Source organism: Pseudomonas sp. NFR16 (genome assembly GCF_900108875.1).
Taxonomy (GTDB): domain Bacteria; phylum Pseudomonadota; class Gammaproteobacteria; order Pseudomonadales; family Pseudomonadaceae; genus Aquipseudomonas.
This window is the reverse complement of sequence record NZ_FNYJ01000003.1, coordinates 137,311-367,996: the sequence shown is the minus strand read 5'-3', so window position 1 is coordinate 367,996 and position 230,686 is coordinate 137,311. Positions and strand designations below refer to the sequence as shown.

Sequence of the window (230,686 nt, the reverse complement as noted above, 5' to 3'; positions counted from 1 at the left end):
GTAGCTCGTCGGGCTCATAACCCGAAGGTCGTCGGTTCAAATCCGGCTCCCGCAACCAAGCGTCTAAAAAAGGCTACTCGAAAGAGTGGCCTTTTTTTTGCCCTGACGAAAGGGGCCCGAACAGCGGGCGTAAATGTCTGTCACATTCCGAAGTCGAGAGCGGTCGTCCGCATCGCCTTGTTACTGTATGTTGCCGGGCGCGACAGTTTTGCGCCTCTCTGCCGATACGCTGGCCAGCAACTGAACCTAGACTGAACAGTCACCGAAACGTAACTGCCGTATTCGCTCGTTAGACGTTGAAGCGCTAACATCCTGAATTATTTTTTGCGTAGGGATTGGTAACTTGGCTGTATACCCCCATCCTGTCGCGCACGATCCAAGGAGTGATTGATGCGCGCCAACCCATCTGACACAAACGAAGCAGTTCCGGAGAGCCCGCCTGTGGCCCCCCCCAGCCGACTGCGCGTACGCGAGCTGGTGAGCAAGTACCGTCAACCCATCGGGCTCGCCGTCACGATCATCCTGTTCGCCCTCGCCCTGATCGCCTGCCGCCACATGCTGACAGAGCTGGACATCTATGCTCTGCAGGACTCTCTGCTCAGTGTTCCGCTGCCCTCGCTGGGCGGCGCTGTGCTGGCGACCATCATTGGTTTCACCATTCTGCTGGGCTATGAATGGTCGGCGAGTCGCTACGCCAATGTCGATCTGCCTGCCAAAAGTCTGGTGATGGGCGGCTTCTGCGCGTTCGCTATCGGCAATGCGGTCGGTCTGTCGATGCTGTCTGGCGGATCGGTCCGTTATCGTCTGTATTCGCGCTTGGGTCTGGGCGCGGGCGAAGTTGCCCACATGACCCTGTTTGCCAGCCTGTCGCTGGGCTGTGCCCTGCCGCCTCTGGCCGCGCTGGCAACATTGAGCGATCTGCCGGCCGCCTCGCTCGCATTGCACTTGTCGGTGCCGGTGCTGGCAACGGCGGCCGTCGCCGTGCTTGCGATCAGCCTGATTCTGGGCGTTGCCGTGTACCGACGGCGCCTGCCTGAACAAACCATTCCTCACAACCTGCTGGTCCGCGCGGGTCGTCGCACCCTGCGCCTGCCGGGCCTGCGCCTGACACTGATGCAGCTGGTGATCACGGCACTGGATGTCGCGGCAGCGGCTGCGGTGCTTTATCTGCTGTTGCCATCCGCCCCGCCGTTCGGCGCGTTCCTGCTGGTGTACCTGTTGGCGCTGGCCGCAGGCGTGCTCAGCCATGTACCCGGCGGTGTCGGGGTCTTCGAAGCCATTCTGCTGACCGCCTTCGCCGACGAACTGGGCGCCGCGCCACTGGCGGCCGCACTGTTGCTGTATCGCCTGATCTACGTCGTGCTGCCACTGTTGATCGCGTGCCTGGTCTTGCTGTTCAGCGAGGCCAAGCGTTTCCTTTTTGCCCGCCAGGCCATGCGCGTGGCATCCGGCCTGGGCGCGCCAATTCTGGCGCTGCTGGTCTTTCTATCTGGCGTGGTGCTGCTGTTTTCCGGCGCCACGCCGGAAATCGACACCCGCCTGGAAAGCCTCGGTTTTCTCATTCCCCACCGACTCATCGACGCCTCGCACTTCGGCGCCAGCCTGATCGGCGTGCTGTGCCTGTTGCTGGCTCAAGGCCTTCGTCGTCGGCTGTCCGCGGCATGGATGCTCACCACGATCCTGCTGTTTGTGGGTTCGATCCTGTCGATTCTCAAAGGCTTCGACTGGGAAGAAGCGAGTCTGCTGCTGCTGACCGCCTGCCTGCTGGCCATCTTCCGCCGTTCGTTCTACCGGCCGAGTCGTTTGCTGGAACTACCGTTCTCGCCGCTGTATCTGGTCTCCAGCGTGTGTGTTCTGGGTGCATCGTTCTGGCTGTTGTTGTTCGCTTATCAGGACGTTCCCTACAGCCATCAGTTGTGGTGGCAGTTCACCCTCGACGCCGATGCCCCGCGCGGTCTGCGCTCGGCGCTGGGCAGTGCCGTACTGCTGGTGATCGTCTCGCTGACCTGGCTGCTGCGCACAGCGCGTCCGCAGATTGTGCTGCCTGACGAAACCCAGCTGGCCAAGGCCGCAGAGATCATCAAAGCCTCCAGCCAGCCGGATGGCGGGTTGGTGCTGACCGGCGACAAGGCCGTGCTGATGCACCCGGATGGCAACGCGTTCCTGATGTACGCCCATCGCGGCCGAAGCCTGGTGGCGCTGTATGATCCGATCGGCCCGACGCAACAACGGGCCGAGCTGATCTGGCAATTCCGCGACCTGTGCGACGTTCACCACGCGCGTCCGGTGTTCTACCAGGTGCGTGCCGAGAACCTGCCCTTCTACATGGACATTGGCCTGACCGCCATCAAGCTCGGTGAAGAGGCGCGGGTCGATCTGCACAAGTTCGACATCGACGCCAAAGGCAAGGAAATGAAGGACCTGCGTTACACCTGGAACCGGGGTGGACGCGACGGTCTGTCGCTGGAAATCTACGAAGTTGGCCAAGCGCCGATGGATGAGTTGAAAGTGATTTCCGATGCCTGGCTGACCGGCAAGAACGTGCGCGAGAAAGGCTTTTCCCTCGGCCGCTTCAGCCTGGATTACCTCAAGCATTTCCGGATCGCCATCATCCACTTCGAAGGCAAACCGGTGGCGTTCGCCAACTTGCTGGAGACGTCGCGCAACGATCTGGCGAGCCTGGATCTGATGCGCTCGCACCCGGATGCGCCGAAGCTGACCATGGAATTCATGATGGTCGGCCTGATTCTGCATTACAAAAAGGAAGGCTATGCGCGCTTCAGCCTCGGCATGGTGCCGTTGTCTGGCCTGCAGCCGCGCCGTGGCGCGCCGTTGACCCAGCGTCTGGGTTCGATGGTGTTCAGTCGCGGCGAGCAGCTCTACAACTTCCAGGGACTGCGTCGCTTCAAAGACAAATTCCAGCCTGACTGGGAACCCCGTTATATGGCCGTGCCCGCAGGACTCGATCCGCTGGTGGCACTGGCAGACACCGCCGCTCTGATTGCAGGCGGCCTGACTGGATTGGTGAAACGCTGATGATTCAACGCTACTGGCGCTTTTTGCTCGCTGCCCTGGTCATTCTGGTAGTGGCACTGGGTTTCTGGCTGTGGAACCGCCCCGCCGCACAACCGACACTGGAACGCCTCACGCTGGACGATGGCTCGGCGCTGCTGCGCGCAACGCCGTCTACCAAGGTCAAGACTCGCGTGGCACTGGCCGTGACCACTGAAGATGCACTGACCGAGAAGCAGGTTCTCGCGCTGAGCTATGATGCCTCTGCGCAGGTCATTCAGGTGGTGCTGCCCAAAGACGACTGCCAGTTGCAGGAGAAATCCTTCAACGCCGCGCTGCAGAAGCTCGATGGCACGCCGGATATCGTCGCCGGGATCAGCGCCGGTGGCTCGGTCGCCTGGGACTGGCTCGCCCATCAGAGCAACGACAAGGCCCAGGCGATCTCGGTCAATTTCGTCCTCAATCAGCCGGATTGCAAGGTCCCGGCGCCGAAGGCCGCGGCGCATGGCAAATGGACGGTGGCGTGGAACGACGGTCCGGACGACGAAACGGCGGTGTTCGTGCGTGACACCCCCAACGCCGAAACCAAGATCAGCGACTACGACATCAAGTACCCGCAGATCCTGAACACCGAAGTGCGTCATCTGCTGATCGCCGACGACGCCAACGGCGGCCTGAATATTCCGGTGGTGGAAGTGCCTTCGAGTCAGCCTTCGGACACTGTCACCCTGTTCCTTTCCGGCGACGGCGGCTGGCGCGATCTGGACAAGGACGTGGCAGGCGACATGGCGAAATCCGGCGGTTACCCGGTGGTCGGCATCGACACGCTGCGCTACTACTGGGAACACAAATCGCCGGAACAGACCGCAACCGACCTCAGCGAGCTGATGGCGCATTACCGGCAGAAGTGGGGTGCCAAGCACTTTGTCCTCGCCGGCTACTCGTTCGGTGCTGACGTGCTGCCCGCGATTTACAACCGCCTGCCGGAAGACGATAAGGCGCGAGTCGACGGCATCATCCTGCTGGCATTCGCGCGCAGCGGCAGCTTTGAAATCGCCGTAGAAGGCTGGCTTGGCGCCTCCGGCAAAGAAGCCGCCACGGGCCCGGAAATGGCCAAACTGCCAGGTGACAAGGTGTTCTGCGTCTACGGCGTGGAAGAGAAAGACGAGAGCGGGTGCACCGAAGCCACCGCCCCTGGCCAGAAGCAGCAACTGCCCGGCGGCCATCACTTCGACGAGGACTACCCTGCCCTTGCCAAGCGTCTGATCGCGGTGATCGACAAGTGGAAAGGCAAGGAAGCAGCCACCGCAGAGTAAATCCAGGGCACAAAAAATCCCCGCACTCGCGAGACTGCGGGGATTTTTTTATTTCTGCCCGCCTCAAGCACTGCCCTTCCAATGCCGAAAAACGGATAGGCCACGAATCACATTCGCTTTTGGCCTTGCAAGAAATGATGGCAATATGCCTCTTCAGATTTGGAAGTAACGCCATCTGATCATTGACGTGGGGTCAACTCGGGTGTCGTTCGCGCAGGAACAGGGAACGTATGATTTCTATCCAGGTAGGTGGTGTAGACAAGACAGCAGAGATCAGCAAGTGGTCAATCTGGAGTGATACGCACGAAGGTCTTCAACTGAAGTGCTCGTATCTCAAAGACGGAAAGGCTACCCACTCACTCAGCGACTGTGTCATCTCTCCCTCTCGAAAACTCGGCGAGATGCTGCTGACCAAGCCTGGCAGCGCCATCGTGACGCCTGTCGCCAAGGCGACGATCTATGGCGAGCGATATGCCGTCGTGTTTTACCCAGGCTCCGACAAGCCCTACGTCTTGAAGATGGATGGGATTGTCTTCAGCGAACCTGCGGCTCTGAAAGACGCGCCGGTCTTTCATTATTTCGCAACGGTGGCCCAGACCCGCCAGGAACGCGCGGACTCCGAGAGTGATCGTGAGATCGCCGCCAATGTCGTGCGCCAAATGGAAAGGTTGCCCCCCAGCTCCGATACTGCCTTGCATGCTTACTGCACCGGACGTAACAGAGCGCTGACTCCCGGCAAAAGCTTGATCTATCCGTTCGGCCTTAACGAGAGCCAGCTGATCGCCGTTGAGCAAGCGTTCAGCGCGCAGATCAGCGTGGTGGAGGGCCCACCGGGGACCGGGAAAACTCAGACCATTTTGAATATTATCGCCAACATCCTTTTGCGCGGACAAACCGTGGCAGTGCTGTCCAACAATAATGCGGCCGTCGAAAACGTTTACGAGAAGCTGGAGAAATGCAGCCTGGGCCATCTGGTCGCCAAACTGGGTAACGAGGACAACCGCAAGGAGTTCTTCGCTGATCTGCCATCCTGGCCTTCGAGCGACTCCGAAACGGCGCCAACCCTTGATGATATCCAGTCTTTGCTGGCCCGCTTGAAGCAGCATCTACATGACCACAACCGAGCGGCGCAATTACAGACCGAGATCGATGAGTTGAGCGTCGAGCGGCGCTATCTGCAGCGGTGGCAAGAACAAAGCGGCGTACCCTCCCATGTCCCGCTGGATAAATACGGACTTTCCCCGCGTAAGACAGCGGACCTGATGGCTTACCTGACCTATCTCGGCGAACAACGCATCGGCCTACGAGACCGTATCGAGCTGCTGTTCAACTTCAGAATTTTTCGCGCCAAGCCATTTGCCGAGGGCGATGAACGTCTTTCGGTCTTCAACGCGCTGCAAATGCACTACTACGACAAAGCGCTCCGAGATAAGGAAGCGGACCTGGAGGCGTGCCGCGAGTCGCTGGCGAGCGGGAATTTCTCTGCACTGCTTGAGCAGCTGACATCAGCGTCGATGCGCCACTTGAAGCAACATCTGCAAGCGTTGCCTCGCCCGACGGAGGCTTTCGATACCAAGACGTATCGCAAACAGTTCGATGCCTTCATGCGCCGGTTCCCGATACTGGGCAGCGGCACACATTCCATCGTTAATTCGATCGCCCCGGGGGCGATACTCGATTACGTGATCATCGATGAGGCATCGTTGCAAGACATAGTGCCGGGCATCCTGGCGCTGGGTTGCGCGAAAAATCTGATCGTAGTCGGCGATAGCCGCCAGCTGGCGCACATTCCTGTGAAGCTGGGCCTGCAAGCACCCACCGACGCTTACGATTGCGAGCGGTACAGCCTGCTCGATTCGTGCATTGGCGTTTTCAAGGATGCCTTGCCCAGAACCTTGCTCAAAGAGCATTACCGTTGTCACCCCAGAATCATCCAGTTCTGCAACCAGCAGTTCTACGACAACGCCCTGGTGCCGATGACCAAGGACAATGGCGAAGAGCCTCTGCGGCTGGTGGTGACCTCCAAGGGTAACCACACCCGCCAGAACAGCAATCTTCGGGAACTGGACTCCTTGCTCAAAGTACTCGACGACGAAGGCGAGCCTGTCGGCATGGACGGCGACGGACGTGGCTTCATCGCCCCGTTCCGGGCGCAGGTCAACCTCTCTGGCAAGCATCTGCCTGAGGACTTCGTCAAGGACACCGTGCATAAGTTTCAGGGCCGGGAATGCGCTGAGATCGTCTTTTCCACGGTGCTGGACAAGAAGCGCTATAACCAGGAACTCAAACGGCTGAACTTCGTAGATGACCCGCGCATGATCAATGTGGCGGTGTCTCGAGCCAAGCATCGCTTCACCCTGGTGACGGGCGATGAGGTGTTCACCGAAAACAATGGCCACATTGCAGCTTTGATGCGCTACGTCACGTATTACGCGCCGGACGACCAGATCGTGCGGGCGCCCGTGGTGTCAGCCTTCGACCTGCTGTACCGCGAATACGATCAATCATTGGCGCGCCTCAATGCCCGGTTGCGGCCAGAGGACTCACGCTACAAGTCCGAACAGATCGTGGCGCAGCTGCTTCGAGACGCTCTATCAGCCCCATCGTGCCAGGCATTGATGTGCCATGACCAAGTCAAGCTGGATAAGGTTGCATCGCCGACCAACCCGGACTTAACCCCGCGTGAACGGACGTTCATGGCGCGCTCCACTTGCGACTTCGTACTGTATTTCAAGGTGGGCAAGACACCGGTGGGGGTCATTGAGGTCGATGGTGGGTCACATGATCGGCCCGATCAGGCGGCACGTGACGCCTTGAAGAACGCCATTCTGGCGAAGGAATTCCCATTTTGCGCCTGCGAACTGTCGAAGGCCGCATTGAGGAAAGGATTGCCGAGTTCATCGCCCAGTGGACTAGCCCGGCCAGCGCTGACTGAAGCCCGGTCATAAAAAAATCCCCGCACTCGTGAGACTTCGGGGATTTTTTGTTTCAGGCCTGGCGCTTCCAAGGCAGATCACCCAACCCTCTGTAGCAGTCCGGCTTGCCGGCGGTGGCGTCCGTAAGAACGCTACCGCCGGCAAGCCGTGCTGCTACAGGGACAGTGTTCGCGCCGGGTTTATCAGGCTGGCTTGCAGCTCACATCTCCACCTGCGTCCCCAACTCGATCACGCGGTTGTACGGCAGCTTGAAGAAGCGCAGGTTGCCATTGGCGTTTTTCAGCATGAAGGCGAACAGCCCTTCGCGCCAGCGCGCCATCCCGGCCAGTTTGGTCGAGACCACGGTTTCGCGGCTGAGGAAGTAGGTGGTGCGCATCGGGCTGAAATCCAGATCAGGCAGATGGCATAGCTTCAGCGCGGCCGGGACGTCCGGCTCATCGATGAAACCGAAGTGCAGAATCACCCGGAAGAACCCTTCGCCGTAGGACTCGACCTCGAAACGCTGGGCGGCCGGAACACGCGGGGTGTCCTCATACACCACCGTCAGCAACACCACCTGCTCGTGCAGCACCTGGTTGTGCAGCATGTTGTGCAACAGCGCGTGGGGCACGGCGTCAGGTCGCGCGGTCAGGAACACCGCAGTGCCTTGCACACGATGGGGCGGCTGCACGCGAATACTGCTGATGAAGATCGGCAACGGCAGCCCTCCCTCATCGATACGATCCACGAGCAACTGCTTGCCGCGCTTCCAGGTGGTCATGAGAATGAACAGGGCGATGCCGGCGAGGAACGGGAAGGCTCCGCCCTGTACGACTTTCGGCACGTTGGCTGCGAAGAACATGCCGTCCACGAACAGGCAGCCCAGCAGAATCGGGATTGCCACCAGCGGCGGCCATTTCCACGCCAACAGCATGACCGAGGACACCAGAATCGTCGTGCAGAGCATCGTGCCGGTCACCGCCACGCCGTAGGCCGACGCCAGCGCGCCGGATGACTCGAAGCCCAGCACCAGTAGAATCACACCGACCATCAAGGACCAGTTCACTGCGCCAATGTAGATCTGGCCTTGTGCATCACTGGACGTGTGCTGAATGTACATGCGCGGGATGTAACCCAGCTGGATCGCCTGCAGGGTCATCGAAAACGCGCCGGAAATCACCGCCTGAGAAGCGATAATGGTCGCCAGCGTCGACAGCCCGATCAGCGGCAGCAGGGCCCAGCCCGGCGCCAGCAGATAGAACGGGTTGCGCACCGCTTCGGGGTTCTCGATGACCAGTGCGCCCTGGCCGAAATAATTGAGCACCAGTGCCGGCAGGACCAGCCCGAACCAGGCGCGGGAAATCGGCTTGCGACCGAAGTGCCCCATGTCGGCATACAGCGCCTCGGCGCCCGTCAGCGCCAGCACCACGGCACCCAGCACAGCGACGCCGATGCCCGGATGATCAATGAAAAAGCGCAGCGCCCAGACCGGATTGACCGCGTGCAGCACTTCCGGTTGTTGGATGATCCCGTGAATACCCAGTGCGCCCAGCGTGACGAACCACAGCACCATGATCGGGCCGAACATCACGCCGATACGCGCCGTGCCATGACGCTGGATCAGAAACAGCGCCACCAGCACGATCAGGGCAATCGGCACCACCCAGTGGTCCAGGCCATCAAACGCCAGCTCCATGCCCTCGACCGCCGAGAGCACCGAAATCGCCGGGGTGATCATGCTGTCGCCATAAAACAAGGCCGCGCCGAACAGGCCGAATACAATCATGGTCGCCTGTAACCTGGGAAAACGTGCCGAGGCCCGGCGTGCCAGCGCCGTCAGGGCCATGATGCCGCCCTCGCCGTCGTTGTCGGCGCGCAACACCAGTGCCATGTATTTGAAGGACACGACCCAGATCAACGCCCAGAAGATCAGCGACAGGATACCCAATACCGCGTCGTGGCCGGCCTGCACGCCGTAACCGCCGACAAAGACTTCCTTGATCGTGTAGAGCGGGCTGGTGCCGATGTCGCCGTACGCCACCCCCACCGCTCCCACCAACAGACTCAATGGTTTCGCTGAATGCTGCCTGGCTTCTGCCTGACTCGTTGCGTGACCCATTTACCACTCCTGAAACCATGACTCGAGCACCGCGACACGGCGCTGTGAGATTGACCTGCGCCGTACGGGTAAATTCCGATGCACCCGGCCGACGCGGGCCGCCGGGTTCAAGGCGCGAAGCATAGCGCAGCACTCGTCGTAATTCTCGGTTTAAGACTGGTCAATCGATCGACTCATCGATAGAATTGCGCACTTTTTGATCAGAGGCGCGCCAAGCGCCCAGTCAATGCCTCGGCCAGTCGCCCAGGCATACCTACGCCGAGGTTAGTCAATGTCCACCGTCATCACGCCTGCCGCCCCCAAGGTCGGGTTCGTTTCTCTGGGTTGCCCCAAGGCGCTCGTCGATTCGGAGCGCATCCTCACTCAGCTGCGCATGGAAGGCTATCAGGTCGTCCCGACCTACGAAGATGCCGACGTCGTGGTGGTCAACACCTGCGGTTTCATCGACAGCGCCAAGGCCGAATCGCTGGACACCATCGGTGAAGCGATCGCCGAAAACGGCAAGGTTATCGTGACGGGCTGCATGGGCGTGGATGAAAGCGTCATTCGCAACGTACACCCCAGCGTGCTCGCCGTGACCGGTCCGCAGCAGTACGAGCAAGTGGTCAACGCCGTTCACGATGCCGCGCCGCCCAAGCTCGATCACAACCCGCTGATCGATCTGGTGCCGCCGCAAGGCGTCAAGCTGACCCCGCGTCACTACGCATACCTGAAGATTTCCGAAGGCTGCAACCACAGTTGCAGCTTCTGCATCATCCCGTCCATGCGCGGCAAACTGGTCAGCCGTCCGGTGGGTGATGTGCTCGACGAAGCGCAGCGTCTGGTCAAGGCCGGCGTCAAAGAGCTGCTGGTGATTTCGCAGGACACCAGCGCCTACGGCGTCGACGTCAAATACCGCACCGGTTTCTGGAACGGCCAGCCGGTCAAGACCCGCATGACCGAGCTCTGCGTGGCCCTGAGCTCGCTGGGCGTCTGGGTGCGCATGCACTACGTCTATCCATACCCGCATGTGGACGAGATCATCCCGCTGATGGCCGAAGGGAAAATCCTGCCGTACCTGGATATCCCGTTCCAGCACGCCAGCCCCAAGATTCTGAAACTGATGAAGCGTCCGGCCTTCGAGGACAAGACCCTGGCGCGCATCAAGAAATGGCGCGAGCAGTGCCCGGACCTGATCATCCGCTCCACGTTCATCGTGGGCTTCCCGGGCGAGACCGAAGAGGACTTCCAATACCTGCTGGACTGGCTGACCGAGGCGCAGCTCGATCGCGTCGGCTGCTTCCAGTACTCGCCGGTCGAGGGTGCGTCAGCCAACCTGCTGGACGCTGCGATTGTGCCCGACGACATCAAACAGGATCGTTGGGATCGCTTCATGGCGCACCAGCAGGCCATCAGCGCCGCGCGCCTGCAAATGAAGATCGGCAAGGAAATCGAAGTCCTGATCGATGAAGTGGACGAACAGGGCTTCGTTGGCCGTTCGTTCTTCGACGCGCCGGAAATCGACGGCAACGTCTTCGTGGAAAGCGACCGCGACCTCAAGCCGGGCGACAAGATCCTGTGCCGCGTGGTCGACGCAGACGAGTACGACCTGTGGGCCGAGCCTGTCTGAAACCTCCTCGGACTGCACGCTGAAAAACCCCGCCCTTTTCGAACGGCGGGGTTTGTTTTTTCTGGCTATCGTCATCACATTACCGATCGTCATCGTCAGAAGGAGACGCGGCAACATGACCCATCACTCGGTCATCTACCTGCCCAAGCAAAAGGATTACGAGGAGCTCACCCAGGTCTGGGAAGCCTCGGTTCGCGCGACCCATGATTTCCTGCCGGACGACTACATCAAGCTGCTGCGCAATCTGCTGCTGACCCAATACCTGGGCGCCGTGAATCTGTTCTGCACGCGTGACTCGCACCTGCGTATCACCGGGTTCGGCGGCACGACGCCGGGCAAACTGGAAATGCTCTTCATTGCCCCCGACTACCGCGGCATGGGGCTGGGCAAGAAACTGCTGGACTACGCCATCGAGCATTTTCAGGTGACTGAGCTGGACGTGAACGAACAGAATCCGCAGGCGCTGGGCTTCTATGAGAAGCAGGGATTCGAGGTGGTCGGAAGGTCGAAAGTGGACGGGCTTGGCAGGCCGTATCCGATGCTGCGGATGCGGATCAGGTCAGTGCGTTAAGGCTTTACGCAACCCATGTAGGCGTGAGCCAACTGTCTTTACGCCCCCGTGATCGGCTGCGCGGCAGGTGTAAACCAAAGGCGGCAATACGCCTGACACACAGCATTCACCGATTTTGCTGCCGGTTCCCGGCAGATCGCGGGCAAGCGACGCTCCTACAGAATTTGTGTCCGGGAGGAGAATCGGGAATGCCCCGAGATCCCTGTGGGAGTGAGCTTGCTCACGATGGCGGTGGGTCAGTCACTTTATCGGTATCAGACATGCCGCCATCGCGAGCAAGCTCACTCCTACACAAAAGATGCTGCCTGCAAGATGGGCGTTGCGTTAACCCTTCAAGCTCTCCAGCAGTACTTTATTGAACTGCTGCGGGTCCTGGATCTGTGGGGCATGGCCCAGTCCGGCGAACTCGATCAACGTCGCGTTCGGAATGCGTCGGGCCACCGCCTTGCCCAGCTCGGGGTAGTTGCCCAACGTCTTGCGCAGCGCTTCGGGCGCAGCGTCCTTGGCGATGGCGGTGTTGTCCTTCTGCCCGATGAACAGCACCGTCGGCATTTTCAGCTTTTCGAAATCGTAGAACACAGGCTGATTGAAGATCATCCCGTAAGTCTGCGCAGACGCCCGAGCCACCTCCTCCTTGCCCTTGCCGTTGAACATTCCGGCCTGCATGTCGACCCAATGATCGAACTCCGGCCGCCACTCGTTGGCGTAATAGGTTGATTGCTGATACTTGCGAATGCTTTCGGCACTGGTTTTCAGCTCACGGGCGTACCAATCATCAAAGCTGCGGTCCGGCACGCCTTTGGCCTTCCAGTCCTCAAGCCCGATGGGGTTGACCAGCAGCAACTGATCGACCTGTTGCGGATACATCAGGGCAAACCGCGTTGCCAGCATGCCGCCCATCGAATGGCCGACGACCGTGACGTGATCGATACCCAGATGGGTCAGCAGCGCTTTGGTGTTCTGCGCCAGCTGCTCGAAGGAATAGGTGTAATCGGCCGGCTTGCTCGAACGGCAGAAACCGATCTGATCCGGCGCCACCACGCGATAGCCCGCCGCGGTCAGCGCTTTGATGCTGCCTTCCCACGTGGCGCCGCAGAAATTCTTGCCATGCAACAGCACCACGCTCCGACCGTTGGGCGTGCCGCTCGGCTTGACGTCCATGTACCCCATCTGCACGTGCGCGCCCTGGGAATCGAAGCTGAAGTTCTGCGCCGGGAACGGGTACTCGAACCCTTCCAGCTGCGGGCCATAGGATGGCGTCGGTGCCGCCAGCAACGGCAAGCTGACACTCATCAGCAACGCGGGTAACCATTTGGTCATGAACAAGCTCCAGGCAAAGGGACGGTTCAAGAGCAGACCTACGTCACTCTCGGAAAAATCCTTCGCATGGAGTCTGAATGAACGCGCATTTTCAATGTTGCCGCGATTAACGGTGCTTGCACGGGTACAATAGGCACCTTTCCCTTCTGTTACGGCTTTTCTCATGACTGACCCCATTCGCCTTTCCAAACGCCTTATCGAGCTGGTCGGCTGCTCTCGTCGCGAAGCCGAGCTGTTCATCGAAGGCGGCTGGGTCACGGTAGACGGCGTTGTCGTCGACGAGCCGCAGTTCAAGGTCGAGGATCAGGTCGTCGCGCTGAGCCCCGACGCGAAAGCCGTCACGCCCGAAGCGGTGACCATCCTGTTCAACGTTCCGGCAGGCATGACCCCAGACAAAGCGCTCGCGCTGGTCCGCCCCGACACGTTGTCCGCCGAGCACAGCGTCGGTCGGCGTCCGCTCAAGGGACACTTCCTGCGCCTGGAAGCAATTTCCACGCTTCAGGCCAACGCCAGCGGGCTGATGGTGTTCAGCCAGGACTGCAAAATCCTGCGCAAACTGACCGATGACCGTAGCAAGATCGAGCAGGAATATGTGGTCGAGATTTCCGGCGAAATGGTCGCTCACGGCCTTAACCGTCTGAACCACGGGCTGATGTACAAAGGCAAGGAACTGCCGAAGGTCAAGGCGAGCTGGCAGAACGAAAACCGACTGCGCTTTGCCATGAAGAACCCGCAACCGGGCGTCATTGCCCAACTCTGCGAAGCCGTCGGCCTGAAAGTCGTGGCGATTCGCCGTATCCGGGTGGGCGGCGTGTCCATCGGCAAAGTTCCCGAAGGCCAGTGGCGCTACATGACCGACAAGGAAAAGTTTTAACCCCTTCTTCTCAGCGCCGCGCGGACAGCCGCGCGCGCTCACACCGATTGATCAGGAACACGCACCATGATGAACAACGATGTACTGCGTAGCATTCGCTACATGCTTGATATCAATGACGCCAAAGTGGTGGACATCATCAAGCTCGGCGGTTTTGAGGTCACGAAAAACCAGGTCGTGGCGTTCATGAAGAAGGACGAGGAAGAAGGCTTCGAGCCCTGCAGTGACGAGGTCATGGCCCATTTCCTCGACGGTCTGGTGTTCTTCAAGCGTGGCAAGGACGAAAGCCGTCCGCAATTGCCGATCGAGCTGCCGATGACCAACAACATCGTTCTGAAAAAGCTGCGCGTGGCCTTCGAGCTCAAGGAAGACGACATGCACGCGATCCTCAAGGCGGCAGAGTTTCCGGTGTCCAAACCCGAGCTGAGCGCCCTGTTCCGCAAGGCTGGGCACAACAACTACCGCCCGTGCGGCGACCAGTTGCTGCGTAACTTCCTGCGCGGCCTGACGCTGCGGGTCCGCGGTTGAGCCCTGGCGGACGTTCCATGAGCCTGCCGGCATGACTCAGTCCTACAACGTCTCGCCCATCGGCTTCGTGCGCTCCTGCTTCAAGGAAAAGTTCGCCATCCCGCGCCAGCCGCAACTCGCGCCTGCCGCCCGTGGCGTACTGGAACTGGTCGCGCCCTTCGATCAGGGCGATGCGGTGCAAGGGCTGGAACAGGTTAGCCACGTCTGGCTGCTGTTTCTGTTTCATCAGGCGCTGGAGGACAAACCCCGGCTGAAGGTGCGACCCCCTCGCCTGGGTGGCAATCAGTCGATGGGCGTGTTCGCGACCCGTGCGACTCATCGTCCGAACGGCATCGGCCAGTCGGTCGTCCGGCTGGAGAAAGTCGAAGCGGGCCGTCTGTGGCTTTCTGGCATTGATCTGCTGGACGGCACGCCCGTCCTGGACGTCAAGCCCTACGTGCCTTACGCCGATGTCATTGCCGACGCCCGGAACGGCATGGCGGCGGCCGCGCCGGATCCGATCCCCGTGCAGTGGGACGACACCGCCCTGCTTCAGGCACGCGAGCATGCGTCGCGTCTCGGCGAGCCGCTGGTGGAGCTTATCGAACAATGCCTGGCTCAGGACCCACGCCCGGCGTATCAGACGCCTGTGCCGGAGCGTCGATACGGTGCGCAGTTCTGGGATCTGGACGTGCGCTGGCATTATCCGCAGCCGGGGCTGATTCGGGTGCTGGAGGTCGTTCCCGCGTCTGCCTGACCCTCTGCGCGACACCCGACCTGCCTGCAACCCGACAATCGCCCACAAAAAAACCGCCTGGTCCGTGACCTCCAGGCGGTTTTTTTGTCAGACACCAACCTCAGTGTCCGCACTGACGTCTTCGCGAGCAATCTCGCTCCCACTACAGGCTTCGGGTGAAGCCAGAATGTTCAGCCACCTGCGAACCCTGTGGGACCGAGCGTACTCGGGAAGGGGCCACGTTTAACGCTGAACATCTTCAGTCAGAACAATCTTCCGCGGGCACCAGGGCCCGCAGAATCAGATTCACTTCTCGACGAATGCGCGCTCGATCAGGTAGTCACCCGGCTCGCGCATGCGTGGCGAAACGGTCAGACCGAAGCTGTTCAGCACTTCGCTGGTTTCGTCGAGCATGCTCGGGCTGCCGCACAGCATGGCACGGTCGTCCTGCGGGTTGATCGGTGGCAGACCGATGTCGCTGAACAGCTTGCCGCTGCGCATCAGATCAGTCAGGCGGCCTTCATTTTCGAAAGGCTCGCGGGTGACGGTCGGGTAATAGATCAGCTTGTCTCGCAGCGCCTCGCCGAAGAATTCGTTCTGCGGCAGGTGCTCGGTGATGAACTCGCGGTAGGCAACTTCGTTCACGTAACGCACACCGTGGCACAGAATGACTTTCTCGAAACGCTCGTAGGTCTCAGGGTCCTGGATGACGCTCATGAACGGCGCCAGACCGGTACCGGTGCTGAGCAGGTACAGATGCTTGCCCGGCTTGAGGTCATCGAGGACCAGCGTGCCCGTCGGCTTTTTGCTGATGATGATCTCGTCGCCTTCCTTCAGGTGTTGCAGCTGCGAGGTCAGCGGGCCGTCGGGCACCTTGATGCTGAAGAACTCCAGATGCTCTTCCCAGTTCGGGCTGGCGATGGAATATGCGCGCATGAGCGGGCGCCCGTTTGGCTGCTGCAGACCGATCATGACGAACTGACCGTTCTCGAAGCGCAGACCTGGATCACGGGTGCACTTGAAACTGAAGAGGGTGTCGTTCCAGTGATGAACGCTGAGGACACGCTCGTGATTCATGTTGCTCATGGTACGTAGGAACTCCTGAATATTTGCTTGCGCCAGTCAAAGCGCCATTGCGCGATATTCTAGTGGCAGACACAATATCTGTTAACTGAATTATCAAGATATGGGTTATCGGTTATATAGATATGCGATTTACTCTCCGCCAGCTGCAAGTGTTCGTCGCCGTGGCCCAGCAGGAAAGCGTTTCCCGCGCCGCCGTGCAGCTGTCCTTATCGCAGTCTGCGGCCAGCACCTCCATCACCGAACTGGAGCGCCAGTCCAGCTGCCAGTTGTTCGACCGGGCCGGCAAACGACTGAGCCTGAACGCGACGGGGCGACAGTTACTGCCGCAGGCGGTGGCCCTTCTCGATCAGGCCAAGGAGATCGAAGACCTGCTCAACGGCAAATCCGGCTTCGGCTCGCTGGCCGTCGGCGCAACACTCACGATCGGCAATTATCTGGCCACGCTGCTGATCGGCAGCTTCATGCAGCGTCATCCCGAAAGCCACGTGAAACTGCATGTGCAGAACACCGCCAATATCGTGCAGCAGGTCGCCCATTACGAGATTGATCTGGGGCTGATCGAAGGTGATTGCAGCCATCCCGACATCGAAGTGCAGACGTGGGTGGAAGACGAACTGGTGGTCTTCTGCGCACCACAGCATCCACTCGCCCGCCGTGGTCAGGCCACACTCGAGGAGCTGACCCGGGAAGCCTGGATTTTGCGCGAGCAAGGATCGGGGACGCGCCTGACCTTCGATCAAGCCATGCGTCATCACTTGAACAACCTGAACGTACGGCTGGAGCTGGAACACACCGAGGCCATCAAACGCGCGGTTGAGTCCGGGCTGGGCATTGGCTGCATTTCACGCCTAGCGCTGCGTGATGCGTTTCGTCGTGGCAGTCTGGTTGCGGTGGAGACACCGGAGCTGGACCTGGTGCGCCAGTTTTATTTCATCTGGCACAAGCAGAAATATCAGACATCGGCTATCCGCGAATTCCTCGACCTGTGCCGCTCGCTCACCGCCAACGTGCGTCGCAGCGATGAGATCGTGCTGCCCAATATCGCCTGACGCGCGCCCTGCAATGCGGACGCGCTGCAACAGCCAATGATGTTGTGAGGCGCGTGTCACCCCAGCAGAATCAAGCCCCATACCACTGCGATCATGCTCAACGCGACGAATTGTGCGGCACTGCCCATGTCTTTGGCATTCTTGGACAGCGGATGCCGCTCAAGGGAAATCCGGTCGATGGCCGCTTCAATGGCCGAGTTCAACAACTCGACGATCAACGCCAGCAGGCACACGGCGATCAAGATGGCGCGCTCGCCGCGACTCACATGAAACAGGAATGAAACCGGAATCAGAACGACGTTGAGCAGAACCAGTTGACGGAACGCTGCTTCGCCTTTGAAAGCCGCGGCCAGGCCGTCGAATGAATAACCGGATGCATTGAGGATACGTTTAAGGCCGGTCTGGCCTTTGAATGGCGACGTCATAAAGAAGCTACTGAGCAATGAAGAGCGTGGAGGCTAGTGCGGCGGCAGTCAAAAAAGTGTGAAGGACGGCCGCACCAGCCAGAAAATGATGGGCGAGTCAGTCAGTTGGCTGCGATGGACTCGAGTTGCTGCAGCAGCAACGCAGCCTGAGTTCGCGTACGCACGCCCAGTTTGCGGAAAATCGCCGTGACATGGGCCTTGATGGTGGCTTCGGAAACGCTCAATTCATAAGCAATCTGCTTGTTGAGCAAGCCTTCGCAGACCATCGTCAGCACCCGGAACTGCTGCGGCGTAAGGCTGGCAAGGCCTTCGCTGGCCGCCTTTGCTTCGGCTGAAACGCTGACACTTTCATTCACCTGCGGCGGCCACCAGACATCACCGTCCAGGACCATGCGCACCGCTTTCTGAATGGTTTCGAGCGAGCTGGATTTGGGGATGAAACCGCTGGCGCCGAACTCGCGGGATTTGACCACGACCGCCGCTTCTTCCTGCGCCGACACCATCACCACCGGGACTTGCGGGTATTGTCCGCGCAGCAGCACCAGACCTGAGAACCCATACGCGCCGGGCATGTTCAGGTCGAGCAGAACCAGATCCCAGTCTGCCTTTTCAGTCAGACGCGCTTCCAGATCAGCAATGCTTTCAGCTTCCACCAGCCGGGCGTCAGGCCCCAGGCCCAGGCTCAATGCCTGATGCAGAGCGCTACGAAACAAAGGGTGGTCATCGGCGATCAGGATTTCGTAGGTCATTTAATGATCCTGTTTATGAGCGAGCGCCGACGGATTCAGCCCCCACGATGGCATCCGAAAATGCCGGCCTGTAAACGCTGCGCCAATGCGGCGCATCGACGTCAAAACCAGACAGAACACGGCGCTCCAGCATTCGCGCGGCGCCAAGGATGCCCAGCGAATCCGGGGTGGTCAAGCTTCGCGCTTTACGGCAAAGTCTGCGCCCTTGATTCCTGCGAGTGCCACCATGCGAAAACATGCCTTGCGAGCGGACCTGCTCATGCTCCTGACCGCGATGATCTGGGGCTCCGGATTCGTCGCGCAGACGGCGGGCATGGACCACATCGGGCCCTACCTGTTCTCAGGCCTGCGCTTCGCGCTGGGCTCCATCTGCCTGATGCCATTACTCCTTCGCCGCCCCGTCAGCGGCCCTTCCCCAGAGCCTCTGTTGACACGCGGCCTGCTGCAGGGCGGCGTGATCATGGGCCTTGCGCTGGCGCTTGGCATCAACCTGCAGCAGGTCGGCCTGCTCTTCACCAGCGTGACCAATTCGGGCTTCATCACCGGGCTGTATGTGATTGTAGTTCCGCTTTTGGGACTGTTGCTGGGCCACAAAACCGGGATGGGCACATGGCTCGGCTGCCTGTTGGCGGTGGTCGGGATGTTCCTGCTGAGCGTGGGCGACAACTTTCAAGTGGCGTCGGGTGACTGGCTGCAACTGATCGGCGCGTTCGTGTGGGGCGGTCACGTGATACTGGTCGGCATCTTCGCCAGCCGTCACGATCCCATCCGCCTTGCCTTCCTGCAGTTCGCCACCTGTTCGCTGGTGAGCCTGGTTCTGGCCGTGATTTTCGAACCCGTCTCGCTACAAGCCATCATCGGCGCAGCGCCGGCGTTGCTGTACGGCGGCGTGATTGCGGTGGGTATCGGTTACACCTTGCAGGTGGTGGCGCAGAAAGACGCCATTGCGTCCCATGCTGCGATCATTCTTTCGCTCGAAGCGGTGTTTGCAGCAATAGCGGGTGCCTGGATTCTGGGCGAGGCGTTGCAGCTGCGCGGTTACATTGGCTGTGCCTTGATGCTGGCGGGCATGCTGCTCGCACAACTGTGGCCGAGAAAGGCCATGGCTTGAGCGCAGGCGTTCCTACAGAAACGCCTTGAGATGCGTATGCGCAGCATCATCCGGATCAATTGGCAGCTGGAATTTCGCGCCCAGGTAGTGGGCGCTGAACACGTCCAGATAGGCATCAAGAACCGCTGCGGCCTGCTGGTCTTCCGCCAGCTCCAGGCATAAAGCGGCCACTTCCGCCGTGCAGAAATGGTCGTCACGCTTGGATCGACGCAGCCGATAGCGCGACATTTGCTCAGGTTGAAGACTCAACACGGGCAAGTGATTCAGATACGGACTTTTGCGAAACATCTTGCGCGCTTCCGGCCAGGTCGCGTCCAGCAGAATGAACAGCGGGCGCTTGCCATCCGCAACCCGCACTTCGGTCACGACCCGCTCAGGTGCCACGAATTCGCCCGGAAAGACAATATAAGGCTGCCACTGCGGATCATTCAGCAGCGCCGGCAGCTTTTCATCCACGTCAATTCGCGACCAGCCGAACGCCTCGGTGTCCTTGACCACGTCGGCGATCAACCAGCCGGTATTGGTCGGTTTGAGCGGTTCGGTGTCATACATCAGCAAGCACACGGCCGACCGTGCCGGTACCGTCGGCTTCCAGGCGCACAGGCAATAACTTTCGATAACCCGGCAGTCGCTGCAACGGGGGGCGCGGGAGCCTCGGGCGATGAACGGCCGCGTGCTTCGGGCCAGCCTTTCGGCGCGCAGACGGGAAACGGCGTGGCTCATGAATGTAACCGCGCTGGCAAAATCACAGGCGGGCAGAAAGGCAGCGACACATTGGATATCCGGCAGGTAGAAAGTCGGCGCAGTCTATCAGAAGCGCCGTGTTCTCTGGTGCCCGCGCAGCCGACTCCCCTATACTGGCGGGCCCTGAAAGCACTCATGCCGCCAGTGAACGCCTTCGGATGTGACCGGTCCAACGGCCAGCCTTTGCACTACCCGTCCATGCACCAGGAGAATCCAATGCTGCGCTTCATCGCTCCCACTCTCACGCTTTTGCTCGTCGCTCCGCTGTGCGCCAATGCGGCGTCCAAACAGGATTACGAACTGAGCCAGATGCTTGAAAAAGTCGCGAAAGAAAGCAGTGCCGGCACTCCCCGCGCGATCAACGAAGACATCCTCGACGAGGGCTATACGGTCGAAGGCAAGATGCTCATCAACCACCTGAGCGTGCAATCCGGCCAGGCTGCTCAAATGCGCGAGAACCCGGATCTGGTCGGTCGCCAGCTAGGCACCAGCGTCTGCCGCAACGCCGGCTACCGCCAACTGATGGCCAAGGGCGCGACCCTGCGTTATGAGTTCAAGGAATACAAGACCGGCCGCGCGATCACCACTCAGCAAATCACCGCCGCCGACTGCGCTGCCAAGCCACCTGTGAAGAAGTGATGCCATCTGTTCAATGACAGGATGCGCGCCGCTGTTGTTCTTCGGCGCGCAACTCCGCCAGCACCGCCTGCAGATAAAAAGAGCGTCTCCCGCCCTGCTCCAGCCGCTTCACACACTCTTGCTCGAGGGTGCGATGGTTACCGCGCGCCGCCTCGATCAACAAGCGATACAGGTTTTGATCGACTTCTAGCCTGATCTCCATTTCACACCCCTCCATGGCTCGTCCACACCCTCCGCTTGATGTGGGCAAACTCGATGACTGTCCGCAGACGCCACGCGATACCAGTGGTGTCGACGCTATCCAGGTTGCAATGCCACTTGCCTGCCATGATTTCAGTAAATCAGAGGGCACAACGCACACCGGGCAGTCCGACGAATGGGATCCTGATGCGACCATTGCCAGCCCGGATGTTTCGGGCACATCATCAATCCTATCGGGTTTGCTTACCGTTACGTCTGATCACACTTGGCAAATCAACAGGGGTTGCCGGTGATTCGTTTAACTCGCACCGTGCTCTACCATCCAAGGACATCGCCAGAATCAGCGCGCCGCCCGCCGTCGCCAGGTGTTGCAGGCCATTTCTATGCGCGAGGTGCAGCGACGCACGAAGCGTCCTGCTCCTGATGTAACAGTCAGGACCGATGATTTTGCAAAAGGAGAACGTTTGAATGCCTTATGTACCCAATGACGCCCTATCTCTGCATTTTCAGGGCAATGGAATCGACCTCACCCGCAAGGTCGAAGAACAGCTCGCCCAGATCGCTCCAAACAGTCCCAACCTGGCGCTCTATCGCGACATGATGCTCACGGTCCTGCGCATGGCTCGGGACGACCGTAACCGCTGGAATGCGAAAATCACGTTACAGGCCCTGCGCGAACTGGAAAACGCCTTTCGCGTGCTCGATCAGTTCAAAGGTCGTCGAAAGGTTACGGTTTTCGGCTCGGCCCGGACTCCGATCGAACATCCGATGTACGCACTGGCCCGGGAGCTGGGCACGAAGCTGGCGGCGTCCGATCTGATGGTCATCACCGGCGCCGGCGGCGGAATCATGGCAGCGGCGCACGAAGGTGCGGGCCTGGATTACAGCCTGGGTTTCAACATCACGTTGCCGTTCGAACAGCATGCCAATGCGACTGTGGATGGCACCGGGAACCTGCTGCCCTTCCATTTCTTCTTTACCCGCAAGCTGTTTTTCGTCAAAGAAGCTGACGCACTGGTGCTCTGCCCGGGCGGGTTCGGCACGCTGGACGAAGCACTGGAAGTACTGACCCTGATTCAGACCGGCAAAAGCCCCCTTGTGCCAATCGTGCTGCTGGATGCGCCGGGCGGGACTTTCTGGGAAGGTGCCCTGACGTTCATCAGAAACGAACTGGAAGCCAATCGCTACATCCTGCCCACCGACATGAACCTGCTGAAACTGGTCTACACGGCGGACGAGGCCGTCGCCGAAATCAATCAGTTCTACAGCAACTTCCACTCGAGCCGCTGGTTGAAGAACTCATTCGTCATTCGCATGCATCACCCGCTGAGCGAACAAGCGTTGGCACACATGCAGCAGGCGTTCGCCGACCTATGCCTGAGCGACGACTTTCATCAGCATGGGTATCAGCAGGATTACGAAGAGGAGCAGTTCAGCCATTTGACGCGCCTGGCGTTCAAATTCAATGGCCGCAACCACGGTCGCCTGCGCCAACTGGTCGATTACATCAACCTGAGCGAGAACTGGGCGAAAACGGCTCCACCTCAGACGCGTGACCTGGAGTCCGCAAAAGTCCCCTGACCGTCAATCCGCATGGTGAAGGCGGAGGGCTGATCAGTCGTCGTCCCCGCCTCTGCCGCTTAACAGCTTGCCGATCAATTCCGGGGGAAACCCTCGGTAGCTCAGAAATCGCATTTGTTGACCCCGCTCACGCATATCGGCGGGCAACCGCCCGGCGTACTTGCGGCGCCAGCATTCTTCCAGCTTCTCGCGCCAGTCGACTCCACATTCGCGAAGCGCCTTTTCGATATCATTGCGCTGCAGACCGCGCTGGCCGAGTTCTTCGCGAATACGCAAAGGACCGTATCCGGAACGGGCACGGTAGGAAACAAAGCTTTCGAGGTAACGTGATTCGCTGAGCAAACCCTCTTCCGTCAGGCGGTCAAGAGCTGCTTCGATCAATTCAGGAGGGGCGCCGCGCTGACGCAACTTGCGCGTCAGCTCGACTCGACCATGCTCGCGACGTGCGAGCAGGTCCATTGCACTACGCCGTACTGCGACGGGCGTATCAAGCTCTACCGACATGACAGGAATCAGAGATCCGCGTCAGCTTCGATCTCAGCCACATCGTCCTCGGCTACGCGAGAAGACTGGGCTTTGACGTCAGGAGCGGCAGTCAGCAGTTTCTCGCGAATCTGCTTCTCGAGGGTGGCGCCGATTTCCGGGTTGTCCTGCAGGAACTTCGCGGAGTTGGCTTTACCCTGGCCGATCTTGCTGCCCTGATAGCTGTACCATGCGCCGGACTTCTCCAGCAGACCGTGCAATACACCCAGGTCAATGATTTCGCCGTTACGGTAGATACCTTTGCCGTAGAGGATCTGGAACTCGGCCTGACGGAACGGCGGAGCGACCTTGTTCTTCACGACTTTTACGCGGGTTTCGCTACCAACGACCTCGTCGCCTTCTTTCACCGCGCCGGTGCGGCGGATGTCCAGACGAACCGATGCGTAGAACTTCAGCGCGTTACCACCGGTGGTGGTTTCCGGGCTGCCGAACATCACGCCGATTTTCATACGGATCTGGTTGATGAAGATGACCAGGCAGTTGGCATTCTTGATGTTACCGGTGATCTTGCGCAGCGCCTGAGACATCAGACGGGCCTGCAGGCCGACGTGCATGTCGCCCATTTCACCTTCGATTTCTGCCTTCGGCACCAGCGCGGCGACGGAGTCGACGACGATCACGTCGATGGCGTTGGAGCGCACCAGCATGTCGGTGATTTCGAGTGCCTGCTCGCCAGTGTCCGGCTGCGATACCAGCAGGTCGTCGACGTTGACGCCCAGCTTGCCCGCATATTCAGGGTCGAGCGCGTGTTCGGCGTCGACGAATGCGCAGGTGGCACCCATTTTCTGGGCTTCTGCGATCACCGACAGGGTCATTGTGGTTTTACCCGAAGATTCCGGGCCATAGATTTCAACGATCCGGCCTTTTGGCAAACCGCCGATACCCAGTGCGATATCGAGGCCCAATGAGCCGGTGGAGATAGCAGGAATAGCCTGGCGGTCGTGGTCACCCATGCGCATTACGGCACCTTTGCCGAACTGACGCTCGATCTGACCCAAGGCCGCAGCCAAGGCTTTCTTCTTGTTGTCGTCCATTGAAGTCCTCTCGTAATCGGTTAAGCCTGACGGCCGATATAACTGTATAAGTAGCCAGTATTATTCCACAGGGTTGAGCGCGCGCCTACCCCCGATTTGGTATTTCTCCGCGAGCGAGCTGGATCAGCCCCTCTAGCGCGGCCTTCACCGTTTGTCGGCGCACGGCATCGCGATCACCGGCGAACTGAAAGCGTCGAGCGATCAGTTGCTCCCCGGCTCCCCAACAGATCCAGACCGTGCCAACCGGTTTCTCCGCGGAGCCGCCATCGGGACCTGCAACGCCGCTGACGGCCACCGAGAAATGCGAAGCGCTGTGCGTCTGCGCACCACGTGCCATGGCCTCGACCACTTCGCGACTGACGGCGCCGACGCGGGCGAACAGTTCTTGCGGGACGTCGAGCTGCCGGGTTTTCTGAGTGTTGGAATAGGTGACGTAACCGGCTTCGAACCAGGCCGAACTGCCGGGAATGCGAGTGATGGCCTCGGCAATCCCGCCGCCGGTGCAAGACTCGGCCGTGCTGACCTGAGCGCCGACGCTCAAGAGTTGCGAGCCAAGCGTTGCGGCCAACTGAGTGATCTCATCCACAAAGGGTTCTCCGTATCGGTCAAGGCGTCCACGCTACACGAGCATGGTTGATGTGCAAGGCAGGACGCGGCGTTGACGGGGCCGCGCCCTGTCGAGGCATTTATGCAGGTTCCCGTTTCTCGGGACAGGGTTTTTTCACGGTTTCAATGACGGTTTCACGCGGACGGCGCTTGGCCTCTTCCAGCGGAATGAACCGACCATTGGTTGAGTCTCTTCCACGCTTGCGTTGCATATAACGATCCTTGTCTGAAATCCCGCCTGATTCGAGCGGTGCCTCGACATCCTAGACAGTCATTGGCGTCGTGTGTGGGTCCGGAAATGCCCGGTGACCAATAACCCGGACCTGCGGCTGGGAGTCACGCGTGGTAACCTTGCGGCCATCGCAAAAGCAATCGGATCTGACGTCGACCACGTAGGTGGAATTCCACGCGTCACCCTTCATTTGCCTCAATCTCCCAACGAATTTGCCTAAATAACTGATGAATAAAGCAATTTCCGACCTCTCTTCGCACACGCCCATGATGCAGCAGTACTGGAAGCTGAAGAACCAGCATCCTGAGCAATTGATGTTTTATCGCATGGGCGACTTCTACGAGATCTTCTACGAAGACGCCAAGAAGGCGGCGAAGCTGCTCGACATCACCCTGACCGCCCGTGGCCAGTCGGCGGGGCAAAGCATTCCCATGTGCGGAATTCCCTATCACGCCGCTGAAGCGTATCTGGCCAAGCTGGTGAAGCTGGGCGAATCGGTGGTGATCTGCGAACAGATCGGCGATCCGGCGACCAGCAAAGGCCCGGTGGAGCGGCAGGTCGTGCGCATCATTACCCCAGGCACAGTCAGCGACGAGGCGCTGCTCGATGAGCGCCGGGACAACCTGATCGCAGCCGTGCTGGGTGATGAGCGTTTGTTCGGGCTGGCGGTGCTGGACATCACCAGCGGCAACTTCACGGTTCAGGAGATCAAAGGCTGGGAAAACCTGCTGGCCGAGCTTGAGCGCATCAACCCGGTCGAGCTGCTGATCCCCGATGACTGGCCGCAAGGATTGCCTGCGGAAAAACGCCGAGGCGCGCGCCGCCGTGCGCCGTGGGATTTCGAGCGCGATTCAGCGCACAAGAGTTTGTGTCAGCAGTTTTCCACCCAGGACCTGAAAGGTTTCGGCTGCGAGAACCTGACCCTGGCGATCGGCGCCGCCGGCTGCCTGCTGGGCTACGCGAAGGAAACCCAACGCACCGCGTTGCCACATCTGCGCAGCCTGCGTCACGAGCGCATGGACGACACGGTGATTCTGGATGGCGCGAGTCGCCGCAATCTGGAGCTGGACACCAACCTTGCCGGTGGGCGCGACAACACGCTGCAGTCAGTCATGGACCGCTGCCAGACGGCAATGGCGACGCGCTTGCTGACCCGCTGGCTGAATCGCCCGTTGCGCGACCTTGCCGTACTGCAAGCCCGGCAGGAGTCGATCGGGTGCTTCCTGGAACGCTATCGCTTTGAAAACCTGCAGCCACAGCTGAAGGAAATTGGTGATATCGAGCGCATCCTCGCCCGTATCGGCCTGCGCAACGCCAGACCTCGTGACCTTGCCCGCCTGCGCGACGCCCTGGGCGCGCTGCCTGAATTGCAGTTGGCACTGGCAGAGCTCGAAGCGCCTCACATTCAGCAACTGGCCAGAACCGCGAGCACTTACCCCGAGCTGGCTGACCTGCTGCAACGCGCGATCATCGACAACCCGCCTGCGGTCATTCGTGACGGCGGCGTGCTGAAAACCGGCTACGACGCCGAGCTCGATGAGCTCTTGTCCCTGAGCGAGAACGCCGGGCAATTCCTGATCGACCTGGAAACCCGCGAGAAAGCCCGCACCGGTCTTGCCAACCTCAAGGTCGGTTACAACCGCGTACACGGCTATTTCATTGAACTGCCAAGCAAACAGGCCGAACAGGCACCTGCCGATTACATCCGTCGGCAGACGCTCAAAGGCGCCGAGCGCTTCATCACGCCGGAACTCAAAGAGTTCGAGGACAAGGCGCTGTCCGCCAAGAGTCGCGCGCTGGCCCGGGAAAAAATGCTCTACGAAGCGCTGCTCGAGGACCTCATCGGCCATCTCGCGCCGCTGCAGGACACCGCCGCAGCCTTGGCCGAACTGGACGTCCTGAGCAATCTGGCCGAGCGCGCCCTGAATCTGGACCTGAACCGCCCACGCTTCACCGACGAGCCGTGCATGCGCATCGAGCAAGGTCGTCATCCGGTGGTTGAGCAAGTGCTGTCCTCACCGTTCGTGGCCAACGATCTGGATCTCAACGACAACACCCGGATGCTGGTCATTACTGGCCCCAACATGGGCGGTAAGTCGACCTATATGCGTCAGACCGCGTTGATCGTGCTGCTGGCGCACATCGGCAGCTTCGTACCGGCCGCGAGCTGCGAGCTGTCGTTGGTTGATCGCATCTTCACGCGCATCGGCTCGAGCGATGACCTGGCAGGGGGACGCTCGACCTTCATGGTGGAGATGAGCGAAACCGCGAACATCCTGCACAACGCTACCGACAAAAGCCTGGTGCTGATGGACGAAGTCGGCCGCGGTACCAGTACCTTCGACGGCCTTTCGCTGGCATGGGCTGCGGCAGAATGTCTCGCCCAGTTGCGCGCGTACACGTTGTTCGCGACGCACTATTTCGAGCTGACGGTGTTGCCTGAAAGTGAACCGTTGGTCGCCAACGTTCATCTCAACGCCACCGAGCATAACGAGCGCATTGTCTTTCTGCATCGCGTGCTGCCAGGACCGGCCAGTCAGAGCTACGGCCTGGCCGTGGCCCAGCTGGCGGGGGTTCCAGGCAAGGTCATCAGCCGCGCGAAGGAGCATCTGTTGCGCCTGGAGACCACCAGCCTTCCCCACGAGCAGCCCAGATCCAAGCCAGGCAAGCCGCCGGTACCGATGCAGAGCGACCTGTTCGCCAGCCTGCCGCACCCGGTGCTGGATGAGTTGTCGAACCTGAAAGTCGATGACCTGACACCGCGTCAGGCGCTGGAGTTGTTGTATTCGATGCAAACACGCATCTAACGGGATTGGTAACAAGCTGTTAGAATCCCGCGCGGTTTGGGACGCTGTGAGCTTTTAGCCTGGCTTCACAGCAATCCTGGCCGCGTTTGAACGCAGCGAACCAAGGTCGGACACCGCAGCGCAAGGTCGCCTTGCCTGCCGCGTTGCTCGGCACGCTGAGTTTTCACGGCCCGGGGACTCCCGAATCTGGCAAGCCTGATTGAACGGCCTTGCTTCCGCCGCCTGAGGAGAGAATTAGAAATGACCTTCGTCGTCACCGACAACTGCATCAAGTGCAAGTACACCGACTGCGTAGAAGTCTGTCCGGTGGACTGCTTTTACGAAGGCCCGAATTTCCTGGTGATTCACCCGGACGAGTGCATCGATTGCGCGCTCTGCGAGCCTGAATGCCCGGCCAACGCGATCTTCTCCGAAGACGAGGTTCCGGCGGGCATGGAGAACTTCATCGAGCTCAACGCCGAGCTGGCTGACATCTGGCCCAACATCACCGAGCGCAAGGATGCTCTGCCTGACGCTGAAGAGTGGGATGGCAAGACCGGCAAGATCGCAGATCTCGAACGCTGAGTGATGCCGCTTGCGCAATGGCCCTTCGGGGCCATTTGCATTTCTGCAGGGCGACATCGCACTTTTCTGCGGACGAAAAAAGGGGCGGTATGACCCGCCCACATTTTTTCCATAATCCCTTTAATCCGTTTTCATCATCCTGATGAATCGCATCCTGCGATGTCCTTGAGCAGTCTTCCTTGACCGCCTGTACCAATCCGTCGGTACAGTTCTGATATTAGTGATTTCTGAACTGTGGACAAGGGCGCCCACTTTTCAAAACAATTCATCCTGCGAATAAACCCGCTGATAAAACGCAGGCAAATCAGCCGGATAACTTTCAACCTTCACGCTTTAGCGATTCAACCCGTCGCAAAACAAGTCGATGACTGACAAGACGTGTGAGAGAAGTCTTACAACTTAAGTAAGCACAACCCACGACCAATAAAATATTAAAGTCGACATATGTGCAGGAAAATAAACTTGAGGTCAGTGCCCGGAAAACATCAAATTGAAACATTAAAAAGCCCCGACTCGTCGGGGCTCTGAATGATGCTAACTGGCTATTAGTTATAACAGAGCATCATGGGATCATTGAAACAATGACTCACTGGAAAGGCCGTTCTTCTCCAGAATTTCCCGCAGACGCTTGAGCCCTTCAACCTGAATCTGCCGGACACGTTCCCGGGTCAGACCGATCTCCAGTCCTACGTCTTCAAGGGTGCTGCTCTCATGGCCGCGCAGACCAAATCGCCGCACGACGACCTCGCGTTGCTTGTCGGTGAGCTCAGACAGCCATTGATCGATGCTCTGGGAGAGATCGTCGTCCTGCAGCAGCTCGCAGGGATCGGTGGGCCGATCATCAGTGAGGGTGTCCAGCAGGGTTTTGTCCGAGTCCGGCCCCAGCGAGACGTCGACGGAGGACACACGCTCATTCAATCCGAGCATGCGCTTGACCTCGCAGACCGGCTTTTCGAGCAGGTTGGCGATCTCTTCAGGGGAAGGTTCGTGATCGAGCTTTTGCGTCAGCTCGCGGGCCGCACGCAGGTAGACGTTGAGCTCCTTGACCACGTGAATCGGCAGGCGGATGGTCCGCGTCTGATTCATGATCGCGCGCTCGATGGTCTGACGGATCCACCAGGTGGCGTATGTGGAGAAGCGGAAGCCGCGTTCCGGATCGAATTTTTCGACCGCCCGAATCAGGCCGAGATTGCCCTCCTCGATCAGGTCCAGCAATGACAGGCCACGATTGACGTAGCGCCTGGCGATTTTCACCACCAGCCGCAGATTGCTTTCAATCATGCGTTTGCGTCCGGCCGGATCGCCACTTTGCGACAGACGCGCAAAGTGAACCTCTTCTGCCGGAGAGAGCAAAGGAGAAAAACCGATTTCGTTGAGATACAGCTGCGTGGCATCCAGTGCCCGCGTGTAGTCGATGTACTTGTGCTGCTTGAGCGCTGCGGAGTTTTTGGTCTTTGCACGAACAGAAGGTGTAGCTGGCTTCTCATCCGTTGCAGAATCCAGGACGATTCCGTGCTCCATAAGGAGGACCTCGTCGTCTATGTCAAACTCCGGCACTTCTTTGTTGAGAGCCATTGTTATAGTCCTTTGATGAGTTCGACCTCAAGCTCCAGTGGCGCCTTTTTCCGTGGCAGCACTTGAGCCTGTCCCCTCTACGGCAGGAACAGGCTGACAACCGATCAACGACGTGGCAAGAATTCCAGTGGATCTACAGGCTTACCCTGACGGCGAATCTCAAAATGCAGTTTCACCCGGTCAGTTCCGGTCGATCCCATCTCGGCGATTGTTTGCCCTGCCTTGACCTGCTGCCCCTCCCGAACCAACAGCCTACGGTTATGACCGTAAGCACTGACGTAGGTATCGCTGTGTTTGATGATTACTAATTCGCCGTAGCCCCTTAATCCACTTCCGGCGTATACCACTGAACCATCAGACGCGGCTAAAACAGGCTGTCCCAAATCACCAGCGATATCAATTCCTTTATTCAAACTACCGTTTGAAGAAAACTTGGCGATCAAAACGCCATTAGTTGGCCAGGCCCATCCGCTTGGAGAACGCGCCCCTGCAACCACCGGTGTATTAACCGGAGTTGTTGTTGAAGTTGAACCTGCCGGCGCTACAACGACCGGATTAGAGCCTACGGGCCGAGATATAACGGTTGTTTTCAGCGAACCTGAAGGCGACGAACTGGTGCTGCTGCTCGTGGAAGTCTGCGGCACGACGACCGGCGCTGCGGCGATAGCAGTCGAGCCCGACGTCGAGCGTCCGTCGAAGCGAATGGCCTGACCGACATGAATGGTATAGGGCTCGGGGATGTTGTTGCGGGCCGCCAGCGCTTTCCAGTCCCAGCCGTAACGGAATGCAATCGAAAACAGCGTGTCGCCACGCTTGACCACGTACTGGCCGGTTGTGACCGGCTGCCGAACGGGAGCGGCCGGCTTGCTGCTGTTGCGGTCCACAACGCGCACGCCGCCCGACGGTGCGCTGGAGCAGCCGACCAGAAGGACACTCAGGGCAATGCCAATCACCAGACGCTGAAAACTTGTTGAAGAACTACGCTGCCGAATGACTGTGAGACTCACCCGTCACTCCCTTTACTGGTGACTGAATAAAAGCTGCCTGATGTGTCTTGAAATGACAGGCAGCCATGGAAAAGCTGGTGTAAACCTTCGCTGCAACGCTGCGGCAGACACCCTTTGTCTTCATCGCAAAACGCCAGCCTGTAGACCGGCGGCGTCTGCTGGAATTCATTGCAGCTGCAAAATAGCGCCTACGCCAGCGGCCCGTTGAGCAGCGGCACGAATCGCACGGCGCCCAACACGTGCCGGGAGAAGCCATGCTCTTCGCGGATGATCAGCATCAGCTGTTGGACTTCGCCCGACCCCACCGGAATCACCAACCGGCCACCGGGCGCCAGTTGGTCCAGCAGCGCCTGGGGAACATCGGTCGCAACAGCAGTCACGATGATGCCGTTGTAAGGCGCCAGTGCCGGCCAGCCTTCCCAGCCATCGCCCCAGCGGAACACCATGTTGCGCAGGTTCAGCTCGACCAGCCGCTCCTTGGCGCGATCCTGAAGCACTTTGATGCGCTCCACGGAAAACACCCGCTCGACCAGTTGCGCCAGCACAGCGGTCTGATAGCCTGAACCGGTGCCGATCTCCAGCACCTTGTCCAGCGGACCGGCCGCCAGCAGCAGCTCGCTCATGCGCGCAACCATATAAGGCTGGGAGATGGTCTGGTTGTTGCCGATGGGCAGCGCGGTGTCTTCGTAGGCGCGATGCGCCAGCGCTTCATCGACGAACAGGTGCCGGGGCGTCTTGCGAATGACGTCCAGCACCTGAGTGTTGGAAATGCCTTCTTCGTACAACCGCTGAATCAGACGCTCACGGGTGCGCTGGGAAGTCATTCCCACGCCACGACGTAACAGGTCATCTTGCTCACGCGACATCAGGCCATTCCCTCCAGCCATGCGTTCAGGCTGTTGAAACCGTCCTGATAGGTCCGATCCAGCTGCAACGGTGTAATCGACACGTAACCCTGCATGACAGCGTGAAAGTCCGTACCCGGGCCGCCGTCTTCGACATCGCCGGCAGCCGCGATCCAGTAGCCGGCCTTGCCGCGCGGATCGACCACGCGAACCGGCGCAGCCGCACGGGTGCGATGACCCAGGCGGGTCAGCTGAATGCCGCGAACGTGTTCGAGCGGCAGGTTTGGAATATTCACATTCAATACGGTACGCGGTGGAAGATCGAGCTGCTCATGGGCCTCGACCAAGAGCCGGGCATAGTGCGCGGCAGTTGCCAGGTTATCGGCCTGGCGCGACAAAAATGAAAACGCAAAAGACGGACGCTGCAAAAACCGCCCCTCAAGGGCAGCCGCCACCGTTCCGGAATACAAAACGTCATCGCCCAGATTTGCGCCCAGGTTGATCCCGGAAACCACCATGTCGGGTTCGTTTGCCAGCAGGCCGTTGAGACCCAGATGAACGCAATCGGTCGGCGTGCCGTTGAGGCTGATGAAGCCGTTGTCCAGCGTGTGCGGGTGCAAAGGCCGATCGAGCGTCAGCGAGCTGCTGGCGCCGCTTTTGTCTTGATCGGGCGCGATGACCACACAATCGGCATAGCCGGCGAGCGCGCCATAGAGCGCAGCAAGGCCGGGTGCGGTGACCCCGTCATCATTTGAAATCAGAATACGCATGAGCTGTCCGTCTGTCCTGTCGGCACCAGATCGACGAGTTCACGCACCAATGCGGTGGCGAAGCATCCGGCCGGCAGGACGAATTCCAGTTGCAGAATGTCAGGCTCGGGATAATGCCACGTCAACCGCCCGATGGGCAGTCGCAGGATGCGACGTTCGTGTTCCATTCCCGCTTTTATCAACCAGTTACAGAGCGATGACTCGCGCTGGGCGATGCTGTTTTCGAGCGCTGCCGTGGCGCCCGAGGCTGGCGAGTCCCCCTCCCCCCATTGCGGCCCGGTCGGGTGCAGATCGAGGATCGCCAGCCGAGGGTCGCTGCACTCTGCTTCTGAGGCAGGAAAAAAACTGCGGCTGTCGGTGAACGCGAGCAAGTCGCCTGGCTGGGCCCGCTGCCAGCTTCCGTCCGCGACGCGCGCAGCCAGCACCTGATTGAACAGATAGCTGCGTGCGGTCGATAGCAGGCGCGAACGCACATTGCGCTGTTCCGGCAATGCCTGTCGTTCGGCGTAATGGCGCGCTTCACCGAGATTGCCGCCCTCGTGACCAAACCGCTGGGCGCCGAAATAATTCGGGATGCCGGCCAGCCGAATGGCCTCCAGTCGCGCGTCGAGCGCCGCTTTGTCTGCCTGAAGCTGCGTCAGACGCAAGGTGAATCCGTTGGCGGCGTGGGCGCCGCGTTGCAGCTTGCGTTTATGCCGCTTGCTGTCGAGAATTTTCAGCGTGTCGTTTTCGGCTGAGGACATGTCCGGGTCGGCCTTGCCCGGCAGTTGAATGCTGAACCACTGGCGGGTCAGCGCCTGGCGATCCTTCAAACCGGCGTAACTGACCGTGCGCAGAGGCACGCCTGCGGCCCTGGCCAGTCGGCGAGCCGCTTCTTCGGTGTTCAGACCGCGCTTTTCAACCCAGAGCCACAGATGCTCGCCATCGCCGGACAACGGGATATCCAGCACTTCATCGACCTGAAAGTCTGCGGCGGTGGCTTTCAATACGGCGGTGCCCAACGCATCGCCATAGGCCTTCGGGCCCAGCAGTTCGAGTTCGGTCATGCGGCGATCAACAGTGCGACCGCGTGAACCGCGATGCCTTCTTCACGTCCGGTGAAACCGAGTTTTTCGGTGGTGGTGGCCTTGACGTTGACCTGATCCAGATCGACCTGCAGATCTTCAGCGATCAGCGTGCGCATGGTGTCGATGTGCGGGGCCATCTTCGGCGCCTGAGCGACGATGGTCGCGTCGACGTTACCGACTTTCCAGCCCTTGGCCTGCACTTGCTTGAGCACATGACGCAGCAACACACGGCTGTCGGCACCCTTGAACTGCGGATCGGTGTCTGGAAAATGCTTGCCGATATCACCCAGAGCGGCGGCGCCAAGCAACGCATCGCTCAAGGCGTGCAGCAGGACATCGCCATCGGAATGCGCGAGCAGACCGGACGTGTGCGCGATCCGCACCCCACCCAAGGTAATGAAATCGCCTTCAGCGAAACGGTGCACATCATAGCCGTGGCCAATACGCATAAAAAAACGCCCTGAAAAAGTCAGGGCGTGATTCTACCTACTTTGTCGGACATTAGCCCGCCAACGCACGCGCATGATGTCGCAGATGATCCTCGATGAAGCTGGCGATGAAGTAGTAGCTGTGGTCGTAGCCGGGCTGCATGCGCAACTCCAGCGGATGGCCGACCGCCTTCGCGGCCTGCACCAGCGCTTCGGGCTTGAGCTGATTGGCGAGGAAGTCGTCGCGATCACCCTGATCCACCAGCAAAGGCAGACGTTCGGTGGCCTCTGCGATCAGCACGCTGGCATCCCACTCGCGCCAGCGCGAACGGTCTTCGCCCAGATAACGCGAGAACGCTTTCTGACCCCATGGGCAATCCATGGGATTGCTGATCGGCGAAAACGCAGATACCGACTGATAGCGTCCCGGGTTGCGCAACGCACAGACCAGCGCGCCGTGACCGCCCATCGAATGGCCGCTGATGCTGCGTTTGTCCGAGGCCGGAAAGTGCGCCTCGATCAGGGCAGGCAGTTCGCTGACCACATAATCGTACATGCGATAATGCCGCGCCCAGGGTTGCTGTGTGGCATTCAGGTAAAAACCGGCGCCCAGACCGAAATCATAGGCATTGTCCGGATCACCCGGCACATCGGCGCCACGCGGACTGGTGTCCGGCGCCACGATGATGACCCCAAGCTCGGCCGCAATACGTTGCGCGCCAGCCTTCTGCATGAAGTTTTCATCGGTGCAGGTCAGGCCTGACAACCAGTAAACCACAGGAAGCTTGCCGCCCTGCTCTGCCTGGGGAGGCAGGTAGACCGCAAACACCATGTCGCAACCCAGCACGTCGGAGTGATGTTTGTAACGTTTGTGCCAGCCGCCGAAGCTTTTCTGGCACGAGATGTTTTCCAGACTCATGGGATCGTTCCTCCCAGCCACACACTTCAAACCGCAGGCCGCAAGTCGGCACAATGGCGTGCTCTCTTGGGGCTTGCAGCTTGCAGCTTGGGGCTGCTACTCAGAAGTGAATGACCGAGCGGATGCTTTTGCCTTCGTGCATCAGGTCGAACGCTTCATTGATTTTGTCCAGACCCATGGTGTGGGTGATGAAGGTGTCCAGCGGAATTTCGCCCGTCTGCGATTTCTCGACGTAGCTTGGCAGCTCGGTACGGCCTTTGACGCCACCGAACGCCGAACCGCGCCAGACGCGACCAGTAACCAGCTGGAACGGGCGAGTGGAGATTTCGTGCCCCGAAGGTGCGACGCCGATGATCACCGACTCGCCCCACCCTTTGTGGCAGCATTCCAGTGCAGCCCGCATCAACTGCACGTTGCCGATGCACTCGAAGCTGTAATCCACGCCGCCGTCGGTGAGTTCGACGATGACGTCCTGAATAGGCTTGCTGTGCTCTTTGGGGTTGATGAAGTCCGTGGCGCCAAGTTCGCGCGCCACATCGAATTTGGCCGGATTGATGTCGATGGCAATGATGCGCGAGGCCTTGGCCATTTTTGCGCCGATGATCGCAGCCAGGCCGATACCGCCCAGGCCGAAGATCGCGACGGTCGCACCTTCTTCGACTTTTGCCGTGTTCAACACAGCACCGATACCGGTGGTCACGCCGCAGCCGAGCAGGCAGACCTTCTCCAGCGGCGCTTCCTTGGGAATCTTCGCCAGGGAAATTTCCGGTACGACGGTGTACTCGGAGAACGTCGAGCAGCCCATGTAGTGGTAGACCGGCTCGCCGTTGTAGCTGAAACGCGTGGTGCCGTCGGGCATCAGGCCCTTGCCCTGAGTGGCGCGGACTTTCTGGCAGAGGTTGGTCTTGCCGGACTTGCAGAATTTGCACTCGCGGCATTCGGCGGTGTACAGCGGAATCACGTGGTCACCCACTGCCAGCGAGGTGACACCCTCGCCTACCGCTTCGACGATACCGCCACCTTCGTGCCCGAGAATGCACGGGAACACGCCCTCGGAATCGGCGCCGGACAGGGTATAGGCATCGGTATGGCAGACGCCGGAAGCGACCGTGCGAATCAGGACCTCGCCGGCTTTCGGGGCCTCGACGTCGACCTCGACGATCTGCAGCGGTTGGTTGGGCGCGAAAGCAACGGCAGCACGTGACTTGATCATCATGATCTCCAGCGAAGTAGAAACGAACATGGAGTGTAAAGCAGTGCCGTTTGATTAATAATCCGGCCGAAAGCAAAACATTACTGCTGTACGGGGATAATCGATGTTCGCCAATCGTTGGGAAGGACTGGACGAATTCGTCGCCGTTGCCGAATGCGGGCAATTCACGGCAGCGGCAGAACGTCTGGGCGTGTCGTCGTCCCATGTCAGTCGGCAAATTGCCCGCCTTGAGGAACGTCTTCAGACGCGTCTGCTATACCGCAGCACCCGAAAGGTCGCACTGACGGAAGCGGGACAAACCTTTCTCCACCACTGCCAGCGCCTGCAGGATGGCCGGGAGGAGGCGTTGCGCGCCGTGAGCGACTTGACCAGCGAGCCAAAGGGCCTGTTGCGCATGACCTGCGCGGTGGCCTACGGCGAGCGCTTCATCACGCCGCTGGTGACGCGCTTCATGGATGAGCACCCTCAATTACGCGTGGACATCGAGCTGACCAACAACACGCTGGACCTCCTGCATGAAGGCATGGACCTGGCAATCAGGCTGGGCCGGTTGCAGGAATCCAGACTGGTGGCGACGCGTCTTGCGCCGAGACGAATGTATTTCTGCGCCTCGCCGTCATATCTCGAACGTTATGGACGACCGCACAGCGTGTCGGAATTGACTCGGCATAACTGCCTCATCGGCAGTTCGGACAGTTGGTTATTGCAGCAGAACGGCCGCGAGTTTTCTCAACGTGTGCAGGGAAACTGGCGTTGCAACAGTGGGCAGGCGGTGCTAGACGCGGCGTTGCAAGGGGTCGGGCTGTGTCAGCTGCCGGATTACTACGTGCTCGAACACCTCAAGAGCGGCGCATTGATCTCGCTGCTCGATGCTCATCAGCCGCCGAGCACCGCGGTGTGGGCGCTATACCCGCAGCAGCGGCACCTGTCGCCGAAGGTGAGAAAGCTGGTGGATTATCTGAAGACGGGATTGGCGTTGCGGCCGGAATATCGATGAAGCGCTACGCGAACGTTGTACGAGCATGGCTCGGGTCGGCGTCGCGTGACAAGCACGCTCCACAGAAATCTGCGCATACAACCCGCAACAACCAAGGGCCCGATCAGCGGGAAAAATCACCCCGCCGCTGACGCAGCCATTCCAGGTCCTCCGGCCGGGTGACTTTGATGTTGTCCGCACGGCCTTCGATAAGGCGCGGCGAGTGGCCTGCCCACTCGATCGCCGAGGCTTCGTCGGTGATCGACACATTCGAGACAAGCCCGTCGGCCAGCGCGCGATGCAACGCGCCAAGTCTGAACATCTGCGGCGTGTAGGCCTGCCATATGAAGCTGCGATCCACCGTTTCCGCCACTCGACCACTGGCGTCGGCGCGTTTGAGGGTGTCTTTGGCCGGAACGGCGAGCAACCCGCCGACCGGATCGTCCGCCAGCTCCGCCAGTAGACGGTCGAGATCCGAGCGCGCCAGATTCGGTCGCGCGGCATCGTGCACCAGGACCCAGTCATTGTCATCGGCGCCACTGGCGTGCAGATGAAGCAGCGCGTTGAGCACCGAATCCGCACGCTCCTTGCCGCCAGCGACTGGCTGTATCCGGGAATCCAGCGCGCAAGGCAAGGTAGGCCAATAAGGATCATCCACAGCCAGACTGATCACCAGGCCCTTGAGCCGGGGATGATCGAGAAAGCAAAGCAGGCTGTGTTCAAGAATCGTGAGGCCGCCCAGTTGCAGATACTGCTTGGGACGGTCTGCCGCCATGCGTGCGCCAACGCCCGCTGCGGGAATCACTGCCCAGAAGGCAGGAAGGGATTGAGTCATCACGCCAACATCACTGTGCCAACTGATAAAGGGTCTCGCCGTCCTTGACCATGCCCAGCTCGTGGCGGGCACGTTCTTCAACGGTCTCCAGGCCTTTTTTCAGCTCCAGCACTTCCGCGTCCATGACCCGGTTGCGCTCCAGCAAAGCTTCGTTTTCGGCATGTTGATCGGCGATTTGCTGAGTCAGACTGGCCACCTGCGCAAGACTGCCATTACCCACCCACAGGCGATATTGCAGACCAGCGAGCAGCAAAAGCAGAACGAGGAACAACCAGTTAGGACTGCGCATTATGAATATCTGATACCCGGTGAAGAAGACAGCAAAATCGACCAATTCAAATGCCCAAGAGCCCGGCGGTCACCGGGCTCGTGGATCAGGACATCAGGACACGTCGCGATTTACGCGAAACGCCCTACAGCGCCTGCTGCCTTTTTACCATCTTGCACTTAACCGCGAAACTCGCTGCGGCCACGGTACACAGCTTTTGCGCCCAACTGCTCTTCGATACGCAGCAGTTGGTTGTACTTGGCGATACGATCGGAGCGGCTCAGGGAACCGGTCTTGATCTGGCCTGCCGAAGTGCCCACTGCCAGATCGGCGATGGTGGAATCTTCGGTTTCGCCGGAGCGGTGCGAGATCACAGCGGTGTAACCGGCAGCCTTGGCCATCTGGATGGCTTCCAGCGTTTCGGTCAGGGTGCCGATCTGGTTGAACTTGATCAGGATCGAGTTACCGATTTTCTTCTCGATGCCTTCTTTCAGGATCTTGGTGTTGGTCACGAACAGGTCGTCGCCCACCAGCTGGATCTTGTCGCCGATCTTGTCGGTGAGAATCTTCCAGCCGTCCCAGTCGGATTCGTCCAGGCCGTCTTCGATCGAGATGATCGGGTGTTTGCTGACCAGATCGGCCAGATAGTCGGCAAAACCGGCGGAATCGTATTCGCCTTCTTCGCTCAGGGTGTACTTGCCGTTCTTGTAGAACTCGCTGGCAGCGCAGTCCAGTGCCAGGGTCACGTCGGTGCCCAGCGTGTAGCCGGCGTTCTTCACGGCCTCGGCGATGGCGTCCAGTGCGTCGGCGTTGGAGTTCAGGTTGGGCGCGAAGCCACCTTCGTCACCCACGGCGGTGTTCAGACCGCGTGCCTTGAGCACGGCTTTGAGGTGGTGGAAAATCTCGGTGCCCCAGCGCAGGCCTTCGGCGAAGGTCTTGGCGCCCACTGGCTGAACCATGAATTCCTGGATGTCGATGTTGTTATCGGCATGCTCGCCACCGTTGATGATGTTCATCATCGGGACCGGCATCGAGTAGACACCTGGCGTGCCGTTGAGGTTGGCAATGTGCGCGTACAGCGGCAGATCCTGATCCTGAGCGGCAGCTTTGGCAGCGGCCAAAGAGACAGCGAGAATGGCGTTGGCGCCCAGGCTGGCTTTGTTTTCGGTGCCGTCGAGCTGGATCATCGCGTGGTCCAGTGCCTTCTGGTCAACCGGATCCTTGCCCAGCAGCAGGTCGCGGATCGGGCCGTTGATATTGGCCACAGCCTTGAGAACGCCTTTGCCCATGTAACGGCTCTTGTCGCCATCACGCAGCTCAAGTGCTTCACGCGAGCCGGTGGAAGCACCGGACGGCGCGCATGCACTGCCGATGATGCCGTTGTCGAGGAGCACATCTGCTTCCACGGTGGGATTGCCACGGGAGTCGAGAACTTCACGACCTTTGATGTCGACGATTTTTGCCATTGTTGTTAACACTCCAAGATTGACGAAAACGACGCAGCAGGGAAAACGATTCGGCGTCTCAGGGCTCTAGGACAACGGGCAGGCCCCAAAACGACAAATTTCCCGATCCATTGGTCGGGAAAATAACGAACGGCACTCTACCGGAGGGCTCGGCGCCGGTGAAGCGGGTTTTTAAGCCGTTTCGATCGTCGGGAAGGCCTTGACCAGATCGTCCAGCGCCTTGAGCTGAGTCAGGAATGGCTCGAGCTTGTTCAGACGCAGCGCGCATGGACCGTCGCATTTGGCGTTATCCGGATCCGGATGGGCCTCGAGGAACAGCCCCGCCAGGCCCTGACTGATGCCGGCCTTGGCCAGATCGGTGACCTGAGCACGGCGACCGCCAGCGGAATCGGAACGGCCGCCCGGCATCTGCAACGCGTGCGTCACGTCGAAGAACACCGGGTATTCGAAGGCTTTCATAATGCCGAAGCCGAGCATATCGACCACGAGGTTGTTGTAGCCGAAGCTCGAACCACGCTCGCACAGGATCAATTGGTCATTACCCGCTTCTTCACACTTGTTCAGGATGTGTTTCATTTCCTGAGGCGCGAGGAACTGGGCTTTCTTGATATTGATCACGGCGCCGGTTTTGGCCATCGCCACGACCAGATCGGTCTGGCGGGACAAGAAAGCCGGCAGCTGAATGATGTCGCAGACTTCGGCAACGGCAGCGGCCTGATCCGGTTCGTGCACGTCGGTGATCACCGGCACGCCGAACGTGCTTTTGATCTCTTCGAAAATGCGCATGCCCGCTTCCAGGCCCGGGCCGCGATAGGACGTCACGGAAGAACGGTTGGCTTTGTCGAAGCTGGCCTTGAAAACGTAAGGGATCCCGAGCTTCTCGGTCACCCGCACGTATTCCTCACAGACCTGCATGGCCATGTCACGGGATTCCAGGACGTTCATGCCACCGAACAAAACCATTGGCTTATCGTTGGCGATGTCAATGCCCTTGTCGGCGGAGCCGACGCGGATGATTTTCTGTGCCATGTAATGAATTCCCTATCAGGCGTTCTTCTGATGTTGAGCGAGCGCTGCCTTGACGAAACCACTGAACAGCGGGTGGCCATCGCGAGGCGTGGAGGTGAATTCTGGGTGGAACTGACAGGCTACGAACCACGGATGATCGGCAGACTCGACCACTTCGACCAGCGCGCCGTCGCCGGAGCGACCGGACACTTTCAGGCCGGCTTCGATCAGTTGCGGCAGCAGCTTGTTGTTCACCTCGTAGCGGTGACGGTGACGCTCGACGATGACGTCGTTGGCGTAGCAATCGTGTACCAGGGAGCCGGGCTCAAGCTGGCATTCCTGCGCGCCCAGGCGCATGGTGCCGCCCAGATCGGAGGCTTCGGTGCGGGTTTCGACTGCGCCGGTCGCGTCTTCCCACTCGGTGATCAGACCCACGACTGGGTGCCCGCTGGTGCGGTCGAACTCGGTGGAGTTGGCGTCTTTCCAGCCCAGCACGTTACGTGCGAACTCGATGACGGCCACCTGCATGCCCAGGCAGATGCCCAGGTACGGAACCTTGTTTTCGCGAGCAAACTGCACCGCCGTGATCTTGCCTTCGACGCCGCGCAGACCGAAGCCGCCCGGCACCAGGATGGCATCCACGCCTTCGAGCAGGCCGGTGCCCTGATTCTCGATGTCTTCGGAATCGATGTAGCGCAGGTTGACCTTGGTGCGATTGGTGATGCCGGCATGGCTCATCGCTTCGATCAGCGATTTGTAAGCGTCCAGCAGTTCCATGTACTTGCCGACCATGGCGATGGTGACTTCGTGCTCCGGATTGAGCTTGGCATCGACAACCTTGTCCCACTCGGACAGGTCGGCGCCGGCGCATTGCAGACCGAAACGCTCTACGACGAAATCGTCCAGGCCTTGCGAATGCAGGATGCCCGGGATCTTGTAGATGGTGTCGGCATCTTCCAGCGCGATGACTGCACGCTCTTCGACGTTGGTGAACTGAGCGATCTTGCGGCGCGACGAGACGTCGATGGCATGGTCGGAACGGCAGATCAGCACATCAGGCTGCAGGCCGATGGAGCGCAATTCCTTGACCGAGTGCTGGGTAGGCTTGGTCTTGGTTTCGCCGGCAGTGGCGATGTAGGGTACCAGCGTCAGGTGCATCAGCATCGCGCGCTTGGCGCCGACTTCGAAGCGCAACTGGCGGATGGCTTCCAAGAATGGTTGTGATTCGATGTCACCCACGGTGCCACCGATTTCCACCAGGGCCACGTCGGCATCGCCGGCGCCCTTGATGATGCGACGCTTGATCTCATCGGTGATGTGCGGAATCACCTGAATGGTCGCACCCAGGTAATCACCACGGCGCTCTTTGCGCAGGACGTGTTCGTACACACGGCCAGTGGTGAAGTTGTTGTTCTGGGTCATGGTGGTGCGGATGAAACGCTCGTAGTGACCCAGGTCCAGGTCGGTCTCGGCGCCGTCGTGGGTGACGAACACTTCACCGTGCTGGAACGGGCTCATGGTGCCCGGGTCGACGTTGATGTAGGGGTCCAGCTTGAGCATGGTGACCTTAAGTCCCCTCGCCTCCAGGATGGCCGCCAATGAAGCCGAGGCAATGCCTTTCCCCAATGAAGAAACAACACCGCCCGTGACGAAGATGTAGCGCGTCATGAAAAACCCTAGAAGTCTGCGTTAAAGCGGTCAGAGCCGCCGGGGAAAGCGAAGGAAGGCCGAAGCCCCCGATGACCTGCGTGTCTCACAGTGCTGTTCAGAATCTGTTGCGCCAGAAAAAGCGACTGACCACAGTAAGGTCTGTCCATTGCTCGCCACATTTTGAGAATCGCCCAGTAAAGACTGGCTGGTCATCGGCAACTTGCATCGTTCCGGAAGGATCGACATAAGCTGTATCAAGAAGGGAGCGTAGTCTACCGGAAACGCCCTTTCAGCTCAAACTTTGGTCATTCGTCGGTGGCTGCCAGTGCAATCGCCAGTCGCCACGGGGCCCGGCGTCCAGTCCGGGCAAGTTGGCCACGGCCAATAATTGCTCACCGCGATAGAGCAGCGGCAATCGGCCGCGCAAAAAAACCGGTACGCCTTTTTCGTTGAGCAGACGCTTGAGATCCCGGCGCCCACGGTCGGGCACATCGAAGGTCTCTCCGCCCTGCCGATAGTGGACGTGCAAGCCGCCAACGGGTGCCGAACCGACGATCTGCAACATGCCGTTGCCGGGCAGCGCCAGCGGCTGAGAGGACAGCGACCAGTGCTGCGAGCCGGCGACATCCTTGAGCCAGATCCCGGACAACCACCAGATCCGCCCCTCGGCGCGATGCACCTGACCGTCAGCGAGGCGCCAGATCGGACGGCCGTCAGGGCCTGCATCACGCAACGAATCCCAGCCTGCCCAGTGATCGGTATCCGGTAAACGGGTCAGAGGTGTCAGCCAGTGGCGTAAGGCATTGCGCTGCCTGGCGTCCGATAACATCTCCAGCGGCCCCAGTTCCAGCGACGGCAGATCCAGCCACGGCCACGGACACGGCGTTTCGGCCTGAGCCAGATCCTGCTGCGCCAGCTCGACCAGCAACGCCTGCGCCTCAGCCAGATGTGCAGCGCTGCGGGTCATACTGGCCACGGCCTGCGGCCAACGCGCCGTCAGCATGGGCATCACGTGATTGCGCAGGTAGTTGCGTGAAAAGCGGCTGTCATGATTGCTCGGGTCCTCGATCCAGCTCAGACCCTGCTCCCGGGCATACGCTTCCAGCGTTGTTCTGGACTCCTCGAGCAACGGACGAAACAGTCGACCCTCCCCGACGATTCGTGCCTCAGGCATCGCCGCCAGACCACGCACGCCTGCGCCGCGCAACAACCGGAACATCAGCGTTTCAGCTTGATCATCGCGGTGCTGCGCAGTGAGCAGCACTTCGCCACGCTCAAGGACGTCATTAAAAGCGTCATAACGGGCATTGCGCGCGGCTTGCTCGAGGCTCGCGCCGGGCTTCACGGTAACGTCGATGACCTGCAACGGTACGCCCAGAATCTGACAGACCTGACGACAATGTCCCGGCCAGGACTTGGCCACAGCCTGCAGGCCGTGATGAACGTGAATGGCAATCAAAGGGGGAAGGCGCTGTTGTTTCGAGAGATCCGACAGCAGATGCAGCAGGACGGTGGAATCCAGACCACCGGAGAAGGCGATGCGCCAGGCCGCTGCGTCGCGCCAGGGGGACAGGCGCGACAGCAGACGCTTGGATAAGTCTTTCTTGATGTCCGGCTTGGTCATGCGGGTCAACCTTTCAAGCTGGCCGGACCTCAGAAAAAGACTCCGGTTATACGCCGTAACTCATCAGGCGCTCGTAGCGGCGAGCCAACAGCTCATCGTTACCGAATTTCTTGAGCATTGCCAACTGACTGCTCAACTCTTCACGAATCGATGCAGCGGCGGCGGCCGGATCACGATGTGCGCCACCCAATGGCTCGTTGATCACCTTGTCAACGATACCCAACCCTTTCAAACGCTCGGCGGTAATGCCCATCGCTTCAGCGGCATCCGGCGCCTTCTCGGCCGTTTTCCACAGGATCGAGGCGCAGCCTTCCGGCGAGATCACCGCGTAAGTGGAATATTGCAGCATGTTCAACTGGTCGCAGACACCAATCGCCAGCGCGCCGCCTGAACCACCTTCACCGATGACGGTGGCAATGATCGGAGTCTTCAGGCGGGCCATGACGCGCAGGTTCCAGGCAATCGCTTCGCTCTGGTTGCGTTCTTCAGCGTCGATGCCCGGATAGGCGCCCGGCGTGTCGATGAAGGTCAGGATCGGCATCTTGAAGCGCTCGGCCATTTCCATCAAACGGCAGGCCTTGCGGTAGCCTTCCGGACGCGGCATGCCGAAGTTGCGGCGAACCTTCTCGCGCACTTCGCGGCCTTTCTGATGACCGATCACCATCACAGGCTGATCGTCGAGGCGAGCAATGCCGCCGACGATTGCCGCGTCGTCGGAGAAGTGGCGATCGCCATGCAACTCGTCAAACTCGGTGAAGATGTGTTCGATGTAATCCAGCGTGTACGGACGACGCGGATGACGCGCCATGCGCGCGATCTGCCAACTGGTCAGGTTGCCGAAAATGCTTTCGGTGAGCGTATTGCTCTTCTCTTGCAGTCGAGAGATTTCGTCGCCGATGTTCAGCGAGTTGTCATTGCCTACCAGACGCAGCTCTTCAATCTTGGCTTGCAGGTCAGCAATCGGCTGTTCGAAATCCAGAAAATTCGGGTTCATAGGCATCCGTCTTGGGTCGACGGCCAAGAGGCCGGCCGGTTGATCCGTAAGCGCCATACCTTAAAGGAGCAGGCGCCTTTCGGTCGAGTTTAAAAAATTCTGAGCTGATCAGCGTTCAGCGATACTGCAGGAAGACGTTCTCTCGTCCGAACTGGTCACGCAGGGCCTGAATCAGGCTGTCTGCGGGATCGATCCGCCACGCTTCGCCAAACTGCAACAACGCCTTGGCCTCCTGCCCGGTGTAATCGAGCGTGATCGGACACGCTCCCCGGTGCTTCCTGCACAGGTCGCCCAGCCAGCGTAGACGATCGCCCTTGAGCGCTTCGCTATGCACGGTCAGACGCAAACTTTCGGCCAGCCCCGTACGCGCCTCTTCCAGGCTCATCACCCGTTTGGCACGCAAACGCAGGCCGCCGGAGAAATCATCGGAGCTGACTTCCCCCTCCACCACCACCATCGCGTCGGTCTGCAGCAGCGACTGGGCCGAATGGAACGCATCGGCGAACAGCGACGCTTCGATGCGTCCGGAGCGGTCATCAAGGGTGATGAAACCCATCTTGTCGCCCTTTTTGTTCTTCATCACGCGCAGCGCGATGATCAGCCCCGCCACGGTCTGAGTGTCCCGCGCCGGTTTCAGATCGACGATACGCTGACGGGCGAACCGTCTGATCTCACCTTCGTATTCGTCGATCGGATGCCCCGTGAGGTACAGGCCCAGCGTTTCCTTTTCGCCGCGAAGGCGCTCCTTGAGAGTGACCTCCTTGGCATTGCGATGGTTCGCATAAACATCGGCGTCCGCTTCGACGAACAAACCGCCAAACAGATCGGCATGACCGCTGTCGTGACTGCGCGCGGTCTGCTCGGCGGCCTGGATCGCTTCTTCCAGAGCCGCCAGCAGGACGCCGCGGTTGCGGTCGATGTTGGCTTGATACTGTTTGGGCTCCTCAAAGAAGAACGGGCCCAGACGGTCCAGCGCGCCGCTGCTGATCAGGCCGCCCAAGGTGCGTTTGTTGACGCGCTTGAGGTCGATGCGCGCACAGAAGTCGAACAGGTCCTTGAACGGGCCCGCCTGACGCGCTTCGGTGATCGCCTCGACCGGCCCCTCGCCGACGCCCTTGATGGCGCCGAGGCCGTAGACAATGCGGCCTTCGTCGTTCACGGTGAACTTGAATTCCGAGTTGTTCACATCCGGCGCGTCCAGGCGCAGCTTCATGGTCCGCACTTCTTCGATCAAGGTCACGACCTTGTCGGTGTTGTGCATGTCCGCCGACAACACGGCGGCCATGAACGGCGCCGGATAGTGCCTCTTCAGCCACGCGGTCTGGTACGAAACCAGCCCGTATGCCGCGGAGTGGGACTTGTTGAAGCCGTAACCGGCGAATTTCTCAACAAGGTCGAAAATGTTACCGGCAAGGTCCGGGTCGATGTTATTGGTCTTGCAGCCTTCGATAAAGCCGCCGCGCTGCTTGGCCATCTCCTCGGGCTTCTTCTTGCCCATGGCGCGACGCAGCATGTCCGCACCGCCCAGGGTGTAACCGGCCATGACCTGAGCGATCTGCATCACCTGTTCCTGATACAGGATGATGCCGTAGGTCGGCGCCAATACCGGCTTGAGCCCGTCGTACTGGTAGTCGACGTGCGGGTACGACAGCTCGGCCCGGCCGTGTTTGCGGTTGATGAAGTCATCCACCATGCCCGATTGCAACGGGCCCGGGCGAAACAGTGCCACCAGTGCGATGAGGTCTTCAAGGCAGTCGGGCTTGAGCTTTTTGATCAGCTCCTTCATGCCGCGGGATTCGAGCTGGAACACCGCCGTGGTTTCGGCTTTCTGCAACAGGTCGTAGGTCGGCGCGTCGTCCAGCGGGATGAACGCGATGTCCAGCGGCTCCTCGCCCACCTTGGCGCGGTCGCGGTTGATGGTTTTCATCGCCCAATCGATGATCGTCAGGGTGCGCAGGCCGAGGAAGTCGAACTTCACCAACCCGGCAGCTTCGACGTCATCCTTGTCGAACTGGGTCACCAGACCGCTGCCCTCTTCGTCGCAATAAATGGCCGCGAAGTCGGTGAGTTTGGTCGGCGCGATAACCACGCCACCGGCGTGCTTGCCGACGTTACGCACTACGCCTTCGAGCTTGCGCGCCATCTCCCAGATTTCAGCGCCTTCCTCGTCGTTCTTGAGGAAGTCACGCAGGATTTCTTCCTGTTCGTAGGCCTTTTCCAGGGTCATGCCGACTTCGAACGGGATCATCTTCGACAGACGATCCGCCAGGCCGAATGACTTGCCCTGCGCCCGCGCCACGTCGCGCACCACCGCCTTGGCCGCCATCGAACCGAAGGTAATGATCTGGCTCACCGCATTGCGGCCGTATTTATCGGCCACGTACTCGATCACCCGGTCGCGGCCGTCCATGCAGAAGTCGACGTCGAAGTCGGGCATCGATACCCGCTCGGGGTTCAGGAACCGTTCGAACAGCAGGTCATATTGCAACGGGTCCAGGTCAGTGATCTTCTGCACGTAGGCAACCAGCGAACCGGCACCCGACCCGCGGCCCGGCCCCACCGGCACGCCGTTATTCTTGGCCCACTGGATGAAGTCCATCACGATCAGGAAGTAACCGGGGAATCCCATCTGGATGATGATATCCAGTTCGAAATTCAGACGGTCGACATACACCTGTCGCTTGGCTTCATAGTCGGGTGTGGTTTCCTTGGGCCACAGCACCGCGAGGCGCTCCTCGAGGCCTTCGAACGACACTTTGCGGAAATACTCGTCGATGGTGAGGCCATCGGGGATCGGGAAGTTGGGCAGGAAGTGTTTGCCCAGCTTCACCTCGATGTTGCAGCGCTTGGCGATCTCGACCGTGTTGGCCAGCGCGTCCGGCAGATCGCTGAACAGCTCAGCCATCTCCTCGGCGCTTTTGAGGTATTGCTGATCGCTGTAATTGTGCGAACGACGCGGGTCGTCCAGCGCCCGGCCTTCACCGATGCAGACGCGCGTCTCGTGTGCTTCGAAATCTTCCTGCTTGATGAAGCGCACATCGTTGGTCGCCACCAGTGGCGCGCCGTGCCGGTCGGCCAGGGCGACGGCGGCGTGCAGGTGCTCTTCATCGTTGATACGGTTGGTGCGCTGGACCTCGATATAAAAACGGTCCGGGAAAACGGTCATCCATTCTTTAAGCAGGTGATCAGCCTCAGCCGGATTACCGCCCAGCAAGGCCATGCCGATTTCGCCTTCTTTGGCCGCCGACAAGGCAATCAAGCCTTCGCTGGCTTCGGCGACCCACTCGCGCTCGATCACCACCAGACCGTTACGCTGACCATCCATGAATCCGCGCGAGATCAGCTCGGTCAGGTTCAGGTAGCCTTTCGGGTTCATCACGAGCAGGCTGAGGCGGCTGAGCGGCGCATCGCGATCACGACCCGCGAGCCAGATGTCAGCGCCACAGATCGGCTTGATTCCCGCGCCCATGGCCGCTTTATAGAATTTGACCAGCGAGCACAGGTTGTTCTGGTCAGTCACCGCTACCGCAGGCATGTTCATGCCGGCCAGCGCCTTGACCAGCGGCTTGACCCGGACCAGACCGTCAACCAGAGAGTATTCGGTGTGCAGGCGTAGATGAACGAAAGAAGCCGGCATGGGTGATCCTAATAGCGCACAGAAAACGAAGGCCGGATTGTACCGGCCTCAGGAAAAACATTCGATAAGCCAAACGACCCTGTCAGCAGTACGAAGTGTGTTGCAGTGGACGGGAGCACCCGTATCCGCCATTGGCGGGCGGTGAGGCTATCCCTGTTGCTGAAATGCCTCTGGTCGGGATGGCCGGCAGATTGAAGCCGCTGCTGCGCAGCGTCGGTGCCGGCATCAACTCAGCGGCAGCGAGGTAAAACCTGTAGCGATCATCATGTCCCGCGCCTCGTACGCCGCACGTACAGGGGCAAAGGATCGCCGGTGAATCGGCGTAGGTCCCAGTCGCGCCAGGGCTTCCAGGTGGACCGGAGTAGGATAGCCCTTGTGCCCGCCAATGCCGTAACCGGGATACAGCAGCTCCATCCTCGCCATCTCGCGGTCGCGGCTCACCTTCGCCAGGATCGACGCTGCGGCGATGGCCGGGACCTGGGCGTCGCCCTGAATGACCGGCGCACAGGGAACCGAAAGCTGCGGACAGCGATTGCCGTCGATCAGTGCCAGTTTAGGCACGATGAGCAACCCTTCGACGGCACGCTTCATGGCCAGCATGGTGGCGTGCAGGATATTGAGCTCGTCGATTTCTTCCACTTCTGCCCGTGCAATGTGCCAGCACAACGCCTTTTCGCAGATCTCATCGAACAGTTTTTCGCGCTTGGCTTCGGTGAGTTTTTTCGAGTCGTTGAGGCCCAGAATCGGGCGTTTCGGGTCCAGGATGACAGCAGCCGTGACGACCGCGCCGCACAGTGGACCGCGACCGACTTCGTCGACACCGGCCACCAGATCCTCGACCAGATTGAAGTCCAGACCCATCTGCATTGATTGCACACTCATTGTGAAGGTGACGCGCCGATCAGGTTCAATACCGCTTCCGCAGCCTGATTGGAGGCATCACGACGCAAGGTTCGGTGAATTTCGTCGAAGCCGGCGGTCTGCTCCGCGCCGTTGTCGAGCAATGGCAGCAGCGTCTGCGCCAGTGCCTGCGCGGTCGCAGCGTCCTGCAGCAGTTCTGGAACCAGCAAACGCCGGGCCAACAGATTCGGCAGCGACACGTACGGACTTTTTACCATCCGCTTGAGTATCCAGTAAGTCAGCGGCGCCAGACGATAGGCAACCACCATCGGTCTTTTGTACAGCAGCGCCTCCAGCGTGGCGGTGCCGGAGGCGATCAGCACCGCATCGCACGCCGCCAGCGCCAGATGAGACTGACCGTCGAGCAGCGTCAGCGGAAGATCTCGCCCCTGCAGCAATTGCTCGATCTGCGCCCGGCGTTGAGGGCTTGCGCACGGCAGGACGAAACGGATGCCGGGGCGCAATGCCAGCAGTCGCTCGGCAGTGTCGAAAAACAACGCGCCCAGGCGGCCGACTTCGCCTGCACGACTGCCAGGCATCAGTGCAACCACCGACCCGTCGCCCAGCCCGAGTTGCGCTCGAGCGTCGGCGCGATCGGCGTGCAGCGGAATGGTGTCAGCCAGCGGATGCCCGACGAAGCGCACCGGAACGCCTTTTTCTTCGTAGAACCGCGCCTCGAACGGCAACAGCGTAAGCATCAGATCGCAACCTTCGCGGATCTTGAAGACGCGTTTCTGCCGCCACGCCCAGACCGACGGGCTGACATAGTGAACGGTCTTGATGCCCGCCTGACGCAGTTTGAGTTCGATATTGAGCGTGAAATCCGGGGCGTCGATGCCGATGAACACATCGGGCCTGGCATCGATCAGGCTCTGGATCAGCAGTTTGCGGCGAGCGAGCAGCTCCTTGAGTCGGCCCAGCACTTCGACGAGGCCCATCACCGACAGACGCTCCATGGGAAAGCTGGACTGCATGCCCTGCGCTTCCATGAGCGGGCCGCCGACGCCGATGAACTGCACATCAGGGTGGCGCGCCTTGATTGCGCGCATCAGACCCGAACCTAGGATGTCGCCAGAGGCTTCTCCGGCGACCAGCGCTATCCGCAAGGCACTCATGATTAACGGGTGATGCCGCGGGTCGAGGTCTGAATGGACTCAAGGAACAACGCGACTTCGGGGAACTGCGCCGCGGGTTCGGCCAGCTCGACGATCGCCTGTTCCACCGTCAGCCCTTGACGATATACGGTCTTGTAAGCGCGGCGCAGCGCGTGAATCGCGTCGTCCGAGAAGCCACGACGGCGCATGCCTTCGAAATTCATGCTGCGCGCTTCGGCAGGGTTACCGAACACGGTGACGAACGCCGGAACGTCCTTGCCGATCGCGGTGCCCATGCCTGAGAAGCTGTGGGCGCCGATGTGGCAATACTGATGCACCAGCGTAAAACCGGACAGGATCGCCCAGTCATCGACGTGAACGTGCCCGGCCAGTGCCGTGTTGTTGACCAGGATGCAATGGTTGCCGATGACGCTGTCGTGACCGATATGAGCGTAGGCCATGATCAGGTTGTGATCGCCAATCGTCGTTTCGGCGCGATCCTGGATGGTGCCACGGTGAATGGTCACGCCTTCACGGATCACGTTGTGATCACCGATCACCAGCCGCGTCGCCTCACCTTTGTACTTCAGATCAGGCGTGTCCTCACCCACCGAGGAGAACTGGTAGATGTGGTTGTTCTTGCCGATTTTGGTCGGGCCGCGCAGGATCACGTGCGGGCCTATCACTGTACCCTCGCCAATTTCCACACCGGGTCCGACGATCGACCACGGGCCGACCTCCACATTGTCGGCCAGCACGGCCGTCGGATCGATGATTGCGCGAGAGTCAATCAAACTCATAGCTTACGTTCCGCACAGATGATTTCGGCGGAGCAGACCGGCTTGCCGTCTACCGAAGCCTGGCACTCGAACTTCCAGATCTGACGCTTGCAGCTGATGAATTTGGCTTCAAGGATCAGTTGGTCGCCCGGCAGCACGGGCTGGCGGAAACGCAGCTTGTCGGAGCCGACGAAATAGTAGAGCGTGCCATCGGCAGGCTTCACGTCAAGCATCTTGAAACCCAGGATACCCGCCGCCTGCGCCATGGCTTCGATGATCAGCACACCCGGCATGATCGGATGCTGGGGGAAATGCCCGTTGAAGAATGGCTCGTTGATGCTGACATTCTTGTAGGCACGAATGCTTTTATTCTCAACATCCAGCTCCACCACACGGTCCACGAGCAGGAACGGGTAACGGTGAGGCAGATATTCGCGGATTTCGTTGATGTCCATCATTTCGAGAGGAAGCCTGTAGTAAAGATTGGGAGTGCGACTAACGCGGCACCCCTCTAGCAAATCAAGGAGGCAGTTATCGGCTGTGCACGCTTGATAAGAAAAAGGTATCAGCCATCAGATGACGCTTTACCGCCTGAGGTCACTGCCTCGACAATCTTTTCCAGCTGTTGCAGTCGTCGCGACATGTCGTCGAGCTGACGGATCCGTGCTGCACTCTTGCGCCATTCCGCAGCCGGCTGCATCGCCGTCCCCGAAGAGTAGGAACCAGGCTCGGTGATCGAACGGGTCACCATGGTCATCCCGGTGATGAAAACGCCGTCACAGATTTCGATGTGCCCTACAAGCCCGACACCGCCTGCCAGCATGCAATGCTTGCCGATTTTGGCGCTGCCGGAAATGCCGACACAGGCCGCCATGGCCGTGTGATCGCCGACCTGCACGTTGTGGGCGATCTGAATCTGGTTGTCCAGTTTCACGCCATTGCCGATACGCGTGTCGTCCATGGCCCCACGGTCGATGGCGGTATTCACGCCGATCTCCACGTCGTCACCGATGGTCACGCCACCGATCTGCGCGATCTTCTGCCAGACGCCTTTTTCATTGGCAAAGCCGAAGCCTTCACCGCCGAGCACGGCGCCGGATTGAATCACCACCCGCTGCCCGATACGCACATCGTGATACAGCGTGACGCGCGGAGCCAGCCAGCCACCCTCGCCGATCACGCTGCGTGCGCCGATGAAGCAGTGAGCGCCGATAGTCACGCCTGCCGCAATCCGGGCGCCGCTTTCGATGACGGCATAAGGACCGACGCTGGCGGCCGCGTCGACCACCGCATCTTCAGCGACAACCGCAGTGGGGTGGATGCCTGCTGCCGCCTTGGGTTTGGGATCGAACAGGTGAGAAATGCGCGCGTATGCCAGATAGGGGTCGGCGATCATCAACGCGTCGCCCGCATACCCCTCGGCATCCGCCGGCTTGAGCAGCACGGCAGCGGCCTGCGTGGCAGGCAGGAATTTGCGATATTGGGGATTGGCCAGGAAACTGACCTGAGTTGGACCGGCCTCCTGCAAGGTGGCCAGTCCAGTGATCTGCTTGTCCGCCGGGCCACGCAACGTGGCGCCGAGGAACTCGGCCAACTGGCCGAGTGTGATGATCGCGGTCATGAAGTTACTTCAGCTGGTTCATGCGCTCGATGACCTGGCGAGTGACGTCGTACTGAGGCTTGACATCAATCACGGCACCGCGCTCGAACACCAGGTCGAAGCCACCTTTCTTGATCACTTCTTCAACGGCTTGATCCAGCTTCGGTTTCAGTTGTTTCAGCATGTCACGGTCAGCAACAGCCTTGGCTTCGTTCAGTTCCTTGGACTGGAACTGGAAGTCCCGGGCCTTCTGCTTGAAGTCCAGTTCCAGACGTTCGCGCTCAGGCTGGGCCATCTTGTCGCCACCCGCGACCAGACGATCCTGAATGCCCTTGGCGCTGCTTTCGAGCGCCTTGAGCTTGGTCAGTTGAGGACCGAATTTCTTTTCTGCATCTACCGCGTATTTCTTGGCTGCATCGGACTCGAGCAATGCCATCTGGTAGTTCAGGACTGCGATTTTCATGTCAGCAAATGCCGGGCCTGCTACCAGAACCGTCGCCAGCAGTGCCAATTGGGTCAACTTACGCACGATGTAACTCCTACAGAATCCGTTGTCGTTTGCAGTGATCAGACCCTTAGAAGGTCTGACCGAGAGAGAATTGGAAAACCTGGGTTTCGGTGCTGTCGTCCGGTTTTTTGACCGGCATTGCCAGGGCAAAACTCAAAGGACCCAACGCGGTGATCCAGGTCACGCCAACACCGACCGAGCTGGCCAGACCGGAAAGCTCAGGGCCGTTACACTCGACCTTCTCGCCATCGAGCGTGGTCTTCTGCGAGCCGCAGTTGGTGTTGAATACGTTACCCACGTCCCAGAACAGCGAGGTACGCAGCGAACGCTGGTCCTTGATGAACGGAAGCGGGAAGAGAATCTCGGCACCGCCGGTGATCAAGACGTTACCACCGAATGGCAGCGGATCCTGATCCGGGTCTGCCAGGGTGCCGCGGCTACCGCTACTCGGGGTGCTGCGTGGACCCAGGGTGCTGTCCTTGAAACCACGGACCGAGTTGAAGCCACCGGCGTAATAGTTCTCATAGAACGGCAGACCGGAAGTCGAACCGTAACCATCACCGTAACCCAGCTCCGAGTGCAGACGCAGGGTGTAATTGGTGGTGATCGGGTGGAACAACTGACCGCGATAATCAAGTTTGTAGAACGACAGGTCGCTGCCCGGAATCGTGGTTTCCAGCGTCAGGCTCTGGGAATGACCACGGGTCGGCAAAGTACCTTTGTTCAAGGTCGATTCGGACCAGCCGACAGACGCCTTGAAGTTGGTGAAGCTGTCGCCTTCCTTGTCGATGAAGTCGAAAATCTCGTCGACGGTGTATTTACCGGTGCTCAGTTCGTCCTTCTGGACCGACAGGCCGAAGTTCAGACGCGCCGTCTCGCTGATCGGGTAGCCCATGTTGATGCCGGCACCCAGGCTGTCCACCGAGTAGCTGGCAACGTCAACGTCCAGGTCGTCGTAATCGGTCTTGCGGTAGAACGCGCTGTAACCCAGGCTCACACCGTCCGGCGTGAAGTACGGATCGACATAGCTGAAGTTGTAGCGGGTCTGGTATTCACTTTTGGTCAGGCCGATGCTGACCTTGTTACCGGTACCCAGGAAGTTGTTCTGGCTGATCGAACCACCCAGGATCAGGCCCGCACTCTGTGCGAAACCGACGCTGGCGGTGATCGAACCGGACGCCTGCTCTTCCACTGCGTAGTTGACGTCTACCTGATCATCGGTGCCCGGCACCGCAGGGGTTTCCACGTTCACTTCCTTGAAGAAGCCCAGACGGTCCAGACGGGTCTTGGACTGATCGATCAGATAGGTCGAGGCCCAGCCGCCTTCCATCTGACGCATCTCGCGACGCAGTACTTCGTCCGCGGTCTTGGTGTTGCCACGGAAGTTGATGCGGTTGACGTAGGCGCGTTTGCCCGGATCGACAGCGAACAGGATGTCGACGGTGTGATCTTCATCGTTCGGGGTCGGCACGCCATTGACGTTGGCGAAGGTGTAACCCTCGTTACCCAGACGACGGGTGATCAGCTCGGAGGTCGTGGTCATGACCTTGCGAGAGAACACCTGACCCGGCTTGACCAGCAGCAGCGACTGGATCTGGTCTTCCGGAACCTTGAGGTCGCCACTCAGCTTGACCGACTTGACGCTGTACTTCTCACCTTCATGGATGTTGACAGTGATGTACACGCTCTTCTTGTCGGGCGTGATGGAGACCTGAGTCGAGGCGATATCCATGTTGATATAGCCGCGGTCGAGGTAGTACGAACGCAGACGTTCCAGGTCACCGGACAGTTTTTCGCGGGCGTACTTGTCGTCGTTCTTGAAGAAGGAAAGCCAGTTGGTGGTTTTCAACTCGAACAGATCGACCAGATCCTGCTCGGGGAAAACGGAGTTACCCACCACGTTGATGTGCTGGATCGCCGCAACGGCGCCTTCATTGATGTTGATCTTGAGGCCAACGCGGTTGCGCGGCTGAGGGACGACTTCAGTGGCGACTTCTGCCGAATAGCGGCCTTGAGCTACGTATTGACGCTGCAGTTCATTACGAACGCCTTCCAGGGTTGCGCGCTGAAAAATCTCGCCTTCTGCCAGACCCGACTGCTTCAGACCCTTCATCAGGTCTTCAGTGGTGATCGCTTTGTTACCTTCGATTTCGATGCTGGAAACCGATGGGCGCTCGACCACGGTGATGACCAGGACGTTACCGTCGCGGCCCAGCTGGATATCCTGGAAAAAACCGGTTTTGAACAGCGCACGCGTTGCGTCGACCAGACGCGCGTCATCGGCCTGTTCACCCACGTTCAACGGCAACGCACCAAACACGCTGCCCGCGGAAACCCGCTGCAGGCCGTTGACACGGATATCGGAGATAGTGAAGGACTCGGCGTGAACTTCGGCGATCATCAGCACGGCAAGAACCGCAGTTAGCAGCAGACGTTTCATGAAGTCCTTTCTTATTCCAACTGGCAATAAACAAACTGCCGCAAAATGCGGCAGATTCACAATTCGGCGTAGCTTTACAGTCGTCCCAGATCGTTGACCAGTGCGAGTAACATGACTCCAACCACCAGACTTATCCCGATCTGAACCCCCCAGCCCTGAACCTTTTCCGACAGCGGTCGACCACGCGCCCACTCGATCAGATAAAACAGCAAGTGCCCCCCGTCCAACACTGGAATGGGCAGCAAATTGAGAACCCCCAGGCTTATGCTCAGATAAGCAAGGAAATTCAAGAAGTCACCTACACCTGACTGGGCCGAAGCGCCCGCCACTTTAGCAATGGTTATCGGTCCGCTCAAGTTTTTTACCGACAGCTCGCCGAACAGCATTTTCTTCAGCGAATCGAGGGTCAGCACACTCATGGTCCAGGTACGCCGGGCACCCTCCGCAACCGCCGCGATCGGACCATAGCTGACCTCGCGCAGCATCTCGGGTGGCCAGTCCACACCCTTCACGCCGGCGCCAAGGTAACCCGTCGCCGCCTTGCCATCGCCATGGGCGGCGAGCGTTACGGGCACATCGATCTGAGTGCCATCGCGCTCCACCCGCAAAGAAATGCTCGTATCGGGGCGGACACGAACCCAGTCCACGACCTGCTGCCACTCGTCGAAAGGCTGACCGTTGGCCGCCAGCAGACGATCACCGGTTTTGAGGCCCGCGGCCTGTGCCGGTCCCTTTGGATCGAGCTCGGCGAGCACGGGTGCCAGCGCTGGACGCCATGGCCGGATGCCCAGAGAGCGAATCGGATCAGGCTCATCGGCGCCTTTGAGCCAGCTGTCCAGCACCAGCGCGTGCGCGGTTTCCACGTCGGAACCCTGGTCACGCACCTTCAGCGCGATGCTGCCGCTTTCACCCAGTCTGCGCACCAGCTGCAGATTCACTGCCGCCCAACCGGAGGTGGCCTGGCCATCTACTGAAACAATTTCCTGACCGGAAGTCAGGCCAGCCTTCTGCGCGATGCTGCCGGTTTCGACGCCACCAATGACCGGGCGCACCTGCTGGCTGCCCAGCATTGCAAGTACCCAGAAAAATACAATCGCCAGCAGAAAGTTGGCGACCGGCCCCGCAATGACGATCGCGATGCGCTTGTAAACCGATTTACGATTGAAGGACTGATCGACGAGCTCAGGCGGAACGTCGCCTTCACGCTCATCGAGCATCTTGACGTAACCGCCCAGCGGGATGGCCGCAACGACGAACTCAGTCCCCTTGCGATCGTGCCAGCGCAGCAGTGGCGTGCCGAAGCCGACGGAGAATCTCAACACCTTGACGCCACAACGCCTGGCCACCCAGAAATGGCCAAACTCGTGAAAGGTCACCAGCACACCCAAGGCAACCAGGGTGCCGACTATCATATATAGCGCGCTCATCACTGTTCTCCGGGTTCCGGTTTGACGGTGCGCTCAAGCACACGCTGCATGCTCATGCACACCCATTGACCTGCGCCTGTCGGCACTTGCCGTTTATCGCCCATTTCGACCGAGCCACTGCTCCGCCAGCGATCGAGCCCGGGCATCGACTTCGAAAACCGTATCCAGCTCGTTCACTGCCACGACAGGCTCAAGATTCAACACCTCGTCGATCATACTCGCGATCTCAGGGTAGCGGATGCGTCGGTCCAGGAACGCCGCAACCGCCACCTCGTTGGCAGCATTCAAGACCGCCGGAGCGCTGTTCCCGGTTTCCGCAGCTTGCCGCGCAAGGCGCAGGCAAGGGAAGCGCAATTCGTCCGGTGCCTGAAAGTCCAGTCGAGCAACGCTGAACAGATCGAGCGGAGCGACACCTGAATCGATGCGCTCAGGCCAGGCGAGCGCATGGGCAATCGGCGTGCGCATGTCGGGGTTGCCCAGTTGCGCCAGCACCGAGCCATCCACGTAGTCCACCATCGAGTGGATCACGCTCTGCGGATGGATGACCACCTGGATTTTTTCAGGCGTGGTATCGAAGAGCCAGCAGGCTTCGATCAGCTCCAGACCCTTATTCATCATGCTCGCGGAATCCACGGAAATCTTGCGCCCCATGGACCAGTTCGGGTGCGCACAGGCCTGTTCCGGCGAAACATCTTCCAGCTCGGCCAGTGCCGTTTCACGAAACGGGCCGCCGGAAGCTGTCAGCAATATCCGCCGCACACCTACCTGGGCAAGGCCAGTGCCATAGTTACCAGGCAGACACTGGAAGATCGCGTTGTGCTCGCTGTCCAGAGGCAGCAACACCGTGCCGCTGCGGCGCACTGCCTGCATGAACAGCGCGCCGGACATGACCAGCGCTTCCTTGTTGGCCAGCAGCACCTTCTTGCCAGCCTCAACCGCAGCCAGTGTCGGCCGCAGACCGGCCGCCCCGACGATGGCCGCCAGCACGGTATCGACCTGCGGGTGAGCGGACACCTCGCACAGACCGCCCTCCCCTACCAGCACCCGCGTGTCGAGGCCGGCCGCTCGCAAGTCATCCTGCAATTGTCGCGCAGCGACCGTAGTCGGGACCACGGCGAACTGTGGTGTGTGGCGAACGCACAACGCCAGCAGCTCTGCCAGACGGCTAAAGCCGGTCAGGGCGAAAACCTGATAGCGCGAAGGATGACGCGCGATGACATCCAGCGTACTCAGACCTACCGAACCGGTAGCTCCTAAAACGGTGATCAGTTGGGGCTTGCTCACATCACGCCCCAATCTTTGGCTGCCCAGAGCAGCAGGGCGAAAACCGGAATTGCGGCGGTCAGACTGTCGATGCGATCAAGCACACCGCCATGACCCGGCAGCAGGTTGCTGCTGTCCTTCACGCCGGATTTACGTTTGAACATGCTTTCGGTCAGATCGCCCACCACGGAGATCAACACGACGATCGCCGCGCACACCAGCGCGAACACGATCTCCATAACCGACCATCCGCGAGAAATACCCACGACCGCTGTGATGAGCAGGCAGGCAGCAAGCCCCCCGTAAAGGCCTTCCCAGCTTTTGCCAGGGCTGACTTTCGGGGCCAGCTTGCGCTTGCCGAACGCCTTGCCGGAGAAATAGGCGCCAATGTCGGCACCCCACACCAGAATCATCACCGAGAGAATCAGCCAGTTGCCCATCGGCGCCGGCTTGATGAGGACCAATCCTTGCCACGCCGGCAGCAGAATCAGCAAACCGATGGCCAGTTTGCAGACGGCGCTTGACCAATATTCGCTGGACTCGGGGTACGTCAGCACCAGCCAGGTCGCGGTCAGCCACCAGAGCAGGGCCGCCACCAGTATCCATGGTGCGAGCTCGGGCAACAGATAGAGGAGAAACAGCAGCACCCCGACCACGGCCGAATACAACACGCGGGCAGATTGAGCTTCGAAACCGGCCAGACGCGCCCATTCCCACGCCCCCAGTACCACCACGGCGCCGATGAACAGCGCGAAGCTGCCACCGGCGAGCAGAAAGAAGCCGCACAGGGCGAGTGGCGCAAGGATCAACGCTGTGATGATTCGTTGTTTAAGCATTAAGCACGGGCTCCTGCTTCAACCTGCTCGCTGGTCTTCCCGAACCGGCGTTGGCGAGAAGCGAAATCGGCCAGCGCATGGCGCATGGCTTCGTGTTTGAAGTCCGGCCAGAACAGGTCGGAGAAATACAACTCGGCGTAGGCCAGCTGCCACAGCAGGAAATTGCTGATGCGATGCTCGCCACCGGTACGAATGCACAGATCCGGCAACGGCAGATCGCCGGTCGCCAGACAGGTCTGCAGCAGCTCGGGGGTGATGTCGTCAGGGCGCAGATGCCCGGCCTGAACCTCACGCGCAAGGCGCTGCGCCGCCTGGGCGATATCCCATTGACCGCCATAATTGGCGGCGATCTGCAGGACAAAGCGGCTGTTTGCAGCAGTGCTGGCTTCCGCTTCGCGGATGGCAGCCTGCAGCTCCGGATGGAACCGGGAGCGATCACCGATGATGCGCAGACTGATGCCGTTCTCGTTCAGGCGCCGGGTCTCTCGACGCAAGGCGGTGAAAAACAACTCCATCAGCGCGCCGACCTCCTCGGCCGGACGCTGCCAGTTCTCACTGGAGAAGGCGAACAGCGTCAGCACCTCGACCTTGGCCTCGGCGCACACCTCGATCACGGCGCGAACGGCATCCACGCCAGCCTTGTGGCCTGCCACACCCGGCAGCAGACGCTTCTTGGCCCAGCGATTGTTCCCATCCATGATGATCGCGACATGACGCGGCACCGATGACGGCACAGCCAGCTTTGTCTTATCCATGAAAGCTTCCTGACCCCTTATACGGCCATCAGGTCCTTCTCTTTATCTTCCGTGGCCTTGGTGATCTGGGCCTCGAAATCCTTGATCAGCTTGTCGATCTCAGCGGTACCACGACGCTCTTCGTCTTCGCTGATCTCTTTGTCCTTGACCAGTTTCTTCAGGTCGCCCAGCGCATCGCGACGAATATTGCGAACGGCTACGCGCGCATCTTCTGCGGCACTGCGAGCCTGCTTGGTGAAGCCCTTGCGGGTCTCTTCGGTCAGCGCGGGCATGGAGATCAGCAGCATCTCGCCCAGGTTGGTCGGGTTCAGGTTCAGACCTGCGCTTTGAATCGCCTTGTCGACTGCCGCGAGCATATTGCGCTCGAACGCCACGACCTGCAGGGTGCGGGAGTCTTTGACGGTGACGCTGGCGACGCCGCTCAACGGGGTATCAGCGCCGTAGTAAGGCACCATCACGCTGCCCAGGATGCTTGGGTGGGCCTTGCCGGTACGAATCTGGCCGAACGCGTGGTGCAGCGATTCGATGGATTTCTGCATGCGCTCTTGAGCGGCTTTCTTGATGTCGTTGATCATTGTTCGCCTTCCTCGATCAAAGTTCCTTCCGCGCCGCCATGCACGATGTTCAGCAGGGCGCCGGGTTTGTTCATATTAAAGACACGCAGCGGCATCTTGTGGTCACGGCACAGGCAGATGGCCGTCAGGTCCATTACACCCAGCTTGCGATCCAGCACTTCATCGTAGGTCAGATGATCGAACTTCTCGGCATGCGGGTCCTTGAATGGATCGGCAGTGTACACACCATCCACCTTGGTTGCCTTCAACACGACGTCGGCGTCGATTTCGATCGCGCGCAGGCAGGCAGCCGAATCGGTGGTGAAGAACGGGTTGCCGGTCCCCGCAGCGAAAATGACCACTTCTTTGGAGTTGAGGTGGCGCATGGCTTTGCGACGATCATAGTGATCGGTCACACCCACCATGGAGATGGCCGACATCACGATGGCCGAGATATTGGCGCGCTCCAGCGCATCACGCATTGCCAGGGCATTCATCACAGTGGCCAGCATGCCCATGTGATCGCCCGTGACACGGTCCATGCCAGCGGCACTCAACGCCGCGCCACGGAACAGGTTGCCGCCGCCGATCACCAGACCGACCTGAACCCCGATACCCACCAGCTGACCCACTTCAAGCGCCATGCGATCCAGCACTTTAGGGTCGATACCGAACTCTTCCGACCCCATCAGGGCCTCGCCGCTAAGCTTGAGTAGAATGCGTTTATAGCGAGCTTGATAACCACTGCCCTGCTGAGCCATTGCGAATCTCTCCTGCGGCGTTAAAAAAAATCTGACGAGTCGACCAGCCATGTGCGGCTGCGCTAACTCTAGGCTACTACCTGAGGAAATTGCAGCCTCGTAAGCCGCAACCCCTGAAAAACAAATTCCGCATGCCGCTTTGACAAAGAGGCTGCGCGCGTGAGCGGGCAGCCTCTTTGGGGCGACAGTTGGAGAACCGTCTTATTGCTTGGAAGCAGCTACTTGGGCAGCAACTTCTTCTGCGAAGTTGTCGACTGGCTTCTCGATGCCTTCGCCTACTTTGAAGTAGGTGAACGATACGATTTCAGCACCGGCTTTCTTGGCCAGCTCGCCGACTTTGATTTCCGGGTTCTTGACGAACGCTTGCTCGACCAGGCTGGCTTCAGCCAGGAACTTGCTGATACGACCGGCAACCATCTTCTCGGCGATATCGGCAGGCTTGCCTTTGAGCTTGTCTTCGTTCAGTTGCAGGAAGACGTTCTTCTCGCGCTCGATCGCTTCAGCCGAAACGTCGGAAGGCAGCAGGAACTCAGGGTTGCTGGCTGCAACGTGCATCGCGATGTCTTTGGCCAGTTCAGCGTCGCCGCCCTTGAGGGCTACAACCACGCCGATCTTGTTGCCGTGCAGGTAGGAACCCAGAACGTCACCTTCAACACGCGCCAGACGACGAATGTTGACGTTCTCGCCGACCTTGGCAACCAGAGCAGTGCGCTCGGCTTCCTGAGCTTCGATCAACTGCTCGACGGTGAAGTCTTGCTGATCGAAAGCTTTTGCGACACTGGAAGCGACGAACGTCTTGAAATCGTCCTGCAGAGCCAGGAAGTCGGTCTGCGAGTTGACTTCGATCAGGACAGCGCGCTTGCCGTTGTCCTTGATCGCGATGGCGCCTTCAGCAGCAATGTTGCCTGCTTTTTTGGCGGCCTTGATTGCGCCCGAAGCACGCATATCGTCGATGGCTTTTTCGATGTCGCCGCCAGCCTTGGTCAAGGCCTTTTTGCAGTCCATCATGCCTTCGCCAGTACGCTCGCGCAGTTCTTTGACCAACGCTGCAGTAATCTCTGCCATTTCAAAATCCTCTTGGATAGGTCTTCAACCATTCCACCCGCTGGGCGGGCGTTCAAATTCTTGAAAGCCATGGTGACCGCTGCACATGACATCAGGTCGATGGCAACGCCAGATGGTTTTCGAGGTGGCAAAAAGGGGGCCTAGCCCCCTTTTTGCGTACTGAGTAAACGCCAGGCGTTTGCTACTCAGCCTTCAACAGTTGCCGCTGGAGCTTCTTCAACGTAAACGTCGGTGCCGCCAGCAACGTTGTTGCGACCACGGATGACAGCATCAGCCATCGAACCCATGTACAGCTGGATGGCGCGGATGGCGTCATCGTTGCCTGGGATGATGTAGTCAACGCCTTCAGGGCTGCTGTTGGTATCGACTACGCCGATGACCGGGATGCCCAGCTTGTTGGCTTCGGTGATAGCAATGCGCTCGTGATCAACGTCGATGACGAACAGAGCGTCTGGCAGACCGCCCATATCCTTGATACCGCCCAGGCTACGATCCAGCTTTTCCAGATCGCGAGTGCGCATCAGCGCCTCTTTCTTGGTCAGCTTGGCGAAGGTACCGTCTTCAGCCTGAACTTCGAGCTCGCGCAGACGCTTGATGGAAGCACGGATGGTTTTGAAGTTGGTCAGCATGCCGCCCAACCAGCGGTGATCGACGTACGGCGAGCCGCAACGTGCTGCTTCTTCAGCGACGATCTTGCCAGCGGAACGCTTGGTGCCGACGAACAGGATCTTGTTTTTGCCCTGAGCCAGGCGCTCAACGAAAGTCAGTGCTTCGTTGAACATTGGCAGGGTTTTTTCAAGGTTGATGATGTGAATCTTGTTACGCGCGCCGAAAATGTACTTGCCCATTTTCGGATTCCAGTAACGGGTTTGGTGACCGAAGTGCACACCGGCCTTCAGCATATCGCGCATGTTGACTTGGGACATGATAGTTCCTTGATAAGTCGGGTTAGGCCTCCACGTATCCCAATGACCAACCAACGGCTTGAGCCGAGGGCACCCAGGTCATCGTGTCGACACGTGTGTGGGTTTGAGCTTTCGGGACGTACCCCGTAAAGCGGCGCATTTTATATCACAAAAGCTCTGATAACGGAACCCGAAATAAGATCCTGTTTTTCAGAGGCTTTTTCATGCTTCGCCGCGTCGGTCGACACGGCAGCGGGCATGCATATAAGGAAGCGATGATAACCCGCCCGGCGGCGGTCTGGTAGAATCGCGTTTTTCCGTGTTTTAGCTGCGGCCCTGCCGCGCCGAGAGAGCCTTGTATGACCGTTACCCTCAAAACCCCTGAAGACATTGAAAAGATGCGTATCGCCGGCCGCCTGGCCGCTGACGTGCTCGAAATGATCGGGGCGTACGTCAAGCCTGGCGTCACCACCGACGAGCTGGATCGTATCTGCCATGACTACATCGTCAACGAGCAGAAAGCCATTCCGGCGCCGCTGAACTACAAGGGTTTTCCGAAATCCATCTGCACCTCGATCAATCACGTGGTCTGCCACGGGATCCCGAATGAGAAGCCGCTCAAGGATGGCGACGTACTGAACATCGACGTGACCGTCATCAAGGACGGTTACCACGGCGACACCAGCAAAATGTTTCATGTGGGCAAAGTGCCCGAGTGGGCCGAGCGCCTTTCCCGCGTGACTCAGGAGTGCCTGTATAAAGGCATCGAGGTCGTCAGGCCGGGTGCGCATCTGGGTGACATCGGCGAGGTGATCCAGAAGCACGCAGAGAAGAACGGCTTCTCGGTCGTCCGCGAATACTGTGGCCACGGCATCGGCAAGGTTTTCCACGAAGAACCTCAGGTCCTGCATTACGGCAAGGCCGGCACCGGCATGGAGCTCAAGGAAGGCATGACCTTCACCATCGAGCCCATGATCAACCAGGGCAAGGCAGACACGCGCCTGCTCGGCGACGGCTGGACAGCCATCACCAAGGACCGCAAGCTGTCAGCGCAATGGGAGCACACCATTCTGGTGACCGCTTCGGGCTACGAGATCTTCACCTTGCGCAGCGATGACACTATCGCCCGCGCCTCGGCCTGAGCCCTGCCCCGCTAACCAGTACGGTCGATATAGATAGAAGGAAAGCAGTTCGATGCCGCAGGTGGACCCAGATTTGTTCGATCGCGGCCAGTTCCAGGCCGAACTGGCGCTCAAGGCCAGCCCCATCCCGGCCTTCAAGAAAGCCATACGTCAAGCCCGCGAGGTGTTGGACCAACGCTTCAAATCAGGCCGGGAAATCCGCAGACTGATCGAGGATCGCGCCTGGTTCGTCGATAACATTCTGCAGCAGGCCTGGGACCAGTTCGACTGGAGCGAAGACGCCGACATCGCCTTGTTGGCGGTGGGCGGGTATGGCCGAGGCGAACTGCACCCCTATTCCGACATCGACCTGCTGATCCTGCTGGACAGTGCCGATCATGAGGTTTTTCGCGATTCCATTGAGCGTTTCCTTACGCTGCTGTGGGATATCGGCCTGGAAGTGGGTCAGAGCGTTCGCTCGGTCGACGAATGTGCCACCGAGGCCCGCGCTGATCTGACCGTGATCACCAATCTCATGGAAAGCCGCACCATCGCGGGACCCGAGCGACTGCGCCAGCGCATGCTGGAGGTGACCAGCACCCGCGAGATGTGGCCCAGCAAAGAATTCTTTCTGGCCAAGCGCGCCGAACAGAAAACCCGCCATCACAAGTATTTCGATACCGAATACAACCTCGAACCCAATGTAAAAGGTTCGCCAGGCGGTCTGCGTGATATCCAGACAATCCTCTGGGTTGCGCGCCGCCAGTACGGCACCCTCAATCTGCATGCGTTGGCCGATCAGGGTTTTCTGCTGGAAAGCGAAAACGCGTTGCTGGCGTCGTCTCAGGAGTTTCTCTGGAAGGTGCGTTACGCGCTGCACATGCTGGCGGGCCGCTCCGAGGACCGGCTACTGTTCGACTATCAGACCAGCATCGCGCGCCTGCTCGGCTATCAGGACAGCGACGCGAAGCTGGCCATAGAGCGCTTCATGCAGAAGTACTACCGCGTGGTCATGAGTATTGCCCAACTCAGCGATCTGATCATTCAGCATTTCGAAGAAGTGATCCTTTCCGATGACGAGCACACCGTCACCGAATCGATCAACTCGCGCTTCCAGCTCCACGACGGGTACATCGAGGCAACCCACGCGAACGTCTTCAAACGCACGCCCTTCGCGATGCTGGAGATATTCGTGCTGATGGCGCAACGCCCGGAAATCAAAGGCGTGCGCGCTGACACCATTCGTCTGCTGCGCGAACACAGGCACCTGATCAACGACGATTTCCGCAACGATATCCGTAACACCAGCCTGTTCATCGAACTGTTCAAATGCGAGATCGGCATCCACCGCAATCTGCGCCGCATGAACCGATACGGCATTCTTGGCCTTTATTTGCCAGAGTTCGGCCACATCGTCGGGCAGATGCAACACGACCTGTTCCACATTTATACCGTCGACGCCCATACGCTGAATCTGATCAAACACCTGCGCAAGCTGCAATACACCCAGGTGTCGGAGAAATTCCCGCTTGCAAGCAAGCTCATGGCCAAGCTTCCCAAGCCTGAATTGATCTACCTTGCCGGCCTTTATCACGACATCGGCAAAGGTCGCGGCGGCGATCACTCGGAACTCGGTGCGGTGGACGCTGAAGCCTTCGGTATTCGTCACCACTTGCCGCAGTGGGACACGCAACTGATCGTCTGGCTGGTGCAAAACCATCTCGTCATGTCCACCACGGCGCAACGCAAGGACCTGTCCGATCCACAAGTGATCCACGACTTCGCTCAGTTCGTAGGCGACGAGGTGCATCTGGATTACCTCTACGTTCTGACGATCGCCGACATCAACGCGACGAATCCGACGTTGTGGAACTCCTGGCGGGCCAGCTTGCTGCGTCAGCTTTACACCGAGACCAAACGCGCGCTCAAACGCGGTCTGGAAAACCCGGTCGACCGCGAAGAGCAGATCCGTCGCACGCAGAGCGCAGCGCTGGACATACTGGTGCGCAGCGGCACGGACCCCGACGATGTCGAGCAGTTATGGTCCCAGCTTGGCGACGATTACTTCCTGCGTCACACCGCAGGCGACGTTGCCTGGCACAGCGATGCGATCCTGCAGCAGCCCGCCGACGGCGGCCCTCTTGTGTTGATCAAGGAGACGACGCAGCGTGAATTCGAGGGTGGCACGCAGATATTCATCTACGCGCCGGACCAGCACGATTTTTTCGCAGTGACCGTAGCGGCGATGGACCAGTTGAACCTGAACATTCACGACGCTCGGGTCATCACGTCCACCAGCCAGTTCACCCTCGACACCTACATCGTGCTGGACAGCGACGGCGGCTCCATCGGCGATAATCCCGAGCGGATCAAGACCATCCGCGAGGGGCTGACTGAGGCGCTGCGCAACCCGGACGACTACCCGACGATCATCAAGCGTCGGGTGCCCCGTCAGCTCAAGCACTTTGCTTTCGCGCCGGTCGTCACGATTTCCAATGACGCACAACGTCCGGTCACCGTGCTGGAGCTCAGCGCCCCGGACCGTCCCGGCCTCCTCGCCCGCGTGGGCAAGATATTCCTGGAGTTCGATCTTTCTCTGCAGAACGCCAAGATTGCCACCCTGGGCGAGCGGGTCGAAGACGTCTTCTTCCTGACCGATGAAAACAACCAGCCGCTGTCCGATCCCCAATTGTGTCGCCGCCTGCAGGACGCGATCGTCCAGCAACTGAGCGTCAATCCGGAACCGGGCAGCGAGCTGCGCATCAGCATCTGAACGCCCTGACGAACCGATTCAACAGCGCCTGAACATTCTGATACGGGATGTCAGGCGCCCAGCTCCCTGAGACCTATTGCACATGAATAACGCTCTGCAACAGCTTCAGCCTTACCCGTTCGAAAAACTCCGCGCCTTGCTTGGCAGCGTCACGCCCAACCCCGACAAGCGCCCGATAGCCCTGTCGATCGGCGAACCCAAGCACACATCGCCCGAGTTTGTCGCAAAGGCGCTGGCGGACAACCTGGACCAGATGGCGGTCTACCCGACCACAGCCGGGATTCCTGCACTGCGTGAAGCCATCGCCAACTGGTGCGAACGCCGTTTCAGCGTTCCGCAGGGCTGGCTGGACCCGAGCAAGCACGTGCTGCCGGTCAACGGAACGCGCGAAGCGCTGTTCGCGTTCACGCAGACGGTGGTCAATCGCAGCGATGACGGTCTGGTGATCAGCCCGAACCCGTTCTATCAAATCTACGAAGGCGCCGCGTTCCTCGCCGGTGCCACGCCGCATTATTTGCCGTGCCTGGCAGAGCATGGCTTCAACCCTGACTTCGACGCTGTGCCGGCTGACGTCTGGAAACGCTGCCAGATCCTGTTTCTGTGTTCGCCGGGCAACCCGACGGGCGCGCTGATCCCCGTTGAGACGCTGAAGAAGCTCATCGCGCTGGCCGACGAACACGACTTCGTGATCGCCGCCGACGAGTGCTACAGCGAGCTTTACTTTGACGAGGACGCGCCTCCACCAGGCCTGCTCAGCGCATGTGCCGAGCTGGGCCGTCAGGATTTCAAGCGTTGCGTGGTGTTCCACAGCCTCTCCAAACGCTCCAACCTGCCGGGACTGCGCTCCGGGTTCGTCGCCGGCGATGCCGACATTCTCAAGGGCTTTCTGCTTTATCGGACCTATCACGGCTGCGCGATGCCGGTTCAGACGCAATTGGCGAGCATCGCGGCGTGGAACGATGAAGAACACGTACGCGCCAACCGAACGCTGTACCGGGAAAAGTTCGATGCGGTGCTGGAAATCCTTGCTCCGGTGATGGACGTGCAGCGCCCTGACGGTGGCTTCTATCTCTGGCCGAACGTTGGCACCGATGACGCAGCTTTCTGCCGCGAACTGTTTGTAACCGAGCACGTGACCGTCGTGCCGGGTTCTTACCTGTCCCGCGATGTCGAGGGCTTCAACCCGGGTGCCGGGCGCGTCCGCATGGCACTGGTTGCACCGCTCGCCGAATGCGTCGAGGCAGCCGAGCGGATCCGCGCATTCGTTCAACGTTGACCATTGTGCCGCCCTCAGAAACTTGAGGTGCGGTACATATGTAGTGCACCCGCGTTTCTTTCACACCGGATAATCGGACCTCCTTCAACCCTGCTTGAACAGGGAGGTCCACCGATGCGCCTCATCCATTCAGTCAAGACCTGCCCGCCCTATTTGGCCGGCCCCAGATTGGCCTCGTTCAGATCAAGCTCCGCCAGAATCTGGCCCAGCACATCGTCCCCGATCTGGTGATGACGATGCAGACGGTAAAGCTCCAGTCGCTGAGCACGCAGGGCATTGATGCGCATGCGCTTCTCTACCTGATCCATCTGGAACGCCAGTGCCTGGGCTTCGGCCGTGTCGTTGAACATCTCCAGCCGATGGCGGTATTCGGACATGATGCGCGACTTCACCTCGGTCGCCAGTACCGCCTGAGCGGCATCCGGAGACGTTGTGGCGTCCGCGACCTCAGGGTTTTCCAGTGCGTGGATGGCAGCCTCCGCCGTGCGTTTCCAGGCATCGCGCACTTCTCGCTTCAGGCGCAGATCCGGCTCGCTGACCAGACCGCGCACCAGCAGCGGCAAGGCAATACTGGCCACCGCCAGGGAGATGAGGATGACGCCGGCGGCAATGAATATCAGCAGGTCACGCTCGGGAAACTCGATACCCGCGCTGATCAGCATCGGCACCGACAAGGTACCGGCCAGCGTCACAGCGCCGCGCACGCCACCGACCGTCAACAGCAGGGACGAACGGGTCGAGAGTTCCAGCGAGCCGTCGCCGCGTCCGCGCCAACGACGTATCCGGATCATCAGACGCCAGATGCTCTGCACCCAGACATAACGCAGCACGGCCAGCACCACGAAAATGGCCAGCACATCCAGGCAACGCCACAGCAGCGTGGGCCAGAGCGTGACCTCGTGAGCCGTGACGGCCGAGATGATGTCCGGCAACTGAAGGCCCAACAGGAGGAAAATCAGGCCGTTGAACGCGAACTCCAGCAACGTCCATACGCTTCGGTTGAGCAACCGGGTGCTGGTCTGGCGCGGCAGCAGGTCCACCCAGCTTTGCATCATGCCTGCGGCCACCGCCGACAGGATCCCGGAAACCTGCAGCCGTTCCGCCAGAACGTAGGCAGCGAACGGCAACAGCAACATGAATACCACGTGAGTCGCTGGATCATCCCAGCCGCGAGTGATCATCCAGCTGCGCATACGCCCTACCAGCCAGCTGAGCGCTATGCCGACGGCGAGGCCACCGCACGCAACGAGGATGAAATTGAAGCTTGCATCGGCAATGGAGAAGACGCCGGTAATTGCCGCAGCCAGCGCGAACTTGAAGGTCACCAGGCCAGACGCATCGTTCATCAGCGCCTCGCCCTGCAACATCCGCATGATCGGCGCGGGCAGGCGGTCCTGGGCGATGGCGGACACCGCAACAGCGTCGGTCGGCGACAGAACCGCCGCCAGGGCAAAGGCGACCGGCAGCGGAACAGCGGGCAACAGCCAGTGAATGAAATAACCGGCGCCTATGACCGTGAAGATAACCAGACCGACAGCCAGCGTCAGGATGGGGCCGCGATAGCGCCAGAAATCTCGCTTGGGCATGCGCCAGCCATCGGAAAACAGCAAGGGCGGCAGAAACAGAAACAGGAACAGCTCAGGATCCAGCGCCACGTGCAGCCCCAGCGTCGGCCAGGCAAGCAACGCGCCCGCGGCGATCTGCACCAAGGGCAACGGCAGGGGAATGACACGGGCCAGTAATCGCGAGACACCCACAAGCGTCAGAAGGATAAGGACGGTATAGGCTGTCTGCATTGCGTGCTTCCCCGAGCGAGCGACTGATGACTGCCATCCAGCCGGCTGGATGCAGCGTCGAGGTGCCATATTAGCGGTTTAACATGACGCCTCGCCTTAACACTTAGGTCAGGGCCAGACCGCTGCAGGTCGGTTGAAGTGCAGAAACCCCTGCCAGGCCGCGCCCAACTTGCTTGTACGTGGCATAATCCGTCACCGTTTTTTCCAACCATTGCAAAGGGGGCAAGCTCATGGCCGAAAATACCAACACATTGCACCTCTACGGAATCAAAGCGTGCGACACGATGAAGAAGGCTCGCACCTGGCTCGATGAAAAATCGGTGAACTACGATTTCCATGACTACAAGGCGCTGGGCATCGACCGCGAACACCTGACCCAGTGGTGCAACGAGCACGGCTGGCAGACGGTACTGAACCGCGCAGGTACGACCTTCCGCAAACTGGACGAGTCGCAGAAAGCCGACCTGGACCAGGAGAAAGCGATTGAGCTGATGCTCGCCCAACCGTCGATGATCAAGCGCCCGGTGCTCGATCTTGGCGGCAAAACCCTGATTGGTTTCAAACCCGAACTGTACGCTGCGGCTATCGCCTGATTGAGATAGCCCTAAATAACGAGGTATCTGCATGTCCACTTCTCTGTTCAGCCTGGCCTTTGGCGTTGGCACCCAAAATCGTCAAGGCACCTGGCTGGAAGTCTTCTACGCCCTGCCGCTGCTTGACCCTTCGGCTGAAATCGTCGCCGCAGTCGCCCCGATCCTCGGCTACACCGGTGGCAATCAGGCCATCAGTTTCAACACCGATCTGGCCTCGAAACTGGCTGAAGCACTGAAATCCGTCGATGCTTCGCAAGCCGCTCTGCTGACCCGTCTGGCTGAAAGCCACAAGCCGCTGGTTGCAACGCTGCTGGCCGAAGACGCGGCGCTGACGTCCACGCCTGAGGCGTACCTGAAGCTTCACCTGCTGTCCCATCGTCTGGTCAAGCCACACGGTCTGAGCCTGGCGGGCGTGTTCCCGCTGCTGCCGAACGTGGCATGGACCAGCCAGGGCGCAATCGATCTGGCTGAACTGGCGCAGCGTCAGCTGGAAGCGCGTCTGAAGGGCGAGCTGCTGGAAGTATTCTCCGTCGACAAATTCCCGAAAATGACCGACTACGTGGTTCCGGCAGGCGTGCGTATCGCCGACACCGCTCGCGTGCGTCTGGGTGCCTACATCGGTGAAGGCACAACCGTCATGCACGAAGGTTTCGTGAACTTCAACGGCGGCACCGAAGGCCCGGGCATGATCGAAGGTCGCGTGTCGGCTGGCGTGTTCGTTGGCAAGGGTTCCGATCTGGGCGGCGGCTGCTCGACCATGGGCACCCTCTCCGGAGGGGGCAACATCGTGATCAAGGTCGGCGAAGGCTGCCTGATCGGCGCGAACGCCGGTATCGGCATCCCGCTGGGCGACCGCAACACCGTTGAAGCCGGTCTGTACATCACTGCGGGGACCAAAGTGGCCCTGCTGGACGAAAAAAACGAACTGGTCAAGGTACTCAAGGCCCGCGACCTCGCCGGTCAGCCTGACCTGCTGTTCCGTCGCAACTCGCAAACCGGTGCCGTGGAGTGCAAATCCCACAAGTCGGCTATCGAGCTGAACGAAGCGCTGCACGCTCACAACTGACCGACTCGGGTAAGCGGGTTCATGGCGGGCAACTGCTCGACGAGGGACGGCAGATTCTGCCCGTCCCAGCCGTCCGATGCAGCCCAGATGAATTCGCTTGCACAGTGAAGAGAGCACGATTTTCATGTCCCTCATTTCCCCCTGGCGCGCTGACTTTCCTGCCCTGGATGCCCTCCAGCGGCAAGGCCAGACGTATCTGGACAGCGCCGCCACCGCGCAAAAACCTCAAGCCCTGATGGACGCCATGGCGCATTACTATGCCAACGGTGCCGCCAACGTTCATCGAGCCCAGCACCTGCCCGGTGCGATGGCGACTCAGGCTTTCGAGGATACGCGTCGCAAAGCGGGTGAATGGCTGAATGCGGGCGACAGCGGTCATGTCGTTTTTACGCACGGCACGACGTCTGCTTTGAATCTGCTTGCCTACGGGCTCGAACATCTTTTTGAAGCGGGTGATGAGATCGTCATCAGCGCGCTGGAGCACCATGCCAACCTGTTGCCCTGGCAACAGCTGGCAAAACGTCGACAGGCTCGGCTGGTCGTCCTGCCTCTGACGACGCGGGGCGTGATCGATCTCGACGCCGCCGCCACGCTGATCAGCTCGCGTACCCGCTTGCTGGCGATCAGCCAGTTGTCCAATGTGCTCGGCACTTGGCAGCCAGTTGCTCAACTGATTGCCCTGGCTCGCGCCCAAGGCGCCTTTACGGTGATCGACGGCGCGCAAGGCGTAGTTCATGAACGTCACGACGTCCAGGCCATGAATTGCGACTTCTATGTGTTCTCCGGTCACAAACTGTATGGCCCGGATGGCGTGGGCGTGCTATTCGGTCGCCACCAGGCGCTGGCGCAGCTGCGACACTGGCAGTTCGGTGGCGAGATGGTCCTGCAGGCCGGGTATCTGGACGCAACCTTCCGTCCTGCTCCACTGGGCTTCGAGGCGGGCACTCCGCCTATCAGCGCGGTGATTGGCCTGGGCGCCACGCTCGACTACCTGAACGATGTCAATCAAACGGCGGTGGCCGAACACGAGGCGAGGCTGCACGATCTGCTGCGTGCCGGGCTGCTGTTGCGCGAAGGGGTCCGGCTGTTGGGTGATCCGAGTGTGGCGCTGGCAAGCTTCGTGATCGAGGGCGTTCACAATGCCGATCTCGCCCACTTGCTGACTGAGCAGGGCATCGCGGTGCGCGCCGGCCATCACTGCGCAATTCCGTTGATCAGCAGTATGGGGCTCGCCGGCGCAATCCGGGTGTCACTGGGTCTGTACAACGACTCGGAGGATCTGGAGCACTTCTTCAACGCACTGGATCAGGCACTGGAGTTGCTGCGATGAACCTTCCGCCACTGGCGCAGACCGCGCTGGAAACCTTTGGCGCCTCGATGAGCTGGGAACAACGCGCACGTCTTCTGATGCAATGGGGAGATCGCCTGCCGCCTGTTGCCGACCAGGAAAAGTCCGACGAGCATCTGGTGGACGGTTGCGAGAGCAAGGTCTGGCTGTTCGGCGAGGTGATTGACGGTCGTTGGCAGTTTCGCGCGGCCAGCGACGCTCGCCTGATTCGTGGCTTGGTCGCCCTGCTGCTCGTCCGGGTCAATGGCTTGTCAGCGCAGGATCTGCAACGGGTCGATCTTGCGGACTGGTTCAACCAGCTGGGGCTCAGTCGCCAGTTGTCGCCGTCACGCAGCAACGGTTTGAATGCGGTATTGCAGAAGATGCGGCAGTTGGCGGGTTGAATCGCGCCACCCGCGCCGTGTCTGCGCCATGTCTGCTCATTGCGGGAGCGAGCGTGCCCGCGAAAAGGCAGTACACCCGCTGTAGATTCAGCGTCCGGACCTCCGTCTTCGCAAGCGCGTTTGCTCCCACAGAGATCAAGGCCAGACATTCAAGACCCGGCGGCTTCTTTCGCCTTGACCCGATCCGCCGGACGCCGCACGCCTGCCACGATCTTTTCCACCGCTTTGGTGGCGGCCACCATGCCGAACGTCGCGGTGACCATCATCACGGCGCCAAAACCACCGGCGCAATCGAGCTTGACGCCGTCACCGACAAAGCTTTTCTGCAAGCAGATGCTGCCATCCGGTTTGGGATAACGAAGCTGCTCGGTGGAAAACACGCATGGCACGCTGTAATGACGGGTCACGGTGCGTGAGAACCCGTAATCGCGACGCAATGTCGACCGCACTTTGGAAGCAAGCGGGTCGTTAAACGTGCGGTTCAGATCGCAGACCTGAATCAGTGTCGGGTCAATCTGTCCGCCCGCGCCGCCCGTGGTGATGATCTGGATCTTGCGACGCTTGCACCAGGCAATCAGAGCGGCCTTGGCGTTCACGCTGTCGATGCAGTCCAGGACGCAATCGATGTTCGGCGTGATGTATTCGGCCATGGTTTCACGGGTGACGAAGTCGGCAACGGCGTGCACGACGCAGTCCGGGTTGATCTCACGCAGGCGATCGGCCATGACCTCGACCTTGGGCCGGCCGACGGTGCTGCTCAATGCGTGCAACTGCCGGTTGCTGTTGCTGACGCAAACGTCGTCCATGTCGAACAGAGATATCTCCCCGACGCCACAGCGGGCCATGGCTTCGGCCGCCCACGAACCGACGCCGCCGATGCCGACGACCGCCACATGGGCAGCGCGCAAGCGCTCCAGCCCGTCGATGCCATACAGGCGGGCGATGCCAGCGAACCGCGGATCTTCTGTGCTCATGATCAATACCCCAAAAAACCGGCGCGCATTATAGGCCTTGCCTGAATCTGGGACAGCTGTTTGGTGAGGGTGTTTGGTCTGAAAACCATCGGATGCTGCCCCTACTCTTGTCGGAGCGCGCTTGCCCGCGATGGGTGTCATTTGGAACAGCAGGCATAGGCAGATTGCAATCGCGGGCAAGCGCGCTGCTTCTGCAAAACAACTCTCTGCAGAAACGGACTACATTTTCTTCAGAACAGAACTTCAACTTTTGTCAGCTGCCCAAGGACAAGCTGTCTGGCGTCCGTCAGTTTTTCCGTTCCCCGTTTGGAACCTGAAGTCCCTATGTCATCGCGTAAATTTGGTCTCAATCTGGTGGTCATCGTGGCGATCGCCGCGCTCTTTACCGGTTTCTGGGCATTGATCAATCGTCCTGTCTCTGCCCCTGACTGGCCTGAACAAATCTCTGGGTTCTCTTATTCACCATTCAGGCTGGGACAAAACCCACAGAAGGGCGTGTATCCGTCTGACGACGAAATGCGCCAAGACCTGGAGCTGATGAGCAAACAGACTGACAACATCCGCATCTACTCCGTGGATGGCAGCCTGCAGGACATCCCTCGACTGGCCGAAGAGTTCGGCCTGCGCGTGACGCTCGGCATCTGGATCAGCCCGGACCTTGAACGTAACGAGCGTGAAATCAAGACCGCTATCGCGCTCGCCAACACGACCCGCAGCGTGGTGCGCGTGGTGGTCGGTAACGAGGCGCTGTATCGCGAGGAAATCAAGCCCAAGGACCTGATCGCCCTCCTCGACCGCGTCCGCGCAGCGGTGAAGGTGCCGGTTACCACCTCAGAGCAGTGGCACATCTGGGAGAAGTATCCCGAACTCGCAAAACATGTGGACCTGATCGCCGCGCACATCCTGCCGTACTGGGAATACATCCCCATGGACAAGGCCGGACAGTTCGTTTTTGACCGGGCACGCGAGCTCAGGCACATGTTCCCCAAGAAGCCGCTGCTGCTGTCCGAAGTCGGCTGGCCGAGCAATGGGCACATGCGCGGCGGGGCCGATGCCACTCAGGCGGATCAGGCGATTTATCTGCGCACGCTGGTTAACAAACTCAACCGTCAGGGTTTTAACTACTTCGTGATCGAGGCCTTCGATCAGCCGTGGAAAGCCAGCGACGAAGGTTCGGTCGGCGCGTATTGGGGCGTATATAACGCCGCCCGGCAACAGAAATTCAACTTTGAAGGCCCTGTGGTTGCGATTCCTCAGTGGCGCGTGCTGGCCATCGGCTCGGCGGTGCTGGCCATGCTCGCGCTGGCGCTGCTGTTGATCGACGGCTCGGCGCTGCGCCAACGCGGCCGGACCTTCCTGACCTTCATCGCGTTTCTGTGCGGATCGGTGCTGGTATGGATCGGCTATGACTACAGCCAGCAATACAGCACCTGGTTCAGCCTGCTCGTAGGATTTTTACTGGCGCTGGGGGCATTTGGTGTATTCATCGTACTGCTCACGGAGGCCCATGAACTGGCCGAAGCGGTCTGGACGCACAAGCGTCGGCGCGAATTCCTGCCTGTTGAAGCGGATACCGCCTACAGGCCCAAGGTCTCGGTGCACGTTCCTTGTTACAACGAGCCTCCAGAGATGGTGAAGCAGACGCTCAACGCCCTGGCCGCGCTTGACTACCCGGATTTCGAGGTATTGCTGATCGATAACAACACCAAGGACCCGGCCGTCTGGGAGCCCGTCAAAGCGCATTGTGAAATGCTCGGCGAGCGCTTCAAATTTTTCCACGTGGCGCCATTGGCGGGCTTCAAAGGGGGTGCGCTGAACTACCTGATTCCCCACACCGCGCCCGATGCCGAGGTGATTGCGGTGATCGATTCGGATTACTGCGTGGACCGCAACTGGCTCAAGCACATGGTGCCGCACTTTGCCGATCCGAAAATCGCGGTGGTGCAGTCGCCGCAGGATTATCGCGATCAACACGAAAGCGCGTTCAAAAAGCTCTGCTACTCGGAATACAAAGGGTTCTTCCACATCGGCATGGTCACCCGCAACGACCGCGACGCGATCATTCAGCATGGCACCATGACCATGACTCGTCGCTCGGTGCTTGAGGAGCTTGGCTGGGCAGACTGGTGCATCTGCGAGGACGCCGAACTGGGTCTGCGCGTGTTCGAAAGAGGCTATTCGGCAGCTTACGCGCACAATAGCTTCGGCAAGGGCCTGATGCCCGACACCTTCATCGACTTCAAAAAACAGCGTTTCCGCTGGGCGTATGGCGCGATTCAGATCATCAAGCGTCACGCCGCCAGCCTGCTGCGCGGCAAGGGCAGCGAACTGACCCGCGGCCAGCGCTACCACTTCCTTGCAGGCTGGCTGCCCTGGGTGGCGGACGGCATGAACATCTTCTTTACCGTCGGTGCATTGCTGTGGTCCTCGGCAATGATCATCGTGCCCAATCGAGTCGACCCGCCGCTGCTGATTTTCGCGATCCCGCCGCTGGCGCTGTTCTTCTTCAAGGTCGGCAAGATCATCTTCCTGTACCGACGCGCGGTGGGCGTGAACCTGAAGGACGCGTTCTACGCCGCCCTCGCAGGACTGGCGCTGTCGCACACCATCGCCAAAGCGGTGCTGCATGGCTTCTTCACCACCAGCATTCCGTTCTTCCGGACGCCGAAAAACGCCGAAAGCCATGGCTTGCTGGTGGCGATTTCCGAGGCTCGCGAAGAGCTGTTCATCATGCTGATGCTGTGGGGCGCTGCGTTGGGCATCTGTCTGGTGCAAGGCCTGCCGAGCAACGACATGCGCTTCTGGGTCATCATGCTGCTGGTGCAATCGCTGCCGTATCTGGCGGCGCTGATCATGGCGTTTCTGTCTTCACTGCCGAAACCGAAATTCGCAGAGGAATCCGCTACCCCCTGAAACAATGAGGCGCTGTACTAAACGGCGACCTTCGGGTCGCCGTTTTGCTTTAAGCTATTCGCCGGTTTATGCCTTGCCTTCACTCAATATCTCGGATTTTTCATGACAGCCCCAGCCGACCTCTCGCCTACTCTGCAACTCGCCTGCGACCTGATTCGTCGCCCATCGGTCACGCCACTGGACGCCGACTGCCAGGCCGTGATGATGAAACGCCTGGGCGATGCCGGTTTCACGCTGGAGCCGATGCGCATCGAGGACGTCGACAATTTCTGGGCCACCCACGGCACCGAAGAGGGTCCGGTCTTGTGCTTCGCCGGTCACACCGACGTGGTCCCGACCGGCCCCGTGACGGCCTGGCAGAACGATCCGTTCAACGCACTCATCGATGAAGACGGCATGCTCTGCGGCCGTGGCGCAGCGGACATGAAAGGCAGCCTGGCGTCGATGATCGTCGCCACCGAGCGTTTCGTCGCCGAGTACCCAAACCACAAAGGCAAGATCGCCTACCTGATCACCAGCGACGAAGAAGGCCCTGCGCATCACGGCACCAAGGCTGTCGTCGAACGACTGGCGGCGCGCAAGGAGCGTATGGACTGGTGCATCGTCGGCGAACCGTCGAGCACCACACTCGTGGGCGATGTGGTGAAAAACGGTCGTCGCGGGTCCCTCGGCGCCACCCTGACGGTCAGAGGCGTGCAGGGTCATGTGGCTTATCCGCACCTGGCCAGGAATCCCATTCATCAGGCCGCTCCGGCGCTCGCTGAGCTGGCGGCCGAACACTGGGACGCGGGCAATGCGTTCTTCCCGCCGACCAGTTTCCAGATCTCCAATCTCAATTCCGGCACGGGCGCGACCAACGTGATTCCGGGCGATCTCACGGCCGTCTTCAACTTCCGTTTCTCCACCGAATCCACCGTCGAAGGCCTGCAGAAACGTGTCGCAGACATTCTCGACAAGCACGGCCTGGAATGGCACGTGGACTGGGCGCTTTCGGGCCTGCCCTTCCTCACCGAACCGGGCGCGCTGCTCGATGCGGTGTCGGCGAGCATCAAGAGCGTCACCGGTCGCGAGACCAAGGCGTCCACCAGCGGCGGCACGTCCGATGGTCGATTCATCGCCACTCTGGGCACCCAGGTGGTCGAGCTGGGCCCGGTGAACGCGACGATTCATCAGGTGAACGAGCGCATCCTGGCGAGCGATCTCGATGTACTGACCGAGATCTACTATCAGACGCTGGTCAAGTTGCTCGCCTGATGCTGACTTGTCCGATTTGCTCCGCACCGCTGGACTCAGCGGATAACGGCGTCGTGTGCCCTGTGGGACATCGCTTCGATCGCGCGCGCCAGGGTTACCTGAACCTGCTGCCGGTGCAGCACAAGAACAGCCGCGACCCTGGCGACAACCAGGCGATGGTCGAAGCGCGCCGCGACTTCCTCAACGCCGGTCACTACGCGCCGGTCGCAAAGCGTCTTGCCGAACTGGCTGCCGAACGCGCCCCGGCGCATTGGCTGGACATCGGCTGTGGCGAGGGGTACTACACCGCGCAAATCGCCGAAGCACTTCCGCAAGGCGATGGCTACGCGCTGGATATTTCGCGCGAGGCAGTCAAGCGAGCGTGCAAGCGCGATCCCCGGCTGACGTGGTTGATCGCCAGTATGGCCCGCGTACCGCTGCCGGACGCCAGCATTCAATTCATCGCCAGTGTGTTCAGCCCACTGGACTGGGCCGAAGCCAGGCGCCTGCTTTCCCCTGGCGGCGGGCTCATGCGTGTAGGGCCGACCAACGAACACTTGATGGAATTGCGCCAACGCCTGTACGACGAAGTCCGTGACTACGCCGATGACAAACACCTGGCGCTGGTGCCCGACGGCATGAGCCTGCAGCACAGCGAAACCCTGCGTTTCACACTGACACTCCCTGACGGCCAGTCTCGCGCCAACTTGCTGGCCATGACGCCGCATGGCTGGCGCGCGAGTGCCGAACGCCGGGCGAACGTGATCGAGCAGGCCGCGCCCTTCGAGGTCACGGTGTCGATGCGCTACGATTATTTCGTGCTGCAATGATCCGCCTGCAACGTACACAGACTGAATCCGCGAATGGATTTTCCAGAACACTCACGAGGCATCCATGCGCCAACCCGATATTGAAATCTACCTGAAAGATGCCGACGTCGATCACAAAGCCATCACCACCTGGCTGACTGCTGACATCGGCCCGTGCAGCGAATGGGTCCAGAAGGGCCAGACCTGGAAGTGCAAGGCGGGCGACATTCCCGTGACCTGGATTCCCAAGGCTGTGGGCAAGTGGAACAGCTTGTGCCTGGACAGCGACAGGACGCCGTGGGAAGACGACATTGCCTGCGCCCGCGCCGCCTTCGCCGCGCTGAACGTCGAAGTTCGCTGCGCGCCAGGAACATGGGTCGAGGAAGAAAACGAAGAGGACGCCGACCGCTGGATTCGCATCAGTGTCGACGGCGAAGAAGAGATTACCTGGCGCACGTCGTAGACCTTGGCAACCCTCGCAGCGCACCCTCTTCATATGAGGGTGCCTATGACCTGTGGCAGTGAGCCAAATGTCTTTAACGCCCCTTCGATCAGCGACGTAACACCCGACGCTTTCCCGGCTAAAGCCGGTCCTACGGAAAGCTCGTAGCGTCCGTGAGACCGGCTAGACCCGGTCCCACGAAATGTCTGCAGCGTCTGTAGGACCGGCTTTAGCCGGGAATGGGTCGGTGCATGTGGTGCAGATGCAGTCGCTTTCCAACCGCCGACCTGGTGGCGGATGTAACCGCGTCCTGGTGAGCGAGCTCATTCCCACAGCAGGCCCTGCAATCCCACCTTGTGCCCAACTTTGCCCATCCCCGCCATATGCGGCAAACTGGCCGCCTCGTGGGCCCGGCCCCTTACAGCAGAATTCGTATGACCCGCTCCCCGTTTCGTCGCCTTGTGTTTGGCACCCTGCGCCGCCTGCTGTACCTGTGGGTACGGTCGGAGACAATCAATCAGTCGTCGTTCACCCTCAATCTGGATCGCAGCCGCCCGGTGTTTTACGCGCTGCAAAGCCCGTCGCTGAGCGATCTGGCGGTCCTCGATCGCGAATGCCGCAAAGCCGGTCTGCCGCGGCCGGTGCTGTCGGTGGTGGTGGGCAATCTCTCGGAACCTGCGGCGTTCTTTTACCTGACCCCGGAGCCTGACTGGCTCGGGCGCCAGGACAAACGCGGCGCACCGCCGACGCTTGAACGGCTGGTCGGTGCGGTCAGCCAGAATGCCGCCGAAGACGCGCAGATCATTCCGGTGAGCGTGTTCTGGGGGCAGTCTCCGGACAAGGAAGACAGCCCGTGGAAACTGCTGTTCGCCGACAGTTGGGCGGTGACCGGGCGCCTGCGCAAGTTCATCACCATTCTGATTCTGGGGCGCAAGACCCGCGTGCAGTTCTCCGCGCCCATTCACCTGCGCGAGCTGGTCGACGAAAACAAAGGTTACGAGCGCACTGTGCGCATGGCACAGCGTCTGCTGCGGGTGCATTTCCGGAATCTGAAAACCGCCGTCATCGGCCCGGACCTGTCCCATCGGCGCAATCTGGTCAAAGGGCTGGTGGCGGACCCGCTGGTCAGGCAGGCCATTCTCGATGAGGCGGCGCGGGAGAAAATCCCTGAGGCCAAGGCCCGCGAAAAGGCGCTGCACTACGGCAACGAAATCGCCTCGGACTACACCTACACCGCCATCCGTTTCCTGGAAGTGGTGCTCAGCTGGTTCTGGAACAAGATCTACGACGGCATCAAGGTCAGTCATCTGGAGGGCGTGCAGAACGTCGCCCAGGGCAACGAGATCATTTATGTACCGTGTCACCGCAGCCATATCGACTATCTGTTGCTGTCGTATCTGCTGTTTCGCAACGGCCTGACGCCCCCGCACATCGCCGCCGGCATCAACCTCAACATGCCGGTGATCGGCAGCCTGCTGCGTCGTGGCGGCGCGTTTTTCATGCGTCGTACGTTCAAGGGCAATCCGTTGTACACCGCGGTGTTCAACGAGTACCTGCACACCCTGTTCACCAAGGGTTTTCCGGTGGAGTACTTCGTCGAAGGCGGACGCTCGCGCACCGGGCGAATGCTGCAACCGAAGACCGGCATGCTGGCCATCACGCTGCGCAGCTTTCTGCGCAATTCGCGGATGCCAATCGTCTTTGTGCCGGTCTACATCGGTTACGAGCGCGTGCTCGAAGGGCGTACCTACCTCGGCGAACTGCGTGGCGCTGCGAAGAAAAAAGAGTCGATTTTCGACATCTTCAAGGTCATTGGTGCGCTCAAACAGCGTTTTGGCCAGGTGTCGGTGAACTTCGGCGAGCCGATCCGGCTGACCGAGTTTCTCGATCATGAGCAGCCGGACTGGCGCAGTCAGAATCTGGGGCCGCTGTTCAAACCCGCGTGGCTGAACGAGACCACCCACCGTCTCGGGGAGCGCGTCGCGCAGCATCTGAATGAAGCAGCAGCGGTCAACCCGGTCAATCTGGTGGCACTGGCGTTGCTGTCCACCCACAAGCACGCGCTGGACGATCAGGCGCTGGCCCGCGTGCTGGACCTGTATCTGACGCTGCTGCGCCAGGTGCCTTACTCGCCGCATACCACCTTGCCCGAGGGCGACGGTCGGGCGCTGATCGAGCACGTCAAAGGCATGGACCTGTTGTCCGAGCAAAAGGACGCGCTGGGCAAGATTCTGTATCTGGATGAGCAGAATGCGGTCCTGATGACGTACTACCGCAATAACGTCCTGCACATCTTTGCGCTGCCTTCGCTGCTGGCCAGCTTCTTCCAGAGCTCGTCACGGATGAGCCGCGAGCAGATCCTGCGCTTCGCCCGTGCGTTGTACCCGTATCTGCAATCGGAGTTGTTCATTCGCTGGTCGCTCGACGATCTGGACGCCGTGATCGACCAATGGCTGGCGGCTTTCGTCGAGCAAGGGCTGCTGCGCTTCGAGAAGGACGTGTACCTGCGGCCGGCACCGAGTTCGCGCCATTTCGTGCTGCTGACCCTGCTGTCGCGCGCCATCGCGCAGACCCTGCAGCGTTTCTATATGGCGATTTCGCTGCTGCTCAACAGTGGCCAACACACCCTGACCGCCGAAGAACTCGAAGACCTGTGCACGATCATGGCCCAGCGCCTGTCGATCCTGCATGGCCTGAATGCCCCGGAATTCTTCGACAAGAGCCTGTTTCGCCACTTCATTCAAACGCTGCTGGATCAGGACGTCCTGCGCAAGGACGAGGCCGGCAAACTGGGCTATCACGAACTGCTCGGCGAACTGGCTGAAGGTGCAGCCAAACGGGTATTGCCAGCTGAAATCCGTTTGTCGATTCGTCAAGTGGCACTGCATCGCAATGACGAGGTCGTAGAAACAGGCCCGAGCGCCTAGACCCTGTTCAATGCCCGCGTGGCGGCGGCCCGATCCGACGCTGCGCGATAAGGAGTTGCATCCCATGAAACACGTACTGCTGACCCTCATGGCTACCGTACTGGCAGCCTGCGCCAACGCCCCGGACAACCTGCCCGGCTCTGTCGACGGCGAGGTGTTTTACCTGCAACGCATGGCGCTGCCGCCTACCGCAACGCTGAAAGTCACCTTGCAGGATGTGTCCCGCGCCGATGCACCGGCCCAGACGCTCGCCAGCCAGAGCGGGCCGATCAAAGGCCAGGTGCCGCTGCCCTTCCACCTGACCTACGATCAGAAACTGGTTCAGCCGGGTCACACCTATGCCGTCAGTGCACGCATTGAAGTCGATGGTCAGCCGCTGCTGGTCAGCACCGAACGCTACACTGTGGACCTGACCCTGGAAGAAAAGCCGCCGGTGAAGATTCGTGTGAATCCGGCGCACTAGTCGATCCCGATTTACCCAACATTTGAAAAGGACACGCCCCATGCTGCTTCGCTCTCTCTCGTTCACTGGCCTGTGCGCCGGACTGTTGCTGTCAGCCAGCGCCTTCGCGCTGTCGCTGGGTGATTTGTCGCAATCGGACGCAACCGGTGGCCTGAAAGACGCCTTGACTCAAGGTGCGCAAATCGCAGTGAAACAGCTGGGCGTGCCGGGCGGCTTCAGCAACAACAAGGAGGTGCGCATCGAGCTGCCGGGCAATCTGGGCAAGGTCGCCAAGAAGATGAAGCAGTTCGGTATGGGCGCGCAGGTCGACCAGCTGGAAACCAGCATGAACCAAGCCGCCGAGGCCGCCGTGCCGCAGGCTCAGGCGCTGCTGGTCGATGCCGTGAAAAAGATGAGCGTGTCCGACGCCAAAGGCATTCTGAGCGGCGGCAAGGACTCGGCCACCCAGTACCTGAACAAATCCAGCCGCGAGCAGATCCGCGCCAAGTTCCTGCCGATCGTCAAACAGGCCACGGACAAGGTCGGCCTGGCGCAGCAGTACAACTCGTTCGCCGGTCAGGCAGCGACCCTCGGCGTGCTGGACGCGAAGAACTCGAACATCGAAGGCTATGTCACCGAAAAGGCGCTGGATGGCCTGTTCGAGATGATCGCCAAGCAGGAAGAAGGTATTCGCGCCAATCCGGCCGCGGCAGCGACAGGCCTGGCGAAAAAGGTGTTCGGCGCTTTGTAATGCGGGGCCAGGTGCGGTCGGCGCGTTCGACCGCCCCCACCTGCAGAAGCGCTTGTTCGCTGAAAGTGATGTCGATGCCAGTCATCGCACAGCACACCGCAATGGCGGCAAGCGCGCCTTTACTCCTCAGAAGGAAGCCTGAGCCTCTCCGCGCTCACGATGATTCTCCCTCCTCTCTCCTGACCCTGAACCACGCAGCGTACAGCGCAGGCAGGAACAGCAGCGTCAGCGCGGTCGCCACGATCAGGCCGCCCATGATCGCCACGGCCATGGGCCCGAAGAACACGCTGCGTGACAGCGGAATCATGGCCAGCACCGCAGCGAGCGCCGTCAGCACGATCGGACGGAAGCGCCGGACGGTGGCTTCGATGATTGCCTGCCAGCGCTGCAGACCGGCCGCGACGTCCTGCTCGATCTGGTCGACCAGAATGACCGAGTTGCGCATGATCATGCCGGACAGTGCGATGGTCCCCAGCATGGCGACGAACCCGAAGGGCTGGCGGAAGATCAGCAGGAACAGCGTCACTCCGATCAGGCCCAGCGGCGCTGTGAGAAAGACCATGAACGTCCGTGAGAAACTGCGCAGCTGGATCATCAGCAGGGTCAGCACCACAACGATGAACAGCGGCACACCGGCGTTCACCGAATTCTGCCCACGGGTCGAGTCCTCCACCGTGCCGCCCACTTCCAGCAGGTAGCCATCGGCCAATTGAGCGCGCACCGCCTCAAGCGTCGGCAGTATCTGATTGACCAGCGTGGCAGGTTGCTCCTTGCCATAGATATCCGCCCGGATCGTCACGTTCGGCAGCCGGTTGCGGTGCCAGATGATGCCCTCTTCGAAGCCGTATTCCAGTGTCGCGACCTGCGACAGCGCGACACTGCTGCCGTTGGCGGTGGGCACTGAAAGACTCGACAGACCGCCGAGTTCGTGGCGTTCCTGCTCGGTGCCGCGCAGCAGGATCTCGATCAGTTCGTCGTCCTCTCGATACTGGCTGACCGCCGAGCCCGTCAGCTGACTTTGCAGGAAGCGCGACAGGTCGGCGGTGGTGACGCCAAGCGCCCTGGCACGATCCTGATCGACGTTGAGGTAGACGACCTTGCTCGGCTCCTCCCAGTCCAGATGGACGTTGACCACGTGAGGGTTTTCCCGAACCTTGAGGGCGACCTTGCGGGCCAGCGCGCGCACTTCATCGATGTGCTCGCCGGTGATTCGGAACTGCACCGGATAGCCGACCGGAGGGCCGTTTTCCAGCCGCGTCACGCGGGGCCGAAGCATCGGAAACTGCTCGTCCAGGGTCTGGATCAGCCAAGTGCGCAGGGCTTCGCGGTCCTCGATGGTTTTCGCCAGCACAACGAACTGGGCGAAGCTGGCGGCAGGCAGTTGCTGGTCCAGCGGCAGATAGAAGCGCGGCGAGCCGGTACCGACATAGGCCACGTAATTATCGACGCCTGCATGTGCCTTGATCATCGCCTCAAGACGCTTCACCTGCTCGGTGGTGTTGCTCAGCGACGCGCCCTCGGCCAACTTCAGGTCAACCATCAGCTCCAGTCGGCCAGAAGCAGGAAAGAACTGCTGCGGCACGAAACGGAACATGAAGATCGACAGCGCGAACAGCGCGATGGTCAGCACAATGACTGTCTTGCGTCGCCGCACGCACCAGCCCACCAGCGAGCGTACTCGCTGATAAAACGGTGTCGCATAAGGATCAGGCATGCCCGGTCCCGTGCCATGTCTGGCGGCGTGCAGCCTGGCCAGATCCGGCAGCAGCCGCTCACCCAGATACGGGACGAAGACCACCGCCGCCACCCAGGAAGCCAGCAGCGCGATGGTGACCACCTGAAAGATCGAGCGGGTGTATTCGCCGGTACTGGACTGCGCCGTGGCAATCGGCAAAAAACCCGCTGCGGTGATCAACGTGCCCGTCAGCATCGGAAACGCAGTGCTGGTCCAGGCGAAACTGGCGGCCTTGATCCGGTCGTAGCCCTGCTCCATTTTGATCGCCATCATCTCAACGGCGATGATCGCATCGTCTACCAGCAACCCCAGCGCCAGCACCAGCGCGCCGAGGGAAATCTTGTGCAGGCCGATGCCCAGGTAATACATGGTGGCAAAGGTCATCGCCAGCACCACCGGGATGGCCAGCGCGACGACCATTCCGGTGCGCACGCCCAAGGAGAAAAAGCTCACCAGCAGCACGATGCCCAGCGCTTCGGCCAGCACCTGCACGAACTCTCCGACACTGGTTTTGACGGCGGCGGGCTGGTCCGACACCTTGCGCAGCTGCATGCCGGCGGGCAGGTTCTGCTGCAATCGGGCGAACTCGCCTTCCAGTGCGCGCCCCAGCACCAGAATGTCGCCGCCATCCTTCATGGCAACGGCAAGGCCAATGGCGTCTTCGCCCATGAAGCGCATGCGCGGTGCGGGAGGATCGTTGAAACCACGATGAACATCGGCCAGATCGCTGATGCGCAGGGTGCGATCGCCCACTCGGATCGGGAAGTCACGAATCTCGTCCACGGTCTGAAAACGGCCGGTCACGCGCAGTTGAACCCGCTCGGCCGGCGTCTCGAAGAAGCTCGTGGCGACGACTGCGTTCTGCGCTTCAAGCGCCTGTTGCACCGCCTGCAACGGCAGGCCAAGCGTCGCGAGCTTGACGTTGGAAAGCTCGATCCAGATCTTCTCGTCCTGCAAGCCGAGCAATTCGACCTTGCCCACGTCCTTGACCCGCTGCAGCTGGATCTGGATGCGATCGGCATAATCCTTGAGCACGGCGTAGTCGAAACCGTCGCCGGTCAGTGCGTAGATGTTGCCGAAGGTGGTGCCGAATTCGTCGTTGAAGAAAGGGCCCTGCACGCCGGCAGGAAGCGTCTGACGTATGTCGCCGATTTTCTTTCGGATCTGATACCAGAGTTCCGGCAACCTGGCGGACACCAGCGAGTCGCGAGCCATGAACGTCACCTGCGACTCACCAGGGCGAGAGAACGAGACGATGCGTTCGTAATCACCGGTTTCCATCAGCTTCTTTTCGATACGATCCGTGACCTGACGCGACACTTCCTCAGCGCTCGCGCCCGGCCAGAGAGTACGAATGACCATGGCTTTGAAGGTGAAAGGCGGATCTTCGCTCTGACCCAGCTTGGTGTAGGACAACGCCCCCACCACCGCCAGCAGAATCATGAGATACAGGACCATCTGCCGATTGCGCAGCGCCCACTCGGAAAGGTTGAAACGCATCCGTGCTACTCCTCGCCCGCCAGTTTGCCGGCCAGCTTCACCGGGCGATTGCCGCGATCGACCGGACGGACTTGCTCGCCGTCGTGCAGTACATGCACGCCAGCGGCCACGACCCAGTCGCTGGCCTGCAACCCACTCAACACCGGCACGGACTCCTGCCCATAGGGGCCAGTCTGCACAGGCACACGCTTGAGGGTGTTATCGCTTTGCAGGCGCAAGACGTAGGTAACGCCGTTTTCTGCGGTCAATGCCGAGAGCGGCACCGACAAGGGCACGCTGCGTTCGGACAGAATGAACACCCGCGCGCTCTGCCCCAGTTCAGCCGGGACTTTTCCGCCCGCAAAGGCGATCCTCGCGGCGAACGTGCGAGACCGGGGATCGGCGGCTGGGGAAAGCTCGCGAATGCGGCCGGCGAAGCGTTGCTCCTTCTGAGTCCACAACTCCACCGAAACCGGATCGCCGATCTTGAAACGACCGTAATTCTGCTCCGGCAGACTGATCGACACCTCGCGCTCACCGTTGGCGGCCAGGGTGAATACGGTCTGCCCGGCGGCTACCACCTGACCGACTTCCACCAGACGCTTGGCGATAACGCCGTCCTGTGAGGCACGAAGCACTGCGTAGCGGGTCTGATTGTCGGCGACGTTGAGTTCGGCTTTGAGCTGCCTGAGACGTGCATCGCCTGCGCGATAAAGATTTTCGGCGTTGTCGTATTGCGACTTGCTGACCATCTGCCGGTCCATCAGCGTCTTGTAACGGTCACGTTCGGACCGGACCATTTGCAGATTGGCTTCGGCCGCTGCGACTTGCGCGCGAATGGCATCAAGTTGCAAGCGCACGTCCTGGGCGTCGAGTTCGGCCAGTGGCTGATCAGCCTTGACGCGCTCGCCCTCCTCGACCAGGCGCTTGCTGACTTTGCCGGGAATGCGAAAAGCCAGTTCAGGCTCGAACCGGGCGCGCACTTCACCAGGGTAACTGTCCATGGATTGGGACGACGGCAGCGGTTGCACTACCATGGCCGGACGCACCGTGGCCGGGGCTGACACGTCCTGACCGCATCCAGCCAGCACTGACACCAGGCTGAGTGACACGACCAGGAACAAGGCATCGCGAATCATGGAGAGGCACCTTGGCAGGAGAGCTTGGAATAATTGTACTGGCGAGTATATTTAAAATTACCAAACTGAACAGTCTACTAATACGAAGAATATGCCCGAAGAACGAATGACCGACCCGACAGCCTCAGCAGGCCCAGGCCGCCCCAAGGACCTGGCCAAGCGCCAGGCGATTCTGGAAGCCGCGAAAAACCTGTTCGTCCGCAATGGATACGCAAGCACCAGCATGGATGCGGTCGCCGCAGAAGCCGGGGTTTCCAAGCTCACGGTCTACAGCCATTTCAACGACAAGGAGACGCTGTTCTCAGCCGCCGTGGTGGCCCGCTGCGAAGAGCAATTGCCAGAGCTGTTCGTGGAAGTCGGGTCTCATGAACCGGCGGAAAAAGTGTTGCTGGGTATTGCGCGAGGGTTTCAGACGCTGATCAACAGTCCCGAATCCATCGAACTGCATCGGCTGATGATCGCGTTGGGCACACAGGACACGACGCTCTCACAGGTGTTTTTCGAGGCCGGTCCGCAACGCATCCTTCACGAGATGGAGCGCTTTCTGACGCGGGTGAACGACACCGACGGCTTGCACTTCGACTCACCGGCAAGGGCCGCCGGGCATTTCCTGAGCCTGATCAAAGGCGTGTGCAATTTCCGCCTGCTCATCGGTAATGGCGGCATCCCGGATGAGCAGACAGGTGAGCAACACGTGCGGGAAGTCGTGGCGTTGTTTGTGAAGGCCTATCGCGCCGAATAGACACCGGCCGTTGCAGGCGCGCTTGCCCGCCAGGCCGCGTGTCAGTCAGCTCCCATGCTCAGACATAACGCAATCGCGGGCAAGCGCGCGCTCTCACAGAGAGGATGGGCCAATCAGGCCTTCAGAGCCTTCTTCGGATAGATGTCATACCGGCTGGATTTGCCGTCCAGCGCATAGCTCGGCTTGGCGCCCTTGATGCAGGGCGCCTTGCGCGGGCGCTTGACCACCACCCGGTGAGTGGCCAGCGCCAAGGCCGCCTCCAGCAGGGCCGGCGCGTCCATGTCATCGCCCACCAGTGGCCGGAACAGCCGCATTTCCTTCTTCACCAGCGCGGTTTTTTCACGGTGGGGAAACATCGGATCGACATAAATCACCTGCGGCGGCTCGCCCTGCCAGTTGCGCATCAGCTCGATGGAATTGCCGGTCAGCAGGCGCATCTGGCCGATGATGCTGCCCACTTCAAGGTCTTGGGCTCCGCGCGCCAGACCGTCTTCCAGCAACGCGGCGATGATGGGCTGGCGTTCGATCAGGCTCATCTCGCAGCCAAGGCTCGCCAGCACGAATGCGTCTTTGCCCAGGCCAGCCGTCGCATCCAGCACCGTTGGCCGCACGCCCGGTTGAATCCCGACCGCCTTGGCAATCATCTGCCCGCTGCCGCCCCCGAACAGCCTTCGATGAGCCGCCTTGCCTTCGATGAAATCCACTCGCACCGGGCCCGGAACATCGTCGCCCAGTTGCTGCAATTGCAGCCCGTCGTCACTGACTTGCAGGGCGAAATCGGCTTCGGCATCCTCCATCGGCAGACCCAGGCGTTCGGCCCACTGCGCAGCTTGCTGCTGCCCCTCGACGGTCAGGGATTCCACCCGGATGCGGCTGCCCGCTTGCTGCTCAGTCATTTTGTTCACACGCTCAAATTTTCTAAATGATCGGCAACCTCTGCCGATAACGAAAGTATCCGGCATTTTGCCAGACCCACGGCATGTACTGAGCGCTTATGTCAGACATTCAGCAAACATCCTCGATAGGCTATTTGACGTACGCAGGCGACTACAGCGTACGCAATACCGAAACCCTGAGCGGCGTCACGCAGCTCTGGCAGGATGCGTTTGCCCGTGCAATGGCGCAGCAGGTCGATGACAACGCGGGCACGTTGCCCGAGCACAGCCCGGTCGTCGCGACGGATGCCATGACTGGCGAGCCGATTGCGGGCGCCAGGACACTGAGCAAGATTGTCGAGCAGCGTGAGTGCCCGGTGGCAGACAAGGAAATCGCGCCGCCTGAGCCGCTGTTTCTGCCCATCGCCGAATTCGAATGGGATCTGGCAAAGCCCGCCGAGCCGTTCAGCGCCAGCGAAATGATCGAGCAACAGCGCAACCTGGAGATCGACAGCAACTGGGTGCGCCCGACCGTGCTCAACCCATACGACGACAGCGTCGATCCCGGTCCCGGACCTCAGCCACGACCGCTGTTCCTGCCGATCGCCGAGTTCGAGTGGGACCTGGCCGACAAGCCTGCCACGCCCTACAGCGCCGAAGAAATGACCGAACAGCAACGCCATCTGGCGTTCGACAACGGTTGGGCACGACCGATTGTTCTGCAGAACCTGCGCATTGCCGCGTGACGAAGCGCCGCCGTTCATCGCAGGAGCGCAGTTACAGCATCATCTGACACTCACCGACACACCCGCCAGCGTCCCATGTCCACGTGAAAATGATTACGGTGGGCCGCGTTATAGTCCGGACCCAAGACTGTACTGAACTGCCGACAGGCGCCATCCCGGATCAGCCTCAGAAACGTCCCGTTATCGCCTTCATCTTTCCAGTCCCTGAGGACAGAAATGCGTCGCCCGTCCGCCAGACGAAATCCTGCGATGTCCAGCGCGTTCGCAGAAGCATGCTGACTGAGCCTGCCCTCGCTGCGGTTGTAGACATTGCGGCAGGCGAAGCTGCCCAGATGATCGACCTGACTGACCCGTTGCCCGAACACTTTTTCAGCGGCAGGTTGCAGCGTGTGGAGATCGAACAGCGCGTAGGCCAGGGCCATACGACAGCTGGACAGAAAGCTGCTGCTCAATGCCACGTCACCGCCCTGGATTCGCACAACATTGCTCAACGGACATTTGGCTTGCGCGCCACTGTCAGCCTGAAGTGCGTAGCGCAGCGTCGAGGTCTTTAGGGCCTGCTCGCACAACGCAGGATCATCTTGCAGGCGCCAGAGTTTGAAAGAGGTGATCAGGTCAGGCTCGTCGCGCACGTTCAGCGGCGCCCAGGGGTTCCAGCGATCTGGCAGCGGGAGCCAGCCGCGCCAGACCGACACGAGCAGCGTTGCGCAGAGCAGCAAGAGGAGCAGCAACAGGGTCGTTCCGCGCATGCAGTGTGATATCCCGGTCAGGAAAGCGTCACTGTATCGACCTCAAAGCAGGCCGAGTTGCTCCACCTCAGGACCACGATCCAGTTCAGGCAGGGCCGGCAGGCCAGGCAGCAATGTCGTCAGCTGCCGATGGAAACGCCGGGCCAGTTCCGGGGCCCGAACGTTGTCGGGCGTGTGCAGAAACACATACGGCGTGCGCCCTTCTTCAATCCAGCCCGCGACTTTCAGCGCCCATTGCCGAACGAAGCCATCGTTGGCCTCAAGCTGCGGATGACCGATGAAGCGGACCTGAGGGAACAGGGTTAACGCGGCAGGACGTGCCGGGACTTTTGGCTTTTTCGATTGCGCGAGCAGCACCGCCGGATCGCTGGAAATGCAGCTGAACAACGGCCGCGAGTCCAGACAGATGCGCTCGACACCGGCGTCCAGAAGCAGCCGATTGAGCAGGCGTTCCTCCTCGCCTTTGTTGAAGAACGCCATGTGGCGAACTTCCACCGCCAGAGGCCTGCCTTGGAAGGCGTCGATGAAGGCAGCGAGTTCGCCCAGGCGGTCGGGCGTGAAGGTTGCTGGCAGCTGCAGCCATAGCGGCTGGACACGGGGCCCCATCGGCGCGAGGAGTTGCAGGAAATCTTCGGCAGCGCCCAAGTGTTCCCGCAGGTCGCCGCCGTGGCTTATTTCTCGGGGAAATTTAGCGGTAAAGCGAAAATGCTCGGGTTGCGCTTGCACCCAGCGCTCGACGGTCGCAGGCGCGGGGCGGGCGTAAAACGTGGTGTTGCCCTCAACGGCGTTGAAGACCTGCGCATAGAGATGGAGGAATTCAGTGCTGCGGGCATCTTCGGGATACAAGGATTGACGCCAGGCGTTTTCACTCCAGGACGGACAACCGATGTAGTAAGGCGGATTGACGACGTTCAAACGTGAAGGTCAAGCCCCGAGACTTCAAGATCCCAGTCGACGAAGGTGGAGGTCGTCAGGTAGCTGCTCAGCGCATGGGCGACACGGGTGCTCATGGCGCGCGGAAAAATGATGTCCTGCTGACGAGCTGGCACGTTTGCCGTATTGCCGGTCTGACGACGAGCCGATTGCGGGATCACTTCAACGTCGTCTATCACTTCCTCGAAAGTGCTGTCGACCGTTGCAGAGCCTTTCCGAGGCTTGCGCTTTATCGTGTACGAACGTTGTGAAGGACCGGTGATTCGCATCATGCTTACTCGGCGTTATATAGTGGCAATTTAATCTCACGAAGCGCCCTGAAGCAAACTCGCGAACGATAACTAGACCACAGTTATTACAAAACGTTTAAAGCCACCGGGCAGAAAATGCTGTTTTGTCGCCGAACGGTAGTGACTGTTGTGACTTGAGTCGCAGATCCTGCGTGTTTACCGATTGAACAACGCAGGTTACCGCACTTGATCCGAGGCTTGGACGGATCTGGCCTCCAGCCGCAGAAGGTCCCTCCGTTTCTGGAGTGCGAGCGGCTTCAGCGCGCCTTCGGGGTCGCAACTTTATCGCGCAGATAAACAGGTTGTGCATCGTCGGCAACGATGGCCTCGCCGCGCTGCCAGGCCAACGCCGCCAGCGTCAGCAGATCCTCGGCATGCGGAAGCATGCTGGCGTCCTGTCCCGACAACGTCACGGGAATTCGTGATGCGTAGCCCCAGCCTGTGCCCGCGCCAAACCACTGGCCCGAAGCATCGAGCGGCAGCGCCGCCTGCTCGGGCGGCATGACTGCCTCCTCGCCTGCCAGACGCATCTCGCCGGCTGATTCGCGATAGCAGCCCCAATACACTTCGTCCATGCGCGCATCAATGGCCGCCGCCACCTGCGTTGCACCGTGTTCGCGGTAGGCGCGTTGCGCCAGCACCGCCAGATTGGAGACCGGCAAGACCGGACGGTCGAGGCCGAACGCGAGTCCCTGCACCACGCCGATGGCGATGCGAACGCCAGTAAAGGCACCCGGCCCACGGCCGAATGCAATGGCGTCAAGCGCCGACAACCCGATACCGGCCTGCGCCAGCAGTTCCTTGATCATCGGCAACAGTTTTTGCGCATGCAGGCGCGGGATCACCTCGTAGTGGCTCAGCACTTTGCCGTCGTGCAGCAAAGCGACAGAGCAGGCTTCAGTGGCGGTGTCCAGGGCCAGCAAGGTCGTCATCGGGGTTTCCACGGTTATGCGAAGGAGGGTTTTCAGGAAAAGGTGCGGCATTATAAACAACAACGGCCCGCAAGCGGGCCGTCGTTCACTGCGTCGATCGAGGGATCAGCCCAGTGCTTCATTCACCTTGGCGGTGATTGCTTCCACCGAACCGACGCCTTCGATACTGCTGAACTTCGGCGTGCCATCGGTGGCTTGCAGCTTCTTGTAGAACTCAACCAGCGGCTCGGTCTGCGCGTGATAGACCGACAGACGATGGCGAACGGTTTCTTCGACGTCATCCTTGCGCTGAACCAGCGGCTCGCCCGTGACATCATCCACACCGGCTACTTTCGGCGGGTTGAATGTCGTGTGGTAAACGCGACCCGAACCTTCGTGCACACGACGGCCGGAAATGCGCTGGACGATTTCTTCGTCGTCGACTTTGATTTCGACCACGTGATCGATCGCCAGGCCCGCATTCTTCAGGGCTTCGGCCTGAGGGATGGTGCGTGGAAAACCGTCGAACAGACAGCCATTGGCGCAGTCGGGCTGAGACAGACGATCCTTGATCAGACCAATGATCAGGTCATCGGAAACCAGACCGCCGCTGTCCATGACGCTTTTGGCCTTCAGACCCAGTTCGGTGCCCGCCTTGACCGCTGCACGCAGCATGTCCCCGGTCGAGATTTGCGGGATGCCGAATTTCTTGGTGATGAACGTAGCCTGAGTACCTTTACCGGCCCCGGGAGCTCCCAGCAGAATCACGCGCATTGTTGTGCTCCTCAATTTTTATAGAGATTTCGTCGGATTCGCCTAAATGGGGCCAATCACTTAAAAAAGATTTACTGACCCAACGGCCAAAGGCTGATCAAGATACACAGCCGATTCATGCCGCACAAGACGCCGAAAGTCGCAGCAACCCGCGAGAAACCAGTAGCTTGGCAACGATCGCTGCGTCGGTAAGACCCGGTGCAACTTCGCCGATGCGCAGCGTTTCCGATCTGACAGGCGCCGCGAGGTGAAAGCCTTCGCCATCACCCGCGTGCGAAAAATTTCGTCAGCCCGTGTTGCGCAATCCGGCGGCAATCCCCGCGACAGACACCAGCAGCGCCTGTACCAGAGGACTGTCCAGACTCGCCTCCTGGCTACGGGAACGCGCCAGCAATTCGGCTTGCAATAAATGAAGGGGATCGAGGTAGGTATTGCGCAGGCTGATGAACTCCAGCGTCTCGGGGCTGTGGGCCAGCAACTGCGACTGACCGGTCAGGCCGAGCACCACTTGGCAAGCCTGCGACAATAGGTCGCGCAAATGCGCCCCCAAATGCTGCAGGCCTGGCTCGACCAGACGTTCGTCATAAAGCTGCGCAATGTCGCTGTCCGCTTTGGCCAGCACCATTTCCAGCATGTCGATACGCGTGCGGAAGAACGGCCACTGCTCACGCATCTGCGCGAGCAATTCGCCCTGACCACGTTCGAGCGCCTTGCGCAGCGCATCTTCCCAGCCCAGCCAGGCGGGCAGCATCAGGCGGGTCTGGGTCCAGGCAAAGATCCACGGAATCGCGCGCAGGCTTTCGACACCGCCTTCACGACGCTTGGCCGGGCGACTGCCGAGCGGCAGACGTCCGAGCTCCTGCTCCGGTGTGGCCTGACGGAAATATTCGACGAACTCCGGATGTTCGCGCACCACGGCGCGGTAGGCAGCGACGCCGTCCGCCGCCAGTTCATCCATCACCTGGCGCCAGGCGGGCTCCGGCAAAGGCGGCGGCTGCAATGTCGCCTCGAGCACCGCGGCCAGATAGAGGTTGAGGTTCTGCTCGGCGATGTCGGGCAGGCCGAACTTGAAACGAATCATCTCGCCCTGTTCCGTGGTGCGGAAACGACCGGCGACCGAGCCCGGTGGCTGCGACAGGATCGCCGCGTGCGCCGGGCCGCCGCCACGTCCAACCGTGCCGCCACGACCATGGAACAGCAGCAGTTCGACTTCCTGCGCGCGACAGATCTCCACCAGTTTTTCCTGCGCCCGATACTGTGCCCACGCCGCGGCAGTGGTGCCTGCGTCCTTGGCGGAATCGGAATAGCCGATCATGACTTCCTGCGGGCCGTGCAGCCGCAGGCGATAGCCTGGCAGGCTGAGCAGATGCTCGATCACCGGGCCGGCATTGTCGAGGTCAGCGAGGGTTTCGAACAACGGCACAACGCGCATCGGCCGCTGCAACCCGGCCTCTTTGAGCAGCAGTTGCACGGCGAGCACGTCGGACGCCGCGCCGGCCATGGAAATCACGTACGACCCCAGCGACGCCGCGGGCGCAGCAGCCACTTCGCGGCAGGTGGCGAGCACTTCCGCGGTGTCATCGGCCGGTTTGAAATGCCCCGGAAGCAGCGGCCGCTTGTTGCTCAGTTCACGCAGGAGAAAGTCGATGCGCGTCTCTTCGTCCCACTCGTTGTAACGCCCCAGGCCCAGATAACTGGTGATCTCGGTCATGGCCGCGCTGTGACGCGTCGAATCCTGACGCACGTCGAGCTTGACCAGAAACAGCCCGAAGGTGACTGCGCGACGAAGGCAATCGAGCAACGGGCCGTCCGCAATCACGCCCATTCCGCACTCATGCAGCGACTGAAAGCACAGCTGCAACGGCTCGAGTAATTCGCGATTGTCGTGCAGCACGCCCTCAGGCGCTGGCTGCGTCACGCTCAATGATGCATGGGCCCAGTTGCGTGTGGCGCGAAGACGTTCGCGCAGTTTTTTCAACACGCTGCGATAGGGTTCTGCGCTGTCTCCGGCGACCGCCATCAATGCAGGGCTGGCCTGCTGCATCGACAGTTCTGCGGCCAGCTGGTCGACATCGCGCAGATACAGGTCCGCCGCCATCCAGCGCGCCAGCAGCAAGACTTCGCGAGTCACTGCGGCGGTGACGTTGGGGTTGCCGTCGCGGTCGCCACCCATCCACGAAGCGAAACGGATGGGCGCGGCTTCAAGTGGAAGATGCAGCCCCGTGGCGGCATGCAGCGCATGGTCGGCTTTGCGCAGGTAATTGGGGATGGCCTGCCAGAGCGAGTTCTCGATGACCGCAAATCCCCACTTCGCCTCGTCCACCGGCGTTGGCCGCACGCGTCGGATTTCCTCGGTGTGCCACGCTTCGGCGATCAATCGTTGCAGGCGCTCGGTGATCTGCTGGCGCTCCAGCCGATTCAGATCGCGATGGTCGAGCGCTGCAAGCTGAGCGGCGATAGCGTCGTACTTCTGAATGAGGGTCCGCCGCGCGACTTCGGTCGGATGAGCCGTGAGGACCAGTTCGATCTCCAGCTTGCCCAACTGCCGCGCCAGCGCTTCCTGCCCGTGCCCGGACTGCTTGAGACGTTCCAGCAACTCAGGCAATACCCGAGATTCGAAGGGCTGCGGCGTGCTGTCGTCGCGGCGATGAATGAGTTGATACTGCTCGGCGATATTGGCGAGGTTGAGAAACTGGTTGAACGCCCGCGCCACGGGCAGCAACTCGTCTTCGCTCAGGCTCTCCAGATTGGAGCTCAGTTGCTCGGTGCTTTGGGTGGAACCATGCCGCCCGGCCTTGGCGCTCTTGCGAATACGCTCGATCTTCTCGAGAAAATCAGCTCCGTGCTGATCACGAATGGTGTTGCCCAACAGCTCACCCAGCAGGTGAACGTCCTCGCGCAATCGTGCGTCGATGTCTGCCATCCAGCCTTCTCCTTCAGCGTTTTTTTATTCTGTCGCGACTCGATCCGGACGCCCCGAACTGAACGCCCTCGCCTGTTTTGTCTCTATCTTTGTGTATAGAGCGACAATTTCGTGCACAGAAGCAACCCTTTGCCTGATTTCTGCCCGCAGCAAGCTAGTCTCATCAGCGAGCCTCACGAAGGCTCGATCACTCGCCTGAGCCCGCCACCACGCGGGTCTACGAAGAGGTCTTTATGAAAATCCGCGAGCTCGCAAAACACTGGGAACAGACCGCCAAGGGTCGCCTGACCAAAACTGGCTACGCCATTCACCTGGACGTCGAAGCGGCGGCACGCCTGGCAGCGATTGCCGAAATGTACCCCAAGCGCACGCCTGAAGAATTGCTCGGCGAGCTGATCGGAGCGGCGCTGGAAGAGCTGGAAGAAAGCTTTCCGTATGTCCAGGGTCAACACGTCGTCGCGACCGATGAAGAAGGCGATCCGCTGTACGAAGACGTCGGCCCGACACCACGCTTTCTCGCGCTGTCGCGTCGTCATCTCGAACATTTGTCCGAACAGCAGGACACTCCGCAGCACTGATCACGACGTCGTTTTCAGACATCTTTCAAAGCGCACGCCAACCAGCAATGCCGGGCGTGACGTGCGTTTTTGTGCGCCAATTTTTCAGCGTCAAACTTACACCAGGTAACAAAGCGACCGGGTTTGAGAAGCAAACTGTCTGAACTATTCAAAAATCGCGCAGGTCGGAGCAGTTAGCCATTACGGAAAAAGCCGACAGATGGCAGCGGATTTCAGGCCCTGCCATCCATCCGCACAGGCTCACCGCTGAATGGAAATAACCTAGTTTTCAGGAGTTACACAATGGAGTTGATCACCATGAATACCAGCACTGCCAAAACCACGTTCAACGGCCTGCGCGGGCTGAAACTGGCCGCGCTGGCACTGGGTACCAGCTTCCTTCTGGCCGGTTGCGCAGGCAATCCTCCAAGCGAGCAGTACGCAGTGACCCAATCTGCAGTGAATGCTGCAGTCAGCGCAGGCGGCACCGAATACGCAGCAGTCGAAATGAAATCGGCACAAGACAAATTCAAACAGGCCGAGCTGTTCATGCAGGAAAAGAAATACGACGAAGCTCGTAAATATGCCGAGCAAGCCGAGTGGGATGCCCGTGTAGCCGAGCGTAAGGCCCAGGCCGCCAAGGCTCAGAAAGCAGTGCAGGATGCTCGTCAGGGCGTCAACGAATTGCGTGAAGAAGGTCTGCGCCAGGCTCAGCCGGTCAGCCAGTAATCCCACGCACTTCAAGCATTGGCCATTGATTTAAAGGACGAAAATATTATGCGTAAACAAGTACTTATTCCTGCCCTGCTGGCTCTGAGCGTTGGTCTGGCTGCCTGCTCCTCGCAACCTAACGTGAACCTGGAACAAGCCCGCACCAATTACTCCGCGCTGCAAAGCAATCCTAAATCCACCGAGCTGGCGGCGCTGGAAACCAAAGATGCCAGCGAATGGCTCGACAAGGCCGACGCCGCGTACCGCAACCACGATGACGAGAAAAAAGTCGACCAACTGGCCTATCTGACCAACCAGCGCGTTGAGCTGGCCAAGCAGACCATCAACCTTAAGACGGCTGAAAACGATCTGAAAAACGCCGCCGCCCAACGCGCTCAAGCTCGTCTGGACGCCCGCGATGCGCAGATCAAACAACTGCAGAACAGCCTGAACGCCAAGCAGACCGAGCGCGGCACGTTGGTGACGTTCGGCGACGTCCTGTTTGACCTGAACAAGGCCGAGTTGAAGTCTGCGGGCCTGGTCAACGTCAACAAGCTGGCGCAGTTCCTCCAGGAAAACCCTGATCGTAAGGTGATCGTTGAGGGTTACACCGACAGCACTGGTTCCGCCGCTTACAACCAGTCGCTGTCCGAGCGTCGTGCTGATTCGGTGCGCATGGCGCTGATCAAGATGGGCGTGAGCATGGACCGCGTTGTGGCTCAGGGTTATGGCAAGGAATACCCGGTTGCCGACAACGCCAGCGCGTCGGGTCGTGCCATGAACCGTCGTGTGGAAGTGACCATTTCCAACGACAACCAGCCGGTAGCACCGCGTTCTTCGATGCAGTGATACGGGTCGGCGCGGAGATGTTGTAGCCGCTGTCAATCAAAAGGCCCCGCCTGTGGATGCAGACGGGGCCTTTTTTTGTGCGCGCGTTTTGTGATGGCGGTTCTGCTACCGTCGCACCGCAGATCGCGGGCAAACGCGCTCCTTCAGGTAAAGCGTCGACCCGGTATCACGCCGCAGGATTGGCATCGTCATGACAGGCCTGTTCCCGGCTGAAGCCGATCCTGCTACGGCATGCATTTCAGTAGGACCGGCTTTAGCCGGGAAAGCGCCAGGTGTCGCGCCGCATCACTGGCCGATGAAGCGTCACTGCACCTTCTGCGGCGTCTCCTGCCCCATGCATCTCACGGCCTGTTTGCGTTCGTTCACCAGCACGCCCGTCAGCCCTTTCTGCTCGGTATCGAACAACACCATCACCCCGTCAATGCACTGGGCGACCTGGGGCGCCGGTTCCAGAGCGACTTTGTAGTCCTGCCCAGGTAGGGTCTTGAGCATCGTGAATTCGCTCAGCCGCAACGCATCTTCAGGGCGGGCGAAGTGCAGATAGCCGTAGTACCAGAGCGTTCCTACCGTCAGAAAGATGCAGCCAATCCCCGTCAGGATCTGGGGGATCGCGTTGCGCTCTTCAGTCATTGCGCAGACTCTGCCGACGGCGTTGGCGATGCCGCAGAAGGCTTGAGGTTTGCCTGCGGATCGGGGTAGTCGGGGACTTCGGCCAGACGACGCAGGCCGTTGAAGTGCTGCGGGTCATCCAGGTAGCGCACCATGACCTCGCGCCAGGTCGGATCGGCGAAGGTCTGTACATGCGGCCCGCGCGTGAGTTGCAGGACCCGCGGCGGCGGCGCGGCCTGATACAGACTGATGCCGTTGTGCAGCGGAATCTGGGCGTCGTCCAGGCTCTGGAATAGCAACATCGGCGTGCCCTTGAGCTGGCTGATGCCATTGATGGCGCTGTCGCCATCAGGGATTACCCAGGACAGCGGCCGCTTGAACGGCCAGGTCAGCCAGGACGTGCCAAGCGTGTAGCGCGCAACTTCGCGGTAACTGGCAGGCACCCCGTCGAGCACCAGCGCCTTGACCCGCGCCCGTTGTTGAGGATGTTCGGCCAGATAATGCACGCCCAGCGCCCCACCGATGCTCTGCCCCAACACCACCAACGGCTTGCCCTGCACCTGCGGCGCCGTGTTCAACCAATCGAATGCGGCGTCGATATCCTGATAGATCGCAGGCAGGCTGGGGTCGCCTTCCGAATGGCCATAACCCCGATAATCGAGCAGCAACACTTGGTAGCCCTCCTCAGGCAGCCACCAACTGCCGCCCAGATGCCACGACATATTGCCGCCGTTGCCGTGCAGATGAAGCACCGTGCCTTTCACGGCGACGCCCTCTTTGACCGGCAAGAACCAGGCATTGAGCTTCTTGCCGTCCGCAGTGGTGAGGGTGAGATCACGGTAAGCCAGGTGCGCCTTGTCCGGGGTCAGCGGGACCTCGCGCTCCGGGTAGAACAGCAGTTCGCTGCAACCGGCGAGCCAGACGAACGTGATCAGAGCGACGAGGGTCTTCAAACGGGTTTTATCCTTGATCTTCCAGCTGTGATTGAAGGTCTTCTTGCGCAAGCCGGCTGCCACTGTGTGACGCCCTCAAGCGACGGTAACCGGCTCGCGAACGCGTCAGTGACATCACTGCACCGCTCGCGTTACAGGATGTTCGAGTAATCCGCTTCGATCCGGTCCAGGCTCAAATGGTTCAGGAAGTTGGAGAAGCACATCCAGGCCGACAACGCATTCATGTCGCGGAACTGATCGGGCAGGTATTTGGGCGGCACCACCAGACCCTCGTCCACCAACTGGCGCAGGGTGCGCATGTCCTCAAGCGTGGTTTTGCCACAGAACAGCAGCGGCACCTGCTCCAGCTTGCCCTTCCTCACGGCCAATTGAATGTAGTTGTAAACCATGATGAAGCCCTTCAAGTAGGACAAGTCCTTGGTGAATGGCAGACCATTAGGCACAGAGCCCCGGAAAACCCGGCTGGCATTGCCATAACTTTCCGACATGCCGAAGCCCTGTTCGCGATAGAACTCGAACACCTGGAGAAAATCCGCGCCCTCCTCGGCCATATGAATCGCCCGGGTGCGGTTGGTGAGTTTGCGCAGGCGGCTGGGATAGGAAGCGAACCCGATGACTTCCATGAGGATCGCCAGCCCTTCCTGGGTGACTGTCGACGAGGGCGGGCCCTTGGCCAGGAAGGTGCAGATGGGCTGATTCAGGCCGTTCAGCGTCGTGCCCACGTGAACCAGCCCTTCATGGACCTCCAGCGCGCGCACGTCTCGCTCGTTGAACATCGCATCGCTGCGGATCTTGATGTAGTCGGCGCCCGCTGCCGCATCGGCAACGATGCCGTCGGACTCGAACACCCGGATGGTTTCCTCGGCCTCGCCAAACGTACGATTGAGCCGACTCTGCAGCATCGCCACGGCGTCCTTGGCGGTCAGGATCTTGGGCTCGTCCTTGAGATCGCCTCGGCCGGCGATGTTGTTCAGGTAATCGGACAGCATCAGGCCGAGGTCAGCCAGGGTCGGGTCACCGGCGTGAAAGGCATCGGAGGCCGCGCCGTACAACTCCTGGGAAATCAGCCCGAAGTCCGGGGTGCCGCGCGCCTCCAGCATGCGGACCACCATGCGGTATTCCTTGCACATGCGCCGCATGATCTGCCCGACCGGGTTGAACTGCCCCAGCTGCCGGGTGATGTCGCGCTCGATATTCTGGAATTCCAGCTTCAACGCGCCGGAGTCGAATCCCAGCGGGCGGTTCTCGTAATAGGCACGATCGATTTCAGGGAGTTGCTTGCCCTTGGCAGCGAGGAAATTCTTGCGGATGCTCTCGTCCCACTTCACCGCATCGAGTACACGAATCGGCGTCTGCGCCAACACGATACGATCGGACAACGTGCGAATCGTCTGCTGGTATTCGTCCACCCACTACCCCTTTTTACCGGTGCGCTATTTGGTCATGCGCTGATATTGCGCGGCCTTGAGGAAGACATCGGAGTTGGCGGTGTCATCCAGATAGGCAAATACTTTGTCCATGGACGTGCTGATCAGCACGCCGTCACCTTTCTCGGTTTCAATGGCCTGGCCCTCGAAAACCTTCTGCTCGACCAGTTGCTGCATGCGCTCCAGGTCCAGGTCATACACCACCAGTTCGTCGGCGGCACTATCGTTGTCGACCAGGTCGAAACCAGCGATCACGTAGTTGGAGCCGTACTTTTCAGGCAACCGGGCGCAGATGTACCAGCGACCGCCGTGATGCGACACGGTGAAGGTGTACTCGTCCCGGTTCTTGCGATCGCCCTTGCGATAACTGACCGCCTTGTACTGATTGACGCCCGCGCGGCTGATCTCCAGTTCCAGCGGCTCGCCCCAGGCATTTTTGCTGGTCCAGGTGCCGAGCAGCTTGGGCGGCGCGGCTTCGCTGGATGGAACCGGATCCTTGAAAGTCACCAGGCATCCGCTCAACAGCGCGAACGACAAGGCGAGCAACACGCTCCAGACTTTCATCGGGTTCTCCTTGAATGAAGCGTTTTCAGGCGGCCGACGGCTTCGCGGTGCCCAGAACCAGATGCATCTGGCGAGTAAGAATAGCGAGCATTTCTTCATCTGCGTCGGGCTGAGGCCCGTTAAGCAAACCCTGATATTCCATCCGCCCGATAAGCCCCGTCAACACTTGGGCATCCAGTTGCGGTTGCGTCGAGCCCATGACCTCGAGAAACTGGGCGCTGCCTTGCAACAGAATCTGCTGGTGCGCGCCCACCAGCGGCGCCAGACGCGGGTTGATGAGGGCTTCGAGACGGAACGCATGCTCAGCGATCAATTGATCGCGGCGGGTCAGCAGCTGATGACGCACGTACTCCATGGTCATGCGGGCGATCTCATCCGCCAGCCGGGCGCGGGCCTCGGCGCTGCCGTCATTGCGCGCGACCATTTCGCGCAACAGCGTCTCGGTGTTGGTCCACAACTTGGCCATGTACGCGGCGCTGCGCTCGACGTATTGGGCGAAGGCATCGGTGAGCAAGTCATCGATGTCCTTGAAATAGTAGGTGGTGGCCGAGAGCGGCACTTGCGCCTCGGCCGCCACGGCGCGATGGCGTACCGCACGCACGCCTTCGCGAATGAGGATGCGCATGGCGGCATCGAGGATCTGCTGCCGGCGCTGTTCGCTGCCCTGTCGACTTGCCTTGCGGCCCTGATACTGAACACTCTGCGCGACTGCCGTGGCAAGACCAGCGGCTCCCTTGTGAGCGATCGTAGGATTCACGACAGGTTTTCCTCTTTGAATGACTAGCAGGCGCGGAGCCTGTAGGAGCGTGGCTTGTCCCGCGATCGGCGGGGAACCCGTCGTAAACCCTGAGCACACGGTTTTCCTGATACACCGCATTCGCCGGTTTTGCGACGACTGCGTCGCCGATCGCGGGACAAGCCACGCTCCTACCGTTGGCCTGCGTGACTGTAATAGACAAAAAAAAAGCCGCCCTGCTCAGGCGGCTTGTTTTACAACGCTCAGGCTTGCGGCCGCATGTGCGGGAACAGGATGACGTCGCGGATCGATGGCGAGTTGGTCAGCAGCATGACCAGACGGTCGATACCGATGCCCTCGCCCGCTGTCGGCGGCATGCCGTATTCCAGCGCACGGACGAAGTCGGCGTCGTAATGCATGGCTTCGTCGTCGCCCGCGTCCTTGTCGGCCACCTGCGCCATGAAACGCTCGGCCTGGTCTTCCGCGTCGTTGAGCTCGGAGTAGGCGTTGGCGATTTCACGACCACCGATGAACAGCTCGAAGCGGTCGGTGACGCTCGGGTTTTCATCGTTGCGGCGCGCCAGCGGCGACACTTCGAACGGGTACTGAGTGATGAAGTGCGGCTGCTCCAGCTTGTGCTCGACCAGTTCTTCGAAAATCATCACCTGCAATTTGCCCAGGCCTTCGAAACCCAGCACCTTGGCGCCGGCTTTCTTGGCAATGGCGCGGGCCTTGTCGATATCGTTCAGGTCGTCGGCGGTCAGATCAGGGTTGTACTTGAGGATCGAATCGAACACCGACAGGCGCGCAAACGGCTCGCCGAAGTGGAACACCTTATCGCCATACGGAACGTCGGTAGTGCCCAGCACCAGCTGCGCCAGCTCGCGGAACAGCTCCTCGGTCAGGTCCATGTTGTCTTCATAATCGGCGTAGGCCTGATAGAACTCCAACATGGTGAATTCCGGGTTGTGCCGGGTCGAGACGCCTTCGTTACGGAAGTTGCGGTTGATCTCGAAGACTTTTTCGAACCCGCCGACAACCAGACGCTTGAGATAGAGCTCAGGCGCGATCCGCAGGAACATGGCCATGTCCAGCGCGTTGTGGTGAGTCTCGAAGGGCTTGGCTGCCGCGCCGCCAGGGATGGTCTGCAGCATCGGTGTTTCGACTTCCAGGAAGTCGCGTTTCATCAGGAAGCTGCGGATGTGAGCGATGACCTTGGAGCGGACGCGGAAGGTCTCGCGCACTTCTTCGTTGACCATCAGGTCGACGTAGCGCTGGCGGTAGCGCTGCTCGGTGTCGGTCAGGCCGTGGTGCTTGTCGGGCAATGGACGCAGCGATTTGGTCAGCAGACGAACGCTGGTCATCTCGACGTAAAGATCGCCCTTGCCGGAACGTGCCAGCGTACCTTCGGCAGCGATGATGTCGCCCAGGTCCCAGGTCTTGACGGCCGCCAGGGTTTCCTCGGGCAACGTCTTGCGGTTGACGTAGACCTGAATGCGACCGGTCATGTCCTGGATCACCATGAACGAACCACGGTTGAGCATGATGCGACCGGCAACCTTGACCGGGATTGCCGCCTCAGCCAGCTCTTCCTTGGTCTTGTCCGCGTATTGCTTCTGCAGGTCGTTGCAGTAGCTGTCGCGGCGGAAGTCGTTCGGGAAGGCCTGACCCTTGGCGCGCTCGGCAGCAAGCTTTTCCTTGCGCAGGGCGATCAGGGTGTTTTCTTCCTGTTGCTGGGCTTGCGGGTCGAGTTGTTGGTCGCTCATGTCTTTAGATTTTCCATCACAGGTTCGTTGCTTCTTGCCACGGGCAAGGGATCGCGGGGCGGTCGCGTGTAGAAACGCGCCGCGCCCGCAACAGTGGTGTCGCGATTACAGCCCCTGCTTGAGGCTCGCTTCCAGGTAACCGTCGAGGTCGCCGTCGAGCACCTTGTTGCAGTCGCTGCGCTCAACGCCGGTGCGCAGGTCCTTGATGCGCGAGTCATCGAGGACGTACGAGCGGATCTGGTGACCCCAGCCGATGTCCGACTTGGTGTCTTCCAGCGCCTGGGACGCCGCGTTGCGCTTCTGCATTTCCAGCTCGTACAACTTGGCCCGCAGCATTTTCATGGCGGTGTCCTTGTTCGCGTGCTGGGAGCGCTCGTTCTGGCAGCTGACCACGGTGTTGGTCGGCACGTGGGTGATACGCACCGCCGAGTCGGTGGTGTTGACGTGCTGACCACCGGCACCGGACGAACGATAGGTATCGATACGCAGGTCCGAAGGGTTGATGTCGATCTCGATGCGGTCATCGATCTCGGGGGAAACGAACACCGCCGAGAACGAGGTATGACGACGGGCGCCGGAGTCGAACGGGCTCTTGCGCACCAGACGGTGCACGCCGATCTCCGTGCGCAGCCAGCCGAAGGCGTACTCGCCCTTGATGTGCACGGTGGCGCCTTTGATGCCGGCGACTTCGCCTTCGGACAGCTCCATGATGGTGGCATCGAAGCCACGCTTGTCGGCCCAGCGCAGGTACATGCGCAGCAGGATGTTGGCCCAGTCCTGCGCTTCGGTGCCGCCGGAACCGGCCTGGATGTCCAGGTAGGCGTTGTTGGGGTCCATCTCGCCGCTGAACATGCGCCGGAATTCGAGCTTGGCGAGGGATTCTTCGAGACCCTCAAGCAGCTCGACGACGTCATTGACAGTGCCTTCGTCGTTTTCTTCGACGGCCATGTCCAGCAGCTCTTTGGCGTCAGCCAGGCCGGAACTCATTTCGTCGAGGGTCTCGACGATCTGCGCCAGCGTCGAACGCTCGCGGCCCAGCGCCTGTGCGTACTCGGGCTTGTTCCAGACGTTGGGGTCTTCCAGTTCGCGGTTGACTTCGGTCAGGCGATCACTTTTGTGATCGTAGTCAAAGATACCCCCGAATGGACTGGGAGCGCTCGGACAGGTCCTTGATGGTGTTCAGGATCGGATTGATTTCCATGGTCGACAGGACTCGCAGGCGAAATTTTCAAAGCCGACGAGTATACCCCAGCCGCCCTTGGGATGGCAGTCCGTTGGGCAGGGGTTGCAGGGGTTGCAGGGGTTGTCTACCACTCGACGCGTCTTTTACCCCACCGCCACCTGATTACGCCCGTTGTGCTTGGCCGCATAAAGTCCTTGGTCGGCGCTCTGGATCAACTGGCGGCTGTGGCTGCCGACCTGCGGGACGACGGTGGACAGGCCGATGCTCACGGTCAGGGTCGAGCCCTGAGTGGGTGCGTTGTGCGGGATATTCATGGCGGCGACGGTCTGGCGCAGTTTTTCGGCCAGCAGCCGCGCGCCGCCCGGCGAGGTGTTTGGCAAGACCAGCGCGAACTCTTCGCCACCGTAGCGTGCAGGCAGGTCCGAGGGCCGGCTGCAACTGGCGCGGATGGCCTTGGCGACCTGACGCAGCGCTTCGTCGCCTTCCAGGTGACCGAAGCTGTCGTTGTACATTTTGAAATAGTCGACATCGATCATCATCAGCGACAGCTGCGTCTGCTCGCGCGTTGCCCGGCGCCATTCCAGCTCAAGGTATTCATCGAAGTGGCGACGGTTCGACAGGCCGGTCAGGCCATCTGAGTTCATCAGCCGTTGCAGGACGAGGTTGGTGTCCAGCAGCTGCTGCTGACTCACGCGCAGCGCGCGATAGGCTTCGTCTCGCTGCAACAGGGTCATGTAGGAGCGCGAGTGATAGCGGATACGCGCCACCAGCTCGATGTTGTCCGGCAGCTTGACCAGGTAATCGTTGGCCCCGGCAGCAAAGGCCGCGCTCTTGATGAGCGGGTCTTCCTTGGTCGACAGCACGATGATCGGGATGTCGCGGGTGGCAGGATTGTTGCGGTATTCGCGCACCAGCGTCAGGCCGTCAAGACCAGGCATCACCAGGTCCTGCAGGATGACCGTCGGCTTGATCTGGATCGCCTGGGCGATGGCCTGATGCGGATCGGCGCAAAAATGGAAATCGATGTTTTCTTCGTGCGCCAGCCCACGCCGGACTGCCTCGCCGATCATTGCCTGATCGTCGACCAGCAACACCATGGCAGCGTTTTCGTCCGTGGCGTTTATATCGTCCAGCTGCAAATCATGCATTCAGGGTCTCCTGGTCACAGGCGGGCTGTGAAATCACCTGGAAATTCATTGGGTGAATACCTCTTTCAAGCGAGGCGCAATCGTGTCCAGCGAGCGAATCTCCATGGCTGCATCGATGGCCGCTGCCGCTTTGGGCATGCCGTACACCGCGCAACTTTGCTGGTTCTGGGCGATGGTCAGAAAACCTCGCTGACGCATCAGCTTGAGCCCCTGAGCACCATCACGCCCCATGCCAGTCAACAGAACGCCCACTGCGTCACCGTTCCAATAGCTGGCCACACTCTCGAAGAACACATCGATCGAGGGCCTGTAAATCTCGTTCACCGGCTCGGCGGTATAGGCCAGCGTGCCGTTCTTCAACAGACGAATATGATGGTTGGTACCGGCCAGCAGTACGGTTCCACCTTGCGGTGGCTCGCCATCGCGAGCCAGCCTGACGACAAGCCCCGAAGAGCTGCTCAACCACTGCGCCATGCCGGCCGCGAACACCTGATCGACATGCTGCACCAGCACGATGGCCGCGGGAAAGTCTTTCGGCAGGCCCTTGAGCAGCACTTCCAGCGCCGCCGGCCCGCCCGCCGATGACCCGATCGCAATCAGGCCCTGACGCTGCGCGGAGGCAGTCAGCGGTGGCGGTGCCTGGCGCACGCGACTGTCACGCTGGCCAATGAGCCAGCCTATATTAAGTATCTTGCGTAACAAAGGCGCGGCCGCATCCTTCGGGTTACCGGCACCGATCGCGGGCGTGTCCACGACGTCCAGCGCTCCGTGCCCCATGGCTTCGAAAACCCGGTGAACATTCTGCTCGCGGTCCACGGTCACGATCACGATCGCGCACGGCGTTGCCGCCATGATACGTCGAGTTGCCTCTACGCCGTCCATGACCGGCATGATCAGATCCATCAGGATCAGGTCCGGCGTCAGTTCGGCACAACGTTCGACCGCCTCTGCACCGTTACCGGCGACCCAGACAATCTGATGCGCCGGCTCGAAAGCCAGCGCCCGACGCAACGCCTCGACGGCCATGGGCATGTCGTTGACGATGGCGATTTTCATCCCTGCGCATCTCCTATCAACTCAACGACGGCGTCGAGCAGCGCATCGTCGTGGAAACTGGCCTTGGCCAGATAATAGTCGGCGCCGGCATCCAGCCCTCGGCGTCGATCTTCTTCTCGATCCTTGTACGACACCACCATCACGGGCAATGACTGCAACCGGCTGTCACGCCGCAGCAACGTGACCAATTCGATACCGTCCATGCGCGGCATGTCGATGTCGGTGATCAGCAGGTCGAAATCTTCGGCACGCAGCGCGTTCCAGCCGTCCATGCCATCCACGGCGACGGCGACTTCATAGCCGCGCCCCAGCAGCAACTTGCGCTCCAACTCACGCACGGTCAGCGAATCGTCGACCACCAGCACACGCTTGCGCGCCTGGCTGTCGGCCTGACGATTGCGCCGGTCGATGCGCTCGAGACGTCCGGTATTGAGCAGTTTTTCCACGGAGCGCAGCATGTCTTCGACATCGATAATGAGCACCGCCGACCCGTCGTCCAGCAGCGCGCCGGCGGAGATATCCTGCACCTTGCCCAGGCGAGGATCCAGCGGCAACACCACCAGCGTGCGCTCACCGATGAAGCGCTCCACGGCCACGCCATAGACCGCGTCGCGCTCGCGGATCACCACCACTTTAAGCACGTCTTCGCTGTGCTGGGCGGCTGGCCGGTTGAGCAACTGACTGGCCGCGACCAGCCCCACATGGCGCTCTTCATGCCAGAAATGCTGACGGCCTTCCAGTTGCACGATCTCGTCGGCCTGCACGTCACGCATGCGCTCGATGTGTGCCAGCGGAAAGGCGTAGGCTTCGCCGCCCACTTCCACCACCAGACTGCGCACCACCGACAACGTCAGCGGCACTTCAAGATGGAAGCGGCTGCCTTCCCCTGCCCGCTGATCGAGCTCCACGCCACCGCGTAACTGACGGACCATATGTTGCACGGCGTCCAGACCGACGCCGCGTCCCGAAACTTCGGTCACCTTGTCGCGCATGCTGAAGCCGGGCAGGAACAGGAAGCTCAGCAGTTCTTCCTCGCTTAACTGCGCCGCGGTTTCGGCCGGCGACAACTTGCGCTCGATGATGCTGCGACGCAGGCGCTCCAGATCGACACCGGCGCCATCGTCGATCAGCTCGACGACAAGCAGACCAGCCTGGTGCGAGGCCTTGAGCTGGATCAGGCCCTCGGCGGGCTTGCCGCTGGCAATACGCTGTTCGGGCAATTCAATGCCGTGGTCCACGGCGTTGCGCAGCAAATGGGTGAGCGGCGCCTCGAGCTTTTCCAGGACATCGCGATCGACCTGAGTCTTCTCGCCCTCGATCTGCAGCCGCACCTGCTTGCCCAGCGAGCGACCCAGATCACGGACCATCCGCGCCTGCCCGGTCAGCACGTCGGCAAACGGACGCATGCGGCACGCCAGCGCGGTGTCGTAGAGCAATTGCGCGCGCTGTGACGCCTGCCAGCCAAATTCGTCGAGGTCGGCGGTTTGCTGAATGAGCAGATGCTGCGCTTCGCTGAGCATGCGCCGCGCTTCGTCCAGCGCCTTCTGCGCGTCCGGATCGACGTTGGCGTCGAGCAGCGCTTCGAGGTTGTCCAGCGCCCGGCTCGCCCCGCTCTGGGACCGTTTGACCCGCTGCATGGCGGTCAGATAAGGCTTGAGCCGCTGGGTCTCGACCAGTGACTTGCTCGACAGGTCCAGCAGGTTATTCAACCGTTCTGCAGTCACTCGCAGGACGCGCTCGCCACCTTCGGCGACGCGGCGCTCGTTGCGGCGCTCCGTCTTCGGTGAAGATTCGACCTCGGCGTCATCCGGGGTCATCGGTGCGGCAGGCGCGGCAGGCGGCTCGACCGGTACTGGCCCATGCGCGGACTGCACGGAGGACACCAGCGACTGGGCATTGGCCCGCAGCAGGTCTTCCATCGACGGCGCAGGCTCCGGGGCAATGGCGGGCTTGCTGACCGCGGCGGGATCGACCAGCGCGTTCATCAGCGCCACATAGCCGTCGACATCGGCCTGGCCGACGCTGCTTTCGCCCGGCGTGGCAATGCGCATGAGCAGATCGGTGCCCATCAGCAAGGCGTCGATGTGCTCGGCCTGAAGATGCAGACGGCCTTCCTGGGCGCCGACCAGGCAATCTTCCATGACGTGGGAAACGCTGACGCCCGCATCGACACCGACAATACGTGCCGCGCCTTTGAGCGAATGGGCGGCGCGCATGCAGGCTTCCAGCTGATCGGCCTGAGTCGGGTTACGTTCGAGTGCCAGCAGGCCTGCGCTGAGCACTTGGGTCTGCGCCTCGGCTTCCAGCGTGAACAGTTCGAACAACGAGGCATCGCGCATCTGATCGGGCGTCATGTCAGGCTCCGGTTCACTGCCGACAACAGTTGTTCTTCGTCCAGCAGGCGCAGGCTGCGGTTTTTCCACTGCACCACGCCACGGGTGAATCGTGCATTGCCGTTGTGCGCCGGCGCCGATGCCGAATCCAGAAGCCGGGCCTCGATCGCATGAATGCCATCGACCTCATCGACCGGCACCACCACTGGCCCGCCCTCGGCGGAGACGATCAACATGCGCGGCATGATCCGCGCGTTGGCCGCGGGCACGATGGACGCATCCAGCCCAAGCAGTTCGACGAACGACAGGCACGCCACCAGCGCGCCACGCACATTGGCAACGCCGAGCAAGGCGCGCGAGCGTTGATGCGGCAGCGAGTGAATCGCTTGTACCGGAGACACTTCGACCAGGCAGCGCGTCGGCAGGCCGAGCCACTCCTCGCCCAGGCGGAAGACCACGATGGAGCGGGTCTTGACGTCGCTTGCCAGCTCCTCGCCGTGCATCGACACCCGTTGTTCCTGCGCCAGCGCGTAGCGGTCCAGCAGGCGCGTGGCGGCTGCCGAATACACCGAACAGTTGCGGCAGTGAATATGCTCCACCAGCAGCGGGCAGGACCGGTCGCCATGAATGCCGATGCGGTTCCAGCAGTCGTCGATGGCCTGTGCGTCGTCGCTGACCAGCTCTGTGTGTACGCCGCTCATCGATTCTGTCCTTCTTTATTCGCGCCCCGCGCAGCGCGTTCCTGCAAGCGACGCGCCCCGGCGCTGTCACCCTGAGCGGCCAGCAGCGCGGCCAGTTGCGCCAGTGCTTCGGGGTGCTGCGGCTGCAGGTACAACGCTTTGCGGTAGAAACGCTGGGCCGCGGCCGCCTCGCCGGTCACCTCACTGAGCAGCCCTTGCCAGTAAAACACCGCCGCGATGGGCTCATGTTGCCTGAGGTACTGCTCGCAAGCGGCTTTGGCTTGGGCCGTGCGGCCTTCATTGGCCAGCGCCGCAATGCTGCCCAGTAAGGCCGCGGCCTCGCTGTTCCCTGGCGACTGAACGTCAGCGGATCGGGCGGGCAACAACGGCGCGAACGGCTTGAGGGTGCTCTGACTGCGCGCGGCAGGTAAAACAGGTCTGGCAACCCGCGCCGGCGGTTCCGCCGGCAGCGGCGGTCGTGCAGGCGCGGCAGTGATGGCCACCGGTTCGGGGCTCCCATCATCGCGGCGTCGGAACGCAAAGGACTGCGCGATACCGATCGACACCATGCCCATGCGCCCCAACAGGCTGCCCTCGGCAGGACCGATAAACAGAACGCCGTCGTCGCGGGTCATGCGCTTGAGCGCTTCAAAACCCTGGCGCTGGGTGTCGACATCGAAGTAGATCAGCAGGTTGCGGCAGAACACGAAATCGTACGCCGACTGCGCCACCAGCAAGGTCGGATCCAGCAGATTGCCGGGCTGAAACACCACTTGTTCGCGCACCCGGTCCTGCAGACGGAAGCCGTCTTCGACCGGTTCGAAATAGCGCTCGCGAAAGGTCAGCCGCTCGCCACGAAATGAGTTTTTGCCATACACGCCTCGACGCGCGCGCTGGATCGAAAGCGGGCTGATGTCGATGGCTTCGACCTTGAACTGCACCGCCTGCAAACCGGCGTCGAACATGGCCATGGCGATGGAATAAGGTTCCTCGCCCGTCGAACAGGGCAGGCTCAGGATGCGCAGCGGCCGGACGCCGCCGAGCTGTTCCAGACGCGCACTGGCGAGTTTGCCCAGGGTGGCGAAGGATTCCGGATACCGGAAAAACCAGGTCTCCGGGACAATTACCGCTTCGATCAGCGCCTGCTGTTCGTCGGGCGAGCGCTGCAACAGTTGCCAGTACGCGTCATGGCCGTCGAGCCGGGAAGTGGTGCACCGCTGGCGCACGGCGCGCTCGATGATAGCCTCGCCCACCGACGCCACGTCCAGCCCGATGCGATCCTTGAGGAACGCGAAGAAGCGCGCGTCGCTGCTCATGGCGCGTCCTCAAAGGGTTCGAGGGTCAGGGGCGTTTCGGGAAACAGCAATTCGCGCACCGCATCGCTGAGCAGATCCTCCACGCGAATCCACTGCAGCAAGCCGAGCTCATCTTCGCGGACCGGCCCCAGATACGGTGCCTGACGATTGTCCAGGCCGTAGTGCTTGAACTCGTCCGGGGCGCAACGCAAGGTATCGGTCGCCTGTTCGAGAATCAGCCCGAGCCACTGCGGTGCACGTTCGGCATGCGCGCGGTAGTGCACCAGCACCAGTCGGGTACTGGTGCGCGACTGCGCCGCGTGTCCGAACGTCAGTGCACTCACGTCAATCACCGGCACCACTGCGCCTCGGTGCGCGAACACGCCTGCCACCCAGTGCGGCGCATGAGCGATGGGCTTGAGCACCAGACGCGGCAGCACTTCGGCGACGGCCGTGGCCTCCAGCGCATAGCGTTCCGCGCCGATGCGAAACAGCAGGAAAAGCTTGTTTTTCGGCACGACCACGGCGCTGCGTTTGGCTGAATGCTCGATCATGGCCCGGACTCAGACCTTGAATCGCGACACGCCGCTGCGCAGCCCGACCGCCACTTGGCTCAGCTCGTCGATGGCAAAGCTGGCCTGACGCAGCGACTCGACCGTCTGGCTGCTGGCATCGCCCAGTTGCACCAGCGCCTGATTGATCTGTTCGGCGCCAGTGGCCTGCGCCTGCATGCCTTCATTGACCATCAGCACGCGCGGCGCCAGGGCCTGCACCTGATGAATGATCTGCGAGAGCTGCTCGCCGACCTGCGTCACTTCGAACATGCCGCGACGCACTTCTTCGGAAAACTTGTCCATGCCCATTACACCTGCGGACACCGCCGACTGGATCTCGCGAACCATCTGTTCGATGTCGTAGGTGGCAACGGCCGTCTGGTCAGCCAGACGCCGCACTTCGGTAGCGACCACGGCAAATCCACGACCGTATTCGCCGGCTTTTTCAGCCTCGATCGCAGCATTGAGCGACAGCAGGTTGGTCTGGTCGGCCACCTTGACGATGGTCACCACCACCTGATTGATGTTGCCGGCTTTCTCATTGAGGATCGCCAGCTTGGAATTCACCAGATCGGCCGCGCCCATGACCGAATGCATGGTCTCTTCCATGCGCGCCAGGCCTTGCTGGCCGGAGCCGGCGAGAATGGATGCCTGATCGGCCGCCGATGTCACCTCGGTCATGGTGCGCACCAGATCACGCGAGGTCGCGGCAATCTCACGGGAGGTCGCGCCGATTTCCGTGGTGGTCGCGGCGGTTTCGGTGGCGGTCGCCTGCTGCTGCTTGGACGTGGCGGCGATTTCAGTGACCGAGGTCGTGACCTGCACCGATGAACGCTGCGCTTGCGAAACCAGCGCGGCCAGTTCGGTGACCATGTCGTTGAAACCGGTCTGAACCGAGCCGAATTCATCATTGCGATCCAGCGTCAGACGGCTGCTCAGATCGCCGGTGCGCATGGTTTCAAGAATTCGCACGATGCGGTTCATCGGCGCCAGAATCGTGCGCATCAGCAGCAGGCCGCAGGCAACAGCGGCCAGAATGGCGACCACCAGGGAGATGCCCATGCTGATTTTCGCGGTCAGAACGGCAGACGCGATGTTGGCGGTGGCCTGATCGGCCACGACCTTGTTGGCAACGATAAGCTCATTGAGTTGCTTGCGGCCCTGGAGCCAGATCGGATTGACCTGTCCATAAAACACCGTGCGGGCAGTAGTGTAATCGCCGGACTGATACGCCTTGAGCACGTCGCTCAACAGCCGCTCATATGTTTCACGCTGCTTCTCGAAAACGTTGAAGTTGTTGCGATCGGTGTCGTCGAAGATAGTCTTCTTATATCCGTCGATCTGGCTCTGCAGGCGATTTTCGAAGTCGATGTACTGATCCTGCTCGGCGCGGGTCAACTCACGCGCTTTGCCTTCGCCGATCAACTCGAGTGTGCGGATATAACTTTCACCCCAGGCGCTGCGCACCAACGTACTGAAATACACACCCGGCAACGCATCTTCGCCAACCGCCTCTTCACTGTTCTGGATCGAGAGCAGCCGGGTGTATGACACGACCACCATCAGCAGCATGATGGCGATGATTACAGCGAAGCTCGCCAAGATACGTTGACGCAATGTCCAGTTCTTCACAGTCAGCCCTCAAGAGTTCAACACCGGCGAAACCGGGTTCAAGAAGCGGACCGACGAACGGCCCAAAGCGAGCGGAGTATAGCCTAGTGACCTACCAATTAACTGGGCTGTTTCCGACAGAGATAACGCAAAAACGTACAGATATTAGGGAAATATCTGAGAGGCTATCGGCGTGGGGAGAAATTGCTTGATGGCAATGAGAAAGGCATTACCTTGAGAGCGCGCGTATGTCGCGATTGCGCTGAGTCAGCCAGGACCCGATAAGGGCAACAGCATTCCTCCGGATCCGGCTGCAAACCAGCGCGCTCCTTTCGACAGCGGCTCTCGATAGATGTGAATCACTGCGCCTGGCGCACCTGAGCCTCCAGTTCGTTCTTTAACTCAGGCGCGAGCTTCAACTGCTTGGCCAGTTCATCCAGATAAGCGCGCTCCATGAAGTGTTCTTCATCGACCATCATGATGCTGGCCAGGTACATCTCGGCAGCGATTTCAGGCGTGCGCGCGGACCGGGCAACGTCAACAGGATCCAGAGGTTTGTTCAACTCGGCGTGCAGCCAATGCTGTAACTCGCTGTCACCGGTGATGCGGGTGAACTCGCCTTCGATGAGCTCGCGTTCGCGCGCGTCCACATGCCCGTCTGCCTTGGCCGCCGCAACGAGGGCCCGCAGAATCGCCTCACTGTGCTGCTCGACCTGCGCGGCCGGGACGCGATCCACTGTCTGCGGCGCAGCAGACTGGGCCACGCCCTGACTCGCCTGCCAATTGCCGTAAGCCTTGTAGGCCAGCACACCCAATGCGGCCAGACCACCGTAAGTCAATGCCTTGCCGCCGATCTTGCGAGCGCTTTTGTTGCCCAGCAACAAACCCATCGCACCGGCCGCCAGCGCGCCGCCACCGGCCCCGGAAAGCAATCCGCCCAGATTGCCGCCGCCCACTTTACCCAACAGGTCGCCAACACCCCCTTGCGTGCCTTTGCCCTGCACACCGGACGCCTTGTTCTGCAGAAGGTCCTGACCGGATTTCAACAATTGATCGAGCAAGCCTCGCGTGTTCATGAATCCACCTCGGTAGATGAGACAAAAAGAATCAGCTCGCAGAGTAAAAGGAAGTCGGCTACGCCTGAGCACCCGCTGTGCTTCTGAATGTTGCAACGACTCTCTCAGCCGCTAGGCGACCATCGGGAAAAACGATATATAGTGCCGCACACCTGAAAAAACGAATGAGCTGATTGCCATGATGACGCTGCGCCAGATTCGCCACTTCATCGCCGTTGCGGAAACCGGCTCGATCTCGGCCGCGGCGCAGGCGGTGTTCATTTCCCAATCGACGCTGACCCTGGCGATCCAGCAACTGGAAGAAGACATCGGCGTCAGCCTCTTCAGCCGACACGCAAAAGGCATGACCCTGACCCATCAGGGGCATCAGTTTCTGCGTCAGGCGCATCTGATCCTAGCGACGGTGGAGAACGCCAAACGCAGCCTGCAACACAGCGCCGATCAAGTGGCGGGACAATTGGTCATCGGCGTCACCAGCCTGGTCGCCGGATACTATCTGGCGGACCTGCTGACGCGCTTTCAGCGGGCGTACCCCAACGTCGACCTGCGCGTGATGGAAGACGAACGCCCCTACATCGAGCATCTGCTGGTCAGTGGTGAAATCGACGTCGGCGTGCTGATTCTGTCCAATCTGGAAGACCGCCACGCGCTGCAGACCGAGGTGCTGACCCATTCGCCTCATCGTCTGTGGCTGCCCGCTCAACATCCGCTGCTGGAGCACGACAACATCAATCTTGCCGACGTTGCCCGCGAGCCGCTCATTCAGCTGAACGTGGATGAAATGGGCGTGAACGCACAGCGAATATGGTCCCGCGCCGGACTTCAGCCCAATGTCAGTCTGCGCACGGCTTCCACCGAGGCCGTTCGCAGTCTGGTGGCCGCCGGCCTCGGCGTCTCGATTCAGCCGGACATGACCTATCGTCCGTGGTCGCTGGAGGGTGACATCATTGAAGCCCGGCCGATCGCCGACCTGACTCAGACGCTGGACGTGGGCCTGGCATGGCGGCGCGGCACGGCGCGCCCCTCACTGGTCGACCCATTCCTCAGCGTGGCACGTGAACAGCCGCATCCGGGACGCAGGCCATCTATTTAATCGAACGCTGCATTCAGTATTTAGAATTTGTCGCGCTCTCGATGCGGCACTAGTCTCTGAGCCTTGGAAGCGGAGTTGTTTTCGGGTTTTGCGGCGCGCCGCGGCGGGTGATCATCAGCTGATAGAGACAGCGCGGCAGATACGGCTTTTTTGAATGAATTCGCTCCACAAGGTCCAGCTGCGCCCGACATCAGCAGTCTGGTTCAGGCCATCAATGACAAGCATCGATACAAGGAAGCTCGAACCATGGCTGGCGCGCCGACCCCGCACTCCGAATCGCCACAACTGCTCACCTCGTTGCTCATCGACGGAGAGCTGGTGGCGGGTCAGGGGTTTGTCGAGCCGATCCTCAACCCCGCCACTGGCGAAGTACTGACTCACATCGCGGAGGCCAGCACCGAGCAGGTCGAACAGGCGATTCTTGCCGCTCACCGCGCCTTTACCGGTTGGTCACGCACGACGCCCCAGCAACGTGCGAATCTGCTGCTCGGCATTGCCGACGCCATCGAACGGAACGCCGACGCACTTGCGGTACTCGAATCGCTCAATTGCGGCAAACCGTTGCACCTGGCGCGCCAGGACGACCTGAGCGCCACGGTCGATGTGTTCCGCTTCTTCGCCGGTGCCGTACGTTGTCAGACCGGCCAGTTGTCCGGTGAATACCTGCCGGGCTACACCAGCATGGTGAGGCGCGATCCGATTGGCGTGGTCGCCTCGATCGCGCCCTGGAACTACCCGATCATGATGGCTGCCTGGAAAATCGCGCCAGCGCTGGCGGCAGGCAATACGCTGGTGTTCAAGCCGTCGGAACACACGCCGTTATCGATTCTCGCGCTGGCGCCGATGCTCGCGCAGTTATTACCCGCCGGGGTCATCAACATCGTCTGTGGCGGTGGCGAAGGGGTCGGCAGCCATCTGGTAAGCCACCCGAAAGTGCGCATGGTCTCGCTGACCGGCGATATCGTCACCGGCCAGAAAATCCTTCAAGCCGCCGCCCGCACACTCAAACGCACTCATCTGGAGCTGGGCGGCAAGGCCCCGGTGATCGTGTGCAACGATGCCGACATCGCCGCCGTGATCGAGGGCGTGCGCACATATGGCTATTACAACGCCGGCCAGGACTGCACGGCCGCGTGCCGCATCTACGCGCAGGCCGGCATCCACGACACACTCGTCGCTGAGCTCGGCGCTGCGGTCAGCAGCCTGCGCTTCGCCAGCAAACGCGACGCCGATAATGAAATCGGGCCACTGATCAGCACCCGTCAGCGCGACCGGGTGGCCAGTTTCGTGGAGCGAGCGCTGAGCCAGCCACACATCGAACGGATCACGGGCGCGGCCGTGCATTCGGGCCCGGGCTTCTTCTACCAGCCAACGCTGCTGGCCGGTTGCAAGCAGGGCGATGAAATTGTTCAGCGCGAGGTGTTCGGCCCGGTCGTGACGGTCACCCGCTTCGACGAGCTATCCCAGGCCGTGGACTGGGCCAACGATTCCGAATACGGCCTGGCTTCGTCGATCTGGACGCAGAATCTGGACAAGGCCATGCAGGTGGCCGCGCGCTTGCAGTACGGCTGCACATGGATCAACAGTCATTTCATGCTGGTGAGCGAAATGCCCCACGGCGGCTTGAAGCGCTCGGGCTACGGCAAGGACCTGTCCAGTGATTCGCTGCAGGACTACAGCGTCGTGCGCCACATCATGGCCAGGAGCAGTTACGAGCTTTAAGCGGCAAGCTTCAAGCAAAGCAATAAGAACAGCTGTACCGCGATCTTCCAGCGACAAGTGAAAGGGCATGAGTGACGACCTCTCACCGCTTGAAGCTCGCAACTGATGTCTCTCTGCCCAAGAACATAAATAAACGAGGGGAAGCACCATGTCCGTACACAAGACCGCGCTCTTGAGCGCCATCATCACTGCGTTGTTCGCCAGTGGCACCGTACAGGCGGCCGAAACGCTCAAGGCGGTGGGCGACGGCGAAGGCCAGCTGGATATCGTGGCCTGGCCGGGTTATATCGAACGAGGCGAAAGCGACAAGGCCTACGACTGGGTCACCGGCTTCGAGAAGGAAACAGGCTGCAAGGTCAACGTCAAGACAGCGGCGACCTCCGATGAGATGGTCAGCCTGATGACCAAAGGCGGCTACGATCTGGTGACCGCGTCCGGCGATGCCTCGCTCAGGCTGGTCGCCGGCAAACGCGTCCAGCCGATCAACACTGACCTGATCCCAAACTGGAAAACCCTCGATCCGCGCCTCAAGGATGGGCCTTGGTACACGGTCAACAAGCAGACCTATGGCACGCCGTATCAGTGGGGCCCGAACGTGCTGATGTACAACACCAACGTGTTCAAGACCCCGCCGGTGAGCTGGAGCGTGGTGTTCGAGGCGCAGGACCTGCCCGATGGCAAACCGAACAAAGGCCGCGTGCAGGCCTATGACGGCCCGATCTACATCGCGGACGCCGCGCTGTACCTAAAGACCGCGAAACCGGAATTGAAAATCGAAGATCCCTACCAACTCACCGAAACCCAGTACAAGGCCGTGCTCGACCTTCTGCGCGCGCAGCACCCGCTGGTGCATCGCTACTGGCATGACGCGACGGTGCAGATGAGCGACGTGAAGAACGAAGGCGTTGCGGCTTCGAGCTCCTGGGGCTACATGGTCAACGGCCTGGTCGCCGACAAACAGCCTGTCGCCTCGACCATCCCGCAGGAAGGCGCCACCGGCTGGGCCGACACCACGATGCTGCACGCCGAGGCCAAGCACCCCAACTGCGCTTACAAGTGGATGGACTGGTCGCTGCAACCGAAAGTCCAGGGTGACGTCGCGGCCTGGTTCGGGTCGTTGCCGGTCGTCCCCGAAGCGTGCAAATCCAGCGATCTGCTGGGCGCCGAAGGTTGCGCGACAAACGGGTTCGACCTGTTCGACAAGATCGCCTTCTGGAAAACCCCGCAGGCCGAGGGCGGCAAATATGTGCCGTACAGCCGCTGGACGCAGGACTACATCGCGATCATGGGTGGGCGTTAACACCTGACGCCCCCCTGTAGGAGCTTGCTTGTCCTGCGAACGGCGACGCAGTCGTCGTAAAACCGTTGAACGCGGTGTGCCAGAACGTCCGCGCGAGCCGGTTTTACGACCGGTTCCCGGCCGTTCGCAGGACGAGCCAGCTCCTACAGACACGGGTATTTCCCGCCACACATTTGTCGTTTGTACCGGCCCCTGGCGGATAAACAGCTCCCACAGCGGCCAACTGGAGTTTCACCCATGACCCTTGCAGTCCAGTTCACCAACGTTTCCCGGCAGTTCGGCGATGTGAAGGCCGTCGACCGGGTATCCATCGACATCAAGGACGGCGAGTTCTTTTCCATGCTGGGCCCGTCGGGTTCGGGCAAAACCACGTGCCTGCGCCTGATCGCAGGTTTCGAGCAACCCAGCGCGGGCTCGATCCGTATTCACGGCGAAGAAGCAGCGGGCCTGCCGCCCTATCAGCGCGACGTCAACACCGTGTTTCAGGACTATGCCCTGTTCCCGCACATGAACGTGCGTGACAACGTCGCCTATGGCCTGAAGGTCAAAGGGGTCGGTAAAAGCGAGCGCCTGTCGCGTGCCGAAGAAGCGCTGAGCATGGTCGCGCTGGGTGGCTACGGTGAACGCAAGCCGGTGCAGCTCTCCGGCGGTCAACGCCAGCGTGTGGCATTGGCGCGTGCGCTGGTCAACCGCCCTCGCGTGCTGCTGCTCGACGAACCGCTCGGCGCGCTGGACCTCAAGCTGCGCGAACAGATGCAGAGCGAGCTGAAAAAGCTGCAACGCCAGCTCGGCATCACCTTCATCTTCGTCACCCACGATCAGACCGAAGCGCTGTCGATGTCGGATCGAGTGGCGGTGTTCAACAAGGGTCGAATCGAGCAGGTCGACACGCCGCGCAACCTGTACATGAAACCGGCCACCACCTTCGTCGCCGAGTTCGTCGGCACCTCCAACGTGCTGCGCGGCGAACTGGCGCAACAGTTGAGCGGCCAGCCCAGCGCTTTCTCGATTCGTCCGGAGCACATTCGCTTCGCCGAAGGCCCGACTGCAGCACACGAGATCGAAATCAGCGGCCTGCTTCACGATATCCAGTATCAGGGCAGCACCACGCGTTACGAGCTGAAACTGGACAATGGCCAGACCCTCTGCGTCAGCCAGGCCAACAGCCAATGGCTGGACCTCAGTGCGCAACACCAGCCGGGCCAGCGCATGACGGCACGCTGGGCGCGCGAGGCAATGATTCCACTGGCCGACGCGGCCGGCGAATCGCTGACAAGGGCGCATTGAGATGAGCCAGACACTCGTCCATTCGGCATCAGCGGCAGGACAATCGCCGTCGCGGCGCTTTTCCAGCCTGCTCTATCGGCGGCCGAATCTGTACCTGTCGCTGCTGCTGATTCCGCCGCTGCTGTGGTTCGGCGCGATCTACCTTGGCTCCCTGCTGACGCTGCTGTGGCAAGGTTTCTACACCTTCGACGACTTCAGCATGACGGTCACCCCGGACCTGACGTTCGCCAACTTTGCCGCGCTGTTGAGCCCCGCCAATTTTGACGTGATCCAGCGAACGCTGAGCATGGCGATCGCCGTGTCCATCGCCAGCGCCATTGTGGCCTTCCCGATCGCCTATTACATGGCCCGCTACACCACCGGAAAAACGAAGGCGTTCTTCTACATTGCAGTGATGATGCCGATGTGGGCCAGTTACATCGTCAAGGCCTACGCCTGGACGCTGCTGCTGGCCAAGGGCGGCGTCGCGCAATGGTTCGTTCAGCACTTGGGGCTCGAGCCGGTGTTGCAGGCCGTTCTGGGCATTCCCGGTATCGGTGGCAGCACCTTGTCGACCTCGAATCTGGGCCGCTTCATGGTCTTCGTGTATATCTGGCTGCCGTTCATGATCCTGCCGATCCAGGCGTCGCTGGAACGTCTGCCGCCGTCGTTGCTGCAGGCATCCGCTGACCTGGGCGCCAAGCCGCGCCAGACCTTCATGCAAGTGATTCTGCCGCTGTCGGTGCCGGGCATCGCCGCGGGTTCGATCTTCACGTTTTCGCTGACGCTGGGCGACTTCATCGTGCCGCAACTGGTCGGCCCGCCGGGCTACTTCATCGGCAGCATGGTCTACGCCCAGCAAGGCGCCATCGGCAACATGCCCATGGCAGCGGCCTTCACGCTGGTGCCGATCGTGCTGATCGCCATCTACCTGTCCATCGTCAAACGACTGGGGGCTTTCGATGCGCTCTGAGCCTGTGATCAAACAAGGCGATCAGGCCTCCTGGGGCCTGAAAACCGCCGCCTGGGCCGGCCTGGTGTTTCTGCACTTTCCGATCCTCATCATCTTCGTTTACGCGTTCAACACCGAAGACGCCGCGTTCAGCTTCCCGCCGCAAGGGTTCACCCTGAAGTGGTTCAGCGTCGCCTTTGGCCGGCCCGATGTACTTGAGTCGATCAAGCTGTCGCTGCAGATCGCCTGCGTCGCCACCCTGATTGCACTGGTGCTTGGCACGCTGGCTTCGGCGGCCCTGTATCGCCGCGACTTCTTTGGCAAGGATGGCATCTCGCTGATGCTGATCCTGCCCATCGCCCTGCCCGGCATCATCACCGGGCTTGCGCTGCTGTCGGCGTTCAAGACGCTGGGGATCGAACCGGGCATGTTCACCATCATCGTCGGTCACGCGACCTTCTGCGTGGTGATCGTCTACAACAACGTCATCGCGCGTCTGCGTCGCACGTCTCACAGCCTGATCGAAGCGTCGATGGACCTGGGCGCGGATGGCTGGCAGACCTTTCGCTACATCATCATGCCCAACCTCGGCTCGGCATTGCTCGCCGGGGGGATGCTGGCGTTCGCGTTGTCGTTCGACGAAATCATCGTCACCACATTCACCGCCGGGCATGAGCGCACCTTGCCGCTCTGGCTGCTCAACCAACTCAGCCGCCCCCGCGATGTGCCAGTGACCAACGTGGTCGCGATGCTGGTGATGATCGTCACCATGCTGCCGATTCTGGGCGCCTACTACCTGACCCGCGGCGGTGAAAGCGTGGCCGGGAGCGGCGGTAAGTAATGACAAATCCAACACGAAATCCCGTAGCAGTGAGCTTGCTGGCGATAGCGGTGGATCAGCCAGCTAATGAGTGACTGCATGTACGCAGTCGCGAGCAGGCTCACTCCTACAGAACCGCGTTTCAATCCACTGGCGTGCGACGGCATAGCGCCCAAGAGATTCAACAAGAGGACAAACCATGCAAACCAAACTGCTGATCAATGGCCAACTGGTCGCCGGTGAAGGTCCCGCCCAACCGGTGTTCAATCCGGCGCTGGGTCGGGTGCTGGTGGAAATCAATGAGGCGACCGAAGCTCAGGTCGACACGGCCGTGCGCGCTGCCGATGCCGCCTTCGAAAGCTGGTCGCAGACCGCTCCCAAGGATCGCGCGCTGCTGCTGTTGAAGCTGGCCGATGCCATCGACGACAATGCCGAGGAACTGGCAAAGCTGGAGTCGGACAACTGCGGCAAGCCCTACAACGCTGCACTGAATGACGAGATGCCCGCCATCGCCGATGTGTTCCGCTTCTTCGCGGGCGCCAGTCGCTGCATGGGTGGCTCGGCCGCCGGCGAATACCTGCCCGGCCACACCTCGATGATCCGCCGCGATCCGGTGGGCGTGATTGCCTCCATTGCACCCTGGAATTACCCGCTGATGATGGTCGCCTGGAAAATCGCCCCCGCGCTGGCCGCAGGCAATACCGTGGTGCTCAAGCCCTCGGAGCAAACCCCGCTGACCGCCTTGCGTCTGGTGGAACTGGCCAACGGCATCTTCCCTGCCGGCGTGCTGAATCTGGTCTTCGGTCGCGGCCAGACTGTGGGCAATCCGCTGGTGACGCACCCGAAGGTGCGCATGGTCTCGCTGACCGGCTCCATCGCCACCGGCTCGCACATCATTTCCAGCACCGCCGACAGTGTCAAACGCATGCACATGGAGCTGGGTGGCAAAGCGCCGGTGATCATCTTCGACGACGCCGACATCGACGCCGCGGTCGAGGGCATCCGCACCTTCGGTTTCTATAACGCCGGCCAGGACTGCACCGCCGCCTGCCGCATCTACGCGCAAAAAGGCATCTATGAAACGTTCGTGCAGAAGCTCGGTGAAGCGGTCAGCACGATCAAGGTCGGTCGGCAGGACGACCCCGACACGGAACTCGGCCCGCTGATCACCGCGCAACATCGGGACCGCGTGACCGGCTTCGTCGAACGCGCCGTCGCGCAGTCCCATACGCGCCTGATCACTGGCGGCAAGGCCATCGAAGGCAACGGTTACTTCTTCCAGCCCACGGTGATCGCCGACGCCCAGCAGGATGACGAGATCGTCCGTCGCGAGGTGTTCGGGCCGGTGGTCTCGGTGACGGCATTCGAGGATGAAGCGCAGGTGCTGAGCTGGGCCAACGACTCCGACTACGGCCTGGCATCGTCGGTATGGACCCAGGACGTTGGCCGCGCTCATCGCCTGTCAGCCCGGTTGCAATACGGCTGCACGTGGGTGAACACGCACTTCATGCTGGTCAGCGAAATGCCCCACGGCGGGCAAAAGCTGTCCGGCTATGGCAAGGACATGTCGATGTACGGGCTGGAGGATTACACCACCGTGCGCCACGTGATGTTCAAGCACTGATGCCCCGCCGCTGACCCGACCGGCTGGTCGGCAAGCTCGTACTCACAGGAAAACCTTCCTCCGGAGGCGGGCTTGCCGTTCAACGGCCCAAGGCATTGGATACACCACGCCGCACTGATTATGATTTGATATCAACGCAACCCCGATGGATTCCTAGGGTCAATCCAAATGAGCTGGATTGGATTTACCCGCGTGTTCTGATATTCGTCTGAATGCCGGATCGCTCTACATACGCATACTCGCCCATTCAAGCGGATATAAAAGGGTAGGCAAGTTTACAGCCAGCTTCGTACACTGTTCTCCCCTGACTGGAGCTCGCCTCATTGACCCTACATCCCGGCTTTCCCGCAGGCGGCAGTGAGGCAGGCCGCATTATTTCGCAGACCGACTGGAGCATGACGCCGCTGGGGCCGATCACGCAGTGGCCGGCAGCGTTGAAAATCCACCTCAACCTGATCCTCAATTCGCCAGAGTCGATGTACCTGCTCTGGGGGCCCGAAATGCTCTTCTTCCACAACGATGCGTACGCACCGGTGCTCGGGCCACGGGGCGAAAACGCCATCGGTGCGCACATCAGCGAGCTGTGGGCCGATGTCTGGGATCAGGTCCGGCCTTACGCCGAGAACGCATTGCGCGGTGTGCCCTATCAGTGCGAAGACCTGCCGCTGACCATGGCGCGTTACGGCGAAGTGGAACAGACGTGGTGGTCGTTCAGCTTCTCGCCCCTGCTGGACGAAACCAACACCATCGTCGGGCTTCTGTGCATCACCAACGAAACCACAGAACGCGTGAAGAACCAACAGGCCCTGAAAGCCAGCGAACAGCGCCGACTGGACTTGATTGCCGACCTCGAGCGGCAGGTGATCGCACGCTCCCATGACCGTGGCCTGACCTGGCAAGTCAGCCCCGACCTGCTGTCGGTGATGGACGCGCAGTTCCGCTTCGAATCGAGCAACCCGGCCTGGCAACGCGTGCTTGGCTGGAGCGAGGACGAGCTGTCGGCATTGACCTTCAGCCATCTGGTTCATCCCGACGACGGCGAGCGCAGCACAATCGCGTTCAACGCCCTGGCCGACAATCAGCCCGTCCTGAATGTCGAAAACCGTTATCGCTGCAAGGACGGCAGTTACCGCTGGTTGTCCTGGGTGGCGGTACCCGAAGGCGGCAAGATGTATTGCAGCGCCCGGGACTTCACCGCCGAGAAACAGCAGGCCGACGCACTCGCGGAACGCACGGCCGAACTCGATTGTCTGTGGACGATCTCGCCCGACCTGTTGGCGATGCTGGACTTCGACGGCCACCTTCTGCGGGTCAATCCTGCATGGTCGGCGGTCCTGGGCCACGAGCCCCACGAACTGATCGGCCGCTCCGTGCTGGACCTGACCCACCCGGACGACTTCAGCTCCAGCCAGGCGGCGCTCGCCCACACCGTCGGCGATGTGCTGCCGCTGTTCGAGAACCGCTCTCGGCACAAGGACGGCAGCTACCGCTGGATCGCCTGGACAGCGGCTTCTCACAATGGCGTGATATTCGCGCTCGGCAAGCACATGACCGCCGAGAAAGAACGCGCCGAGGCGTTACGCCTCGCCGAAGAAGCGTTGCGCCAGTCACAGAAAATGGAAGCGGTCGGGCAGCTCACCGGCGGACTGGCGCACGACTTCAATAATCTGCTGATGGGCGTCAGCGGCAACATCGAGCTGCTGAAAGCCAGGGTCGCCAACGGTCGTACGGAAAATCTGGGGCGTTACGTGAACGCTGCGCTGGACGCGTCGCGAAGAGCGGCCGCCCTCACCCACCGACTGTTGGCATTTTCCCGCAGGCAGACTCTCGATCCGAAGCCCACCGATGTCGACCAGTTGGTGGACGGCATGGCCGAACTGATCAGTCGCACCGTCGGGCCATCCATCGCGATGGACGTCATTGCCACGCCCGGCCTTTGGGCCACGCTGGTGGACCCGCACCAGCTTGAAAACTCGCTGCTCAACCTGTGCCTGAACGCCCGCGACGCGATGCCCGATGGGGGACAGCTGCTGATCGAGACTGGCAACAGAACGCTGACCGCCGACCAGGACCGCGAGCTTGAGCTGTCGGCGGGCACTTATGTGACGCTGTGTGTCAGCGACAACGGCAGCGGGATGAGCCCCGATGTCGTCAAGCGCGCGTTCGATCCGTTTTACACGACCAAGCCGATTGGCATGGGCACCGGCCTGGGCCTGTCGATGATCTATGGTTTCGCCCGGCAATCCGGGGGCGGCGTACATATCCGCTCCACGCCGGGCAAAGGCTCGCAAGTCTGCATTCACTTGCCAGCGTACGTCGAGCAAGGCGTCGTCGGGGTGAGCGAACCCGAACCGGAGGATTCGTCCAATCACCTCTCAGGCGGTGAAACATTATTGGTGGTGGACGACGAGCCTTCGGTCCGCGCGCTCGTGGCCGAAGTGCTGACCGATCAGGGATATCGCGTGCTGGAAGCCGACACCGGGGCAGCGGCGCTGCAGATACTCCAATCCAAGCAGACTATCGACCTGCTGGTCTCCGATGTCGGGCTGCCGGGCGGGATGAACGGGCGCCAGCTCGCCGATGCCGCACGCACACTGCGGCCGATGCTCAAGGTGCTGTTCGTCACCGGTTACGCGGAAAACGCCGCGCTGGGAGAAGGTCGGCTCGAACCGGGCATGCACGTGCTGACTAAGCCGTTTTCGATTCCGGCGCTCAGCGAGCGGGTGAGAGGCTTGCTCGAAGGGTAAACGCAACAGCGTGACAGGGTCGGCAGCAAGAAGCCAAAACGGCTGCCGCCCCGTCGTGACGCTGCCACGACGTGCCGGTGTTCAGCGTCAGTCGCGCAGATCCGACTCGTGAATCGGCTGATCCCGATGCGTCGCGCGCTGATATTGCGCGGGCCACACGGCCTTGCGCCCACCCAGGTCGTCATCGGCGTGCAGCGGCCAGTAAGGATCGCGCAACAGCTCACGGGCCAGCAGGATCAAGTCGGCCTGCCCGGTACGCAGAATGGTATCGGCCTGATACGGCTCGGTAATCATGCCCACAGTCCCGGTCGCAATGCCCGACTCGTTGCGGACCCGCCCGGCAAACTGCGTCTGATAACCCGGCCCGACCGGAATTTCAGCGTTCGCCGCGGTGCCGCCCGAGGACACATCGATCAGGTCAACGCCGAGGGTTTTCAGGCGCTTGGCCAGTTCAACCGTTTCATCCGGATTCCAGCCATCCTCGACCCAATCGGTGGCCGACACCCGCACGAACAACGGTAACTCCTCGGGCCACACCTTGCGCACCGCTTCGGTGACCTCAAGGGTCAGACGAATGCGGTTCTCGAACGATCCGCCGTACTGGTCCTGGCGCTGGTTGCTCAGCGGAGACAGAAATTGATGCAGCAGGTAACCGTGGGCCGCGTGAATCTCCACGACCTTGAACCCGGCGGTCAGCGCGCGCCTGGCAGCGTCGACGAAGGCCTGGATGACGGTCTGGATCTGCGCCTCGTCCAGCGGTGTCGGCGCGGTGTGCTGAGGGTCGAACGGGATTTTCGACGGTCCCCAGGGCGTCCATCCGCCCTGATCGGCCGGAATGCTGCCATGCTTGCCGAGCCATGGACGCCAGGTACTGGCCTTTCGCCCGGCATGCGCCAGCTGAATGCCCGCCACTGCGCCTTGCGCGGTGATGAAGCGGGTGATCCGTTGCAGCGGTTCGATCTGCTCATCGTTCCAGATGCCGAGGTCTTCAGGCGTGATGCGACCGTCACGGGTCACCGCCGCCGCTTCGGTAAAGATCAGCCCCGCGCCGCCCACGGCACGACTGCCCAGATGAACCAGATGCCAGTCATTGGCCAGCCCGTCGACGCAGGAGTACTGACACATCGGCGAGACCGCGATGCGATTGAGGAAAGTGAGTTGGCGAAGAGTGTAGGGTTCAAGCAGCAGGCTCATGAGCACCTCTCAGGTCGATTCAAAGGATCCAGGCACTGTTCGTATTGAACCTGAAGCCTAGTCGACAACTGGAGAGAAGTGCGGGTTCCTGCCGCGTGACGGCGCTCAGCGCGGCGCCAGATGCACCACCATCAACTGCACGGTTTCGTTGCCGCGAAACTCGTTCAGATCGAGCTTGTACGCCAGTTCGACCCAACGAATGGTCGGGTTCGGCCACACGTCCCGATCAACGCTGAACGCAATGCCTTCGAGCCTGACCGTGCCGCATTCGGTCTTGAGCACCATCTTCAGATGACGCTCGCCGACCACCCGCTGCTCTACCAGCTGGAACACGCCGTGAAACAACGGCTCCGGAAAGTGCTGCCCCCACGGCCCGGCGTTGCGCAGCGCACGCGCCAGCTCCAGATGAAATTCCTCGACCGCCAGCGTGCCGTCGGACAACAGCCGACCGGTCAGGTCCTCCTCGGTCAGCTGGCGTCGCACCTCGGCATCGAACGCGTCGGCAAACGCCGGAAAGTTCGCTTCCGGCAACGACAGTCCGGCCGCCATGGCGTGGCCGCCGAACTTGCTGATCAGCTCCGGGTGTCGCGCGGCGACCGCATCTAGCGCGTCACGAATATGGAAGCCAGGCACCGAACGCGCAGAGCCTTTGAGCACGCCCTCGCCCGCGCTGGCAAACGCGATGGTCGGACGGTGATAGCGCTCTTTCATGCGCGAGGCGAGGATACCGATGACGCCCTGATGCCATTCCGGCTCGAACAGACACAGGCCAAACGGCATCGACTCAACCGGCAGGTCCTTGAGCTGGGCGAGCGCCTCGCGCTGCATGCCCTGCTCGATGGATTTGCGATCCTGATTGAGCTCATCGAGCTTCACCGCCATCTCCCGTGCCTGCGCTTCGTCTTCGCACAGCAGGCATTCGATGCCCAGGCTCATGTCATCCAGACGCCCGGCGGCGTTCAGTCGAGGGCCGAGAATGAAACCCAGATCGGTGGAGGTGATGCGCGACGGCTCGCGCCGGGCGACTTCCAGAATGGCGCGCAATCCGGGGCGCGCACGTCCGGCCCGAATGCGCATCAGGCCCTGATGCACGAGGATTCGGTTGTTGGCGTCCAGCGGCACGACGTCGGCGACGCTGCCCAATGCCACCAGATCCAGCAATTCGCCCAGGTTGGGCTGAGCACGTCCGCCAGCCTCGAACCAGCCGAGCTCGCGCAGCCGCGCGCGCAGCGCCATCAACACATAAAAGATGACCCCCACGCCGGCCAGTGCCTTGCTGGGGAACATGCAGCCCGGCTGATTAGGGTTGACGATGGCGTCGGCGGCGGGCAGTTCGTGGCCCGGCAGGTGGTGGTCGGTGACCAGTACCTGCAAGCCTGCAGCCTTGGCCGCCGCGACCCCTTCGACGCTCGAGATGCCGTTGTCCACGGTCATCAGCAGATCGGGCTGGCGCTGCAATGCGACCTGGACGATCTCCGGCGTGAGGCCATAGCCGTATTCGAAACGATTGGGCACCAGGTATTCGACATGGGCGGCGCCCAACAGCCGCAAGCCCAGTACGCCCACCGTGCTGGCCGTCGCACCGTCGGCGTCGAAGTCGCCCACGATGAGAATGCGCTGACGCTGCTGCAACGCCGTCACCAACAGATCCACCGCCGCGTCGATGCCCTTGAGCTGCTGATAGGGAATCAGCCGCGCCAGCCCCTTGTCCAGTTCCTCCTGCGACGCCACGCCACGCGCCGCGTAGAGCCGGGTCAGCAGAGGGGGCAGATCGCCCAGAAAAGGCAGGGTTTCAGGTAACAGCCGTGGTTCGATGCGCATGCGGGTTCCGCTGGTGTTCTGATGTTGGAGCAGGTTCGGGTTCGGCACGGTCAACGATGGCGATCAGCCCCGTTCACCCGCCAGCCACTGCAACTGCACTTCGTGCTGGCCGCGGTCGTCGGTCACGAATATCGTGCCTTCGCTGATCATGACGTCCCACTTGATCACCCGCGGCATGTCCTTGGCCAGCGTCTCCAGCACTTCCTGCGGCACTGCGGCAATGTTGACGTTCTTCAGCGATTTGACGGCTGGGACGACCTTGCCTTCCCAGACGCGCAGACTGCCGTAGGCCAGCAGGCTGGTGCGTTCGGTACGACGCGAGCACCAGGTCAGGCGCTCTGCATCCGGCTGGCCGACTTCGATCCAGTGCAGCACGCGATCATCCAGGCTTTTTTCCCACAGGGCCGGCTCGTCGACTTCCGACAGGCCACGACCGAACGACAATTGCTCGCTATACCAGAAAGCGTATGCCAGCAGGCGAACGGTCATGCGCTCTTCGGTTTCCGAAGGGTGTCGGGCAATGGTCTGTTTGACGTTTTCGTAAACCCCGCGATCGAGGTCGGTGAGGTTCAGTTCGAATTTGTAGGTCGTGGACGGCTGGGCCATGAACGGGCTTCTAGAGACAGGAAAGGCGGCAAGTCTAACCGATGCCGCCCCTTTGAACGATGGAACTCGATGAGCGATTGCAGCGACCGTTGCAAATTGCGTGTGGCAGACACTCGGCGCAGTGCTTTACTCAAGCCGACGTCACGACTGTTAAACAAATGATCCACAACGCCGATACCTTGATGAGAGACCCTCTATCATGAAGAACAGAGAGTATCCCGTTGTCGGTGGCTGCCAGCGATCAGCCCAGAGGCCGCCTGGTCACACCGGCTTCGGCTCCAGTCAGTTTTTTCGGGATTTACATCGACGGATGGTCAATCGTTTTACACGAGCGCGTGGCGCCGGATGCTATGCGCTGCTTTTCCTTTCGGTCATGGTCGGCATGCCCGCGACCGCGCAGGCCAAGGAGACGCTGACCTGGTTGCTGCGCGATTTCCCGCCGTTGACGATTTTCTCGGGGCCGCAAACCGGTCAGGGCGCCATCGACAAGCTGATGCCCGAACTGATCGCCCGCATGCCCGAATACGATCACAAGGTGATGCATGTCAACCGCGCCCGCGGAACTCAGATGCTGCAGGACCCTGATGGCTTCGCCTGTGACCCGACCCTGCTGTGGACTGCCGAGCGCGAAAAAACCATTCTGTTTTCCATCCCGACGTACGCCACCCCCGGCAACGGCGTGACCGTCGAACAGAGAAATCACGCTCTGTTCGCGCCCTTTCTGGACAATGACGGTCATCTGGACCTGGCGGCACTGCTGGCCAGCGACAAGGTCAAGGTGGGCATCGTCGCCGAGCGCAGCTATGGCCCCGTGGTCGACAAAATCCTCCGCGAAACGACCCAGTCGGACAACCTGATCCTGCATTACGGCAACACCGCTGTCGGCAGCATGCTGGAGATGGAGCGGCTGGATCGGTTCCAGGCGATCATCAGCTACTGGCCGGAGGCGCGTTATCACGCGCAGCAGCAGGGAATTCCCTTGAGCGAACTCGAGTTCTTCCCGATCAAGAATGCGCCCAAATACCAGTTCGCCCACATAGGCTGCTCAAAAAATGATCAAGGGCGGGTGGCCATGGAGGTCATCAATCGAGAAATGCGCGTGCTGCGGGTCACGAAACTGATCGGGTTTTACGCTGAGTGGATGGTGAAAAAGGAAGAATACCTGCGCGACGCGCAGACCTTTTTCGATGAAGGCCAGAAATGATCGTCGCCTGACTGACGCAGCAGACAAAAAGAAACCCCGAGCAGCGGGGAGACTGCTCGGGGTCAACCGTGGTCCATCTTGGACCCGTACGGCAGGCAGCATAAACACCGGAGCACAATGCCTGCGCCTGCCGTAATTGATAGGAGCCTACGCAACCAATAAGGTTCCCCAGGCCTCAGACAAAAGGTCGACCGCCCGAGAATACGCCCGCTTGCGAGGCATTGCGCATTGCCGCGATGACGCAAGGCTCGATGCGCCCTTCTGCCACCATCAAATCACGGTGCAAACCATCTACCACATCTGTCAGCTGGCGTCGGTCGCTCAGTTGAGAGGCCGAAAAAACGCGTTCGATCACGATCGCACCGGCTGCATTTTTCAGCGTCACAAGACGCTCGCCGTTCACACCGGCAGCGCCAAGACTCGCCTGATAAGGGGCCAGTGCGTCGCTTAGCAACAAGCTGATATTTTCCATCCGGATCACCACTCAACAGTTTGAATGCAAAGGTGCTTATCAATGACCATTGGCCGAAGCGGAAAGTTCTTTGCGCCATGAATCGGGCAATGCGGCAACCTGAAGACTGGAGCATGCCTGCCGAATGTGACAGAGAGACTTCACCCAGTTGAACGCGCGAGCCAGAGCGGTCGCGCGGGTTTTACGTCAGTGGTCAGGCTCGGACGCGCGATCAAGGTGCGTGTCCATGCGCTTCAATAACTCGCGCGCGGATGCGCAGACGGTGTCCAGGGTTCGCGACGCGGCCTGCCCCGCAAGACGTGCCTGCTCCTCCTCCAGCAGGTGGACGATCGAAGCCATCGGGGCGTGAAATTCGTTCCTCATCGTGGCAAGGAAGGCGCTGACGACCTGGTCCGCCACCGCGGCGTTCTGTTGCGCCAGGAGCAACTCGCGCTCCAGCCGCTTGCGCTCCGTACAGTCGACCCAGCCACCCAGAAGCCCCTGCAGCTGACCGTCGGCGCGATAGAACGGCACGCTCCACTGCCTGGCTTCGATCTGTCGGCCAAACAGGTTCATGCTGCGATCGGCTCGCATTGGCCTTTGCGCCTCCATCAAGGTCATGTAATCGGCGTGCATGTCTGCGGCACACTCCTGCGGAACCAGATCGACATCAATGACCCGCCGGCCATTCATCTGCTCGTGACTGAGGCCGAAGAACGCTTCGTACCCGCGGTTGCACGAAACCAGTCGCCCTTGCAGATCGCGCACATACAGCGGGTCGGGAATCCCGTCGAACAATGCTCGCTTGAACGCGAGCTGGTCGCTGAGCTGCTCTTCAGCGCACCGTCGCTGATGAATCTGTACCTGCAGACGGCTGCGCCAGGCCAGCGACACCAGCCCCAACAGCAGCACAATGCTTGCGCCCCAGTAAACCCAGCCAGGAATGCGCTGCCAGACCGAGGGCGGAGCGCTCACGGTGCCCAACCACTTCATGCGGATCGCGCGCATCTCCGCAACCGGAAACTCTTCGAGCGCCTTATTCAGAATGCCCAGCAACTCCGGCTCGCTCTTGATCACCGAAAAACTGTCCGATGACCACTTTCCTTCCACGCTGCGTCCCACTTTCAATCGGTCTGAGGTGTAGAGCCAGGCGCCCGCCTCGTTCTGAATGGTGAAGTGCGCATCGCCGTTTTCCACCAACTGACGCGCCTCCTCGTAGGTCGGGACCAGCCGCAGGAGGATGTCCGGATAGCTTTCCTGAACGAATTCCACCAGCGCATGCCGCGACGGCAGCGCCAACACTTTTCCCGACATCTGCGACAGGCTCACAGGCGACGGATCATCGGCTCGCACCAGAAATACCCAGTTGTTACCGCCGAACGAGTAGGTGAAATTCAGAATAAGCTTACGCTCGGGCGTTTCGGCCAGCGTGGTGTTCATGTGCGCAGAACCGGATGTCAGTGTCTCCAGAAGCGCATGCGTGGAGGGCGCTTCGTCGTACACGAACATCAACCCGGTCATACGTGAGATGCGTGACAGCAAGTCCACGTTCAAGCCGACCCAGCGCCCCGTCTCATCCTTGTAGATGTACGGCGGGTGCTGCGTGGATGCGACCACCACCTGCGGATGCTTGCGTATCCACAGCTGCTCGGCGGCATTGAAATTCAGGCGCTGACCGATCACATCGGTGCCCAGGCCTGATGTCCAGCGCTCCCGTATCTGATGATTCACCGACTCGTCGAGCCCGGCCATGGCGCGATTGATCAGTCCGGTCAACCTTGAGTCGCGCTCACGCAGGGCGAATGAAAAGCCGCCCGGCGGGATCAGGCTGGAGAACTTGATCTGCAGACCCAGATACGGCCGCAGCACGCTGTAGGCCCGCACGATCAGTTCGTTGCCGATGACCGCGTCGGCTTCGCCATGGGCCAACGCTTCTATGGCGCTGTACAGACTGGGCGCGAGCAGAATCTCGCTGTCAGGGTAAAGACGGTGAGCCTGCTCGGTGTCGACATAGCCCTCAAGCAGCAGCACGCGCTTGCCCCTCAGCGAGGGAAGCAAGCTTGGGTCCGTGCCACGGGCCACGACCACCGACTTGTCCGGCATGTAACTTTGGGTGAAGGTCAGGCCGGCAATGGCTCGCTCATAACCGCTCGCGCCACTCAACATATCGATCGTTCCGGATTGAAGCGCTGCCACTGCATCTTCGCGGTTGGCGAATGCCTGAACCTGAACGGGAATGGATAAGCGGGCGCTGATGATGCTCAGGTAGTCGGCGCTGATGCCCTGATAGCGGTTACGGTCGCTGGTGATGTCAATGGGCTCGTGGTCGGCAATCGATATCCCGACCCTGAGTACCTTGCGCTCCGCCAGCCATCGTCGATCAGTGCCGTCGAGCACGAGTGGGCGCTGAGCCAGAAAAGGTTCGGCCAGCGCAAAAGGAAGATTCTCTATCGCGTGACCGGCAAAGCTCCACGCGCATAAAAACAGCAGCCACGCGTGCCTGATGATGGGGTGATGAATCGACGCGCCTGGCGCCTTGAAGAATCGGTAATCAAAAGCCACTGGCTTGTCCGCGAAATAAAAAATACTTCGCAAGTGTGGCACGCACAAACAGGAAGGCCCGCGGGGTGGCGGGCCTTAAACTGTTACACGGAGATACTGTTACAGAGGCTTGCCCCGATTGCCATGCTGACTGACAAAGGCCTGCATGGCCTTGAGGTCATTTGGCAGAACAGTGCAACGCTCGTCTCGCTCAAACAAATCAGACAAATGTGCAGGCAGCTCAAGCGCTTTTCCTACACCGGCTTTCTGCACGGCTTCCGGGAATTTGACCGGATGGGCCGTCCCCAGCACCACCATCGGGGTGTCCAGGCTGCGGCGGCAGTCGCGTGCAGCCTTCACGCCAATGGCCGTGTGCGGGTCAAGCAGCTCGCCGGTGCTGGCGAACACTTCGGCGATGGTCTCGCACGTTTGCTCATCGCTGACGGCCAGGGAGTCGAACAGCTTGCGGGTTTCGGTCCAGCGATCTTCTTCGACGCTGAAGCCACCGCCCTGCTTGAAGCTGTCCATCAGGCCAGCGATCGCCGCGCCGTTACGGCCGTGCATGTCGAACAGCAGACGCTCGAAGTTCGAGGAAACCATGATATCCATGGAAGGCGACAGCGTGGCGTGCAAGGTTTCCTTGACGTACTGATTGCCGCTCATGAAGCGGTGCAGGATGTCGTTGCGGTTGGTGGCGACGATCAACTGGCTGATCGGCAGTCCCATGTTGCGCGCCAGGTAACCGGCGAAAATATCGCCGAAGTTGCCGGTCGGTACCGAGAACGCCACCGAGCGCGCAGGGCCGCCAAGCTGCAGCGCTGCGTGGAAGTAGTAAACGATCTGAGCCATGATCCGCGCCCAGTTGATCGAGTTCACCGCCACCAGCCGCGTGCCTTTGAGGAAGCCTTGATCAGCGAAGCTGTTCTTGACCATTTCCTGGCAGTCGTCGAAGTTGCCTTCGATGGCGATGTTGTGAATGTTGTCGCCGAAGATGGTGGTCATCTGACGGCGTTGGACATCGGAGACGCGATTGTTCGGGTGCAGGATGAAGATATCGACGTTGTCGCAACGACGGCAGCCTTCGATCGCCGCCGAACCGGTATCGCCGGACGTCGCGCCAATGATGACCACGCGCTCGCCACGCTTCTCAAGCACGTAATCCAGCAGACGACCCAGCAGTTGCAGGGCGAAATCCTTGAACGCCAGGGTCGGGCCGTGAAACAGCTCCATGACCCATTCGTTGCCGTTCAACTGGCGCAGCGGCGCAACGGCGCTGTGGGTGAACACGCCATAGGTCTCTTCGAGGATCTTCTTGAAATCGGCATCCGGAATACTGCCGGTCACGAAGGGACGCATTACCCGGAAAGCGAGTTCGTGATAAGGCAGGCCAGCCCAGGAAGCGATCTCTTCCTGAGTGAAGCGCGGCAGGTTTTCCGGCACATAGAGGCCGCCATCACTGGCGAGCCCCGCCAGCAGCACGTCTTCGAAATTCAGGGCCGGCGCCTGGCCGCGAGTACTGATATAGCGCATAAATCAAACCTTCGGTTCGAGCCGCGAGCTTCACTCTGCCAGTTGCAAGTCAGCGCCTTGAGCGTCGACTTGCGAACTGCGGGCTGAAGCTCACCGCGAAGTTGTCTTGCTTTCTTGCAGCTTAACGCTTGAGGCGTGCCGCTTCAGTTCAAATGTTCCACGCGGATCCGCACAACCGGCCCGGCGACATCCTGCAATGCTTCGAGCGCCTGAATCGCATCGTTCATGCGTTGCTCGACGACACGGTGGGTCAGCAGAATCATCGGCACCAGGCCGTCGTGCTCCTCGACTTCCTTCTGCATGATCGACTCGATATTGATGCCGCGCTCGGACAGGATGCTGGCCACTTGCGCCAGTACACCCGGATGATCCTTGGCCTGAATACGCAGATAGTAAGCGCTCTCACAGGCCTCGATGGGCAGGATCGGATGAGCCGACAGAGAATCGGGCTGGAATGCCAGGTGCGGAACACGGTTTTCCGGATCGGTGGTCAGGGCGCGAACCACGTCCACCAGATCGGCGACGACCGACGAAGCGGTCGGCTCCATGCCGGCACCGGCGCCGTAGAACAGCGTGGACCCTGCGGCATCGCCGTTGACCATCACCGCGTTCATCACGCCGTTGACGTTGGCGATCAGACGGTCGGCAGGGATCAGGGTCGGGTGTACGCGCAGCTCGATACCGCTCGGCGTGCTGCGGGCAACGCCCAAGTGCTTGATGCGGTAACCCAACGCTTCGGCATAATTCACGTCGGCGGTGGTCAGCCGGGTGATGCCTTCGGTGTAGGCCTTGTCGAACTGCAGCGGGATGCCGAACGCAATGGACGCCAGAATGGTCAGCTTGTGCGCCGCGTCGATGCCTTCGACGTCGAAGGTCGGATCGGCTTCGGCGTAACCCAGCGCCTGGGCTTCGGCCAGGACGTCCGGGAAGGTGCGACCCTTCTCGCGCATCTCGGTCAGAATGAAATTGCCGGTGCCGTTGATGATGCCCGCCACCCAGTTGATGCGGTTCGCCGACAGTCCTTCGCGGATGGCCTTGATGACCGGGATACCCCCTGCAACCGCGGCTTCGAAGGCGACGATGACGCCCTTCTCGCGCGCCTTGGCGAAAATCTCGTTGCCGTGCACGGCGATCAGCGCCTTGTTGGCAGTGACAACGTGCTTGCCGTTTTCAATGGCCTTGAGGACCAGTTCGCGAGCAACGGTGTAACCACCGATCAGCTCGATGACGATGTCGATTTCTGGGTTGCTCGCCACGTCGAAAACGTCGGTCGTGGTCGGGGTACCGGTAATCTGGCAATTGGGGTTTGGCGAACGCATGGCGATTTGCGCCACTTCGATACCACGCCCGGCGCGGCGGGCAATTTCCTCGGCGTTACGCTTAAGCACATTGAAGGTACCGCCACCGACAGTACCCAGCCCACAGATGCCTACTTTGACCGGTTTCACTATGAACTCCCCATAAAACGGCCGACGCGAGGCCGGCCGTGGAAACAGCCGCAGTGAACTGCGGCTCGCTGTTGATCAGGCGCCAGATTGGCTGCGCCTGAATGTCCCTCGCAGGCAGCCCGCGAGCGACAGGATTACTTGGCGCTCAGCGCCAGTTTGGCGACTTGCGGCGCTGGCTGATAGCCCGGAATCAACTGCCCGTCCGCCAGCACGATCGCCGGCGTGCCGTTGACACCGATGGACTGACCGATCTCGAATTGCCGGGTGACCGGGTTATCGCACTTGGGCGCCTGAATGTTCTTGCCGTCGACCATGCGGTCCATTGCGCCACGACGGTCCTTGGAACACCAGACGGCCTGCAGCTGTTCGTCACCCGGCGAGCCGAGGCCCTGACGCGGGAATGCGACATAACGCACTTCGATGCCGCGCTTGTTCAGCTCCGGCACTTCACCATGCAGCTTGTGGCAGTACGGACAGGTGGTATCGGTAAAGACGGTAATGTGGGATTTGGTCTCACCGATCGCGGGATAGACGACCATTTCAGCAGTCGGGATCCCGTTTATGGTTTTGGAGATCGCCAGACGCTCGACCTTCTCGGTGAGGTTGACCGGCTTGCCGCCCTGGATCTGATAAAGGTTGCCCTGCATCACGAACTGGCCGTCGGCGCTGGCGTACAGGACACGGCCACCTTTGAGGTTGACCTCGTAAACGCCATTGAGCGGACTGCTGGAAATGCTCTCGACCGGAATTTCCAGATTGAGCGATTCCAGGGTCTTGCGAATGGCTTTGTCCGACGCCTCGTCGGCGTGAGCGAACAGGCTGAAGAAACCGGCAAGCGCTACAACGGCAGCACCCATAAAACGAGTCACGCGCATGAAAACTCCTCGAGCGGTGGGCAGACGGGCGGGATTGAAAACGGCAAACGGCAACGCGCCGGGCGGTTTTCGAGGCTCCAATCTGCGAAACCGGCAAAGCCTATCACATAAGGCTCACGAGGCCGACGCTGACTGATGTAAGACACGTCGTAAACTGCGGCGGATCGATCACCCGCGCGGGTGATGTTTCGCATGCATTTCCTGTAAGCGTGCCCGAGCCACGTGCGTGTAAATCTGTGTGGTGGACAGGTCGCTATGACCGAGCAGCATCTGGACCACGCGCAGATCGGCGCCATGATTGAGCAGGTGGGTCGCGAACGCGTGCCGCAGGGTGTGCGGTGACAGGGATTTGCCAATCCCGGCGACCTTGGCCTGGTGCTTGATGCGGTGCCAGAAGGTCTGCCGAGTCATCTGTTCGCCTCGCTGGCTGGGGAACAGGACATCGCTGGGCCGGCCGCCGAGCAGTTCCTGACGCGCGTCGCGCACATAGCGCTCGACCCAGACGATCGCTTCTTCGCCCATCGGCACCAGCCGCTCCTTGCTGCCCTTGCCCATGATACGCAGCACGCCCTGACGCAAATTGACCTGTTCAAGCGTCAGGCTTATCAACTCGGTCACCCGAAGGCCGCAGGCGTAGAGCACCTCCAGCATGGCGCGGTCACGCTGACCGATCGCCTCGCTCAGATCGGGCGCGGCCAGCAAGGCTTCGACGTCGGCTTCGGAGAGGGATTTAGGCAAGGGTTTGCCCAACTGCGGCATGTCGACTTGCAGCGTCGGGTCAACGGAAATGAGTTTTTCTCGCAGCAGATAGCGATAAAACCCACGCGCTCCTGACAGGAAACGGGCACTCGAGCGAGCCTTGTAGCCGTTGTCCACTCGCCAGGCGAGATGGTCAAAAATCGCATCACGGCTGACACTCATCAGGTCAATGCCCTTGTCCTGCAGCCAGCCGTTGAACAACGCCAGGTCGCTGCGGTAGGACGCACGGGTGTTATCGGACAGCCCTTTCTCCAGCCACAGGGCGTCGAGAAAGCGGTCGATCATGGGGTGGTCGATGGCGGGCATGGGTTCTGACTTGAGCGGTGAAAAGCGAGGGCAAGTGTTTCATACCTGCGAAGTCGGGACAAACCAAATGCCAGACAACAAAAAAGCAGCCCGCAGGCTGCTTTTTTTTGCATCGGAAGACTGGGATTAAACCAGTTTTTCCTTGATGCGAGCTGCTTTACCGGACAGGTCACGCAGGTAGTACAGTTTGGCCTTGCGAACGTCACCACGACGTTTCACAGCCATGCTGTCGATCTGTGGGCTATAGGTTTGGAAAGTACGCTCAACGCCAACACCGTTGGAGATTTTACGAACAGTGAAAGCACTGTTCACACCACGGTTACGCTTGGCAATTACAACGCCTTCGAACGCCTGCAGACGCGAACGGTCGCCTTCCTTCACTTTCACCTGAACGACAATGGTGTCGCCCGGGGCAAAGGGAGGGATCTCTTTGGTCATCTGCTCTGCTTCGAGTGCAAGAATGATTTTGTTAGTCATGCTGTGCTCCTAAGGTAAATCAGTCGGATCTACCATCGATACGTTAACTATCGTCCCGCTCGCGGAGGTATTCCGCCAGCAGCTTCTTCTCTTCTCCAGAAAGCGAGCGGCTTTCCAGAAGATCGGCGCGTCGTTCATAGGTCCGCCCAAGGGACTGCTGTAAACGCCAACGCCGGATGTGTGCGTGATTGCCACTTAGCAATACGTCGGGAACACGCTGATCCGCATACACCTCAGGTCGGGTGTAATGCGGGCAATCCAGCAGACCATCCGTGAAGGAATCTTCCTCCGCGGAATCCACATGCCCTAAAGCTCCAGGCAGCAGTCGCGTAACCGCATCTATCAGGACCATGGCCGGCAGCTCGCCGCCAGACAACACATAGTCTCCAATCGACCACTCTTCATCGACATGAGCCTCAATAAAGCGCTCGTCAATGCCTTCATAACGACCGGCAATCAGGATAAGTGCTTCTTCCTGCGCCAGTTCGCGTACCGCAGACTGATCCAGCTTGCGGCCTTGTGGCGACAGGTAAATCACCTTCGCCGCCTCCCCCGCCGCTTGCCTGGCCTGAACCAGAGCATCTTCCAGGGGCTTGATCTTCATCACCATGCCAGGGCCACCGCCAAACGGGCGATCGTCCACAGTGTGATGCCGATCTGTGGTGTAGTCCCGCGGATTCCAACAAGTCAGCTGCAACAGCCCTTGTTTCACCGCACGGCTGGTAATGCCGTATTCGCTGATGGCGGAAAACATCTCGGGAAACAGACTGATCACTTCTATGCGCAGGCTAGCCATTGCTTAGAAATCCGCGTCCCAATCCACCTTCATCTCGCCTGCAACCAGATCGACTGCCAACACGCATTGCTCCGTATAGGGCAACAGACGTTCGCGATCATCCAGGCTGCCCGCGCAGGGCTTGACCACCATTACATCGTTCGAGCCGGTTTCCAGAAGATGATCGATCTTCCCGAGCAATTGCCCAAGGTGGTCGATGACCTTCAAACCCACGAGCTGGTACCAGTAGTACTCGCCGTCGGTCAGTTCAGGGAACACGTTGCGCGGCACGCAGATCTCATAACCGGCCAGAAGACGAGCTTCTTCACGATCATCAAGACCCTTGAGCTTCGCGACCAGGAACTTGTCGCTCCCGCGTCCGCTGACCAGCTCAACCTGCTTCACATTGCCTTCGCGCTTGAGCGTCCAGGTTTTGTACTGCAACAGGTTTTCAGTCGGATCAGTAAAGGAATACACCTTCACTTCGCCGCGAACGCCATGAACAGAATAGATTTTGCCAATAACGATCAAATCATCGGCAACAACTGGCGTCGCGTTCATATTGCTCAGGCCGCAGCCTTGGCAGATTCCTTCAACAACTGAGCAACGCGCTCAGAAGGTTGTGCACCAACGCTCAGCCAGTAGGCAACGCGCTCTTGGTTCACGGACAGACGGATTTCCTGACCACGGGCAACCGGGTTGAAGAAACCTACTTGTTCCTTGTGCGAACCGTCGCGTGGGTTACGGCTGTCGGTCACAGTCAGGTGGTAAAACGGGCGCTTTTTGGAGCCGCCAAGGGCAAGACGGATTGTTAGCATTGAACAAAGTTCCTGTAGTCGGTGCTGCAAATCTAAGATGCACAGCGGGCATGGGTGCCCGAAAGGCCGCATATTCTAAGGAATATCCGGACTTTTGCAAATGACTTTTTCCGGCGCGAGCCGTCAGGCCATCAAGATTTGCGGTGGAGCCGTCGTCGAGGACGGCGCGTAAGCGTCTGCCGAAGCAGACCAATGGGAGGGTTATCCCAAAGAAGGGCGCGCGGGACTGACTCCCGCGCGCTGCAAATCACATCTTGGGCATGCCGCCGCCGGGCAGCATTCCGCCCATGCCGCGCATCATTTTCGCCATGCCGCCTTTGGTCGAGAATTTCTTCATCATCTTCTGCATCTGCTTGTGCTGCTTGATCAGACGCCCGATGTCCTGCACCTGCGTACCCGAACCCATGGCGATGCGACGCTTGCGCGAGCCGCTGATCATTTCAGGGTCACGCCGTTCGGCTGGAGTCATCGAGTTGATGATGGCTTCCATCTGCTTGAATTGCTTCTCGGCCGCATTCTGGGCGTTGCCCATCTGGGACAGATTGACGCCGCCGATGCTTGGCAGCTTGTCCATGAGGCCGCCGAGGCCGCCCATGTTTTTCATCTGTTGCAGCTGATCGCGGAAGTCTTCGAGGTCGAAGCCCTTGCCCTTCTTCAGCTTCTTGGCCAGCTTGTCGGCCTTTTCCTTGTCGAGGGTCTGTTCGGCCTGCTCGATCAGGCTGAGCACGTCGCCCATGCCCAGGATGCGCGAAGCGATACGATCCGGGTGGAACGGCTCGAGTGCCTCGCTCTTTTCACCCATACCGATGAACTTGATCGGCTTGCCGGTGATCGCGCGCACCGAAAGCGCCGCGCCGCCACGGGCATCACCGTCGACCTTGGTGAGGATCACGCCGGTCAGCGGCAGTGCATCACCAAACGCCTTGGCGGTATTGGCGGCGTCCTGGCCGGTCATGGCGTCAACCACGAACAGCGTTTCGGCCGGCTTGACCGCTGCGTGCAGCGCCTGAATCTCGCCCATCATCTCGGCATCGATGTGCAGACGACCGGCGGTGTCGAGGATCACGACATCGATGAACTTGAGCTTGGCTTCTTTAATAGCGGCTTCAGCGATCGCCACAGGCTTCTGGCTGATATCGGACGGGAAGAACGTGACGCCGATGTCGTTGGCCAGGGTTTCGAGCTGCTTGATCGCGGCAGGACGGTAAACGTCGGCCGAGACCACCATGACGGTTTTCTTTTTGCGCTCTTTGAGAAACTTCGCCAGCTTGCCTGCGGTGGTGGTCTTGCCCGCACCCTGCAGACCGGCCATGAGGATGACCGCAGGCGGCGTGACGTTGAGGGTCAGCTCTTCGTTGGCGGCCCCCATCATGTCTTCGAGCTCGGCCTGAACGATCTTCACGAACGCCTGGCCCGGCGTCAGGCTGCGCGACACCTCGGTGCCGACTGCGCGTTCCTTGATGCGGTTGACGAAGTCTTTGACAACCGGCAAGGCGACGTCGGCTTCAAGCAGCGCCATACGCACTTCACGCAGCGTGTCCTTGATGTTGTCCTCGGTCAGCTTGGCTTTGCCAGTGACCTGGCGCAGCGTCTGCGAGAGACGATCTGTCAGATTTTCAAACATGCGCGATCCTTTGGATTCGTGATGAACCCCGGTTTATGCGGCCCGACCCGTAACGGCCCTGCCCCCGATACGTCGCGCGATGGCGGTACATATATATAGAGAGGAGCAGCGCTCGGCGAGCCTGTGGCTTGAGCAGGTCGCGGATTATAGCGAAGACTCCCGCGCACGGACACCACGGCGTCTGCTTCTGTGGTCTTTCGTGAAATGTCGGTTCTATGCCAAACTCAGCGGCTTTCGGGCACGCCCATCAGGATCTATGTTCCCCTTGTCACCGAGTTTGCTGTTCAGCCTCGCCGCCGCCGTCCTCTACGCCGCTGCGACCCTCTATCAAGGCATGCGTCTGCGCCAGGGCAAGAAGGCCGACAAATGGCTGCTTTGCCTCGTCGGCACATTGGCCGTCGCCTGCCAGGCCAGCGCTCTGTTCGGCCAACTGGTCCGCCCGATCGGTCTGGGCCTGGACTTTTTCAGCGCCGCCAGCCTGATTGCCGTCGCCGTCATCATCGTGACGATGCTGGCCTGCATCCGCATCCCGGTTGAAATTCTGCTCATTCTGCTGTTCCCGCTCGGCCTGCTGACGGCCTTGATGGCGCAGTTCGCCCCGGCCGGCACGCTGCAGCCGATCGCCGCCGAACAAGGCCTGATCGGGCACATCCTGCTGTCCATCCTGGCGTATGGCATGTTCACCATTGCCGTTTTCCAGGCGCTGCTGCTGCTGTTGCAGAACCGTCAGCTCAAGAACAAGCACCCGTCGGGCCTGATTCGCAATTTCCCGCCGCTGCAGACCATGGAAAGCCTGCTGTTCGGCTTCCTCTGGGCCGGCTGGACCCTGTTGTCGATGTCGCTGATTTCCGGCTGGCTGTTCGTTGAAAACCTGTTCGCGCAGCATCTGGTGCACAAGACCCTGCTGTCGATTCTCGCGTGGGTGGTATTCAGCGTGCTGCTATGGGGGCGCAACCGTCTGGGTTGGCGCGGTCACAAGGCCATTCGCTGGACGCTGGGCGGTTTCCTGCTGCTGATGCTGGCCTACTTCGGCAGCAAGCTGGTACGCGAATATATCCTGCACATCTGACAGGCGCTGATCATGGATAACCTGCCCTTAGGCACGATGCTCGCGCTGCTCGCCCTGCTCACGCTGTGGTCCGGGCTGTTCACGGCGGTGGAAGCGGCTCACCACAACTTGCGCGCGACCGCCACCAAACCCCGTTCCAGCGAACCGCCGAAGCCTGTGCTCGCGTTCAATCTGAACAGTCTGATTCTGGGCAACACGCTGCTCAAGGTGCTGATTACTGTGCTAGCGACCCTGCTGGCCATCAGTCAGTGGTATTTCCACGGCCCGCTGATCGCCTGGCTGGGCGTGGCCAGCGTGCTGGTGATCGCCACAGAATTCATTCCTCGCAAGCTGGCAGCGCGCCGGCCCGAAGCCATTGTGTTGCTGGGCAACAACGTGCTGCGCATCCCGATTCGGCTGTTGCAGCCACTGACCTGGCTGTACAAGAACATCGCCAAGCTGCTGTTGCGCCCGTTTCTGTCCAGGCGCCGCCCGGATACCGCCGATGACGACGACGAAATGGGCGTGACGGTCTATCAGGAAAACGAGAGCCACTTCGGCCGTGCTCATGTGATCTCCGGCATTCATGCGCTGGACAGCATGACCGTCAACGACATTCTCGTGCCGCGCAGTGAAGTCGATGGCATCAACCTGGACGAGACCCTCGAGGAAATCACTGACAAGCTGATCATCTCGCGGCACACGCGTCTGCCCGTCTATCACAACGACATCAATCAGGTCGAAGGCGTGATCAACACGCGCATGATCAGCCATCTGCTGCCGCGCGGCGAGTTGACCAAGGAAGCGCTGAAAGCCGCTTGCTATGAGCCGTATTTCGTCCCTGAAAGCACCCCGCTGCAGCTTCAGTTGCTCAACTTTCACAAGCAGCAGCGACGCATGGGCGTCGTCGTCGACGAATACGGCGAAGTGCTGGGTATCGTGAGCCTGGAAGACATCCTCGAAGAAATCGTCGGCGAATTCGAAAGCGAGCAAGCCCTCGACAACCCGCACATCCATCCCCAGCCCGATGGAAGGCTGGTGATTGAAGGTGCGGCGTCGATCCGTGACCTGAACCGCAGCTTGAGCTGGCATCTGCCGTCGGACGGGCCAAAGACCCTCAACGGGCTGATTACCGAAGCGCTGGAAACGATTCCCGACAGCTCGGTGTGCCTGAAAATCGGTCCTTACCGACTGGAAACCCTGGAGACCGAAGACAACCGCGTCACCCGGGTGCTGATGTGGCAGAACACGCGGACCAAAGACGTCATTTAAAGGCGCGGCGCCTCGTCTGAAACACTTGTTTCCGCGCCCGCGCCCTTCCTATAATCGATTCGCTTACCCAGCCCCGCCGATCCGCGTGCTACCCGCACAGTGCGTGATCCGGCCAGTCACTCAGCCTGACGTCTCACGCGACCTCCTGGCGCCCGCTCCCATCCCGAGCATTGCCAAACGCCCTCGCCCGCATCCGGGCTAGTCTGTTCAGCGCTGTACCCAAAAATAATTAACGTTTGCCTCAGTGCGCGTACGAATTTTCGTTGCTCGCTGACAGGCAAGATGACTGCCAGGGATTCCCGCATGACAACCACTTCCGCCTACCAACCCAGCGACGAACGCGAGGCGAGACCTGCCAACTCCGCCGCCCGCGTAGCGACCGCCAGCTTCATCGGCACCGCGATCGAGTTCTACGACTTTTATGTCTACGCCACCGCCGCTGCGCTGGTGATCGGCCCGGTGTTTTTCCCGCAGACGTCCAGCACCGCACAAATGCTGTCTGCATTTCTCACCTTCGGCATCGCCTTTCTAGCCCGCCCGCTGGGCTCCGCGCTGTTCGGACACTTCGGCGACCGCATCGGCCGCAAGTCCACGCTGGTGGCTTCGCTGCTGCTGATGGGCATCTGCACCACGCTGATTGGCGTGCTGCCAGGCTATGACGCTATCGGATCATGGGCGCCGATTCTGCTCTGCGTCCTGCGCTTCGGCCAAGGACTGGGGCTTGGCGGCGAATGGGGCGGTGCTGCCTTGCTGGCGACCGAAAACGCCCCCAAAGGCAAACGTGCCTGGTTCGGCATGTTCCCGCAGCTGGGCCCTTCGATCGGATTCCTCGCCGCCAACGGCTTGTTTCTGACGCTGGCGATGACCCTGAACGACGAACAATTCCGCTCTTGGGGCTGGCGAATCCCGTTTCTGCTCAGCGCGGTGCTGGTGGTGATCGGCCTCTACGTGCGCCTGAAACTGGAAGAAACACCGGTTTTCGCCAAGGCCATCGCCCGCCATGAACGCGTGAAAATGCCGATTGCCGAGCTCTTCGCTCAGTACTGGGCGCCGATGCTGCTGGGCGCGGCGTCGATGGTGGTGTGCTACGCACTGTTTTACATCTCGACGGTTTTTTCCCTCAGCTACGGCGTCAAGACGCTGGGTTACAGCCGCGAAGCCTTCCTGGCGATGCTGTGTTTTGCGGTCCTGTTCATGGCCCTGGCGACGCCGCTCTCTGCGTGGGCAAGTGACCGATTCGGTCGTAAGCCGGTTCTGATCATCGGCGGCGTGCTGGCCATTCTTTCGGGCTTCCTGATGGAGCCGCTGCTCACCCACGGCACCACCTGGGGCGTGACGCTGTTCCTGTCCATCGAGCTGTTCTTGATGGGCGTGACGTTCGCGCCGATGGGTGCGCTGCTGCCTGAGCTGTTTCCTACCCGCGTGCGGTACACCGGCGCGTCTGCGGCTTACAACATTGGCGGCATTGTCGGCGCCTCGGTGGCACCGTTCTTCGCGCAACAGTTGGTTGAGATGGGCGGACTGAGCTGGGTCGGCGGATACGTCTCGGCAGCGGCGCTGATCAGCCTGATTGCCGTGCTGTGCCTGAAAGAAACCCGTCATGCGGATCTGGATACGATCAGGTAATGCTTGATGTGTAGGAGCGTGGCTTGTCCCGCGATCTGCCGGGGCACCGGCAGCAAGATCAGGCGACTTGATCGTGTCAGGCAAACCGCATTTGTAGGCTTTACTGCCGGTGCCCGGCAGATCGCGGGACAAGCCACGCTCCTACAGGATTTTGTTACACACAAAAACGGCGCCACTGAGGGCGCCGTTTTTTGTGTCCGCAGGAAACCTTACAGTTGCACTTTCACGGCCATCGACGCGCGGGTTGCCTTGCGACGGGCCGCTTCGATCGATTCGTCACGGGCCAGTGCGACGCCCATGCGACGCTGACCGTTGACTTCCGGCTTGCCGAACAGGCGCAGCGCGGTGTCGGGTTCGCTGAGGGCCTGTTCCAGGTTGGCGAATGCCGTCTGAGTCGACTGGCCTTCTACCAGGATCACTGCCGAGGCCGATGGGCCGAACTGGCGGATCAGGGGGATCGGCAGGCCCAGAATGGCCCGCGCGTGCAGCGCGAACTGCGACAGATCCTGAGAAATCAGCGTGACCAGGCCGGTGTCGTGTGGACGCGGCGAGACTTCGCTGAACCAGACCTGATCGCCCTTGATGAACAACTCGACGCCGAACAGACCACGGCCACCCAAGGCCTCGGTCACGGCCTTGGCGACGCGCTCGGATTCCGCCAGCGCAACCGGGCTCATCGCCTGAGGCTGCCAGGATTCCTGATAATCGCCCTTCTCCTGACGATGCCCGACCGGTGCGCAGAACGTGGTGCCGCCGACATGACGTACGGTCAGCAAGGTAATTTCGTAGTCGAAATCGATGAAGCCTTCGATGATCACCCGGCCTTTGCCGGCACGACCGCCTTCCTGCGCATACTCCCAGGCCTTCTGAATATCGGCATCGGTCTTGAGCAGGCTCTGACCCTTACCCGACGAGCTCATGACCGGTTTGACAACGCACGGGAAGCCCAGGTCTTCGACGGCCTTCTTGTAGTCTTCGAAGGTGTCGGCGAAATGATAGGGCGAGGTCGGCAGGTCCAGCTCTTCAGCGGCCAGACGACGAATGCCTTCGCGGTTCATGGTCAGTTGCGCAGCGCGCGCGGTCGGGATCACGGTGAACCCCTCGGATTCCAGCTCCACCAGCGTCGCAGTGGCGATGGCTTCGATTTCCGGGACGATGTAATGCGGCTTCTCGGCTTCGATCACGGCACGCAGCGCGGCGCCATCGAGCATGTTGATCACATGACTGCGGTGCGCGACCTGCATGGCCGGAGCGTTGGCGTAACGGTCGACGGCGATCACTTCAACGCCCAGACGTTGCAGTTCGATCACGACTTCCTTGCCAAGCTCGCCGCAACCGCAGAGCAATACGCGGGTCGCGGTCGGCGACAGTGGAGTTCCGATTTGAGTCATCTCAGGTCCTCGTGGAGCAGATATCGAGGGCAGCCCGCCATGGGCGAGCAACCGCAGGGGAGAAAGGCGCGCAATTTACCACGAAGGCCGGGAAATGGGGCGTGGCGCCGGACGGGTGATGCAGCGCACGAGGCAGCAAACGTGAGCGTGCCCGGTCAGCGAGCGGGTCCTGAAAACATCATCCCGCTCGCCTTCGCGCGCTCGCCGCACAGCAACAGCACGGCGCGGCGCTCGTCGTTGCTCATGCGGCTCCAGGCGGTGATTTCGGTAACCGTGCGCTGACAGCCGACGCAGATATCCGCCTCATCGAGCGCGCAGATACTCACGCAGGGCGAGCGCACCGGCTTTTCATGAACCGAGATTTTTCCGGCATGTTCGACAGACATCAATCTTCCTGAGGCGCGAGGTCTCGCGCATAACGCTGGGCGTTGTGGACGTAATGCGCGGCACTGGCTTCGAGCATCTTCTTCTGGGCATCGGTGAGTTCGCGGACGATCTTGCCGGGCGATCCCATGACCAGCGATCCGTCCGGGATGACCTTGCCCTCGCCGATCAGCGAATTGGCGCCGATGATGCAGTACTTGCCGATCTTTGCGCCGTTGAGGATGACCGAGTTGATGCCGATCAGCGTATGGTCGTCCACCGTGCAACCGTGAAGCATGACGTTGTGGCCGATGGTCACGTTCTTGCCGATGGTCAGCGGCGATCCCATGTCGGTGTGCATGACGGTGCCGTCCTGGACGTTGCTGTTCTCGCCGATATCAATCAATTCGTTGTCGCCCCGCAGCACGGCGCCGAACCAGACGCTGGCATTGGCTTGCAGGCGCACGTTGCCGATCACCGTGGCAGTCGGTGCGATCCAGCTTTGGGGATGAGCGTCGACGCGGGAATCCCCCAGACGGTATTTCATATTATTTTCCTCATGGCTCGGCTCTGCGGCCGTGGGTCAGGCGCGATGCGCACACCGGGATGTCAGCATCGGTCAGGACTTCAGGGTTTGAATGATCGATCGCTTGGGCGGCTCGTTCAGGCTGATATTGGTGTCGAACAGCACGTTCATCAGTTCCACGATCATGATCGCTGTCAGTCCCCAGATCTTGTACTCGCCAAAGCGGTAGCTCGGCACGTACCAACTGCGCCCCTGATAATCGATGCGATGGGTGTGTTCACGGGCGTCCTCACGAAAGAATGCCAGTGGAACACTGAAAACAGCGGCGATCTCGCCGTCATTGGGTCGGTATTCGACAAAATCGGGAATGACGCCGACATAGGGCGTGACCTTGATGCGGTGCTTGGAAATCAGCGGGCTCAGCGGACCGACCACTTCGACCAGGCCGGGCGGCAGACCAATCTCCTCTTCGGCTTCACGCAGCGCGGTGAACACCAGATCAGGGTCTTCCGGATCGCGCCGCCCGCCTGGAAACGCCACTTCACCGCCGTGGGTCGACAGGCCGCTGGCGCGCAGTGTCAGGACCAGTTCCGGGTCTTCGCTGCGGGTGATGGGCAAGAGCACCGCTGCCTCGGGGAAGCGTGCGTCCGTTTCCAGAGTGCCCGGCGTGTGGCTGCTTATACGGCGAAGTAGCTCGTCCAGCATGGGAAGTCTCGATCTGTTGCCTTCAAGGCATGATGCACCAAAGCGGCGAGCGGCCCAACCCTTTGTCGGACAAGAAGACCACCCGCAAGCATGCGCCGCTTGCCGTCCACCCGCGCGACACTTCAAGATAGCCGCTGACTTCAGGAACCCGATCCGATCATGAAATTCTGCAGCCAGTGCGGCGAAAAGGTCATCCAGCGCATTCCCGAGGGCGACAGCCGCCTGCGTTACGTGTGCGAACGCTGCCACACCATTCATTACCAGAACCCCAACATCGTCGCCGGCGTATTGCCGGTGTGGGACGGCAAGGTATTGCTGTGTCGCCGCGCCATCGAGCCGCGCCTCGGTTACTGGACGCTGCCGGCGGGTTTCATGGAGAACGGCGAAAGCGTCGAGCAGGCCGCGCGCCGTGAGACGGTCGAAGAAGCCTGCGCTGTGCTCGAAGACCTGCATCTGTACACGATGATCGACGTGCCGCACATCAGTCAGGTGCACATTTTCTATCGCGCCAACATGGCCAGCGCGGATTTCGCCGCAGGCGTCGAGAGCCTTGAGGTGCAGTTGTTCGATGAGGCTGACGTGCCGTGGTCAGAACTGGCTTTCCACACGGTCAGACGTACCCTAGAATGCTTCTTTCGCGACCGGCGGCATCAAGAATTCCCGGTGCATACCGATTGCCTTTCTGTCTCGTCCCCTCTTAAAACCACTTGATCAGATGATGACGCGCGCTGCCTGGCGCGGGCTTCAGGGATATCGTGTAAATGCGTTGGTTGCTTGCCGTTCTATGTCTGTCGTTCGTTCCGCTGTCGCAGGCTGCGTTCACCCAGACCATCGTGCCAAAAGGGAGCGAGCAGAAGTTCGTCGACGGCAAGGTCGTCGACACGCAAGACATCTCCCACCGCACCATCGACAAAATCCTCGTACTGAAATCCGCGCACCAGTTGCAGTTGATGAGCCAGGGCGAAGCGCTGAAGACGTACCGGATCTCGCTGGGTAAATCGCCCAAAGGGCCCAAGCTTCAGGAAGGCGATCAACGCACGCCTGAAGGTTTCTACTGGCTGGATTACCGCAAGACCAGCGATGCGTACAACCTGTCGCTGCACATTTCCTACCCCAACATCTCCGATTCCGCACGCGCCCGCCGCGAAGGCGTGAACCCCGGCAGCATGATCATGATTCACGGCACGCCGGTCGATGAGAACTACCCGGAGTGGTACTTCCAGACCCTTGACTGGACCAACGGCTGCATCGCCATGAAGAACAGCGACATCCGTGAAGTCTGGGACCTGGTCAAAGACGGCACGATGATCGAGATCCGACCGTAGCCACTTTGATACCACTCGACGCACAGCGCTTCTAGTCCCGTTCTTCAGTTCCGCCCTGCTGCCCATTCACCGGAGAGTGAACGTCCTGCGGCGTCTCAGTTTGTCCAATTGTCACCAGCCTGTGACCAAAAAGGTCTGTACCCGATACCACTGTCATTGACGTGGTATGCAAGTGGTATTACTTTCGACTGCATTCTCCGAACACAATATCAACGCCTTCGGAACCGACATGCATTCGATTCTTACCCTGCGCCCCGACGACAGCCTGCCGACGCCGCTCTATCTGCAGCTGGCGCGCAATCTGGAAGCGGCTATTCATGCCGGACAATGGAAGGCCGAACAGGCGCTGCCCTCCGAACGCAGCCTGAGCGAGACGCTGAACATCTCGCGGGTGACCGCCCGCAAGGCGCTGGAAATCCTGCTGGAACAGGGCCTGATTCGACGCAGCCAGGGCTCGGGAACGTTCATCACGCCGCGCCTCGAGCAACCGCTGTCGCGTCTGTCCAGCTTCAGCGAAATGCTCCGGCTCAAGGGTTTCACACCCAGTTCTCAATGGCTGGAGCGTGAAATCGCCCTGCCCACGCACGAAGAACTGATCCGGCTCAGCCTCTCTCCGACCGAAAAGGTTGCGCGGCTCAAACGCCTGCGCAAAGCCGATGGCATCGTCATGGCCGTCGAATTCAGCGCCCTGCCCGCCGCCCTGCTGCCGGATCCCGAAGCCATCGGCGATTCACTCTATGCGCATCTGGAAGCGATCGGCCGCCCGGTCGTGCGCGCGCTACAGCACATTCGCGCAATCAACGCGTCTGCGGACATGGCCGCGCGGGTCGGTATCGACACCGGTACGGCCATGCTGCTGATGACCCGGATCGGTTACCTGGCCGACAACACGCCCATTGAATTGACCGACACCTACTGCCGCGACGACTACTACGACTTCGTCGCCGAGCTGCGTCGGTAAAACGTCGCGCCGTACAGCGCAAACAATGCCTTAACGGAGCAATCATGTCCGACTTCAACATCCTCACACCCGACGGCTGGATTTGCGGCCAGTTGCATCACCGCAACGGCCGGGTGTCGAGCATCCAGGGCATTTCCTGTGATCCGGCGGACAACGACCTGCCGTATTTGCTTCCCGGCTTCATCGACCTTCACGTTCACGGTGGCGGCGGCAGCGACATCATGGAGGGCGCAGAAGGCTTCGCCACTATCGCACGCACCCACTTGCGCTTTGGCACCACGTCGATGCTGGCGACGACGATGACAGCGCCTGCCGCCGAGATCAGTCAGATCCTGGGTCAGTTAGGTGAATATTGCGAGCGTCGACCGTCAGCCACTGCCCGGGTTTTGGGCGTGCATCTGGAAGGGCCTTACATCAATCCTGGAAAACTCGGCGCGCAACCCAATCATGCCCACGCGGCATTGCTGGGCGAAGTGGAGGATTACCTGCGCCTGGCGCCCATCAAGGTGATCACCATCGCGCCGGAAATTGCCGGGCATGTCGAGTTGATCAGCGCCCTGGCGGCGCGAGGCGTGAGGCTGCAGATCGGGCATTCGCTGGGCAGCTACGAAGAAGGCGTGAAAGCCCTCGAAGCCGGCGCGAGCAGTTTCACTCATCTGTACAACGCCATGAGTGCGCTGCATCACCGCGAGCCCGGCATCGTCGGTGCCGCGCTGGCTCACGCGCGCTATGCCGAACTGATCCCCGACTTGCTCCACGTGCACCCCGGCGCCATCCGTGTCGCGCTGAGGGCGATCCCGTGCCTGTACTGCGTGACCGATTCCACGGCCGCCACCGGCATGCCGGACGGGGAATACAAACTGGGCAGCCACACGGTGACCAAATGCCTGGGCGGTGTGCGTCTGGCGGACGGCACCCTTGCAGGCAGCACGCTGACGATGGATCAGGCGCTGCGCAATCTGGTGAAGATCGGCGTGCCGCTGGCGGAAGCCTCACAGCGACTGTCGCAATTTCCTGCGGAGTATCTGGGTATCGAGGATCGCGGTCGTCTGCAGACCGGAAGCTGGGCCGACGTGGTGTGCCTGGATCGTGATCTGAAACTGACTGGCGTTATGGTTGAAGGAGAAACCATTGAACTCGAAAATGCTTGAAGAAGCGCTGGCGTCCGCACAGGTCGTGCAGCGACAGCTGGAAGTGCTGGAACCACGCCTTGTCGACGTGGCGGGCCGCTTGCGACAGATCGATCCGAAGGTGATTCTCTCAGTCGCACGGGGCAGCTCGGATCATGCCGCCAGCTATTTCGCTTACCTGACGATGCAACTGACCGGCGTGCCCGTGGCGTCGCTGCCGATGTCGGTGGTGACGCTGCACGATGCGCCGATGAAGGTCAGCGGCCAGCCGGCCATCGCGTTTTCGCAGTCAGGGCAAAGTCCGGACCTGGTCGGCACGCTGCAGGGTTTGCGCGCCCGCGGGGCCCTGAGCATCGCGATGGTCAACGTCGAAGACTCGCCCCTCGAGCACGCCTGCGAATACGTGTTGCCCCTCAGCGCCGGGCCGGAAATCAGCGTGGCAGCCACCAAAAGCTTCATCGCGACCCTCAGCGCCAGTGCGCGGCTGGTTGCTCATTGGCAGCAGGACGCATCACTGCTGCAGGCCGGTCAAAGCCTTGCAGGACGACTGGACGACGCCGCTCGGCAGGATTGGTCTTCGGCCGTCGATGCCCTGCGGGACTGTCAGCGGCTCATGGTCATCGGTCGCGGGGTCGGTTTTTCCATCGCCCAGGAAGCGGCGCTGAAATTCAAGGAAACCTCGGGCATCCAGGCCGAGGCGTTCAGCAGCGCCGAGGTGCGCCACGGTCCGATGGCGCTGATCGACGCGCAATACCCCCTGCTGATCTTCGCCCTGCGCGGCGCCGAGCAAAGTGGCCTGCTGGAGCTTGCCGATGACATGCGCAAGCGCGGCGCGCGGGTCTTGCTGGCTGCGCCTGAGGACATCCCGTCCCGCGACCTGACACTCAGCTGCGCCGACCACCCGGCCCTCGACCCGATCCTCGCCATCCAGACTTTCTACGTCATGGCCGCGCGTCTGGCCGAAGCCCGTGGGCTGGACCCCGACCAGCCCAGGCACCTGAGCAAGGTCACACGAACCCGTTAAAAAATCCGAGCCGCTGTTGCGGACGCCAACCAGGACGATGTCATGCACAACAATAAACAAATGACGCTCAGTGCCCCGTTCAGTGGTGCCGTGATCACGCTGACACAGATTCCGGACCCCGTGTTCGCCAACGGCGCGATGGGCGATGGCGTGGCCATCGACCCTCTGGACGACGTGCTGCATGCCCCGTGTGCAGGCGTGATCATCAACGTTGCGCGCACCCGCCATGCCATCAATCTGCGCGCCGACAACGGCAGCGAATGGCTGTTGCACGTCGGTATCGACAGCGTCGAACTGGAGGGTGAAGGCTTTCAGGCACTGGTCAAGGAAGGCCAGCGCGTGACTGAAGGGCAGCCATTGCTGCGCATCGATCTGGATTATGTGGCGCGCCACAGTCGCACCCTGATCAGTCCGCTGATCCTGCTCAACAGCGACCGGTTCACGCTGAGCCTGGCCCGCACCTCGGGTTCGATCAATGTCGGCGAGCCGTTGCTGACCATGACCCCAGTGGCCCGGCAAGAGCAAGACAGCCCTTCATCTGATATTCGGGCCAGACAGGTGCGAGGCAGCATTCGTGTCGCTCACACTGGCGGACTGCACGCACGCCCGGCCGCACTGGTGCGCCAGACCGCGCGGCAGTTTTCCAGCCATGTCGAACTGCACTTCGCCGGGGCCAGCGCTTCCACCGACAGCGTGACAGGCCTGATGGGGCTTGGCATCGCCGAGCAGGATGAGGTGGAAGTGGTGTGCCTGGGCCACGACAGCGAAGTCGCGCTGCAGGCGCTGCTCAAAGCGCTGTCGACGCCCTCGCCCGATGAAAAGCTTTCGACACCGGTCACAGCCGATCTGCCGCGCACTGAGCATGCCGAACGCGAGCCCGGCGTCATGATCGGCGTCACCGCGTCTCCGGGCTTGGCAAGCGGCCCGCTGTTTCGCCTCGACACGATCGAACTGGGCGACGATCCCGGTGGCCATCGTCCCGACGAACAACGGCAAATCTTCACCGAGGCGTTGGCACAGGTGCGCGCCGATATCAGCGGGTCCCTCGACCACCAGAATCATGAGCAGAGCGCTATCTTCGCCACTCATCTGGCGATGCTCGAAGACCCGGCCTTGCTCGGCATTGCCCACGATGCCATCGACCAGGGTCACAGCGCCGGCCATGCATGGAGCGAGGCGGTGCTCAGGCAATGCGCGGTGCTGGAAAACCTCGATAATCCGCTGCTCGCCGAGCGAGCCAACGACCTGCGCGACCTGCGTCAACGCATGCTTCTGAGCTTGCTGGGCGACGCCCGTGACGTCGAAGTGCCGCCGGGCGCCATCGTCGTTGCCCGGGAACTCACACCCTCGGACTTGCTGATGCTGGCCGAATGCGGCGTCGGCGGAATTTGCATGGCCGATGGCGGCGCGACATCCCACGTCGCCATTCTTGCCCGCGGCCAGGGCTTGCCGTGTGTGGTGGCGCTGGGCGCGACGCTGCTGGACGTGGCCATCGGGCAGGAAGTCGTGCTCGATGCTGACAATGGTCGTCTTGAAATCAGTCCCGATGAGGCGCGCCTGCGCGGAATTCAGGGCCTTCGCAGTCAGCGCTTCGAGCAGCGCCAGCGTCAGCAGCAACATGCGCACTTGCCTGCGCTGACGCAGGATGGGGTGAATATCGACATCGCCGCGAACGTCGCCTCCCGCGCCGACGCCGAAAACGCCCAGCTCAATGGCGCCGACGGCGTCGGCTTGTTGCGCACCGAATTCCTCTTTGTCGACCGCAGCACCGCCCCTACCGAGGACGAACAACGGGCGGCCTATCAAGCCGTTCTCGATGCGATGGACGCAAAGCCGGTGATCATCCGCACCATTGACGTCGGCGGCGACAAGCAGCTCGAGTATCTGCCGCTGCCAGCCGAGGCCAATCCGGTGCTGGGGCTGCGCGGTATCCGCCTGGGCCAGGCGCGGCCTGAACTGCTCGATCAACAGCTGCGTGCCTTACTGCGGGTCACGCCGCTGGCGCGCTGCCGCATTCTGCTGCCGATGATTACCGAGGTCAGCGAGCTGCTGGCGGTGCGCGGGCGTATCGATGAACTGGCTCAGGCGCTGGGCCTGACGGAGCGCCCGCAACTGGGCGTGATGATCGAAGTGCCCTCGGCGGCGCTGATGGCCGAACAACTGGCCGAACACGCGGATTTCCTCTCGATCGGCACCAACGACCTGTCGCAGTACACGCTGGCGATGGACCGGGACCACGCCGGCCTGGCAGCCCGGGTCGATGCACTGCATCCCGCCCTGCTGCGACTGATCGCCATGACGTGCGACGCCGCCCACGGCAAAGGTCGCTGGGTCGGCGTATGCGGCGCACTGGCGTCGGACCCGCTGGCCACGGCCGTGCTGATTGGCCTCGGCGTGCGCGAACTGTCGGTGAGTCCGCCAAACGTCGCGCAGATCAAGGCGCAGGTGCGCGAACTCGACACTCGCCATTGCCAGACGCTGGCCCACCACGTGCTGAACCTGAGCGGCGCCGAAGCAGTGCGTGAAGCCTGCCGCACCTTCCAGACCCAAGTCGTGGCGCAGAAAAACATCGCCTGAATAACAAGAACGAGAACCTCAAGGAGAGACGCCGTGTATCAACACTTCATCGAAGGTCTGCAACGGCTGGGCCGCGCTCTGATGCTGCCCATCGCCATTTTGCCGATTGCCGGCCTGTTGCTGCGCCTGGGCGACACCGACCTGCTGGACGTCGCGATCATCCATTCGGCCGGCAACGCGATCTTCAGCAACCTGGCGCTGATCTTCGCCATCGGCATCGCGGTTGGTTTCGCAAGGGACAATAACGGCACCGCCGGCCTGGCGGGCGCGATCGGTTATCTGGTGATGACCTCGACGCTGAAGGTGCTCGATCCGCACATCGACATGGGCATGCTTGCCGGGATCATCGCAGGGCTGCTGGGTGGCGCGATGTATAACCGCTTCAAGGACATCGCGCTGCCCGAATACCTGGCGTTTTTCGGCGGCAGGCGCTTCGTACCGATTGTCACGGGGCTCTCGGCGGTGGTGCTGGGACTGGTGTTCGGCCTGATCTGGCCGCCGGTGCAGGCAGGCATCAATGGTCTGGGCCAGTTGATGCTGGAGAGTGGCAGCGTCGGTGCGTTTTTCTTCGGAGTGTTCAACCGGGTTCTGATTGTCACCGGCCTGCATCACATCCTCAACAATCTGGTGTGGTTCGTGTTCGGCACTTTCACCGATCCTGAAACCGGGCGCGCGGTGACCGGGGATCTGGCGCGCTATTTCGCCGGTGATCCCCACGCCGGGCAGTTCATGACCGGCATGTTCCCGATGATGATCTTCGGCCTGCCGGCGGCATGTCTGGCGATGTACCGCAATGCGCTGCCCGATCAACGCAAACTGATCGGCGGGATACTGCTGTCGATGGCGCTGACATCCGCGCTGACCGGCGTCACCGAACCCATCGAATTCGCGTTCATGTTCCTGGCGCCCATGCTCTATGTGCTGCACGCCTTGCTCACCGGGCTGTCGATGGCGCTGACCAACCTGCTCAATATCCACCTGGGATTCACCTTCTCGGGCGGGGCGATCGACATGGCGCTGGGCTGGGGCAAGTCCACCAACGGCTGGCTGGTGTTCCCCGTCGGTGCGGCGTATGCGCTGATTTACTACGTCGTGTTCGATCAGTGCATCAAGCGCTTCAACCTGAAAACGCCGGGCCGTGAGCGGGTCGCCAGCGCGTCTGCCCGAGTGGCTAAAAGCGACCGGGCAGCCGCCTACATCAATGCGCTGGGAGGCGCTGAAAACCTGTTGAGCATTGGCGCTTGCACCACCCGCCTGCGGCTAGAAATGGTCGACCGCAGCCTGGCAAACGATGCTGACTTGAAAGCCTTGGGGGCGATGGCGGTGGTCCGACCTGGCCATGGCGGCAGCCTGCAGATCGTCGTCGGACCGCTGGCCGACAGCATCGCCGATGAACTGCGCGACGCCGTGCCGCTGACGAGCAAAAACCCTCGACCCGCCACCGTGGATGCGTCGGCCACACAACAACCTGTCGATGCCGGACAGGCGGCACAATGGTTCAAAGCGTTGGGCGCAAAAGGCATCGTCTCTGTGGAGTGCGTTGCATTGACCCGCCTGCGCGTACAGTTGAAGGACGGGCAGTCCCTGGCGGCGAATCAGCTCGACGCACTCGGGTGCCAAGGCCTGAGAAACCTGGGCAATGGCGTGTGGCATGTTCTGGTGGGGAATGGCGCTCAAGGGTTGAGCGAGGCGTTGCGGGGGATGGTGAAAGCCGGTTGATACATCGATCACCTAACTGCATGTGATCTTCACGAAGCGAGCTTATTTGCGGGCGCCGGGTCAAGCACAGGTCAGTGTTGTCGCGAATGGATTCGCGGTGGCAGACGTTTGCGCTGACAGACAATCTCAGAAATCTTCCAGCTTCCACACTTCATAAGCCGGGGTTTCGTAGGGGTGGCTGCTTTTCAGGGCAGCCACGACCTGCTGGATCAGCTCATCGGCGACGACAAGCTCGACCTTCCACTCCTGAACCTGCTCGATCTCGCCGGTCTGCCCAATGAACGGCTGGCTGCCGTCCAACGGGCGAAACTGGCCCTGACCGAGCACCTGCCATGAGCAGCTGTCGTAAGCGCCGATTCGCCCCGCACCGGCGGCGAACAACGCACGCTTGACCTCTTCCACATGGCTCGGCGGTACGAAGAAGGCGAGCTTATACATCCCCTATCAGTTAACCCAGACGCGAGCGTTGCGGAACATGCGCATCCACGCGCCGTCTTCCGCCCACTCATCCGGACGCCACGAGTTGTTCACCGCACGGAACACGCGCTCAGGGTGCGGCATCATGATGGTGACGCGACCGTCGCGAGTGGTCAGGCCGGTGATACCGCGCGGCGAGCCGTTCGGGTTGGCCGGATAGGTTTCAGTGACCTTGCCGTGGTTGTCGACAAAACGCATCGCCACGGTGCCGGACAAATCGCTTTCGAGCAGCGCTTCGGACGACTTGAACTCCGCATGGCCTTCGCCGTGGGCGATGGCGATCGGCATGCGCGAACCGGCCATGCCTTGCAGGAAGATCGACGCCGATTTCTGGATTTCGACCATGGCCACCCGCGCCTCGAACTGCTCGGAGCGGTTACGCACGAAGTGAGGCCAGAATTCGCTGCCCGGAATCAGTTCGCTCAGGTTGGACATCATCTGGCAACCGTTGCACACGCCGAGGGCGAAGCTGTCGCTGCGCTCGAAGAAGCCCTGGAAGGCATCGCGGGCACGGCTGTTGAACAGTGCGGATTTCGCCCAGCCTTCGCCTGCACCCAGAACGTCGCCATAGGAGAACCCGCCACAAGCGACCAGGCCCTTGAAGTCGTTCAGGTCGACACGACCGGCGAGGATGTCGCTCATGTGCACGTCGACGGAAGCGAAGCCTGCGCGGTCGAAGGCGGCTGCCATTTCGACCTGACCGTTGACGCCCTGCTCGCGCAGCACGGCCACTTGTGGGCGAACGCCTTTCTTTATGTAAGGCGCGGCGATGTCTTCGTTGACGTCATAGCCCAGCTTCACGCTCAGGCCAGGATTGTCTTCTTCGAGCAACGCATCGAATTCCTGATCGGCGCAGTCGGCGTTATCACGCAGACGCTGGATCTGATAGCTGGTTTCAGTCCACTGGCGTTGCAGCAGACGACGATCGCCTTTGAACAATTGCTCGCCATTGAGGCTGACGATCACCTCACTGTTGTTGACCGGCTTGCCGATCACGGCAACGCAATCTTCGCCCAGTCCGGCAGCGCTGAACTGCGCCAGCACCAGCGGTGTTGCGTCCTGACGCACCTGAATCACCGCACCCAGCTCCTCGTTGAAGAGGATCGCGGCGGCTTTTTCACGCTTGCCAGTGAGGGTGTCCAGTTCCAGATCCAGACCGCAGTGGCCGGCGAAAGCCATTTCCAGAGCGGTCGCCATCAGGCCCCCGTCGGAACGGTCGTGGTAGGCCAGCAGATGGCCGTCAGCGTTGAGGCCCTGAATGACGGCAAAGAACGCTTTCAGGTCTTCGGCATCATCGACGTCCGGCGCAGCGTTGCCGAGCTTGCCGTGGGTCTGGGCAAGGATCGACGCGCCCATGCGGTTCTGACCACGACCCAGGTCGATCAGGATCAGGTCGGTCACGCCCTTGTCCATGCGCAACTGCGGGGTCAGCGTCTTGCGAATGTCAGTGACCGGTGCGAAACCGGTGACGATCAGCGACAGCGGCGAGGTGACGGTTTTCTCGGTGCCTTCATCGCTCCAGCGGGTCTTCATGGACATCGAGTCCTTGCCCACGGGGATGGTGATGCCCAGCTCAGGGCACAGCTCCATGCCGACCGCTCTCACGGTGTCGTACAGACGCGCGTCTTCGCCCGGATGGCCAGCAGCGGACATCCAGTTGGCCGACAGTTTGATGTCGGAAATCTTGCCGATGCTCGACGCTGCGATGTTGGTCAGGGTCTCGCCGATTGCCATGCGGCCGGAAGCCGGCGCGTCCAGCAGCGCCAGCGGCGTGCGCTCACCCATCGCCATCGCTTCGCCGGTGTATACGTCGAAACTGGTGGCAGTGACCGCGACGTCAGCCACAGGCACTTGCCACGGGCCCACCATCTGATCGCGATTGACCAGACCGGTGATGCTGCGGTCGCCGATGGTGATCAGGAAGCTCTTGCTCGCCACGGCCGGGTGATGCAGCACGCGCTGAACGCTTTCTTCGATGTCCAGCGCACTCGGGTCGAAGTCGTCGCCCAGCTCGGACTCGCGATTGGCCGAACGGTGCATGCGCGGCGCTTTGCCGAGCAGGACTTCCAGTGGCATGTCCACCGGGCTGTTGCCGAAATGGCTGTCGGTGACGGTCAGTTGTGGCTCTTCGGTCGCCTCGCCGACGACGGCAAACGGGCAACGCTCACGTTCGCAGATGGCTTTGAAACGCTCGAAGTCCGGGGCGCTGACGGCCAGCACGTAACGTTCCTGGGATTCGTTGCTCCAGATTTCCAGCGGCGCCATGCCCGGTTCGTCGTTCGGCACGTTGCGCAGTTCGAAACGACCGCCACGGCCACCGTCGTTGACCAGTTCAGGGAACGCGTTGGACAGACCGCCCGCGCCGACGTCATGGATGAAGGCAATCGGGTTGGCATCGCCCAGCTGCCAGCAGCGGTCGATGACCTCTTGGCAACGACGCTCCATTTCAGGGTTTTCACGCTGAACGGAAGCAAAATCCAGATCCGCCGAGCTGGTGCCGGTCGCCATGGAAGAAGCGGCGCCGCCGCCCAGGCCGATCAGCATCGCCGGGCCACCCAGCACGATCAGCTTGGCGCCGACGGTGATTTCGCCCTTCTTGACGTGCTCTTCGCGGATGTTACCCATGCCGCCCGCCAGCATGATCGGTTTGTGGTAGCCACGAACCTCTTCGCCGCGCGGAGTGGTGATCGATTGCTCGAACGTGCGGAAATAGCCAGTCAGCGCCGGACGACCGAATTCGTTGTTGAATGCAGCGCCGCCCAGCGGGCCTTCGATCATGATGTCCAGCGGCGTGACGATGCGCTCGGGTTTGCCGTACGGCTTTTCCCAAGGTTGTCCGAAACCCGGGATGTTCAGGTTGGAAACGGTAAAACCGGTCAGGCCGGCCTTCGGCTTGGCACCGCGACCCGTCGCGCCTTCGTCGCGGATCTCGCCACCTGAACCGGTCGATGCGCCCGGGAACGGGGCAATCGCCGTCGGGTGGTTGTGGGTTTCGACCTTCATCAGGATGTGCACCGGCTCCTGCACCGCGCCGTACTGGCGGGTTTCAGGGTTCGGGAAGAAACGACCGGCGACGTTACCGACGATGACCGACGCGTTGTCCTTATAAGCAGAAAGGACACCTTCGTTGTGCATCTGGTAGGTGTTCTTGATCATGCCAAACAGGCTTTTTTCCTGGCTCTGGCCGTCGATGTCCCAACTGGCGTTGAAGATCTTGTGACGGCAATGCTCGGAGTTCGCCTGCGCGAACATCATCAGTTCGATGTCGTGCGGGTTACGCGCCAGGCCGGTGAATGCGTTCACCAGATAATCGATTTCGTCTTCAGCCAGGGCCAGGCCCAGTTCGACGTTGGCTTTTTCCAGCGCAGCGCGACCGCCGCCCAGCACGTCGACAGCCGTCAGCGGCTTGGGCTCGGAATGGCTGAACAGAGCGGCAGCGTCTTCCAGGGCGCCCAGCACAAGTTGGGTCATGCGGTCGTGCAGGCTGTCGGCGATCAGTTGCGCCTGAGCGTCGCTGAACTGGCCTTCGACATAAAAGGCAATGCCCCGCTCAAGACGCTGGATCTTGGTCAGGCTGCAGTTGCGCGCGATGTCGGTGGCCTTGCTCGACCACGGCGAGATGGTGCCAAAACGCGGCAGCACCAGGAACAGACGACCGCGGGGCTCCTGAACCGGCACGCTCGGGCCGTATTTCAACAGGCGGGCAAGCACTTGCTGCTCGTCTTCGGTCAGGACGCCGTTGACCTCAGCGAAGTGGGCGAATTCAGCGTACAGGCCACTGACAGCGGGAACTTTATCGTTCAGCTGCTCAAGTAATTTCTTGTGGCGGAAGGCGGAAAGGGCGGGAGCACCACGCAGGATCAACATCGTCGGGACAGCCTCGGGGAAGGGGGTGTGCTTTGAGGCCGTGCATTCTAGCCTAAACCGGCCCTTTCGGCACCCGAAACGACGGCATCGAACGCAGCCGAATGTCGGTGCGAGGCTGTCGCCTACACAAACGGGTAAAAAAACTGTTCGCCTATCAGACGCAGCTCTCGCTGTCGAGATATGGCGGTATGGCTCCTTTGCGTATACTGCACCGATGTTTTCCCAATCAGATTTCCGCCCACGCTGTGCCAAGTGGCTCATCGCAACCGGAATCTTCCTGCTGCTCGGCGCGTGTGTGGAGAAACCCAACACGCTTGAACGAGTCAAGGAGGATGGCGTTCTGCGCGTCGTCACCCGCAACAGCCCGGCGACCTACTTCCAGGATCGCAACGGTGAAACCGGTTTCGAGTACGAACTGGTGAAGCGTTTCGCCGAAGATCTGGGAGTGGAGCTGAAGATCGAGACAGCTGACAACCTCGACGACCTGTTCGACCAGATGAGTAAACCCGGCGGCCCGGTGCTGGCTGCTGCGGGCCTGGTCAGCACTGAAAACCGCGCCAGACAGGTGCGTTTCTCGCACTCTTATCTCGAAGTCACCCCTCAGGTCATTTACCGCAACGGCCAGTCTCGCCCCACCGATCCGGGCGATCTCGTGGGAAAGCGCATTCTGGTGGCCAAGGGCAGTAGCCACGCCGAGCAACTGGCGGCGCTGAAGCTCAAGTATCCGGGCATCAGTTACGAAGAGTCCGATCAGGACGAAGTCGTCGACCTGCTGCGCATGGTGGACGAAGGCCAGATCGACCTGACGCTGGTGGATTCCAACGAGCTGGCGATGAACCAGGTGTACTTCCCTAACGTGCGCGTGGCCTTCGACCTGGGCGACGGTCGCGATCAGCGCTGGGCAGTGGCGTTGGGCGAGGACAACAGCCTGCTCAACGAGATCAACAGCTTCCTCGACAAGATGCAGAAGAACGGCATGCTGCAGCGGCTCAAGGACCGTTATTACGGGCATGTCGACGTGCTGGGTTATGTCGGTGCGTACACCTTCGCTCAACACTTGCAGGAGCGCCTGCCCAAGTATGAGAAGCATTTCCAGTCGGCGGCCAAGGAAGAACAGGTCGACTGGCGCCTGCTGGCGGCCATCGGTTATCAGGAATCGCTGTGGCAGCCGAGCGTGACCTCGAAGACCGGCGTGCGCGGCTTGATGATGCTGACCCAGAGCACCGCGCAGGCAATGGGTGTTTCGAACCGGCTCGACGCCCGGCAGAGCATTCAGGGTGGCGCGAAGTACTTTGCCTACGTGAAGGATCAGCTAGATGACTCCATTCAGGAGCCTGATCGCACGTGGTTGGCGCTTGCTTCCTACAACATCGGCACCGGCCACCTGGACGACGCGCGCAAGCTGGCCGAAAACGAAGGCCTGAACCCGAACAAATGGCTGGACGTGAAGAAGATGCTGCCGCGTCTCTCGCAGAAGAAGTGGTACAGCAAGACCCGCTACGGCTATGCCCGCGGCGGCGAACCGGTCAGCTTCGTCGCCAACATCCGCCGTTATTACGACATCCTCACCTGGGTGACTCAGCCGCAGATGGAAGGCGGCCAGGTGGCGGAAGGCAGCCTGCATGTGCCCGGCGTCGACAAGACCAAGCCGCCTGAAGAAAAGGCCCCGATGTAAACTGGGCCGCCATCGTCACTGTGGGCGCACGCGGCTCCTCAGGCTAATCGGCAATTGTCAGAGCCGAATCAGGCGCGCCCTTGATTATCCTTTCGCCCTTCTCGTCCTGAAAAACTCGCTCAGCATCGTCCCGCACTCCTCGCCCAACACGCCGCCCTCGAACAGCACGCGATGGTTGAGAAACGGCTGAGTGAAAAACTGTCCCTGACTCTGCACCACACCGGCTTTCGGTTCGGTTGCGCCGTAGACCACTCGGCTGACCCGCGAATGCACGATCAGACCCGCGCACATGCTGCACGGCTCAAGCGTCACGTAGAGTGTGCTGCCCGGCAGACGATAGTTGCTGACAGCCTTTGCGGCCGCGCGAATGGCGACCATTTCGGCGTGGGCGCTGGGGTCGCTGCCACTGATCGGGCAGTTGAAGCCACGACCGACGATCACCCCGTCATGCACCAGCACCGCGCCCACCGGCACCTCGCCCAACAACGCCCCTTCTGCCGCCAGGGCCAGCGCTTCTCGCATGAAATGCTGATCGCGACTGCGATCGATGATTTGCGGCTGCCGCATTAAGAAACCTCGATAGCTGCCATAAGACCGGTCTCCATGTGATCGATCACATGGCAGTGGAACATCCACACGCCGGGATTATCCGCTACCAGCGCCACGCGTGCGCGCTCGTTTCGCCCCAACAGGTAGGTGTCGGTGAAATAGGGGATGACGGTCTTGCGGTTGGACGCGATGACTTTGAAGCTCATGCCGTGCAAGTGAATGGGATGCTGGTACTGCGTCATATTCCTGAGCTCAAAGATATAGGTCTTGCCCTTCTGCAGTTTGGCGATTGGCCGGTCGGCACAGGTTTTATCGGTGATGTCCCACGCTTTGCCGTTGATCTGCCAAAGGCTTGGGGGCTTGCCGTCTTCAACGTTGACCGACATCGAGCCGGCCCATTCGAAATTGAAGTTGAGCTTTTCGGCATTCGCCAGATCAGGTTCAGGAAGCGGGTTGGGCGGCAGCTCAGGAGGCCATTCGCCCGGACTGTCGCCGTTGACGATCGAACGGAACGTGCCCAGTCGCACAGGACCATTACGCAGGGCAAGCGTCTGGCCGGCAGGCGGCGCCTTTATCGCCAGGCAAATGCGCATGCCCGGACCGAGCCAGTAATCCTTGCCCAACGGCCGCGGCTTGACCGGATTGCCGTCCAGCGCATAGATCATCGCTTCGGCGCCCGGCAGGTTGAGACGATAGGTCACGGTGTTGTCCAGATTGAGGATTCGCACACGCGTGATCTGTCCGGCCGGCAGATCGATCACGCCCTGAGGCACACCATTGAGGGTTGAAAGCCTGCCTGCGGTGCCTTCCCGCGCAGCCTCGCGGGTCACGCTGAAGTCCGTGAAAGCCCCCTGCTCGTCCACGTGCCAGCTTTTGAGGCTGACCACGCGTTCATGCGCAAACCCGGTGGGTTCGCGCTCCTCGACGATCAACGGCCCGATCAGTCCCCGGCCCAGTTGTTCACTGCTGCTGACATGGGGGTGATACCAATAGCTGCCTGCGTCGGGGACGCGGAACCTGTAGTCGAAATATTCGCCCGGTTTGACCGGCAGCTGCGACACATACGGCACGCCGTCCATTTCCAGCGGCAGGCGGATGCCGTGCCAGTGAATGGTGGTCTCGACCGGCAACCGATTGATGAAACGCACCCGCAACCACTCGCCCTGCCGGACGCGCAGCTCAGTGCCTGGCGCCGAACTGCCGAACGCCCACGCCGGGGTCGTGTAACCGGGCACCAGTTCAACGTCCAGCGGCGCGGCGATCAGCTCGTAATCATGCCCTTCGCCCGGCCCGGCGCGACCGAGCCAGTACCTCGACACGCCACCCGCGCCCAACCCGACGACGGCAAGACCGGCCAGACCTCCGAGAATTTGTCGACGGGTAAAAGACATGTGCGCGCGAGCCTCAAAACTACAGATGACGCACCGGGCAGCCGATGCGGGGCGAACACGATACACCTGCGTTTACACAAAATTAAGGCTGAGGGGGGTGTAGTACATATTTAGTGCCAATTGAGTTCGGATTCGCGACAAGCTTGCCCTTCATTCATCAAGGACGACGGATATGAACACCCTCAATGGACCGCCTCGCGACCTGAACACGCGCGATCGATCAATACTCATCGGCATGAGCCAGCGCCTCGTCGCGGCGTGCCCCGACATGCGCGAAATGGCGCGCGAGATTGCCCGGGAAATCCTGGCCAGGCATGGCAACCCACATCTGGAGCCCGACTGTGTCTTCTGGCATCGATTCAACAGCGCCTCCAGCAGCGCCCGCACCTTTACCGGCTGGCAGCATGTTGACCCACCCTGCGAGTCGATGACCCTGCCGCAGCTGGTGATGCGTCGGTTCAACCCCCACGATCAGGACAACGCCGACACCTTGCAGATGCTCAGCGGTTTTTACTCGGAAGGCCCGCAAGCGCAGGCGTTCGATGAGCGCAACGAGATCAGGATGCTGCCCTCCGACGCCCTCAACGACTTCTGGCAGGTGGATTTCAAGCGCCGCTTTCTGGCGAAACTGCAGACCTATCAGACTCAAGAAGGCGACGACTTCCGGACGCTGAGCAAATCCACGTTTTTAGGCAAGGCCCTGCAAGACCATGCCGCGGGCTGGCTGACGGCTGATCAACTCGAGCTGATTTTCCACACCGCCGGGCTCGCGACCGCCGGGCCGGTGACCGTCAGTGCGCTGCAGTCAACCTTCGTGCCTGCCGGGAAAACCCGCGTCTGCACGTTCGATGTGCTGGGTTACGAGGCCAGCGACATCCTGCGTATCGTGTGTGAGGACGGTCGGCAAATCCTGTACACGCCCGGCGAAGTGCAGGCCTTCCATGTCCTCGACACCCCGAAAGATCTGCACTGGTGGTTGCTGATGCAGAACAACCGGACAGAGCGTCGGGCGCGGTTCATGAGCCACTTTCCGCTCTCGGCGCACGGTCAGGCGAACGAGGCGGCCGGACTGCTCAACGGCCTGGATCTGCTCTACAGCACTTGGGGAAGCGATCACCCATCAGTGATCAACCAGAACAGCCGTGAACTGGACATCGATCCCTTCACCTGGCTGCGCGACTCTCACCAGGCCCGCATGCGCGCCGACGCCGCCCTCTCACTGCGCTCCAACGCCGAACTGCGCAGCCAGATGTGGTTGGGCTATCTCAAGGAGGTGGGTCGAATCGCCGGTCCGCTCGCGGCTCTCGACTGGCCCATTGCGCTGGCCGCCGTGGGTGCCGGTATTGCGGACATGGGCCTCAATATCGATCAGGCGGTCAACGGCCACACGACGGCGGAGCGTCAGGCGGGGGTAATCGGCGCCGCCACCGCAGCCATCGAGGCCCTGTTCGACAGCCTGTTCCTGCTCGACGCCAACGCAGCGGATTTTGAAGCGCCAGGTCGTGACGTCAGCACCATCCACCCGGCACCAGAAGCTGAACAGACCACGCCCTTGGCCCCTGTTGCAGACCTGACAGAGCTCGCGCCGGGGCCCGTCTACCCAGTCGAGTCAGACGGGCTGCTGGCACCGTTCGAAACCAACATGCTGCTGGATGGCTATGAACCGATTCGAGAAGAAGGCCGAATGAAAGGAATTTGTCTGACGGAGCAAGGTGAAACTTTCATCGAGATTAACGGCATTGCCTACGCCGTACGCTACGTAGAAGAAACCGGGGGCTGGATCATCGTCGACCCGCAAAACCCGTTTTCCTTCTATCGCAACGTGCCAGTGCGACTTGACCCGTCCGGCGCGTGGAAACCCGCCACACGTTCCGGCCTGCAGGGTGGCGGCAAGATCTTCGGCAAAATGCGCTGGGGCCGGCCTGCGACCACAGCGCCGGCCACCTCCCGGGTTCCCGGCCCCTACGAAATCCCCGAGGCGTTGAAAGCGGAAGTGGAAGATGGCGCGCTGCACGGCGGCCGTCTGGTCGACGAGGCCTACGCATCGTTTGATCCGGATGCACCGGACCCGTACGCGGAATTCAAGCGCCTCAGGCACATCTTGCGTGCGGACGCGCAGGAGTTCTACACACGCTACGAACTCCCGGCGCGCCCCGACTGTGCCGCCGTCGACGTGAGCGCACCGGTTGGCAAAACCCTGAAAAAGCTTCTGGAACGTGCGCCCGGCGTCGTCTTCGGCGAAAGCCATTCAAGCCTGGGCAGCAAGAAATTTCTCATCGAGCAGATGCCGTTGCTGGCGAAACTGAAAGTCAGAACGCTTTACATGGAGCACCTGCTGACCGATTTCCATCAGGCCGATCTGGACACCTTCGCAGACACCGGCAAGATGCCCGACAAGCTCAAAGAGTATGTGGACGAGCTGGACAAGGGCCATCACACCGATAAATCCGGCCAATACACATTCATGGCGGTCCTGAAGGCGGCCAACGAGAACCACGTGCGCATTCAGGCGCTCGACTGCATGGCCAGCTACCGCCTTCAGGGGTTGGGCAACGGCACAATGCTTCGCCAGCAGGTGATGAATTACTTTGCCAAATGCGTCATTGACGCCGACCAGACGGCCAACGGCGGAAAAAAATGGGTGGCGCTGGTGGGCAATTCCCACGCCAATACCTACCTCGATGTGCCGGGCCTGAGCGAACTGGAAGGGACATTCGGCGTGAGAGTCGAAGACACGGGAGCAGGCGAAACGCTTGCATTCGAGCAGGATCCCGGCGCGCAAATGACCAACGAACTCGGCCGACCGGCCGGTCTGGTCAAAAGCGACTTCCGCTTGCGCGTACCGACCGCACGCGCGACACCCAACGCGTCGGCCATCGAAGGGCGCCTGACCCGTGCTGGCATGTTCGCGGTTGAGCGTTCAGAAGACCGGCTGGTGATCGTGCATCGTAGCCAGGATGCCTCGGTGGTGCGCACACCGATCGTGCTCGACGGCTCACATTTTTACATTGATCGACCAAGGTGGCCGCGCGTCAGCGGGCGACGTTTCGAATCGCTTCATGACCTCACCACCGCGTTGCAATTGATGGGCATGACGCTGATCGAATGACGTCGCGGATCACAGCGCCGGACACCGCCTGAAGGGGTGACTGGCGCTGAACCCGGCTGATTTTCCACGCCCTGCTTACACAGGTAGTATCAGCGAACGTCACCGCGATGCCCTCCGGCAACCGGGATGCATGGCCACTCAAAGGATATTCCACGGATGATCGACTTCAACAACAAAGGCTTCTTCAAACTCAAGCAAAACGACGAATACGCCGAGCGCGTCACTGCCCTGCTGCTGGACGGCGAGACCGTGATCGACTCCTACAAATCCATGCGCGATGGCGTGGTCTTCACCAACAAACGCATCATCGCCGTGAACGTGCAAGGCATCACCGGCAGCAAGAAAGACTTCACTTCGCTGCCGTACAAAAACATCGTGGCCTACTCGGTCGAAACGTCCGGCACGTTCGATCTGGACTCGGAACTGGAGATTTACTTCTCCGCCCTCGGCAAAGTGAAATTCGAATTCACCGGCAAGACCTCCATCGTCGAAGTCTCGAAGCTGATCTCGGCCCACATCTTTGGTTGAGCACGCCCCGCGGGCGAATCGGGGTGGAGGTTGTAGTCCGCCAGATAGGACAAAGGCGCCTGCTGGCGCCTTTGTCGGGGTGGATCAGATCATTCCCACTCAATCGTCGCAGGCGGTTTGCTCGAGACGTCGTAGGTCACGCGGGAGATGCCTTCGATTTCGTTGATGATGCGGCCGCTGACGGTTTCCAGCAGTTCGTAAGGCAGGTGCGCCCAACGAGCGGTCATGAAGTCGATGGTTTCGACAGCGCGCAGGGCGACTACCCAGGCGTAACGACGGCCATCACCTACCACGCCCACGGATTTCACCGGCTGGAACACGACGAATGCCTGGCTGACCTTGTGGTACCAGTCGGCTTTGCGCAGTTCTTCGATGAAGATGTGGTCGGCACGACGCAGCAGGTCGGCGTATTCCTTTTTCACTTCGCCGAGGATACGCACGCCCAGACCCGGACCCGGGAATGGGTGGCGGTAGACCATGTCGTACGGCAGACCGAGTTCCAGACCCAGACGGCGGACTTCGTCCTTGAACAGCTCGCGCAGAGGCTCGACCAGTTTCAGGTTCATCTCTTCCGGCAGGCCGCCCACGTTGTGGTGCGACTTGATCACGTGCGCCTTGCCGCTCTTGGCGCCAGCAGACTCGATCACGTCAGGGTAGATGGTGCCCTGAGCCAGGTACTTGATGTTGTGCAGCTTGCTCGATTCGGCGTCGAACACGTCGATGAACGTGCGGCCAATGATCTTGCGCTTTTTCTCCGGATCGCTTTCGCCCGCCAGATTGGTGAGGAACTGCTCTTCGGCGTTGGCGCGGATCACCTTGACGCCCATGTTCTCGGCGAACATGGCCATCACTTGCTCGCCTTCGTGCAGACGCAGCAGACCGTTGTCGACGAACACGCAGGTCAGCTGATCGCCAATGGCCTTGTGCAGCAGGGCTGCCACGACCGACGAATCCACACCGCCGGACAGACCCAGCAGCACGTTGTCGGTACCGACCTGAGCGCGAACCTGAGCGATGGCGTCCTCAGCAATCTTGGAGGGGGTCCACAGGGCTTCGCAGCCGCAGATGTCGAGGATGAAGCGCGACAGGATGCGACCGCCCTGCTTGGTATGGGTCACTTCCGGGTGGAACTGCACGCCATAGTAGCCACGAGTGTCGTCGGCCATGCCGGCGATCGGGCAGCTTGGGGTGCTGGCCAGTACGTGGAAGCCTTCCGGAATCTCGGTGACCTTGTCGCCGTGACTCATCCAGACGTCCAGACCGAGAACGCCATCGGCGTCGACGTGGTCTTCGATGCCGTCCAGTACACGGCTCTTGCCAACGACGTCCACGCGGGCATAACCGAACTCGCGCAGGTCCGAACCTTCAACACGGCCGCCAAGCTGCTCGGCCATTGTCTGCATGCCGTAGCAGATACCAAAGACCGGGACGCCCAGATCGAATACCGCTTGCGGGCAACGCGGGCTGTTGGCGACGTGTACGGACTCAGGACCACCGGCCAGAATGACGCCTTTCGGCGCAAATTCGCGGATCGCTTCGTCGTCCATGTCGAACGGATGCAGCTCGCAGTAAACCCCGATCTCGCGCACACGGCGGGCAATCAGCTGGGTGTACTGGGAACCGAAGTCGAGGATCAGGATGCGGTGGGCGTGAATGTCGAGGGCCATAAGTCATTCTCGTCGAAAATCAGAAACAAGACGGGGCTGTGTTGAACAGCCCCGCTACACAATTCTTTGAAATGCGCCGAAACAACCGGCGCACTCCGGATCAACCTACGCGATAGTTCGGCGCTTCCTTGGTGATCTGCACGTCGTGGACATGGGATTCAGCCATGCCGGCGCCGGTGATGCGAACGAATTCAGGTTTGGTACGCATTTCCTGAATGTCGGCGCTGCCGGTGTAGCCCATCGAGGAGCGCAGGCCGCCCATCAACTGGTGAACGATGGCAGTCAGCGAGCCCTTGTAGGCGACGCGGCCTTCGATGCCTTCCGGAACCAGCTTCTCGGCGCCTTCCGAGGAATCCTGGAAGTAGCGGTCGGAGGAGCCTTGCGCCTGGGACATTGCACCCAGCGAACCCATGCCGCGATACGCCTTGTACGAACGGCCCTGGAACAGTTCGATTTCGCCCGGTGCTTCTTCGGTACCGGCGAACATCGAACCCATCATCACGCAGTACGCACCGGCAACGATGGCCTTGGACAAATCACCGGAGAAACGGATGCCGCCGTCGGCGATCAGGGGAACGTCAGTGCCTTCCAGCGCGGAAGCCACGTTGGCGATGGCGCTGATTTGCGGTACGCCGACACCGGCCACGATACGGGTGGTGCAGATGGAGCCAGGGCCGATGCCGACCTTGACGCCGTCAGCGCCTGCTTCGACCAGCGCACGAGCCGCAGCGCCGGTGGCGATGTTGCCGCCGATGACCTGCACGTCAGGGTAAGTCTGCTTGACCCAGCGAACACGATCGATCACGCCTTTGGAGTGGCCGTGGGCGGTGTCGACGACGATGACGTCAACGCCGGCGGCGACCAGCGCACTGACGCGCTCGCCGGTATCCTTGCCGGTGCCGACTGCAGCGCCGACGCGCAGACGACCCTGGTCGTCCTTGCTGGCCAGCGGGTAGGCTTTGGATTTCTCGATGTCCTTGACGGTCATCATGCCCTTGAGCGCGAAGTTATCATCGACGATCAGGACTTTTTCAAGACGGTGTTTGTGCAGCAGGTCGCGCACTTCGTACTTGTCGGCGCCTTCGCGGACAGTGACCAGACGCTCTTTGGGGGTCATCACTTCGCGGACGGGCACGTCCAGACGATTTTCAAAACGGACGTCGCGGGAGGTCACGATGCCGACGAGCTCGCCGTCGTGCAGGACCGGAACACCGGAAATGTTGTGCTGACGGGTCAGTTCGAACAGATCGCGAACCGTGGCATCCGCCTCGATGGTGATCGGGTCCTTGACCACACCCGCTTCGAACTTCTTGACCTTGCGCACTTCGGCAGCTTGCTGCTCGATGGTCATGTTCTTGTGGATGATACCGATGCCGCCTTCCTGAGCCATGGCGATGGCCAGACGGGCTTCAGTGACGGTGTCCATAGCGGCGGAAACGAGGGGGATGTTCAGTTCGATGCCACGGGTCAATCGGGTTTTCAGACTGACTTCGTTGGGAAGCACCTCGGAATAACCGGGCACAAGGAGAATGTCGTCGAATGTAAGGGCTTCTTGGCTGATACGCAGCATCGCTGGGCTCCCGAGCGGGAAAATGGAAGCGCGCCATTATACCCAGACAGGTGGCCTTGCTCAATGTAAAGATCAGCCTATTTGATTATCAGGTTGATCGACACGCTCTATCGACGCGACCTGCATTTATAGGCGGACTTTGACGAAGGACACCGGGCGATCCAGACGTTCGGCGAACTCTTCCAGAAAGCTGGCCTTGAACCCTGCCTCCAGCCAATCATTAAAGATGAACCCCAGGTTGGAAAACCCGCACGGGTCGAGGAACAGGAAGCCATTGATGTCGTCTTCGTGGCGGCATTCGGGGCATATGAAATTGTCTGTATGGCCGGGCATCCATTCTTCCAGGCTGTCGAATAATGCTTCACCGATCTCGCGTCGGCACTCGGGGCAACCGGCCTCCTCCTTGAAGCCCTGCTGCGGCGTATAAATGCAGCGCTTGAGGACAATCTCCAGGCCATTGACCGGCTTGCCATACGGCAACGCGTCAGGATTTTCGACGATTCGGCGGGCGCCGGGCGCAATGGCGTAGGCCATCCGGTTGAAGCTGCGGCCGCAGGTCGTCAGCGCCTCCTCCACCACTTCGCGCTTCACCAGCCAGCGCAAAATGGCTCGCGCTTTCGCTTCATGCCCGGGAAAGCTGGAAATCTGCGGGACGATGATGCTCTGCGTGTTCATGACAGACCTGTCTGACGTTTGATCGGGGGCGGCAGCTTAATCCCGCTGCCGGCGACGTCAAGTGTGGCGCTCAACCAGCGAGGTATCGGCCGATGAGCGTGATACCGCTGATCAGCACCAGCCAGGTCACCAGTCGCACGAACATCTCACGCGACAGGCGCATGACCAGCCGACGCCCGATCCAGGACCCGACGATCATCGCCGGCAGCAGGCAAACGGCGAGGAGTAACAGGGACAGTTGCGCGTAGACGCCCGTGATAACGAACAGACTCAGGCGCACGACGGTGCTGCAACTGATCAGCGCGTTCTGGGTTGCGCGGGCCTGGTTCTTGTCGGTCAGCCGGCCGTTCAGGTAAATCGCATAGAGAAATCCGCCGCTGCCGAACAGGGCGCCGAACAATCCACCGACGGTGCCCATCGGAATCGACCAGCCCGCCGACAGTTGAGTGGGGCGCACCTTCACCGCCAGGCTGTACAGCGAATAACTCACCAGAAACAGCCCCATCAATAAAAGCAGAACATCGGATTTGAGGTTGAGCAGGAACAGCACGCCCAAGGTGCAGCCCACTGCCATGCACGGCACCATGCGCAGCAATTCCGAGCGCACCACGGATTGTCGCGACGGCAGGAAATGGCTGAACGCGGCCAGGAAATCCAGCATGACCAGCAGCGGTATGATGCGCGAGAGCGGCATGAAATGGATCAGTACCGGCCCCGCGACCAACGCCGTGCCGAACCCGGCGATGGCGAACACCAGATAGGCGGCGACGACGCCGCCTTCTATGAAGAGCCAGTCGGTCGGGCTCAAACCCAACTCGATGAAGGCACCCGACAACTCGGTGAGGGTGGTGAACATTGTATTTCCGTAGCCGGGCAGAGTTGGCACAGCATACTGCAGGAGCGAGCGTGCTCGCGATTGTGTCGAGCATCAGGGGGTGCCTGTCCTACCGCGTTCGCCGCCGCCGCAACCTCCGACTGCTCCTACAGGGTCCGCGCCGGCCGCTGATGCACGACATCGCCAACTAATGCCTTTATCATGCCCGTCATGATCAAAGACCCCTTCGCAAGACTCGGCCTTGACCGGGAAGTCCTTACTGTCAGCCAGCTCAACGGCCGTGCGCGCGTGCTGCTGGAAGATGTGTTCTCCAGCATCTGGGTCGAGGGCGAAATCTCCAACCTGTCTCGCCCGGCATCCGGCCACGTCTATTTCACGCTCAAGGACACCGGCGCCCAGGTGCGTTGCGCGCTGTTTCGCAGCAATGCCGCGCGCGTGCGGCAGGCGCTGAAAGACGGTCTGGCGGTGAAGGTGCGGGGCAAGGTTTCGCTGTTCGAAGGCCGCGGCGATTATCAGCTGATACTCGATACGGTGGAGCCTGCGGGCGATGGCGCGCTGCGTCTGGCCTTCGACGCGCTCAAGGAAAAACTCAGTGCCGAGGGGCTGTTCAGCGCCGAGCGCAAGGTCGCCCTGCCCTTGCACCCGCAACGGATCGGCATCATCAGCTCGCCCACTGGCGCCGTCATACGCGACATCATCAGCGTGTTCCGACGTCGTGCGCCGCGCGTCGAACTGACGCTGATCCCCACTGCGGTTCAGGGCCGCGAAGCGATCGGTCAGATCGTGCGGGCGCTGAAGCTGGCGGACAGCCGAGGCTTCGACGCGCTTATCCTGGCGCGCGGCGGCGGCTCGCTGGAAGACCTCTGGTGCTTCAACGAAGAAGCGGTCGCCCGCGCCATCGACGCGTGTGTCACGCCCATCGTCAGCGCGGTCGGCCACGAAACCGACGTGTCGATCAGTGACTTCGTCGCCGACGTTCGCGCGCCGACCCCGTCGGCGGCGGCCGAGCTGTTGGCGCCGGACTCCAGTGACCTGCATCGCCGCGTCGACAGCCTGCAGCGCCGGCTCATCAGTCGCATGCAGGACCGCCTGATGCGCGAGCGGCTGCGGCTGGACGGCATTTCACGGCGTCTACGCCATCCGGGTGAGCGTCTGCGTCAACGGGCCCAACGCCTGGATGATCTGGACATGCGCATGCGTCGCGCCTTCGAGCAGCAGATGCACAAGCGACAAGTGCGCATCAGCCATCTCGAAAGCCGTCTGGCGGCGCAGCATCCGGGACGCACGCTGGCATTTCTGCGCCAACGCCTGGACGTGCTTGCCGAGCGCTTGCCGCGCGCGATCCGGGAAAACCTCAAGACCCGCCGCCTGCAATTGCAGAGTCAGGTGCAGACGCTGAACGTGGTGAGCCCGCTCGCGACCCTGGGCCGTGGCTACAGCATTTTGCTGGACGAACGCGGCAAGGCAATTCGCCAGGCGCAACAGACCCACACCGGCCAGCGCCTGACCGCAAAGCTGGCGGAGGGCGAGCTGCAGGTCCGCGTCGAAGACAACCACTTGACGCCTGTCACCCTTTCTCTTCTGGACTGATCGATGCTGCCTTTTATTCTTCGTTCTCTCGCCAGCACGGCGCTGGCCCTGTGCCTGGCGCTGCCGGCCCACGCCGACAGCTATATTTCGCGACTGCTGAACAAACCCGTGCCCGGCGGCGTCGCCGTGGTGGATCTGGGGCCGGCCGCGCAGGCACCGAAAGCCACGTGGCAAGGCAAGCCGGTATTGGTCGTCAGGGATCAGGACGCCCGCTGGCTGGCGATAGTCGGCATCCCGTTGACGATCAAACCTGGCACGTCGCAACAAGTGAACAGTGGCGGCCGAAACCTGTCATTCACGGTCGGCAGCAAGAAATATCCCGAGCAGCGCATCACCCTGAAAAACCAGCGCCAGGTCAATCCAGACCCGGATGACCTCAAGCGCATCGAGCAAGAGCTGGATGTGCAAGTGCGCGCTTATCGCTCCTTCAGCCCCGGCACGCCGAGCAACCTGCTGCTGGATAAACCGGTCGACGGGCCGCTTTCCAGCAAATTCGGTGTACGCCGCTTTTTCAATGGCGAAGAGCGCAACCCCCATGCGGGTCTGGACTTCGCCGTGCCTGCCGGCACGCCTATCAAAGCTCCGGCAGCGGGTAAGGTGATACTGATCGGCAACTACTTCTTCAATGGCAACACGGTGTTCGTCGATCACGGCCAGGGATTCATCAGCATGTTCTGCCACATGTCGAAGATCGACGTGAAGGTCGGCGATTCGGTTCCTCGCGGCGGCGTGGTCGGGCGCGTGGGCTCGACAGGCAGGGCCACAGGTCCTCATATGCACTGGAACGTCAGCCTGAACGATGCCCGGGTCGATCCAGCGATTTTTATCAATGCGTTTCAGCCGTGACGCTTGAGTGGGTTCACACCGTGTACGACTGCAGGACCGGCTTTGGCCGAGAACGTCAAACGTTGCATCGCGCATCCAGCGCTGTGAAATCTGGCCTCTTTCCCGCTAAAGCCGCTCCTGCGTAAGAACGCGCTTCGCCCCTCCCCGGCAGAAGCCAGCCCTACTGTTGAATGCGCCTGCCTTTGAGACAGAAATGTTTCGGCAATTTGATCACGCAGACACTGTAAATATCGCAATAAAATCTCGATCCTGAGTATTTATCGGTAGCTTCTCTCAATTTTTTCCGACCTCTTGCCACCTTTCACCCCAATTGGTTACGGTTGGCTTCATGAATACCTCTCACACCCTCATTCTGCTGCGTCAACATCGCTGCCTCAGTCTCGTCAGCGCACGACTGCCTGGCTGAATGGCGGTACCTCGACCTGTCTCTCGCATCAATCGGCTGGCCGCCTTCTCTCGGCCCTCAGTACAAAAAGGATTATTCACATGACCATGCTCAAAGATCCCTCGACGAAGTACCGCGCGTTTCCTGTCATCGACCTGCCCGATCGCACCTGGCCTTCCAAGACCATCACCGAGGTGCCGATCTGGTGCAGTTCCGACCTGCGTGACGGCAATCAATCGCTGATCGAGCCAATGGATTCGGTCAAAAAGCTGCGGTTCTGGAAGACCCTCGTCCAGGTAGGCGTCAAAGAAATCGAAGCGTCCTTCCCGGCGGCGTCGCAAACCGATTTCGACTTCGTGCGCACGCTGATCGAAGACGGTCATATCCCTGACGATACGACGATTCAAGTGCTGACCCAAGGCCGCGAAGACCTGATCGCACGCACGTTCGAATCCCTGCGCGGGGCCAAGAAAGCCATCGTTCACCTGTATAACGCCACGTCGCCGTCGTTCCGTCGCATCGTGTTCAATCAGGACAAGGAAGGCATCAAGGCAATCGCCGTCAATGCCGCCAAGCTGTTCGTCAAATACGCCGCGCAGCAGCCTGAAACCCAATGGCAGTTCGAGTATTCCCCGGAAACCTTCAGCGCCACCGAACTGGATTTCGCCAAGGAAGTCTGTGACGCGGTGATCGAAGTGTGGAACGCCACTCCGCAGAACAAGGTGATCCTCAACCTGCCTGCCACCGTCGAAGTCGCCACGCCGAACATTTACGCCGACCAGATCGAGTGGTTCTGCCGCAACATCTCCCGTCGCGACAGCGTGATCATCAGCCTGCACACTCACAACGACCGTGGCACCGGCGTTGCAGCCACTGAGTTGGGCCTGATGGCAGGCGCGGACCGCGTTGAAGGCTGCCTGTTCGGCAACGGCGAACGCACCGGCAACGTGGATCTGGTGACGGTTGCGCTGAACATGTACACCCAAGGCCTGAATCCGCAGTTGGACTTTTCCGACATCGACGGCGTGCGCAAGGTCGTCGAAGAGTGCAACCAGATTCCGGTTCACCCACGCCATCCTTACGTCGGCGATCTGGTTCACACCGCCTTCTCCGGTTCGCACCAGGACGCCATCCGCAAGGGTTTCGCGCAGCAGAAAGACGACGCCCTGTGGGAAGTCCCTTACCTGCCGATCGACCCCGCCGACATTGGCCGCAGCTACGAAGCGGTGATCCGGGTGAACAGCCAGTCCGGTAAAGGCGGCATCACCTATCTGCTGGAACAGGAATACGGCATCTCCCTGCCCCGCCGCATGCAGATCGAGTTCAGCCAGGTGGTTCAGGGCGAGACCGACCGCCTGGGCCTGGAAATGACCGCGCAGCAGATCTACTCGCTGTTCAAGCGTGAATACCTGCAGGCCAACAAGCCTTACGCGCTGGTCAGCCATCGTCTTCAGGAGGAGAACGGCCATAGCGCCGTCGAAGTGGAAGTGACCGGCAAGGGCGATGGCGAAAACAATCTGCGCTGGAAAGGCACCGGCAATGGCGCGCTGGAAGCGCTGGTTGCCGGCCTGCCGGTCAAAGCCGAGATCATGGACTACAACGAGCACGCCATCGGTGCAGGCACCACTGCCAAGGCAGCGGCGTACATCGAGTTGCGCGTCAACGGCGAGCGCGCCGTCCATGGCGTCGGCATTGACGAAAACATCACAACAGCCAGCTTCAAGGCCCTGTTCAGCGCCTTGAACCGTGCGCTGTTGCAGTCCGAAGCGGCGGCCGAGGCGGCTTGATCCCTCGCCTCACCACGCGTTAGCGACACCCGAAAAAACAAAGGCCCTGAAGCGAACACTTCAGGGCCTTTGCATTCGTATTGGAACGATCAGGCGGTGGTGTCGACGCTGCCTTTCATCAATTCGAGGAGTGAACCCTGGAGCGAGGTGATCTGCGCGTTGGTGTTCGCCATCTGCTGCTCGATGGCCATGGCCTGCTGAGCTTTCTCCTGATCGCTCGCCTTGCTGGCGTGCACAGCCGCCAGTTGCTGCTGCTGTTGCTGCAGCATCTTCTGCGCCTGTTTGATCTGCTCTTGCAGCTGCTTGATCATCTGGTCGCGTGGCGTGCCGCCGCCTTCCGCTTTGCCAGCGCCCGGCGCCTTAGGGGACTGATAGACGTTGTCGCGCAGATTCACGGTGGCAGTGGTCGCGTCCGTCTTGGTCGACTCATCGTTTTTGAAGCCAGCGGTAAAGGCACTCGCGTAAGGACTCAACGAACTGGTATTGATGGTAGTCATGATGAACTCCTGTTTAGTGCACTCTGTATCGGCGGGCTTGCACAGAACTGAAGTTCATTGATCGCCGCGCACGCGAACGCCCCACGGCCGGGCCATGGAGCGCATTTCGGTGCGAGGTATCAGGCGGTGGTGTGGCCTTGAATCGCCATGACGCGCTGTGACTTCTCCTCGTCAGACCCCTTGCTCGCCTGAGCCGCTGCCAACTGCTGTTCCTGCTCCTGCAGACGCTTTTCGGTTTCCTTGATCTGCTGCTCGAGCTTCTCGATCGCCTGCTCGCTCTCGCTGGAGGAATCCGAACTGCCGCTGGCGCCGCCCGCAGCCGGTGCGCCGCCCGTGCCGCTAGATGCCGACGTCGAGGCTGCGGCTGCGGTGGTCGAAGTGTCGTCGCTGCTGTCAGCCGTCGCTGCCGCGGTGTCTTTCTTGACCGCAACGGTGAAGGTGCTGGAGTAAGCGCTGAGTGAGGAAGCGTTGATGGTGGTCATACCGATCTCCTGTTTTGGTACCACCGCTATCGACCGCAACCCCCGTAAACTCTATGAACTTAGTGTATCTCGAATGTATCAGCGTCGAGATATGCCGGGAATTTCCCGCGGTACGCCGACAGGCTTTCAGCAGACAGACTGACCTGAAACACGCCATCGGCTTCACCGATGTTCAGCAGGCTTTCCCCCTGAAAGTCCAGCACTTGACTGTCTCCGGTATACGCCAGGCCCTTTCCGTCGATACCGATCCTGTTCACGGCGGCGACATAGCACAGGTTCTCGATGGCCCGTGCTGGCAACAAGCGGTTCCAGTGCTGACGACGGGCCCCCGGCCAGTTGGCGGTGTACAGCAGCAGATCGGTATCCTGAGCATCCCGGCTCCAGACCGGAAAGCGCAGGTCATAGCAGATCAGCGGACGAATTCGCCAGCCCTTGAGCTCGAACTGCACTTGTCGCTCGCCGGGACTGTAATGCTCGTGCTCGCCAGCCATGCGAAACAGATGGCGTTTATCGTAGTGCAACAACTCGCCGTCCGGCCTCGCCCACAGCAGGCGATTGCGATGGCTGCCGTCGGCGGCACGAATGATCACGCTGCCTGTCACCACTGCGTTCAATCGCCGGGCCTGGTTGAGCAACCAGGCGCTGGTCTCACCGTTTTCCGGCTCGGCCAGTCGCTCAGACTCCATTGAGAAACCCGTCGTGAACATCTCCGGAATAATCACCAGGTCGGCGCCATGCGCCTGCTCCAGCAACTCCTCGAAGTGGGCGTGATTGGCCTGGCAGTCGTGCCACGCCAGCGTGGTTTGCACCAGGGCGATGTTCAGATTGGGCAGGTTGCTCAGATCGCGCATAGTTTTTCCGCTGCCAGACGCAGCGTCTCCTCACGCTTGGGGAAGCACAGCCGAATGATGCGCTGACCTTCAGGCGGGTTCTGGTAAAACACGGAAACAGGAATGCTCGCCACGCCATGCTCGCGGGTCATCCACAGCGACATGTCGACATCGTTCAGGTCCGGGCGAATATTCGAGTAATCGACCAGTTGAAAGTAAGTGCCGGCCGCGCGGGTGAAGCTGAAACGCGAGGACTCGAGTCGGTCGCAGAAAAAGTCCCGCTTGGCTTGATAGAACGCCGGCAACTCCTCGACATGCTCAGGGCAGGCCGCCATGTAATCGGCCAGCGCCCATTGCAGCGGTGTTACGCCGCAGAAGCCAACGAACTGGTGAATCTTGCGCATTTCAGCAGTCAGCGCGGGTGGCGCCACCAGGTAGCCGGTTTTCCAGCCCGTTACGTGGTAGGTCTTGCCGAACGAGCTGACCACGAAGGCGCGCTGGTAAAGCTCTTCATGCGCCAGCACGCTGGCATGCTTCACGCCGTCGAACACCAGGTGTTCATAGACCTCGTCGCTGACAAGGTAGATGTCGCGATCACGAATCAACGCTGCCAACTGATCCAGCTCGGCGCGTGTGATCAACGCACCGCTCGGGTTGTGCGGGGTGTTGATGATGATCATGCGGGTGCGCGGACTCAGCGCTGCGGTCAGTTGCTCCCAGTCGATGGAGAAGTCGCCGTCCTTGAGCTGCACATGCACGCAGCGACCTCCGGCGAGCTCCACGGAAGGTTCGTAGCTGTCGTAGCACGGATCGAAAACGATGACCTCGTCACCCGCCCGAACCACGGTCTGGATCGCGCAGAAAATGGCATGGGTCGCGCCCGGCGTGATGGTGACCTCGCTGTCGGCATTCACGCTGCGCCCGTAAACGCGCGCGATCTTGGCCGCGACCTGCTCGCGCAGCGCGGGCAGTCCGGTCATCGGTGCGTATTGATTGTGGCCGTCCATGGTGTGACGGCAGAGGGCTTCACGCAGCGCGTCGGGCCCATCGAAATCGGGAAAACCCTGAGACAGATTGATCGCCCCGGTTTCGGCTGCAAGCTGGGACATCACGGTGAAAATGGTGGTGCCAACGTTCGGCAATTTGCTGGTGATCATGGGGTTTTCCTGCTCCACACCCGGCTCCTTGACGGCACGGGGACCCGCAGGATAGCCCAGATGTCGCGTACAAAAAAAGGCGCCATTGGCGCCTTTTTCCGAGAAAGTCCGTTACCGGATCAGCGCTTGTCCTTGCGCTTCTTCTCGGCTTTCTTGTGGTGCGACATCAAACGGCGCTTCTTGTTGACCTGACGATCAGTCAGCGTGTTCTTGTTGCCTTCGTACGGGTTTTCGCCACCCTTGAACTCGATGCGGATCGGCGTACCGACCAGCTTGAGCACACGACGGTAGGTGTTTTCCAGGTAGCGCACGTAAGACTTCGGCACCTTCTCGACCTGGTTGCCGTGGATCACGATCAGCGGCGGGTTAGCGCCACCCAGGTGCGCATAACGCAGCTTGATCCGGCGACTGTTGACCATCGGCGGCTGGTGTTCGCTGACGGCGTCTTCGAGGATCTGGGTCAGACGGCTCGTCGGCCAGCGGGTAACGGCGGACTTGAACGATGCCTGCACCGATTGATACAGGTTGCCCACGCCGGTGCCGTGCAGTGCCGAAATGAAGTGAATGTCGGCAAAGTCGACGAAGAACAGCCTGCGCTGCAGTTCGGTCTTCACGTAGTCACGTTCGCTCGGCTCCATGCCGTCCCACTTGTTCAACGCGATCACCAGCGCGCGGCCCGCTTCCAGCGCGAAGCCCAGCAGGTTCAAGTCGTGGTCGACGACCCCTTCTCGGGCGTCCATCACGAAAATCACCACGTTGGCGTCTTTGATCGCCTGGAGGGTCTTCACCACCGAGAACTTTTCGACTTCCTCGTGGATCTTGCCGCGCTTGCGCACACCTGCGGTGTCGATCAGCGTGTACTTTTCATCGTTTCGCTCAAACGGGATGTAGATACTGTCGCGCGTCGTGCCTGGCTGGTCATAGACGATGACCCGGTCTTCGCCCAGCATGCGGTTGACCAGCGTCGACTTGCCGACGTTGGGACGCCCGATGATGGCGATCTTGATACCGTCTTTCTCGCTCGGACCGGGAATACGCTTGGCTTCTTCACCCTCAGCGACATCTTCGTCCTCGCCGTCTTCAGCTTCGTCCGCGTCCTTGGGAAATTCGCGCAGCGCGATTTCCAGCATCTGAGTGATGCCGCGACCGTGTGCACCCGCGATCGGGATTGCATCGCCCATGCCCAGCGGCGCGAATTCGGCGCGGGCCATGTCAGGGTCGATGTTGTCGACCTTGTTAGCGATCACGTAGGAAGTCTTGTTGCGCTTGCGCAGGTGCTCGCCAATCATCTGGTCGGCGGCCGTGAAGCCTGCCTTGGCGTCAACGAGGAACAACACGACATCGGCTTCTTCGATGGCCAGCAGGGATTGCTCGGCCATTTTTTCGTCCATGCCGTGTTCGTCACCGGAAATACCGCCGGTGTCGATCAGGATGTAGGTACGCCCTTGCCACTTGGCCTCACCGTACTGGCGATCACGGGTCAGACCGGACAAGTCGCCGACGATGGCGTCGCGAGTCCTGGTCAGGCGATTGAACAAGGTGGACTTGCCGACGTTCGGTCGACCCACCAGGGCGATTACGGGAACCATGCGGCTCTCCACTTCGTTATTTCAGAAAATACAAAAGCCGCTGCAAGGCAGCGGCCGGAGTTCGGAGCGACACCTCAGGCGCCGCAGGCCCCATGAAACCGGGGCCGCTCGAGGGAAGCCGCGACACGGCCCCTCAAGCATAGACAGCCACTACTTGATCGTCAGGGCTTCGAGCTTGCCGCTGTTACCGAAGACGTAAATGGTGTTGCCCGAAACCAGCGGGCGGGCACGCAAGCCATCGCTGTCGATGCGTTCGCGCGCGACGAAGTGACCGTCGACCTGACTGAGCAGGTGCAGATAACCTTCCATGTCGCCGACCGCTACGTAGCTGGAAAACACTTCCGGCGCGCCCAGTTGGCGACGTGCCAGTGAGTCGTTGCTCCACAGACCGGTGGAAGAACGCTCATCGATGCCCTCGACCGTACCGCTGGCCAGAGAGACATAAACGCTGCCGAAGCCCTGGGCCACGCCCGAATAGCTCGAAGCGTCACGCTGCCACAGCACGCGGCCGCTTTGCAGTTCGAGCCCGGCAACTCGGCCCTGATAGGTGGCGACATACAGGGTATTGCCCGAAAGCAGCAGGCCGCCGTCGATGTCAACGACGCGATCCAGCTCGGAGCGACCTTGGGGGATGGCAACGCGTTGCTCCCACGCAGGCACACCGTTGTTGACGTCCAGTGCCACGACCTTACCCGTCGACAGACCGGCGATGGCCAACTGATTGGTGACGATCGGAGCGCCCGTGCCGCGCAGGGTCAGAACCGCAGGACTGCTTTCGTAGATCCAGCGCTGATCGCCGGTGGCGGCGTCGTAACCGATCACGCGGTCGTCCTGGGTCTGCGCGACCACGACATTACCGTTGGTGGCCGGAGCCGACAGCACTTCGCTGGTCGCCTTGGCTTTCCACTTCTGCTCGCCGGTGGCTTCGTCAAGGACAATGACTTCGCCACGCAGCGTGCCGAGCATGACCATGCCGTAGCCTACGCCGACCGCACCGGAGACCGGACGCTCGAGCTCTTTCTTCCAGACCACGTCGCCGTTGCTGCGGTTGATCGCCATGACCAGACCGTTGGCATCGGCGGCGTAGATGTTCTCGCCGTCGATCGCTGGAACCAGCATGTTGTAGATCTCGCCCTGACCGTCACCGACCGAACGACTCCACAACTTCTGCAGGGACACTTCTTCCTTGAAATCGACCAGCTCGGCTGGAGGCAATTCCTTCTTGCTGTTGCTGCTGCAACCCGCGGCCAGAACGGCCAGAGCCAGCAATGCTGCATGTTTCCAACGAATCACGTCACGCATCCCCTTTCGCCAGATCGTCGAGCTTCATTTGCAGGCCACCCACTGCCGCTTCTTCGGAAAGCGCAGCTTTGGCCTTTTTGTAGGCAGCATAAGCGTCGTCGGTACGACCCAACTGAACCAGCAGGTCGCCGCGCAGCTCTTCGCGGCTGGCAAGGAAGGCCTTGTCAGGCTGGCCGTCGAGCAGCTTCAGTGCGTCTTCAGCCTTGTTCTGTGCCGCGAGCACACGCGCCAGACGCTGGCGGGCGATCTCGCCCAGCGTCGCGTTGGCTGGCTTGTCGGTGACCGACTTCAGTTCGTTGGCTGCGTCATCCAGCTTGCCGGTGTCCACAGCGACTTTCGCCACGAACAGGCTGCCGTACTGGGCGTACGCCGTGCCAGCGAAATCGCTCTTCAGCTTGCCGGCGATTTCGGCCACGCGGCCTGCGTCAGCCTGGCCGCTTGGCGTCAACGCGGTTTCCAGCAATTGCTGATACAGGGCCGAAGCACCTTGTGCCTGGTTGTTCTGATAGCGATGCCAGGCCTGCCAGCCCAACACCACGATAACCGCGAGCAGACCGCCGGTGACCAGGGGCTTGCCGTTACGCTGCCACCAGTCCTTTACCGCCGCCAGCTGTTCATCATCGGTACTCGACACCCCAATACTCCTCTCTAATTCGGCTGTTTATCAGCTTCAACCCTGCACGATGCAGGCGGCCAGGTGCTCGGACAGAGCATCCCAGGCAATATTTTGTTGTTCACCCTGACCGCGCAGAGGCTTGACGCCCACCTCCTTGCGAGCCAGTTCCTCGTCACCGAGGATCAATGCGTACAGCGCACCGCTCTTGTCGGCCTTTTTGAACTGGCTCTTGAAACTGCCCGCGCCGGCATTGACCTGCAGACGCAGAGTCGGCGCCTGATCACGCAGACGCTCGGACAACGCCAATGCTGCAAGCTCGGCGGCTTCGCCGAACGCACAGACGTAGACGTCGAGCGTACGGGAGATTTCTTCCGGTACCTGTTCCAGCGTTTCCAGCAGCAGAACCAGCCGCTCGATACCCATCGCAAAACCGACGCCGGCGGTTGGCTTGCCGCCCATCTGCTCGACCAGTCCGTCGTAACGACCGCCCGCACAAACGGTACCCTGAGCGCCCAACTGATCGGTCACCCATTCGAAAACGGTCTTGCTGTAGTAATCCAGGCCACGAACCAGCTTCGGGTTGATCACATACGGAATGCCCGCGGCGTCCAGACGCGCTTTCAGGCCTTCGAAGTGAACCCGGGACTCTTCGTCCAGGTAGTCCGCCAGTTTCGGCGCGTCGACCAGGACAGCCTGGGTTTCAGGGTGCTTGGTGTCGAGCACACGCAACGGGTTGGTCTTCAACCGGCGCTGGCTGTCTTCATCCAGTTGACCGATACGGGCGGAAAGATAGGCAACCAGTGCTTCACGATAACGAGCGCGTGCTTCGCTGGTGCCCAGACTGTTGAGCTCCAGCTTGACCGCATTACGGATGCCCAACAGGCCCCAGAGACGCCATGTCAGCACGATGAGCTCGGCATCGATGTCCGGACCGTCGAGGTTGAAGACTTCGACGCCAATCTGATGGAACTGACGATAGCGGCCCTTTTGTGGACGCTCATGACGGAACATCGGACCGATGTACCAGAGTTTCTGGACCTGGCCACCGCCGGTGATGCCATGCTCCAGCACCGCACGTACGCACGCAGCCGTGCCTTCAGGGCGTAGGGTCAGCGAGTCGCCGTTGCGGTCGGCAAAGGTATACATCTCCTTTTCGACGATGTCGGTGACTTCGCCGATCGAGCGTTTGAACAGGTCGGTGAACTCAACGATCGGCATGCGGATCTGACGATAGCCGTAGTTATCCAGCAAACGCGATACGGTACCTTCGAAGTAGCGCCACAGCGGCGTCTGGTCCGGCAGGATGTCGTTCATGCCACGAATGGCTTGCAGAGACTTACTCACAAAAATTCCTTGGAAACTGGGTTAGCCGCGAACGATCAGCGCTGCATCGGCCTGGGCCTTTTCGGCCGCTTTCTCACGGATCAAGCGCTCCAGCTCGTCCACAAGATTGTCATTGGTCAGCTTTTGCGATGGTTTGCCGTCGATGTAGATCAGGTTTGGCGTACCACCGGTGAGACCGATATGGGCCTCCTTGGCTTCGCCCGGACCGTTCACCACGCAACCGATCACCGCGACATCCAGCGGGACCAGCAGATCTTCAAGGCGCCCTTCCAGCTCGTTCATGGTCTTGACCACATCGAAATTCTGCCGCGAGCAACTCGGGCAGGCGATGAAGTTGATGCCTCGGGAACGCAGGTGCAGCGACTTGAGGATGTCGTAACCGACTTTGACCTCTTCAACGGGATCGGCGGCCAGCGAGATACGGATGGTATCGCCGATTCCTTCGGCCAGCAGCATACCTAGGCCGACGGCCGATTTCACTGTGCCTGAACGCAAACCACCCGCTTCGGTGATGCCAAGGTGCAATGGCTGGACGATTTGCCTGGCCAGCAGGCGGTAAGCCTCCACTGCCATGAACACATCGGAAGCCTTGACGCTGACCTTGAAGTCCTGGAAATCCAGGCGATCAAGGTGCTCGACGTGGCGCAGTGCCGACTCGACCAGCGCTGCTGGCGTCGGCTCGCCGTATTTCTTCTGCAGGTCTTTTTCCAGCGAACCGGCGTTGACACCGATACGGATCGGGATGCCGCGGTCGCGCGCTGCGTCGACCACGGCACGCACGCGGTCTTCACGGCCGATATTGCCCGGGTTGATGCGCAGGCAGTCGACGCCCAGTTCCGCCACGCGCAATGCAATCTTGTAGTCGAAATGAATATCGGCCACCAGTGGCACCTTGACCAACTGCTTGATGCGCCCGAATGCCTCGGCGGCATCCATGTCCGGAACGGATACGCGGACAATGTCCACCCCGGCCGCTTCCAGACGATTGATCTGCGCAACGGTGGCGGCAACATCATTGGTGTCGCTGTTGGTCATGCTCTGTACAGCGATCGGCGCGTCACCGCCGACCGGCACGGAGCCGACCCAGATTTTACGAGATTCGCGACGTTTGATCGGAGATTCGCCGTGCATGACTTATTGCCCTAGCTTCATGCGAGCCGTCTGGCCCGAAGTGAAAGGTGTGACGTCGACCGGCTGCCCGTTGTAGCTGACCTGTGCAGCGCGCGCCACGCCCAGGCGCACGGCCAGAGGCGGCTTGCCGCTGACGTCCACGCTGTCGCCGGAGCGCTTGAGGCCGCTGGTCAGCACCTTGCCGTTGCCATCGGTGACCTGGAACCAGCAATCGGCGCTGAACCGGATCTGAACCTGACCGAAACCGGCAGGGACCGGGGCCGCTTCCGCAGCGGCGGCAGCAGGTGCCTGAGCCGCAGACGGCGTGGCCGCTACGGCAGGCGTGCCAGGTGTCGGTGTGGTGTGCGCGGGCGCAGCCGGCGTTGCGGGCGTGCCATGGGGCGGCGCAGTACCGGTTGCCGGCGCCGTTGTCACCGGTGCAGGCGCAGTCGAAGTGGTCGGCGCGGAGGAAGAGGTGTCACCGTTATTCAGGGGCAGCGGCTCAGGCTCGGCCTGGCCCTGCGCGACAGCCTGATCTTCAGGTTCGTCGAGCGGATGAATCTGGGTGGTACCGTCGGCGCTTTCGACTTCGACGTGCTCCATGCCCAGATTGGTCGGTTCCTTGCCGCGCAGGGTGGCCTGATCCTGCCACCACACGAAACCACCGCCGATCAGGGCGATAAGCAACAGGAGACTGACGATTCGCAGGATGTTGTGCGACAGGCGCACTGGCTCTTCGATGCGACCAAGCGCATGAACGTTGCTGCCCTTCCCGTCGGTGCCGGTGTACTGGTCGAACTCGTTGACCAGCGCGGCCTGGTCCAGCCCCATCAATTTGGCGTACGCGCGGATGTAGCCCCTGGCAAACGTGTGGCCGGGGAGCTTGTCAAAATCGCCTGCTTCCAGATAGCTCAGGGAAGTCACGGTGAGGTTCAGCCTCAAAGCCACATCTGGCAGCGACCAGTTTTTGCTCTCGCGAACCTGACGCAGTGTTTCACCAGGGTTCGAGCGAGTGGCTGCTACAACTTCGGGATGCGCCGCTTTCATCATTGCTCCGACAGGTATTGCTGATATTCCGGCGTACCGGGATAGAGTCTTTTTAGTAGCAGACCATAGCTGGCTGCCTTGTTGCGATCGTCATAGATCTTCGCCAGCCGCGTGCCAAGCAACAGACTACGGGCATTCTGCTCGCTCAACTGGCTGAAACGGTCGTAGTAGTCACGCGCCGGCACATAATGCCTGTCTTCGTAAGACAACTCAGCCATTTCCAGCAAAGCGCGCGGTTGCTGACGATCGAGTCGCAAGGCCTTGTCGAAATGCTCGCGAGCCGTTTCACGATCCCCCAGCATCAGGGAGGTCATGCCAAGGTTCTCGAATACCCGAGCCCGCTCGGCGTAGAGGTTATCATCGGCAGCCTGCTCGAAGCGCTCATAAGCTTCCTTGTAACGCTTCTGCTCGTAGAGAAAACCGCCGTAGTTGTTGAGGATCCGCGCATCCTTGGGACGGGCGGACAACGCCTTGGTGTAGTACTGATTGGCCAGTTCCGGTTCCATTTCAGCCTGGAACACCAGACCGAGGGCAGCGTTGGCGTCGGCGTCGGAGCTGTCGAGTTCCAGCGCCTTCTTCAAAGGTGCCTTCGCCCGCTCCATCTGTCCTTGCTGCAGGTAACCCAGCCCCAACTGCACATATGCCTGACGAGCCTCTTCACGCCCCTTGCCGGTGCTCAGCGGATCGACGTTGCCGGTAGAAACACAGCCGACCAGCAATGTGGCAAGACACAGCAGCAGCGCAGCGCGCAGGGACATAGAGATCCTCTCAGTCAAATTCGCAGTCAGTTGCGGGCCGTGGCGACCTGAGCCCCTTCGGCCTCGGCGCTGAGTTCGCGCACGGCGATGTAGCGCTCGCTGCGGCGGGTGCGATCCATCACCTGACCGACCAGCTGGCCGCAAGCGGCGTCGATGTCCTCGCCACGCGTGGTGCGTACAGTGACGTTATATCCGGCGTGATGAAGCAGATCCTGGAACCGGCGAATCGCGTTATTGCTGGGACGCTCGTAACCCGAATGCGGGAACGGGTTGAACGGGATCAGGTTGATCTTGCAAGGGGTGTCCTTGAGCAGCTCGATCATTTCAACAGCGTGCTCAGGCTTGTCGTTGACGTCCTTGAGCAAGGTGTATTCGATGGTCAATACGCGCTTTTCGCCGAGTGCCGACATGTAGTTGCGGCACGACTCGAGCAACATCTTGAGCGGATATTTCTTGTTGATCGGCACCAGCTGGTTGCGCAGCGCGTCATTCGGCGCGTGCAGCGAAAGGGCCAGCGAGACGTCGATGTGCTTGGCAAGCTCATCGATCATTGGCACCACGCCAGAGGTGGACAAGGTCACCCGGCGCTTGGAAATGCCGTAGCCCAGGTCATCCATCATCAGATGCATGGCGGACACGACATTGTCGAAGTTCAGCAATGGCTCGCCCATCCCCATCATCACCACGTTGGTGATGGCACGGTCGATGGTGGCCGGGACACTGCCGAAGGATTTGTTGGCAATCCACACCTGGCCGATGACTTCGGCGGCGGTGAGGTTGCTGTTGAAGCCTTGCTTGCCGGTGGAGCAAAAACTGCAGTCCAGCGCGCAGCCCGCCTGGGACGACACACACAAGGTGCCGCGTTTGCCCTGCGGAATGTAAACGGTCTCGACGCAGCTGCCGGACGCCACGCGCACCACCCACTTACGGGTGCCGTCGCTTGAGATGTCCTCGCTGACGACTTCGGGACCACGAATTTCGGCTCGACGCTCGAGCTTTTCGCGCAGCGCCTTGCCGACGTTCGTCATGGCTTCGAAATTATCGACGCCAAAATGGTGAATCCACTTCATGACCTGACCGGCGCGGAAGCGTTTCTCCCCGATTGACTCGAAGAATTTTTCCATTTCCGGTTGGGTCAGGCCCAACAGGTTGATTTTGCCAGTCGTCTCAGTCATGGATTCACCCTCACTCGCAGCAGCAGCTTAGCGAGTGGTTACCTCGGTAGCAGCGAAGAAGTAAGCGATTTCGCGAGCGGCAGCGGCTTCGGAGTCCGAACCGTGGACGGCGTTGGCGTCGATGGACTCGGCGAAGTCAGCGCGGATGGTGCCGGCAGCAGCTTCTTTAGGGTTGGTAGCGCCCATCAGTTCACGGTTGCGAGCGATAGCGTTTTCGCCTTCCAGAACCTGAACAACGACAGGACCGGAAGTCATGAAGGCAACCAGGTCACCGAAGAAACCACGGGCGCTGTGCTCAGCGTAGAAACCTTCTGCTTCGGCCTTGGACAGTTGCTTCATTTTCGAAGCAACGACACGCAGACCGGCGTCTTCGAAACGGGTGGTGATCTTGCCCACAACGTTTTTAGCAACGGCGTCAGGCTTGATGATCGAGAAAGTACGTTGAACAGCCATGGTGTAACTCCAGAAACAGTGATTGTTGCGAAAAATTAAACCCGCGAATTATACGCGGGTTCTGGTGTATTGCCTAACGTGCAAAGATGATCAGTCTATTTCATCGGCCCAGAGGGTCTGGACCGCTTCCAGTACCTTCTCGCCGACTCGACCGGACGTCTCATCGAAATCCGGCAGCTGCCGGATCATCCGCGGCAGTTTGACGAAGCTGACCGAATAAGGATCAGTATCAGGATAAGCCTCGTGCAATTCTTCAGCGATGCGTTGTACGTCATTCCAACCGTAGCTCATGACAATCCCTCAGTCAGTGCGGCGCTTCGGCTGCATGGTTAAGCGAATATTTCGGAATCTCCACGGTCAGGTCTTCGGTGCCCACCTTCGCCTGACAGGCGAGACGAGATGTCGCTTCCAGACCCCAGGCACGATCAAGATAGTCTTCCTCCAGCTCATCGGCCTCCTCCAGCGAATTGAAACCCTCGCGGATGACGCAATGACAGGTGGTGCAGGCGCACACGCCGCCACACGCGCTTTCCATCTCGATGTGGTGCTCGTGGGCCAGTTCAAGGATCGATATGCCCGGCTCGGCCTCGACCACCAGCCCGTCCGGACAGAATTCCTTGTGGGGCAGAAAAATGACCTGCGGCATCAGTTATTCCTCAATCTCATTCAGGTTGCGCCCCGACAACGCGGCTTTCACCGTCGAGTCCAGGCGGCGGGCGGCGAATGCATCGGTTACCTGCGACAGACGCTTGGTCTGCTGCTCGATAGCCGCGCCATCGGTGCCCTTCATCAATTCACGCAGTTCGTCCATCTGCAGCGCAATGACCATGCGCTCTTCGGCATCGAGCAAACGCTCGCCATCGGCTTGCAGCGCACCTTCCACGGCCTCGATCAGACGCTGGGCGTCGACCTGTTGCTCACGCAGAACGCGGGCCACCTTGTCGTCACCGGCATACTGGAAGGAGTCCTTGAGCATGCGCGTGATTTCGCCGTCGGTCAGGCCATAGGATGGCTTGACCTGAATGCTCGACTCGACGCCAGACGCCAGCTCGCGCGCCGAAACGCTGAGCAGACCATCGGCGTCGACCTGGAAGGTGACGCGAATTTTCGCCGCGCCAGCAACCATCGCAGGGATGCCGCGCAGGTCGAATCGTGCAAGCGAGCGGCAATCGCTGATCAACTCACGCTCGCCTTGCAGCACGTGAATCATCATCGCCGACTGGCCGTCTTTGTAAGTGGTGAATTCCTGAGCGCGCGCCACCGGAATCGTGGTGTTGCGCGGAATCACCTTCTCCATCAGGCCGCCCATGGTTTCAAGCCCCAGGGACAATGGAATCACGTCGAGCAGGAGCAGCTCACCGCCGTCACGCTTGTTGCCGGCCAGCGTATCGGCCTGAATCGCGGCACCGATGGCAACCACCTGATCCGGATCGATCTCGGTCAATGGCTGGCGCCCGAACAGTTCGGCCACCGCCTCACGCACGCGCGGCACGCGGGTGGAGCCGCCGACCATGACGACCGCCTCGATCTCTTCCAGCTCGATGCCACAGTCGCGAACCGCACGACGACAGGCCTTCAGGCTGCGCGCGATCATCGGCTCGATCAGCGCGTCGAAAGCGGCGCGGGTCAGCACGCCGGACCACGAGCCATGAACGACGTCGACCGCATCGGTGTCAGTCAAGGCTTCCTTGGCCGCACACGCAGTCTGCATCAGGCTGCGCTGAGCGGAAGGATCAAGATCGTCGGACAAACCGGCTTCAGCAATGATCCAACTGGCGATGGCATGGTCGAAGTCGTCGCCACCCAGCGCGCTGTCGCCGCCGGTCGCCATAACTTCGAAAACGCCGCCGGTCAGGCGCAGGATCGAGATATCGAACGTGCCGCCGCCCAGGTCGTAAATCGCCACGACACCTTCGGCATTCTGATCCAGACCGTACGCGACCGCCGCGGCCGTCGGCTCGTTGAGCAGGCGAAGGACTGTCAGCCCTGCCAGCTTGGCGGCATCTTTGGTCGCCTGCCGCTGGGCATCGTCGAAGTACGCTGGAACGGTGATGACCGCGCCGACCAGATCACCGCCCAGCGTTGCTTCGGCACGCTGACGCAACACTTTGAGGATGTCGGCCGAGACCTCGACCGGGCTTTTCGGCCCCTGGACAGTCTCGATGAACGGCATGTGCGACTCACCGCCGCTGAAGCGATAAGGCAATTGCCCACCCAGATGCTTCACATCGGAGATGCCGCGGCCCATAAGGCGCTTGACGGAGATGATGGTGTTGAGCGGATCGCTCGCGGCAGCATCCTTGGCCAGCTGACCGACTTCGACGCGGTCGGCGTGATAGCGGACGGCCGAGGGCAGAATGACCTCTCCGTTCTGGTCAGGAAGCGGCTCGCTGATGCCGCTGCGCAGCGCAGCGACGAGCGAATTGGTGGTGCCGAGATCTATCCCGACGGCCAGACGGCGCTGATGAGGTTTTGGACTTTGGCCGGGTTCGGCGATCTGCAGTAGAGCCATTGCTTTTCTGATATCACTGGCGCGCCGCCCAGAAGGCGGCGCGGGGTTAATCGTCGAGGCGCTCTTCCAGCTGGCGCACTTCGTAGGAGAGCTTGTCGAGGAACTGCATGCGGCGCATCAGCCTTTCAGCCTGCTCACGCTGTGCAGCATCGTCCCAACAGGCTGCGAAGCTTTCGTTCAGTTCTTCCTGTGCAGCCTTGAGCCGGCGCTTGAAAACGGCCACACCCTCCAGGTCCGCGTCATCCTGCAGATCCTCGAGTTCTTCGCGCCATTGCATCTGCTGCATCAGAAAATCGGGATCGTGCACGGTGACTTCCAGCGGCACCTCGCCCTTGAGGGCCAGCAGATATCGCGCCCGTTTCGGCGCGCTTTTCAAGGTCTGGTAGGCATCGTTCAGACTTGCGGAGCGCTCCAGCGCAACACGCTGCTCAGACTCGGAAGCGTCGGCAAAGCGGTCGGGGTGCACGCTGCGCGCAAGTTCGCGATACCGCGAGGCAAGCGCGTCCAGATCCAGACGAAAACCCGGCTGCAGATCAAAAAGAGCGAAATGACAAGGAGTACCCACAATAAGCCTCAGACGTTGAAGCTTTCGCCGCAGCCACATTCACCGCGCGAGTTGGGGTTGTTGAACTTGAAGCCTTCATTCAACCCTTCCTTGACGAAATCAAGCTCGGTGCCGTCCAGGTAGACAAGGCTCTTGGGATCGATGATCACCTTGACGCCATGCTGTTCGAACACCGTATCTTCGCTTTCCGGCTGGTCGACGAACTCGAGCACGTAGGCCAGGCCCGAGCAACCGGTGGTACGAACGCCCAGACGAATGCCGTCACCCTTACCGCGCCCATCGAGGGAGCGACGCACGTGGTTAGCGGCAGCTTCGGTCATGCTGATAGCCATCGGATCTCCTTACATCACGCAAGTGACTTAACGCAGCTGAGTAAGACCTGCTTACAGCAGGCCTTTCTTCTGCTTGTAATCGTGAACGGCGGCCTTGATGGCGTCTTCAGCGAGTACCGAGCAGTGGATTTTCACTGGCGGCAAGGCCAGTTCTTCAGCCAGCTGAGTGTTCTTGATGGTCTCTGCCTCATCCAGCGTCTTGCCCTTCATCCACTCAGTGGCCAGGGAGCTGGAAGCGATCGCGGAGCCGCAACCGTAGGTTTTGAACTTGGCGTCTTCGATGATGCCTTGCTCGTTGACCTTGATCTGCAGGCGCATGACGTCGCCGCACGCCGGAGCGCCAACCATGCCGGTGCCGACATCAGGATCTTCCGCGTTCATCTTGCCGACGTTGCGCGGGTTCTCGTAGTGGTCAATGACCTTTTCGCTGTAAGCCATGATTCGTTCCTTTCGTCATCAGGTGAGTCGCTCTCGCGACACTTCAAACTATTGCGCTGGGTGATACTGCGTTGAAAACGGATGTCGATGCCTGACCAGAAACCTGATTCAGCCCTTTACCCGTTTCGTCCTGCCTTCCCATCACTCGCTACGAAGTGCCGCTTGTGTGGCGACTTTGAATTAGTGCGCCGCCCACTCGATCTTGGAGATGTCGACACCGTCTTTGAACATGTCCCACAGCGGCGACAGAGCGCGCAGCTTGGTGACAGCCTCGCAGACTTTCTGCGCGGCGTAATCGATCTCTTCTTCGGTGGTGAAACGGCCAAAGGTGAAACGGATCGAGCTGTGTGCCAGCTCATCGTTACGACCCAGGGCGCGCAGCACGTAGGAAGGCTCGAGAGAGGCCGAGGTGCACGCCGAACCGGACGAAACCGCCAGGTCCTTGAGCGCCATGATCAGCGACTCGCCTTCGACGTAGTTGAAACTGAGGTTCAGGTTGTGCGGCACGCGAGCCGTCAGGCTGCCGTTGACGTAGAGCTCTTCAAGGTGCTCGACCTGCTTGTAGAAACGATCGCTCAGCGCCTTGATGCGCACGTTCTCGCTCGCCATGTCTTCCTTGGCGATACGGAAGGCTTCACCCATGCCGACAATCTGGTGAGTCGCCAGGGTGCCGGAACGCATGCCGCGCTCGTGACCACCGCCGTGCATGGTGGCTTCGATGCGCACGCGCGGCTTGCGGCTGACGTACAGCGCGCCAATCCCTTTCGGACCATAGGTCTTGTGGGCGGAGAAGGACATCATGTCGACTTTCAGTTTCGACAGGTCGATTTCGACCTTGCCGGTGGACTGAGCCGCATCGACATGGAACAGCACGCCGCGCGAACGGGTCAGCTCGCCAATCGCAGCGATGTCGTTGACGGTGCCGATTTCGTTGTTCACGTGCATGATCGATACCAGAATGGTGTCGTCACGCAGAACCGCTTCGATCATGGCCGGGGTGATCAGACCGTCTTCGGTCGGGTCGAGGTAAGTGACCTCGAAACCTTCACGCTCAAGCTGGCGCATGGTGTCCAGGACAGCCTTGTGCTCGATCTTGCTGGTGATCAGGTGCTTGCCCTTGGTGGAATAGAAATGCGCCGCGCCCTTGATGGCGAGGTTGTCCGATTCAGTAGCACCGGAAGTCCAGACGATTTCACGCGGATCGGCGTTGACCAGATCAGCGACCTGACGACGTGCATTCTCGACCGACTCTTCAGCCTTCCAGCCAAATACGTGGGAGCGCGAAGCCGGGTTACCGAAATTGCCGTCAACCAGCAGGCAATCGCTCATCTTCTGCGCAACACGCGGGTCGACCGGGGTCGTCGCGGAATAATCGAGGTAAATCGGCAATCTCATTGAATATCTCCTATCGGGCAGGCGCGCCGCGCGTTCATCTGCGTTCACTCAACGGCGGATGTTTCAATCTTGTCCAGTTGCTGCATCTTGCTACCGCAACGACGCAGGTCCTGGCGTTGGGCGACTTCCTGCACTTCACGGCGAGTGACGAGGTCGGCCAGGCTGATACCGCTTAGAAATTCATGAATCTGCTGACTGAGATCGCACCACAAGTGGTGGGTCAGACAGGTGTCACCCGCATGGCAATCACCGAGCCCCTGACAGCGCGTCGCATCGACGGATTCGTTGACCGCATCGATGACCTGAGCGACCTGAATACCCTGCATGGTGCGAGACAGCTGATAGCCACCGCCCGGCCCACGCACACTGGACACCAGATTGCTGCGGCGCAGCTTGGCGAACAGTTGCTCGAGATAAGAAAGGGAAATCCCTTGCCGCTCAGAGATATCGGCCAGAGACACTGGCCCATGCTGCGCGTGCAACGCCAGATCAAGCATGGCAGTTACAGCGTATCGGCCCTTTGTAGTCAGTCGCATGACGTGTACCGCGGAGGTTCGGAATGGGAGCGAGTATGCTATTTCCGAGTATTTAAGTCAACTATAAGACCTAGTGAAACAGTCGGGATTACCCGCAAAAGCGCGGCGGCATGATAGCAAACGCCGGACTGAAATGGGATGCCCGCGTTTACTATACCGCGCCGCCCTTTTCAGTCCTGGACGACTTTGGTCTCAGGGCGTTCCTTGATGCAGTCGAACACTTCCTGACGCAGCTCCGGAAGCTCTTTCTCCCGGTATTCGCAGCCAAGGCTCTTGAGCGCCTTGCCCATGTCTTCCATGCGCACATCGACGGCCTGAAGATGATCCAGCAACTGACCGATCGCTTTGGCCACCGGATCCGGCATGTCTTCGCTGACGCCATAGGCATCGAAACCCAGCTTCTCGGCCATGGCCTTTCGCTTGGCTTCGGCGTCATCGTCGGATTTGACGATGATGCGCCCCGGAATGCCGACCACGGTCGCACCTGCGGGCACGGGCTTGGTCACCACGGCATTGGAACCCACCTTGGCGCCGGCCCCCACCGTGAACGGTCCGAGCACTTTGGCGCCCGCTCCCACCACGACACCGGACTCAAGCGTGGGATGGCGCTTGCCTTTGTTCCAGCTCGTGCCGCCCAGGGTCACGCCCTGATAAAGCGTCACGTCGTCGCCGATCTCGGCGGTCTCGCCAATGACGATGCCCATGCCATGGTCGATGAAGAAACGCCTGCCGACTTTGGCACCGGGATGGATTTCGATACCCGTCAACCAGCGACCGAAATTGGAAACCATGCGCGCAGGCCACTTCAGGTCCTTGCGCCACAACCATCCAGACAAACGATGCAGCCAGATGGCGTGCATACCGGGATAACAGGTCAGCACCTCAAACGCGTTGCGGGCCGCCGGGTCACGGTGAAACACACTTTGAATATCCTCTCGCAGGCGCTCGAACATCACTGATCCTTCCGCTTGTAGGGCTCACCGTTGGCCGCTTTCTGGGTTTCGGTGAGGATGCCACGCAAAATGCTCATTTCAGATCGATTGACAGCCGAGCGTCCGTAGAGCCGACGCAGCCGGGCCATCAGATGGCGAGGCTTCTCCGGATCGAGGAAGCCAATGTTTACAAGCGTGGCTTCCAGATGCTCATAGAATTTCTCCATCTCATCCATTGTCGCAAGCTCGGTACTGCGCACCGAGTTCACCTCGAATTTCTCGACCTTGCTCGCCTGCCCTTCAACCGCCAGCCATGACATGCGCGTCTCGTAGCTCAATACCTGAACAGCGGCCGCCAGGTTCAGGGAGCTGAACCCGGGATCGGACGGAATATGCACGTGGTAGTGACAACGCTGCAGTTCTTCATTGGTCAGCCCTGCGTACTCGCGACCGAACACCAGCGCGATTTCTTCGCCGAGTGCCGCGTGCTCCACGGATTTGTTGCCGGCCTCGCGAGGGTCGAGCAATGGCCAGGGAATACGGCGATCACGCGCGCTCGTGCCCATGACCAGGCTGCAGCCGACCAGCGCTTCTTCCAGCGTGGCCACAACCTGGGCGTTCTCCAGGATGTCGCTGGCACCGGACGCCCGGGCATCGGCATCGTGGTGCGGAAACATCGCGGGATCCACCAGCACCAGACGCGAAAGCCCCATGTTCTTCATGGCACGGGCAGCGCCACCGATATTTCCCGGATGACTGGTGCCGACCAGGACGACACGAATATTTTGCAGCAATGGTGTGGTCTCGCTAGCAGGTGAAAAGGGGGAGGAATCTTACAGAAGGGGCCGGCTCAACGCCACGAACCCTTGCGTATTGTGCGTTACATACACCCTTGCAAGGCCGCGGACCAGCCCGTCTTTGTCCAACTGTGCGCCGACCGGACGCATGGCAAAAGCTGCGCTCGCGCTGGAAATCATCGACAAGAACCCATAGAATGCCCGGCTCTCTTTAACGACCTAGGTGATACATCCATGCAGCCCATGCTGAATATCGCGCTGCGCGCCGCCCGCAGCGCCAGCGAATTGATTTTCCGCTCCATCGAGCGCCTGGATACCATCAAGGTCGATGAAAAAGACGCGAAAGACTACGTCACCGAGATCGATCGCGCAGCAGAGAAGACCATCGTCGACGCTCTGCTAAAGGCATACCCTACTCACGGCATCCTCGGCGAAGAAAGCGGCCTGCATGAAGGCAGCGGCGAAGGCGCCGATTACCTGTGGGTCATCGACCCGCTGGACGGTACCACCAATTTCGTTCGCGGCGTTCCGCACTTCGCGGTCAGCATCGCCTGCAAATACCGTGGCCGTCTGGAACACGCCGTTGTTCTGGATCCGGTCCGTCAGGAAGAGTTCACCGCCAGCCGTGGCCGCGGCGCCCAGCTCAATGGTCGCCGTCTGCGCGTCAGCCCGCGCAAGAGCCTTGAAGGCGCGCTGCTGGGCACAGGTTTTCCGTTCCGCGAAAACCAGCTCGACAACCTCGAAAACTACCTGAACATGTTCCGTTCGCTGGTCGGCCAGACCGCGGGTATCCGCCGCGCTGGCGCAGCCAGTCTGGACCTGGCATACGTGGCTGCCGGTCGTTTCGACGCGTTCTGGGAATCGGGCCTGTCGGAGTGGGACATGGCTGCCGGCGCCCTGCTGATTCAGGAAGCAGGCGGTCTGGTGAGCGATTTCAATGGCGGGCACGACTTCCTTGAAAAAGGTCACATTGTTGCGGGCAACACCAAGTGCTTCAAAGCCGTACTGACCTCGATCGCGCCATACGTGCCTGCATCGCTGAAACGCTAAGCGTCTCGCAGTAGAAAAAACCGGCCCTGTGCCGGTTTTTTTATGGGCGCTGTAGCGCTTTGCGCCCACTCAATTCGCGCGACAAGTCGATGAAGTTTTCCAGCGGCGGCAACTGATTGAAACTGCGACAGACCAGCGTGACCGGCGCGTGCAGCGGCGGTCGGGCGCCGCCGATTCTGCAATAGACGACGCTGTCCTTGTGCACATCCTTCATCGAGGCAGGCACGATAGAAATTCCCGCCCCTGCAGCGACCAGGCTGACGTTGGTGAGCATGCGCTCGACTTCAAACGCGATCCTGGGATTGAACCCGGCGTTCTGGCAGGCCTTGATGAGGTTGGCGTACATGCCCGGCGCACCGGGACGACGCACGAGAATGAACGGCTCGTCTGACAGGCTCGTCAGCGCAATGACAGGCATCGGGTCTTGCGCAGCGTGATCTGCCAGCAAACGATGCCCGACCGGCAACGTCAGCAGCATCTCTTCATTGAGCAGCCGATGAAACTCGATGCTTTGATGGCCGCCGACGGGGGCGCGCAGAATACCCACGTCCACGCCGCCGTCGATGGCCGCCTCGGTCAGCTGCTGGGCGCTGCCCTCTTTGAGTGAAACGGCCACGCCCGGAAAACGCTCGCGAAATGCTCGAATGATTTGCGGCGTCAGCGGATGCGCCGCTGCCGAGCTGGTGAAACCGATGCACAGCTGTCCTTCGATACCATGCGCCGCGCGGGAGGCCTTAAGCGAACCTTCCTTGACTCGCGCCAGAATGTCCTGCGCCTCTTGCAGGAACACCAGCCCGCCTGCCGTCAGATCGACACCTTTGGGGTGGCGCTTGAACAGATCGAAGCCCAGCTCATCTTCCAGGGCGCGAATCTGTTGACTGAGGGGCGGCTGCTGCATGTTGAGACGCGCAGCGGCGCGGGTGAAATGCCGCTCTTCGGCCACCATGACGAAATAGCGCAGATGACGAAGCTCCATGGTGGTCTGTCCCGCAACAAGGTTTTATGATTGCCGCCCGGTCGATGCGACATTGGCAGGCAAGCGTGCCCAATCCCCGTGGGGCTGGCAAGGCACGCTCATAACAATAAATACGCTGAAATTCCCGGGACACCGATGCCCACACGACTTCTGCGCAGCGCCACTCTGCAACTGCTTCTGGCCATCGCCTGCGGCGCGTTGCTGGGCCTTTTCGAGCCGCCGATTGCGGTCGAAATGAAACCCCTGAGCGATGGTTTCATCCGCATCATCGGCTCGATCATGCCGTTCATGATGTTTCTGCTGATTGCCTCTGGAGTGGCCAGCCTTCAGGTGAGGCAACGGGGTCTGGCCCGCAAGATTCTTGTTTATTTCCAGACGATGACGCTGCTGGCCCTGCTGCTCGGCTGTCTGATCGCCGAACTCCTTCAGCCCGGTGCGGGCGTGGGAGCCGGGCCGTTGCAGATCCCGCTGGCGCCGTTGGAAAACGAAACAGCGCGCACCGCTTTTTCCTGGTCTGCGATGGGCAACGTGCTCGGCCGCGCGGTTACACAGAATCCGATCCTGCAGATCATGTTCGCCGGCCTGCTGACCGGGGCATTGATCGCCCGCGCCAAGGGGCACCCAACGGCCGACGCCTTGCGTAACCTGCTTGAGAAAACCGTGGCGGTGTTGTTCAGTGTGCTGAAACTGATACTCAGGTTTGCGCCGCTCGCCGCCTTTGGCGCCATTGCGTACACGATCGGCAAGTTCGGTCCGGCTTCCGCAGTACCGCTGCTGAAATTCGTCGCAGTGATGTACCTGGCCAGTGCCCTGTTCGTATTGCTGATCCTGACACCTGTCGCCCAGGCGTCCGGCGCCTCGATCTGGCAGCTGATCATCTACCTCAAGGACGAACTGCTGCTGGTGACCTTTACCGGTTCTTTGATTGCCGCACTGCCGAGCCTGATCGAGAAAATGCAAAATCTGGGCTGCAACCCGCAACTGGCCCGCCTGGTGCTGACGACGGGTTACACCTTCAATTTAAACGGCTCGAACCTTTATCTGATCGTGGCTGCGGTGTTTTTAGCGCAACTGTCGGGCGTTCATCTGAGTGGGGAACAGATACTGACCTTGCTGCTGATTACGCTGGTGACCTCACTGGGGTCGACCAGCATGGCGGGCTCGGCGTTCTTCACCCTCATCGCAACCCTCAATCTGTTTCATGGGGTACCGCTGGAAAGTGCAGGACTTCTATTGGGCGTGGAACGCTTGATGAAGTGTCGGGTGCTGACCAACGTGCTCGGCAACTGCGTGGCGTGCCTGGCCATCGCGCGCTGGCAGAAGGCTCTGGATCGAGAAACCATGAGCGACGTGATCCAGCTTCCGGTCCATCGGAGCTGAATGTGCAGGAGCGTTTTTGGCGGGCGTCAGCCTGGTGCGGGCACCCACTCCCACAGGCAGGCCGGCCTGCAGGAGTGGGAATGAGTCAACCCTTGGACGACAGCAGCTTCTCGAATGCCCGGTCCAGATCACCTTCGGCCTGCGTCAGCTTTTCCCTACGCTCCCGCAACCAGGTCTGATCCGCTTGCAGCGTCTTGTGGGCTTCGGCCAGCATTCGCTTGACCTCCTGCGGCTGCGGGCCACCGGTGCCCTTGCGGGTTTTGACCATGTCCTCCGGGGATAACGCAGCGCGGAACGTCGCCTCGTCCAGAGGCAGTGAGTTGGGCTTCCACTGATATTTGTCAGCCGCCTTCGCATACAGCTTCTGTGCATCGGCGTACGGGAACGTCTTCGGCGTCAGGCCTTCGCTTCGCGCCTGTTCGACGATCATCGACGCAAAGCTGTGACCGATGCGGAACGGCACTTTCTGCGTGCGCTCCAGCGTATCGGCCAGCTCCATCGAGGTGGTCCATTCGTTTTCCAGCTCTTCCCGTGCGCGTTGCGGATTGACCTGTAGCGCGTCAAACACCGCGTCCATTGCCGCAAACATCTCTTTGGTGGAATCGAAGACGCCCAACGAGTCGAAGGCGAACTTGTAGTCGGTCATGCCGGTGGTCACGTTGTGCGCACGCAAGGTCACGGTCTGCGCCAGCCCGACCACATCTGACGCACTCTCACGGGCGCGCATCAGCAGTCCCGGATTGCGTTTTTGCGGCATGGCGCTGCTGGTGTAGGTTTTTTCTTCATCCAGCAGTAGCCAAGGACGAATCTGATGGTATTGCGTGTGAATGTCGCCAATCATTGCGCCCACGCGAATCGCCGAAGAAGACGCAATATTGGCCGCCTCGATCGGAATGTCGTAAGTCGACACCTGACTGGAATCCAGTGAGTTCTCGCGCACCCCGTCAAAGCCCAGCAACTGAGCCAGTCGTTCGCGATTCAGCGGGTAGGCCGAATTGGCAAGCACCGCCGTGCCCATCGGGCTCTGGTTCAGGCGCTGATACAGCTCGCGAATACGCTGACCGTCGCGATCGAATGCAGCCTCGAACGCCAGCAAATAGTGTGCGTAGCTGATCGGCATCGCCTGCACGCCATTGGTGTAGGCCGGCACGAGCGTATCGACGTTTTTGTCGGCCAGATCCAGAAGGCGCTTGCGCGTTGCATTCATGGCTTCGCTGTAGGCCAGCACGTCCGAACGCAGCTTGGCCAGACGGTACGTGGCGAGCATGTCCTGACGACTCCGACCGGAATGAATCAGCGAGGCCTCCGGGCCGATCTTGTCGGTCATAATCTGTTCGAGCTGGAGCACATCGCTCGGGCGTTTACCGTTGGGCTGATCCGCCTGATCGATAGCGTAACGCACACCCGTGGCGATCTTCTGCCCCATTTCCGGCTTGACGATGCCCTCCTCGGTCAGCATGACGATCGAGGCTTTGTTGATCCGGTTCAGCCAGGAAAACTGACTTTCCGTTTTACTGCCCGCGGATTTCGATTTGTCGACCGTGGCACCGATTTTTGCCGCCTGCGCGGCGCACTGTTCCGTGGTCGCGCAGGGCAGCTCTGCGGTATTGGCCGCGTAGGCGCCGTAACTGTTGAACAGGGCGAAGGCGACGGCCAGGTGGATAAGGGTTTTTCTTGTTGGCATTGCGGGCTCCGTTGCGGCGATCGCCGAGAATGAGCGTTGTCGGGAAGTTGCTGAAATCGAACGACTCAGAGCAGCGGCAGCGTGTAGCTGACGATGACGCGGTTCTGGTCAATGTTGTTGCCGCCGTTGCTGCGATAGCTGCCGTTGCGCCACTTCAACTCGAGGTTCTTGAGCACGCCGCTCTGGAACACATACGCAATGTCCGTGTTGCGCTCCCACTCGGTGCCCTCCTTGCTTGCGCGAGCAAAGTGGTCACCTTTGAGATAGCGAGTCATGAACGTCAGGCCAGGGAGGCCGACGGTCGCGAAGTCGTAGTCATAGCGCGCCTGCCATGACCGCTCTTCGGGGTTGGCGAAGTCCGGCGAGATCATCACGTAGTTGACGAGAAAGGAGTCCGTGCCTGCCAGGTGCGGAAAACCAGTTTCGCCGTTCATGCGTTGATAGGCCACACCGAAACCGTGGCCGGCGATGCTGTAAGTGAACTTCGCGCCGACCGCCGTGTTGTCGATATTGGAGTTGCCATCTTTGAGGGAGCGCGCATACCGCAGATCACTTTTGATGGACTGTGATTCGCTCAGCGCAAAGTCATGCACCAGCGTGACGATGTGCTGTTTGTAGTTGTTCTCCAGGCTGCCGTAGTTATAAGACGTGATGAGGCCTTTGGCCCAGTTGTAACTGGCACTGGCGAAATCGAAAGAATCACTTGGGCGCCCGCCTTTGATGCCTTTGCCTTCGGCTTCGATGTCTTCATGGCCGCTGTCATTGCGCTCGGTGTTGCTGGTCAGGCGACCGATATTGACGGTGGTGTCGGCAAGGTCTCTGGAGGTCAACTGCGCGCCGCGAAACGTCTGCGGCAACAAGCGACCGTCATTGGGCAAGACAGTCGGCAACCTGGGCATCAAGGTTCCCACCCGCAGCACGCTCTTGGAAATCCGGGCTTTGGCAGTCACCCCTGAACGGCCATAGTCATCGGGCGCTTTCTCGTCGCCGACAGGCAGCAGGCCGGTGTTGCGCCGGTCAGGTCCGGAGTCCAGCTTGAGGCCGAAAAGTCCGAGGGCATCGACGCCAAATCCCACCGTTCCCTCGGTAAAGCCGGATTCGTAATTAAGAATCAGGCCTTGGGCCCACTCGTCGCGTTTGGACTGGCTCGCACCGTCCTGTCGGTAATCGCTGTTGAAGTAGAAGTTGCGAAATTCGAGGTCTGCTTTGCTGTCTTCGAAAAAGTCCGCTTCCGCGAAGCCGGGAAAGGCGAGACTCAGTCCAAGGGCCGTAGCAGAAGTAAGGGCGAGAGATACAGGGCTTTTATGCATTGTTGTTTCCCGCTTGGCGTAACTTTTTTTATTAGAGTTGTTGAGGCGGGCTGGCTTGCGAAACCCAGGCTTCCACCACAAAAAAAGCTTACGCGCCGGGTATTCAAATTAAAAATATATAGTTGCTACCGACTCCAGACTTATCGGATATGGCGTGGTAGCGGGCAAAAAAAACACCCCGGATAAGGGGGTGTTTTTCAGAATAGCTGGATGTGACAGTTATTGACCGGCCTGACTCAACTCCAGCTGACCATCCTTGTTGACGGGGATCTGACTGCCTGGGTCGCGATCCATACGTACCTGACCGACCTTGTCGTTCAACTTGTACTTCACGTTGTAACCAACGACCTTGTCACTGATGTCGTTAACGGTATTGCAGCGGCTTTCAGTGGTGGTGTAGGTATCGCGGTTCTGCATGCCTTCCTGAACCTTGTTGCCCGCGTAACCACCGCCAACGGCGCCCGCCACGGTTGCGATTTTCTTGCCAGTACCGCCACCTACCTGGTTACCGAGCAGGCCACCCGCTACGGCACCGATAACGCTGCCCACAATCTGATGCTCATCCTTCACCGGAGCGCGATGGGTGACCGCGACATCCTTGCACACCTGACGAGGGGTTTTGATTTGTTCTTTAACAGGCTCGACGGCGAGTACATCGGCATACTCTGGGCCGCTTTGTTTTACGAGGCTATAGGTGGCCAAAGCACCACCGGCAGTCACACCGACAGCACCCAATACTGCACCAACTAGCAACGACTTGTTCACGTGAACCTCCTGACCATATTCAGCGCAATTGCTCGCGCTACTCCCAGCCTTGGAGCACAAAAAAAAGCGCGAGTTCACACTCGCGCTTTTTTTAAGGGATGACCGGTCAGCCATCGTCAGGGACGATCGTCGACCTTCTCGGTCGTCACTGGTGGCAGCAGGTCTTCAGTGCTCAGGTTGAGCCAGATCAGTACCACGTTGGCGATGTAGATCGACGAGTAGGTACCTGCCAGAACGCCAATGAACAGCGCGACCGAGAAACCGTGCAGGCTGTCGCCACCGAAGATCCACAGTGCCACGATGGCCAATAGCGTGGAGATCGAAGTCGCCATGGTCCGCAGCAGCGTCTGGGTGGTCGAAATGTTGATGTTTTCGATCAGCGACGCTTTGCGCAGCAGGCGGAAGTTCTCGCGGACACGGTCGAATACCACGATCGTATCGTTGAGGGAGTAACCGATGATCGCCAGCACGGCGGCCAGCACGGTCAGATCGAACGTCACCTGGAAGAACGACAGGATACCCATCGTCACCACCACGTCGTGGATCAGGGAAACGATGGCGCCGACTGCGAATTTCCACTGGAAGCGGAAGGCCAGATAGATCAGTACGCCACCCAGCGCGAGCAGCATGCCGATGCCGCCCTGATCGCGCAGCTCTTCGCCCACTTGAGGGCCGACGAACTCGACGCGCTTGACCGTTACCGGGTTGTCAGCGCCGGTGCGACGCAGCGCCTCGGCCACCTGAGCGCCCAGCTGCGGGTCTTCACCCGGCATACGCACGAGCAGGTCGGTGGTCGCGCCAAAACTCTGCACGATGGCTTCGTGATAACCCGAAGACACCAGCTCCTCGCGCACCTTGCCCAGATCGGCAGGACGCTCGTAGGTCAGCTCGATCAGCGTACCGCCGGTGAAGTCCAGACCGAAGTTGAGCCCTTTATGGAACCAGCTGAACAACGCCAGTACGGTGAGGAGCATGGTGATGGCGAACGCAACGTTGCGAACGCCCATGAAGTTGATGGTACGTTTCATGGCAGCCCCTTAAATCCACAACTTCTTGAAGTCACGACCGCCATAGATCAGGTTGACGATTGCACGCGTCACCATGATGGCTGTGAACATCGAGGTAAAGATCCCGAGCGACATGGTCACGGCGAAACCTTTGACCGGGCCTGTGCCCATGGCATACAGAATGCCGCCGACCAACAGCGAGGTCAGGTTGGCGTCGAGAATCGCGGTGTAGGCGCGGTCAAAACCTTCGTTGATCGCACGCTGCACGCTCATGCCGTTTGCCAGCTCCTCACGAATACGCGAGAAGATCAGCACGTTGGCGTCGACCGCCATACCCATCGTCAACACGATACCGGCGATACCCGGCAGGGTCAGCGTTGCGCCCAGCAGCGACATCAGCGCCAGCAGCATGACCATGTTGAAGGCCAGCGCAACCGTCGCGATCAGACCGAAGAAACGGTAGATGGCGAGGATGAACAGCGAGACGAACAGCATGCCCCACAGGGATGCATGCACACCCTTGGTGATGTTGTCGGCACCCAGGCTCGGGCCAATGGTACGTTCTTCGGCGAAGTACATCGGTGCCGCCAGACCGCCGGCACGCAGCAGCAACGCAAGCTCCGACGACTCACCCTGACCGTTCAGGCCGGTGATGCGGAACTGCGCGCCCAGCGGCGACTGAATGGTCGCCAGGCTGATGATCTTCTTCTCTTCCTTGAACGTCTGAACCGGCACGTCTTTCTCGACGCCGTCCACAACCTGTCTGGTGTAGGTGGTGGTCGGTTTCTGCTCGATGAAGATCACGGCCATGCTGCGGCCGACGTTGGCGCGCGTTGCGCGACTCATCAGGTCACCGCCGTGACCGTCCAGCTTGATGTTTACCTGCGGACGACCGTGCTCGTCGAAGCCAGCCTTGGCATCGGTCACCTGGTCACCGGTGATGATCAAACCGCGCTCGACCGCTGCCGCAGGGCGACCGCCCTCGCGGAACTCGAACATTTCAGTGGTGGCCTTGGTGTCATCCGGGCCTGCGCCCAGACGGAACTCAAGGTTAGCCGTCTTGCCGAGAATACGCTTGGCTTCGGCGGTGTCCTGCACACCCGGCAGCTCAACCACGATACGGTTGGCGCCCTGACGCTGAACCAGCGGCTCGGCCACACCGAGTTCGTTGACACGGTTACGGACGGTGGTCAGGTTTTGCTTGATCGAATATTCGCGGATCTCGGCGACCTTGGCCTGAGTCATGGCCAGGCGCAGGATCGGCATCTCGCCACGATCGCTCATGGTGATATCGAAATCGCTGTAATCCTTGCGGATCAGAGCACGGGCCTGCTCGCGGGAATCCGTGTCACTGAAGCCCAGCTGAATGGCGCCATTGTCCTGAGGCAGGCTGCGATAGCGCAGTTTTTCCTTGCGCAGCAGGCTCTTCACTTCGCCTTCGTAGACATTCAGACGAGCGCTGAGCGCCTTGTCCATGTCGACTTCAAGCAGGAAGTGCACACCGCCGGACAAGTCCAGACCCAGTTTCATCGGCGTAGCGCCGATGCTGCGCAACCATTTTGGCGTGGTTTGCGCCAGGTTCAATGCAACGACGTAGTCGTCGCCCAGCGCCTTGCGCGCGACATCTTTGGCTGGCAGCTGGTCTTCCTGCTTGGTCAGACGCAACAAACCGCCCTTGCCATTCTCGGCCAGAGACGCGCCCTTGACCGCGATGCCAGCATCGGTAAGCGCCTTGCTTACGCGATCCAGATCAGCCTGATTGACCTGCAGCGCAGTGCTTGCGCCGCTGACCTGAATAGCCGGGTCATCAGGGTAGAGATTGGGTGCGGAATAAATAAAGCCGATCACCAGCACTGCCAGGATCAGGATGTATTTCCACAGAGGGTATTTGTTCAACATCACGCCGCCTGCTTAGAACGCGGGGCGCCTTGCGCGCCCCGTCGATTGGTAAAAGACTGGAATCAGATGGCTTTCAGAGTGCCCTTGGGCAGGGTGGCAGCGATGGCGCCCTTCTGGATCTTCAGCTCAACGGTGTCGGACACTTCGATAACAACGAAGTCGTCGGTCACTTTGTTGATCTTGCCGGCAATACCGCCGGAGGTGACGACTTCATCGCCTTTCTGCAAGTTGCCCAGCAGGTTCTTCTGTTCTTTGGCACGCTTGGCCTGTGGACGCCAGATCATCAGATAGAAGATGACCAGAAAGCCGACCAGGAAAATCCACTCGAAGCCCGAACCTGCGGGGCCTGCAGCAGGTGCCGCTGCATCCGCGAAAGCGGGAGAGATGAAAAAGCTCATTTAACACTCCAGTTGCATAATTTTAATAATAGGAAGCGGTAAGACCGGATGTCGCTCAGTCCAACGGCGGCGTGGCAAGCCCGCGTTTGGCATAGAACGTGTCGACAAAGGCGGCCAATGTACCCTGTTGAATAGCCTCGCGCAAACCAGCCATAAGCAGCTGGTAATGCCGCAAATTGTGGATCGTATTGAGCATGCTCCCCAGCATTTCTCCGCACTTGTCCAGGTGATGCAGATAAGCGCGAGAGAAGTTCTTGCAGGTGTAGCAATCGCAGGTCGGATCCAGCGGCGAGTCATCGTGACGATGAAACGCATTACGAATCTTCAGGACACCGGTGTCGATGAACAGATGACCGTTGCGGGCATTGCGCGTAGGCATGACGCAGTCGAACATGTCGACTCCGCGACGCACACCTTCAACCAGGTCTTCAGGCTTGCCTACACCCATAAGGTAACGAGGTTTGTCAGCCGGCATGCGTCCTGGCAGGTAATCCAGAACCTTGATCATTTCGTGCTTGGGCTCGCCCACCGAGAGGCCGCCGATGGCCAGGCCGTCGAAGTCGAGTTCGTTCAGGCCGTCCAGCGAGCGCATGCGCAGATTCTCGTGCATGCCGCCCTGCACGATGCCGAACAGCGCCGCCGTGTTCTCGCCATGGGCGATCTTCGAACGCTTGGCCCAGCGCAGCGACAGTTCCATGGATGTACGTGCGACATCCTCATCGGCCGGATACGGCGTGCATTCGTCGAAGATCATCACGATGTCGGAGCCCAGGTCGCGCTGAACCTGCATCGACTCTTCAGGGCCCATGAAGACCTTGGCACCGTCGACCGGCGAGGCGAAGGTCACGCCTTCTTCCTTGATCTTGCGCATGGCGCCGAGGCTGAACACCTGGAAGCCGCCGGAGTCCGTCAGAATCGGACCCTTCCATTGCATGAAATCGTGCAGATCACCGTGAGCCTTGATCACTTCGGTGCCGGGACGCAGCCACAGATGGAAGGTGTTGCCCAGAATGATCTGCGCGCCAGTGGCCTCGATATCCCGGGGCAACATGCCCTTGACGGTGCCATACGTGCCGACCGGCATGAAGGCCGGGGTTTCGACGACGCCACGCGGAAAGGTCAGACGACCACGACGAGCCTTGCCATCGGTGGCAAGCAGCTCGAACGACATACGACAGGTGCGACTCATGCTGGATCCTCTGGGGCCGAGTCCACCGGGTCATGACCCTGAGGCGCAGTCGGCGCGGGATTGCGGGTGATGAACATGGCATCCCCGTAACTGAAAAAGCGGTAACCGTGCTCCACTGCAGCCGCGTAGGCGGCCATGGTTTCCGGGTAACCGGCGAATGCCGAAACCAGCATCAGGAGCGTGGATTCAGGCAAATGAAAATTGGTGACCAGCGCATCGACCACATGGAACGGCCGGCCGGGGTAGATGAAGATATCGGTGTCGCCGCTGAATGCCTTGAGCACGCCATCTCGGGCCGCGCTTTCCAGCGAGCGCACGCTGGTCGTCCCCACTGCAACGACCCGCCCGCCGCGCGCACGGCACGCCGCGACGGCATCGACCACTTCCTGAGTGACTTCAAGCCACTCGTGGTGCATGTGGTGATCCTCGATCCGCTCGACACGCACCGGCTGAAACGTCCCCGCCCCCACGTGCAGCGTCACGAACGCAGTCTGGACGCCCTTCTCGGCAATCGCGTCCATCATGGTCCGGTCGAAATGCAGACCCGCCGTGGGCGCCGCCACCGCACCGGCCCGCTGCGCGTAAACAGTCTGATACCGCTCGCGGTCGGCGTCATCGTCCGGGCGATCTATATAAGGAGGCAGCGGCATGTGGCCCACGCGCTCGAGCAACGGCAGCACCGGCTCGGCAAAACGCAGCTCGAACAACGCATCGTGGCGCGCAACCATTTCGGCTTCGCCACCGCCATCGATCAAGATGGTCGAACCCGCTTTGGGCGACTTGCTGGAGCGTACATGAGCCAGCACGCGATGCTGATCCAGCACGCGCTCAACCAGAATTTCCAGCTTGCCGCCCGAAGCCTTCTGCCCGAACAGACGCGCCGGGATCACCCGGGTATTGTTGAAAACCATGAGATCGCCAGGACGCAGATGCTCCAGCAGATCAGTGAATTGGCGATGTGCCAGCGCGCCGCTCGGCCCGTCGAGGGTGAGCAAACGGCTGCTGCGTCGCTCGGCCAGAGGATGGCGAGCGATCAATGCATCGGGGAGTTCGAAGGTAAAGTCAGCGACACGCATGATGGGGTTCGTCTAGCAGGGCCGGGAAGTTTAGCGGAAAACCTGAAAATTGACCATGAAACATGATTGACCAACGGTAGGCTCGTCTCTATACTTCGCCGCCATTGAGCCCTGATGGCGGAATTGGTAGACGCGGCGGATTCAAAATCCGTTTTCGAAAGGAGTGGGAGTTCGAGTCTCCCTCGGGGCACCAAACAGCAGCACCTTCAAGCGGTTACGTAGCTTGAAGCAAAAAAAACCGGCCAGATTTGAGCCGGTTTTTTTGTGGGCGTGATTTGACCCCGCCGAGCGTCACGACATGCAAAGTGACATTTAGGGTATTGGCCTAGCGTAGATCGATTTGAACCACTTAATCACGTCGGTCGGCAAAGACCTGTTCGTCTCCGCCTCTCTTTGTTCGATCATCGGCAAGACTTGAGAGAACAACACCGACTCATCGCAGCCAAATCTTTCCGGGACGAAGAGCAAGAAATCATCGTAGGGAAAAATTGCATCCAGCGAGTAATCCATTTCTTCGCACTTTTTCACATACGCAGCCATGTCTTTTTTGAGCGACCTGATTTCCAGATAAGATTTATTGTCCACCCACAGGCCTACGATTTCCTCAAGCCCGAGCTGCTCAGTACGCATCTCTTCAGGAAGATGATCCTGTATCCCGTCGCCGAGATCACACATAAAACTAAACAGCTGACGATAGCTACGCATCATTGTTCCTACAGAGGTGCTGGAGCCTGAACCGCAAACGGCCTTTAAAAACTGACACTGCTGTGAACCACGACGTCAGAGAACTGGATACGCAGTGACTATATAAGCGGGCATAAAGTTATATTCTGTAAAGTCTACAACCACGCAGACCTTGCTCATGTCTCGCGGAGAATCAGGGGCTGCGCGTGCAATGCCCCATCCAATATTCTTTCCAACATCCATTGTCAGTACTACCCTATTGTTCACCCGTAATACTTTGGCTTTGGAATAGAGCAATATCTTGCTCTTATTTGACTTTAGCACCTGGCTCACTGCCCATTCTGCCATTTCTATGCTGGCAAAAGTCGACATAACGTCAGCCGATTTCTTGCGCTTTAATCGTTTTTGCAGTTCATCTAAGGCTTTCCCCACATGGAATTGCAATGTGTGTCCACCAGGACCGTTTTTCGGTGCATTAGGAAATCTCTCGCTCACGACAACCGTCATCCTCCCCGCCCGAACCGACGAGACCCTGAACGCGTTATAGAGCGAAGCTGTCGAAAGCGGGACCGCGAACTCAGCCGCGAGCCCGACGACTTGACCGCTGGCGCGGGATGCACCCATGACTTCGGCGGCCGTCATGCCCGCCTTGAACGCATACGAATCGGTTTCCCTGGCGGTCACCAGTTGGTGCGCGCCGGCCGCCATTTGGTCGGCGGCGTGCAGCCCCATGGCAACGCATCCCACTTTGGTGATCATTGTGGGTTCCGGGACTGCGCATAGCACGCCGGCGCCGCCGAGCTCTATGATTCCCCCCACTAAGCGCAGGCTGCCAACGACTCGGCTCGAGAAAATCTCGTAGGGCGTGAGGGATTCGTTCTCCAGAATCGCGGCCATTTGGGCAAGGCTAAGCGTGACGCGAAACTCGTCCTGATCGGGCAAAGGTCATTTCCTTATGAAGACCGGGTTTTAAATCCGTAGGTAATGGACATTGAGAGCCTGGATCGCGGTGCTACGCAGCCCAACTCCAGGAAAATCAACGTATCGAGATTAATTTTCGAGGAAGCGAAAACTAGCGTGGGCGTTTTGGATGAACAAGCCGAACGGAGAAATTTGGAAATTGCTTACAGGCAAGGAAACTACTGGACTACAGGCTCTGCACCGAATGACGATCCGTGCCGTCGCTTCCCTGCACTTTGAGAGCAGGACTTAGCCGTCGCATTCTGCAGAAGAAAGGAGCCACAGCCCGGAAGACTATGCAGTCTCAGAAGCGTATTTATAAGAAAGCGTTGAAATGTGAGTTTTAATAACAGCCATGCCCACCGCGAATATATTCGTTCCCACAGAAAGCGCGAACAGTTATTAACAACGTGATCGTCCTAAATTGCGAATGTGTTGCTGCAGGTTTTAAGCCTGCAGCAACACAACTCAGCGCATCAGAAGTCCTGCGCAGTAGGCCGCAGAACAATTTCGTTGATGTCGACATCGCCTGGCTGTTCGATGGCGAAGGCGATGGCGCGGGCGACGGAATCGGCCGGGATCGCTTGCTTGTAGAACTCGTTCACGGCATCAGCGCTTGGCTGGTGGCCGCTGCCCAGTTTCAACTCGGAATCCACTGCGCCAGGCTCGATGGTGGTGGTGCGGATCTTTGCGCCGACTTCATGGCGCAGGCCGTCGGAGATCGCGCGCACGGCGAACTTAGTGCCGCTGTAAACCGAACCGCCCGGGCTGAAGACCTTGATGCCTGCCACCGACGAGATGTTGATGAAATGGCCGGAACCTTGTGCTTCGAACTTAGGCAACGCGGCGGCGACACCGTAAAGCACCCCTTTCACGTTGATGTCGATCATGCGGTCCCACTCGTCGACGCGCAGCTCGGCGATGGGAGAGATCGCCATGAAACCTGCGTTGTTGACGATGACGTCGATGCGGCCGAAATCTCTGACGGCGTTGTCGACCAGAGCCGATAAGTCTTCGCGACGGGTAACGTCCACCGTGTAGGCAGAAGCCTGACCACCTGTGGCCTTAATCTCCTCAACGATGACGTCCATACGCTCCTGACGACGCGCACCCAGTACGACTTTAGCGCCGAGGTTTGCCAGATGGCGCGCGGTCGCCTCTCCGAGGCCGCTGCTTGCGCCGGTGATGACGACGACTTTGCCTTGAATGCCTTTGCTCATGATCAGTCTCCTGCAGATTGATTCGGGAAGTTGTTGAGAGCGAGTGTGCGATCAAACTTCGCTTCAGAAAATGGAAGAGTTAGGATTTGAGAATTCCATTTTCTGGAACTTGAGGACCGTCATGCTCAACCGCCTCGAAATGCTGCGTATCTTCGTCGTCGCTGTGGAATCACCCACTTTTCGCGAGGCAGCCAATCGCCTGGGGACATCGCCGCAAAAAATCACCCGAGCCATCAAGGAGCTCGAGCGCTCTTTCGCCGAGCCATTGTTTCACCGCAGCACTCGGCAGGCGCACGTCACAGCGTTTGGAGCTGAGATCGCCCAACGGGCGCGGGACACGTTGAATCAGTTCGATCAGTTGTTCGTATCTAACACGCGCCTGCAGCCGACCAGCGTCAGCGGACGCGTCGGGATCACTGCGCCGCACTCGATCGGCAAGCTCTACCTTGCACGCTATCTGAAGCCGCTGATGGAGCTGAATTCAGGATTGCGGATTGAGCTGAGTCTGGATGATCAATTGACCGACGCCGTTGCCTCACGCATTGATATCGGCATACGCATCGGTGCCGTGCGAGACAGGCGCTACATCGCGCGCGCTATCGGGCAGGTGCCGCTGAAGGTCGTCGCTGCGCCAGCATTGATCAGAGCGACCAGCTTGCCGACCACCCTCGACGATCTGAAGGAGTTGCCACTGTCGACGCTGATTGACCGTAACAACGGCAGGCCCTGGCCCTGGATGTTTTCGGAGGGCCGCATGTATTCGCCGCCCTCCCCGGCGTTTAGCTGCGACGATCCGGAAACGGAGCTGGAATTCGTTCTGTCGGGACTCGCATTCGCTCAGGTGCCTCATTATCTCGCCGAGCAACATTTAGCCAACGGTCTGTTGGTCGAGGTTCTGCAACAACTGGCCCCCGCGCCCATGGATCTGATCATCTACCGCACGCAGTCCGGACCGGTGCCGCCCAGGGTCAGGCTGGTTTACGACCATCTGCTCGCAAGCTTTTCGGATCAAAAGCTGTTCCCCTGATGCCTCTGCGGCGGCTCGCCATCGGCTACCTGTGTGAGCGCTTTTATAGCGCTTCCGAGCACCGCAGCCGCGATTTTCAACTAGCCTTAACATTGACTGATCCAAAGCGACCCGGCTGTACGCTCAACCTCGCTGATCGGATAAAAACAACAATGAAAGATCCCTATGCGTTCGGTTTCTATTGCGCCCTTTTCGCTCTCGCGGCGATGACCGGCGCGGTCTTCTACGAGTCCTACTCCGGCGCCGGCGACTCAGGTTCCGCTGCGGCATTCAATGTCATCAACTCATGTTCCTCTCTGGTTCAGGCGCTGGCGGCCATCGGCCTGGTCGGGCTGGCGTTCAAGGCGTATCGAGCGTGGAAAAACGAAATCATCCACAACAAGGCGCTGAGCATTATCTGGGAAGCCAATGTGGCCTTTCGCGAGATTGAGCTGAGTTTCAACGAATGGTTTTTTGGCCCCAACGCCGTGGAAAAAGCCAACAGCGAGGGCGCACGGATCACCTCGCTGCTGGCAGCCAGTCCGTTCGGGGCGAGCCTGCGCAGCTTCAAGAAGCAGTGCATCCTGATCGACAAAGTCGTAATCAAGGACGACTGGCAATGGGTCAACCATGCCACTGAGCTGGACATGCTGGCCCGGGTGCTGAGCATGGACGCCTTCCGGCCTACCACCAAAGCGAAGGAAACAGCCAACATCATCGATTTTCTCTATTCTCGGGAAGGCGAAGCATTGAAACGCACTCAGAGTGAGTGGGAAATGCTTATGAAAGTTATCGAGAAAGACCTCGCGGCGCTGGAGGCGCAATACAGCGCATAACGTCGGAAGGTTCGCAACACGCGGACAGAACTGTTAACCGACGGCTCGGGTCGAAAGGCGTGCGACACTGCCGCAACAGGCAAACACGCCGCCGGATGCTCCTGCGGTTTTTATCCTTCCGAAGGCCACCGCCACTCCATGTTCGAACACATCGACATCAATTACCTGCTCGCCAATTATGGCTACTGGGCAGTTTTCATCGGTTGCCTGCTCGAAGGCGAGACGATCCTGATCCTCGGCGGACTGGCCGCTCATCAACATGTCTTGCAGTGGCCGCAGGTCATGGTCTGGGCCACGTTGGGCGGGATGATCGGCGATCAGATCCTGTTTTGGACGGGACGCTACTTCGGCCCGCGCCTGATGCCGCGCCTGCACCGTCAGCAAGCCACCATCGACCGGGTCTCCGGGCTCATCGAGCGCTATCCGACGGCGTCCATCTTCTCTGTGCGATTTCTTTACGGCATGCGCCTGATCGGTCCTCTGGTGATCGGCGCCAGCCGCCTCTCACCGGTGCGCTTTTCGATCATCAATCTGCTGGGCGCGGCCGTTTGGGCTGTGCTGTTCGTCACCGCCGGATACTGGGCAGGCGAATTTCTGGAGGATTTGCTCGGCAATCTCAAACCCTATCGCCTTCCCATCTTCATCGGCGTTGTGGTGCTTGCGGCGGCCATTGCGACTTACCGACATTTCAGAGCTAAAGCTAAACGCGCGAAACGCCATCAGCCCTGACGGCACCCGCCGAAACAATTGCCCACACACTGGCTATTGCGCATCATGAGCGGCATGACTTCGGCAAGGATTCGGCCGCTCTATGAAAACCAGCAAGACGATCACCCGCGCATTCTGTGTAGAGCTGCAGCAAGAAGTCTCGATCGTGGCAGCGCGACGGGAATTCTTCTCCCAGGAGCCGCCTCGCGCGCGTTTCAGCTTTCTGTGCTCAAGCGAAGCGTGTCGCGCGCTGGGCGTGAAGATCACCGGCGTTCGCTATGACGTAAAGCCGCAGGAGCACCCAACGTTCGTCGCCGCGCATTTTCGCGCCAACCCGAACTACGAGCACCACGCCGATTGCGAATGGGTCGATGACGCTCAGTCGCCCGATGATCAGCCGGATCCAGCCGAGACCGAAGCGCAGAGCGCGTTGCGCAAGGTCAAGCGCAAGCTCGACGATTACATTGATGTGTTCGACCCAGCGCTCAAGGAAAGCGCCAAAGCGGCGCCGGTTCCGATAAAGTCCGACACGCCTGTGTCAGAACCACTGACGCCTTCAGCGGTTGCGTCTGACGCGCCAAGAACCACCAAGACCACTCCAACCCGCACCAATAACCTCGAGCGACTGGTGGACAGCTTCCGTCAGGCACAGGCGCAACTGAGCAAGGAAGAGTTCGCGCTGCTGACGTTGCGCGTTCCGGGTCAGGGCGAGGTGTCGCTGAGATCGTATTTTCGTCATATCAAATTCGCCCAGCCCGGCGAGGAGCGCCGTGTTCTGTATGGCGGCGGCCTGGTGGAGCGCTACGGCACCGGGTTCAAGTTCAAGTTCTTCGATCGGCTACAAGGCAAGTTGGTGACACTCTACGTTTCGCCCGCGCAGATGCAGGCGTATCGATCGAGTCGCTACATCAGCGAGCTGTTGAGTCATGCCGATGAGGTCCGGTTTTTCACGGTCTTCGCGCTGGGGACCCTTGCGCTTAGCCCATCCGGGAAGAGCGTCAGCGTGCACATCGAGGACCTGCGTCATCTGGCGATCGTGCTGGGGCCTGCGAAGGAGCCGACCGATCCGCAAACCGCTGCCGTCGCGGGGTAACGCGCGAATCGGGGGGTGCAGGCACGGCAGAATCAAAGGCCTGGGCCGCCCGGCTCAAGGGTGAGCGCTGACCCATAAAAAAACCCCGCAGCTCTTACGAGCGACGGGGTTTCGGTTGTTTCAGTCAGGGCATCAAGGTGCTGCGTATGTGACCAGCAGCTCTTTGGTTACCTGAAAGTCCAGCGACATCGCCACGCTCAAGGCGGTGATGGTGAAGATGGAGAACACGAACAGCTTACGTGCCCAAACGGAGTCATCTTTGGCTTTGTAGCCTGTCCACGCCATGTACAGCCAGTACATGCCCATGGCCGCCGCGACTGCGAGATAGTTGAGCCCGGCGTAACCGCCGAAGGTCAGCATCAAGGTAGCCAGCAGGAAAGCCAGGATGTAGATCAGGATGTGGCGCTTGGCGACCCGGATGCCACGCTTGACCGGCAGAACCGGAATCGAAGCAGCCAGGTAGTCGTTGAAGCGGAAGATCGCGATGGCGTACGAGTGAGGCATTTGCCACAGGCTGAACATCACCAGCAACGTCAGTGCCGCCAGGTCGAAGCTGTTGCTGACCGCAACGTAGCCGATCACCGGCGGCATCGCGCCCGACAGGCTGCCCACCAATGTGCCGTGAACGGATTTGCGTTTCAGGTACAGGCTGTAGAAGCCGACATAAATCACAAAACCGATCACTGCGCACCACGCGGCCAGCGGGTTGGCCTTGGTGTACAGCAAAGCGACACCGGCAACGCCCAACACCGTGGCGAACGCCAGGGCCAGTTTCAACGAAATCAGGCCCTGAACCAGTACGCGGTTCTTGGTGCGCTCCATCTTCACATCGATATCACGATCGATGCAGTTGTTGAAGACGCAACCAGACGCCACGACCAGCGAAGTCCCGATCATCGCCACCAGGAACAGACCGAAATCGATGTGTCCCTTGGAAGCCAGAAAAAAGCCACCTGCCACCGAAAGCACGTTACCGAAAATGATCCCCGGTTTGGTGATTTGGATAAAGTGCTTCAGTGACATCAGGTTTTCCTCAGTGCGCCATCATAGCGGTGTGGATGCTGAACATGATCCATACCGTCAAGCCAACCAGAAGAACGATAACCAGCGTGGCGAACGCGAATGCAACCACGTTGTTGCGCTGTGCCACCGAACGGTCCAGGTGCAGGAAGTACACCAGGTGAACCAGAACCTGCACGACCGCGAAGATCAGCACGATCCACAGTGTGGCAACTTTCGATACCGTCGGGAACATAACCAGACCGAAGGGAATCGCGGTCAGGATGATCGACAGTACGAAGCCGACCATGTACGACTTGAAGCTGCCGTGGCTGGAATCGTCATGGGAGTGATGTGAATTTGCCATTTAAATGGTCCCCATCAGATAGACAACGGTGAACACGCAGATCCAGACCACGTCCAGGAAGTGCCAGAACAGGCTGAGCATGCTCAGACGGGTCTGGTTGGTGGCAGTCAGACCATTCTTGCTGACCTGGTACATCATGATCGCCATCCAGATCAGACCGCTGGTCACGTGCAGACCGTGGGTACCGACCAGCGTGAAGAACGCCGACAGGAAGCCGCTGCGGTTAGGGCCGTAGCCCTCGGAGATCAGCATGTGGAACTCGTTGATCTCCATGCCGATGAAGCCCATACCGAACAGGAAGGTCACGAACAGCCAGCCCAGCACACCGGACTTGTTACCTTTGTGCATCGCCAGCATGGCGAAGCCGTAGGTGATCGAGCTGAGCAACAGGCAGGCGGTTTCGCCCAGCACGTATGGCAGTTCGAAGATGTCGTGGCCTGCTGGACCACCGGCAACGTTGTTAACCAGCACTGCGTAAGCGGCGAAGATCGACGCGAACAGAATGCAGTCGGTCATCAGGTAGATCCAGAAGCCGAAGATTTTCATCTCGCCGGCGTCATGGTGACCGTGGTCATGCTCATGGTCATGACCGTGGTCGTGACCTTTAGCACCTTCAAATACTAAGTTCGACATTGTTTATGCCTGCTCCAGCTTGTTGACAGGAGTGTTTGCCTGGGCATTGCGGACCGAGGCCAGGATCTTGTGTTGCTCGCCTTCGATGCGTGCCACTTCCGAAGCAGGAACCATGTAGCCCTGATCGTCACGTGCAGCGTGGATGACGAAGTAAACGACGGTGCCAACCAGGCTGGCGATCGACAGCCACCAGATGTGCCAGATCATCGCGAAACCGAAGACGGTCAGCAGAGCACCCATTACCAGGCCGGTAGCGGTGTTGTTCGGCATGTGGATGTCGGAGTACTTGGCCGGAACCGGGTACGCTTCACCATCACGCTTGGCTGCATAGAACGCGTCGATCTCGTTTGCCTTCGGCAGTTCTGCGAAGTTGTAGAACGGCGGAGGCGACGAAGTGGACCACTCCAGGGTGTGGCCATTCCAAGGGTCACCGGTCACGTCACGGTTCTGCTCGCGGTCACGGATACTCACGTAGATCTGGATCAGCTGGCAGGCGATACCGACCATGATCAGCGCTGCACCCCAGAACGCGACGTGCAGGTACGGCGTCCAGTCCGGGTTGTCAGTGGTGTTCAGACGACGGGTCATGCCCATGAAGCCCAGTGCGTACAGCGGCATGAATGCCACATAGAAGCCCGAGATCCAGAACCAGAACGCTGCCTTGCCCCACTTCTCGTTCAGCTTGAAGCCGAACGCTTTCGGGAACCAGAACGCGAAGCCTGCGATGTAACCGAAGACAGCACCACCGATGATCACGTTATGGAAGTGCGCGATCACGAACAGGCTGTTGTGCAGAACGAAGTCAGCACCCGGGATGGCCAGCAGAACGCCGGTCATACCACCGATGGAGAAAGTAACCATGAAGCCCAGGGTCCACATGACTGGCGCGGTGAAGCGCAGACGGCCCTGGTAGATCGTGAACAGCCAGTTGAACAGTTTCACGCCCGTCGGGATGGAAATCAGCATCGTCGCCAGACCGAAGAAGGCGTTGACGCTTGCACCCGACCCCATGGTGAAGAAGTGGTGCAGCCAGACCATGAAGCCCAGTACGGAGATCGCGCCGGAGGCGTAGATCATCGAGTGGTGGCCGAACAGGCGCTTACCGGTGAACGTCGAGATGACCTCGGAGAAGACTCCGAACGCCGGCAGAATCAGGATGTACACCTCAGGGTGACCCCACGCCCAGAACAGGTTCACGTACATCATCGGGTTACCACCCAATTCGTTCGTGAAAATGTGGAAGTCCAGGTAGCGGTCAAGGGTCAGCAGTGCCAGGGTGGCGGTCAGGATCGGGAACGACGCCACGATCAGAACGTTTGCCCAGGTGCAGGTCCAGGTGAAGATCGGCATGTCCATCAGCTTCATGCCAGGCGTGCGCATCTTCAGGACGGTAACCAGGAAGTTAACGCCCGTCAGTGTCGTACCCAGACCCGATAGCTGCAGTGCCCAGATGTAGTAGTCGACACCCACGCCCGGGCTGTAGCCCAGTTCAGACAGCGGCGGATAGGCAACCCAACCGGTACGTGCGAATTCACCGACGCCCAGGGAAACGTTGACCAGCACCACACCGGAGATCAGCAGGTACAGACTCAGGGAGTTCAGGAACGGGAAGGCAACGTCGCGAGCGCCGATCTGCAGAGGCAGAACGATGTTCATCAGACCGGTGAAGAACGGCATCGCCATGAAGATGATCATGATCACACCGTGAGCGGTGAAGATCTGGTCATAGTGTTCAGGCGGCAGATAGCCGGGCGAACCCTCGGTGGCCAGAGCCAGCTGGGAACGCATCATGATGGCGTCAGCGAAACCACGCAGCAGCATGACCATGGCGATGATGATGTACATCACGCCGATCTTCTTGTGGTCGACCGAAGTCAGCCACTCGGTCCACAGGTAGGTCCACTTCTTGAAATACGTGATCAGACCGAGTACCGCTGCACCGCCAATAGCGATCATGGCAATCGTGATCATGACTATCGGTTCGTGGAACGGTATCGCGTCCAGACTTAATTTACCAAACATCGTTTACTCCTCTGCCTCAGCAGCTGAATGCTTACCCATGTCCATCCCTTCCATACCGGCCACTTCTTTCTTCTCGTGCTCAATCTTGCCCGGCTTCATACCTTCATACTTGTCGATGATGATCTGGAACAGGTTCGGAGTGACCGTGGAGTAGAGTTCAACGGGGTTACGTTCGCTAGGTTTGGCCAGAGCGGTGTACTCAGCCGTTGCCAGCTGTTTAGGTGAATTCTTGACTTCAGCAACCCAGGCGTCGAAGTCAGCCTGCGAGGTCGCGGTCGCCTTGAATTTCATGCCGGTGAAACCTGCGCCGCTGTAGTTGGCGGAGATACCATCGAACTCGCCGTTTTCATTGGCGATCAAGTGCAACTTGGTCTGCATGCCGGCCATCGCGTAGATCTGGCCACCCAGTGCAGGGATGAAGAACGAGTTCATGACCGAATCTGAGGTGATGCGGAAATTGATCGGCGTGTTAGCCGGGAAAACGATCTTGTTGACGGTCGCGATACCCTGTTCCGGGTAGATGAACAGCCATTTCCAGTCCAGCGCAACCACTTCGATGGTCACAGGCTTGACGTCGGATTCAAGCGGACGGTATGGGTCCAGCGCGTGGGTCGACTTGTAGGTGACGTAGCCAAGCACGATGATGATGGCCAGAGGCACCAGCCAGACAACCAGTTCAATCTTGGTCGAATGCGCCCAGTCAGGGGTGTAGGTTGCGCTCTTGTTAGAGGCGCGATACTTCCAGGCGAAGATGATGGTCATGAAAATGACCGGCACCACCACCAGCAGCATGAGCAGAGTAGCGGTGATGATCAGATCACGCTCTTGCACGCCGACATGGCCCTTGGAATCCAGCAGGGTGTAATCGCACCCGCTGAGCAGGAGCATGCTGAAAAGGGCCAAGAAGCCAAAAAACCTGGGGTACCTTTTTTTACTCATCTCACGACCTCTAAAAGCAGCTTTCGCATCGCAGTTGGGTTTCGACCGCCAACACTTCACCCTGCCAGGTGCTGGCAAATTTTTGGATTGAACAGGGGCCTGTCAGGAAGCTTATGGCCTCGTAACAAATCCGGGTTTAGCTGTGGTTTCTTATTCGAATGGTGGCAACCGCCTACGCGGACCAGATCCCTTGGCGCTGACATTCTGAATTTGACGCAGGAGGCCATTCGAACGGCGTCTACAAAGGCGTAAAAACGCTTTCCGACCTCGATTTCCGCCGTCCTTCAAGTGATGGGGGCGTTAAGTGGGGGCGATTGTAGATACGTAAAGTTTTATTGACTATGAGTTTCTGCGCAACAGTTAATTTCCGAATCCGTAAAAATGCGGTCTTATGTCGCACCCTGAAACAGGTCAATAGCCCCGAAATTCTTAAGGATTTTGGGGCAGTTTTTTATGCAACACTTTGTTATCAGCGCGCTTTCATCCGGTTACGAATGATACCCACCGGTACCAGAACAACTGTGAGAACGAAAGCCGTTAGCGCCCATTGCGCCAGCGAAAGTCCGAAAACTGGCGGATATGGCGTCTCACAGAAGCCAGCGACCTGAAATCCGAGCGGAAACAGCGACGCGAGCGGCAATCCATCGACAATGGGTTGCAGCACATCGATGCCGCAGCTCTCGGTCGGATGCGTCTGGATGTAGACATGACGCCCGGCCGCAACAATGCCGCCCACTGCACTCAGGGTCACCAGAAGCTCGCAGATCGTCAGACTCAGACGCCCCGGCATGGCAGCGCCGATGAACGCGAAGACGGCGATGAACAGCAACGCATACCGCTGAAGGATGCACAGCGGACAAGGCGCCTCGCCCAGTACCACCTGCATGTACAGCGCTCCACCGATCAGCGCCAGGCAGATGATGCCGAGCAGAACCAGAAACTGCTTCTCACGCCGCAGGTAAAACATCTTGTCAGTCATTCACATACCCTTTGAATTGGAGTCCATCCGGATCGACGGATGCGTATTGTTGCGGGCCGGGACGGTCCGGAAAGCCGGCAATTCTACCATCGTCGCATCGCCCCGCTCACTGCCGGATAATCCGGTCGCATGATGCTCATGCCACCACCGGTCAACGAGCCGAGCCATTTTTTCAGGCGCGATGTTGACCACGCCTGCATTACCCGAACATTAACGCTCCAGGCAGAGCTCCTCACGAGAAACCGCTTGCTGCAAAACCTTGCTCTCGAGCCTGCGCACACCGAAGCCTGCGACCGTTTGCCACAGCGACATCCGGACGCAGAATTTCTTCTTATATATAGAAGCGTGCGGCTTTTTGTCGCAGACATGCCTGTGCCGCCGAACCTCCTTCTATATATAGAAGCATGCGTCCATTTGTCGCAGCCAGTCACTCCAGTGCTGATGCCGGACCGAAGAACTCGTAACGCGCCTGCCCATCCGGTACGCCCGCGGCCTTCAATTGACGTTTCATTGCCGCCATGAAGCCTTTCGGCCCGAGGAAGTAGGCGTCGACGTCGCGATTCTCTGGCAGCCACTGCTCCAGTCGCGCCTGATCCAGCATGCCGATGGCGTGGGCTGCCGGACTCTTGCCGTCATCCTCCGCATAGCAGTAGAAGCGTTTGAGTTGAGGATGCTTGCCAGCCATGTCTTCGATCCAGTCACGGAATGCGTGCACCGATCCGTTGCGCGCGCAGTGAATGAAGTGGATCGGACGCTCAGTGGCCACCGCCGCTTCGAGCATCGCTATAGTCGGGGTGATTCCAACGCCGCCGCTGATCAACACCAGCGGTTTGTCGCTGTGCGCCAGCGTGAACTCGCCCGACGGTGTGAACAGATTGATGCTGTCGCCCACCTTCACGTTGTCGTGCAAGTAGTTGGACGCCCGTCCCCCCGGTTCGCGCTTGACGCTGATGCGGTACTGATTGTTGCCCGCCAGTGCCGACAGCGAGTAATTACGGCGAATTTCCTCACCGTCCAGGAACAGCTGCATGCCGATGTACTGACCGGCCGTAAAAGCAAGGATCGGCTGACCATCCGCAGGTGCGAAGTAGAATGAGGTGATCTCGGCGCTTTCCGGCACTTTGGCCACCACCTTGAATTCGCGCGCGCCGCGCCAGCCGCCGGGCGCCAGCGCCTTCTCGTCGTAGATGGTTTTCTCGGCGCCAATCAGGATCTCGGCCAATTGTCCGTAGGCTTTGCCCCAGGCTGCGATGACCTCATCCGTGGCGATTTCAGCGCCGAGCACTTCACGAATGGCTTCCAGCAGGCACTCGCCCACCAATGGGTAATGTTCCGGGAGGATCTGCAAGGCCACATGCTTGTTGATGATCTTTGCAACCAGATCGCCCAGTTGCTCAAGCTGATCGATGTGGCGTGCATACATCAGCACGCCGTTTGCCAAGGCACGAGGCTGGTCGCCGCTGGCCTGATGCGCCTGATTGAACAAGGGCCGCACCTGGGGGTACCGGGTCAGCAGCTTTTTGTAAAAGTAAGTCGTCAGCGCTTCGCCGCCGCTTTCCAGCAGCGGGACGGTGGATTTGACGATGGCACGATCCGAAGCAGTCAACATGATGCACTCCTGAGACTCTTTTGATAAAGAATGTCTGTTACTTATCAGGAAGCGTGCCAGAACACTTTTCTTTCAATATCAATGGCTTATCCTTTAGGAGTCATTTTGACCATCTATACGATGCTGTCATTAAGACTGACTACAGGTCATTTTGACCTTGGTCTCGAAGGGGCCTTCAAGAGCAAGCGCATCAAAAGAGGTTAAAGCCTGACTTGAGTGGGTCGATAAACCGTCATCGAACGCTGTTTGCACCTCTACCGGCAAACAGACATGCATGACAGAAGGTTCATATGTCCAAAAACGTCCGCGCAGATTCACTCTCGCTTCTGCTGTTCACGTTACGCAGCGGAAAGCTGATGGCGATCAACCTGCTCAAGGTCAGCGAGATCATCCCCTGCCCTCCCCTCACCCGTTTGCCCGAGTCGCATCCGCACGTGAAAGGCGTTGCGACGCTGCGCGGCAACTCGTTGTCGGTGATCGACTTGAGCCGCGCAATCGGTGAACGACCGCTGCTGGACCCGGACGGTGGCTGCCTGATCGTCACGGACGTGAGCCGCTCCAAGCAGGGTCTGCATGTCCAGGCGGTGAGCAAGATCGTCCATTGCCTCACGACCGATATCCGCCCGCCGCCATTTGGCTCCGGCAATAAGTCGTTCATCACCGGCGTGACTCAGGTTGATGGCACGCTGGTGCAGGTACTGGATATCGAAAAAGTCATTCACGGCATCTCGCCTGCGCAGATCGTCGCAGAACCCGCCGAGCTAAGCGCTGAAGACGTCGAGGTGCTGGCCAATGCGCGCATTCTGGTGGTCGACGACAGTCAGGTTGCGCTGCAACAGTCGGTCATTACGTTGCGCAATCTGGGCATCGAGTGTCACACCGCGCGCAGTGCCCGCGAGGCCATTGACCACCTGCTTGACCTGCAGGGCACCGCGCAGCAGATCAACGTCGTGGTGTCCGATATCGAAATGTCGGAAATGGACGGTTATGCTTTCACTCGCACACTGCGTGAAACGCCTGACTTTCAGGAACTCTACGTACTGCTGCACACGTCGCTGGACAGCGCGATGAACGCCGAAAAGGCCAAGGCCGCAGGCGCCAACGCCGTTCTGACCAAGTTCTCCTCGCCTGAGCTGACACGATGCTTGATCGAAGCTGCGCGCACGGTCCAAGCGCAAGGGATCTGAAACCTGCGCCTGACGATGCGTCCACTGCGCATTACTGGTTGATGCGACGCCCACTGGGCCAGCCACTCGACGTGCCTGAACTGCCTGGGACGGTACGGCGGTCAGGCCTCAGCGCCACAAATGCCCAAGCCGTTCACCAACTGCTGGTGCTGGGCCAGGCACAGGGCGGCGGTCGGGTGCTGGATTTCAGTCAATGGCTCGACGCGTTCGACCATGATCCTGAGTGCGATCGGCAGCTGTGTTTCGTGCTCGAAGATGCCCTGGGGATTGTTGCCGTCGCCCACTGCTGGACCAGCGCATTCATTCGCAATCTGGTGGTGCATCCCCGCGCCCGGCAGCGCGGAATCGGGCATTCGCTGCTCGGCGTGGTATTCGCGGCCTTCGCCCAGCGGCGCGAGGGCCATGTGGACCTGAAGGTGATGGAAAGCAACCTCGCCGCTCGCCGATTGTACGAGCGCGCCGGCATGCAATATGTGCAGCGCCGCGAACTCGAACCGCGCTAAGCCACTCCAAGTCGCAGTCACACCGATAACGACAATGGAGAATGCTGTGAAGAAACTCACTGCCGCCCTGCTGCTCACCCTCACCGCTGCTGCAGGTCAGGCCAGCGCATCCAGCCCTGACGCCTGGAAAGACTTCAACAAAACTCTGGTCGACAGCTGCGTTGCGGCCAGTTCATTGAAGAATGCCAAGCCTGCGGGCGCCGATGCCGCGTTCGATGACAGCGTGGGTTACAACGCGCTGCTGATCAAAGGCCAGTACAAACAGGCGTTCATGAAGAATAAAATCGGCACAGAGCTCTGCCTGTACGACCGAAAGAACAAGAAAGCGCTGATCACTGAGTGGGACAACGTCACCACGCCGCCCAAGAAATAATCCGACCGATGGCGCATAACTTGCTGCCTTTTCCGCCAATTTGAAAAAGACCTGGCCGTGGTGACGGCTTTTCCGCTCAGGTCTTGCTTCATTCTTTTTGGATTGGCGGACTGTTTCTTCCCATGGATACACAGTTTTCCTGCGTCGGCTGCGGCAAATGCTGCACCGATCATCACGTGCCCCTGACACTGGCCGAGGCCGCGCAGTGGGCGGCTGACGGCGGCTCGGTGATCATTCTGACCGAAGCATTCCTGGCCAATGGCTACGGTGTTGCACCGGAGCAGGTCACTCACGCCTCCCGGCGCTCGCACCCCGTCAGCAGCGGCAAAGCGCAGGCGCTGGTGGCCATCACCTTCGCGGCCTACAACGCTGGTCGTTGCCGAAATCTTGACGCTGATAATCTCTGCCGCATTTATGAGCGTCGTCCGCTGGTGTGCCGCATTTATCCCATGGAGATCAATCCGCACATTCCGCTTCGCCCGCAGGCCAAAGATTGTCCTGCCGAGGCCTGGACACGGGGGCCGGATCTGATCGTCGGCGGCCAGTTGGTTGACCGACAGCTGCTGGCGTTGATCGAACGATCGCGCCAGGCAGATCGCGACGACATTGCCCGCAAGCAGGCGATC

204 protein-coding genes, 2 tRNA genes and 1 pseudogene (2 of these 207 running past the window's edge) are annotated in these 230,686 nt (G+C 60.3%); 71 read left to right on the top strand and 136 right to left on the bottom strand.

Annotated elements, in window-relative coordinates; translation table 11 throughout:
* From BMZ10_RS14635 to BMZ10_RS14620, 4 genes and pseudogenes are all read left to right on the top strand, one after another.
* Window positions 1-58: transfer RNA gene (locus tag BMZ10_RS14635), tRNA-Met, on the top strand (it extends 19 nt beyond the left edge of the window).
* A gap of 332 nt (window positions 59-390) precedes the next feature.
* The gene (mprF, locus tag BMZ10_RS14630) at window positions 391-3,036 is read left to right on the top strand and encodes a bifunctional lysylphosphatidylglycerol flippase/synthetase MprF (RefSeq protein WP_093463455.1); all 2,646 of its coding nucleotides are present in this window, start codon (window positions 391-393) and stop codon (window positions 3,034-3,036) included.
* Window positions 3,036-4,328, top strand: a complete 1,293-nt coding sequence (locus BMZ10_RS14625; RefSeq protein ID WP_093463452.1) for an AcvB/VirJ family lysyl-phosphatidylglycerol hydrolase — start codon at window positions 3,036-3,038, stop codon at window positions 4,326-4,328. The genes mprF and BMZ10_RS14625 overlap by 1 nt, the downstream gene beginning before the upstream one ends.
* 230 nt (window positions 4,329-4,558) lie before the next feature.
* Window positions 4,559-7,263, top strand: a pseudogene (locus tag BMZ10_RS14620) (AAA domain-containing protein).
* Between the two features lie 200 nt (window positions 7,264-7,463).
* On the opposite strand, the gene BMZ10_RS14615 reads toward BMZ10_RS14620, so the two are convergent.
* A complete protein-coding gene (locus BMZ10_RS14615) occupies window positions 7,464-9,362 on the bottom strand; it encodes a potassium transporter Kup (RefSeq protein WP_093463449.1) in 1,899 nt (632 codons plus the stop codon).
* A gap of 271 nt (window positions 9,363-9,633) precedes the next feature.
* Here BMZ10_RS14615 and rimO point away from each other — a divergent pair, with 271 nt between their 5' ends.
* Window positions 9,634-10,971, top strand: coding sequence for a 30S ribosomal protein S12 methylthiotransferase RimO (gene rimO / locus BMZ10_RS14610; RefSeq protein ID WP_093463445.1), 1,338 nt, complete (start codon window positions 9,634-9,636; stop codon window positions 10,969-10,971).
* Window positions 10,972-11,086: 115 nt separating this feature from the next.
* On the top strand, window positions 11,087-11,542 hold the full coding sequence (locus BMZ10_RS14605; protein WP_093463442.1) for a GNAT family N-acetyltransferase: 456 nt from the start codon (window positions 11,087-11,089) through the stop codon (window positions 11,540-11,542).
* A 324-nt stretch (window positions 11,543-11,866) separates the two neighbouring features.
* Here BMZ10_RS14605 and BMZ10_RS14600 read toward each other — a convergent pair whose 3' ends face one another.
* Window positions 11,867-12,862 carry an alpha/beta fold hydrolase gene (locus BMZ10_RS14600; RefSeq protein ID WP_093463439.1) on the bottom strand — a complete coding sequence of 332 codons (996 nt, stop codon included), beginning with the start codon at window positions 12,860-12,862 and terminating at the stop codon, window positions 11,867-11,869.
* A 163-nt stretch (window positions 12,863-13,025) separates the two neighbouring features.
* Between BMZ10_RS14600 and BMZ10_RS14595 the strand changes: the two genes are divergently transcribed.
* The 3 genes from BMZ10_RS14595 (at window position 13,026) to tsaA (ending at window position 15,000) form a co-directional block, all read left to right on the top strand.
* On the top strand, window positions 13,026-13,736 hold the full coding sequence (locus BMZ10_RS14595; RefSeq protein ID WP_093463436.1) for an rRNA pseudouridine synthase: 711 nt from the start codon (window positions 13,026-13,028) through the stop codon (window positions 13,734-13,736).
* 66 nt (window positions 13,737-13,802) lie between these two features.
* Window positions 13,803-14,264, top strand: a complete 462-nt coding sequence (locus BMZ10_RS14590) for a YehS family protein (RefSeq protein WP_093463434.1) — start codon at window positions 13,803-13,805, stop codon at window positions 14,262-14,264.
* 31 nt (window positions 14,265-14,295) lie between these two features.
* Window positions 14,296-15,000 carry a tRNA (N6-threonylcarbamoyladenosine(37)-N6)-methyltransferase TrmO gene (gene tsaA / locus BMZ10_RS14585; RefSeq protein ID WP_093463431.1) on the top strand — a complete coding sequence of 235 codons (705 nt, stop codon included), beginning with the start codon at window positions 14,296-14,298 and terminating at the stop codon, window positions 14,998-15,000.
* A gap of 285 nt (window positions 15,001-15,285) precedes the next feature.
* Here the strand turns inward: tsaA and fpr are convergent, their stop codons facing one another.
* Window positions 15,286-16,065, bottom strand: a complete 780-nt coding sequence (gene fpr / locus BMZ10_RS14580) for a ferredoxin-NADP reductase (protein ID WP_002554680.1) — start codon at window positions 16,063-16,065, stop codon at window positions 15,286-15,288.
* A 122-nt stretch (window positions 16,066-16,187) separates the two neighbouring features.
* On the opposite strand from fpr, the gene BMZ10_RS14575 reads away from it, so the two are divergent.
* A complete protein-coding gene (locus BMZ10_RS14575; RefSeq protein WP_093463428.1) occupies window positions 16,188-17,114 on the top strand; it encodes a LysR family transcriptional regulator in 927 nt (308 codons plus the stop codon).
* A 56-nt stretch (window positions 17,115-17,170) separates the two neighbouring features.
* Here the strand turns inward: BMZ10_RS14575 and BMZ10_RS14570 are convergent, their stop codons facing one another.
* Window positions 17,171-17,539, bottom strand: a complete 369-nt coding sequence (locus BMZ10_RS14570; RefSeq protein WP_093463426.1) for a diacylglycerol kinase — start codon at window positions 17,537-17,539, stop codon at window positions 17,171-17,173.
* A gap of 101 nt (window positions 17,540-17,640) precedes the next feature.
* Window positions 17,641-18,288, bottom strand: a complete 648-nt coding sequence (gene erdR, locus BMZ10_RS14565) for a response regulator transcription factor ErdR (protein WP_093463423.1) — start codon at window positions 18,286-18,288, stop codon at window positions 17,641-17,643.
* Window positions 18,289-18,514: 226 nt separating this feature from the next.
* Here erdR and BMZ10_RS14560 point away from each other — a divergent pair, with 226 nt between their 5' ends.
* Window positions 18,515-19,399, top strand: coding sequence for a DMT family transporter (locus BMZ10_RS14560; RefSeq protein WP_093464173.1), 885 nt, complete (start codon window positions 18,515-18,517; stop codon window positions 19,397-19,399).
* 12 nt (window positions 19,400-19,411) lie between these two features.
* Here the strand turns inward: BMZ10_RS14560 and BMZ10_RS14555 are convergent, their stop codons facing one another.
* The gene (locus BMZ10_RS14555) at window positions 19,412-20,122 is read right to left on the bottom strand and encodes a tRNA-uridine aminocarboxypropyltransferase (protein ID WP_093463420.1); all 711 of its coding nucleotides are present in this window, start codon (window positions 20,120-20,122) and stop codon (window positions 19,412-19,414) included.
* A 237-nt stretch (window positions 20,123-20,359) separates the two neighbouring features.
* On the opposite strand from BMZ10_RS14555, the gene BMZ10_RS14550 reads away from it, so the two are divergent.
* Window positions 20,360-20,782 carry a quorum-sensing-regulated virulence factor family protein gene (locus BMZ10_RS14550; RefSeq protein ID WP_093463417.1) on the top strand — a complete coding sequence of 141 codons (423 nt, stop codon included), beginning with the start codon at window positions 20,360-20,362 and terminating at the stop codon, window positions 20,780-20,782.
* 10 nt (window positions 20,783-20,792) lie between these two features.
* Here the strand turns inward: BMZ10_RS14550 and BMZ10_RS14545 are convergent, their stop codons facing one another.
* The gene (locus BMZ10_RS14545) at window positions 20,793-20,984 is read right to left on the bottom strand and encodes a hypothetical protein (protein WP_093463414.1); all 192 of its coding nucleotides are present in this window, start codon (window positions 20,982-20,984) and stop codon (window positions 20,793-20,795) included.
* Between the two features lie 467 nt (window positions 20,985-21,451).
* On the opposite strand from BMZ10_RS14545, the gene BMZ10_RS14540 reads away from it, so the two are divergent.
* On the top strand, window positions 21,452-22,564 hold the full coding sequence (locus tag BMZ10_RS14540; protein WP_093463410.1) for an LOG family protein: 1,113 nt from the start codon (window positions 21,452-21,454) through the stop codon (window positions 22,562-22,564).
* A 33-nt stretch (window positions 22,565-22,597) separates the two neighbouring features.
* Here BMZ10_RS14540 and recX read toward each other — a convergent pair whose 3' ends face one another.
* From recX to BMZ10_RS28005, 4 genes are all read right to left on the bottom strand, one after another.
* Entirely contained in the window at window positions 22,598-23,068 is a 471-nt protein-coding gene (gene recX, locus BMZ10_RS14535; RefSeq protein WP_093463407.1) for a recombination regulator RecX, read from the bottom strand.
* A gap of 8 nt (window positions 23,069-23,076) precedes the next feature.
* Window positions 23,077-24,141, bottom strand: a complete 1,065-nt coding sequence (gene recA / locus BMZ10_RS14530) for a recombinase RecA (RefSeq protein ID WP_093463404.1) — start codon at window positions 24,139-24,141, stop codon at window positions 23,077-23,079.
* Between the two features lie 85 nt (window positions 24,142-24,226).
* Entirely contained in the window at window positions 24,227-24,727 is a 501-nt protein-coding gene (locus BMZ10_RS14525) for a CinA family protein (protein WP_093463401.1), read from the bottom strand.
* A gap of 100 nt (window positions 24,728-24,827) precedes the next feature.
* Entirely contained in the window at window positions 24,828-24,959 is a 132-nt protein-coding gene (locus BMZ10_RS28005; RefSeq protein ID WP_256214505.1) for a hypothetical protein, read from the bottom strand.
* Window positions 24,960-25,218: 259 nt separating this feature from the next.
* On the opposite strand from BMZ10_RS28005, the gene mutS reads away from it, so the two are divergent.
* Both mutS and fdxA read left to right on the top strand, forming a co-directional pair.
* On the top strand, window positions 25,219-27,786 hold the full coding sequence (gene mutS, locus BMZ10_RS14520) for a DNA mismatch repair protein MutS (protein WP_177182140.1): 2,568 nt from the start codon (window positions 25,219-25,221) through the stop codon (window positions 27,784-27,786).
* Window positions 27,787-28,026: 240 nt separating this feature from the next.
* Window positions 28,027-28,350 (top strand): ferredoxin FdxA, encoded by a 324-nt coding sequence (fdxA, locus tag BMZ10_RS14515; protein WP_093463395.1) that lies wholly within the window; start codon window positions 28,027-28,029, stop codon window positions 28,348-28,350.
* 570 nt (window positions 28,351-28,920) lie between these two features.
* Here the strand turns inward: fdxA and rpoS are convergent.
* The 8 genes from rpoS to BMZ10_RS14475 all read right to left on the bottom strand — a co-directional run bounded on the left by rpoS (window position 28,921) and on the right by BMZ10_RS14475 (window position 36,174).
* Window positions 28,921-29,925, bottom strand: a complete 1,005-nt coding sequence (gene rpoS, locus BMZ10_RS14510; RefSeq protein WP_093463392.1) for an RNA polymerase sigma factor RpoS — start codon at window positions 29,923-29,925, stop codon at window positions 28,921-28,923.
* A gap of 104 nt (window positions 29,926-30,029) precedes the next feature.
* On the bottom strand, window positions 30,030-30,932 hold the full coding sequence (locus BMZ10_RS14505) for a peptidoglycan DD-metalloendopeptidase family protein (RefSeq protein WP_093463389.1): 903 nt from the start codon (window positions 30,930-30,932) through the stop codon (window positions 30,030-30,032).
* Between the two features lie 188 nt (window positions 30,933-31,120).
* The gene (locus tag BMZ10_RS14500) at window positions 31,121-31,756 is read right to left on the bottom strand and encodes a protein-L-isoaspartate(D-aspartate) O-methyltransferase (protein WP_177182139.1); all 636 of its coding nucleotides are present in this window, start codon (window positions 31,754-31,756) and stop codon (window positions 31,121-31,123) included.
* Window positions 31,757-31,797: 41 nt separating this feature from the next.
* Entirely contained in the window at window positions 31,798-32,547 is a 750-nt protein-coding gene (surE, locus tag BMZ10_RS14495; RefSeq protein ID WP_093463383.1) for a 5'/3'-nucleotidase SurE, read from the bottom strand.
* Window positions 32,535-33,593, bottom strand: coding sequence for a tRNA pseudouridine(13) synthase TruD (gene truD, locus BMZ10_RS14490; protein WP_093463380.1), 1,059 nt, complete (start codon window positions 33,591-33,593; stop codon window positions 32,535-32,537). Before truD ends, surE begins: the two co-directional genes overlap by 13 nt.
* Window positions 33,590-34,063, bottom strand: coding sequence for a 2-C-methyl-D-erythritol 2,4-cyclodiphosphate synthase (ispF, locus tag BMZ10_RS14485; protein WP_093463377.1), 474 nt, complete (start codon window positions 34,061-34,063; stop codon window positions 33,590-33,592). The genes truD and ispF overlap by 4 nt, the downstream gene beginning before the upstream one ends.
* Before the next feature lie 52 nt (window positions 34,064-34,115).
* Entirely contained in the window at window positions 34,116-34,961 is an 846-nt protein-coding gene (gene fghA, locus BMZ10_RS14480) for an S-formylglutathione hydrolase (RefSeq protein WP_093463373.1), read from the bottom strand.
* Between the two features lie 100 nt (window positions 34,962-35,061).
* Window positions 35,062-36,174, bottom strand: coding sequence for an S-(hydroxymethyl)glutathione dehydrogenase/class III alcohol dehydrogenase (locus BMZ10_RS14475; RefSeq protein ID WP_093463370.1), 1,113 nt, complete (start codon window positions 36,172-36,174; stop codon window positions 35,062-35,064).
* Between the two features lie 103 nt (window positions 36,175-36,277).
* On the opposite strand from BMZ10_RS14475, the gene BMZ10_RS14470 reads away from it, so the two are divergent.
* Window positions 36,278-37,171 (top strand): LysR family transcriptional regulator, encoded by an 894-nt coding sequence (locus BMZ10_RS14470; protein ID WP_093463367.1) that lies wholly within the window; start codon window positions 36,278-36,280, stop codon window positions 37,169-37,171.
* A gap of 103 nt (window positions 37,172-37,274) precedes the next feature.
* Here the strand turns inward: BMZ10_RS14470 and ispD are convergent, their stop codons facing one another.
* The 23 genes from ispD to rpsB form a co-directional block, all read right to left on the bottom strand.
* Complete coding sequence (ispD, locus tag BMZ10_RS14465) at window positions 37,275-37,985, bottom strand: 2-C-methyl-D-erythritol 4-phosphate cytidylyltransferase (RefSeq protein ID WP_093463364.1); 711 nt, start codon at window positions 37,983-37,985, stop codon at window positions 37,275-37,277.
* Window positions 37,986-37,995: 10 nt separating this feature from the next.
* Window positions 37,996-38,274, bottom strand: a complete 279-nt coding sequence (gene ftsB / locus BMZ10_RS14460) for a cell division protein FtsB (RefSeq protein ID WP_093464171.1) — start codon at window positions 38,272-38,274, stop codon at window positions 37,996-37,998.
* A gap of 158 nt (window positions 38,275-38,432) precedes the next feature.
* Window positions 38,433-39,719 (bottom strand): phosphopyruvate hydratase, encoded by a 1,287-nt coding sequence (eno, locus tag BMZ10_RS14455; RefSeq protein WP_093463361.1) that lies wholly within the window; start codon window positions 39,717-39,719, stop codon window positions 38,433-38,435.
* 171 nt (window positions 39,720-39,890) lie between these two features.
* On the bottom strand, window positions 39,891-40,748 hold the full coding sequence (gene kdsA, locus BMZ10_RS14450) for a 3-deoxy-8-phosphooctulonate synthase (RefSeq protein WP_093463358.1): 858 nt from the start codon (window positions 40,746-40,748) through the stop codon (window positions 39,891-39,893).
* A gap of 15 nt (window positions 40,749-40,763) precedes the next feature.
* Window positions 40,764-42,395: a CTP synthase gene (locus tag BMZ10_RS14445; RefSeq protein ID WP_093463355.1), complete on the bottom strand. Its 1,632-nt coding sequence runs from the start codon at window positions 42,393-42,395 to the stop codon at window positions 40,764-40,766.
* 271 nt (window positions 42,396-42,666) lie between these two features.
* Window positions 42,667-44,001, bottom strand: a complete 1,335-nt coding sequence (gene tilS, locus BMZ10_RS14440; protein ID WP_093463352.1) for a tRNA lysidine(34) synthetase TilS — start codon at window positions 43,999-44,001, stop codon at window positions 42,667-42,669.
* 46 nt (window positions 44,002-44,047) lie between these two features.
* Window positions 44,048-44,995 (bottom strand): acetyl-CoA carboxylase carboxyl transferase subunit alpha, encoded by a 948-nt coding sequence (accA, locus tag BMZ10_RS14435; protein WP_093463349.1) that lies wholly within the window; start codon window positions 44,993-44,995, stop codon window positions 44,048-44,050.
* Between the two features lie 115 nt (window positions 44,996-45,110).
* Window positions 45,111-48,632, bottom strand: a complete 3,522-nt coding sequence (gene dnaE / locus BMZ10_RS14430) for a DNA polymerase III subunit alpha (RefSeq protein WP_093463346.1) — start codon at window positions 48,630-48,632, stop codon at window positions 45,111-45,113.
* A gap of 225 nt (window positions 48,633-48,857) precedes the next feature.
* Entirely contained in the window at window positions 48,858-49,499 is a 642-nt protein-coding gene (gene rnhB, locus BMZ10_RS14425; protein WP_093463343.1) for a ribonuclease HII, read from the bottom strand.
* A gap of 11 nt (window positions 49,500-49,510) precedes the next feature.
* Window positions 49,511-50,647 carry a lipid-A-disaccharide synthase gene (lpxB, locus tag BMZ10_RS14420; RefSeq protein WP_371265971.1) on the bottom strand — a complete coding sequence of 379 codons (1,137 nt, stop codon included), beginning with the start codon at window positions 50,645-50,647 and terminating at the stop codon, window positions 49,511-49,513.
* Between the two features lie 2 nt (window positions 50,648-50,649).
* Entirely contained in the window at window positions 50,650-51,426 is a 777-nt protein-coding gene (gene lpxA, locus BMZ10_RS14415) for an acyl-ACP--UDP-N-acetylglucosamine O-acyltransferase (protein ID WP_093463337.1), read from the bottom strand.
* Window positions 51,423-51,863, bottom strand: coding sequence for a 3-hydroxyacyl-ACP dehydratase FabZ (gene fabZ / locus BMZ10_RS14410; RefSeq protein ID WP_093463334.1), 441 nt, complete (start codon window positions 51,861-51,863; stop codon window positions 51,423-51,425). The genes lpxA and fabZ overlap by 4 nt, the downstream gene beginning before the upstream one ends.
* A 107-nt stretch (window positions 51,864-51,970) precedes the next feature.
* Entirely contained in the window at window positions 51,971-53,026 is a 1,056-nt protein-coding gene (gene lpxD / locus BMZ10_RS14405; RefSeq protein WP_093463331.1) for a UDP-3-O-(3-hydroxymyristoyl)glucosamine N-acyltransferase, read from the bottom strand.
* A gap of 4 nt (window positions 53,027-53,030) precedes the next feature.
* The gene (locus tag BMZ10_RS14400; RefSeq protein ID WP_093463328.1) at window positions 53,031-53,534 is read right to left on the bottom strand and encodes an OmpH/Skp family outer membrane protein; all 504 of its coding nucleotides are present in this window, start codon (window positions 53,532-53,534) and stop codon (window positions 53,031-53,033) included.
* A gap of 46 nt (window positions 53,535-53,580) precedes the next feature.
* Window positions 53,581-55,953, bottom strand: a complete 2,373-nt coding sequence (gene bamA, locus BMZ10_RS14395; RefSeq protein ID WP_093463326.1) for an outer membrane protein assembly factor BamA — start codon at window positions 55,951-55,953, stop codon at window positions 53,581-53,583.
* 74 nt (window positions 55,954-56,027) lie between these two features.
* Window positions 56,028-57,380, bottom strand: coding sequence for a sigma E protease regulator RseP (rseP, locus tag BMZ10_RS14390; RefSeq protein WP_093463323.1), 1,353 nt, complete (start codon window positions 57,378-57,380; stop codon window positions 56,028-56,030).
* A gap of 93 nt (window positions 57,381-57,473) precedes the next feature.
* Complete coding sequence (ispC, locus tag BMZ10_RS14385; protein ID WP_093463320.1) at window positions 57,474-58,664, bottom strand: 1-deoxy-D-xylulose-5-phosphate reductoisomerase; 1,191 nt, start codon at window positions 58,662-58,664, stop codon at window positions 57,474-57,476.
* The gene (locus BMZ10_RS14380) at window positions 58,661-59,479 is read right to left on the bottom strand and encodes a phosphatidate cytidylyltransferase (protein WP_093463317.1); all 819 of its coding nucleotides are present in this window, start codon (window positions 59,477-59,479) and stop codon (window positions 58,661-58,663) included. Before BMZ10_RS14380 ends, ispC begins: the two co-directional genes overlap by 4 nt.
* Window positions 59,479-60,234: a polyprenyl diphosphate synthase gene (gene uppS, locus BMZ10_RS14375; RefSeq protein WP_093463314.1), complete on the bottom strand. Its 756-nt coding sequence runs from the start codon at window positions 60,232-60,234 to the stop codon at window positions 59,479-59,481. The genes BMZ10_RS14380 and uppS overlap by 1 nt, the downstream gene beginning before the upstream one ends.
* Window positions 60,235-60,251: 17 nt before the next feature.
* Window positions 60,252-60,809, bottom strand: coding sequence for a ribosome recycling factor (frr, locus tag BMZ10_RS14370; protein WP_093463311.1), 558 nt, complete (start codon window positions 60,807-60,809; stop codon window positions 60,252-60,254).
* The gene (pyrH, locus tag BMZ10_RS14365) at window positions 60,806-61,549 is read right to left on the bottom strand and encodes a UMP kinase (protein ID WP_011059526.1); all 744 of its coding nucleotides are present in this window, start codon (window positions 61,547-61,549) and stop codon (window positions 60,806-60,808) included. The genes frr and pyrH overlap by 4 nt, the downstream gene beginning before the upstream one ends.
* Before the next feature lie 201 nt (window positions 61,550-61,750).
* Window positions 61,751-62,614 carry a translation elongation factor Ts gene (tsf, locus tag BMZ10_RS14360; RefSeq protein ID WP_093463308.1) on the bottom strand — a complete coding sequence of 288 codons (864 nt, stop codon included), beginning with the start codon at window positions 62,612-62,614 and terminating at the stop codon, window positions 61,751-61,753.
* Window positions 62,615-62,799: 185 nt separating this feature from the next.
* Window positions 62,800-63,540 carry a 30S ribosomal protein S2 gene (gene rpsB / locus BMZ10_RS14355; protein WP_074752735.1) on the bottom strand — a complete coding sequence of 247 codons (741 nt, stop codon included), beginning with the start codon at window positions 63,538-63,540 and terminating at the stop codon, window positions 62,800-62,802.
* 338 nt (window positions 63,541-63,878) lie between these two features.
* Between rpsB and map the strand changes: the two genes are divergently transcribed.
* The 3 genes from map to dapC all read left to right on the top strand — a co-directional run bounded on the left by map (window position 63,879) and on the right by dapC (window position 68,689).
* Window positions 63,879-64,661: a type I methionyl aminopeptidase gene (map, locus tag BMZ10_RS14350; RefSeq protein WP_093463305.1), complete on the top strand. Its 783-nt coding sequence runs from the start codon at window positions 63,879-63,881 to the stop codon at window positions 64,659-64,661.
* Window positions 64,662-64,713: 52 nt separating this feature from the next.
* Window positions 64,714-67,413 (top strand): [protein-PII] uridylyltransferase, encoded by a 2,700-nt coding sequence (locus BMZ10_RS14345; RefSeq protein WP_093463302.1) that lies wholly within the window; start codon window positions 64,714-64,716, stop codon window positions 67,411-67,413.
* 82 nt (window positions 67,414-67,495) lie between these two features.
* Entirely contained in the window at window positions 67,496-68,689 is a 1,194-nt protein-coding gene (gene dapC / locus BMZ10_RS14340) for a succinyldiaminopimelate transaminase (protein WP_093463299.1), read from the top strand.
* Between the two features lie 149 nt (window positions 68,690-68,838).
* On the opposite strand, the gene BMZ10_RS14335 is transcribed toward dapC, so the two are convergent.
* Window positions 68,839-70,485, bottom strand: a complete 1,647-nt coding sequence (locus tag BMZ10_RS14335) for a Na+/H+ antiporter (protein ID WP_093463296.1) — start codon at window positions 70,483-70,485, stop codon at window positions 68,839-68,841.
* Between the two features lie 230 nt (window positions 70,486-70,715).
* Here BMZ10_RS14335 and BMZ10_RS14330 point away from each other — a divergent pair, with 230 nt between their 5' ends.
* The 4 genes from BMZ10_RS14330 (at window position 70,716) to BMZ10_RS14315 (ending at window position 73,875) form a co-directional block, all read left to right on the top strand.
* Window positions 70,716-71,078: an ArsC family reductase gene (locus BMZ10_RS14330; RefSeq protein ID WP_093463293.1), complete on the top strand. Its 363-nt coding sequence runs from the start codon at window positions 70,716-70,718 to the stop codon at window positions 71,076-71,078.
* 31 nt (window positions 71,079-71,109) lie between these two features.
* A complete protein-coding gene (gene dapD, locus BMZ10_RS14325) occupies window positions 71,110-72,144 on the top strand; it encodes a 2,3,4,5-tetrahydropyridine-2,6-dicarboxylate N-succinyltransferase (RefSeq protein WP_093463290.1) in 1,035 nt (344 codons plus the stop codon).
* Window positions 72,145-72,268: 124 nt separating this feature from the next.
* The gene (locus tag BMZ10_RS14320; protein ID WP_093464169.1) at window positions 72,269-73,474 is read left to right on the top strand and encodes an aminotransferase class V-fold PLP-dependent enzyme; all 1,206 of its coding nucleotides are present in this window, start codon (window positions 72,269-72,271) and stop codon (window positions 73,472-73,474) included.
* Entirely contained in the window at window positions 73,471-73,875 is a 405-nt protein-coding gene (locus tag BMZ10_RS14315; RefSeq protein WP_093463287.1) for a SufE family protein, read from the top strand. Before BMZ10_RS14320 ends, BMZ10_RS14315 begins: the two co-directional genes overlap by 4 nt.
* Before the next feature lie 149 nt (window positions 73,876-74,024).
* Here BMZ10_RS14315 and tcdA read toward each other — a convergent pair whose 3' ends face one another.
* A complete protein-coding gene (tcdA, locus tag BMZ10_RS14310) occupies window positions 74,025-74,849 on the bottom strand; it encodes a tRNA cyclic N6-threonylcarbamoyladenosine(37) synthase TcdA (protein WP_093463284.1) in 825 nt (274 codons plus the stop codon).
* Between the two features lie 324 nt (window positions 74,850-75,173).
* Between tcdA and BMZ10_RS14305 the strand changes: the two genes are divergently transcribed.
* The 7 genes from BMZ10_RS14305 to BMZ10_RS14275 all read left to right on the top strand — a co-directional run bounded on the left by BMZ10_RS14305 (window position 75,174) and on the right by BMZ10_RS14275 (window position 84,366).
* Entirely contained in the window at window positions 75,174-77,762 is a 2,589-nt protein-coding gene (locus tag BMZ10_RS14305) for a glycosyltransferase (protein ID WP_093463282.1), read from the top strand.
* Between the two features lie 102 nt (window positions 77,763-77,864).
* Window positions 77,865-79,016 carry a succinyl-diaminopimelate desuccinylase gene (dapE, locus tag BMZ10_RS14300; RefSeq protein WP_093463279.1) on the top strand — a complete coding sequence of 384 codons (1,152 nt, stop codon included), beginning with the start codon at window positions 77,865-77,867 and terminating at the stop codon, window positions 79,014-79,016.
* Window positions 79,016-79,825 carry a putative RNA methyltransferase gene (locus tag BMZ10_RS14295; protein ID WP_093463276.1) on the top strand — a complete coding sequence of 270 codons (810 nt, stop codon included), beginning with the start codon at window positions 79,016-79,018 and terminating at the stop codon, window positions 79,823-79,825. The genes dapE and BMZ10_RS14295 overlap by 1 nt, the downstream gene beginning before the upstream one ends.
* A 64-nt stretch (window positions 79,826-79,889) precedes the next feature.
* The gene (locus tag BMZ10_RS14290; protein ID WP_093463272.1) at window positions 79,890-80,267 is read left to right on the top strand and encodes a hypothetical protein; all 378 of its coding nucleotides are present in this window, start codon (window positions 79,890-79,892) and stop codon (window positions 80,265-80,267) included.
* 413 nt (window positions 80,268-80,680) lie between these two features.
* Window positions 80,681-83,173, top strand: a complete 2,493-nt coding sequence (gene plsB / locus BMZ10_RS14285) for a glycerol-3-phosphate 1-O-acyltransferase PlsB (RefSeq protein ID WP_093463269.1) — start codon at window positions 80,681-80,683, stop codon at window positions 83,171-83,173.
* A gap of 64 nt (window positions 83,174-83,237) precedes the next feature.
* The gene (locus BMZ10_RS14280) at window positions 83,238-83,636 is read left to right on the top strand and encodes a YbaY family lipoprotein (RefSeq protein ID WP_093463266.1); all 399 of its coding nucleotides are present in this window, start codon (window positions 83,238-83,240) and stop codon (window positions 83,634-83,636) included.
* A 40-nt stretch (window positions 83,637-83,676) separates the two neighbouring features.
* Complete coding sequence (locus tag BMZ10_RS14275; RefSeq protein WP_093463263.1) at window positions 83,677-84,366, top strand: DUF4197 domain-containing protein; 690 nt, start codon at window positions 83,677-83,679, stop codon at window positions 84,364-84,366.
* Between the two features lie 154 nt (window positions 84,367-84,520).
* Here BMZ10_RS14275 and BMZ10_RS14270 read toward each other — a convergent pair whose 3' ends face one another.
* Together BMZ10_RS14270 and BMZ10_RS14265 are read right to left on the bottom strand one after the other, a co-directional pair.
* Window positions 84,521-87,601, bottom strand: a complete 3,081-nt coding sequence (locus BMZ10_RS14270) for an efflux RND transporter permease subunit (RefSeq protein WP_093463260.1) — start codon at window positions 87,599-87,601, stop codon at window positions 84,521-84,523.
* A gap of 5 nt (window positions 87,602-87,606) precedes the next feature.
* The gene (locus BMZ10_RS14265; RefSeq protein WP_093463257.1) at window positions 87,607-88,719 is read right to left on the bottom strand and encodes an efflux RND transporter periplasmic adaptor subunit; all 1,113 of its coding nucleotides are present in this window, start codon (window positions 88,717-88,719) and stop codon (window positions 87,607-87,609) included.
* A 106-nt stretch (window positions 88,720-88,825) separates the two neighbouring features.
* Between BMZ10_RS14265 and BMZ10_RS14260 the strand changes: the two genes are divergently transcribed.
* Window positions 88,826-89,461, top strand: a complete 636-nt coding sequence (locus BMZ10_RS14260; protein ID WP_093463254.1) for a TetR/AcrR family transcriptional regulator — start codon at window positions 88,826-88,828, stop codon at window positions 89,459-89,461.
* A gap of 113 nt (window positions 89,462-89,574) precedes the next feature.
* Here the strand turns inward: BMZ10_RS14260 and BMZ10_RS14255 are convergent, their stop codons facing one another.
* Complete coding sequence (locus BMZ10_RS14255; RefSeq protein ID WP_093463251.1) at window positions 89,575-90,357, bottom strand: class I SAM-dependent methyltransferase; 783 nt, start codon at window positions 90,355-90,357, stop codon at window positions 89,575-89,577.
* A gap of 98 nt (window positions 90,358-90,455) precedes the next feature.
* Here BMZ10_RS14255 and BMZ10_RS14250 point away from each other — a divergent pair, with 98 nt between their 5' ends.
* The gene (locus BMZ10_RS14250; RefSeq protein ID WP_093463248.1) at window positions 90,456-91,082 is read left to right on the top strand and encodes an energy transducer TonB; all 627 of its coding nucleotides are present in this window, start codon (window positions 90,456-90,458) and stop codon (window positions 91,080-91,082) included.
* A gap of 50 nt (window positions 91,083-91,132) precedes the next feature.
* Here the strand turns inward: BMZ10_RS14250 and BMZ10_RS14245 are convergent, their stop codons facing one another.
* The 6 genes from BMZ10_RS14245 to ppc all read right to left on the bottom strand — a co-directional run bounded on the left by BMZ10_RS14245 (window position 91,133) and on the right by ppc (window position 97,662).
* Window positions 91,133-91,831, bottom strand: coding sequence for an extensin-like domain-containing protein (locus tag BMZ10_RS14245; RefSeq protein ID WP_093463245.1), 699 nt, complete (start codon window positions 91,829-91,831; stop codon window positions 91,133-91,135).
* 42 nt (window positions 91,832-91,873) lie between these two features.
* Window positions 91,874-92,746 (bottom strand): DUF72 domain-containing protein, encoded by an 873-nt coding sequence (locus tag BMZ10_RS14240; protein ID WP_093463241.1) that lies wholly within the window; start codon window positions 92,744-92,746, stop codon window positions 91,874-91,876.
* The gene (locus BMZ10_RS14235) at window positions 92,743-93,033 is read right to left on the bottom strand and encodes a hypothetical protein (RefSeq protein ID WP_093464167.1); all 291 of its coding nucleotides are present in this window, start codon (window positions 93,031-93,033) and stop codon (window positions 92,743-92,745) included. Before BMZ10_RS14235 ends, BMZ10_RS14240 begins: the two co-directional genes overlap by 4 nt.
* Before the next feature lie 278 nt (window positions 93,034-93,311).
* Window positions 93,312-93,986: a tRNA (adenosine(37)-N6)-threonylcarbamoyltransferase complex dimerization subunit type 1 TsaB gene (tsaB, locus tag BMZ10_RS14230; protein WP_093463238.1), complete on the bottom strand. Its 675-nt coding sequence runs from the start codon at window positions 93,984-93,986 to the stop codon at window positions 93,312-93,314.
* 105 nt (window positions 93,987-94,091) lie between these two features.
* A complete protein-coding gene (adk, locus tag BMZ10_RS14225; protein WP_093463235.1) occupies window positions 94,092-94,739 on the bottom strand; it encodes an adenylate kinase in 648 nt (215 codons plus the stop codon).
* A 286-nt stretch (window positions 94,740-95,025) separates the two neighbouring features.
* Window positions 95,026-97,662 carry a phosphoenolpyruvate carboxylase gene (gene ppc, locus BMZ10_RS14220; protein ID WP_093463232.1) on the bottom strand — a complete coding sequence of 879 codons (2,637 nt, stop codon included), beginning with the start codon at window positions 97,660-97,662 and terminating at the stop codon, window positions 95,026-95,028.
* A 233-nt stretch (window positions 97,663-97,895) separates the two neighbouring features.
* Between ppc and BMZ10_RS14215 the strand changes: the two genes are divergently transcribed.
* From BMZ10_RS14215 to BMZ10_RS14205, 3 genes are all read left to right on the top strand, one after another.
* Window positions 97,896-98,240, top strand: coding sequence for a pilin assembly protein (locus tag BMZ10_RS14215; protein ID WP_093463229.1), 345 nt, complete (start codon window positions 97,896-97,898; stop codon window positions 98,238-98,240).
* Between the two features lie 282 nt (window positions 98,241-98,522).
* Window positions 98,523-98,948: a DUF4398 domain-containing protein gene (locus BMZ10_RS14210; protein ID WP_093463226.1), complete on the top strand. Its 426-nt coding sequence runs from the start codon at window positions 98,523-98,525 to the stop codon at window positions 98,946-98,948.
* A gap of 48 nt (window positions 98,949-98,996) precedes the next feature.
* The gene (locus BMZ10_RS14205; RefSeq protein ID WP_093463223.1) at window positions 98,997-99,779 is read left to right on the top strand and encodes a lipotoxin F family OmpA-related lipoprotein LptF; all 783 of its coding nucleotides are present in this window, start codon (window positions 98,997-98,999) and stop codon (window positions 99,777-99,779) included.
* Between the two features lie 303 nt (window positions 99,780-100,082).
* Here the strand turns inward: BMZ10_RS14205 and BMZ10_RS14200 are convergent, their stop codons facing one another.
* The 15 genes from BMZ10_RS14200 to BMZ10_RS14130 form a co-directional block, all read right to left on the bottom strand.
* A complete protein-coding gene (locus BMZ10_RS14200; RefSeq protein WP_093463220.1) occupies window positions 100,083-100,409 on the bottom strand; it encodes a PA3694 family proteiin in 327 nt (108 codons plus the stop codon).
* The gene (locus BMZ10_RS14195) at window positions 100,406-101,341 is read right to left on the bottom strand and encodes an alpha/beta hydrolase (protein ID WP_093464164.1); all 936 of its coding nucleotides are present in this window, start codon (window positions 101,339-101,341) and stop codon (window positions 100,406-100,408) included. The genes BMZ10_RS14200 and BMZ10_RS14195 overlap by 4 nt, the downstream gene beginning before the upstream one ends.
* Before the next feature lie 131 nt (window positions 101,342-101,472).
* Window positions 101,473-102,750: a flavohemoglobin expression-modulating QEGLA motif protein gene (locus BMZ10_RS14190; protein WP_093463217.1), complete on the bottom strand. Its 1,278-nt coding sequence runs from the start codon at window positions 102,748-102,750 to the stop codon at window positions 101,473-101,475.
* A gap of 24 nt (window positions 102,751-102,774) precedes the next feature.
* On the bottom strand, window positions 102,775-103,332 hold the full coding sequence (locus tag BMZ10_RS14185) for a hypothetical protein (protein ID WP_093463214.1): 558 nt from the start codon (window positions 103,330-103,332) through the stop codon (window positions 102,775-102,777).
* 25 nt (window positions 103,333-103,357) lie between these two features.
* Complete coding sequence (locus BMZ10_RS14180; protein ID WP_256214503.1) at window positions 103,358-104,089, bottom strand: TetR/AcrR family transcriptional regulator; 732 nt, start codon at window positions 104,087-104,089, stop codon at window positions 103,358-103,360.
* A gap of 242 nt (window positions 104,090-104,331) precedes the next feature.
* Window positions 104,332-105,834: a lysine--tRNA ligase gene (lysS, locus tag BMZ10_RS14175; protein ID WP_093463208.1), complete on the bottom strand. Its 1,503-nt coding sequence runs from the start codon at window positions 105,832-105,834 to the stop codon at window positions 104,332-104,334.
* A 105-nt stretch (window positions 105,835-105,939) separates the two neighbouring features.
* Window positions 105,940-107,035, bottom strand: a protein-coding gene (gene prfB / locus BMZ10_RS14170) for a peptide chain release factor 2 (RefSeq protein WP_143070291.1) whose coding sequence is annotated in 2 segments (ribosomal slippage) — window positions 105,940-106,962 and window positions 106,964-107,035 — 1,095 coding nt in all. Because the reading frame shifts where the segments join, the coding sequence is not laid out codon by codon here.
* 125 nt (window positions 107,036-107,160) lie between these two features.
* Window positions 107,161-108,165, bottom strand: a complete 1,005-nt coding sequence (locus tag BMZ10_RS14165) for a response regulator (RefSeq protein WP_093463205.1) — start codon at window positions 108,163-108,165, stop codon at window positions 107,161-107,163.
* A gap of 45 nt (window positions 108,166-108,210) precedes the next feature.
* A complete protein-coding gene (locus tag BMZ10_RS14160; protein WP_093463202.1) occupies window positions 108,211-109,221 on the bottom strand; it encodes a chemotaxis response regulator protein-glutamate methylesterase in 1,011 nt (336 codons plus the stop codon).
* Window positions 109,218-111,575 (bottom strand): hybrid sensor histidine kinase/response regulator, encoded by a 2,358-nt coding sequence (locus tag BMZ10_RS14155; protein WP_093463199.1) that lies wholly within the window; start codon window positions 111,573-111,575, stop codon window positions 109,218-109,220. Before BMZ10_RS14155 ends, BMZ10_RS14160 begins: the two co-directional genes overlap by 4 nt.
* Window positions 111,572-112,255, bottom strand: a complete 684-nt coding sequence (locus BMZ10_RS14150; RefSeq protein ID WP_093463196.1) for a chemotaxis protein CheW — start codon at window positions 112,253-112,255, stop codon at window positions 111,572-111,574. The genes BMZ10_RS14155 and BMZ10_RS14150 overlap by 4 nt, the downstream gene beginning before the upstream one ends.
* Complete coding sequence (locus BMZ10_RS14145; protein WP_093463193.1) at window positions 112,252-113,550, bottom strand: CheR family methyltransferase; 1,299 nt, start codon at window positions 113,548-113,550, stop codon at window positions 112,252-112,254. Before BMZ10_RS14145 ends, BMZ10_RS14150 begins: the two co-directional genes overlap by 4 nt.
* Entirely contained in the window at window positions 113,547-114,083 is a 537-nt protein-coding gene (locus tag BMZ10_RS14140; RefSeq protein ID WP_093463190.1) for a chemotaxis protein CheW, read from the bottom strand. The genes BMZ10_RS14145 and BMZ10_RS14140 overlap by 4 nt, the downstream gene beginning before the upstream one ends.
* 9 nt (window positions 114,084-114,092) lie before the next feature.
* A complete protein-coding gene (locus BMZ10_RS14135) occupies window positions 114,093-115,715 on the bottom strand; it encodes a methyl-accepting chemotaxis protein (protein WP_093463187.1) in 1,623 nt (540 codons plus the stop codon).
* Window positions 115,716-116,053: 338 nt separating this feature from the next.
* Window positions 116,054-116,770 carry a tellurite resistance TerB family protein gene (locus BMZ10_RS14130; RefSeq protein WP_093463184.1) on the bottom strand — a complete coding sequence of 239 codons (717 nt, stop codon included), beginning with the start codon at window positions 116,768-116,770 and terminating at the stop codon, window positions 116,054-116,056.
* Window positions 116,771-116,948: 178 nt separating this feature from the next.
* Between BMZ10_RS14130 and BMZ10_RS14125 the strand changes: the two genes are divergently transcribed.
* From BMZ10_RS14125 to BMZ10_RS14090, 8 genes are all read left to right on the top strand, one after another.
* Window positions 116,949-117,863: a LysR substrate-binding domain-containing protein gene (locus tag BMZ10_RS14125; protein ID WP_093463181.1), complete on the top strand. Its 915-nt coding sequence runs from the start codon at window positions 116,949-116,951 to the stop codon at window positions 117,861-117,863.
* A 246-nt stretch (window positions 117,864-118,109) separates the two neighbouring features.
* On the top strand, window positions 118,110-119,585 hold the full coding sequence (locus BMZ10_RS14120) for a gamma-aminobutyraldehyde dehydrogenase (RefSeq protein ID WP_093464161.1): 1,476 nt from the start codon (window positions 118,110-118,112) through the stop codon (window positions 119,583-119,585).
* 148 nt (window positions 119,586-119,733) lie between these two features.
* Window positions 119,734-120,885: a putative ABC transporter substrate-binding protein YdcS gene (ydcS, locus tag BMZ10_RS14115; protein ID WP_093463178.1), complete on the top strand. Its 1,152-nt coding sequence runs from the start codon at window positions 119,734-119,736 to the stop codon at window positions 120,883-120,885.
* Window positions 120,886-121,122: 237 nt separating this feature from the next.
* Window positions 121,123-122,172 (top strand): ABC transporter ATP-binding protein, encoded by a 1,050-nt coding sequence (locus tag BMZ10_RS14110; RefSeq protein WP_093463175.1) that lies wholly within the window; start codon window positions 121,123-121,125, stop codon window positions 122,170-122,172.
* A gap of 1 nt (window position 122,173) precedes the next feature.
* The gene (locus tag BMZ10_RS14105) at window positions 122,174-123,124 is read left to right on the top strand and encodes an ABC transporter permease (RefSeq protein ID WP_093463172.1); all 951 of its coding nucleotides are present in this window, start codon (window positions 122,174-122,176) and stop codon (window positions 123,122-123,124) included.
* A complete protein-coding gene (locus BMZ10_RS14100) occupies window positions 123,114-123,944 on the top strand; it encodes an ABC transporter permease (protein ID WP_093463169.1) in 831 nt (276 codons plus the stop codon). Before BMZ10_RS14105 ends, BMZ10_RS14100 begins: the two co-directional genes overlap by 11 nt.
* Before the next feature lie 178 nt (window positions 123,945-124,122).
* The gene (locus tag BMZ10_RS14095) at window positions 124,123-125,547 is read left to right on the top strand and encodes a gamma-aminobutyraldehyde dehydrogenase (RefSeq protein ID WP_093463166.1); all 1,425 of its coding nucleotides are present in this window, start codon (window positions 124,123-124,125) and stop codon (window positions 125,545-125,547) included.
* Window positions 125,548-125,870: 323 nt separating this feature from the next.
* The gene (locus BMZ10_RS14090) at window positions 125,871-128,294 is read left to right on the top strand and encodes a hybrid sensor histidine kinase/response regulator (protein WP_371265970.1); all 2,424 of its coding nucleotides are present in this window, start codon (window positions 125,871-125,873) and stop codon (window positions 128,292-128,294) included.
* 87 nt (window positions 128,295-128,381) lie between these two features.
* On the opposite strand, the gene BMZ10_RS14085 is transcribed toward BMZ10_RS14090, so the two are convergent.
* The 3 genes from BMZ10_RS14085 to BMZ10_RS14075 all read right to left on the bottom strand — a co-directional run bounded on the left by BMZ10_RS14085 (window position 128,382) and on the right by BMZ10_RS14075 (window position 131,915).
* On the bottom strand, window positions 128,382-129,488 hold the full coding sequence (locus BMZ10_RS14085; protein WP_093463164.1) for an NADH:flavin oxidoreductase/NADH oxidase: 1,107 nt from the start codon (window positions 129,486-129,488) through the stop codon (window positions 128,382-128,384).
* Between the two features lie 105 nt (window positions 129,489-129,593).
* Window positions 129,594-131,309 (bottom strand): single-stranded-DNA-specific exonuclease RecJ, encoded by a 1,716-nt coding sequence (gene recJ, locus BMZ10_RS14080; RefSeq protein ID WP_093463161.1) that lies wholly within the window; start codon window positions 131,307-131,309, stop codon window positions 129,594-129,596.
* 63 nt (window positions 131,310-131,372) lie between these two features.
* Entirely contained in the window at window positions 131,373-131,915 is a 543-nt protein-coding gene (locus BMZ10_RS14075) for a YaeQ family protein (protein ID WP_093463158.1), read from the bottom strand.
* Between the two features lie 355 nt (window positions 131,916-132,270).
* Here BMZ10_RS14075 and BMZ10_RS14070 point away from each other — a divergent pair, with 355 nt between their 5' ends.
* Entirely contained in the window at window positions 132,271-133,119 is an 849-nt protein-coding gene (locus BMZ10_RS14070; protein ID WP_371265979.1) for a TIGR02285 family protein, read from the top strand.
* A gap of 175 nt (window positions 133,120-133,294) precedes the next feature.
* Here the strand turns inward: BMZ10_RS14070 and BMZ10_RS14065 are convergent, their stop codons facing one another.
* The 11 genes from BMZ10_RS14065 to ffh all read right to left on the bottom strand — a co-directional run bounded on the left by BMZ10_RS14065 (window position 133,295) and on the right by ffh (window position 144,723).
* Window positions 133,295-133,591: a DUF3509 domain-containing protein gene (locus BMZ10_RS14065; RefSeq protein WP_093463152.1), complete on the bottom strand. Its 297-nt coding sequence runs from the start codon at window positions 133,589-133,591 to the stop codon at window positions 133,295-133,297.
* 186 nt (window positions 133,592-133,777) lie between these two features.
* A complete protein-coding gene (locus BMZ10_RS14060) occupies window positions 133,778-136,132 on the bottom strand; it encodes a transporter substrate-binding domain-containing protein (RefSeq protein WP_371265969.1) in 2,355 nt (784 codons plus the stop codon).
* A gap of 99 nt (window positions 136,133-136,231) precedes the next feature.
* Window positions 136,232-137,641, bottom strand: coding sequence for a threonine synthase (gene thrC / locus BMZ10_RS14055; protein WP_093463149.1), 1,410 nt, complete (start codon window positions 137,639-137,641; stop codon window positions 136,232-136,234).
* Between the two features lie 143 nt (window positions 137,642-137,784).
* Window positions 137,785-139,089, bottom strand: coding sequence for a homoserine dehydrogenase (locus BMZ10_RS14050; RefSeq protein WP_093463146.1), 1,305 nt, complete (start codon window positions 139,087-139,089; stop codon window positions 137,785-137,787).
* Window positions 139,090-139,223: 134 nt separating this feature from the next.
* Entirely contained in the window at window positions 139,224-139,964 is a 741-nt protein-coding gene (gene dsbC, locus BMZ10_RS14045) for a bifunctional protein-disulfide isomerase/oxidoreductase DsbC (protein WP_093463143.1), read from the bottom strand.
* 168 nt (window positions 139,965-140,132) lie between these two features.
* Window positions 140,133-141,029 carry a site-specific tyrosine recombinase XerD gene (gene xerD / locus BMZ10_RS14040; protein ID WP_093463140.1) on the bottom strand — a complete coding sequence of 299 codons (897 nt, stop codon included), beginning with the start codon at window positions 141,027-141,029 and terminating at the stop codon, window positions 140,133-140,135.
* Between the two features lie 126 nt (window positions 141,030-141,155).
* On the bottom strand, window positions 141,156-141,506 hold the full coding sequence (gene rplS / locus BMZ10_RS14035; RefSeq protein ID WP_008018567.1) for a 50S ribosomal protein L19: 351 nt from the start codon (window positions 141,504-141,506) through the stop codon (window positions 141,156-141,158).
* Window positions 141,507-141,549: 43 nt separating this feature from the next.
* Window positions 141,550-142,302, bottom strand: a complete 753-nt coding sequence (trmD, locus tag BMZ10_RS14030) for a tRNA (guanosine(37)-N1)-methyltransferase TrmD (protein WP_093463137.1) — start codon at window positions 142,300-142,302, stop codon at window positions 141,550-141,552.
* Window positions 142,303-142,305: 3 nt separating this feature from the next.
* Complete coding sequence (gene rimM, locus BMZ10_RS14025) at window positions 142,306-142,842, bottom strand: ribosome maturation factor RimM (RefSeq protein WP_093463134.1); 537 nt, start codon at window positions 142,840-142,842, stop codon at window positions 142,306-142,308.
* 5 nt (window positions 142,843-142,847) lie between these two features.
* Window positions 142,848-143,099, bottom strand: coding sequence for a 30S ribosomal protein S16 (gene rpsP / locus BMZ10_RS14020; RefSeq protein WP_003185073.1), 252 nt, complete (start codon window positions 143,097-143,099; stop codon window positions 142,848-142,850).
* 247 nt (window positions 143,100-143,346) lie between these two features.
* Window positions 143,347-144,723, bottom strand: coding sequence for a signal recognition particle protein (ffh, locus tag BMZ10_RS14015; protein ID WP_093463131.1), 1,377 nt, complete (start codon window positions 144,721-144,723; stop codon window positions 143,347-143,349).
* A 256-nt stretch (window positions 144,724-144,979) separates the two neighbouring features.
* Here ffh and BMZ10_RS14010 point away from each other — a divergent pair, with 256 nt between their 5' ends.
* The 3 genes from BMZ10_RS14010 (at window position 144,980) to BMZ10_RS14000 (ending at window position 148,669) form a co-directional block, all read left to right on the top strand.
* On the top strand, window positions 144,980-145,792 hold the full coding sequence (locus BMZ10_RS14010; protein ID WP_093463128.1) for a cytochrome C assembly family protein: 813 nt from the start codon (window positions 144,980-144,982) through the stop codon (window positions 145,790-145,792).
* A gap of 12 nt (window positions 145,793-145,804) precedes the next feature.
* The gene (locus tag BMZ10_RS14005; protein ID WP_093463125.1) at window positions 145,805-147,043 is read left to right on the top strand and encodes a transporter associated domain-containing protein; all 1,239 of its coding nucleotides are present in this window, start codon (window positions 145,805-145,807) and stop codon (window positions 147,041-147,043) included.
* A 303-nt stretch (window positions 147,044-147,346) separates the two neighbouring features.
* Window positions 147,347-148,669, top strand: coding sequence for an MFS transporter (locus BMZ10_RS14000; RefSeq protein ID WP_093463121.1), 1,323 nt, complete (start codon window positions 147,347-147,349; stop codon window positions 148,667-148,669).
* 209 nt (window positions 148,670-148,878) lie between these two features.
* Here the strand turns inward: BMZ10_RS14000 and purT are convergent, their stop codons facing one another.
* From purT to BMZ10_RS13980, 4 genes are all read right to left on the bottom strand, one after another.
* Window positions 148,879-150,060 (bottom strand): formate-dependent phosphoribosylglycinamide formyltransferase, encoded by a 1,182-nt coding sequence (purT, locus tag BMZ10_RS13995; protein WP_093463118.1) that lies wholly within the window; start codon window positions 150,058-150,060, stop codon window positions 148,879-148,881.
* 155 nt (window positions 150,061-150,215) lie between these two features.
* Window positions 150,216-150,446, bottom strand: coding sequence for a DUF1289 domain-containing protein (locus BMZ10_RS13990; RefSeq protein ID WP_093463114.1), 231 nt, complete (start codon window positions 150,444-150,446; stop codon window positions 150,216-150,218).
* Window positions 150,446-150,970 carry a gamma carbonic anhydrase family protein gene (locus tag BMZ10_RS13985; RefSeq protein ID WP_093463111.1) on the bottom strand — a complete coding sequence of 175 codons (525 nt, stop codon included), beginning with the start codon at window positions 150,968-150,970 and terminating at the stop codon, window positions 150,446-150,448. The genes BMZ10_RS13990 and BMZ10_RS13985 overlap by 1 nt, the downstream gene beginning before the upstream one ends.
* Window positions 150,971-151,042: 72 nt before the next feature.
* Window positions 151,043-151,654, bottom strand: coding sequence for a CoA pyrophosphatase (locus BMZ10_RS13980; RefSeq protein WP_093463108.1), 612 nt, complete (start codon window positions 151,652-151,654; stop codon window positions 151,043-151,045).
* A 159-nt stretch (window positions 151,655-151,813) separates the two neighbouring features.
* On the opposite strand from BMZ10_RS13980, the gene BMZ10_RS13975 reads away from it, so the two are divergent.
* From BMZ10_RS13975 to BMZ10_RS13945, 7 genes are all read left to right on the top strand, one after another.
* On the top strand, window positions 151,814-152,365 hold the full coding sequence (locus BMZ10_RS13975) for an NUDIX hydrolase (protein WP_093463104.1): 552 nt from the start codon (window positions 151,814-151,816) through the stop codon (window positions 152,363-152,365).
* 50 nt (window positions 152,366-152,415) lie between these two features.
* Window positions 152,416-152,979, top strand: coding sequence for a L,D-transpeptidase family protein (locus BMZ10_RS13970; protein WP_093463101.1), 564 nt, complete (start codon window positions 152,416-152,418; stop codon window positions 152,977-152,979).
* A gap of 229 nt (window positions 152,980-153,208) precedes the next feature.
* Window positions 153,209-153,940 carry a GntR family transcriptional regulator gene (locus BMZ10_RS13965; RefSeq protein WP_093464152.1) on the top strand — a complete coding sequence of 244 codons (732 nt, stop codon included), beginning with the start codon at window positions 153,209-153,211 and terminating at the stop codon, window positions 153,938-153,940.
* Between the two features lie 44 nt (window positions 153,941-153,984).
* Window positions 153,985-155,091, top strand: a complete 1,107-nt coding sequence (gene nagA / locus BMZ10_RS13960) for an N-acetylglucosamine-6-phosphate deacetylase (protein ID WP_093463098.1) — start codon at window positions 153,985-153,987, stop codon at window positions 155,089-155,091.
* Window positions 155,084-156,094 (top strand): SIS domain-containing protein, encoded by a 1,011-nt coding sequence (locus tag BMZ10_RS13955; protein ID WP_093463095.1) that lies wholly within the window; start codon window positions 155,084-155,086, stop codon window positions 156,092-156,094. Before nagA ends, BMZ10_RS13955 begins: the two co-directional genes overlap by 8 nt.
* Window positions 156,095-156,136: 42 nt before the next feature.
* A complete protein-coding gene (ptsP, locus tag BMZ10_RS13950) occupies window positions 156,137-158,671 on the top strand; it encodes a phosphoenolpyruvate--protein phosphotransferase (RefSeq protein WP_093463092.1) in 2,535 nt (844 codons plus the stop codon).
* Window positions 158,672-158,752: 81 nt separating this feature from the next.
* Window positions 158,753-160,390, top strand: a complete 1,638-nt coding sequence (locus BMZ10_RS13945; RefSeq protein WP_371265978.1) for a PTS sugar transporter subunit IIBC — start codon at window positions 158,753-158,755, stop codon at window positions 160,388-160,390.
* A gap of 126 nt (window positions 160,391-160,516) precedes the next feature.
* Here the strand turns inward: BMZ10_RS13945 and cutA are convergent, their stop codons facing one another.
* Both cutA and purL read right to left on the bottom strand, forming a co-directional pair.
* The gene (cutA, locus tag BMZ10_RS13940) at window positions 160,517-160,828 is read right to left on the bottom strand and encodes a divalent cation tolerance protein CutA (RefSeq protein ID WP_093463086.1); all 312 of its coding nucleotides are present in this window, start codon (window positions 160,826-160,828) and stop codon (window positions 160,517-160,519) included.
* 6 nt (window positions 160,829-160,834) lie between these two features.
* The gene (gene purL, locus BMZ10_RS13935) at window positions 160,835-164,734 is read right to left on the bottom strand and encodes a phosphoribosylformylglycinamidine synthase (protein WP_093463083.1); all 3,900 of its coding nucleotides are present in this window, start codon (window positions 164,732-164,734) and stop codon (window positions 160,835-160,837) included.
* 214 nt (window positions 164,735-164,948) lie between these two features.
* Here purL and mltF point away from each other — a divergent pair, with 214 nt between their 5' ends.
* Window positions 164,949-166,409 carry a membrane-bound lytic murein transglycosylase MltF gene (gene mltF / locus BMZ10_RS13930; RefSeq protein ID WP_093463081.1) on the top strand — a complete coding sequence of 487 codons (1,461 nt, stop codon included), beginning with the start codon at window positions 164,949-164,951 and terminating at the stop codon, window positions 166,407-166,409.
* A gap of 84 nt (window positions 166,410-166,493) precedes the next feature.
* Here the strand turns inward: mltF and tadA are convergent, their stop codons facing one another.
* Complete coding sequence (tadA, locus tag BMZ10_RS13925) at window positions 166,494-166,976, bottom strand: tRNA adenosine(34) deaminase TadA (protein WP_093463079.1); 483 nt, start codon at window positions 166,974-166,976, stop codon at window positions 166,494-166,496.
* Complete coding sequence (locus BMZ10_RS13920) at window positions 166,976-168,349, bottom strand: multicopper oxidase family protein (protein WP_093463077.1); 1,374 nt, start codon at window positions 168,347-168,349, stop codon at window positions 166,976-166,978. The genes tadA and BMZ10_RS13920 overlap by 1 nt, the downstream gene beginning before the upstream one ends.
* A gap of 172 nt (window positions 168,350-168,521) precedes the next feature.
* Here BMZ10_RS13920 and BMZ10_RS13915 point away from each other — a divergent pair, with 172 nt between their 5' ends.
* Together BMZ10_RS13915 and BMZ10_RS13910 are read left to right on the top strand one after the other, a co-directional pair.
* Window positions 168,522-171,458 (top strand): membrane-targeted effector domain-containing toxin, encoded by a 2,937-nt coding sequence (locus tag BMZ10_RS13915; RefSeq protein ID WP_093463075.1) that lies wholly within the window; start codon window positions 168,522-168,524, stop codon window positions 171,456-171,458.
* Between the two features lie 156 nt (window positions 171,459-171,614).
* The gene (locus tag BMZ10_RS13910; RefSeq protein WP_093463073.1) at window positions 171,615-171,986 is read left to right on the top strand and encodes a PH domain-containing protein; all 372 of its coding nucleotides are present in this window, start codon (window positions 171,615-171,617) and stop codon (window positions 171,984-171,986) included.
* Window positions 171,987-172,075: 89 nt separating this feature from the next.
* Here BMZ10_RS13910 and guaA read toward each other — a convergent pair whose 3' ends face one another.
* From guaA to BMZ10_RS13890, 4 genes are all read right to left on the bottom strand, one after another.
* Complete coding sequence (gene guaA, locus BMZ10_RS13905; RefSeq protein WP_093463071.1) at window positions 172,076-173,653, bottom strand: glutamine-hydrolyzing GMP synthase; 1,578 nt, start codon at window positions 173,651-173,653, stop codon at window positions 172,076-172,078.
* A 100-nt stretch (window positions 173,654-173,753) separates the two neighbouring features.
* Entirely contained in the window at window positions 173,754-175,223 is a 1,470-nt protein-coding gene (gene guaB / locus BMZ10_RS13900) for an IMP dehydrogenase (protein ID WP_093463069.1), read from the bottom strand.
* Window positions 175,224-175,349: 126 nt separating this feature from the next.
* Window positions 175,350-175,898, bottom strand: a complete 549-nt coding sequence (locus BMZ10_RS13895; protein WP_093463067.1) for a sugar ABC transporter ATPase — start codon at window positions 175,896-175,898, stop codon at window positions 175,350-175,352.
* 70 nt (window positions 175,899-175,968) lie between these two features.
* Complete coding sequence (locus BMZ10_RS13890; protein WP_093463065.1) at window positions 175,969-176,754, bottom strand: sulfite exporter TauE/SafE family protein; 786 nt, start codon at window positions 176,752-176,754, stop codon at window positions 175,969-175,971.
* A gap of 189 nt (window positions 176,755-176,943) precedes the next feature.
* Between BMZ10_RS13890 and xseA the strand changes: the two genes are divergently transcribed.
* The 3 genes from xseA to leuA all read left to right on the top strand — a co-directional run bounded on the left by xseA (window position 176,944) and on the right by leuA (window position 181,341).
* On the top strand, window positions 176,944-178,323 hold the full coding sequence (xseA, locus tag BMZ10_RS13885) for an exodeoxyribonuclease VII large subunit (RefSeq protein WP_177182138.1): 1,380 nt from the start codon (window positions 176,944-176,946) through the stop codon (window positions 178,321-178,323).
* 3 nt (window positions 178,324-178,326) lie between these two features.
* Window positions 178,327-179,169: a peptidoglycan DD-metalloendopeptidase family protein gene (locus BMZ10_RS13880; RefSeq protein WP_093463060.1), complete on the top strand. Its 843-nt coding sequence runs from the start codon at window positions 178,327-178,329 to the stop codon at window positions 179,167-179,169.
* A 486-nt stretch (window positions 179,170-179,655) separates the two neighbouring features.
* A complete protein-coding gene (gene leuA / locus BMZ10_RS13875; protein ID WP_093463057.1) occupies window positions 179,656-181,341 on the top strand; it encodes a 2-isopropylmalate synthase in 1,686 nt (561 codons plus the stop codon).
* Window positions 181,342-181,430: 89 nt separating this feature from the next.
* Here leuA and BMZ10_RS13870 read toward each other — a convergent pair whose 3' ends face one another.
* From BMZ10_RS13870 to trmJ, 23 genes are all read right to left on the bottom strand, one after another.
* Window positions 181,431-181,838 carry a hypothetical protein gene (locus BMZ10_RS13870; protein WP_093463054.1) on the bottom strand — a complete coding sequence of 136 codons (408 nt, stop codon included), beginning with the start codon at window positions 181,836-181,838 and terminating at the stop codon, window positions 181,431-181,433.
* A 119-nt stretch (window positions 181,839-181,957) separates the two neighbouring features.
* Window positions 181,958-182,320: a hypothetical protein gene (locus tag BMZ10_RS13865; protein ID WP_093463051.1), complete on the bottom strand. Its 363-nt coding sequence runs from the start codon at window positions 182,318-182,320 to the stop codon at window positions 181,958-181,960.
* 59 nt (window positions 182,321-182,379) lie between these two features.
* Window positions 182,380-183,171, bottom strand: a complete 792-nt coding sequence (locus tag BMZ10_RS13860) for an amidohydrolase (protein ID WP_093463049.1) — start codon at window positions 183,169-183,171, stop codon at window positions 182,380-182,382.
* Window positions 183,159-184,307: a pyridoxal phosphate-dependent aminotransferase gene (locus BMZ10_RS13855; protein WP_093463047.1), complete on the bottom strand. Its 1,149-nt coding sequence runs from the start codon at window positions 184,305-184,307 to the stop codon at window positions 183,159-183,161. Before BMZ10_RS13855 ends, BMZ10_RS13860 begins: the two co-directional genes overlap by 13 nt.
* 119 nt (window positions 184,308-184,426) lie before the next feature.
* On the bottom strand, window positions 184,427-185,896 hold the full coding sequence (der, locus tag BMZ10_RS13850; protein WP_093463045.1) for a ribosome biogenesis GTPase Der: 1,470 nt from the start codon (window positions 185,894-185,896) through the stop codon (window positions 184,427-184,429).
* A 150-nt stretch (window positions 185,897-186,046) separates the two neighbouring features.
* Window positions 186,047-187,198, bottom strand: coding sequence for an outer membrane protein assembly factor BamB (gene bamB / locus BMZ10_RS13845; protein WP_093463043.1), 1,152 nt, complete (start codon window positions 187,196-187,198; stop codon window positions 186,047-186,049).
* On the bottom strand, window positions 187,191-187,832 hold the full coding sequence (locus BMZ10_RS13840) for a YfgM family protein (RefSeq protein WP_093463040.1): 642 nt from the start codon (window positions 187,830-187,832) through the stop codon (window positions 187,191-187,193). The genes bamB and BMZ10_RS13840 overlap by 8 nt, the downstream gene beginning before the upstream one ends.
* Window positions 187,833-187,868: 36 nt before the next feature.
* Window positions 187,869-189,158 carry a histidine--tRNA ligase gene (gene hisS / locus BMZ10_RS13835; protein WP_093463038.1) on the bottom strand — a complete coding sequence of 430 codons (1,290 nt, stop codon included), beginning with the start codon at window positions 189,156-189,158 and terminating at the stop codon, window positions 187,869-187,871.
* A gap of 21 nt (window positions 189,159-189,179) precedes the next feature.
* Window positions 189,180-190,289, bottom strand: coding sequence for a flavodoxin-dependent (E)-4-hydroxy-3-methylbut-2-enyl-diphosphate synthase (gene ispG, locus BMZ10_RS13830; RefSeq protein ID WP_093463035.1), 1,110 nt, complete (start codon window positions 190,287-190,289; stop codon window positions 189,180-189,182).
* Window positions 190,290-190,292: 3 nt separating this feature from the next.
* A complete protein-coding gene (locus BMZ10_RS13825; RefSeq protein WP_093463032.1) occupies window positions 190,293-191,315 on the bottom strand; it encodes a RodZ domain-containing protein in 1,023 nt (340 codons plus the stop codon).
* Window positions 191,315-192,073 (bottom strand): type IV pilus biogenesis/stability protein PilW, encoded by a 759-nt coding sequence (gene pilW / locus BMZ10_RS13820; RefSeq protein ID WP_093463027.1) that lies wholly within the window; start codon window positions 192,071-192,073, stop codon window positions 191,315-191,317. Before pilW ends, BMZ10_RS13825 begins: the two co-directional genes overlap by 1 nt.
* Window positions 192,074-192,099: 26 nt before the next feature.
* Window positions 192,100-193,248, bottom strand: coding sequence for a dual-specificity RNA methyltransferase RlmN (rlmN, locus tag BMZ10_RS13815; RefSeq protein WP_093463024.1), 1,149 nt, complete (start codon window positions 193,246-193,248; stop codon window positions 192,100-192,102).
* A 27-nt stretch (window positions 193,249-193,275) separates the two neighbouring features.
* Window positions 193,276-193,701 (bottom strand): nucleoside-diphosphate kinase, encoded by a 426-nt coding sequence (ndk, locus tag BMZ10_RS13810; RefSeq protein WP_093463021.1) that lies wholly within the window; start codon window positions 193,699-193,701, stop codon window positions 193,276-193,278.
* Window positions 193,702-193,791: 90 nt separating this feature from the next.
* On the bottom strand, window positions 193,792-193,992 hold the full coding sequence (gene iscX, locus BMZ10_RS13805) for a Fe-S cluster assembly protein IscX (RefSeq protein WP_093463018.1): 201 nt from the start codon (window positions 193,990-193,992) through the stop codon (window positions 193,792-193,794).
* Between the two features lie 13 nt (window positions 193,993-194,005).
* Complete coding sequence (gene fdx / locus BMZ10_RS13800; RefSeq protein WP_093463015.1) at window positions 194,006-194,347, bottom strand: ISC system 2Fe-2S type ferredoxin; 342 nt, start codon at window positions 194,345-194,347, stop codon at window positions 194,006-194,008.
* Between the two features lie 3 nt (window positions 194,348-194,350).
* Window positions 194,351-196,213: a Fe-S protein assembly chaperone HscA gene (hscA, locus tag BMZ10_RS13795; protein ID WP_093463013.1), complete on the bottom strand. Its 1,863-nt coding sequence runs from the start codon at window positions 196,211-196,213 to the stop codon at window positions 194,351-194,353.
* A gap of 46 nt (window positions 196,214-196,259) precedes the next feature.
* Entirely contained in the window at window positions 196,260-196,778 is a 519-nt protein-coding gene (gene hscB, locus BMZ10_RS13790) for a co-chaperone HscB (RefSeq protein ID WP_093463010.1), read from the bottom strand.
* Between the two features lie 8 nt (window positions 196,779-196,786).
* Window positions 196,787-197,110 carry an iron-sulfur cluster assembly protein IscA gene (iscA, locus tag BMZ10_RS13785; protein WP_093463007.1) on the bottom strand — a complete coding sequence of 108 codons (324 nt, stop codon included), beginning with the start codon at window positions 197,108-197,110 and terminating at the stop codon, window positions 196,787-196,789.
* Between the two features lie 51 nt (window positions 197,111-197,161).
* The gene (gene iscU, locus BMZ10_RS13780; RefSeq protein WP_093463004.1) at window positions 197,162-197,548 is read right to left on the bottom strand and encodes a Fe-S cluster assembly scaffold IscU; all 387 of its coding nucleotides are present in this window, start codon (window positions 197,546-197,548) and stop codon (window positions 197,162-197,164) included.
* A gap of 180 nt (window positions 197,549-197,728) precedes the next feature.
* The gene (locus tag BMZ10_RS13775) at window positions 197,729-198,943 is read right to left on the bottom strand and encodes an IscS subfamily cysteine desulfurase (RefSeq protein ID WP_093463000.1); all 1,215 of its coding nucleotides are present in this window, start codon (window positions 198,941-198,943) and stop codon (window positions 197,729-197,731) included.
* 44 nt (window positions 198,944-198,987) lie between these two features.
* Window positions 198,988-199,479, bottom strand: coding sequence for a Fe-S cluster assembly transcriptional regulator IscR (iscR, locus tag BMZ10_RS13770; protein ID WP_093462997.1), 492 nt, complete (start codon window positions 199,477-199,479; stop codon window positions 198,988-198,990).
* A gap of 170 nt (window positions 199,480-199,649) precedes the next feature.
* Complete coding sequence (gene cysE / locus BMZ10_RS13765; RefSeq protein ID WP_093462994.1) at window positions 199,650-200,432, bottom strand: serine O-acetyltransferase; 783 nt, start codon at window positions 200,430-200,432, stop codon at window positions 199,650-199,652.
* Window positions 200,432-201,205 (bottom strand): tRNA (cytosine(32)/uridine(32)-2'-O)-methyltransferase TrmJ, encoded by a 774-nt coding sequence (gene trmJ, locus BMZ10_RS13760; RefSeq protein ID WP_093462991.1) that lies wholly within the window; start codon window positions 201,203-201,205, stop codon window positions 200,432-200,434. Before trmJ ends, cysE begins: the two co-directional genes overlap by 1 nt.
* A gap of 237 nt (window positions 201,206-201,442) precedes the next feature.
* Here trmJ and suhB point away from each other — a divergent pair, with 237 nt between their 5' ends.
* Window positions 201,443-202,258 (top strand): type III secretion system regulator SuhB, encoded by an 816-nt coding sequence (gene suhB, locus BMZ10_RS13755; protein WP_093462988.1) that lies wholly within the window; start codon window positions 201,443-201,445, stop codon window positions 202,256-202,258.
* Window positions 202,259-202,298: 40 nt separating this feature from the next.
* On the opposite strand, the gene BMZ10_RS13750 is transcribed toward suhB, so the two are convergent.
* Window positions 202,299-203,234: a LysR family transcriptional regulator gene (locus BMZ10_RS13750; RefSeq protein ID WP_093462986.1), complete on the bottom strand. Its 936-nt coding sequence runs from the start codon at window positions 203,232-203,234 to the stop codon at window positions 202,299-202,301.
* Window positions 203,235-203,369: 135 nt separating this feature from the next.
* On the opposite strand from BMZ10_RS13750, the gene BMZ10_RS13745 reads away from it, so the two are divergent.
* The gene (locus tag BMZ10_RS13745; RefSeq protein ID WP_093462983.1) at window positions 203,370-204,614 is read left to right on the top strand and encodes a cation:dicarboxylate symporter family transporter; all 1,245 of its coding nucleotides are present in this window, start codon (window positions 203,370-203,372) and stop codon (window positions 204,612-204,614) included.
* Between the two features lie 85 nt (window positions 204,615-204,699).
* On the opposite strand, the gene BMZ10_RS13740 is transcribed toward BMZ10_RS13745, so the two are convergent.
* The 8 genes from BMZ10_RS13740 to queA form a co-directional block, all read right to left on the bottom strand.
* A complete protein-coding gene (locus BMZ10_RS13740) occupies window positions 204,700-206,298 on the bottom strand; it encodes an argininosuccinate lyase (RefSeq protein WP_093462980.1) in 1,599 nt (532 codons plus the stop codon).
* Between the two features lie 65 nt (window positions 206,299-206,363).
* The gene (locus BMZ10_RS13735) at window positions 206,364-207,608 is read right to left on the bottom strand and encodes an OprD family porin (RefSeq protein ID WP_093462978.1); all 1,245 of its coding nucleotides are present in this window, start codon (window positions 207,606-207,608) and stop codon (window positions 206,364-206,366) included.
* Window positions 207,609-207,827: 219 nt separating this feature from the next.
* Window positions 207,828-208,373 carry a glycine zipper 2TM domain-containing protein gene (locus BMZ10_RS13730; protein WP_093462975.1) on the bottom strand — a complete coding sequence of 182 codons (546 nt, stop codon included), beginning with the start codon at window positions 208,371-208,373 and terminating at the stop codon, window positions 207,828-207,830.
* A 116-nt stretch (window positions 208,374-208,489) separates the two neighbouring features.
* Window positions 208,490-209,401, bottom strand: a complete 912-nt coding sequence (secF, locus tag BMZ10_RS13725; RefSeq protein ID WP_093462973.1) for a protein translocase subunit SecF — start codon at window positions 209,399-209,401, stop codon at window positions 208,490-208,492.
* 9 nt (window positions 209,402-209,410) lie between these two features.
* On the bottom strand, window positions 209,411-211,279 hold the full coding sequence (gene secD, locus BMZ10_RS13720) for a protein translocase subunit SecD (RefSeq protein WP_093462970.1): 1,869 nt from the start codon (window positions 211,277-211,279) through the stop codon (window positions 209,411-209,413).
* A gap of 62 nt (window positions 211,280-211,341) precedes the next feature.
* The gene (yajC, locus tag BMZ10_RS13715) at window positions 211,342-211,677 is read right to left on the bottom strand and encodes a preprotein translocase subunit YajC (RefSeq protein WP_002552468.1); all 336 of its coding nucleotides are present in this window, start codon (window positions 211,675-211,677) and stop codon (window positions 211,342-211,344) included.
* A 55-nt stretch (window positions 211,678-211,732) separates the two neighbouring features.
* On the bottom strand, window positions 211,733-212,848 hold the full coding sequence (tgt, locus tag BMZ10_RS13710; RefSeq protein WP_093462967.1) for a tRNA guanosine(34) transglycosylase Tgt: 1,116 nt from the start codon (window positions 212,846-212,848) through the stop codon (window positions 211,733-211,735).
* A 14-nt stretch (window positions 212,849-212,862) separates the two neighbouring features.
* Window positions 212,863-213,942, bottom strand: coding sequence for a tRNA preQ1(34) S-adenosylmethionine ribosyltransferase-isomerase QueA (queA, locus tag BMZ10_RS13705; RefSeq protein ID WP_093462964.1), 1,080 nt, complete (start codon window positions 213,940-213,942; stop codon window positions 212,863-212,865).
* A gap of 108 nt (window positions 213,943-214,050) precedes the next feature.
* Here queA and BMZ10_RS13700 point away from each other — a divergent pair.
* Window positions 214,051-214,135: transfer RNA gene (locus BMZ10_RS13700), tRNA-Leu, on the top strand.
* Between the two features lie 119 nt (window positions 214,136-214,254).
* Here BMZ10_RS13700 and BMZ10_RS13695 read toward each other — a convergent pair.
* From BMZ10_RS13695 to BMZ10_RS13685, 3 genes are all read right to left on the bottom strand, one after another.
* The gene (locus BMZ10_RS13695) at window positions 214,255-214,647 is read right to left on the bottom strand and encodes a hypothetical protein (RefSeq protein WP_093462961.1); all 393 of its coding nucleotides are present in this window, start codon (window positions 214,645-214,647) and stop codon (window positions 214,255-214,257) included.
* 75 nt (window positions 214,648-214,722) lie between these two features.
* Window positions 214,723-215,568 carry an RNase A-like domain-containing protein gene (locus BMZ10_RS13690; protein WP_093462958.1) on the bottom strand — a complete coding sequence of 282 codons (846 nt, stop codon included), beginning with the start codon at window positions 215,566-215,568 and terminating at the stop codon, window positions 214,723-214,725.
* Window positions 215,569-216,062: 494 nt separating this feature from the next.
* A complete protein-coding gene (locus tag BMZ10_RS13685) occupies window positions 216,063-216,806 on the bottom strand; it encodes an SDR family oxidoreductase (RefSeq protein WP_093462955.1) in 744 nt (247 codons plus the stop codon).
* Between the two features lie 121 nt (window positions 216,807-216,927).
* On the opposite strand from BMZ10_RS13685, the gene BMZ10_RS13680 reads away from it, so the two are divergent.
* The 4 genes from BMZ10_RS13680 to BMZ10_RS13665 all read left to right on the top strand — a co-directional run bounded on the left by BMZ10_RS13680 (window position 216,928) and on the right by BMZ10_RS13665 (window position 220,449).
* A complete protein-coding gene (locus BMZ10_RS13680) occupies window positions 216,928-217,833 on the top strand; it encodes a LysR family transcriptional regulator (RefSeq protein WP_093462952.1) in 906 nt (301 codons plus the stop codon).
* Between the two features lie 152 nt (window positions 217,834-217,985).
* Window positions 217,986-218,648: a hypothetical protein gene (locus BMZ10_RS13675; protein WP_093462949.1), complete on the top strand. Its 663-nt coding sequence runs from the start codon at window positions 217,986-217,988 to the stop codon at window positions 218,646-218,648.
* Between the two features lie 138 nt (window positions 218,649-218,786).
* Window positions 218,787-219,377 carry a DedA family protein gene (locus tag BMZ10_RS13670; RefSeq protein ID WP_093462946.1) on the top strand — a complete coding sequence of 197 codons (591 nt, stop codon included), beginning with the start codon at window positions 218,787-218,789 and terminating at the stop codon, window positions 219,375-219,377.
* An 82-nt stretch (window positions 219,378-219,459) separates the two neighbouring features.
* A complete protein-coding gene (locus BMZ10_RS13665) occupies window positions 219,460-220,449 on the top strand; it encodes an ATPase (protein WP_093462943.1) in 990 nt (329 codons plus the stop codon).
* Window positions 220,450-220,581: 132 nt separating this feature from the next.
* On the opposite strand, the gene cyoE is transcribed toward BMZ10_RS13665, so the two are convergent.
* The 7 genes from cyoE to hmpA form a co-directional block, all read right to left on the bottom strand.
* A complete protein-coding gene (gene cyoE / locus BMZ10_RS13660) occupies window positions 220,582-221,472 on the bottom strand; it encodes a heme o synthase (protein ID WP_093462940.1) in 891 nt (296 codons plus the stop codon).
* A gap of 10 nt (window positions 221,473-221,482) precedes the next feature.
* A complete protein-coding gene (cyoD, locus tag BMZ10_RS13655) occupies window positions 221,483-221,815 on the bottom strand; it encodes a cytochrome o ubiquinol oxidase subunit IV (RefSeq protein WP_093462937.1) in 333 nt (110 codons plus the stop codon).
* Window positions 221,816-222,448, bottom strand: coding sequence for a cytochrome o ubiquinol oxidase subunit III (locus BMZ10_RS13650; protein ID WP_093462934.1), 633 nt, complete (start codon window positions 222,446-222,448; stop codon window positions 221,816-221,818).
* Between the two features lie 3 nt (window positions 222,449-222,451).
* A complete protein-coding gene (cyoB, locus tag BMZ10_RS13645; RefSeq protein WP_093462931.1) occupies window positions 222,452-224,470 on the bottom strand; it encodes a cytochrome o ubiquinol oxidase subunit I in 2,019 nt (672 codons plus the stop codon).
* Between the two features lie 3 nt (window positions 224,471-224,473).
* Window positions 224,474-225,409, bottom strand: a complete 936-nt coding sequence (gene cyoA / locus BMZ10_RS13640; protein WP_093462928.1) for a ubiquinol oxidase subunit II — start codon at window positions 225,407-225,409, stop codon at window positions 224,474-224,476.
* A 469-nt stretch (window positions 225,410-225,878) separates the two neighbouring features.
* Window positions 225,879-226,388, bottom strand: a complete 510-nt coding sequence (locus BMZ10_RS13635) for a disulfide bond formation protein B (RefSeq protein WP_093462926.1) — start codon at window positions 226,386-226,388, stop codon at window positions 225,879-225,881.
* Between the two features lie 427 nt (window positions 226,389-226,815).
* Complete coding sequence (gene hmpA, locus BMZ10_RS13630; protein ID WP_093462923.1) at window positions 226,816-227,997, bottom strand: NO-inducible flavohemoprotein; 1,182 nt, start codon at window positions 227,995-227,997, stop codon at window positions 226,816-226,818.
* 290 nt (window positions 227,998-228,287) lie between these two features.
* Between hmpA and BMZ10_RS13625 the strand changes: the two genes are divergently transcribed.
* The 4 genes from BMZ10_RS13625 to BMZ10_RS13610 form a co-directional block, all read left to right on the top strand.
* Window positions 228,288-229,184, top strand: a complete 897-nt coding sequence (locus BMZ10_RS13625; RefSeq protein ID WP_093462918.1) for a chemotaxis protein CheV — start codon at window positions 228,288-228,290, stop codon at window positions 229,182-229,184.
* Window positions 229,185-229,225: 41 nt separating this feature from the next.
* Window positions 229,226-229,687 (top strand): GNAT family N-acetyltransferase, encoded by a 462-nt coding sequence (locus BMZ10_RS13620; protein ID WP_093464149.1) that lies wholly within the window; start codon window positions 229,226-229,228, stop codon window positions 229,685-229,687.
* A gap of 46 nt (window positions 229,688-229,733) precedes the next feature.
* Window positions 229,734-230,060, top strand: a complete 327-nt coding sequence (locus tag BMZ10_RS13615) for a hypothetical protein (RefSeq protein WP_093462914.1) — start codon at window positions 229,734-229,736, stop codon at window positions 230,058-230,060.
* A 122-nt stretch (window positions 230,061-230,182) separates the two neighbouring features.
* A protein-coding gene (locus BMZ10_RS13610; protein WP_093462911.1) for a YkgJ family cysteine cluster protein crosses the window boundary here: on the top strand, window positions 230,183-230,686 show its 5' portion. It continues 246 nt past the right edge of the window; 504 of the gene's 750 nt are visible here — the first part of the coding sequence; it begins with the start codon at window positions 230,183-230,185; its stop codon lies beyond the right edge, outside the window.

What these genes read in the sequence shown, in the direction of transcription:
- mprF (WP_093463455.1), top strand. Translation starts at nt 391, where the DNA reads ATGCGCGCCAACCCATCTGACACAAACGAAGCAGTTCCGGAGAGCCCG.
- BMZ10_RS14625 (WP_093463452.1), top strand. Translation starts at nt 3,036, where the DNA reads ATGATTCAACGCTACTGGCGCTTTTTGCTCGCTGCCCTGGTCATTCTG.
- BMZ10_RS14615 (WP_093463449.1), bottom strand. Translation starts at nt 9,362, where the DNA reads ATGGGTCACGCAACGAGTCAGGCAGAAGCCAGGCAGCATTCAGCGAAA.
- rimO (WP_093463445.1), top strand. Translation starts at nt 9,634, where the DNA reads ATGTCCACCGTCATCACGCCTGCCGCCCCCAAGGTCGGGTTCGTTTCT.
- BMZ10_RS14605 (WP_093463442.1), top strand. Translation starts at nt 11,087, where the DNA reads ATGACCCATCACTCGGTCATCTACCTGCCCAAGCAAAAGGATTACGAG.
- BMZ10_RS14600 (WP_093463439.1), bottom strand. Translation starts at nt 12,862, where the DNA reads ATGACCAAATGGTTACCCGCGTTGCTGATGAGTGTCAGCTTGCCGTTG.
- BMZ10_RS14595 (WP_093463436.1), top strand. Translation starts at nt 13,026, where the DNA reads ATGACTGACCCCATTCGCCTTTCCAAACGCCTTATCGAGCTGGTCGGC.
- BMZ10_RS14590 (WP_093463434.1), top strand. Translation starts at nt 13,803, where the DNA reads ATGATGAACAACGATGTACTGCGTAGCATTCGCTACATGCTTGATATC.
- tsaA (WP_093463431.1), top strand. Translation starts at nt 14,296, where the DNA reads ATGACTCAGTCCTACAACGTCTCGCCCATCGGCTTCGTGCGCTCCTGC.
- fpr (WP_002554680.1), bottom strand. Translation starts at nt 16,065, where the DNA reads ATGAGCAACATGAATCACGAGCGTGTCCTCAGCGTTCATCACTGGAAC.
- BMZ10_RS14575 (WP_093463428.1), top strand. Translation starts at nt 16,188, where the DNA reads ATGCGATTTACTCTCCGCCAGCTGCAAGTGTTCGTCGCCGTGGCCCAG.
- BMZ10_RS14570 (WP_093463426.1), bottom strand. Translation starts at nt 17,539, where the DNA reads ATGACGTCGCCATTCAAAGGCCAGACCGGCCTTAAACGTATCCTCAAT.
- erdR (WP_093463423.1), bottom strand. Translation starts at nt 18,288, where the DNA reads ATGACCTACGAAATCCTGATCGCCGATGACCACCCTTTGTTTCGTAGC.
- BMZ10_RS14560 (WP_093464173.1), top strand. Translation starts at nt 18,515, where the DNA reads ATGCGAAAACATGCCTTGCGAGCGGACCTGCTCATGCTCCTGACCGCG.
- BMZ10_RS14555 (WP_093463420.1), bottom strand. Translation starts at nt 20,122, where the DNA reads ATGAGCCACGCCGTTTCCCGTCTGCGCGCCGAAAGGCTGGCCCGAAGC.
- BMZ10_RS14550 (WP_093463417.1), top strand. Translation starts at nt 20,360, where the DNA reads ATGCTGCGCTTCATCGCTCCCACTCTCACGCTTTTGCTCGTCGCTCCG.
- BMZ10_RS14545 (WP_093463414.1), bottom strand. Translation starts at nt 20,984, where the DNA reads ATGGAGATCAGGCTAGAAGTCGATCAAAACCTGTATCGCTTGTTGATC.
- BMZ10_RS14540 (WP_093463410.1), top strand. Translation starts at nt 21,452, where the DNA reads ATGCCTTATGTACCCAATGACGCCCTATCTCTGCATTTTCAGGGCAAT.
- recX (WP_093463407.1), bottom strand. Translation starts at nt 23,068, where the DNA reads ATGTCGGTAGAGCTTGATACGCCCGTCGCAGTACGGCGTAGTGCAATG.
- recA (WP_093463404.1), bottom strand. Translation starts at nt 24,141, where the DNA reads ATGGACGACAACAAGAAGAAAGCCTTGGCTGCGGCCTTGGGTCAGATC.
- BMZ10_RS28005 (WP_256214505.1), bottom strand. Translation starts at nt 24,959, where the DNA reads ATGCAACGCAAGCGTGGAAGAGACTCAACCAATGGTCGGTTCATTCCG.
- fdxA (WP_093463395.1), top strand. Translation starts at nt 28,027, where the DNA reads ATGACCTTCGTCGTCACCGACAACTGCATCAAGTGCAAGTACACCGAC.
- rpoS (WP_093463392.1), bottom strand. Translation starts at nt 29,925, where the DNA reads ATGGCTCTCAACAAAGAAGTGCCGGAGTTTGACATAGACGACGAGGTC.
- BMZ10_RS14500 (WP_177182139.1), bottom strand. Translation starts at nt 31,756, where the DNA reads ATGACTTCCCAGCGCACCCGTGAGCGTCTGATTCAGCGGTTGTACGAA.
- surE (WP_093463383.1), bottom strand. Translation starts at nt 32,547, where the DNA reads ATGCGTATTCTGATTTCAAATGATGACGGGGTCACCGCACCCGGCCTT.
- truD (WP_093463380.1), bottom strand. Translation starts at nt 33,593, where the DNA reads ATGACCGAACTCGAACTGCTGGGCCCGAAGGCCTATGGCGATGCGTTG.
- ispF (WP_093463377.1), bottom strand. Translation starts at nt 34,063, where the DNA reads ATGCGTATTGGCCACGGCTATGATGTGCACCGTTTCGCTGAAGGCGAT.
- fghA (WP_093463373.1), bottom strand. Translation starts at nt 34,961, where the DNA reads ATGAGTCTGGAAAACATCTCGTGCCAGAAAAGCTTCGGCGGCTGGCAC.
- BMZ10_RS14475 (WP_093463370.1), bottom strand. Translation starts at nt 36,174, where the DNA reads ATGATCAAGTCACGTGCTGCCGTTGCTTTCGCGCCCAACCAACCGCTG.
- BMZ10_RS14470 (WP_093463367.1), top strand. Translation starts at nt 36,278, where the DNA reads ATGTTCGCCAATCGTTGGGAAGGACTGGACGAATTCGTCGCCGTTGCC.
- ispD (WP_093463364.1), bottom strand. Translation starts at nt 37,985, where the DNA reads ATGACTCAATCCCTTCCTGCCTTCTGGGCAGTGATTCCCGCAGCGGGC.
- ftsB (WP_093464171.1), bottom strand. Translation starts at nt 38,274, where the DNA reads ATGCGCAGTCCTAACTGGTTGTTCCTCGTTCTGCTTTTGCTGCTCGCT.
- eno (WP_093463361.1), bottom strand. Translation starts at nt 39,719, where the DNA reads ATGGCAAAAATCGTCGACATCAAAGGTCGTGAAGTTCTCGACTCCCGT.
- kdsA (WP_093463358.1), bottom strand. Translation starts at nt 40,748, where the DNA reads ATGGCACAGAAAATCATCCGCGTCGGCTCCGCCGACAAGGGCATTGAC.
- BMZ10_RS14445 (WP_093463355.1), bottom strand. Translation starts at nt 42,395, where the DNA reads ATGACGCGCTACATCTTCGTCACGGGCGGTGTTGTTTCTTCATTGGGG.
- tilS (WP_093463352.1), bottom strand. Translation starts at nt 44,001, where the DNA reads ATGACCAAGCCGGACATCAAGAAAGACTTATCCAAGCGTCTGCTGTCG.
- accA (WP_093463349.1), bottom strand. Translation starts at nt 44,995, where the DNA reads ATGAACCCGAATTTTCTGGATTTCGAACAGCCGATTGCTGACCTGCAA.
- dnaE (WP_093463346.1), bottom strand. Translation starts at nt 48,632, where the DNA reads ATGCCGGCTTCTTTCGTTCATCTACGCCTGCACACCGAATACTCTCTG.
- rnhB (WP_093463343.1), bottom strand. Translation starts at nt 49,499, where the DNA reads ATGCAGATGGGTCTGGACTTCAATCTGGTCGAGGATCTGGTGGCCGGT.
- lpxB (WP_371265971.1), bottom strand. Translation starts at nt 50,647, where the DNA reads ATGAGTGCCTTGCGGATAGCGCTGGTCGCCGGAGAAGCCTCTGGCGAC.
- lpxA (WP_093463337.1), bottom strand. Translation starts at nt 51,426, where the DNA reads ATGAGTTTGATTGACTCTCGCGCAATCATCGATCCGACGGCCGTGCTG.
- fabZ (WP_093463334.1), bottom strand. Translation starts at nt 51,863, where the DNA reads ATGATGGACATCAACGAAATCCGCGAATATCTGCCTCACCGTTACCCG.
- lpxD (WP_093463331.1), bottom strand. Translation starts at nt 53,026, where the DNA reads ATGACCGCGATCATCACACTCGGCCAGTTGGCCGAGTTCCTCGGCGCC.
- bamA (WP_093463326.1), bottom strand. Translation starts at nt 55,953, where the DNA reads ATGAAACGTCTGCTGCTAACTGCGGTTCTTGCCGTGCTGATGATCGCC.
- rseP (WP_093463323.1), bottom strand. Translation starts at nt 57,380, where the DNA reads ATGAGCGCGCTATATATGATAGTCGGCACCCTGGTTGCCTTGGGTGTG.
- BMZ10_RS14380 (WP_093463317.1), bottom strand. Translation starts at nt 59,479, where the DNA reads ATGCTTAAACAACGAATCATCACAGCGTTGATCCTTGCGCCACTCGCC.
- uppS (WP_093463314.1), bottom strand. Translation starts at nt 60,234, where the DNA reads ATGGATAAGACAAAGCTGGCTGTGCCGTCATCGGTGCCGCGTCATGTC.
- frr (WP_093463311.1), bottom strand. Translation starts at nt 60,809, where the DNA reads ATGATCAACGACATCAAGAAAGCCGCTCAAGAGCGCATGCAGAAATCC.
- pyrH (WP_011059526.1), bottom strand. Translation starts at nt 61,549, where the DNA reads ATGGCTCAGCAGGGCAGTGGTTATCAAGCTCGCTATAAACGCATTCTA.
- tsf (WP_093463308.1), bottom strand. Translation starts at nt 62,614, where the DNA reads ATGGCAGAGATTACTGCAGCGTTGGTCAAAGAACTGCGCGAGCGTACT.
- rpsB (WP_074752735.1), bottom strand. Translation starts at nt 63,540, where the DNA reads ATGTCCCAAGTCAACATGCGCGATATGCTGAAGGCCGGTGTGCACTTC.
- map (WP_093463305.1), top strand. Translation starts at nt 63,879, where the DNA reads ATGACCGTTACCCTCAAAACCCCTGAAGACATTGAAAAGATGCGTATC.
- BMZ10_RS14345 (WP_093463302.1), top strand. Translation starts at nt 64,714, where the DNA reads ATGCCGCAGGTGGACCCAGATTTGTTCGATCGCGGCCAGTTCCAGGCC.
- dapC (WP_093463299.1), top strand. Translation starts at nt 67,496, where the DNA reads ATGAATAACGCTCTGCAACAGCTTCAGCCTTACCCGTTCGAAAAACTC.
- BMZ10_RS14335 (WP_093463296.1), bottom strand. Translation starts at nt 70,485, where the DNA reads ATGCAGACAGCCTATACCGTCCTTATCCTTCTGACGCTTGTGGGTGTC.
- BMZ10_RS14330 (WP_093463293.1), top strand. Translation starts at nt 70,716, where the DNA reads ATGGCCGAAAATACCAACACATTGCACCTCTACGGAATCAAAGCGTGC.
- dapD (WP_093463290.1), top strand. Translation starts at nt 71,110, where the DNA reads ATGTCCACTTCTCTGTTCAGCCTGGCCTTTGGCGTTGGCACCCAAAAT.
- BMZ10_RS14320 (WP_093464169.1), top strand. Translation starts at nt 72,269, where the DNA reads ATGTCCCTCATTTCCCCCTGGCGCGCTGACTTTCCTGCCCTGGATGCC.
- BMZ10_RS14315 (WP_093463287.1), top strand. Translation starts at nt 73,471, where the DNA reads ATGAACCTTCCGCCACTGGCGCAGACCGCGCTGGAAACCTTTGGCGCC.
- tcdA (WP_093463284.1), bottom strand. Translation starts at nt 74,849, where the DNA reads ATGAGCACAGAAGATCCGCGGTTCGCTGGCATCGCCCGCCTGTATGGC.
- BMZ10_RS14305 (WP_093463282.1), top strand. Translation starts at nt 75,174, where the DNA reads ATGTCATCGCGTAAATTTGGTCTCAATCTGGTGGTCATCGTGGCGATC.
- dapE (WP_093463279.1), top strand. Translation starts at nt 77,865, where the DNA reads ATGACAGCCCCAGCCGACCTCTCGCCTACTCTGCAACTCGCCTGCGAC.
- BMZ10_RS14295 (WP_093463276.1), top strand. Translation starts at nt 79,016, where the DNA reads ATGCTGACTTGTCCGATTTGCTCCGCACCGCTGGACTCAGCGGATAAC.
- BMZ10_RS14290 (WP_093463272.1), top strand. Translation starts at nt 79,890, where the DNA reads ATGCGCCAACCCGATATTGAAATCTACCTGAAAGATGCCGACGTCGAT.
- plsB (WP_093463269.1), top strand. Translation starts at nt 80,681, where the DNA reads ATGACCCGCTCCCCGTTTCGTCGCCTTGTGTTTGGCACCCTGCGCCGC.
- BMZ10_RS14280 (WP_093463266.1), top strand. Translation starts at nt 83,238, where the DNA reads ATGAAACACGTACTGCTGACCCTCATGGCTACCGTACTGGCAGCCTGC.
- BMZ10_RS14275 (WP_093463263.1), top strand. Translation starts at nt 83,677, where the DNA reads ATGCTGCTTCGCTCTCTCTCGTTCACTGGCCTGTGCGCCGGACTGTTG.
- BMZ10_RS14270 (WP_093463260.1), bottom strand. Translation starts at nt 87,601, where the DNA reads ATGCGTTTCAACCTTTCCGAGTGGGCGCTGCGCAATCGGCAGATGGTC.
- BMZ10_RS14265 (WP_093463257.1), bottom strand. Translation starts at nt 88,719, where the DNA reads ATGATTCGCGATGCCTTGTTCCTGGTCGTGTCACTCAGCCTGGTGTCA.
- BMZ10_RS14260 (WP_093463254.1), top strand. Translation starts at nt 88,826, where the DNA reads ATGACCGACCCGACAGCCTCAGCAGGCCCAGGCCGCCCCAAGGACCTG.
- BMZ10_RS14255 (WP_093463251.1), bottom strand. Translation starts at nt 90,357, where the DNA reads ATGACTGAGCAGCAAGCGGGCAGCCGCATCCGGGTGGAATCCCTGACC.
- BMZ10_RS14250 (WP_093463248.1), top strand. Translation starts at nt 90,456, where the DNA reads ATGTCAGACATTCAGCAAACATCCTCGATAGGCTATTTGACGTACGCA.
- BMZ10_RS14245 (WP_093463245.1), bottom strand. Translation starts at nt 91,831, where the DNA reads ATGCGCGGAACGACCCTGTTGCTGCTCCTCTTGCTGCTCTGCGCAACG.
- BMZ10_RS14235 (WP_093464167.1), bottom strand. Translation starts at nt 93,033, where the DNA reads ATGCGAATCACCGGTCCTTCACAACGTTCGTACACGATAAAGCGCAAG.
- tsaB (WP_093463238.1), bottom strand. Translation starts at nt 93,986, where the DNA reads ATGACGACCTTGCTGGCCCTGGACACCGCCACTGAAGCCTGCTCTGTC.
- adk (WP_093463235.1), bottom strand. Translation starts at nt 94,739, where the DNA reads ATGCGCGTGATTCTGCTGGGAGCTCCCGGGGCCGGTAAAGGTACTCAG.
- ppc (WP_093463232.1), bottom strand. Translation starts at nt 97,662, where the DNA reads ATGGCAGACATCGACGCACGATTGCGCGAGGACGTTCACCTGCTGGGT.
- BMZ10_RS14215 (WP_093463229.1), top strand. Translation starts at nt 97,896, where the DNA reads ATGAAAATCCGCGAGCTCGCAAAACACTGGGAACAGACCGCCAAGGGT.
- BMZ10_RS14210 (WP_093463226.1), top strand. Translation starts at nt 98,523, where the DNA reads ATGGAGTTGATCACCATGAATACCAGCACTGCCAAAACCACGTTCAAC.
- BMZ10_RS14205 (WP_093463223.1), top strand. Translation starts at nt 98,997, where the DNA reads ATGCGTAAACAAGTACTTATTCCTGCCCTGCTGGCTCTGAGCGTTGGT.
- BMZ10_RS14200 (WP_093463220.1), bottom strand. Translation starts at nt 100,409, where the DNA reads ATGACTGAAGAGCGCAACGCGATCCCCCAGATCCTGACGGGGATTGGC.
- BMZ10_RS14185 (WP_093463214.1), bottom strand. Translation starts at nt 103,332, where the DNA reads ATGAAAGTCTGGAGCGTGTTGCTCGCCTTGTCGTTCGCGCTGTTGAGC.
- lysS (WP_093463208.1), bottom strand. Translation starts at nt 105,834, where the DNA reads ATGAGCGACCAACAACTCGACCCGCAAGCCCAGCAACAGGAAGAAAAC.
- BMZ10_RS14165 (WP_093463205.1), bottom strand. Translation starts at nt 108,165, where the DNA reads ATGCATGATTTGCAGCTGGACGATATAAACGCCACGGACGAAAACGCT.
- BMZ10_RS14160 (WP_093463202.1), bottom strand. Translation starts at nt 109,221, where the DNA reads ATGAAAATCGCCATCGTCAACGACATGCCCATGGCCGTCGAGGCGTTG.
- BMZ10_RS14155 (WP_093463199.1), bottom strand. Translation starts at nt 111,575, where the DNA reads ATGACGCCCGATCAGATGCGCGATGCCTCGTTGTTCGAACTGTTCACG.
- BMZ10_RS14150 (WP_093463196.1), bottom strand. Translation starts at nt 112,255, where the DNA reads ATGAGCGGCGTACACACAGAGCTGGTCAGCGACGACGCACAGGCCATC.
- BMZ10_RS14145 (WP_093463193.1), bottom strand. Translation starts at nt 113,550, where the DNA reads ATGAGCAGCGACGCGCGCTTCTTCGCGTTCCTCAAGGATCGCATCGGG.
- BMZ10_RS14140 (WP_093463190.1), bottom strand. Translation starts at nt 114,083, where the DNA reads ATGATCGAGCATTCAGCCAAACGCAGCGCCGTGGTCGTGCCGAAAAAC.
- BMZ10_RS14130 (WP_093463184.1), bottom strand. Translation starts at nt 116,770, where the DNA reads ATGAACACGCGAGGCTTGCTCGATCAATTGTTGAAATCCGGTCAGGAC.
- BMZ10_RS14125 (WP_093463181.1), top strand. Translation starts at nt 116,949, where the DNA reads ATGATGACGCTGCGCCAGATTCGCCACTTCATCGCCGTTGCGGAAACC.
- BMZ10_RS14120 (WP_093464161.1), top strand. Translation starts at nt 118,110, where the DNA reads ATGGCTGGCGCGCCGACCCCGCACTCCGAATCGCCACAACTGCTCACC.
- ydcS (WP_093463178.1), top strand. Translation starts at nt 119,734, where the DNA reads ATGTCCGTACACAAGACCGCGCTCTTGAGCGCCATCATCACTGCGTTG.
- BMZ10_RS14110 (WP_093463175.1), top strand. Translation starts at nt 121,123, where the DNA reads ATGACCCTTGCAGTCCAGTTCACCAACGTTTCCCGGCAGTTCGGCGAT.
- BMZ10_RS14105 (WP_093463172.1), top strand. Translation starts at nt 122,174, where the DNA reads ATGAGCCAGACACTCGTCCATTCGGCATCAGCGGCAGGACAATCGCCG.
- BMZ10_RS14100 (WP_093463169.1), top strand. Translation starts at nt 123,114, where the DNA reads ATGCGCTCTGAGCCTGTGATCAAACAAGGCGATCAGGCCTCCTGGGGC.
- BMZ10_RS14095 (WP_093463166.1), top strand. Translation starts at nt 124,123, where the DNA reads ATGCAAACCAAACTGCTGATCAATGGCCAACTGGTCGCCGGTGAAGGT.
- BMZ10_RS14085 (WP_093463164.1), bottom strand. Translation starts at nt 129,488, where the DNA reads ATGAGCCTGCTGCTTGAACCCTACACTCTTCGCCAACTCACTTTCCTC.
- recJ (WP_093463161.1), bottom strand. Translation starts at nt 131,309, where the DNA reads ATGCGCATCGAACCACGGCTGTTACCTGAAACCCTGCCTTTTCTGGGC.
- BMZ10_RS14075 (WP_093463158.1), bottom strand. Translation starts at nt 131,915, where the DNA reads ATGGCCCAGCCGTCCACGACCTACAAATTCGAACTGAACCTCACCGAC.
- BMZ10_RS14065 (WP_093463152.1), bottom strand. Translation starts at nt 133,591, where the DNA reads ATGGAAAATATCAGCTTGTTGCTAAGCGACGCACTGGCCCCTTATCAG.
- thrC (WP_093463149.1), bottom strand. Translation starts at nt 137,641, where the DNA reads ATGCGCTATATCAGTACTCGCGGCCAGGCGCCGGCCCTGAATTTCGAA.
- dsbC (WP_093463143.1), bottom strand. Translation starts at nt 139,964, where the DNA reads ATGCGCGTGACTCGTTTTATGGGTGCTGCCGTTGTAGCGCTTGCCGGT.
- xerD (WP_093463140.1), bottom strand. Translation starts at nt 141,029, where the DNA reads ATGCCCGCCATCGACCACCCCATGATCGACCGCTTTCTCGACGCCCTG.
- rplS (WP_008018567.1), bottom strand. Translation starts at nt 141,506, where the DNA reads ATGACTAACAAAATCATTCTTGCACTCGAAGCAGAGCAGATGACCAAA.
- trmD (WP_093463137.1), bottom strand. Translation starts at nt 142,302, where the DNA reads ATGGCTAGCCTGCGCATAGAAGTGATCAGTCTGTTTCCCGAGATGTTT.
- rimM (WP_093463134.1), bottom strand. Translation starts at nt 142,842, where the DNA reads ATGAACGCGACGCCAGTTGTTGCCGATGATTTGATCGTTATTGGCAAA.
- rpsP (WP_003185073.1), bottom strand. Translation starts at nt 143,099, where the DNA reads ATGCTAACAATCCGTCTTGCCCTTGGCGGCTCCAAAAAGCGCCCGTTT.
- ffh (WP_093463131.1), bottom strand. Translation starts at nt 144,723, where the DNA reads ATGTTTGAAAATCTGACAGATCGTCTCTCGCAGACGCTGCGCCAGGTC.
- BMZ10_RS14010 (WP_093463128.1), top strand. Translation starts at nt 144,980, where the DNA reads ATGTTCCCCTTGTCACCGAGTTTGCTGTTCAGCCTCGCCGCCGCCGTC.
- BMZ10_RS14005 (WP_093463125.1), top strand. Translation starts at nt 145,805, where the DNA reads ATGGATAACCTGCCCTTAGGCACGATGCTCGCGCTGCTCGCCCTGCTC.
- BMZ10_RS14000 (WP_093463121.1), top strand. Translation starts at nt 147,347, where the DNA reads ATGACAACCACTTCCGCCTACCAACCCAGCGACGAACGCGAGGCGAGA.
- purT (WP_093463118.1), bottom strand. Translation starts at nt 150,060, where the DNA reads ATGACTCAAATCGGAACTCCACTGTCGCCGACCGCGACCCGCGTATTG.
- BMZ10_RS13990 (WP_093463114.1), bottom strand. Translation starts at nt 150,446, where the DNA reads ATGTCTGTCGAACATGCCGGAAAAATCTCGGTTCATGAAAAGCCGGTG.
- BMZ10_RS13985 (WP_093463111.1), bottom strand. Translation starts at nt 150,970, where the DNA reads ATGAAATACCGTCTGGGGGATTCCCGCGTCGACGCTCATCCCCAAAGC.
- BMZ10_RS13980 (WP_093463108.1), bottom strand. Translation starts at nt 151,654, where the DNA reads ATGCTGGACGAGCTACTTCGCCGTATAAGCAGCCACACGCCGGGCACT.
- BMZ10_RS13975 (WP_093463104.1), top strand. Translation starts at nt 151,814, where the DNA reads ATGAAATTCTGCAGCCAGTGCGGCGAAAAGGTCATCCAGCGCATTCCC.
- BMZ10_RS13970 (WP_093463101.1), top strand. Translation starts at nt 152,416, where the DNA reads ATGCGTTGGTTGCTTGCCGTTCTATGTCTGTCGTTCGTTCCGCTGTCG.
- BMZ10_RS13965 (WP_093464152.1), top strand. Translation starts at nt 153,209, where the DNA reads ATGCATTCGATTCTTACCCTGCGCCCCGACGACAGCCTGCCGACGCCG.
- nagA (WP_093463098.1), top strand. Translation starts at nt 153,985, where the DNA reads ATGTCCGACTTCAACATCCTCACACCCGACGGCTGGATTTGCGGCCAG.
- BMZ10_RS13955 (WP_093463095.1), top strand. Translation starts at nt 155,084, where the DNA reads ATGCTTGAAGAAGCGCTGGCGTCCGCACAGGTCGTGCAGCGACAGCTG.
- ptsP (WP_093463092.1), top strand. Translation starts at nt 156,137, where the DNA reads ATGCACAACAATAAACAAATGACGCTCAGTGCCCCGTTCAGTGGTGCC.
- BMZ10_RS13945 (WP_371265978.1), top strand. Translation starts at nt 158,753, where the DNA reads ATGCTGCCCATCGCCATTTTGCCGATTGCCGGCCTGTTGCTGCGCCTG.
- cutA (WP_093463086.1), bottom strand. Translation starts at nt 160,828, where the DNA reads ATGTATAAGCTCGCCTTCTTCGTACCGCCGAGCCATGTGGAAGAGGTC.
- purL (WP_093463083.1), bottom strand. Translation starts at nt 164,734, where the DNA reads ATGTTGATCCTGCGTGGTGCTCCCGCCCTTTCCGCCTTCCGCCACAAG.
- mltF (WP_093463081.1), top strand. Translation starts at nt 164,949, where the DNA reads ATGTTTTCCCAATCAGATTTCCGCCCACGCTGTGCCAAGTGGCTCATC.
- tadA (WP_093463079.1), bottom strand. Translation starts at nt 166,976, where the DNA reads ATGCGGCAGCCGCAAATCATCGATCGCAGTCGCGATCAGCATTTCATG.
- BMZ10_RS13920 (WP_093463077.1), bottom strand. Translation starts at nt 168,349, where the DNA reads ATGTCTTTTACCCGTCGACAAATTCTCGGAGGTCTGGCCGGTCTTGCC.
- BMZ10_RS13915 (WP_093463075.1), top strand. Translation starts at nt 168,522, where the DNA reads ATGAACACCCTCAATGGACCGCCTCGCGACCTGAACACGCGCGATCGA.
- BMZ10_RS13910 (WP_093463073.1), top strand. Translation starts at nt 171,615, where the DNA reads ATGATCGACTTCAACAACAAAGGCTTCTTCAAACTCAAGCAAAACGAC.
- guaA (WP_093463071.1), bottom strand. Translation starts at nt 173,653, where the DNA reads ATGGCCCTCGACATTCACGCCCACCGCATCCTGATCCTCGACTTCGGT.
- guaB (WP_093463069.1), bottom strand. Translation starts at nt 175,223, where the DNA reads ATGCTGCGTATCAGCCAAGAAGCCCTTACATTCGACGACATTCTCCTT.
- BMZ10_RS13895 (WP_093463067.1), bottom strand. Translation starts at nt 175,898, where the DNA reads ATGAACACGCAGAGCATCATCGTCCCGCAGATTTCCAGCTTTCCCGGG.
- BMZ10_RS13890 (WP_093463065.1), bottom strand. Translation starts at nt 176,754, where the DNA reads ATGTTCACCACCCTCACCGAGTTGTCGGGTGCCTTCATCGAGTTGGGT.
- xseA (WP_177182138.1), top strand. Translation starts at nt 176,944, where the DNA reads ATGATCAAAGACCCCTTCGCAAGACTCGGCCTTGACCGGGAAGTCCTT.
- BMZ10_RS13880 (WP_093463060.1), top strand. Translation starts at nt 178,327, where the DNA reads ATGCTGCCTTTTATTCTTCGTTCTCTCGCCAGCACGGCGCTGGCCCTG.
- leuA (WP_093463057.1), top strand. Translation starts at nt 179,656, where the DNA reads ATGACCATGCTCAAAGATCCCTCGACGAAGTACCGCGCGTTTCCTGTC.
- BMZ10_RS13870 (WP_093463054.1), bottom strand. Translation starts at nt 181,838, where the DNA reads ATGACTACCATCAATACCAGTTCGTTGAGTCCTTACGCGAGTGCCTTT.
- BMZ10_RS13865 (WP_093463051.1), bottom strand. Translation starts at nt 182,320, where the DNA reads ATGACCACCATCAACGCTTCCTCACTCAGCGCTTACTCCAGCACCTTC.
- BMZ10_RS13860 (WP_093463049.1), bottom strand. Translation starts at nt 183,171, where the DNA reads ATGCGCGATCTGAGCAACCTGCCCAATCTGAACATCGCCCTGGTGCAA.
- BMZ10_RS13855 (WP_093463047.1), bottom strand. Translation starts at nt 184,307, where the DNA reads ATGATCACCAGCAAATTGCCGAACGTTGGCACCACCATTTTCACCGTG.
- der (WP_093463045.1), bottom strand. Translation starts at nt 185,896, where the DNA reads ATGGTTCCCGTAATCGCCCTGGTGGGTCGACCGAACGTCGGCAAGTCC.
- bamB (WP_093463043.1), bottom strand. Translation starts at nt 187,198, where the DNA reads ATGCGTGACGTGATTCGTTGGAAACATGCAGCATTGCTGGCTCTGGCC.
- ispG (WP_093463035.1), bottom strand. Translation starts at nt 190,289, where the DNA reads ATGCACGGCGAATCTCCGATCAAACGTCGCGAATCTCGTAAAATCTGG.
- BMZ10_RS13825 (WP_093463032.1), bottom strand. Translation starts at nt 191,315, where the DNA reads ATGAAAGCGGCGCATCCCGAAGTTGTAGCAGCCACTCGCTCGAACCCT.
- pilW (WP_093463027.1), bottom strand. Translation starts at nt 192,073, where the DNA reads ATGTCCCTGCGCGCTGCGCTGCTGCTGTGTCTTGCCACATTGCTGGTC.
- rlmN (WP_093463024.1), bottom strand. Translation starts at nt 193,248, where the DNA reads ATGACTGAGACGACTGGCAAAATCAACCTGTTGGGCCTGACCCAACCG.
- ndk (WP_093463021.1), bottom strand. Translation starts at nt 193,701, where the DNA reads ATGGCTGTTCAACGTACTTTCTCGATCATCAAGCCTGACGCCGTTGCT.
- iscX (WP_093463018.1), bottom strand. Translation starts at nt 193,992, where the DNA reads ATGAGCTACGGTTGGAATGACGTACAACGCATCGCTGAAGAATTGCAC.
- fdx (WP_093463015.1), bottom strand. Translation starts at nt 194,347, where the DNA reads ATGCCGCAGGTCATTTTTCTGCCCCACAAGGAATTCTGTCCGGACGGG.
- hscA (WP_093463013.1), bottom strand. Translation starts at nt 196,213, where the DNA reads ATGGCTCTACTGCAGATCGCCGAACCCGGCCAAAGTCCAAAACCTCAT.
- iscA (WP_093463007.1), bottom strand. Translation starts at nt 197,110, where the DNA reads ATGGCTATCAGCATGACCGAAGCTGCCGCTAACCACGTGCGTCGCTCC.
- iscU (WP_093463004.1), bottom strand. Translation starts at nt 197,548, where the DNA reads ATGGCTTACAGCGAAAAGGTCATTGACCACTACGAGAACCCGCGCAAC.
- BMZ10_RS13775 (WP_093463000.1), bottom strand. Translation starts at nt 198,943, where the DNA reads ATGAGATTGCCGATTTACCTCGATTATTCCGCGACGACCCCGGTCGAC.
- iscR (WP_093462997.1), bottom strand. Translation starts at nt 199,479, where the DNA reads ATGCGACTGACTACAAAGGGCCGATACGCTGTAACTGCCATGCTTGAT.
- cysE (WP_093462994.1), bottom strand. Translation starts at nt 200,432, where the DNA reads ATGTTCGAGCGCCTGCGAGAGGATATTCAAAGTGTGTTTCACCGTGAC.
- suhB (WP_093462988.1), top strand. Translation starts at nt 201,443, where the DNA reads ATGCAGCCCATGCTGAATATCGCGCTGCGCGCCGCCCGCAGCGCCAGC.
- BMZ10_RS13750 (WP_093462986.1), bottom strand. Translation starts at nt 203,234, where the DNA reads ATGGAGCTTCGTCATCTGCGCTATTTCGTCATGGTGGCCGAAGAGCGG.
- BMZ10_RS13745 (WP_093462983.1), top strand. Translation starts at nt 203,370, where the DNA reads ATGCCCACACGACTTCTGCGCAGCGCCACTCTGCAACTGCTTCTGGCC.
- BMZ10_RS13740 (WP_093462980.1), bottom strand. Translation starts at nt 206,298, where the DNA reads ATGCCAACAAGAAAAACCCTTATCCACCTGGCCGTCGCCTTCGCCCTG.
- BMZ10_RS13735 (WP_093462978.1), bottom strand. Translation starts at nt 207,608, where the DNA reads ATGCATAAAAGCCCTGTATCTCTCGCCCTTACTTCTGCTACGGCCCTT.
- secF (WP_093462973.1), bottom strand. Translation starts at nt 209,401, where the DNA reads ATGAAACGTACCATCAACTTCATGGGCGTTCGCAACGTTGCGTTCGCC.
- secD (WP_093462970.1), bottom strand. Translation starts at nt 211,279, where the DNA reads ATGTTGAACAAATACCCTCTGTGGAAATACATCCTGATCCTGGCAGTG.
- yajC (WP_002552468.1), bottom strand. Translation starts at nt 211,677, where the DNA reads ATGAGCTTTTTCATCTCTCCCGCTTTCGCGGATGCAGCGGCACCTGCT.
- tgt (WP_093462967.1), bottom strand. Translation starts at nt 212,848, where the DNA reads ATGTCGTTCGAGCTGCTTGCCACCGATGGCAAGGCTCGTCGTGGTCGT.
- queA (WP_093462964.1), bottom strand. Translation starts at nt 213,942, where the DNA reads ATGCGTGTCGCTGACTTTACCTTCGAACTCCCCGATGCATTGATCGCT.
- BMZ10_RS13695 (WP_093462961.1), bottom strand. Translation starts at nt 214,647, where the DNA reads ATGCGTAGCTATCGTCAGCTGTTTAGTTTTATGTGTGATCTCGGCGAC.
- BMZ10_RS13685 (WP_093462955.1), bottom strand. Translation starts at nt 216,806, where the DNA reads ATGAGCAAAGGCATTCAAGGCAAAGTCGTCGTCATCACCGGCGCAAGC.
- BMZ10_RS13680 (WP_093462952.1), top strand. Translation starts at nt 216,928, where the DNA reads ATGCTCAACCGCCTCGAAATGCTGCGTATCTTCGTCGTCGCTGTGGAA.
- BMZ10_RS13675 (WP_093462949.1), top strand. Translation starts at nt 217,986, where the DNA reads ATGAAAGATCCCTATGCGTTCGGTTTCTATTGCGCCCTTTTCGCTCTC.
- BMZ10_RS13670 (WP_093462946.1), top strand. Translation starts at nt 218,787, where the DNA reads ATGTTCGAACACATCGACATCAATTACCTGCTCGCCAATTATGGCTAC.
- BMZ10_RS13665 (WP_093462943.1), top strand. Translation starts at nt 219,460, where the DNA reads ATGAAAACCAGCAAGACGATCACCCGCGCATTCTGTGTAGAGCTGCAG.
- cyoE (WP_093462940.1), bottom strand. Translation starts at nt 221,472, where the DNA reads ATGTCACTGAAGCACTTTATCCAAATCACCAAACCGGGGATCATTTTC.
- cyoD (WP_093462937.1), bottom strand. Translation starts at nt 221,815, where the DNA reads ATGGCAAATTCACATCACTCCCATGACGATTCCAGCCACGGCAGCTTC.
- BMZ10_RS13650 (WP_093462934.1), bottom strand. Translation starts at nt 222,448, where the DNA reads ATGTCGAACTTAGTATTTGAAGGTGCTAAAGGTCACGACCACGGTCAT.
- cyoB (WP_093462931.1), bottom strand. Translation starts at nt 224,470, where the DNA reads ATGTTTGGTAAATTAAGTCTGGACGCGATACCGTTCCACGAACCGATA.
- cyoA (WP_093462928.1), bottom strand. Translation starts at nt 225,409, where the DNA reads ATGAGTAAAAAAAGGTACCCCAGGTTTTTTGGCTTCTTGGCCCTTTTC.
- BMZ10_RS13635 (WP_093462926.1), bottom strand. Translation starts at nt 226,388, where the DNA reads ATGACTGACAAGATGTTTTACCTGCGGCGTGAGAAGCAGTTTCTGGTT.
- hmpA (WP_093462923.1), bottom strand. Translation starts at nt 227,997, where the DNA reads ATGTTGACTGCTTCGGATCGTGCCATCGTCAAATCCACCGTCCCGCTG.
- BMZ10_RS13625 (WP_093462918.1), top strand. Translation starts at nt 228,288, where the DNA reads ATGTCCAAAAACGTCCGCGCAGATTCACTCTCGCTTCTGCTGTTCACG.
- BMZ10_RS13620 (WP_093464149.1), top strand. Translation starts at nt 229,226, where the DNA reads ATGCGACGCCCACTGGGCCAGCCACTCGACGTGCCTGAACTGCCTGGG.